Origin of the sequence: Microbacterium sp. LEMMJ01 (genome assembly GCF_002114135.1) — a bacterium.
In the GTDB taxonomy this organism is placed as follows: domain Bacteria; phylum Actinomycetota; class Actinomycetes; order Actinomycetales; family Microbacteriaceae; genus Microbacterium.
Genome location: NZ_NCTV01000017.1, coordinates 337,479 through 554,359 on the forward strand (window position 1 = coordinate 337,479; position 216,881 = coordinate 554,359).

The 216,881-nt window shown below is 71.4% G+C and carries 194 protein-coding genes (1 of these 194 only partly in view); 121 read left to right on the forward strand and 73 right to left on the reverse strand.

The features are described from left to right. Positions 1-876: the 3' portion of a flavin monoamine oxidase family protein gene (locus tag B7W94_RS04065; protein ID WP_085604602.1), read on the forward strand. The gene continues 477 nt to the left of window position 1, outside the view; only the last 876 of its 1,353 coding nucleotides appear in the window; its start codon lies beyond the left edge, outside the window; the stop codon is at positions 874-876. On the opposite strand, the gene B7W94_RS04070 is transcribed toward B7W94_RS04065, so the two are convergent. The 6 genes from B7W94_RS04070 to B7W94_RS04095 all read right to left on the reverse strand — a co-directional run bounded on the left by B7W94_RS04070 (position 867) and on the right by B7W94_RS04095 (position 4,660). Then, positions 867-1,565 carry a Pr6Pr family membrane protein gene (locus B7W94_RS04070; protein WP_253247381.1) on the reverse strand — a complete coding sequence of 233 codons (699 nt, stop codon included), beginning with the start codon at positions 1,563-1,565 and terminating at the stop codon, positions 867-869. The two genes, B7W94_RS04065 and B7W94_RS04070, sit on opposite strands and share 10 nt — an antisense overlap. 139 nt (positions 1,566-1,704) lie before the next feature. Continuing rightward, positions 1,705-2,091 (reverse strand): DoxX family protein, encoded by a 387-nt coding sequence (locus B7W94_RS04075; RefSeq protein WP_085604605.1) that lies wholly within the window; start codon positions 2,089-2,091, stop codon positions 1,705-1,707. A 28-nt stretch (positions 2,092-2,119) separates the two neighbouring features. Beyond that, on the reverse strand, positions 2,120-2,878 hold the full coding sequence (locus B7W94_RS04080; RefSeq protein WP_085604608.1) for a ribonuclease H family protein: 759 nt from the start codon (positions 2,876-2,878) through the stop codon (positions 2,120-2,122). Between the two features lie 100 nt (positions 2,879-2,978). Further along, positions 2,979-3,200, reverse strand: a complete 222-nt coding sequence (locus B7W94_RS04085) for a hypothetical protein (RefSeq protein ID WP_085604611.1) — start codon at positions 3,198-3,200, stop codon at positions 2,979-2,981. 103 nt (positions 3,201-3,303) lie between these two features. Beyond that, complete coding sequence (locus B7W94_RS04090; RefSeq protein ID WP_085604614.1) at positions 3,304-3,615, reverse strand: protealysin inhibitor emfourin; 312 nt, start codon at positions 3,613-3,615, stop codon at positions 3,304-3,306. Further along, the gene (locus tag B7W94_RS04095) at positions 3,590-4,660 is read right to left on the reverse strand and encodes a M4 family metallopeptidase (protein ID WP_085604617.1); all 1,071 of its coding nucleotides are present in this window, start codon (positions 4,658-4,660) and stop codon (positions 3,590-3,592) included. The genes B7W94_RS04090 and B7W94_RS04095 overlap by 26 nt, the downstream gene beginning before the upstream one ends. Positions 4,661-4,728: 68 nt before the next feature. On the opposite strand from B7W94_RS04095, the gene B7W94_RS04100 reads away from it, so the two are divergent. After that, complete coding sequence (locus B7W94_RS04100; RefSeq protein ID WP_025104046.1) at positions 4,729-6,246, forward strand: SDR family oxidoreductase; 1,518 nt, start codon at positions 4,729-4,731, stop codon at positions 6,244-6,246. Positions 6,247-6,316: 70 nt separating this feature from the next. Here B7W94_RS04100 and B7W94_RS04105 read toward each other — a convergent pair whose 3' ends face one another. Both B7W94_RS04105 and B7W94_RS04110 read right to left on the reverse strand, forming a co-directional pair. After that, positions 6,317-7,408: a sensor histidine kinase gene (locus B7W94_RS04105; RefSeq protein WP_172400061.1), complete on the reverse strand. Its 1,092-nt coding sequence runs from the start codon at positions 7,406-7,408 to the stop codon at positions 6,317-6,319. Beyond that, positions 7,401-8,072, reverse strand: a complete 672-nt coding sequence (locus B7W94_RS04110) for a response regulator transcription factor (protein WP_085604620.1) — start codon at positions 8,070-8,072, stop codon at positions 7,401-7,403. Before B7W94_RS04110 ends, B7W94_RS04105 begins: the two co-directional genes overlap by 8 nt. 87 nt (positions 8,073-8,159) lie before the next feature. Between B7W94_RS04110 and B7W94_RS04115 the strand changes: the two genes are divergently transcribed. The 4 genes from B7W94_RS04115 to B7W94_RS04130 are packed head-to-tail and all read left to right on the forward strand — an operon-like array spanning position 8,160 to position 11,328. Further along, positions 8,160-8,831, forward strand: coding sequence for a M15 family metallopeptidase (locus B7W94_RS04115; RefSeq protein WP_085604623.1), 672 nt, complete (start codon positions 8,160-8,162; stop codon positions 8,829-8,831). Further along, complete coding sequence (gene alr, locus B7W94_RS04120; RefSeq protein ID WP_085604626.1) at positions 8,828-9,949, forward strand: alanine racemase; 1,122 nt, start codon at positions 8,828-8,830, stop codon at positions 9,947-9,949. The genes B7W94_RS04115 and alr overlap by 4 nt, the downstream gene beginning before the upstream one ends. Then, positions 9,946-10,896: a D-alanine--D-alanine ligase family protein gene (locus tag B7W94_RS04125; RefSeq protein WP_085604629.1), complete on the forward strand. Its 951-nt coding sequence runs from the start codon at positions 9,946-9,948 to the stop codon at positions 10,894-10,896. The genes alr and B7W94_RS04125 overlap by 4 nt, the downstream gene beginning before the upstream one ends. Before the next feature lie 42 nt (positions 10,897-10,938). Beyond that, positions 10,939-11,328, forward strand: coding sequence for a VOC family protein (locus B7W94_RS04130; protein WP_025104040.1), 390 nt, complete (start codon positions 10,939-10,941; stop codon positions 11,326-11,328). Between the two features lie 15 nt (positions 11,329-11,343). On the opposite strand, the gene B7W94_RS04135 is transcribed toward B7W94_RS04130, so the two are convergent. From B7W94_RS04135 to B7W94_RS04165, 7 genes are all read right to left on the reverse strand, one after another. Continuing rightward, entirely contained in the window at positions 11,344-13,953 is a 2,610-nt protein-coding gene (locus tag B7W94_RS04135) for a DEAD/DEAH box helicase (protein ID WP_085604632.1), read from the reverse strand. A 24-nt stretch (positions 13,954-13,977) separates the two neighbouring features. Further along, positions 13,978-14,478 carry a hypothetical protein gene (locus B7W94_RS04140; protein WP_085604635.1) on the reverse strand — a complete coding sequence of 167 codons (501 nt, stop codon included), beginning with the start codon at positions 14,476-14,478 and terminating at the stop codon, positions 13,978-13,980. Then, positions 14,475-15,038, reverse strand: a complete 564-nt coding sequence (locus tag B7W94_RS04145; protein ID WP_085604638.1) for a GTP-binding protein — start codon at positions 15,036-15,038, stop codon at positions 14,475-14,477. Before B7W94_RS04145 ends, B7W94_RS04140 begins: the two co-directional genes overlap by 4 nt. 68 nt (positions 15,039-15,106) lie before the next feature. Then, the gene (locus B7W94_RS04150; RefSeq protein ID WP_025104036.1) at positions 15,107-15,478 is read right to left on the reverse strand and encodes a hypothetical protein; all 372 of its coding nucleotides are present in this window, start codon (positions 15,476-15,478) and stop codon (positions 15,107-15,109) included. Between the two features lie 110 nt (positions 15,479-15,588). Continuing rightward, complete coding sequence (gene deoD, locus B7W94_RS04155) at positions 15,589-16,302, reverse strand: purine-nucleoside phosphorylase (RefSeq protein ID WP_085604641.1); 714 nt, start codon at positions 16,300-16,302, stop codon at positions 15,589-15,591. A 13-nt stretch (positions 16,303-16,315) separates the two neighbouring features. Then, a complete protein-coding gene (locus B7W94_RS04160; RefSeq protein WP_085604644.1) occupies positions 16,316-16,975 on the reverse strand; it encodes a DNA alkylation repair protein in 660 nt (219 codons plus the stop codon). Between the two features lie 106 nt (positions 16,976-17,081). Next, a complete protein-coding gene (locus tag B7W94_RS04165; protein ID WP_025104033.1) occupies positions 17,082-18,119 on the reverse strand; it encodes an FUSC family protein in 1,038 nt (345 codons plus the stop codon). Positions 18,120-18,220: 101 nt separating this feature from the next. Here B7W94_RS04165 and B7W94_RS04170 point away from each other — a divergent pair, with 101 nt between their 5' ends. The 13 genes from B7W94_RS04170 (at position 18,221) to B7W94_RS04230 (ending at position 32,540) form a co-directional block, all read left to right on the forward strand. Next, complete coding sequence (locus B7W94_RS04170) at positions 18,221-18,676, forward strand: SRPBCC family protein (protein ID WP_025104032.1); 456 nt, start codon at positions 18,221-18,223, stop codon at positions 18,674-18,676. Between the two features lie 95 nt (positions 18,677-18,771). Further along, positions 18,772-19,860 carry a DUF998 domain-containing protein gene (locus B7W94_RS04175; RefSeq protein ID WP_253247382.1) on the forward strand — a complete coding sequence of 363 codons (1,089 nt, stop codon included), beginning with the start codon at positions 18,772-18,774 and terminating at the stop codon, positions 19,858-19,860. A 131-nt stretch (positions 19,861-19,991) separates the two neighbouring features. Further along, complete coding sequence (locus B7W94_RS04180) at positions 19,992-20,213, forward strand: hypothetical protein (RefSeq protein WP_085604646.1); 222 nt, start codon at positions 19,992-19,994, stop codon at positions 20,211-20,213. 65 nt (positions 20,214-20,278) lie between these two features. Further along, entirely contained in the window at positions 20,279-23,146 is a 2,868-nt protein-coding gene (locus B7W94_RS04185; protein ID WP_172400062.1) for a helix-turn-helix transcriptional regulator, read from the forward strand. Between the two features lie 73 nt (positions 23,147-23,219). Next, complete coding sequence (locus tag B7W94_RS04190) at positions 23,220-23,423, forward strand: cold-shock protein (protein WP_025104028.1); 204 nt, start codon at positions 23,220-23,222, stop codon at positions 23,421-23,423. 233 nt (positions 23,424-23,656) lie between these two features. Further along, positions 23,657-24,682 (forward strand): iron-siderophore ABC transporter substrate-binding protein, encoded by a 1,026-nt coding sequence (locus B7W94_RS04195; RefSeq protein WP_085604652.1) that lies wholly within the window; start codon positions 23,657-23,659, stop codon positions 24,680-24,682. A gap of 32 nt (positions 24,683-24,714) precedes the next feature. Beyond that, on the forward strand, positions 24,715-25,758 hold the full coding sequence (locus B7W94_RS04200) for a FecCD family ABC transporter permease (RefSeq protein WP_085604655.1): 1,044 nt from the start codon (positions 24,715-24,717) through the stop codon (positions 25,756-25,758). Then, the gene (locus tag B7W94_RS04205) at positions 25,755-26,828 is read left to right on the forward strand and encodes a FecCD family ABC transporter permease (RefSeq protein WP_085604658.1); all 1,074 of its coding nucleotides are present in this window, start codon (positions 25,755-25,757) and stop codon (positions 26,826-26,828) included. Before B7W94_RS04200 ends, B7W94_RS04205 begins: the two co-directional genes overlap by 4 nt. Further along, on the forward strand, positions 26,825-27,625 hold the full coding sequence (locus B7W94_RS04210; RefSeq protein WP_085604661.1) for an ABC transporter ATP-binding protein: 801 nt from the start codon (positions 26,825-26,827) through the stop codon (positions 27,623-27,625). The genes B7W94_RS04205 and B7W94_RS04210 overlap by 4 nt, the downstream gene beginning before the upstream one ends. Further along, a complete protein-coding gene (locus B7W94_RS04215; RefSeq protein ID WP_085604664.1) occupies positions 27,615-28,568 on the forward strand; it encodes a siderophore-interacting protein in 954 nt (317 codons plus the stop codon). The genes B7W94_RS04210 and B7W94_RS04215 overlap by 11 nt, the downstream gene beginning before the upstream one ends. A 1-nt stretch (position 28,569) precedes the next feature. Then, on the forward strand, positions 28,570-29,409 hold the full coding sequence (locus tag B7W94_RS04220) for an ABC transporter ATP-binding protein (RefSeq protein ID WP_085604667.1): 840 nt from the start codon (positions 28,570-28,572) through the stop codon (positions 29,407-29,409). Positions 29,410-29,433: 24 nt separating this feature from the next. Beyond that, positions 29,434-30,465 carry an ABC transporter substrate-binding protein gene (locus tag B7W94_RS04225; RefSeq protein ID WP_085604670.1) on the forward strand — a complete coding sequence of 344 codons (1,032 nt, stop codon included), beginning with the start codon at positions 29,434-29,436 and terminating at the stop codon, positions 30,463-30,465. Continuing rightward, entirely contained in the window at positions 30,462-32,540 is a 2,079-nt protein-coding gene (locus tag B7W94_RS04230; RefSeq protein ID WP_085604673.1) for an iron ABC transporter permease, read from the forward strand. The genes B7W94_RS04225 and B7W94_RS04230 overlap by 4 nt, the downstream gene beginning before the upstream one ends. Before the next feature lie 69 nt (positions 32,541-32,609). Here the strand turns inward: B7W94_RS04230 and B7W94_RS04235 are convergent, their stop codons facing one another. Then, entirely contained in the window at positions 32,610-33,452 is an 843-nt protein-coding gene (locus tag B7W94_RS04235) for an alpha/beta fold hydrolase (protein WP_025104019.1), read from the reverse strand. A 95-nt stretch (positions 33,453-33,547) separates the two neighbouring features. On the opposite strand from B7W94_RS04235, the gene B7W94_RS04240 reads away from it, so the two are divergent. Both B7W94_RS04240 and B7W94_RS04245 read left to right on the forward strand, forming a co-directional pair. Beyond that, positions 33,548-34,114, forward strand: coding sequence for a TetR/AcrR family transcriptional regulator (locus tag B7W94_RS04240; protein ID WP_025104018.1), 567 nt, complete (start codon positions 33,548-33,550; stop codon positions 34,112-34,114). 87 nt (positions 34,115-34,201) lie between these two features. Continuing rightward, the gene (locus B7W94_RS04245) at positions 34,202-35,008 is read left to right on the forward strand and encodes a TspO/MBR family protein (protein WP_085604676.1); all 807 of its coding nucleotides are present in this window, start codon (positions 34,202-34,204) and stop codon (positions 35,006-35,008) included. A gap of 4 nt (positions 35,009-35,012) precedes the next feature. Here the strand turns inward: B7W94_RS04245 and B7W94_RS04250 are convergent, their stop codons facing one another. The 6 genes from B7W94_RS04250 to B7W94_RS04275 are packed head-to-tail and all read right to left on the reverse strand — an operon-like array spanning position 35,013 to position 42,801. After that, positions 35,013-35,684: a response regulator gene (locus B7W94_RS04250; protein WP_085604679.1), complete on the reverse strand. Its 672-nt coding sequence runs from the start codon at positions 35,682-35,684 to the stop codon at positions 35,013-35,015. Then, on the reverse strand, positions 35,681-38,242 hold the full coding sequence (locus B7W94_RS04255; RefSeq protein ID WP_085604682.1) for an ATP-binding protein: 2,562 nt from the start codon (positions 38,240-38,242) through the stop codon (positions 35,681-35,683). The genes B7W94_RS04250 and B7W94_RS04255 overlap by 4 nt, the downstream gene beginning before the upstream one ends. Beyond that, a complete protein-coding gene (gene kdpC, locus B7W94_RS04260; protein WP_085604685.1) occupies positions 38,239-38,844 on the reverse strand; it encodes a potassium-transporting ATPase subunit KdpC in 606 nt (201 codons plus the stop codon). Before kdpC ends, B7W94_RS04255 begins: the two co-directional genes overlap by 4 nt. Before the next feature lie 20 nt (positions 38,845-38,864). Then, on the reverse strand, positions 38,865-41,033 hold the full coding sequence (kdpB, locus tag B7W94_RS04265) for a potassium-transporting ATPase subunit KdpB (RefSeq protein WP_085604687.1): 2,169 nt from the start codon (positions 41,031-41,033) through the stop codon (positions 38,865-38,867). Between the two features lie 2 nt (positions 41,034-41,035). After that, complete coding sequence (kdpA, locus tag B7W94_RS04270; protein ID WP_085604689.1) at positions 41,036-42,712, reverse strand: potassium-transporting ATPase subunit KdpA; 1,677 nt, start codon at positions 42,710-42,712, stop codon at positions 41,036-41,038. Next, positions 42,712-42,801: a potassium-transporting ATPase subunit F gene (locus B7W94_RS04275; RefSeq protein WP_036292752.1), complete on the reverse strand. Its 90-nt coding sequence runs from the start codon at positions 42,799-42,801 to the stop codon at positions 42,712-42,714. Before B7W94_RS04275 ends, kdpA begins: the two co-directional genes overlap by 1 nt. 280 nt (positions 42,802-43,081) lie before the next feature. On the opposite strand from B7W94_RS04275, the gene B7W94_RS04280 reads away from it, so the two are divergent. Continuing rightward, a complete protein-coding gene (locus tag B7W94_RS04280; protein WP_085604691.1) occupies positions 43,082-44,230 on the forward strand; it encodes an SLC13 family permease in 1,149 nt (382 codons plus the stop codon). Between the two features lie 71 nt (positions 44,231-44,301). Here B7W94_RS04280 and B7W94_RS04285 read toward each other — a convergent pair whose 3' ends face one another. Both B7W94_RS04285 and B7W94_RS04290 read right to left on the reverse strand, forming a co-directional pair. Then, on the reverse strand, positions 44,302-44,895 hold the full coding sequence (locus B7W94_RS04285) for an FMN-binding negative transcriptional regulator (protein ID WP_085604694.1): 594 nt from the start codon (positions 44,893-44,895) through the stop codon (positions 44,302-44,304). Further along, positions 44,868-45,842 carry a DMT family transporter gene (locus tag B7W94_RS04290; RefSeq protein ID WP_085604697.1) on the reverse strand — a complete coding sequence of 325 codons (975 nt, stop codon included), beginning with the start codon at positions 45,840-45,842 and terminating at the stop codon, positions 44,868-44,870. Before B7W94_RS04290 ends, B7W94_RS04285 begins: the two co-directional genes overlap by 28 nt. Here B7W94_RS04290 and B7W94_RS04295 point away from each other — a divergent pair. Further along, positions 45,841-47,247 carry an aminotransferase-like domain-containing protein gene (locus tag B7W94_RS04295; protein ID WP_085604700.1) on the forward strand — a complete coding sequence of 469 codons (1,407 nt, stop codon included), beginning with the start codon at positions 45,841-45,843 and terminating at the stop codon, positions 47,245-47,247. The two genes, B7W94_RS04290 and B7W94_RS04295, sit on opposite strands and share 2 nt — an antisense overlap. Before the next feature lie 9 nt (positions 47,248-47,256). Here the strand turns inward: B7W94_RS04295 and B7W94_RS04300 are convergent, their stop codons facing one another. Next, positions 47,257-49,206: an APC family permease gene (locus B7W94_RS04300; protein ID WP_425375274.1), complete on the reverse strand. Its 1,950-nt coding sequence runs from the start codon at positions 49,204-49,206 to the stop codon at positions 47,257-47,259. 224 nt (positions 49,207-49,430) lie between these two features. Here B7W94_RS04300 and B7W94_RS04305 point away from each other — a divergent pair, with 224 nt between their 5' ends. The 4 genes from B7W94_RS04305 to B7W94_RS04320 are packed head-to-tail and all read left to right on the forward strand — an operon-like array spanning position 49,431 to position 51,804. Continuing rightward, entirely contained in the window at positions 49,431-50,492 is a 1,062-nt protein-coding gene (locus tag B7W94_RS04305) for a VanZ family protein (protein WP_085604706.1), read from the forward strand. 33 nt (positions 50,493-50,525) lie between these two features. Further along, entirely contained in the window at positions 50,526-50,786 is a 261-nt protein-coding gene (locus B7W94_RS04310) for a type II toxin-antitoxin system prevent-host-death family antitoxin (RefSeq protein WP_085604709.1), read from the forward strand. Next, positions 50,783-51,046 carry a type II toxin-antitoxin system RelE family toxin gene (locus tag B7W94_RS04315; protein ID WP_085604712.1) on the forward strand — a complete coding sequence of 88 codons (264 nt, stop codon included), beginning with the start codon at positions 50,783-50,785 and terminating at the stop codon, positions 51,044-51,046. Before B7W94_RS04310 ends, B7W94_RS04315 begins: the two co-directional genes overlap by 4 nt. Before the next feature lie 53 nt (positions 51,047-51,099). Continuing rightward, a complete protein-coding gene (locus B7W94_RS04320; protein WP_025104005.1) occupies positions 51,100-51,804 on the forward strand; it encodes a GTP pyrophosphokinase in 705 nt (234 codons plus the stop codon). A 15-nt stretch (positions 51,805-51,819) separates the two neighbouring features. Here B7W94_RS04320 and B7W94_RS04325 read toward each other — a convergent pair whose 3' ends face one another. Together B7W94_RS04325 and B7W94_RS04330 are read right to left on the reverse strand one after the other, a co-directional pair. Then, on the reverse strand, positions 51,820-53,067 hold the full coding sequence (locus tag B7W94_RS04325; RefSeq protein ID WP_085604715.1) for an amidohydrolase: 1,248 nt from the start codon (positions 53,065-53,067) through the stop codon (positions 51,820-51,822). Between the two features lie 109 nt (positions 53,068-53,176). Further along, positions 53,177-53,818: a TetR/AcrR family transcriptional regulator gene (locus tag B7W94_RS04330; RefSeq protein WP_025104003.1), complete on the reverse strand. Its 642-nt coding sequence runs from the start codon at positions 53,816-53,818 to the stop codon at positions 53,177-53,179. Positions 53,819-53,971: 153 nt separating this feature from the next. Here B7W94_RS04330 and B7W94_RS04335 point away from each other — a divergent pair, with 153 nt between their 5' ends. The 10 genes from B7W94_RS04335 to B7W94_RS04380 all read left to right on the forward strand — a co-directional run bounded on the left by B7W94_RS04335 (position 53,972) and on the right by B7W94_RS04380 (position 64,863). After that, a complete protein-coding gene (locus B7W94_RS04335) occupies positions 53,972-55,633 on the forward strand; it encodes an ABC transporter substrate-binding protein (protein ID WP_085604718.1) in 1,662 nt (553 codons plus the stop codon). 105 nt (positions 55,634-55,738) lie between these two features. After that, positions 55,739-56,563, forward strand: coding sequence for an ABC transporter ATP-binding protein (locus tag B7W94_RS04340; protein WP_025104001.1), 825 nt, complete (start codon positions 55,739-55,741; stop codon positions 56,561-56,563). Further along, positions 56,560-57,366, forward strand: coding sequence for an ABC transporter ATP-binding protein (locus B7W94_RS04345; protein ID WP_085604721.1), 807 nt, complete (start codon positions 56,560-56,562; stop codon positions 57,364-57,366). The genes B7W94_RS04340 and B7W94_RS04345 overlap by 4 nt, the downstream gene beginning before the upstream one ends. Further along, positions 57,363-58,451 (forward strand): ABC transporter permease, encoded by a 1,089-nt coding sequence (locus B7W94_RS04350; protein ID WP_085604724.1) that lies wholly within the window; start codon positions 57,363-57,365, stop codon positions 58,449-58,451. The genes B7W94_RS04345 and B7W94_RS04350 overlap by 4 nt, the downstream gene beginning before the upstream one ends. Before the next feature lies 1 nt (position 58,452). Continuing rightward, positions 58,453-59,601 (forward strand): ABC transporter permease, encoded by a 1,149-nt coding sequence (locus tag B7W94_RS04355; RefSeq protein WP_085604727.1) that lies wholly within the window; start codon positions 58,453-58,455, stop codon positions 59,599-59,601. Next, complete coding sequence (locus B7W94_RS04360; RefSeq protein WP_085604730.1) at positions 59,601-61,853, forward strand: glycoside hydrolase family 3 N-terminal domain-containing protein; 2,253 nt, start codon at positions 59,601-59,603, stop codon at positions 61,851-61,853. The genes B7W94_RS04355 and B7W94_RS04360 overlap by 1 nt, the downstream gene beginning before the upstream one ends. A gap of 155 nt (positions 61,854-62,008) precedes the next feature. After that, positions 62,009-62,335 carry a ferredoxin gene (gene fdxA / locus B7W94_RS04365; protein ID WP_025103996.1) on the forward strand — a complete coding sequence of 109 codons (327 nt, stop codon included), beginning with the start codon at positions 62,009-62,011 and terminating at the stop codon, positions 62,333-62,335. After that, complete coding sequence (locus tag B7W94_RS04370; protein WP_062766119.1) at positions 62,332-63,681, forward strand: FAD-dependent oxidoreductase; 1,350 nt, start codon at positions 62,332-62,334, stop codon at positions 63,679-63,681. Before fdxA ends, B7W94_RS04370 begins: the two co-directional genes overlap by 4 nt. Beyond that, positions 63,678-64,214 (forward strand): flavin reductase family protein, encoded by a 537-nt coding sequence (locus tag B7W94_RS04375; RefSeq protein ID WP_025103994.1) that lies wholly within the window; start codon positions 63,678-63,680, stop codon positions 64,212-64,214. Before B7W94_RS04370 ends, B7W94_RS04375 begins: the two co-directional genes overlap by 4 nt. A 22-nt stretch (positions 64,215-64,236) precedes the next feature. Next, positions 64,237-64,863, forward strand: a complete 627-nt coding sequence (locus tag B7W94_RS04380; RefSeq protein ID WP_025103993.1) for a superoxide dismutase — start codon at positions 64,237-64,239, stop codon at positions 64,861-64,863. A gap of 92 nt (positions 64,864-64,955) precedes the next feature. On the opposite strand, the gene B7W94_RS04385 is transcribed toward B7W94_RS04380, so the two are convergent. Next, positions 64,956-65,222 (reverse strand): metal-sensitive transcriptional regulator, encoded by a 267-nt coding sequence (locus B7W94_RS04385; protein ID WP_025103992.1) that lies wholly within the window; start codon positions 65,220-65,222, stop codon positions 64,956-64,958. Between the two features lie 93 nt (positions 65,223-65,315). Between B7W94_RS04385 and B7W94_RS18065 the strand changes: the two genes are divergently transcribed. Next, a complete protein-coding gene (locus tag B7W94_RS18065) occupies positions 65,316-65,480 on the forward strand; it encodes a hypothetical protein (protein WP_167627850.1) in 165 nt (54 codons plus the stop codon). After that, positions 65,477-67,111, forward strand: a complete 1,635-nt coding sequence (locus B7W94_RS04390) for an FAD-dependent oxidoreductase (protein WP_085604733.1) — start codon at positions 65,477-65,479, stop codon at positions 67,109-67,111. The genes B7W94_RS18065 and B7W94_RS04390 overlap by 4 nt, the downstream gene beginning before the upstream one ends. Positions 67,112-67,215: 104 nt before the next feature. On the opposite strand, the gene B7W94_RS04395 is transcribed toward B7W94_RS04390, so the two are convergent. The 3 genes from B7W94_RS04395 to B7W94_RS04405 form a co-directional block, all read right to left on the reverse strand. Then, positions 67,216-68,223 carry a LacI family DNA-binding transcriptional regulator gene (locus tag B7W94_RS04395; RefSeq protein ID WP_025103990.1) on the reverse strand — a complete coding sequence of 336 codons (1,008 nt, stop codon included), beginning with the start codon at positions 68,221-68,223 and terminating at the stop codon, positions 67,216-67,218. Positions 68,224-68,291: 68 nt separating this feature from the next. Then, complete coding sequence (locus B7W94_RS04400) at positions 68,292-69,953, reverse strand: glycoside hydrolase family 13 protein (protein ID WP_085604737.1); 1,662 nt, start codon at positions 69,951-69,953, stop codon at positions 68,292-68,294. A gap of 181 nt (positions 69,954-70,134) precedes the next feature. Further along, entirely contained in the window at positions 70,135-71,031 is an 897-nt protein-coding gene (locus B7W94_RS04405) for an SDR family oxidoreductase (RefSeq protein WP_060923499.1), read from the reverse strand. 215 nt (positions 71,032-71,246) lie between these two features. On the opposite strand from B7W94_RS04405, the gene B7W94_RS04410 reads away from it, so the two are divergent. Further along, positions 71,247-72,503, forward strand: coding sequence for a hypothetical protein (locus B7W94_RS04410; RefSeq protein ID WP_025103987.1), 1,257 nt, complete (start codon positions 71,247-71,249; stop codon positions 72,501-72,503). Positions 72,504-72,600: 97 nt separating this feature from the next. Here B7W94_RS04410 and purQ read toward each other — a convergent pair whose 3' ends face one another. From purQ to B7W94_RS04425, 3 genes are all read right to left on the reverse strand, one after another. Beyond that, positions 72,601-73,308: a phosphoribosylformylglycinamidine synthase subunit PurQ gene (gene purQ, locus B7W94_RS04415; RefSeq protein ID WP_025103986.1), complete on the reverse strand. Its 708-nt coding sequence runs from the start codon at positions 73,306-73,308 to the stop codon at positions 72,601-72,603. After that, positions 73,305-73,553, reverse strand: coding sequence for a phosphoribosylformylglycinamidine synthase subunit PurS (gene purS, locus B7W94_RS04420; RefSeq protein ID WP_025103985.1), 249 nt, complete (start codon positions 73,551-73,553; stop codon positions 73,305-73,307). The genes purQ and purS overlap by 4 nt, the downstream gene beginning before the upstream one ends. Before the next feature lie 153 nt (positions 73,554-73,706). After that, positions 73,707-74,237: an adenine phosphoribosyltransferase gene (locus B7W94_RS04425; RefSeq protein ID WP_025103984.1), complete on the reverse strand. Its 531-nt coding sequence runs from the start codon at positions 74,235-74,237 to the stop codon at positions 73,707-73,709. 153 nt (positions 74,238-74,390) lie between these two features. On the opposite strand from B7W94_RS04425, the gene B7W94_RS04430 reads away from it, so the two are divergent. The 5 genes from B7W94_RS04430 to B7W94_RS04450 all read left to right on the forward strand — a co-directional run bounded on the left by B7W94_RS04430 (position 74,391) and on the right by B7W94_RS04450 (position 80,289). Then, entirely contained in the window at positions 74,391-75,707 is a 1,317-nt protein-coding gene (locus B7W94_RS04430; protein WP_025103983.1) for an ABC transporter substrate-binding protein, read from the forward strand. A 94-nt stretch (positions 75,708-75,801) separates the two neighbouring features. Further along, positions 75,802-76,842: a carbohydrate ABC transporter permease gene (locus B7W94_RS04435; protein ID WP_025103982.1), complete on the forward strand. Its 1,041-nt coding sequence runs from the start codon at positions 75,802-75,804 to the stop codon at positions 76,840-76,842. Next, a complete protein-coding gene (locus tag B7W94_RS04440; RefSeq protein ID WP_025103981.1) occupies positions 76,839-77,729 on the forward strand; it encodes a carbohydrate ABC transporter permease in 891 nt (296 codons plus the stop codon). Before B7W94_RS04435 ends, B7W94_RS04440 begins: the two co-directional genes overlap by 4 nt. 5 nt (positions 77,730-77,734) lie before the next feature. Continuing rightward, the gene (locus B7W94_RS04445) at positions 77,735-79,165 is read left to right on the forward strand and encodes a GH1 family beta-glucosidase (protein ID WP_172400063.1); all 1,431 of its coding nucleotides are present in this window, start codon (positions 77,735-77,737) and stop codon (positions 79,163-79,165) included. Between the two features lie 128 nt (positions 79,166-79,293). Next, a complete protein-coding gene (locus B7W94_RS04450; RefSeq protein ID WP_025103979.1) occupies positions 79,294-80,289 on the forward strand; it encodes a LacI family DNA-binding transcriptional regulator in 996 nt (331 codons plus the stop codon). 83 nt (positions 80,290-80,372) lie between these two features. Here the strand turns inward: B7W94_RS04450 and B7W94_RS04455 are convergent, their stop codons facing one another. Then, positions 80,373-81,182 carry a M57 family metalloprotease gene (locus tag B7W94_RS04455; RefSeq protein WP_085604743.1) on the reverse strand — a complete coding sequence of 270 codons (810 nt, stop codon included), beginning with the start codon at positions 81,180-81,182 and terminating at the stop codon, positions 80,373-80,375. 475 nt (positions 81,183-81,657) lie between these two features. On the opposite strand from B7W94_RS04455, the gene B7W94_RS04460 reads away from it, so the two are divergent. Continuing rightward, the gene (locus B7W94_RS04460; protein WP_085604746.1) at positions 81,658-82,326 is read left to right on the forward strand and encodes a TetR/AcrR family transcriptional regulator; all 669 of its coding nucleotides are present in this window, start codon (positions 81,658-81,660) and stop codon (positions 82,324-82,326) included. Positions 82,327-82,340: 14 nt separating this feature from the next. Here B7W94_RS04460 and B7W94_RS04465 read toward each other — a convergent pair whose 3' ends face one another. Then, positions 82,341-82,997 (reverse strand): GntR family transcriptional regulator, encoded by a 657-nt coding sequence (locus B7W94_RS04465; RefSeq protein ID WP_025103976.1) that lies wholly within the window; start codon positions 82,995-82,997, stop codon positions 82,341-82,343. Positions 82,998-83,157: 160 nt separating this feature from the next. Between B7W94_RS04465 and B7W94_RS04470 the strand changes: the two genes are divergently transcribed. From B7W94_RS04470 to B7W94_RS04490, 5 genes are read left to right on the forward strand one after another with little or no spacing between them, the layout of a single operon-like run. Further along, positions 83,158-84,435, forward strand: a complete 1,278-nt coding sequence (locus B7W94_RS04470) for an NRAMP family divalent metal transporter (protein ID WP_025103975.1) — start codon at positions 83,158-83,160, stop codon at positions 84,433-84,435. A gap of 1 nt (position 84,436) precedes the next feature. Further along, complete coding sequence (locus B7W94_RS04475; RefSeq protein WP_025103974.1) at positions 84,437-85,201, forward strand: LamB/YcsF family protein; 765 nt, start codon at positions 84,437-84,439, stop codon at positions 85,199-85,201. A gap of 1 nt (position 85,202) precedes the next feature. Further along, on the forward strand, positions 85,203-86,003 hold the full coding sequence (locus B7W94_RS04480) for a putative hydro-lyase (protein ID WP_085604749.1): 801 nt from the start codon (positions 85,203-85,205) through the stop codon (positions 86,001-86,003). Then, positions 86,003-87,553, forward strand: a complete 1,551-nt coding sequence (locus tag B7W94_RS04485; protein WP_025103972.1) for an urea amidolyase family protein — start codon at positions 86,003-86,005, stop codon at positions 87,551-87,553. The genes B7W94_RS04480 and B7W94_RS04485 overlap by 1 nt, the downstream gene beginning before the upstream one ends. Beyond that, positions 87,550-89,265 carry an acetyl/propionyl/methylcrotonyl-CoA carboxylase subunit alpha gene (locus tag B7W94_RS04490; protein WP_085604752.1) on the forward strand — a complete coding sequence of 572 codons (1,716 nt, stop codon included), beginning with the start codon at positions 87,550-87,552 and terminating at the stop codon, positions 89,263-89,265. Before B7W94_RS04485 ends, B7W94_RS04490 begins: the two co-directional genes overlap by 4 nt. 662 nt (positions 89,266-89,927) lie before the next feature. Here B7W94_RS04490 and B7W94_RS04495 read toward each other — a convergent pair. After that, on the reverse strand, positions 89,928-91,283 hold the full coding sequence (locus B7W94_RS04495; RefSeq protein ID WP_062766125.1) for a uracil-xanthine permease family protein: 1,356 nt from the start codon (positions 91,281-91,283) through the stop codon (positions 89,928-89,930). 100 nt (positions 91,284-91,383) lie between these two features. Then, a complete protein-coding gene (locus B7W94_RS04500; RefSeq protein WP_025105721.1) occupies positions 91,384-92,259 on the reverse strand; it encodes a phosphoribosylaminoimidazolesuccinocarboxamide synthase in 876 nt (291 codons plus the stop codon). 207 nt (positions 92,260-92,466) lie between these two features. On the opposite strand from B7W94_RS04500, the gene B7W94_RS04505 reads away from it, so the two are divergent. From B7W94_RS04505 to B7W94_RS04520, 4 genes are all read left to right on the forward strand, one after another. After that, on the forward strand, positions 92,467-93,081 hold the full coding sequence (locus B7W94_RS04505) for a PadR family transcriptional regulator (RefSeq protein ID WP_367379561.1): 615 nt from the start codon (positions 92,467-92,469) through the stop codon (positions 93,079-93,081). Continuing rightward, positions 93,078-94,610: a DHA2 family efflux MFS transporter permease subunit gene (locus B7W94_RS04510; protein ID WP_085604755.1), complete on the forward strand. Its 1,533-nt coding sequence runs from the start codon at positions 93,078-93,080 to the stop codon at positions 94,608-94,610. Before B7W94_RS04505 ends, B7W94_RS04510 begins: the two co-directional genes overlap by 4 nt. 147 nt (positions 94,611-94,757) lie before the next feature. Next, entirely contained in the window at positions 94,758-96,242 is a 1,485-nt protein-coding gene (locus B7W94_RS04515) for an amino acid ABC transporter substrate-binding protein/permease (RefSeq protein WP_139833245.1), read from the forward strand. Further along, positions 96,239-96,967 carry an amino acid ABC transporter ATP-binding protein gene (locus tag B7W94_RS04520; protein ID WP_085604758.1) on the forward strand — a complete coding sequence of 243 codons (729 nt, stop codon included), beginning with the start codon at positions 96,239-96,241 and terminating at the stop codon, positions 96,965-96,967. The genes B7W94_RS04515 and B7W94_RS04520 overlap by 4 nt, the downstream gene beginning before the upstream one ends. Before the next feature lie 88 nt (positions 96,968-97,055). Here B7W94_RS04520 and purD read toward each other — a convergent pair whose 3' ends face one another. Continuing rightward, entirely contained in the window at positions 97,056-98,333 is a 1,278-nt protein-coding gene (gene purD, locus B7W94_RS04525) for a phosphoribosylamine--glycine ligase (RefSeq protein WP_085604761.1), read from the reverse strand. A 47-nt stretch (positions 98,334-98,380) separates the two neighbouring features. Continuing rightward, positions 98,381-99,055, reverse strand: a complete 675-nt coding sequence (locus B7W94_RS04530; RefSeq protein WP_085604764.1) for an NUDIX hydrolase — start codon at positions 99,053-99,055, stop codon at positions 98,381-98,383. 49 nt (positions 99,056-99,104) lie between these two features. On the opposite strand from B7W94_RS04530, the gene B7W94_RS04535 reads away from it, so the two are divergent. After that, positions 99,105-99,473: a sterol carrier family protein gene (locus B7W94_RS04535; RefSeq protein ID WP_085604767.1), complete on the forward strand. Its 369-nt coding sequence runs from the start codon at positions 99,105-99,107 to the stop codon at positions 99,471-99,473. Here the strand turns inward: B7W94_RS04535 and B7W94_RS04540 are convergent. The 3 genes from B7W94_RS04540 to B7W94_RS04550 are packed head-to-tail and all read right to left on the reverse strand — an operon-like array spanning position 99,470 to position 102,419. After that, the gene (locus B7W94_RS04540; protein WP_374209016.1) at positions 99,470-100,243 is read right to left on the reverse strand and encodes a heme ABC transporter ATP-binding protein; all 774 of its coding nucleotides are present in this window, start codon (positions 100,241-100,243) and stop codon (positions 99,470-99,472) included. The genes B7W94_RS04535 and B7W94_RS04540 overlap by 4 nt on opposite strands. Next, on the reverse strand, positions 100,240-101,313 hold the full coding sequence (locus B7W94_RS04545) for a FecCD family ABC transporter permease (RefSeq protein WP_085604773.1): 1,074 nt from the start codon (positions 101,311-101,313) through the stop codon (positions 100,240-100,242). The genes B7W94_RS04540 and B7W94_RS04545 overlap by 4 nt, the downstream gene beginning before the upstream one ends. Next, complete coding sequence (locus tag B7W94_RS04550; RefSeq protein ID WP_085604776.1) at positions 101,310-102,419, reverse strand: heme/hemin ABC transporter substrate-binding protein; 1,110 nt, start codon at positions 102,417-102,419, stop codon at positions 101,310-101,312. The genes B7W94_RS04545 and B7W94_RS04550 overlap by 4 nt, the downstream gene beginning before the upstream one ends. 162 nt (positions 102,420-102,581) lie before the next feature. On the opposite strand from B7W94_RS04550, the gene B7W94_RS04555 reads away from it, so the two are divergent. After that, positions 102,582-106,013 (forward strand): HtaA domain-containing protein, encoded by a 3,432-nt coding sequence (locus tag B7W94_RS04555; RefSeq protein WP_085604779.1) that lies wholly within the window; start codon positions 102,582-102,584, stop codon positions 106,011-106,013. Between the two features lie 94 nt (positions 106,014-106,107). Beyond that, positions 106,108-106,443, forward strand: coding sequence for a hypothetical protein (locus B7W94_RS04560; protein ID WP_085604782.1), 336 nt, complete (start codon positions 106,108-106,110; stop codon positions 106,441-106,443). On the opposite strand, the gene B7W94_RS04565 is transcribed toward B7W94_RS04560, so the two are convergent. Further along, positions 106,440-107,045: a hypothetical protein gene (locus B7W94_RS04565; protein ID WP_029989711.1), complete on the reverse strand. Its 606-nt coding sequence runs from the start codon at positions 107,043-107,045 to the stop codon at positions 106,440-106,442. The genes B7W94_RS04560 and B7W94_RS04565 overlap by 4 nt on opposite strands. 152 nt (positions 107,046-107,197) lie before the next feature. Between B7W94_RS04565 and B7W94_RS04570 the strand changes: the two genes are divergently transcribed. The 3 genes from B7W94_RS04570 to B7W94_RS04580 are packed head-to-tail and all read left to right on the forward strand — an operon-like array spanning position 107,198 to position 109,055. After that, a complete protein-coding gene (locus B7W94_RS04570; RefSeq protein WP_025104719.1) occupies positions 107,198-108,073 on the forward strand; it encodes a hypothetical protein in 876 nt (291 codons plus the stop codon). Then, positions 108,070-108,492, forward strand: coding sequence for a phage holin family protein (locus tag B7W94_RS04575; RefSeq protein WP_060923665.1), 423 nt, complete (start codon positions 108,070-108,072; stop codon positions 108,490-108,492). The genes B7W94_RS04570 and B7W94_RS04575 overlap by 4 nt, the downstream gene beginning before the upstream one ends. Continuing rightward, entirely contained in the window at positions 108,489-109,055 is a 567-nt protein-coding gene (locus B7W94_RS04580; protein ID WP_085604786.1) for a DUF3618 domain-containing protein, read from the forward strand. The genes B7W94_RS04575 and B7W94_RS04580 overlap by 4 nt, the downstream gene beginning before the upstream one ends. 73 nt (positions 109,056-109,128) lie before the next feature. Here the strand turns inward: B7W94_RS04580 and B7W94_RS04585 are convergent, their stop codons facing one another. Further along, complete coding sequence (locus B7W94_RS04585; protein ID WP_085604789.1) at positions 109,129-110,634, reverse strand: DUF5979 domain-containing protein; 1,506 nt, start codon at positions 110,632-110,634, stop codon at positions 109,129-109,131. A 232-nt stretch (positions 110,635-110,866) separates the two neighbouring features. On the opposite strand from B7W94_RS04585, the gene purM reads away from it, so the two are divergent. From purM to B7W94_RS04600, 3 genes are read left to right on the forward strand one after another with little or no spacing between them, the layout of a single operon-like run. After that, a complete protein-coding gene (purM, locus tag B7W94_RS04590; RefSeq protein WP_085604792.1) occupies positions 110,867-111,979 on the forward strand; it encodes a phosphoribosylformylglycinamidine cyclo-ligase in 1,113 nt (370 codons plus the stop codon). A gap of 6 nt (positions 111,980-111,985) precedes the next feature. After that, positions 111,986-113,458, forward strand: a complete 1,473-nt coding sequence (gene purF, locus B7W94_RS04595) for an amidophosphoribosyltransferase (RefSeq protein WP_025104714.1) — start codon at positions 111,986-111,988, stop codon at positions 113,456-113,458. Then, a complete protein-coding gene (locus B7W94_RS04600) occupies positions 113,458-114,780 on the forward strand; it encodes an MFS transporter (protein ID WP_085604794.1) in 1,323 nt (440 codons plus the stop codon). The genes purF and B7W94_RS04600 overlap by 1 nt, the downstream gene beginning before the upstream one ends. Before the next feature lie 9 nt (positions 114,781-114,789). Here B7W94_RS04600 and B7W94_RS04605 read toward each other — a convergent pair whose 3' ends face one another. After that, positions 114,790-115,824, reverse strand: coding sequence for a LacI family DNA-binding transcriptional regulator (locus B7W94_RS04605; RefSeq protein ID WP_025104712.1), 1,035 nt, complete (start codon positions 115,822-115,824; stop codon positions 114,790-114,792). A 93-nt stretch (positions 115,825-115,917) separates the two neighbouring features. On the opposite strand from B7W94_RS04605, the gene B7W94_RS04610 reads away from it, so the two are divergent. The 4 genes from B7W94_RS04610 (at position 115,918) to B7W94_RS04620 (ending at position 123,899) form a co-directional block, all read left to right on the forward strand. Further along, a complete protein-coding gene (locus B7W94_RS04610) occupies positions 115,918-117,735 on the forward strand; it encodes a glycoside hydrolase family 35 protein (protein WP_085604797.1) in 1,818 nt (605 codons plus the stop codon). A 185-nt stretch (positions 117,736-117,920) separates the two neighbouring features. Then, positions 117,921-123,104 carry an endo-alpha-N-acetylgalactosaminidase family protein gene (locus tag B7W94_RS04615; protein WP_085605027.1) on the forward strand — a complete coding sequence of 1,728 codons (5,184 nt, stop codon included), beginning with the start codon at positions 117,921-117,923 and terminating at the stop codon, positions 123,102-123,104. A 167-nt stretch (positions 123,105-123,271) separates the two neighbouring features. Next, entirely contained in the window at positions 123,272-123,424 is a 153-nt protein-coding gene (locus B7W94_RS18580) for a FitA-like ribbon-helix-helix domain-containing protein (RefSeq protein ID WP_441338625.1), read from the forward strand. An 82-nt stretch (positions 123,425-123,506) separates the two neighbouring features. Next, the gene (locus tag B7W94_RS04620) at positions 123,507-123,899 is read left to right on the forward strand and encodes a type II toxin-antitoxin system VapC family toxin (protein WP_085604800.1); all 393 of its coding nucleotides are present in this window, start codon (positions 123,507-123,509) and stop codon (positions 123,897-123,899) included. Here B7W94_RS04620 and B7W94_RS04625 read toward each other — a convergent pair. The 4 genes from B7W94_RS04625 to B7W94_RS04640 form a co-directional block, all read right to left on the reverse strand. Next, the gene (locus B7W94_RS04625) at positions 123,889-124,809 is read right to left on the reverse strand and encodes a carbohydrate ABC transporter permease (protein ID WP_085604803.1); all 921 of its coding nucleotides are present in this window, start codon (positions 124,807-124,809) and stop codon (positions 123,889-123,891) included. The two genes, B7W94_RS04620 and B7W94_RS04625, sit on opposite strands and share 11 nt — an antisense overlap. Beyond that, entirely contained in the window at positions 124,806-125,780 is a 975-nt protein-coding gene (locus B7W94_RS04630; RefSeq protein ID WP_085604806.1) for a carbohydrate ABC transporter permease, read from the reverse strand. Before B7W94_RS04630 ends, B7W94_RS04625 begins: the two co-directional genes overlap by 4 nt. A gap of 89 nt (positions 125,781-125,869) precedes the next feature. Then, positions 125,870-127,183, reverse strand: a complete 1,314-nt coding sequence (locus B7W94_RS04635; RefSeq protein WP_085604809.1) for an ABC transporter substrate-binding protein — start codon at positions 127,181-127,183, stop codon at positions 125,870-125,872. A gap of 290 nt (positions 127,184-127,473) precedes the next feature. Then, positions 127,474-127,665: a DUF3073 domain-containing protein gene (locus B7W94_RS04640; RefSeq protein WP_025104705.1), complete on the reverse strand. Its 192-nt coding sequence runs from the start codon at positions 127,663-127,665 to the stop codon at positions 127,474-127,476. A 149-nt stretch (positions 127,666-127,814) separates the two neighbouring features. On the opposite strand from B7W94_RS04640, the gene B7W94_RS04645 reads away from it, so the two are divergent. Beyond that, positions 127,815-128,357 carry a universal stress protein gene (locus B7W94_RS04645; protein ID WP_025104704.1) on the forward strand — a complete coding sequence of 181 codons (543 nt, stop codon included), beginning with the start codon at positions 127,815-127,817 and terminating at the stop codon, positions 128,355-128,357. Positions 128,358-128,420: 63 nt separating this feature from the next. Here B7W94_RS04645 and B7W94_RS04650 read toward each other — a convergent pair whose 3' ends face one another. Together B7W94_RS04650 and B7W94_RS04655 are read right to left on the reverse strand one after the other, a co-directional pair. Further along, entirely contained in the window at positions 128,421-129,047 is a 627-nt protein-coding gene (locus tag B7W94_RS04650; protein WP_085604812.1) for a PadR family transcriptional regulator, read from the reverse strand. Next, positions 129,044-129,883, reverse strand: a complete 840-nt coding sequence (locus B7W94_RS04655; RefSeq protein ID WP_025104702.1) for a DUF4097 family beta strand repeat-containing protein — start codon at positions 129,881-129,883, stop codon at positions 129,044-129,046. Before B7W94_RS04655 ends, B7W94_RS04650 begins: the two co-directional genes overlap by 4 nt. Before the next feature lie 214 nt (positions 129,884-130,097). Between B7W94_RS04655 and B7W94_RS04660 the strand changes: the two genes are divergently transcribed. The 3 genes from B7W94_RS04660 (at position 130,098) to B7W94_RS04670 (ending at position 132,248) form a co-directional block, all read left to right on the forward strand. After that, on the forward strand, positions 130,098-130,940 hold the full coding sequence (locus B7W94_RS04660; RefSeq protein ID WP_085604814.1) for a MerR family transcriptional regulator: 843 nt from the start codon (positions 130,098-130,100) through the stop codon (positions 130,938-130,940). A 113-nt stretch (positions 130,941-131,053) separates the two neighbouring features. Further along, positions 131,054-131,437 (forward strand): hypothetical protein, encoded by a 384-nt coding sequence (locus tag B7W94_RS04665; RefSeq protein ID WP_085604817.1) that lies wholly within the window; start codon positions 131,054-131,056, stop codon positions 131,435-131,437. A gap of 4 nt (positions 131,438-131,441) precedes the next feature. After that, on the forward strand, positions 131,442-132,248 hold the full coding sequence (locus B7W94_RS04670; RefSeq protein WP_085604820.1) for a nitroreductase family protein: 807 nt from the start codon (positions 131,442-131,444) through the stop codon (positions 132,246-132,248). Between the two features lies 1 nt (position 132,249). On the opposite strand, the gene B7W94_RS04675 is transcribed toward B7W94_RS04670, so the two are convergent. Then, positions 132,250-133,779 carry an FAD-dependent oxidoreductase gene (locus B7W94_RS04675; RefSeq protein ID WP_085604823.1) on the reverse strand — a complete coding sequence of 510 codons (1,530 nt, stop codon included), beginning with the start codon at positions 133,777-133,779 and terminating at the stop codon, positions 132,250-132,252. Between the two features lie 87 nt (positions 133,780-133,866). Between B7W94_RS04675 and B7W94_RS04680 the strand changes: the two genes are divergently transcribed. The 9 genes from B7W94_RS04680 to B7W94_RS04720 all read left to right on the forward strand — a co-directional run bounded on the left by B7W94_RS04680 (position 133,867) and on the right by B7W94_RS04720 (position 144,025). Next, positions 133,867-134,241: a fluoride efflux transporter FluC gene (locus tag B7W94_RS04680; RefSeq protein ID WP_253247383.1), complete on the forward strand. Its 375-nt coding sequence runs from the start codon at positions 133,867-133,869 to the stop codon at positions 134,239-134,241. Continuing rightward, positions 134,238-134,597, forward strand: a complete 360-nt coding sequence (locus B7W94_RS04685) for a fluoride efflux transporter FluC (RefSeq protein WP_085604829.1) — start codon at positions 134,238-134,240, stop codon at positions 134,595-134,597. Before B7W94_RS04680 ends, B7W94_RS04685 begins: the two co-directional genes overlap by 4 nt. Before the next feature lie 112 nt (positions 134,598-134,709). Next, positions 134,710-135,972, forward strand: coding sequence for an ABC transporter substrate-binding protein (locus tag B7W94_RS04690; RefSeq protein ID WP_085604832.1), 1,263 nt, complete (start codon positions 134,710-134,712; stop codon positions 135,970-135,972). A gap of 4 nt (positions 135,973-135,976) precedes the next feature. After that, complete coding sequence (locus B7W94_RS04695; RefSeq protein WP_085604836.1) at positions 135,977-136,939, forward strand: carbohydrate ABC transporter permease; 963 nt, start codon at positions 135,977-135,979, stop codon at positions 136,937-136,939. Further along, complete coding sequence (locus B7W94_RS04700; protein WP_025104693.1) at positions 136,932-137,822, forward strand: carbohydrate ABC transporter permease; 891 nt, start codon at positions 136,932-136,934, stop codon at positions 137,820-137,822. Before B7W94_RS04695 ends, B7W94_RS04700 begins: the two co-directional genes overlap by 8 nt. A gap of 3 nt (positions 137,823-137,825) precedes the next feature. Beyond that, positions 137,826-138,881, forward strand: coding sequence for a LacI family DNA-binding transcriptional regulator (locus tag B7W94_RS04705; protein WP_085604838.1), 1,056 nt, complete (start codon positions 137,826-137,828; stop codon positions 138,879-138,881). A gap of 40 nt (positions 138,882-138,921) precedes the next feature. Next, entirely contained in the window at positions 138,922-140,118 is a 1,197-nt protein-coding gene (locus tag B7W94_RS04710) for a Gfo/Idh/MocA family protein (RefSeq protein ID WP_216353868.1), read from the forward strand. A gap of 162 nt (positions 140,119-140,280) precedes the next feature. Beyond that, a complete protein-coding gene (locus tag B7W94_RS04715; RefSeq protein WP_085604844.1) occupies positions 140,281-140,868 on the forward strand; it encodes a TetR/AcrR family transcriptional regulator in 588 nt (195 codons plus the stop codon). A gap of 16 nt (positions 140,869-140,884) precedes the next feature. After that, on the forward strand, positions 140,885-144,025 hold the full coding sequence (locus tag B7W94_RS04720) for an efflux RND transporter permease subunit (protein WP_139833246.1): 3,141 nt from the start codon (positions 140,885-140,887) through the stop codon (positions 144,023-144,025). Between the two features lie 96 nt (positions 144,026-144,121). On the opposite strand, the gene B7W94_RS04725 is transcribed toward B7W94_RS04720, so the two are convergent. Beyond that, positions 144,122-145,018 (reverse strand): aldose 1-epimerase family protein, encoded by an 897-nt coding sequence (locus tag B7W94_RS04725; protein WP_085604847.1) that lies wholly within the window; start codon positions 145,016-145,018, stop codon positions 144,122-144,124. Between the two features lie 273 nt (positions 145,019-145,291). Between B7W94_RS04725 and B7W94_RS04730 the strand changes: the two genes are divergently transcribed. Further along, positions 145,292-147,358 carry a DEAD/DEAH box helicase gene (locus B7W94_RS04730; protein WP_062766157.1) on the forward strand — a complete coding sequence of 689 codons (2,067 nt, stop codon included), beginning with the start codon at positions 145,292-145,294 and terminating at the stop codon, positions 147,356-147,358. A gap of 70 nt (positions 147,359-147,428) precedes the next feature. On the opposite strand, the gene B7W94_RS04735 is transcribed toward B7W94_RS04730, so the two are convergent. Together B7W94_RS04735 and B7W94_RS04740 are read right to left on the reverse strand one after the other, a co-directional pair. Next, positions 147,429-147,968, reverse strand: a complete 540-nt coding sequence (locus B7W94_RS04735; protein ID WP_085604850.1) for a YaeQ family protein — start codon at positions 147,966-147,968, stop codon at positions 147,429-147,431. A gap of 43 nt (positions 147,969-148,011) precedes the next feature. Next, on the reverse strand, positions 148,012-149,106 hold the full coding sequence (locus B7W94_RS04740; RefSeq protein WP_085604853.1) for an Rv2578c family radical SAM protein: 1,095 nt from the start codon (positions 149,104-149,106) through the stop codon (positions 148,012-148,014). Between the two features lie 74 nt (positions 149,107-149,180). On the opposite strand from B7W94_RS04740, the gene B7W94_RS04745 reads away from it, so the two are divergent. Together B7W94_RS04745 and B7W94_RS04750 are read left to right on the forward strand one after the other, a co-directional pair. Continuing rightward, a complete protein-coding gene (locus B7W94_RS04745) occupies positions 149,181-150,110 on the forward strand; it encodes a M15 family metallopeptidase (RefSeq protein WP_085604855.1) in 930 nt (309 codons plus the stop codon). A gap of 163 nt (positions 150,111-150,273) precedes the next feature. Further along, on the forward strand, positions 150,274-151,437 hold the full coding sequence (locus B7W94_RS04750; protein ID WP_025104683.1) for an acyl-CoA dehydrogenase family protein: 1,164 nt from the start codon (positions 150,274-150,276) through the stop codon (positions 151,435-151,437). 134 nt (positions 151,438-151,571) lie between these two features. Here the strand turns inward: B7W94_RS04750 and B7W94_RS04755 are convergent, their stop codons facing one another. The 4 genes from B7W94_RS04755 to B7W94_RS04770 form a co-directional block, all read right to left on the reverse strand. After that, positions 151,572-152,447, reverse strand: a complete 876-nt coding sequence (locus B7W94_RS04755) for a siderophore-interacting protein (RefSeq protein WP_085604858.1) — start codon at positions 152,445-152,447, stop codon at positions 151,572-151,574. 11 nt (positions 152,448-152,458) lie between these two features. After that, positions 152,459-153,277, reverse strand: a complete 819-nt coding sequence (locus B7W94_RS04760; RefSeq protein ID WP_085604861.1) for an energy-coupling factor transporter transmembrane component T — start codon at positions 153,275-153,277, stop codon at positions 152,459-152,461. Further along, positions 153,274-154,941 (reverse strand): ABC transporter ATP-binding protein, encoded by a 1,668-nt coding sequence (locus B7W94_RS04765; protein ID WP_085604864.1) that lies wholly within the window; start codon positions 154,939-154,941, stop codon positions 153,274-153,276. Before B7W94_RS04765 ends, B7W94_RS04760 begins: the two co-directional genes overlap by 4 nt. 80 nt (positions 154,942-155,021) lie before the next feature. Next, on the reverse strand, positions 155,022-155,567 hold the full coding sequence (locus B7W94_RS04770) for an ECF transporter S component (RefSeq protein ID WP_085605030.1): 546 nt from the start codon (positions 155,565-155,567) through the stop codon (positions 155,022-155,024). A gap of 175 nt (positions 155,568-155,742) precedes the next feature. Here B7W94_RS04770 and B7W94_RS04775 point away from each other — a divergent pair, with 175 nt between their 5' ends. The 7 genes from B7W94_RS04775 to B7W94_RS04805 all read left to right on the forward strand — a co-directional run bounded on the left by B7W94_RS04775 (position 155,743) and on the right by B7W94_RS04805 (position 165,532). Further along, a complete protein-coding gene (locus B7W94_RS04775) occupies positions 155,743-158,928 on the forward strand; it encodes a S8 family serine peptidase (RefSeq protein ID WP_172400064.1) in 3,186 nt (1,061 codons plus the stop codon). 226 nt (positions 158,929-159,154) lie between these two features. Then, positions 159,155-161,440 carry a carbon starvation CstA family protein gene (locus tag B7W94_RS04780; RefSeq protein ID WP_025104668.1) on the forward strand — a complete coding sequence of 762 codons (2,286 nt, stop codon included), beginning with the start codon at positions 159,155-159,157 and terminating at the stop codon, positions 161,438-161,440. 1 nt (position 161,441) lies between these two features. Then, positions 161,442-161,687: a YbdD/YjiX family protein gene (locus B7W94_RS04785; protein WP_081811614.1), complete on the forward strand. Its 246-nt coding sequence runs from the start codon at positions 161,442-161,444 to the stop codon at positions 161,685-161,687. A gap of 110 nt (positions 161,688-161,797) precedes the next feature. Then, positions 161,798-162,979 carry a sensor histidine kinase gene (locus B7W94_RS04790; protein ID WP_085604870.1) on the forward strand — a complete coding sequence of 394 codons (1,182 nt, stop codon included), beginning with the start codon at positions 161,798-161,800 and terminating at the stop codon, positions 162,977-162,979. An 8-nt stretch (positions 162,980-162,987) separates the two neighbouring features. Then, complete coding sequence (locus tag B7W94_RS04795) at positions 162,988-163,707, forward strand: LytR/AlgR family response regulator transcription factor (protein WP_085604872.1); 720 nt, start codon at positions 162,988-162,990, stop codon at positions 163,705-163,707. Next, entirely contained in the window at positions 163,704-164,078 is a 375-nt protein-coding gene (locus B7W94_RS04800; RefSeq protein ID WP_025104664.1) for a hypothetical protein, read from the forward strand. The genes B7W94_RS04795 and B7W94_RS04800 overlap by 4 nt, the downstream gene beginning before the upstream one ends. Continuing rightward, positions 164,075-165,532, forward strand: a complete 1,458-nt coding sequence (locus B7W94_RS04805; protein WP_085604875.1) for a sodium/solute symporter — start codon at positions 164,075-164,077, stop codon at positions 165,530-165,532. Before B7W94_RS04800 ends, B7W94_RS04805 begins: the two co-directional genes overlap by 4 nt. Positions 165,533-165,774: 242 nt before the next feature. Here the strand turns inward: B7W94_RS04805 and B7W94_RS04810 are convergent, their stop codons facing one another. Beyond that, positions 165,775-166,692, reverse strand: a complete 918-nt coding sequence (locus B7W94_RS04810) for a pirin family protein (protein ID WP_085604878.1) — start codon at positions 166,690-166,692, stop codon at positions 165,775-165,777. Beyond that, complete coding sequence (locus tag B7W94_RS04815; RefSeq protein ID WP_085604881.1) at positions 166,689-167,057, reverse strand: GNAT family N-acetyltransferase; 369 nt, start codon at positions 167,055-167,057, stop codon at positions 166,689-166,691. The genes B7W94_RS04810 and B7W94_RS04815 overlap by 4 nt, the downstream gene beginning before the upstream one ends. Before the next feature lie 105 nt (positions 167,058-167,162). Here B7W94_RS04815 and recQ point away from each other — a divergent pair, with 105 nt between their 5' ends. The 16 genes from recQ (at position 167,163) to B7W94_RS04895 (ending at position 191,239) form a co-directional block, all read left to right on the forward strand. Next, positions 167,163-169,190 (forward strand): DNA helicase RecQ, encoded by a 2,028-nt coding sequence (gene recQ, locus B7W94_RS04820; RefSeq protein WP_085604884.1) that lies wholly within the window; start codon positions 167,163-167,165, stop codon positions 169,188-169,190. Between the two features lie 236 nt (positions 169,191-169,426). Continuing rightward, a complete protein-coding gene (locus B7W94_RS04825) occupies positions 169,427-171,490 on the forward strand; it encodes an acyl-CoA dehydrogenase family protein (protein ID WP_062635354.1) in 2,064 nt (687 codons plus the stop codon). A gap of 98 nt (positions 171,491-171,588) precedes the next feature. Then, positions 171,589-172,635 carry an NAD(P)-dependent alcohol dehydrogenase gene (locus tag B7W94_RS04830; protein ID WP_085604888.1) on the forward strand — a complete coding sequence of 349 codons (1,047 nt, stop codon included), beginning with the start codon at positions 171,589-171,591 and terminating at the stop codon, positions 172,633-172,635. Between the two features lie 648 nt (positions 172,636-173,283). Continuing rightward, a complete protein-coding gene (locus B7W94_RS04835) occupies positions 173,284-173,853 on the forward strand; it encodes a DNA-3-methyladenine glycosylase I (protein ID WP_085604891.1) in 570 nt (189 codons plus the stop codon). A gap of 142 nt (positions 173,854-173,995) precedes the next feature. Next, positions 173,996-175,117, forward strand: coding sequence for a serine/threonine-protein kinase (locus tag B7W94_RS04840; protein ID WP_062766200.1), 1,122 nt, complete (start codon positions 173,996-173,998; stop codon positions 175,115-175,117). Next, positions 175,117-181,035: an Ig-like domain-containing protein gene (locus B7W94_RS04845; RefSeq protein ID WP_085604894.1), complete on the forward strand. Its 5,919-nt coding sequence runs from the start codon at positions 175,117-175,119 to the stop codon at positions 181,033-181,035. Before B7W94_RS04840 ends, B7W94_RS04845 begins: the two co-directional genes overlap by 1 nt. A gap of 34 nt (positions 181,036-181,069) precedes the next feature. After that, positions 181,070-182,059 (forward strand): AAA family ATPase, encoded by a 990-nt coding sequence (locus B7W94_RS04850; protein WP_060922371.1) that lies wholly within the window; start codon positions 181,070-181,072, stop codon positions 182,057-182,059. Beyond that, on the forward strand, positions 182,056-183,426 hold the full coding sequence (locus B7W94_RS04855) for a DUF58 domain-containing protein (RefSeq protein ID WP_025104653.1): 1,371 nt from the start codon (positions 182,056-182,058) through the stop codon (positions 183,424-183,426). The genes B7W94_RS04850 and B7W94_RS04855 overlap by 4 nt, the downstream gene beginning before the upstream one ends. Beyond that, on the forward strand, positions 183,423-185,966 hold the full coding sequence (locus B7W94_RS04860) for a transglutaminase domain-containing protein (RefSeq protein WP_085604897.1): 2,544 nt from the start codon (positions 183,423-183,425) through the stop codon (positions 185,964-185,966). Before B7W94_RS04855 ends, B7W94_RS04860 begins: the two co-directional genes overlap by 4 nt. After that, on the forward strand, positions 185,963-187,483 hold the full coding sequence (locus B7W94_RS18445) for a DUF5684 domain-containing protein (protein WP_085604900.1): 1,521 nt from the start codon (positions 185,963-185,965) through the stop codon (positions 187,481-187,483). Before B7W94_RS04860 ends, B7W94_RS18445 begins: the two co-directional genes overlap by 4 nt. Continuing rightward, positions 187,480-188,307: a PP2C family protein-serine/threonine phosphatase gene (locus B7W94_RS04870; RefSeq protein WP_085604903.1), complete on the forward strand. Its 828-nt coding sequence runs from the start codon at positions 187,480-187,482 to the stop codon at positions 188,305-188,307. Before B7W94_RS18445 ends, B7W94_RS04870 begins: the two co-directional genes overlap by 4 nt. Further along, complete coding sequence (locus B7W94_RS04875; RefSeq protein WP_085604906.1) at positions 188,304-188,975, forward strand: hypothetical protein; 672 nt, start codon at positions 188,304-188,306, stop codon at positions 188,973-188,975. The genes B7W94_RS04870 and B7W94_RS04875 overlap by 4 nt, the downstream gene beginning before the upstream one ends. A 66-nt stretch (positions 188,976-189,041) precedes the next feature. Beyond that, entirely contained in the window at positions 189,042-189,791 is a 750-nt protein-coding gene (locus B7W94_RS04880; protein ID WP_085604910.1) for a hypothetical protein, read from the forward strand. A gap of 1 nt (position 189,792) precedes the next feature. Next, a complete protein-coding gene (locus B7W94_RS04885) occupies positions 189,793-190,110 on the forward strand; it encodes a hypothetical protein (protein WP_085604913.1) in 318 nt (105 codons plus the stop codon). Between the two features lie 20 nt (positions 190,111-190,130). Beyond that, positions 190,131-190,826, forward strand: a complete 696-nt coding sequence (locus tag B7W94_RS04890; protein WP_139833250.1) for a hypothetical protein — start codon at positions 190,131-190,133, stop codon at positions 190,824-190,826. Further along, a complete protein-coding gene (locus tag B7W94_RS04895; RefSeq protein ID WP_139833251.1) occupies positions 190,826-191,239 on the forward strand; it encodes a hypothetical protein in 414 nt (137 codons plus the stop codon). The genes B7W94_RS04890 and B7W94_RS04895 overlap by 1 nt, the downstream gene beginning before the upstream one ends. A gap of 106 nt (positions 191,240-191,345) precedes the next feature. On the opposite strand, the gene B7W94_RS04900 is transcribed toward B7W94_RS04895, so the two are convergent. The 4 genes from B7W94_RS04900 to eccD are packed head-to-tail and all read right to left on the reverse strand — an operon-like array spanning position 191,346 to position 195,664. Beyond that, entirely contained in the window at positions 191,346-191,624 is a 279-nt protein-coding gene (locus B7W94_RS04900; protein WP_085604920.1) for a hypothetical protein, read from the reverse strand. Positions 191,625-191,660: 36 nt separating this feature from the next. Next, positions 191,661-192,971, reverse strand: a complete 1,311-nt coding sequence (locus B7W94_RS04905; protein WP_085604923.1) for a S8 family serine peptidase — start codon at positions 192,969-192,971, stop codon at positions 191,661-191,663. Then, the gene (gene eccB / locus B7W94_RS04910) at positions 192,971-194,326 is read right to left on the reverse strand and encodes a type VII secretion protein EccB (protein WP_085604925.1); all 1,356 of its coding nucleotides are present in this window, start codon (positions 194,324-194,326) and stop codon (positions 192,971-192,973) included. Before eccB ends, B7W94_RS04905 begins: the two co-directional genes overlap by 1 nt. Positions 194,327-194,329: 3 nt before the next feature. Continuing rightward, a complete protein-coding gene (gene eccD / locus B7W94_RS04915) occupies positions 194,330-195,664 on the reverse strand; it encodes a type VII secretion integral membrane protein EccD (RefSeq protein WP_060923226.1) in 1,335 nt (444 codons plus the stop codon). Between the two features lie 323 nt (positions 195,665-195,987). Here eccD and B7W94_RS04920 point away from each other — a divergent pair, with 323 nt between their 5' ends. The 12 genes from B7W94_RS04920 to B7W94_RS04970 all read left to right on the forward strand — a co-directional run bounded on the left by B7W94_RS04920 (position 195,988) and on the right by B7W94_RS04970 (position 209,104). Continuing rightward, positions 195,988-196,302, forward strand: coding sequence for a WXG100 family type VII secretion target (locus tag B7W94_RS04920; RefSeq protein ID WP_025104644.1), 315 nt, complete (start codon positions 195,988-195,990; stop codon positions 196,300-196,302). 41 nt (positions 196,303-196,343) lie between these two features. Beyond that, on the forward strand, positions 196,344-196,625 hold the full coding sequence (locus B7W94_RS04925) for a WXG100 family type VII secretion target (RefSeq protein ID WP_081811619.1): 282 nt from the start codon (positions 196,344-196,346) through the stop codon (positions 196,623-196,625). A gap of 124 nt (positions 196,626-196,749) precedes the next feature. Then, the gene (locus tag B7W94_RS04930; protein WP_025104642.1) at positions 196,750-197,097 is read left to right on the forward strand and encodes a hypothetical protein; all 348 of its coding nucleotides are present in this window, start codon (positions 196,750-196,752) and stop codon (positions 197,095-197,097) included. A gap of 11 nt (positions 197,098-197,108) precedes the next feature. After that, positions 197,109-198,446, forward strand: a complete 1,338-nt coding sequence (locus B7W94_RS04935; RefSeq protein WP_231729395.1) for a S8 family peptidase — start codon at positions 197,109-197,111, stop codon at positions 198,444-198,446. Between the two features lie 205 nt (positions 198,447-198,651). Then, positions 198,652-199,830 (forward strand): hypothetical protein, encoded by a 1,179-nt coding sequence (locus B7W94_RS04940; RefSeq protein ID WP_085604929.1) that lies wholly within the window; start codon positions 198,652-198,654, stop codon positions 199,828-199,830. A gap of 122 nt (positions 199,831-199,952) precedes the next feature. After that, complete coding sequence (locus B7W94_RS17875) at positions 199,953-201,317, forward strand: hypothetical protein (protein WP_139833252.1); 1,365 nt, start codon at positions 199,953-199,955, stop codon at positions 201,315-201,317. Further along, positions 201,314-202,549 (forward strand): FHA domain-containing protein, encoded by a 1,236-nt coding sequence (locus B7W94_RS04945; protein WP_139833253.1) that lies wholly within the window; start codon positions 201,314-201,316, stop codon positions 202,547-202,549. The genes B7W94_RS17875 and B7W94_RS04945 overlap by 4 nt, the downstream gene beginning before the upstream one ends. Beyond that, a complete protein-coding gene (gene eccCa / locus B7W94_RS04950) occupies positions 202,546-206,520 on the forward strand; it encodes a type VII secretion protein EccCa (RefSeq protein WP_085604934.1) in 3,975 nt (1,324 codons plus the stop codon). Before B7W94_RS04945 ends, eccCa begins: the two co-directional genes overlap by 4 nt. A gap of 19 nt (positions 206,521-206,539) precedes the next feature. Further along, entirely contained in the window at positions 206,540-206,842 is a 303-nt protein-coding gene (locus B7W94_RS04955; RefSeq protein ID WP_085604937.1) for an SAV_915 family protein, read from the forward strand. Next, complete coding sequence (locus B7W94_RS04960) at positions 206,839-207,135, forward strand: hypothetical protein (RefSeq protein WP_062635420.1); 297 nt, start codon at positions 206,839-206,841, stop codon at positions 207,133-207,135. The genes B7W94_RS04955 and B7W94_RS04960 overlap by 4 nt, the downstream gene beginning before the upstream one ends. Then, positions 207,135-208,346 carry a hypothetical protein gene (locus B7W94_RS04965; protein WP_025104634.1) on the forward strand — a complete coding sequence of 404 codons (1,212 nt, stop codon included), beginning with the start codon at positions 207,135-207,137 and terminating at the stop codon, positions 208,344-208,346. The genes B7W94_RS04960 and B7W94_RS04965 overlap by 1 nt, the downstream gene beginning before the upstream one ends. Beyond that, positions 208,343-209,104, forward strand: a complete 762-nt coding sequence (locus B7W94_RS04970; protein WP_085604940.1) for a hypothetical protein — start codon at positions 208,343-208,345, stop codon at positions 209,102-209,104. The genes B7W94_RS04965 and B7W94_RS04970 overlap by 4 nt, the downstream gene beginning before the upstream one ends. 9 nt (positions 209,105-209,113) lie before the next feature. On the opposite strand, the gene B7W94_RS04975 is transcribed toward B7W94_RS04970, so the two are convergent. Both B7W94_RS04975 and B7W94_RS04980 read right to left on the reverse strand, forming a co-directional pair. After that, positions 209,114-209,590, reverse strand: a complete 477-nt coding sequence (locus tag B7W94_RS04975) for a dehydrogenase (protein WP_025104632.1) — start codon at positions 209,588-209,590, stop codon at positions 209,114-209,116. 53 nt (positions 209,591-209,643) lie between these two features. Next, positions 209,644-210,633 (reverse strand): malate dehydrogenase, encoded by a 990-nt coding sequence (locus B7W94_RS04980; RefSeq protein ID WP_085604943.1) that lies wholly within the window; start codon positions 210,631-210,633, stop codon positions 209,644-209,646. Between the two features lie 51 nt (positions 210,634-210,684). On the opposite strand from B7W94_RS04980, the gene ypfJ reads away from it, so the two are divergent. Continuing rightward, positions 210,685-211,566, forward strand: coding sequence for a KPN_02809 family neutral zinc metallopeptidase (gene ypfJ, locus B7W94_RS04985; RefSeq protein WP_085604946.1), 882 nt, complete (start codon positions 210,685-210,687; stop codon positions 211,564-211,566). Positions 211,567-211,636: 70 nt separating this feature from the next. Next, positions 211,637-212,608 (forward strand): prolyl aminopeptidase, encoded by a 972-nt coding sequence (gene pip / locus B7W94_RS04990; RefSeq protein ID WP_085604949.1) that lies wholly within the window; start codon positions 211,637-211,639, stop codon positions 212,606-212,608. A 10-nt stretch (positions 212,609-212,618) separates the two neighbouring features. Here pip and B7W94_RS04995 read toward each other — a convergent pair whose 3' ends face one another. The 5 genes from B7W94_RS04995 to B7W94_RS18070 all read right to left on the reverse strand — a co-directional run. After that, positions 212,619-214,382: an aldehyde dehydrogenase family protein gene (locus B7W94_RS04995; protein ID WP_085604952.1), complete on the reverse strand. Its 1,764-nt coding sequence runs from the start codon at positions 214,380-214,382 to the stop codon at positions 212,619-212,621. A gap of 67 nt (positions 214,383-214,449) precedes the next feature. Then, positions 214,450-214,713, reverse strand: coding sequence for a glutaredoxin family protein (locus tag B7W94_RS05000; RefSeq protein ID WP_025104627.1), 264 nt, complete (start codon positions 214,711-214,713; stop codon positions 214,450-214,452). Between the two features lie 9 nt (positions 214,714-214,722). Next, positions 214,723-215,628 carry an alpha/beta fold hydrolase gene (locus tag B7W94_RS05005; protein ID WP_139833254.1) on the reverse strand — a complete coding sequence of 302 codons (906 nt, stop codon included), beginning with the start codon at positions 215,626-215,628 and terminating at the stop codon, positions 214,723-214,725. Next, entirely contained in the window at positions 215,625-216,602 is a 978-nt protein-coding gene (locus tag B7W94_RS05010) for a cation transporter (protein ID WP_085604955.1), read from the reverse strand. Before B7W94_RS05010 ends, B7W94_RS05005 begins: the two co-directional genes overlap by 4 nt. Next, positions 216,599-216,881, reverse strand: a 283-nt coding sequence (locus tag B7W94_RS18070; protein ID WP_172400066.1) for a hypothetical protein, incomplete at its 5' end; no start/stop codon positions are given. The genes B7W94_RS18070 and B7W94_RS05010, both read right to left, overlap by 4 nt.

Here is a 216,881-nt window from a genome sequence, read left to right on the forward strand (position 1 = left end):
CGCGTCGGCGGCCGGATCCTCTCCCGCGCGGACGAGGAGTGGCCGGTTCCGGTGCAGCTCGGCGCGTGGCTGTTCGGCGAGGCGGACGCGGAGCTTCTCGAGACGATCGACGAGGGGGACATGGACCTCGTCGACCTCGACGGGGCGCGGTGGCGCTCGGCCGAGGGCGATGTCGACCCCGTGGATCCGCAGCCGGTGGAGGCCGCGGTGACCACGGCGCAGTCCGCCCCGCAGGACTCCTCGGTGGCGGACGCCCTGGTGGCAGCCGGCATCGATCCGGATGACCCCGCGACCGCCGCGCTCCTCGCGCTCCTCGCAGCACGGACGGGCGCGGACGCCGCCGACCTGTCGAGCTGGTTCGCCCCGCCGCTCCCCGACGCAGCGCTGCAGGGAGTCGGCGACGATCTGACCCCGTTCATCGAGAGTGCCCTCGACGGCGTGAAGGTGGGGCTGAGCTCGCCGGTCACGCGCCTCGCGTGGGACGACACCGGGGTGAGTGTGCGCCTCGGCACCGGGGAGGCCCTCTCCTTCGACCGGGTGCTGCTGACGGTGCCGCTCGGGGTGCTACAGGAGCAGGGCATCGAGTTCGATCCGCCGCTGCCGTTCGACAACCGCGGCGCCGTCTCCGCGCTCGGCATGGGCGCCATCGAGACGGTGTGGCTGCGATGGGACGAGCCGTTCTGGGACGGCGACGAGGCGATCTGGCACGCGGTGGGCGACGACATCGCGATCCCCACGTGGATCAACCTCCGCCCCTCGACCGGCGAGAACGTGCTCGTCGGCATCGTGGGCGGGGCGGCGGCGCGGGACTTCGCGGAGCTCGGGGACGCGGAGGCCGTCGAGGCGGCGCTCGCGTCGCTGGCGCTCTACGCCTGAACCGTCTCGCGTGCGGCCTCGTCCGAAACGCGGTCCTCGGGCGGAGGCTCGGTGGGTGCGCGGTCCCACGGGTCCGGCAGGCGGCTGATGAGCACGAGCGCGGTCGCCACGGCGGCGAAGACGGCCAGCGCGATCGCGCAGGAGACGGTGAACTCGACGGGACCGCTCACCTGACGCGGGTCGAGGAAGTAGTACGGGTACCAGCCGATCAGCGGCCCGCGGATGAGCGTCGCGACGCCCCACAGCACCGGGTAGACCAGGGTCACCGGGATCACCCGCCACGGCACCGCCCGATGTCCGGGAGCCAGGGCCCAGGCGGCGACCGTCACCGCGGGCAGCCAGAAGTGCAGCACCTGATCCGACCACGGCACGTCGATGCGGATCCCCCGGACTCCGGCCTGCCAGACGAGGATCGCGAACACGAGTCCCGCCGTGATCGTCCAGGTGAGCACGAGGGCGAGGGCCACCGTGAGCCACCGCGGGTCGCGGGCTCTCCGCAGCGCGAGGACTCCGGCGATGGTGAGGAGGACGACGAAGGCGATGTTCGACTGGTTCGTCAGATACGCGAAGAAGTTCTGGCTCGCGATGGTGTTCGACGCGAGTCCCCACGCGAGGCGGTGGATCAGCGCGATGAGGCAGACGGCGGCGGCGGTGAGCCGGAGCAGGCCGAAGACGGTGCGCCTGCTCACCGTCGCCTCGTCCTTTCCGCCATCCGCCGAGTCTACGGAGCCGAGCCGGGGTGACGCCGCATCAGGCCGCCGCGCGGGTTCAGGCGCGGGTGGGGGTGGGGGCCTGTTCTCGCGGGAACGCCTGCTCTCGCGGGGGGGATCAATGGCGCGGGGCGCGCGTCGACCACAGGGCCAGCGCGATGAGCGCCGGCTGGAAGAACAGACGCACGAAGCGCTTCATGTCGGTGTCGAGGCCGAAGCCGTCGCGATGATGCATCCACTGCGCCACATTGCCCGGGAAGACCGCGGCGAAGAAGAGCGCGGCGACGGTGCCGACCGTGCGACGGCGGCGTCGGGCGAAGAGGAGAGCGGAGCCGAGCGCGACCTCGGCGACGCCGGACGCGAGCACCGTGGTGTCGGGATCGAGCGGCAGCGATTCCGGCACCTGAGCCTGGAACTCCTCGCGGGCGAACGTGAGGTGGGAGACGCCGGCGAACACGAGCGAGGCGCCGAGGAAGATCCGGCCGATGGTGCGGGGAGTCGACATGGTGCGAGTGTACGCCTCGCGGTCTCCGTCAGATCAGGCGGCGAAGTGCTTCTTCGAGGGTGATGCCCTGCGCTTCGGCGCGGTCCCGGAGGCGCGCGTGCTCGTCGGGGGACAGCGGGAGCTGGAGCACGATGGGGTCGTCCTGCGCGAGGTCGAGTCCGTCGAGGAGGTCGGAGGTCTCGGCCCACAGCGGCGCGGCGAACTCCGCCTCCGCGACGGGGGTCGAGGTGCGCGAGGAGGCTGTCGTCGAGGCGGATGCCGGGGCTTCGGCGGCGGCAGCGGCGACCGGCGCGGAGGCGGCGACGGCGGCTCCGGCATCGGTCGCGCGGGTGAACCCGGGGCCTCGACGCGGCTCCTGCTTCTGCTGATAGGCCTTGGCGGCGGCGTTCGCGCGCTCGTCGGCGGCTTCGTTCAGCGGGTGCCCGGCGTGGCCCTTGACCCAGGAGAACTCGACGTCGCGACCGCGCAGGGCCTCGTCGATCCCCTCGAGGAGGTCGCGGTTCAGCACGGGCCCGCCGTCGGACTTCCGCCACCCGCGGCGCTTCCAGCCCGGCATCCACTTCGTCACGGAGTCGATGACGTAACGGCTGTCGCACTCGATCAGGAGCTTCTCGTCGGTGCCGGCCGTCGCCCGGAGCAGTTCGAGGACGGCGCGGAGCTCGCCCTGGTTGTTCGTGCCGTGCGGGGAGCCGCCGGCCGCCCAGTTCGCGTCGTCGATGTACCAGGCCCAGCCGTTCGGGCCGGGGTTGCCCAGGGCGGAGCCGTCTGCGGCGGCGGTGATGGTCATCCGTCCACCGTATCGCTGGCCGCGGACGCACTTTCGCGCCGCGGTCGCACGGATTCGGGCGGAACCTGCGACGGGAGTGCGAAACAGCGACGGCGCGGTGTCAGTCCTCGGGGTCGGCGTTCTCGGTGCTCGCGGCCTCGGGGGCGGGTGGGGCGACGGGGAACACGATGGAGCTCACCGAGGACGGGGTGTCGAGGCCGAGGGCCAGCGGGTCGACCGTCGGCGCGGCGTCGAGCGTGTCTGCGGCCGAGGTCTCGAGAGGTTCAGAGGGGAGTCCCCACTGCTTCTCTTCTTCCTCCGGTCGCTGCTGGAAGAGTCCCATGTCTCCATTGTCGCCCCCGGGCGGCGCGGGGTCGCAGTTTCCCACCGAGGTCGCAGGGATCCGGCGGCATCCTGCGACGGGAGCGCGAATCTCCGACCGCGGCTCACTCCGCGCGCGCCGCCTCGCGCACCGCATCGATGAGCGTGCGCCACGGACCGTCCACGGCGGAGTCGGGCAGCTCCCGCTCCCGGCGCTCGGACGGGGTGCGGGCGCGGATGCTCCAGACGAACCGGTCGGCCCCGGACTCCGTGTCGACGTCGTCGTCCCAGGGGCAGCTGTCGATGAGGCCGATCCATTCCTCGGCGTCCGGCGGCTCGGCCTCCACACGCCACTGGCGACGGATGCCGGCGAGACCTCCCGAGCGCACGATGGCGATGACGACGGGGGCGTCAGGCGGCGTCGGGTCCTCGGTCACCCTCATAGACTCCCACGGTCGTCCACGCGCGTCGAGCGGCGGCGACCGTCTCCTGATCGACCGTGGCTGCGGCGGCGACCGTGGCATCGGCGAACTCGGTGAAGGTCGCGGTGCTCGACAGTCCGCCGGTGAGTGCCCGGTACCAGACCGTGCCGGCGCGCTCCCAGGCGTTGCCGCCGAGGTCGAGGGCGAAGAGGGCGAAGGCGCGGTTCGGGATGCCGGAGTTGATGTGCACGCCCCCGTTGTCCTCGGTGGTGCGCACGAATCCGCTCATGTGGTCCGGCTGCGGGTCTTTCCCGAGTTCATCGTCGTCGTAGGCCGTGCCCGGCGCGATCATGGAGCGCAGAGCTGAGCCCTCTACCGCATCCGTGAAGATCTCCGCCCCGATGAGCCAGCTCGCCTGGTCGGCGGACTGCCCCAGGGCGTACTGCTCGGTGAGGGCGCCGAACACGTCGGCCACGGACTCGTTCAGTGCGCCCGGCTGGCCCTGATACTCCAGGTTCGCCGTGTGCTGCACGACACCGTGGGCGAGCTCATGCCCGATCACGGTGAGCGAGCCGGTGAAGTGCTGAAACACCTCGCCGTCGCCGTCGCCGAACACCATGCGCTCGCCGTCCCAGAACGCGTTGTCGTAGTCGACGCCGTAGTGGACGGTCGCGTCGAGAGGAGCGCCGGCGTCGTCGAGCGAGTTGCGGCCGAACGCGGAGAGCAGCATCTCGAACGTCGCGCCCAGGCCGTCGAACGCCTCGTTGACGGCGGTGTCGGCGACGGGCTCATCGTCTTCCGTGCGGACCACGGCCCCCGGGAGCTGCTGGGTGTTGCCGGCGTCGCTGATCGTGCGGTTCGGCGCATCGGAGAGCCGCGCGACGAGGTCGCCGTTCTCGTCGATCGAGAGGTCGATGCGGGCGCGGAACGGCGGGCGCCCCGCGGTGAGCGTCTGTCGGGCCGCGGCGGCGGCCTTCGGGAACCGACCCGACTCCGCCAGACGGGCGAGCAGGTAGGAGGGGACGACGCCGGGATGCGGGGAGGATTCTGCGCTGCTCATGCGTCGACCCTACGCCGGGGCGCGGACACAGCAGGAGACCCCCAGGACGGTCGCGTAAAATCGGCCTAATGACCGACGCGCCCGACGCCACCCCCGACCTGGGCCCCGGCATCGACCCCGACGACCTCGCCACGACGCTGCGCGTCCTCGCCGAGCTGCACACCATCGACAACGAGCACCCCGACTTCGTGGCCGTGCGCCACGCGACGGCAGCCATGTTCAAGGCCGTCAAGCGCGTGCGGCGCAAGGAGATCCGGGATGCGATCGCCGAGGCGGACAAGGCCGTCGTCGCCCGCACCGCCACCGGCGCCCCCGACCGCATCGACGACGAGACGCGCGGGCACGACCTCGCGTCCCGTGTGATCGACGCCCCCATCGCCGGCGAGCTCCTCAAGCCGCGCAACTGCTACATCTGCAAGCAGCCGTACACGCTCGTCGACGCGTTCTACCACCAGCTCTGCCCGGACTGCGCCCGCTTCAGCCACGGCAAGCGCACCGCCCGCACCGACCTCACCGGAAAGCGCGCGCTGCTCACCGGCGGCCGCGCGAAGATCGGCATGCACATCGCGCTGCGCCTCCTCCGCGACGGTGCGCACACCACGATCACCACCCGGTTCCCGCGTGACGCCGTGCGGCGGTTCTCGGCCCTCCCGGACGCGGGCGACTGGCTGCACCGGCTGCGCGTGGTCGGCATCGACCTCCGCGACCCCGCTCAGGTGATCGGGCTCGCCGACTCGGTCGCCGCGCAGGGCCCGCTCGACATCCTCATCAACAACGCCGCGCAGACGGTCCGCCGCTCGCCGGGGGCGTACTCGCTGCTCGCCGACGCGGAGCTGCAGCCGCTGCCGGACGGTCCGCTGCCGGAGATGGAGACCTTCGGGCACACCGTCGACCCGCACCCGCAGGCGCTGCAGGCCTCGGTCGACGCGCATCCGCTGCTGTCGGTCGCGGCGCTCGGCGGCACGGTCGCGGAGCAGGGGGGACAGGCGCTCACGGCCGAAGACCTCGCGCGGCTCGCGATGGCCCCCGGCTCCTCCTCGCTCGAGAAGCACGCGGACGGCACGGCGATCGATGCGGGCGGCCTCGTGCCGGACGTGAACCGCGTCAACAGCTGGGTGCAGTCGGTGGATCAGGTCGATCCCCTGGAGATGCTCGAGGTGCAGCTCGCCAACACGACCGCGCCATTCCTGCTCATCAGCAGGCTGCGGGCGTCGATGGCCGCGTCGTCGTCGCGCCGGAAGTACGTCGTGAACGTCTCCGCGATGGAGGGGCAGTTCTCCCGGCGCTACAAGGGCCCGGGCCACCCGCACACCAACATGGCGAAGGCCGCGCTGAACATGCTGACCCGCACGAGCGCGGGGGAGATGTTGGAGAAGGACGGCATCCTCATGACCGCCGTCGACACCGGCTGGATCACCGACGAGCGCCCGCACTACACGAAGGTGCGCCTCGCGGAGGAGGGCTTCCATGCCCCGCTCGACCTGGTCGACGGCGCCGCCCGGGTGTACGACCCCATCGTGCGCGGCGAGGCCGGCGAGGACATCCACGGCGTCTTCCTCAAGGACTACGAGCCCAGCCCCTGGTGACGCCCGTTCGAATCGCCTGAATGGTTCCATCCGGAGCCGAAACAGGGCCAAACGGGCGATTCGAAAACCGTCAGCCGGGGTAGGGGTGGGGGAACCAGACCGTCACGATGAGGCCTCCGCCGGTGCGGGGTGTCAGCACGAGGGTGCCGCCGTGGGTCTGCGTGATGCGCTGCACGATCGCGAGGCCGAGGCCCACCCCGGCGTGCTCCGTCCCGCGCGTGCGCTCGGTGCCGCGCTGGAAGGGCTCGACGAGCGTCGCGACCTGCGAGGCGTGCAGCTCCGCACCGGTGTTCTCCACGACGAGGGCCACCGCATGCGGCAGGGAATGCGTGCGCACCGCGACGGAACCCCCGCCGTCGCTGCGGTTGTGGACGATCGCGTTGGCGACGAGGTTCATGACGAGCTGCGGCAGCAGGGCGGAGGAGCCGAGCACGGTCGCCGGCACGCCGGACACCTCCACCTCGACCCCGCGGCGGTCGGCGAGCGGCAGGAGGGCCTCGACGGATTCCTCTGCCAGGAGCGACAGGTCGACGAGCGTCCGCGGGAAGGTGCGCTGATCCGCTCTGCTCAGCAGCAGCAGCGCCTCGGTGAGGTCGATCGCGCGCGTGTTCACCTCGTGGAGCCGGTCGATCAGGGCGTCGACGTCGCGGTCGGGATCGGTGCGGGCCACGTCGAGGAGGGTCTGCGAGATGGCCAAGGGGGTCCGCAGCTCGTGCGAGGCGTTCGCGGCGAAGCGCTGCTGCTCGGCGACGTGCGCCTCGAGCTGCTCGAGCATCGTGTCGAAGACGTCGGCGAGGTCGCGGAACTCGTCGCTGGGACCCTCCATGCGGATCCGGTGCGAGAGGGAGCCCTGCGCCGCGAGCCGGGCGGCGTCGCCGATGCGGTCGAGAGGCGCCAGCATCCGTCCGGCGAGCAGCCAGCCGCCGCCGAGACCGATCGCGAGCAGGGCGACCATCACCATCGCGGCGACGGGTACGAACGCCCGGATCAGATCCGAGCGGTTGGGGACGAAGAACTCGACGACGGGGATCTGCACATCCGGCACGTAGCGCAGGAGATAGAGCGCCACGGCGCCGAGCAGCAGGAGCCCGGAGACGACGACGATGCCCGCGTAGCTCAGCGTCAGCTTGAGGCGGACGCTCAGCCCCCGCCGCCTACGCATCCGCGTCGGCCCCGATCCGGTAGCCGACGCCGGGCACCGTGAGGATCAGCCAGGGCTCGCCGAGGCGCTTGCGCAGCGAGGAGACCGTGATGCGGACGGCGTTCGTGAACGGGTCGGCGTTCTCGTCCCACGCCCGCTCCAGCAGCTCCTCGGCGCTGACCACCCCGCCCTCGGCATCGACGAGCACCTCCAGTACGGCGAACTGCTTCCGGGTGAGGGCGACGTACCGGCCGTCGCGGTAGACCTCGCGGCGGAAGGGGTCCAGGCGCAGCCCGGCGAGTTCCAGCACCGGTGGCCGCGCGCGCTGTCGGCGGCGGTCGAGGGCACGCAGCCGCAGCACCAGCTCCCGCAGCTCGAACGGCTTGGTGAGGTAGTCGTCGGCGCCGAGCTCGAACCCGGAGGCCTTGTCGTCGAGGCGGTCGGCGGCCGTGAGCATGAGGATGGGGATGCCGCTGCCCGAGGCGACGATCCACCGCGCGATGTCGTCTCCGGACGGGCGCGGCACGTCGCGGTCGAGGATCGCGATGTCGTACGCGTTGATGCTCAGGAGCTCGAGCGCGGTGTCGCCGTCGCCGGCGATGTCGGCCGCGATCGCCTCCAGTCGCAGCCCGTCGCGGACCGCCTCGGCGAGGTAGGGCTCGTCCTCGACGATCAGCACACGCATGGCAGCGATCCTACGCAGTGCGGCATATCGCCGGTGTATGGAAAAGGCCATACGCCGTGGCAACCGCGGGCTCTCTTCACTGGAATCATGAACGACCTCCGCACCCCCCGAGCCGTCCGTGCCCGGCGCCGTCGGCGGATCGCCACCACGGCCTCCGTGCTGGCGCTCGCCGTGGTCGCCGCCGTCGCCGTGCAGCAGTCGCTGTCGGCCGCGTTCGCCGAGACCGCCCCGATCGTCACGCCCGCCACCATCGGTTCCGATTCCGAGCCGCACACGCCGACCGGATCGGTGCTCGCCCCGAGCGAGGCCGACGGCGTGATCCGCGACGGCGACCAGCCCACGGTGTTCGATGTCGACAGGGTCGCCGTCGGCAACCTCGACCCCGCCCTGCTCGACGCCCTCCAGCGCGCCGCCTCCGATGCGGAGGCCGACGGGGTGACGTTCCTCGTGAACAGCGGATGGCGTTCGGCGGCCCTGCAGGAGCAGCTGCTCCGCGACGCCATCGACGACTACGGCTCGGAGGAGGAGGCGCGCCGCTGGGTGGCGACCGCGGAGACCTCGGCGCACGTCTCCGGCGACGCGGTCGACCTCGGTCCCCTGCCCACCCTCGACTGGCTCACGCAGCGCGGATGGCGGTACGGCCTCTGCCAGACCTACGGCAACGAGTCCTGGCACTACGAGCTGCGACCGGAGGCCGTCGAGGACGGGTGCCCCGCACAGTACGCCGACCCCACCGAAGACCCGAGGATGCAGCGATGACGGCCGTGCTCGCGGAGGGGATGACCCTGTCCCGCCTCCACGCACCGACACTCTCCACCCTTCCGGCCGCCGTGACCGAGAACCTCCGCCGCGTGCGGGAGGTCGCCGCGGTACCCGTCATGGCCGTGGTCAAGGCCGATGCCTACGGTCATGGCATGGTGGCCGTGGCGAACGCCGCCGTGGCCGCGGGGGCCGAGTGGCTCGGGGTCACCGACGTCGCCGAGGGGGTCGCGCTGCGCGAGGCCGGACTGCGCGTGCCGATCCTCGCCTGGCTGCACCCCGCGGGCATCGACGCGCCGCGCGCGGCCGCCGCCGGGGTCGACGTGGCCGTGGGCTCCGTCGACGAGCTGCGTCAGCTCGCGGCCGATGCCGTCGCTTCGGTGCGTGTGCATCTGCATCTCGACACCGGGATGGCGCGGGGAGGGTGCCCCGTGGAGGACTGGGATGCGCTGCTGCGCACGGCGCGCGCGGCCCGCGGCCGGATCGAGGTCGTCGGGGTGATGGGGCACCTCCCCCGCGCCGACGCCGCGGATCCGCGGGCGAACGCGGCCGCGGTGCTGCGGATGCGCCAGGGGAGGGACGCGGTCCTGCGCGCCGGCTTCGGACCGCTGCTCGTGCATCTCGCGGCGACCTCGGGCGCCCTGACCGATCCCGCGACGCACTTCGACATGGTGCGCGTGGGGGCCGCGCTCGTGGGGATCGACCCGTCCGAGACGGTCTCTCTGGTCGGGGCTTCGCGTTTCACCGCACCCGTCGTGCACAGCGCCGCGGTGCCGGCCGGCACCGTCGTGGGCTATGGCGGGACGCACACGACGGCGGTGGCCACGCACCTGAGCGTGGTCGGCGTCGGATACGCCGACGGGGTCCCGCGGGAGATCGCGCCGGGCGCGGGGGTGGAGATCGGAGGGGAACGGCACCCGATCGTCGGCCGGGTGTCGATGGATCAGATCGTCGTCGACACCGGGGGGAGGGCGTTCCCCCGAGGAGCGGTCGCGACGGTGTTCGGGCCGGACGGCGGCGCGGTGCCGTCGGTGCAGGAGTGGGCGCGGTGGGCGGGCACCATCCCGCACACCATCGTCACGGGCATCGGCCCGCGGGTGAAGAGGAGCGTGGCATGACGATGAAGGTCCTGGTCATCGGAGGGGGACAGAATCCCGAGCACGAGGTGTCGCTCGCCTCGGCGGCGGCGGTCGCCGCGGCGCTGCGGTTGGGGGGACACACCGTCACGACCGTGACGATCGACCGCGACGGCGTGTGGCGGGCCGACGGCATCCCGCCCGGCGTGAGCCCGGCGTCGTCGTTGCAGCAGGCCCTGCCGCTGCTCGCGGCGAGCGACGTCGTGTTCCCCGCGGTCCACGGTGCGCTCGGGGAGGACGGCGCCCTCGCGGCGCTGTGCGCGCTCGCCGGGGTGCCGGTCGTCGGCTCCGCGCTGGGGGCGGGCGCGATCGGCATGGACAAGTGGGCCACGAAGCTCGTGGCCCAGGCTGTCGGGCTGCGCACCGCCCGGGGGCGGCTCGTCGCCGCGGAGGACATCGGCGACGTGGAGTTCGAGGGCGCCGTCGTGGTCAAGCCGGTGACGGCCGGCTCGAGCCACGGCGTGAGCCTGGTGACGGAGGAGGGCGACCTGCTCACCGCGCTGCGGGGGGCGGCGCGCTTCGACCGGCGGATCCTGGTCGAAGAGGTCGTGCATGCACGGGAGATCGACGTCGCCGTGCTGCGGGAGAAGGGCGGGGTGCGGTGGGCCGCCCCGCCCCTGGAGATCCACGCGCCCGGGCTCTTCGACACCGCGACCAAGTACGACGGCACGGCCCGGTTCACGGTTCCCGCGCAGCTCGATGCGGCCGCCACGACGGCGCTCAAACGCGCCGCGATCGCGATGTTCGACGCCCTGGGGTGCGATGGGGTCGCCCGGATGGACTTCTTCCTCACGGACGAGGGGCCGGTGCTCAACGAGGTCAACACGATGCCGGGGCTGACCGCCGCCTCCCAGGTGCCGCGGATGTTCGCGGCGGCCGGGGTGGACTACGTCGACCTCGTGGGTCGGCTCGTGCGCGCGGCTGTGTGAGAGGGGGTCGACAGGGCGCCTGCGGAGGCGGATGCTGGGGACATGGCAGCCTTCACAGCGGAGAACGCGTTCAGCGGTTTCAGCGTCGACGACATCGACGCGGCGAGAGAGTTCTACGGCACGACCCTCGGGCTCGACGTCGAGGTCAACGCGATGGGGTTCCTCGACCTGCGTCTGCCCCGCGGCGGGTCGGTCCTCGTCTACGCGAAGCCGAACCACACCCCGGCGAGCTTCACGATCCTGAACTTCCCGGTGGCGGACGTCGATGCCGCCGTCGAGGAGCTCAACGAGCGCGGGGTGCAGACCAAGATCTACGGCGACGACGAGTTCCCGTCGGACTCCCGCGGCATCGTCAGGGGGAACGGGCAGGGACCGGACATCGCGTGGTTCCGCGACCCGGCCGGCAACGTGCTCGCGGTCATGCAGGCCTGACGGGGCACGCCTCGCTCACAGCCGGTCGACCGCCGTCACCGTGACGACCGCCTCGCCGGCCTCGTCCGACGCGGCGAGGTCGACGGTGGCGCTGATGCCCCAGTCGTGGTCGCCGGCCGGGTCGTCGATGATCTGCCGCGCCGTCCACGCGGTCGGACCCTCGGTGAGCAGCAGCATGCGGGAGCTCCGGGCGTCCGGTCCGGTGCCGATGTCGTCGTGCTCGGCGAAGTACGCGTCCAGCGCGTCGGACCAGGCGGCGGCGCCGAACGTCGGGTCGAGCTCGGCCAGGGCGTCCACGTCCTCCCGGGCGGCGAGCTGCACCCGCCGGAAGAGCTCGTTGCGGACGAGCGTGCGGAAGGCGCGGGTGTTGCTCGTGAGGCGCTTCGGTGCGGGCGGCACGATCGGCTCGTCGGTCTCGCCGCGGGCCGCGGTCCCGGCGGTCAGCTCGCTCCATTCGTCGAGCAGGCTGGAGTCGATCTGGCGCACGAGCTCGCCGAGCCAGGCGATCAGGTCGTGGAGGTCCTCGTCCTTCCGCTCCTCGGGGATCGTCTGGGAGGCGGCGCGATACGCGTCCGACAGGTACCGCAGCACGACGCCCTCGGAGCGGGCGATCTTGTAGAACGCGACGTACTCGCCGAACGACATGGCCCGCTCGTACATGTCGCGGACGACGGACTTCGGGTGCAGCGCGAAGTCCCGGATCCACGGCTGCGCCGCGCTGAAGGTCTCGAAGGCCGCGTCGAGGAGCTCCTCCAGGGGCTTCGGGTAGGTGATCGCCTCGAGGAGCTCCATGCGCTCGTCGTACTCGATGCCCTCGCGCTTCATCGCGGCGACCGCCTCGCCCCGCGCGAGGAACTCCTGCTGGCTGAGCACGGCGCGCGGATCGTCGAGCGTCGCCTCCACGATCGAGATCATGTCCAGCGCGTACGACCCCGTCCCGACCCCCTGGTCCCCCGAGCCCGCCTGGTCTCCCGAACGCGCCTGGGTCCCTGAGCTTGTCGAAGCCTGGGTCCCTGAGCCTGTCGAAGGGTCCAGCAGGTTGAACGCCGCGAGGGCGAACGGCGAGAGCGGCTGGTTGAGCGCGAAGTTGGGCTGCAGGTCGACCGTGAGCCGGACGCCCTTCGGCGCTCCGAGCACGCCCGTGTCGAAGGTCTCCACGACGCCCGATTCCCGGAGCGTGCGGAAGATCGCGAGGGCGCGGAGGGCGAGCGCGCGCTGCCGGGTGCGCGGCTCGTGGTTGTCGAAGACGAGCCGGCGGACGTTCCCGAACACATCCCCGCCCCGGGCGATGACGTTGAGCAGCATCGCGCTGGTGATCTGCATGTGCGAGGTCAGCGTCTCCGGCGTCGCGTCGATGAGCTTCCGGAACGACGGCTCGCCCCACGACACGAAGCCGTCCGGGGCCTTCTTGCGGATGATCTTCCGCTTCTTCTTCGGGTCGTCGCCGGCCTTGCGGATCGCGGCGAGGTTCTCGGTCTCGTGCTCCGGGGCCTGGGCGACGACGGTGCCCGCGGTGTCGTAGCCCGCGCGTCCGGCCCGGCCCGCGATCTGATGGAACTCCCGCGCGTTGAGCTGCCGCATCCGCGTGCCGTCGAACTTCGTCAGCGCGGTCAGCAGCACGGTCCGGATGGGGACGTTGATGCCCACGCCGAGCGTGTCGGTGCCGCAGATGACCCGGAGGAGACCGCGCTGGGCGAGTTGCTCCACGAGTCGGCGGTACTTCGGCAGCATGCCGGCGTGGTGCACGCCGATGCCGGCCCGGAGAAAGCGCGAGAGCGTCTTGCCGAACGCCGTCGTGAAGCGGAAGCCGCCGATGAGGGCGGCGATCTCGTCGCGCTGCTCACGCGTGGCGACCTTCGTGCTCGACAGGGCCTGGGCCCGCTCCATGGCGGCCGCCTGTGAGAAGTGCACGATGTAGATCGGTGCCTGCCCGGTGTTGAGCAGGTCGTCGATCGTCTCGTGGATGGGCGTCGTCTCGTAGAAGAAGTGCAGGGGGACCGGGCGCTCGACCCCCGTGACCGAGGCGGTCTCGCGTCCGGTGCGGCGCGTGAGGTCGGCGGCGAGGGTGGTGACGTCGCCGAGGGTGGCCGACATCAGCACGAACTGCGCCTGCGGGAGCTCAAGGAGCGGCACCTGCCAGGCCCACCCGCGGTCCGGGTCGCCGTAGAAGTGGAACTCGTCCATGACGACGAGGCCGACGTCGGCGGCATCGCCCTGGCGCAGGGCCAGGTTCGCGAGGATCTCCGCGGTGCAGCAGATGATGGGGGCACCGGCGTTCACGGCGGAGTCTCCCGTGACCATCCCCACGTTCTCGGCGCCGAACACGTCCGCCAGCGCGAAGAACTTCTCGCTCACGAGGGCCTTGATCGGTGCCGTGTAGTAGCTCCGGCGTCCGCCGACCAGTGCGGCGAAATGGGCGCCGACCGCGACGAGCGACTTCCCGGTGCCCGTCGGCGTGGACAGGATGACGTTCGCGCCGGAGACGATCTCGATGAGCGCCTCGTCCTGCGCGGGGTACAGGCGGATGCCGGTCGACTCCGCCCACTCCACGAACGCCAGGTAGACCGCATCGGGGTCCGCCGCGTCGGGAACGAGAGAGGGTTCGAGCCGCGGCGTGGGATTCATGGTGCTTCGATCATCCCATCTGCGTCATGTCGCCGATCCCGTGACCCCGAGCGCGGTGAGCAGCTCGTACGCCGTGGAGCGCGCGTGCACGATCACGGTGCCGAGCTGCGACGAGGAGGCCGACACCGAGAGCAGGAGCTGGCCGTACGGCGCGAGGATAAAGCTCAGCAGCGCCATCTGGTTCTCGCCGATGGACAGCGACACGATGGCCGACAGTGTCGGCTCCGTCCCTCCAGCGATGATCTCGGCCTCGGCCCGCGCGACCCCGAACAGCGAGCCGTTCATCGCCGCGAGCTGCTCGCCGCCGTCGGGGTCGACGCCGAGCGAGGCGATGTGGAGGCCGTCCGCGGTGCCGAGGACCGCGGTCGTCAGCTCCGGGAAGCGCTCCTCCAACTGCTGCAGACGGGCCTGGGCCGACGGGCCGACGATCCGCGACCACAGCGCCCAGTTGCCGGCGACGTCGGGGTGCATGCGGGACGGATCGGGTGTCGTGGCGGCGTCCTGCCGCCCGGCGGGTCCGGTCATGGCTTCTCCTCCGGAAGATCGAGAGCGGCACCGGCGACGCGCATCACGCTGTCGCGGTCGCGCGCGTCGGCCGCGAGGACGCGGGAGACGGGGATGCCGTGTCGAGCGAGCACGGGGGCGAGATCGCGGCGGATGTCGCCGATCGCGTGCCCTGCCGCGTGGCTGACGGCGATCACGATCCGATGCTCGTCTCCGGAGAACACGTCCAGCCACTCCTCGGCGTCGGCCGCGAGGGTGTCGTGGTCCGCGCGCAGCCAGAGCAGCACCCGAGTGCCCGGCATCGAGACCCGCTGCCGGGCGGACGCGAAGCGCTCCTGCCCCGGGATGCCGACGAGCGCGATGGAGACCTCGGGCGTGGGCCGCCACGTCCCGTAGTCGAGGCCGACGGTCGTCGTCGTCTTCCCGTCGCCGCTCGCGAGCGACATCGGCACGTCGGTGTCTACCGGCGGGACATCGCTCAGGGCGCGGACCGCGGTCGTCTTGCCCGCGCCCACCGGACCGGCGAAGATCACGCGGTACCGCTGAGGCAGGTCGGTCCGTCGCCGACGCGGGCGCCTCATCGTCCGCTCCACGGGACCGCTCTTCCGCTGTCGCCCTCTCCCGAGGCCGCTCCCCACGGCCTCATGGATCACGCGCCGAGGGCGGCGACCCGGCGGTTCACCGAGGAGCGCAGCAGGGCGAGGTTCGTGGCCTGGCGATCGGCGGCCAGGTAGATGAACAGGTCGTCGTCGAGCATCTTGAGCAGGTGCAGCTGCGTGTTCAGCGTCAGCAGCATGTCCTCGAGCTCGCCCTCGATGCCGAGGGCGTCGATCGTGCGCTTCTTGTTCTTCACGATCTCGCTGTTGAACGCGCTGGCGACCTCGAGGTCGAAGTCCGGGCGGACGGAGCTCGAGGCGAGCGGCAGTCCCGATTCGAGGTCGACGATCGACGCTCCGATGAATCCGTTGATGTCGCGTTCGATGTCCGCCAGCAGCGCGTTGAGCTGATCTTGCGTGGCCATGGTTCTCCCCAGTCGTCTTCGTCGCGCGCAGCAGCGACCGCCCTGTGCGGTCGTCCCCGGCGCCGCGCGACCTGTGAAGTGTATAACGTTACTCGACGAGGAGGCCAGTCTCAGACCGACGTCGCCGCGCGGAGGGCGATGCGCACCATGTCCCCGAACGTCTGCTCGCGCTCCTGGGCCGTGGTCTCCTCGCCGGTGACGATGTGGTCGCTGACCGTGCAGATCGCGAGCGCGCGGCGTCCGTGGAACGCGGCGAGCGTGTAGAGGCCCGCCGCCTCCATCTCGACGCCGAGGATGCCGTGCTGCACGAAGGGCGCGGTGAGCTCCGGCCGCGTGCTGTAGAACTGATCGCTCGAGAACAGCGGCCCCACGTGCACCGTGGACGACAGGGGCTCCGTCTCGCTCGCCTCCACCGCGGCGCGCAGCAGGGCGAAGTCGGCGAGGGGAGCGTAGTCGAGGCCGTGGAAGCGCACGCGGTTGATCCCGGAGTCGGTGCTCGCGCCGTTGGCGATGATGATGTCGCGCACCGCGAGCTTCTCCGTCAGCGCGCCGCACGACCCCACCCGGACGATCGTCTGCACGTCGTACTGGGTGAACAGCTCCGTCGCGTAGATCGCCATCGACGGCTGCCCCATACCCGAGCCCTGGACGGAGACCCGATGCCCCTCCCAGGTGCCGGTGAAGCCCAGCATCCCGCGCGTCTCGGAGTACAGCTCCGCGTCGTCGAGGAAGGTCTCGGCGATCCACCTCGCCCGCAGCGGGTCGCCGGGGAACAGCACGATGGGGGCGATCTGACCGGGTTCCGCGGCGATGTGCGTGCTCATCCGCTCAGCGTACTCAGCCCTCGCGACGGCGGACGATCTCCCCGATCCAGAGGGGTGCGAACGGCGAGGTGCAGCCCGGGGCCGTGGGGTAGTCGGCCAGGACCTGGAGCCGCTCGCCGATGTCCACCGCCCGTGCGCGCAGGTCCGGATGGAAGATGCCGATGTTCGCGAGGGTCTCGTTCATCGCCCACTGCAGGCGTGGCGGGGCCTGCTGCAGGTCGCGCTCGATGAGGTCGAGGAGGTGCGACAGGTCGAGGCCGTCGGCGTCCTTCGTCACCCGGCCCGTCGTGAGCGACCACGCGGCGGCGGCGACGGTGGGATCGGCGTCGTCGAACCAGCGCCGACGCAGCTCCTCGGCGAGGGGCGACTTCTTGAGGACGTAGTTGACGAACCAGTCGTTGACCTTGGGCGGACGGGTCTCACGCAGCATCGTGTCGAGCTCGTCGGCGGTGAAGTCGGCCGGGCGGCACACGAGCAGGGCCAGCAGCCGGGCGGACGTCTCGCCCGTCGCCCAGAGCTCCCGCGCGAGGGCCTGATCGGTCTTGATGCGCTTCGCGAGGGCGCGCATCCGGCTCAGGTTGATGCCGTGGTCGTCGCCGCGCTTCTCGTTCGCCGCGCGCTGCTTCGGGTCTTCCAGCGCCGCGAGCTCCGCCAGCGCCTCCTCCACTGTCATCCCGCCAGGGTAACCCCCGTCGACCCACCCCTTTCGGTGCGTCCCGGCCTCCTGCGGACGCACTTAGGGGGCCGGGAGGCGCGAAAGGGGGTGGGTCGACGGGAGGTCAGTCCTCGTCGAGGAGTTCGCCGCGGATGCGACGGAGGTCTTCCATGAGGGAGCCGATGAGGATCCAGTGCTGCGAGGACGGCGGACGGATCACGAGCGGAGCCGTCAGAGCGGGGATCGCGGAGGTCAGCGGCTCGGGCTCCGCGGAGGGCGCCGTGGTCTGCACGGCGAGGCGCACGTCGTGTCCGGCGCGGCGGAGCTGCTCGGCGATCGCGGTCACCGCGGGCTCCTCGCCGAGCCGGTCGTCGTAGTGGTCGAAGTAGGCGCGGGTCATGCCGATGGTCTGCGTGACGATGGGCGAGAGCCGGTCGAGCAGCGCCTTCAGCTCCTGCAGGTCGGCACGATGGGTCGAACGCCGCGGGTTCAGCGTGAGCGACTCCTCCCCGGCGGCGATCGCGGCGGCGGCGGCATCCTTCATGGGCCGCAGCAGCCGCACCTCGACCATGAGCTCCTGGAGCCGCGCCGGCGTCTGCGGGGCGGGCAGGGCGTCCGCCAGGCGGTCGAGGCTCGCGGCGAGCTCCCGCCCGAGCAGCCCCACGTTCCGCCGCGCCGGCTCGACGAGCACCGGGGGCACGATCAGCGCGTTCACGACGATGCCGATCACCACCCCGATCAGGGTCTCCACGATCCGGGCGACCGCGTACTCCGGACTCGACGACCCCAGCGCCAGCACGAGCATCGCCGAGATCGCGACCTGGTTGCCGGTGCCGGGGGACGCCCGGAAGATCCACGCCACGAGCATCGCGACGACGATCGCCAGCAGCACGATCCAGCTCGGCGAGCCGAGGAGCAGGCCGAGCCCGACCGCGATGACGACCCCGACGATCACGCCGATGCTGCGCTCGAGCGCCTTCGACAGCGACTGGTTGACGCTGGGCTGCACGACCAGGAGCGCGGCGATCGCGGCGAACACCGGCAGCTGCCCGGGGAAGACCCAGCCCGCGATCAGCCACGCGGCGATGGTCGCCGCGGCCGACTTCACCACCTGCAGCAGGGGGGAGCGCTGGGAGGCGCGGATCGCGGCGGGGATGCGCATGACCTCCACGGTAGTCGCGCCGATGTCAACCCCATCGCCCTTCTCGCGCCCAGCAGGCTGAATGGAGGCACACGAACGACGAACAAGTGAGGAGCATCCCCATGGTGCAGATCATCGAGACCATCGACGTCGACGTTCCCGTCCGCACGGCGTACAACCAGTGGACGCAGTTCGAGAGCTTCCCGAAGTTCCTCGACGAGGTCGTCTCCATCACGCAGATCGACGAGACCCACACGCACTGGAAGGTGAACGTGGGGGGCGCGGAGCGTGAGTTCGACGCCGAGATCACCGAGCAGCACCCGGATGAGCGCGTCGCGTGGAACAGCGTCGGCGGCGAGACCGAGCACGCGGGCGTCGTGACGTTCCACAAGCTCGACGACAACACCACGCGGGTGACCGTCCAGCTCGACTGGGCGCCGGAGGGGCTGCTGGAGAAGGTCGGTGCGCTGGTCGGCGCGGGATCCCATGCGGTGAAGAAGGATCTGAAGAACTTCAAGGAGTTCATCGAGGGCCGTGGCGTCGAGACCGGCGCCTGGCGCGGTGACGTGGACGCCTGACACCTCCGCGTCGAGGCCCGGGACCGCTGTCTGCGGCCCCGGGCCTCGTCGCGTGCGGGGCTGCGGACGTCGGACGGGCGTGCTTGCATGGGCGCATGGACACGAGGGAGCGTCTGCGCGGCGAGGGGCGGGCCGTACTCGCGACCGTGGTCTGCTTCGTCGGGGGAGCCCTCGCCGGGGCCCTGCTCCTCGCCGGTCCGCCGCGGCCGCTGACCGGTGAGGGAGGCCTCGCGGTGCCCGCCGCGGGAGTCGCCGGCGGCATCGCGGCTCTGGCCTTCGTCCTCAGCACGCTCCTGCACCGTCGGGGGGAGGCCGGGGGGATGCCGCGCTGGCAGCGGGCGGTGTCTCGGCTCTCCGCCGCCGCGCTCACCGTGGCTTTCGGGGCCGTGACGGCGATGGGCGTGCTGCTCACCGCGGAGGTGCTCGCGGCGGGCCTGCGGGGTCTCGCGCTCGGAGCGATCGGCGGCGGGCTGCTCACGGGGGTCGCGGCCGCGGTCGGCGGACGGCTCGCGTTCGGCGCCGGAATCGGTCTCCGGACGGCCGACCTCGCCGGACTCCTGTTCGGGTTCCTCGTGATCGGCACGCTGTTCGCGATGGTGACCGCCGTCGACCCGCGGTGGTGGGAGGAGAACTTCTCGCAGCTCGGGGTGGGCTGGGCGTTCAACGGCACCCTGGTCGTCGCCGGGCTGCTGGTCGCCACCGTCGGCGCGTACATCGGGCGCGACCTGCACCGGCTGCGCGGCGACGACGCGCTGTCCCGGATCGCGACCGTGGTCGTGCTGTGGGCCGCGGCCGGACTCGCGCTCGCCGCCGTCGGGCTCCTGCCGCTGTACCGGGCCCCCGTTCCGCACGACATCGCTGCCGTCGCGGCGCTGCTCCTCTTCCTCGGGGCTGCCGCTGCGACGACGCTGACCGTCCCCGGCCGACCCCTGGCCCTCGTGGTGACCTCCGTCGCGGTGGGGGTGCTCGTGGTCGCGGCCGTGTTGCTGTGGTGGCCGCTCGGCTTCTTCCCGGTGACCGCGGTGGAGGCGGTCGTCGTCGGCCTCGGGCTGCTGTGGATGACGACGCTCGTGCGGGTGCTCGCGATCCTCGTACCGGAGAGGACCCGTCCGTCCGCGCGGCCCTCGCTCTGGCAGGGCAGGCAGTCGCGCGAGCTCAGGCGGGTTCGCGCGCCAGGAGCCTGATGCGGCGTGAGGGCCTGCGTCAGCATAAGGAAGGGAGGCGGAGGGGGCGCGGAAGATAGGGCATCCGTCCGATGTGGAGGCGGCACCTCAGAGCGGAGTGTAGGGATACACCGAACCGTCGAGGAGACATCATGTTCGACCACCCGTACCTCAGCCATCAGGTCACCGTCTTCGAGCAGGAGCAGATCGAGCGCGCGGTCGCCCGGCGCCGGATGCTCCTGGAGCACGCGGATCAGATCGTGCCGCGTCCGGCGGGTCCGCTGCGTCGGCTCCTGCGCCGCCTCGCACGCCGGGGAACGCCGGTGCCGCGGGCGTCCCGCGCGGGGGCGTGCGATCCGGTCGTCGCCCGATGACGGACGGCGTCGTGCGGTCGTTCCCCGGCTCTCCGGATGTCCGGGGGGAGTGGCACGATGGGTCCATGGCCCCAGCCCCCTCCGCCGCGATGGTCGGGCGTGACGCCGAGATCGCCGGGATGCGCCGCCTGTTCGACGGTGTGCGCCAGGGCGTGCCCGCCGCGCTGCTCGTCGAGGGCGAGGCCGGGATCGGCAAGACCCGGCTGGTGCGGGAGTTCGGCACCGACATCGCGAGCGCGGCAGACGTGCACGTCGGCTGGTGCCTCGACCTCGGCGCCTCGCGTGCGCCGTTCGGGCCCCTCGCGGGCATCCTCCGCTCGCTCGTGGAGCGGCTGGGAGCCGAGCGCGTGCGTGAGGCGGTCGGCGTGGGCGTCGAGGCGCTCGGCATGCTGCTGCCCGAGCTCGTCGACGCCCCCGCCGCCCGCGACCGCACCAGTCCCGAACGCCTGCGCGACGCGATCGCCTCCCTCATCGAGGCCGCCACGGAGCTGGCGCCGCAGGTCATCGTCGTCGAAGACCTGCACTGGGCCGATGACTCGACCCTCGCGATCCTCTCCTTCCTCCTGCGCACGCTCGACCGCGGCCGCCTGCTGCTGCTCATCACCTGCCGCACCGACGACGTGCGCCGAGGCGACGCGGTGAGCCGGTTCATCGGCGAGGCCACGCGCGCACGACTGCTCGAACGGATGACGGTGTCGCGTCTCGACGACCATGCCGTCGGCGAGCTCGTCGCGCAGATCACGGGACGCGCGCCGACCGCGACGGCGCTGGAGCGGCTGCAGGTCCGGGCGGAGGGCGTCCCCTTCTTCGTGGAGGAGATCGCCGGGTGCGCCCAGGGGCCCCTGCCGGAGAGTCTGCGCGACCTCCTGCTCGCCCGGTTCGACCGTCTCGGAGACGATGCGCGCCGCGTGGTGCAGGTCCTGTCCGGCGCCGAGCGGCCGCTCACGGATCCGCTGCTGCTGCGTCTCGTTGAGCTTCCGGAGGATCGGGTCGACGACGCCGTCCGCGAGGCCGTGCGCAGCGGCATCATCGTCGTCGGCGAAGACGACTACCGATTCCGGCACGCCCTGCTGCGCGAAGCCGTGCACGACGATCTGCTGCCCGGAGAGCGCGCGCGTCTGCACCGCGCCTACGCCGAGGTGCTGGACGAGGACGGCGGCGGCGACGCGGCGGCCCTGGCCCACCATTGGCAGCTCGCGCAGGACGATCGTCGCGCCATCGCGTCCGCCGCCGACGCCATGCGGCAGGCCAAGGCCCAGTACGCCTTCGCCAGTGCGGCGCGGTTCGGGGAGCTCGTCCTCGAACTCTGGCCGCTCGTGCCGGACGCGGAGGAGGCGACAGAATTCGAACGTCTCGACCTCCTCCACGTGCTCGGGTCGGTCCTCCGCAACGCCGGTGACGGCGAGCGGGCGCTGGCGGTCGCCAATGTCGCGCTGAGCGAGGTCGACCCGGCGACGGTCGACCCGCGGCTGCACGCGCGCCTGCTCCGCAACAAGGCGCTGTATCTCGTCAATCTCGGGCGCCTCGGGGCCATCCCGCTCCTCCAGGAGGCGCTCGCGCTCGCGGAGCGCGTCGACGACGAGGCGTTCCGCGCGGAGCTGCTGAACCAGCTGGCGAGCCGTCGCATGATCGCGGGCGATCGGGAGGAGGCGATCCGGCTCGCCGACGAGGCGGAGCGTCGGGCCGCGGGCGCCGCGACGACGGATCAGCTCTCGATCGCCGCGAACGTCCGCGGCGGGTCGCTGGCCCATCTCGGCCGGGTCGCGGAAGGGGTGCGCGAGTACGAGCGTGCGCGCGACCTCGCCGCCGGATCGACGGCCGAGATGCGCTACCGCGTCAACTACTCCGACCTGCTGACGCTGCTGGGCCGCTATCGGGAGGCCGTCGCCGTCGCCGAGGAGGGTCTGCGCCGGGCTCGTGAGCTCCGTGTCGAGCGCACCTCGGGTTCGATCATGGCGCAGAACATGATCGTGCCGTTGCTCGAGCTCGGCGAGATCGACCAGGTCGAGGACATGCTGGCCCGGGACTTCCTGCAGGGCACGCTGCGGGTGTTCCGGATGTACGTGAGCATGACCAGGGTGCGGGTGCTCGCCTGGCGGGGCCGGGCCGCGGAGGCCGCGGAGACCCTGCAGGAGTGGCTGCCGGCGTTCGAGGAGACCGGAGTCTCGGAGCGGCAGATCTGGTACGACCGGATCACGATGCAGGTCGCCGTCGCCGAGAGTCAGGGCGACCTCCGCGGGGCGCTCGACGTGATCGGGGAGATGCTGGAGGACGTCCGGCCGGCGTTGCTGCATCAGCGGCGGCTGCTCCTGGAGGCGGGCGCCCTCGTGACGGCGCTTCGTGCGGGCGGGGCCGACGTCGATGCGGCGGTCGCGGCTGTGCGGACGGCCTGGGAGGCGCAGCCGCCGGAGCTGCAGGACGACGCGTGGTCGACGGTGCTGCACGCCCTGCTCGACCCGAGTCCGGCCGCGGTCGACGAGGCGCTGCGGTGCGCGGACGGCGACGACGTGCCGGTCACCTTCCGTGTGGTGCTGCGGCTCGAGCGGGCCCGGCTGCACGTCGCCGACGGAGAGCGCGCCGAGGCCGCTGCCGTGCTGACGGCGGCGACGGCGATCGCCGAGGGGCTCGGCCATGTGCCGCTGCAGAAGGCTCTGGCGGGGTTCGGCGAGGCGGCAGGGCTGCGTCCGACCGGGCCCCGCGAGGCCGCCGACGCGGAGCAGCTGACGGCCAGGGAGCGGCAGGTGCTCGCCCTCATCGCGGAGGGGCTGAGCAACCGCCAGATCGGGGAGCGCCTGTTCATCAGCGTGAAGACCGTCAGTGTCCACGTCTCGGCGGTGCTGCGGAAGCTCGGCGTGAGCACGCGCACCGAGGCGGCGCTCGCCCATCGCGCGGCCGAAGAGGGGGAGTCCCGTCAGTCCGCCGTGGTAGCGTGACCGAGCATGCATGTCGGATCATCGGCATGATGCAGGCCGCGTGAGCGGCCGGTCAACAGAAAGTAGAAAACACATGGCCACTGGCACTGTGAAATGGTTCAACGCAGAGAAGGGCTTCGGCTTCATCGCTCCCGATGACGGCACCGAAGACCTCTTCGCCCACTACTCGGCTATCGCCGGCTCCGGTTTCAAGGAGCTCCGCGAGAACCAGAAGGTCGAATTCGACGCTGAGCGTGGCCCCAAGGGCATGCAGGCGGCGAACATCCGCGCTCTCTGAGCGTGCGCTGACTTCCTGAAGCCGGCCGGATCCGTACGGGTCCGGCCGGCTTTTCGCTGCCCCGGCACTTTCGAATCGCCCACTTTGCGGCATCCGGGCGCCGGATGGGACAAGGTGAGCGATTCGAAACGGGAGTGAGGGCGCCCTAACCTCCGTGTTAGATTAGGCGAGGCTTACCAAAGGCCGGACGCTCTCGCGTCGACACCCCATCTCCCATCCCGAAGGGAACGCCTGTGCGCACCTCTCGACTCCTCGCCCTCGGCGCGGCCGCCGCGCTCGCCGTGACGCTGTCCGCCTGCTCGTCCTCCGCGCCGGAGTCGACCGCGCCCACCGGCGGCAACCCGGCCTCCGACGATGCGTTCCCCGTCACCATCGAGCACGTCTACGGCGAGACGACCATCGACGAGAAGCCCGAGCGCGTGGCCACCATCGCGTGGGCGAACCACGAGGTGCCCCTGGCGCTCGGCATCGTCCCGGTCGGCATGAGCAAGGCCACCTGGGGCGACGACGACGACAACGGCATCCTCCCCTGGGTCGAGGAGAAGCTCGACGAGCTCGGCGGCGAGACCCCGGTGCTCTTCGACGAGACCGACGGCATCGACTACGAGGCCGTGGCCGACACCGCTCCCGACGTGATCCTCGCCGCCTACTCCGGCCTCACGCAGGAGGAGTACGACACGCTCTCCAAGATCGCCCCGGTCGTCGCCTACCCTGACGTCGCGTGGGGCACCTCCGTCGACGACATGGTCGAGATGAACGCCAAGGCCCTGGGGCTCGAGGCCGAGGGGGAGGCCCTGATCGAGGACCTGCACGCCGATGCCGACGCCGCCCTCGCGGCCAACAGCGCGCTGGAGGGCAAGAAGGTGCTCTTCGCCTACTTCGACCCGAGCGACCTCAGCCAGATCGGCTACTACACCGCGGCCGACACGCGCCCCGGGTACCTGCACGACCTCGGCCTGCCGCTCCCCGCGATCGTGGAGGAGAACGAGGACAGCGACCAGTTCTACCTGCAGGTGAGCGCCGAGGAGGCGCAGAAGTTCGACGACGTGGACGTGCTGGTGACCTACGGCGACGACTCCACCCTGGCCACGCTGCAGGCCGACCCGCTGCTGTCGAAGATCCCCGCCATCGCGGAGGGCCGCGTCGCGATCCTCCCGGACGCCACCCCCATCGCCGCATCGGCGAACCCGTCGGCGCTGTCGATCCCGTGGGGTCTCGAGGACTACCTGGCCATCCTCGCCGCGCCGCTCGCGAAGTAAGCTCCGCGTCCGCCCCCCAGCGGAGAGTCGTCGTGATCTCAGCACCCGTCCTCGCGTCGGACGCCGCCACCCTGCGGCGTCCGACGGTGGTGCGCACCCTCTGGCTGCTCGCCGGGGTCGGAGTGATCCTCGTGCTCGTCGTGCTCTCGGTGTCGTTCGGGGTGCGGGCGGTCACGCTCGACGATATCCTCGCGGCGCTCTCCGGCCAGACCGACACGATCGCCCAGGCCGCGGTCGTCAAGCGCATCCCCCGCACCGTGCTCGCGCTCCTCGTGGGGGCGGCCCTCGCCCTCGCCGGGGCGACCATGCAGGCTGTCACGCGCAACCCCGTCGCCGACCCCGGCATCCTGGGGGTCTCGAACGGCGCCTCCTTCGCGGTCGTCCTCGGCATCGCGTTCTTCGGACTCAGCAACCCCTACGGGCAGATGGCCTTCGCGATCGTCGGCGCCGCGGCCGCCGCCGTCTTCGTGTACACCGTCGGCTCCCTCGGTCGCGGCGGAGCCACCCCGCTCAAGCTGGCCCTCGCGGGGGCGGCGACCTCCGCCGCGTTCGCCTCGCTCATCAGCGCGGTCATGCTGCCGCGGGTCGACCTGCTGCAGACGTTCCAGTCGTGGCAGATCGGCGGCGTCGGCGGGGCGGAGTGGCCGCGGATCGCGATCACCGCCCCGGTCCTCGCGGTCGGCGCCCTCATCTGCTTCCTGTGCGCCCGGGGCATGAACTCCCTCGCGCTCGGCGACGACATGGCCAGGGGCCTCGGCGAGCATGTGCTGCGCACCCGGATGCTGTCGGCCCTCGGCGCGGTCATCCTCGCCGGCGCGGCGACGGCCATCGCGGGGCCGATCGGGTTCGTCGGGCTCATCGTCCCGCACATGTGCCGGATGCTCGTGGGGACCGACCACCGCTGGCTGCTGCCCTTCTCGGCCCTCGCCGGCGCCGCGCTGCTCACCGCGAGCGACATCGTCGGCCGCGTGATCTCGCCGTCGTCCGAGGAGATCCAGGTCGGCATCATCACCGCGATCATCGGGGCGCCGTTCTTCATCTGGATCGTCCGCCGACAGAAGGTGCGGGAGCTGTGAGCACGACCGAGCACACCCTCGTCCGCGGCGACGAGTCCGCCGCCGCCCGCACCGCGCGCATCATCGCCGGCCGCCGGGCACGCCACCGCCGTCATGCCGTGGTCACGCTCGCCCTCGGGGTCGTCGTGGTCGTGCTGTTCGTCGTGGCGCTCATGGTCGGCAACACGTTCTACCCGCTCGACGAGGTCATCCGCGTGATCCTCGGCGAGACGGTGCCCGGCGCCTCGTTCACGGTCGGCGACCTGCGGCTCCCCCGTGCGGTCCTCGCGATCCTCACGGGGCTCGCGTTCGGCATGGCGGGCGTCACCTTCCAGACCATGCTGCACAACCCGCTCGCCTCGCCGGACATCATCGGCATCTCGAACGGGGCCGGCGCCGCCGCGGTGTTCGGCATCGTCGTGCTCTCGCTCAACGGCCCGGCCGTCTCGCTCCTCGCTCTCGTCGGCGCGCTCGTGACGGCGCTGGCGATCTACCTCCTCGCCATCAAGGGCGGCTTCGCGGGCACCCGCCTCATCCTCATCGGGATCGGCGTCGCGGCGATGCTGCAGAGCGTCATCTCCTACCTGCTGTCCCGGGCCGCGAACTGGGACATCCAGACCGCGATGCAGTGGCTCACCGGCAGCCTCAACAACGCGTCCTGGGAGCGGGTGCTGCCGATGGCGATCGCCGCCGCGATCCTCGTGCCGCTGCTGCTCTCGCAGGGGCGGGCGCTGGGCACGCTCCAGCTCGGCGACGACTCCGCCGCGGGGCTCGGCGTGCGGGTCACCGCCACGCGCCTCGTCTTCATCCTCGGCGCCGTGGCCCTCCTCGCCTTCGCGACCGCCGCCACCGGGCCGATCGCGTTCGTCGCGTTCATGGCCGGACCCATCGCCGCGCGGCTCACCGGTCCCGGCGCCACGCTGCTGCTGCCCAGCGGCCTCGTCGGGGCGGTGCTCGTGCTCGGCGGCGACCTCATCGCCCAGTTCGCGCTCGGCGCGCGCTACCCGGTCGGCGTGGTCACCGGCGTCGTCGGCGCGCCGTACCTCATCTATCTGCTCATCCGCACCAACCGCACCGGAGGCTCGCTGTGACCGCCGCCCACCGCCTGTCCGCCGAGGGGGTCACCCTCTCGTACGGCGACCGCACCGTCGTCGAGGGCCTCGACCTGCAGATCGCGCCGGGGAAGATCACCACGATCGTCGGCGCGAACGGCTGCGGCAAATCGACGCTGCTGCGCGCCCTCGCCCGGCTGCTGTCCCCGGGGGACGGGGAGGTCGTGCTCGACGGGAAGTCGATCCATGCCCGGCCCACGAAGGAGGTCGCGCGCATCCTCGGCCTCCTGCCCCAGTCGCCCGTGGCCCCCGAGGGCATCGCCGTCGCCGACCTCGTCGGTCGCGGGCGTCACCCCCACCAGCGGGCCCTGTCGCGGTGGAGTGCGCACGACTACGAGGTCGTCGCCGACGCCCTGGACGCGACCGGCATCAGCGACCTCGCCGACCGCAGCGTGGACGAGCTCTCCGGCGGTCAGCGGCAGCGGGTCTGGATCGCGATGGCCCTCGCGCAGGAGACCGACATCCTGCTGCTGGACGAGCCGACGACCTTCCTCGACGTCGCCCACCAGGTCGAGGTGCTCGACCTGCTCACCGACCTCAGCGTGGCCCGCGGCACCACGATCGTCATGGTGCTGCACGACCTCAACCTCGCCGCGCGCTACGCCGACGAGCTGGTCGCCATGAAGAACGGCCGCGTGCACGCGATCGGCGCCCCGCAAGACGTCGTCACCGCCGAGCTCGTGCAGGAGGTCTTCGGCCTCCCCAACCAGATCACCATCGACCCGGTCTCCGGCAAGCCGATGGTCACCCCCATCGGAAGGCATCATGTCCGCTGAATCCATCACGACCGAGCGCCCGACCTACATCCTCACCCGCGCCGAGGTGCGCGCCGTCTCCCGCGTCTCCCCGTCGTTCGTGCGGGTGACGCTCGGCGGCGAGGAGCTCAGCGAGCTGGGCACGCCAGGGGAGGTGTACGACAGCCGGGTCAAGCTCGTCTTCCCGCCCGCGTCCGGCGTTCTCGCGGAGATCGACCGGTCGACGTACGACTGGTGGGGCTCGTACCTGTCCGTCCCGGAGGAGGAGCGCGGCTCGATGCGCACCTACTCCGTGCGCGAGCTGCGGGTCGACGACGACGGCCGCACCGAGGTCGACATCGACTTCGTGCTGCACCTGGAGCCGGGGCTCACCGGTCCGGCCTCTCGGTGGGCGAGCACGGCCGCGGTGGGCCAGGAGCTGTGGCTGGTCGGCCCGCGTCGGGGCGTCGTCGCGCACGGCGGCGCGGAGTACGCCCCGGGGGCGGCGACCTCGGTGGTCCTCGTCGGGGATGAGACCGCGGCCCCCGCCATCGCCCGCATCCTGGAGGACGCCCCGCGCGACCTCCGCGGCACGGCGTTCATCGAGGTGCCGTCGCCCGCGGACGTCCTCGCGATCGACGTTCCGGCGGGGGTGGACGTGCACTGGCTGCCGCGCGACGCCGGCGAGCCGCACGGGTTCCGCCTCATCCCCGCGGTGCTCGAGCACCTGGGCGACGACGATGCCGGGGACGAGATCCGCGTCACCGACATCGAGGGGGAGGACCTCCTCTGGGAGACCCCGGAGTACTCGAGCCTGGGAGAGGAGATCGCGCCCGACGACGCGGCCGGCCGCTACTTCTGGATCGCGGGCGAGAGCGGTGTCGTGACGACGCTGCGTCGGCACCTCGTGAAGGACCTCGGGATCGACCGCGCGCAGGTCGCGTTCATGGGCTACTGGCGCCGCGGCGTCGCGATGCGGGGCTGAGATGACCGACGCCATCGATCGCCACAGCCTCGCGGGGGAATCCCTCGTCCTCGGCTACGGCCGCACCCGGGTCGTGCACGACGTCTCCCTGCGCCTCGCGCCGGGCCGGGTGACCGCGCTGATCGGACCGAACGGCAGCGGCAAGTCGACCGTCCTCCGCGCGCTCGCGCGGCTGCACCGCATCGAGGCGGGGACCGTGAGCGTCGGCGGCGCGGAGTCGCGCGACGCCGCCACCCTCTCCGCCAAGGAGTTCGCGAAGACCGTCGCGATGCTGTCGCAGTCCCGGCCGCACCCCTCCGGGATCGAGGTCGCCGACGTGGTCGCCTACGGCCGCCATCCCCACCGCGGGCGGTTCTCCGGCGTGAGCGACGCCGACCGTGCCGCCGTGGCGCGCGCCCTCGCCCTCACCGGCCTGTCCGCGATGGCCGCCCGTCCGGTCGACCAGCTCTCCGGCGGCGAGCTGCAGCGCGTCTGGCTGGCGACCGCACTCGCCCAGGACACCGGGGTGCTGCTGCTCGACGAGCCGACCAACCACCTCGACCTGCGCTACCAGGTGGAGACCCTCGATCTGGTGCGGGAGCTCGCCGACGACCACGGCACCGCGCTCGGCGTCGTGCTGCACGACCTCGACCACGCCGCCTCGGTCGCCGACGACGTCGTGCTGATGCACCGCGGCCGGGTCCACGCGGCGGGGGCTCCCGCCGAGGTTCTCACCGGCGAGAACCTGTCGCACGTGTACGGACTGCGCATCGACACCGCCCTCGACGAGGAGACCGGCCTGGTGCGGGTGCGTCCGCGCGGCCGCCACCACGGTCGCCTCCGCGCCCCCTCCGCCTCCTGATCCCGACCCCTGAAGGAACCACCGATGAAGAAGACCCCCCTCGCCGTGCTCGCCCTCGGCGGCGCCCTCACCCTCGCGCTCGCCGGCTGCGGCACCACGCAGACGCCGTCCGCCGAGGGGTCCGACGCCCCGACCTCGACGAGCGCGGGCTGCACGGACGACACCACGAGCACCTCGACCGGGGCGGTCTCCGTCACCGACGATCTCGGCCGCACGGTGGAGCTCGACAAGCCGGCCGAGCGGATCGCGGTGCTCGAGTGGCAGCAGATTGAGGACGCCCTGTCGCTGTGCGTGACGCCGGTCGCGGTGGCCGACGCCGAGGGGTACAGCACCTGGGTCACGGCGGAGGAGCTGCCGGAAGGCGTCGTGGACGTGGGCACCCGTCAGGAGCCGAACCTGGAGACGCTGTTCGGCACCGATCCCGACCTCGTGATCGTCGAGGTCAACGCCGCGGACGACCCCATCGTCGCGCAGCTCGAGGCTTACGACGTGCCCGTGCTCGCGACGATCGGCGCCGATGCGAAGGACCCGATCGCCAAGATGCTGAACACCTTCGACCTCATCGCGCAGGTCACCGGCCGCGAGGAGCGGGCCGACGTCGTCACCGAGGAGTTCCAGGACCACCTCGACACCGCGAAGGCCGAGCTCGCCGACCGCGACCTCGCCACGACCGACTTCGTGTTCTTCGACGGCTGGGTCGACGGCGGCAACGTGGCGCTGCGTCCGTTCGGCCAGGGCTCGCTCGTCGGCGAGGTGGGCGAGGAGCTCGGGCTGACGAACGCCTGGACCGGCGAGGTCGACCCCGTGTACGGCCTCGGACAGACCGATGTCGAGGGCATGACGACGGTCGGCGGCGCGAACCTGTTCTACACCGGCACCGCGGACCCGGACTCCGAGAGCTTCGTCGACGCCCTCGCGGACAACCCCGCCTGGACCTCGCTCCCCGCGGTGGCGGAGGACCGCCTGACCGCGTTCCCGGCCGGCATCTGGACCTTCGGCGGCCCGCGCTCGACCGCGCAGATCATCGACGGCTACCTCGAGGTGCTCTCGAAGTGACGGAGACCCTCCGCCTCGACGACACGACGGCGACCGCGGAGCCCGGCGCCCCGGCGTCCGCCGTCCCCGTCGGGGAGGAGGGTCGGAAGCCCGCGGTGTGGACGGGCGTCGGTGTGCTCGTCGCTCTCGCCGTCGTGCTGGTCGCGGTCGCCTGCTGGCACCTCACCCAGGGCACGAGCGGCGCGGTGTTCGCCGACACCGACGTCCTCTGGGGCTCGCGGGTGCCGCGGCTCGCCGCCGGTGTCGCGGTGGGCGTGGCCCTCGGGGTCGCCGGCATCCTGCTGCAGTCCCTCGCCCGCAATGCCCTTGCGTCGCCGGACACGCTGGGCGTGACCGCCGGGGCCTATCTCGCCGTCACGGCGCTCGCCGCATTCGGGATCGCCGTGCCGGTGTGGGCCTCCGGGGCGGTGGCGTTCGCGGGTGGCATCGTCGCCGCGGGCATCGTGCTCGGGCTCGCCGGCGGGGCGGGGTCGTCCACGACCCGCCTCATCCTCGCCGGCACCGCGCTGGCGCTCGCCTTCCAGGCCGCGACCTCGGCGCTGCTCATCCTGTTCGACGAGGAGACCAAGGGACTGCTCGCCTGGGGGAGCGGGAGCCTGTCGCAGCTCGGACTCACCGCATTCCTCCAGGCGGCGCCGGTCGTCGTGGTCGTCACGGTACTCGCGCTCCTGCTCGCGCGGCGCCTCGACATCCTCACCCTGGGGGACGACACCGCCTCGTCGCTCGGCGTGCCGATCCGGTCGACCAGGACCATCGGGATCCTGCTCGCGGTCACCCTCACGGCGGTCGCGGTGACGCTCGCCGGGCCGATGGGATTCGTGGGGCTGTGCGCGCCGGTGCTCGCGCGGCTGCTGACGCGGGTGGTGCCGAGCCTGAACCGCCACGTGCTGCTGATCCCCGCGGCGGGGCTCCTCGGCGCCCTCGTCGTCATCCTCTCCGACGCCCTCCTGCGCGCGCTCATCGGCGCGGAGGCTGCGATCCTCATCCCGACCGGCGTCGCGACGACGCTGCTCGGCGCGATCGTGCTCGTGCTCATGGCCCGGCGCCTCCGCGACGCTGGGCCCACGCGCGAGCCTCCGCGGGTGCGCTTCGGCGTCCGCAGCCGCCTGCGCTTCCGGATCACCCTCGCCCTCGTCGCCCTCGGCGTGGTCGGGGTGCTGCTGCTCGGACTGCTCGCCGGGCACACCTGGCTGCTCACCGGCGACATCGCGCTGTGGCTGCAGGGCCAGGCTCCCGCGCCCATCGCCTTCGCCCTCGACGAGCGCGCGCCGCGGATCGTGGCCGCCGTGGTCGCCGGCGCCGCGCTCGCCCTCTCCGGCGCCGTGATCCAGGGGGTGAGCCGCAACCCGCTCGCCGACCCGGGCATCCTCGGCGTCACCGGCGGCGGCGGGCTCGGCGCGGTGCTGGTGATCACGAGCATCACGTCGTCGACGGGCGGGATGATCGCGGGAGCCGTCACGGGCTCGCTGCTCGCCTTCGCCCTCGTCTACCTGCTGTCGTGGCGGGGCGGCCTGAACGCGGACCGGTTCCTGCTGATCGGCATCGGGGTCTCGTACTTCACGGTCTCCCTCACGACCTTCCTCCTGCTGCGGTCGAACCCGTGGGACACCCCCAAGATCTACACCTGGCTCTCCGGCACGACCTACGGGCGGGTGTGGGAGCAGGTCGTCCCGCTGGCGATCGTCCTCGTGATCGCGGTGCCGTTCGTGGTGATGAGTCGCCGAGAGCTCGACGTGCTGTCGCTCGATGAGGACACCCCGCGACTGGTCGGCATCCGGCTGGAGCCCGTCCGGTTGACGCTGCTGCTGGTGGCGGCCGTCCTGGCGGCGCTGAGCGTGACGGCGATCGGGGTCATCGGCTTCGTGGGGCTCGTGGCGCCGCACGCCGCGCGGGCGCTTGTGGGGGCACGGCACTCGCGGGTGATCCCGACGGCGGTGCTCCTCGGCGGGCTGCTCGTCGGCATCGCGGACACGATCGGCCGGACGGTGATCGCCCCCGCGCAGCTTCCGGCGGGTCTCGTGGTCGCGCTGATCGGCGCCCCGTACTTCGTCTGGCTGCTCTGGCGCTCCCGCTGACCCGCTTCGAATCGCGCAAATGGCCCCATTCCCGGAGGAAATGGGGCCATTCAGGCGATTCGAACGGGGTTACCGGGCCAGGAACTGCGTCAGCGCGGCGTTGACCTCGTCGGCGTGGGTCCAGAGGAGGCCGTGCGGGGCGCCCTCGACCTCGACGTACTCGGCCTCGGGCACGGCCTGGCGGAAGCGGCGGGCGGTCGCGTCGATCGGCAGGATGTTGTCCTTCGTGCCGTGCAGGATGAGGGTGGGCTTGCCGGCGGCGGCCACGGCCTTCACGTCGTCGCGGAAGTCCTCGATCCAGGTCGGGACCACGGCGTACGCGGCGACCGGGGCGCTGGTGACGGAGAGGTTCCAGTTCGCGTCGACGACCTGCTGGCTGATGCGCGTGCCGAGGTTCTCGTCGAGGTTGTAGAAGTCCGTGTAGAACTGGGTGAACCAGGCGTAGCGGTCGCCCTTGGCGGCGGCCTCGATCCCGTCGAAGACCTCCTGCGGCACGCCTTCCGGGTTGTCGTCGCGCTGCACGAGGAAGGGCTCGAGCGACGCGAGGAAGGCGAGCTTCGCGACGCGCTCGTGACCGTAGCGGCCGACGTAGCGGGCGAGCTCGCCGGTGCCCATGGAGAACCCGACGAGCACGACGTCGCGGAGGTCGAGGGTCTCGAGCACCGTGTTCAGGTCGGCGGCGAAGGTGTCGTAGTCGTAGCCGGAGCCGACCTTGGAGGACTGCCCGAAGCCGCGGCGGTCGTAGGTGATGACGCGGTACCCCTGGGCGAGGAGCTCGCGGGTCTGGCGCTCCCAGCTGTGGCCGTTGAGCGGATAGCCGTGGATCAGGACGACGGGCTGGCCGCTGCCCTGGTCTTCGTAGTAGAGCTCGATCGGGGTGGTGTTCTCGGTGCCGACGGTGATGTAACCCATGATGTGTTCCTTTCGGTGCCGGTGAGAACGATCGTTCTCGCCTGATGTGATCAATCTAGAGAACGTTCGTTCTCGTGTCAAGTAGACTTCTGGACATGACCGAAGACGAGGCCCGCGAACGCATCCTCTCCGCCGCGGAGGAGCTGTACTACCGCAAGGGCTACGCGGCGGTCGGCATGGACGAGCTGCGGGCTGCCGCCGGGGTGTCGCTGCGGCGCGTGTACTCGCTGTTCCCGGCGAAGACCGACATCGTCGCCGCGGTGCTCACCCGGAAGCACGCCGAGTGGGAGCAGGGGCTCACGGCGGCCGTAGCGCAGAGCGGCGACGACCCGCGCGCCCGCCTCCTCGCGGTCTACGGCTACCTGGAGGACTGGTTCTGCAGCGACGGGTTCCGGGGCTGCGCCTTCATCAACGCGTTCGGCGAGCTCGGGGGAACGAGCCCCGAGGTGGCCGCGATCGTCCGCGCGCACAAGGCCTCGTTCCAGCAGTACATGGCGGAGCTCGTCGCGGACACCGGTGCCCCGGCGGGTCTGGCCGCCCAGCTCTCTCTCCTCGCGGAGGGCGCGCAGAGTACCGCGGCGATCGGCGCGGACCCGGAGGCCGCCGTGCACGCGCGCCGCGCCGCCGAGGTCCTGATCGACGCCGCCCTCGCTCCGGCCTGACGCCCCCACTCGCTAACTTGGTTAGCGAAATGGGGAGGTCCTGTCAAGGCCACTGCTTTCCGCGCCCGCCCCGCGTAGGGTGCGGGCATGGAGACCTCGACGAAGGGCATCGCCCGCCAGAGCCTCGTGATCGCCGCCGCCGTGTTCATGCTGATCGCCGCGGCCATCGGCGCCGGAGCATTCGGCGGGGACTCCGTCGACGAGCTCCAGAACGGGGCGCTCTCGGCGCAGGGCTCGTACCTCGCCCCGGCCGGGCCGGCGTTCTCGATCTGGTCGCTCATCTACCTCGGACTCCTCGCCTACACCGTGTGGCAGGCCCTCCCCGCGCAGCGCCAGGACGAGCGTCAGCAGGCGGTCGGCGGCTGGATCGCCCTCTCCCTGGTCCTCAACGGCCTCTGGCTGGTGACCGCGCGGTACCTGACGCTGTGGCTCACCGTGCTCGTGATCGCGCTGCTACTCGCGACGCTCGCGCGCATCATCGTGCTCCTCGGCCGGTACCCCGCCCGCTCCCTCGCCGACCGCCTCCTCACCGACGGCGCGAACGGCCTGCACTTCGGCTGGGTCACGATCGCGACGGTCGCCAACACCGCCGCCTGGCTCACGCAGACCGTCCCGGAGATCGGGGCGGATGCCCCCGACGCCTGGGCCGTCGCCGTGCTCGTCGTCGTGCTGGTGATCGGCGCCGCATCGGCCTGGTTCACCGGCCGCCTCGCCCCGGCGCTGGCGACGGCCTGGGGGCTGAGCTGGCTCGCGATCGGGCGTCTCACGGGCGAGCCGGAGAGCACGCCCACCGCCGTCACCGCGATCATCGTCGCCGTCCTGCTCGTCGTCGTCGGCGTCGTGGCCGTCCTCCGCGGCGGCGCCGCGCCGGCACGCACGACCGCGCGCCGCTAGGCCGCTAGAGCACCAGTCGGTAGCCCATCCCCGACTCGGTGAGGAGGTGGATGGGCGCCGAGGGCTCCTGCTCCAGCTTCTTGCGGAGCTGCGACATGTACAGCCGGAGGTAGCCGGAGTCGGACACCTGCGCGCTGCCCCAGATCTCCTTGAGGAGGTCCTGCCGGGTCACCAGCGCGCCCGGGTGCCGTGCGAGGTGCTCGAGCATCCGCCACTCGGTCGGCGTGAGGTGCACACGGGTGCCGGCACGGGTCACGGTCTTCGTCGCGAGGTCTACGACGACATCCCCGAACGCGACCACGGACTCCCCGTTCGCGGCGACCGCGCGGCGGGAGAGCGCCCGGAGCCGGGCCAGCAGTTCATCCACCTGGAAGGGCTTCGTGACGAAGTCGTCCGCCCCCGCGTCCAGCGCCTCGACCTTGTCGGCCGAGCCGGTCCGCCCCGACACGACGATGATGGGCACGCTCGTCCAGCCGCGGAGGGCCTGGATCACCTCGATGCCGTCGAGCCGGGGCATGCCGAGGTCGAGCATGATGAGGTCGGGATGGGTCTGCGCCGCGGCGGCGATCGCGGCGGCGCCATCGGCGGCCACGACGACCTCGTACCCGTGGGCCGCGAGGGTGATCCGCAGCGCCCGCACCATCTGGGGGTCGTCGTCGGCGATGAGGAGCTTCACTCCGTGCCCTCCGTGTCGGCGGTCCCTGCGGCGAGCGGCAGGGAGATGACCATGGTGAGTCCGCCCCCGGGGGTGTCCTCCGGTGTCAGGCTACCGCCCATGCCCTCGGTGAATCCGCGGGAGAGGGCGAGCCCGAGCCCCAGCCCGGTCGTGTTGTCGGTGTCGCCGAAGCGCTGGAACGGCTGGAAGATCGCATCGCGCCGCTCGGGGGCGATCCCCTCGCCGCGGTCGACGATCCGGATCTCCGCCCGATCGCCCAGCCGGCTGCTCGACACGAGCACACGGCTGCCCGCCGGCGCGTGCCGGTGGGCGTTGGCGAGCACGTTCACGAGCACGCGCTGGAGCAGCACCGGGTCGGCGTGCAGCGGCGGGAGGTCGGGATCGAGCGCGAGCTCGACGTCGGCGGGGCCGAGGCCGAGCTCGTCCACCGCGGCGAGCACGGGGCCGGCTGCGTCGATCCGCTGCGCCGAGACCGCGAGCACCCCCGCCTCCACCCGGCTCACGTCGAGGAGGTCGGTGACGAGGGTGGAGAGCGTCGCGAGGCTCTCGTCCGCGGTTTCCAGCAGCTCCGCGCGGTCTTCGGCGGACAGGCCGTGCGCGCCGCGGAGGCCGCCGATCGCCGCGACGGCCGAGGCGAGCGGCCGCCGCAGATCGTGACTGACGGCGGAGAGGAGGGCGCTGCGCACCTGATCGGTCTCGGCGAGAGCCTCCGCCTCCCGTGCCGTGGCTCGCAGGTCGGTGTGCTCGATGGCGGCGGCGAGCTGGGCGACGATCGCGTCGAGCAGGCGGCGCTCCGGACCGGCGATCGGCTCGCCGTTGAGCTCCAGCACGGCGCGCGGGCCCCCACCGGACGCGACCCCGACCGGGATGGTCGTGGCGCGGCCGTCCGGCACGGGCTCGCCGTCGCTCGCCAGCACCTCTCCGGACGGGGTGAGCAGCCGCACGCCGCTCAGACCGAACGCCTCCCGGGTGCGGCTGACGAGGGCGAGCACGGCGTTGTCGCCGCGGAGCACGTTCCCGGCGACGGCCGCGAGGAGCTCCGCCTCGGCGGTCGCCCGCTGCGCGGTCCTGGCCCGGCGGGCGGCCTGGTCGACGATGAGGCTCACGAGGATCGCGATGATGACGTAGAGGGTGAGCGCGAGCACGTGCAACGGGTGCGCGATCGTGATCGTGAACAGCGGGGCGACGAAGAGGAAGTCGAGGGTGATGCCGGAGAGCACGGCCGCGAACACGGCGGGGCGGATCCCGCCGATGAGGGCGACGACCACGACGAGCAGCTGGTAGGCGAGCACCTCGGCCGTGATCGACTCCGGGCTGCGGACCGTGAACATCAGCCAGGAGAGCAGCGGACCGAACACCAGGGCCACGCCGAAGCCCAGCGCCTGACGCCGCCAGCCGAGCGCGCCGCCGGTGATGCGGGGGAGGGCGAGACGGCCGCCCGCCGCGGCGTGGGTCACGATGTGCACGTCGATGTCGCCCGAGCGGCGGATGACCTCGGCGCCGATCCCCGGTCCGGTGAGCGCGGCGGCGAGGCGGCCGCGGCGGCTCACGCCGATCACGAGCTGCGTCGCGTCGGCGCCCTGGGCGAACTCGACGAGCGTCGCGGGGATGTCGTCGCCGACCACCTGATGGTAGGTCCCGCCGAGCGACTCGACGAGGGAGCGCTGCGCGGCGAGGGCGCCGGGGGTCTCGTCGCGCAGCCCGTCCTGGGCGGTCACGTGCACGGCGAGCAGCTCCCCGCCGGCGGACCGGGCGGCGATGCGGGCCCCGCGGCGCAGCAGCGTCTCGCCCTCCGGGCCGCCGGTGAGGGCGACGACCACGCGTTCGCGTGCCTGCCACGCTCCGGCGATGCCCTGTTCGGCGCGGTAGCTGCGGAGCGCGCTGTCGACCTCGTCGGCGAGCCACAGCAGGGCCAGCTCCCGCAGGGCGGTGAGGTTGCCGAGCCGGAAGTAGTGCGAGAGCGCGGCGTCGATGCGCTCCGCGGGGTAGACGAGACCCGCGGCGAGGCGGTCGCGGAGTGTCTGCGGCGCCAGGTCGACGACCTCGATCTCGTCGGCGGCGCGGACCACCGCGTCCGGGATGGTCTCGCGCTGGGCGATGCCGGTGATCTTCTCCACGACCGCGTTCAGCGACTCGATGTGCTGCACGTTCACGGTGGTGACGACGTCGATCCCCGCGTCCAGCAGCTCCTCGACATCCTGCCACCGCTTGGGGTTCCGCGAGCCGGGGGCGTTCGTGTGCGCGAACTCGTCCACGAGCGCGATCTCCGGGCCGAGGGCGAGCACCGCGTCGAGGTCGAGCTCGGAGAGGACGACCCCGCGGTGGGCGTCCTCCCGTCGCGGCACTTCGGGCAGTCCGGAGGTCAGGGCGGCCGTGGCCGCACGGCCATGGGTCTCGACGATCGCGATGACCACGTCGCGGCCCTCGTCGCGGAGCCTCCGGCCCTCGGCGAGCATCTCGAAGGTCTTCCCGACCCCCGGCGCGGCGCCGAGGAGGACGCGCAGTCGTCCGCGGCGGTTCCGGTCCGTCGCGGGGCGCGGCGGCCGCTCTGCGCTCATGCACCCTCCCGGTCGTCGAGTGCGAGATTCAGCTCCGCGACGTTGATGCGCTCCTCGCCGAGGAACCCCAGGTCCCGCCCTTGAATCCTAGACTCCACCAGCGCCCGGACCTCGTCCTCCGGCAGGTCGCGGGCGGCCGCCACCCGCGGCACCTGCAGCAGGGCGTATGCGACGCTGATGTGCGGGTCGAGACCGGAGCCGGACGCGGTCACGGCATCCGCGGGCACCGCGGACGGATCGACCCCCTCTCTGGCGGCGATCTCGGCCTTCCGTTCGGCGATGGCGGCGACGAGGTCGGGATTCTCCGGCCCGAGGTTGCTGCCGCTCGACGCTGCTCCGTCGTATCCGTCGCCCGCCGCCGAGGGGCGGGACTGGAAGTACTTCGGCAGGGCCTCGCCGTCGGCATCCGTGAAGGACTGGCCGATGAGCGCGCTGCCCCGGTCGCCGGGAAGCAGCGAGCCGTTCGCCTGCGCGGGGAGGAGGAGCTGGCCGATGCCGGTGACGAGCAGCGTGTACCCGACGCCGAGGACGAGGGTGAGGACGAGCATCGCGCGGACGGCGACACCGGCGGTGCGCACCGTGGTGCGGGTGGTGGACGACATGGCGTTCCTTTCGAGCCCGGTCAGAAGCCGGGGAGGAGGCTGACGAGGAGGTCGATGAGCTTGATGCCCACGAACGGGGCGATGACGCCGCCGAGGCCGTAGACCAGCAGGTTCCGCTGCAGGATCTGCGAGGCGCTCGCCGGCCGGTAGGTCACGCCGCGCAGCGCGAGCGGGATGAGGAACACGATCACGATGGCGTTGAAGATGATCGCGCTCGTGACCGCCGAGGCCGGCGAGTGCAGCTGCATGATGTTCAGCGCCGCGAGTCCGGGGAACACGCCCATGAACATCGCCGGGATGATGGCGAAGTACTTCGCGATGTCGTTCGCGAGCGAGAACGTCGTCAGCGCGCCGCGGGTGATGAGCAGCTGCTTCCCGATGCGGACGATGTCGATGAGCTTGGTCGGGTCGGAGTCGAGGTCGACCATGTTGCCGGCCTCCTTGGCGGCGGAGGTGCCCGTGTTCATCGCGACGCCGACGTCGGCCTGGGCGAGCGCGGGGGCGTCGTTCGTGCCGTCCCCGGTCATCGCGACGAGGCGCCCGCCCTCCTGCTCGCGGCGGATGAGGTCGAGCTTGTCCTCCGGGGTGGCCTCGGCGAGGTAGTCGTCGACGCCGGCCTCGGCCGCGATGGCCTTCGCGGTGAGGGGGTTGTCTCCGGTGATCATGACCGTGCGGATGCCCATGCTGCGCAGCTCGTCGAACCGCTCTCGGAGGCCGTCCTTGACGATGTCCTTGAGATGCACGACCCCGAGGATCCGATGGGTCCCTGAGCTTGTCGAAGGGCCCTGCACCGCGACGACGAGGGGCGTGCCGCCGCCCGAGGCGACGTCGTCGGTGAGGGTCGTGAGCTCGTCATCGGGGGTCTGCCCCAGCCAGGCCGCCACGGCCGAGGCGGCGCCCTTGCGGATCTGCGTGCCGTCGGCGAGGTCGAGACCGCTCATGCGCGTCTGCGCCGTGAACGGGACGACGACGGCGTCCGCCGGGGCCTCGACCCGGATCCCGCGGGCGGCGGCGAGTTCGACGATCGATGCGCCCTCCGGCGTCGGATCGGCGAGGGAGGACAGGGCGGCGGTATGCAGCAGCTCCGCGGCGTCCACTCCGGTGAGCGGCAGCACGGCGTGGGCGCGGCGGTTGCCGTGGGTGATGGTGCCGGTCTTGTCGAGGAGCAGCGTGGTGACGTCGCCCGCGGCCTCCACCGCCCGCCCCGACATCGCCAGGACGTTGCGCTGCACGAGTCGGTCCATGCCCGCGATGCCGATGGCGGAGAGGAGGGCGCCGATCGTGGTCGGGATGAGGCAGACGAGCAGGGCGATGAGGACCGGGATGCTCACCGGCGACGCCGCGTACGAGGCGATCGGATTCAGTGCGAGGACGACGACGACGAACACGATCGACAGGCTCGCGAGGAGGATGTTCAGGGCGATCTCGTTCGGGGTGCGCTGCCGGCTCGCCCCCTCGACGAGCGCGATCATGCGGTCGACGAACGTCTCGCCGGGCTTTGACGTGATACGCACGACGATCTGATCCGACAGCACCCGGGTGCCGCCGGTGACTGCACTGCGGTCGCCGCCGGACTCGCGGACCACGGGGGCGCTCTCGCCGGTGATGGCCGACTCGTCCACGGTGGCGATGCCCGCGACGATGTCGCCGTCGCCCGGGATCAGCTCGCCCGCGGAGACGATCACGAGGTCGTCGCGCTGCAGCTCCGCCGACGACACCGTCTCCGCCGGCGCTTCGACAAGCTCAGCGACCCACTCCGCGCCCCCCTGGGTCCCTGAGCCCGTCGAAGGGCCCACCACCCGTCGCGCCATCGTCTGGGTGCGGGTGTTCCGCAGGCTCGCGGCCTGGGCCTTGCCCCGTCCCTCGGCGACCGACTCCGCGACGTTCGCGAAGAACACGGTCAGCCAGAGCCAGATCGCGATGCCCCACGTGAACGCCGCCGGGACGGGGGTGCCGCCGGAGGAGGCGGGTCCGCCGAGGAAGGGCTCCGCGATCGCGAGGACGGTCGTGAACGCGGCGCCGACCCAGACGAGGAGCATCACGGGGTTGCGCACGAGCGTCGCGGGGTTGAGCTTCCGGAGCGCGCCGGGGAGCGCCTGAGCGAGCTGGGCTCCGCCGAACGAGCGTGGGGGACGGGCGGGGGCCGCGGGGGCGTCCTGCTGTTCGGGAGGGGTGGTCAGGAGGGTCATGGTCAGAGTCCTTCGGCGAGCGGTCCCAGTGCGAGCACGGGGAAGTAGGTGAGGGCCGTCACGACGACGGTCACGGTGAGGAGCAGGCCGGCGAACTGCGGCCGGTGGGTGGGGAGCGTGCCGGTCGTGGCCGGCACCCGCTCCTGCGCGGCGAACGATCCCGCGAGGGCCAGCACGAGCACGATCGGGAGGAAGCGCCCGAGCAGCATCGCGACGCCCAGGGCGGTGTTGAACCACGGGGTGTTCGCCGTGAGCCCGGCGAACGCGGAGCCGTTGTTGTTCGCGGCGGAGGTGAACGCGTAGAGCACCTCGCTCATGCCGTGCACGCCCGGGTTGAGGATGCTCGTGGACTCCACGTCCTCGCGGATGCCGGGGATCGCGAAGCTCAGGGCCGTGCCGCCGAGGACGAGCACGGGGACCACGAGGATGTAGAGGCTCGCGAGGGTCATCTCCCGCGGGCCGACGCGCTTCCCGAGCCACTCCGGGGTGCGGCCGACGAGCAGCCCGCCGACGAAGACCGCGACGATCGCCAGCACGAGCATTCCGTACAGACCGGAGCCGACGCCGCCCGGAGCGACCTCGCCGAGCATCATGTTCAGCAGCGGCATCATGCCGCCGAGCGCGGTGTACGAGTCGTGCATCGAGTTCACGGCCCCGGTCGACGTGAGGGTGCTCGCGCTGCCGAAGAGGGTCGAGCCGAGGATGCCGAAGCGCTGCTCCTTGCCCTCCATCGCCGCCCCGGCGAGTTCGGGCGCAGCGCCGCGTCCCGCCAGCTCCAGGGCCGAGAGCGCGGCGAGCGAGGCGAGGAACAGGGTGCCCATGACCGCGACGATCGCGTACCCCTGCCGGTGGTCGCCGATCAGTCGGCCGAACGTGCGGGGGAGGGCGAACGGGATCACCAGGATCAGCAGCACCTCGAGGAGGTTCGTCCACCCGGTCGGGTTCTCGAAGGGGTGGGCGGAGTTGGCGTTGAAGAAGCCGCCGCCGTTGGTGCCGAGCAGCTTGATGGCCTCCTGCGACGCGACCGGACCGCCGGGGATCGTCTGCGTGCCTCCGGAGACCGTGGCGACGTCGGTGAAGCCGTTCACGTTCTGGATCACGCCGCCCGCGAGCAGGGCCACCGCGCCGATCAGGGCGAGCGGGAGCAGCAGTCGCCCCAGACCGCGGGTGAGGTCGACCCAGAAGTTGCCGATCGTCGCGGAGCCACGGCGCGCGAGACCGCGGATCAGGGCGATGGCGATGGTGAGGCCGACGGCGGCGGAGACGAAGTTCTGCACCGTGAGGCCCGCGAGCTGCACCGTGTAGCCCATGGTCTGCTCGGGCGAGTACGACTGCCAGTTGGTGTTCGCGACGAAGGACGCGGCGGTGTTGAACGCGAGTCCCTCCGGCACGGCGGGCAGGCCGAGCGACACGGGGAGGAAGGCCTGGAGCCGCTGCAGCCCGTAGACGAGCAGGAGTCCGACGAGGGAGAAGAGCAGGACGCTGCGGGCGTAGGCGCGCCAGGTCTGCTCGGAGCGGGGGTCGACGCCGATCACCCGGTAGAGCCCGCGCTCGATGCGCAGGTCGCGTCCGGAGGTGTAGACGTGCGCGATGTAGTCGCCGAGGGGGCGGTAGAGGAGCACGAGCACGACCACGACGGCCGTGATCTGGAGGACGCCGTACAGGACCGTCGCGTCCATCAGAAGCGCTCCGGGGCGACGAGCGCCACGACCAGGTAGACGACCGCGGCGACGGCGAGGACCGCGGCGAGGATCTCGAAGACGATCATGCGCGGTCCACCGCCTTGGCGATGAGGGACACGAGGGCGAACAGCGCCAGGGTCAGCGCGAGGTAGATGATGTCGAGCACGTCCTCGATCCAACTGCGCCGCCCGGCCGCATCCGCCGATCCTCACGTTTCCCCTACGCCCCGTTCCCCGGATGCATGCGGGTTGCTCACGGACGGCCTTCGAATCGCGCACCTGGTCCCCAACCCGCGGCGGATGCAGCCAGGTGCGCGATTCGAAAAGGGGGCGCCGGCCCTATGCTCACGAGGTGGGAATCAGAAGGATGCGGATCGGCGTCGGGACCGGGATCGTCGCCGGGCTCGTGGTGGTCGCGCTCGTGTGCGTGCTCACCGGATTCCTTCCGCCCACGGACGCCGGTGCGCTCGGGGAGCGGATCGCGCCCGTGCTGGGGTTCGTCGTCGCGATCACGATCGTCGCCGAGCTCGCCCGTGATGCGGCGGTGTTCGACGTCGTCTCGCAGCGCCTCGCGCGGTGGGGTCGTGGCCGCGTGGTCGTGCTGTGGGGGCTGGTGGTCGTGCTCGCCGTGGTGAGCACCGTGTTCCTCTCGCTCGACACGACCGCCGTGATCGTCACCCCGGTGGTCGTCGTGCTGGCGCAGAGCATCGGCGTCTCCCCGCTGCCGTTCGCCCTGGCCACCGTCTGGCTCGCCAACACCGCGTCCCTTGCCCTGCCGGTCTCGAACCTCACGAACCTGCTCGCCGCGCCCGCGATGGGGGAAGGGCCGGGGGCGTTCATCGCGCTGAGCTGGGCGCCCACGCTCGTGGGGATCCTGGTGCCGGTTGCGATCCTCACGGTCCTGCAGCGGCGCACGGTCTTCGGCACGTATGAGATGCCCGAGCCCCGACGCCCCGCCGATCCGACGCTGTTCTGGAGCGCCACCGGCATCCTCGTCGTGCTGATGCCGCTGCTCGCGCTGACCCACGACGTGTGGATCCCCGCCACGGTCGCGGCTCTCGCGTTGATCGCGCTGTTCGCCGTCCGTCGTCGCCACGCCCTGCGATTGTCCCTCGTCCCGTGGCAGGCGCTCGCGCTCGCCGCGTCGCTGTTCGTCCTGGTCGAGTCCGCGCACGCGCAGGCGCTGCTCGACTTCCTGACCTCACCGACCTCGAACGGCGACTCTCTCGGCGACCTGTTCCGGCTCGCGGCGCTCGGGGCTGTGAGTGCGAACGCGATCAACAACCTCCCGGCCTACCTCGTGCTCGAACCCGCGGCCGGGGACCCGGTCGCCCTGATGGCGCTGCTGATCGGCGTGAACCTCGGTCCGCTCATCACGCCGTGGGCCTCGCTCGCGACACTCCTCTGGCACCATCGCGTGACGGCGCTCGGGGTCGAGATCCGCTGGGGCCGCTTCGCGCTCTGGGGGGCCGTCGCCGCGGTGCCCACCGTCGCCCTCGCAACCCTCGTCCTCTGACCCCGTTTCGAATCGCGCGCTTTGCTGCACATCCGGCCGAGATGGAGCACAGTGCGCGATTCGAACGGGGGTCAGACGCGACGCATGTCGGCGGCCAGCGCGGGGTGGACCGCGTCGAACCGGGCGGCGATGCGCTCGCGCACCTCGGGGGCCTTGTTCTGGCTGAGCTTGGCGCGCGCGTCGAACCGGGTGACCCGGAGCCGCAGGCCCACCGTGCCCTTCGCGGCTCGTCGGGTGCCGGGCTCGTCCTCCGCGAGGCTCCGCCCGTGCGGCTGCCCACTCTCGAAGTGGTCGGTGAGCCGGGTGAGCATGGCGTAGTTCTCCTCCGCGGTGAGGATCTCGGGTGTGCCGGAGAGGTGCGCGGTGACATGGTTCCAGGTCGGCACGAGGTCCCCCGGCGCATAGAGGCTCGAGGACACGTAGTCGTGCGGCCCCTGGATGATCACCAGGATCTCGTGTCGACCGAGTTCGTGGAGCTCGTCGTCCGGACGCCCGAAGTGGCTCACCAGCACGATGTCGTCCTCGTCCTCCTCGAGCAGCACCGGGTAGTGCGAGGCGACGAGGCCGGCGGAGGCCGGTGAGACGAACGTCGCCCACGGGTGGGCGCGGATGAGGCGCTTCACCTCGTCGGGGTCGGTCATGAGGTAGCGGGGGGTGTGACGCATGGCGCCTCCTGTCGGGTGGGGGTGGGGGTGGGAGAAGAGCTGCGGGTGCGGACGGCGAGTCCGGCGCACACGACGACGGCGAGCCCGCCGAGCACCGTGGCCCCACCGACGTCCTCATGGAAGAGGAAGGCGGCCCAGGTGATGCCCATGACGGGCTGGACGAGCTGGATCTGACTCACCTGCGCCATCGGGCCGATGGCGAGGCCGCGGTACCAGGCGAAGAATCCGAGGAACATGCTGACCGCGGCCAGGTAGGCGAACGCGAGCCACGCGGTCGGGCTGGCGACGGGCGGGGCGGCGACCCCGGCGGCCACGGCCACCGCGAGCATGACGGGAGCTGCGAGCACCAGGGCCCAGGAGATCGTCTGCCAGGCGCCGAGCTCGCGCGCGAGCAGGCCGCCCTCCGCGTAGCCGACCGCCGCCGCGATCACGGCGCCGAACAGCTGGAGGTCGGCGGGGCGGAGGGCGCCGGGCGTGCCGTTCTGCACCGTCGCGAAGACGAGGGCCGCCGCGGACCCGAGAAGCGCGAACACCCAGAACGAGGCGGACGGGCGCTCGCGGGTGCGGATCACGACGGCCACGGCGGTCGCGGCGGGGAGGAGGCCGATCACGACCGCGCCGTGGCTCGCCGGTGTCGTGGTCATGGCGAACGAGGTCAGCAGCGGGAAGCCGGCGACCACACCGAGCGCGACGACCGCCAGGCGGGCCCACTGGATCGGGCTCGGCGGCTGCTGACGGGTGGCGAGGAGGACGACCGCGGCGAGCACGGCGGCGACGACCGCGCGCGCGGAGCCGATGAACAGCGGCGAGAGTCCGCCGCCGAGGGCGATCCGCGTGAACGGGAGCGTGAACGAGAAGGCGACGACGCCCAGCAGCCCCCAACTGGGACCGGCGGCGCGGGATAGCAGTGTTCCGTTCGGACGGATAACACTACTGTGTTCTTTCATGAGTCAGGATAGCACCGCGCGGATCGTGGCCGGCCTGCGGGCGTGGATCGGTATGGCCGCTCCCGGCGCCCGCCTCCCCTCCAACCGCGCGCTGACGGCGGAGTACGCCGCGAGCCCCGTGACCGTGCAGAAGGCCGTGCAGCAGCTCGTCCGCCTCGGGCTCGTCGACGCGCGACCCGGCGTCGGCACCTTCGTCCGCGCCGCGCGCACCGTCCTACCGGCGGACTACGGCTGGCAGTCCGGAGCGCTGGGGGCAGCCGCCGTACGCCTGGACGGCCTCTCCTCGGCGCAGCGCCCGACCTCGCCGGACGCGATCGGGCTGCACTCCGGGTATCCGGCTCCGGATCTCCTCCCCGAGCGGCTCGTGCGCCAGGCCCTCGTCCGCGCCTCCCGGACAGCGTCCGCCCTCACCCGCTCGCCCGCGGCCGGCGAGCCCGGGCTGCAGGAGTGGTTCGCGGCGGAGCTGGCCACGGCGGCCCCGGCGGGGATCACGGTTCCGACCGCCCGCGACGCCGTCGTCATCTCCGGGAGCCAGAGCGGACTGAGCTCGATCTTCCGGGCGGTCGTCGGCGTCGGCCGGCCGCTGCTCATCGAGTCGCCGACCTACTGGGGCGCCCTGCTCGCGGCGGAGCAGGCGGGGGTCGTGCTCGTTCCCGTCCCCTCCGGGCCGCAGGGTCCGGATCCGGACGCGGTCGACAGGGCGCTCGCCGAGACCGGAGCCCGCGCGTTCTATGCGCAGCCCACGTTCGCGAACCCCACCGGCGCACAGTGGCCGGCGGCGACGGGGGAGGCCGTGCTCGACGCGGTCCGTCGCCACGGCGCCTTCCTCATCGAGGACGACTGGGCGCACGACCTCGGCATCGACGCCGACCCGCGCCCCGTGGCCGCCTCCGACCACGACGGCCATGTGGTGTACCTGCGCTCGCTGACGAAGAGCGTGTCGCCGTCCCTGCGGGTGGCGGCGGTGATCGCGCGCGGTCCCGCCCGGGATCGCATCCTCGCCGATCGTGCGGCGGAGTCGATGTACGTCAGCGGCCTCCTGCAGGCCGCCGCTCTCGACGTGGTGACGCAGCCCGCCTGGCGCACACACCTCCGCGGCTTCCGGGAGCAGCTGCGCTCGCGGCGCGACCTCCTCCTGTCGTGCCTGGCCGCGCAGGCGCCGACCGCGCTGGTGGAGGCCGTGCCGGTCGGCGGGCTGAACCTCTGGCTGCGGCTGCCCGACGGCACCGACGCCGCAGCCGTCGTCCGGGAGTGCGCGGCCCGCGGCCTCGTCATCGCACCAGGAAGCGAGTGGTTCCCCGCGGAGCCCTCCGGTTCCTACGTGCGGCTCAACTACGCGAGCGCCGACCCGTCCCGCTTCCCCGAGGCCGCGACGATCCTCGGCGCGGTCCTCGCCGGAACCTGACCGCCGCCGTCAGGACTCGGACGGCGGCCCGGCGGGGCGGTGCGCCCGGCGCCCCGACACCACGACCGGCCGCCCCGCCCGCTCCTGACCGGGCAGCGGACGCGAGCGCCGGCCGTAGATGAGCTCGGACGAATCGAGCAGCCACGGCACCAGGGTGATCGACACCCCGTGCACGAGCATGAGCTGGTTCGCGAGGCGGCGGGCGCGCCGGTTGTGCAGGAAGTTCTCCCACCAGTGCCCCACGATGTACTGCGGCAGGTAGACCGTGACGACGGAGGAGCCGTGCTTCTCGCGGTACTGCCGGATGAACTGGGTCACGGGCTGTGCGAACGAGCGGTACGGCGACTCGACGATCACGAGCGGCACCGGCACGAGGTGGTCGGTCCACTCCTGCTGCAGGCGCGCGGCGTCGTCCTGCGACACGGCCACGTGCACGGCGAGGGTCTTGTCGTGCTTGGCGGCGATCGCGTAGTCGATGGCCTTCATCACCGGCTTCTGCAGATGGTTCACGAGGACGATCGCGACGTCGCCGGAGGCGCCGAAGCGGGTGGTGTCGTCGATGGCGATCTCGTGCTCGACGTCCCGGTAATACCGCTTGACGCCGATCATGAGGAACGCGAGCACCGGGATGGCGAAGAACACGAGGTAGGCGCCGTGCGTGAACTTCGTGATCGTCACGATGACCAGTACGAGCACGGTCAGCGTCGCCCCGGCGGAGTTGATGAGCAGCCCCACGCGTGCGGAACGCCGGTCCGCGGCGCCGTCTCCGTTCGGCGGGACGGGTGTCCGGAGCAGCCGTCGCCAGTGCCGCACCATGCCGATCTGGCCCAGGGAGAACGAGACGAAGACGCCGATGATGTAGAGCTGGATCAGCGTCGTCAACCGGGCCTGGAACACCACGAGCACGGCGATCGCGGCGATCCCGAGGAGGATCATGCCGTTGGAGAACACGAGCCGGTCGCCGCGGGTGTTCAGCGACTTCGGGGCGTAGCCGTCGCGGGCGAGCACGGCCCCGAGCAGGGGGAAGCCGTTGAAGGCGGTGTTCGCCGCGAGGAGCAGCACGCAGGCCGTGGCCGCCTGCACGATGAAGAACGGGATGCTGCCGCCGCCGAACGTCGCCGCGGCGATCTGCGCCATGAGGCTCGGCTGCGGGGTCGTGCAGTCGAACCCGATGAGGTCGCAGGGGTTCTCGGCGTAGTGCACGCCGGCGATGAGGGCGAGCGCGGTGAGTCCGGAGAACAGGCAGATCGCGATGGTCCCCATGAGCACGAGGGTCGACTGGGCGTTGCGCACCTTCGGGGCCCGGAACGCGGGCACGCCGTTCGACACGGCCTCGACCCCGGTCAGCGCGGAGCAGCCGCTGGAGAACGCCCGGAGGATGAGCAGCAGCACGGCCGCCTGGCTGAGGCTCTCGGCCTGCACGGCGAACTCCGCGCTGGACGCGATCGGGGCGTCGCCGAGTGCCGTCCGGACGAGCCCGGTGACGATCATGATGCCGACCGAGCCGATGAACACGTACGTGGGGATCGCGAACACGAGCGACGCCTCCCGCACCCCACGGAGGTTCACGATGATGATGAGCACGACGAAGCCGACCGCGAGCTCCACGCGGAGCGGGTCGAGCGCCGGCACCGCCGAGATGATGTTGTCCACCCCCGACGCGACCGACACGGCCACCGTGAGCACGTAGTCGACGAGGAGGGCCGCGGCCACGATCACTCCGGGGACCTCGCCGAGGTTCTTCGACGCGACCTCGTAGTCGCCGCCGCCGGAGGGGTACGCCTTGATGAGCTGCCGGTAGCTGAGCACCACCACGAGCAGCAGCACGACGACGGCCGCGGCGACGAGCGGGGTGAACGACAGGAACGTGAGGCCGCCGATGAGCAGGATCATCACGAGCTCCTGCGGGGCGTAGGCCACCGAGCTCAACGCGTCCGAGGCGAAGATCGGCAGCGCCATGCGCTTGGGGAGGAGCTGCTCGTCGACCTGGGCGCTCGTCAGCGGGTCGCCGAGCAGGATGCGCTTGGCGCGCGGCGGCGCGTCCGGGGTCGGCCTCGTTTGTTCTGACACGTCCGGCGACACTACGCCGACCGGGGACGCCCTCACGCGATCCTCACGGAATCCCTACGGCCCGGTGGCGCTCCCTCACGGAATCCTCACGGCCTGCCGGTATCCTTGCGTCAGTGGGGGATCAGGTCGTTCTGGGGGTCATCGCCGTGGCGATCGGCCTGGCCGCGGGCGTCGTCCTCTTCGTGCCCTTCGTCGCGATCAGCTACCGCCGCCGCGGACGCCTCTCGCTCGGCCGCACGCTGCTCTGGCTCGCGGCGCTCGTCTACTTCTGGGCCATCTGGACGTACACGCTGCTACCGCTGCCCGATCCGGACGCCATCCGCTGCGTGGGGGCGATCACCGACCCGATGTCCGTCGTGCGCGACGTGCAGAAGGCGTTCGCGGCGCCGGGCAACCCGCTGCGCCAGCCCGCCCTGCTCCAGCTCGTGTTCAACGTGCTGCTGTTCGTCCCGCTCGGGGCGTTCCTCCGCGTGCTGGGCGGCCGCGGCCTCCCGACCGCGCTCCTCGCCGGCTTCGGGCTCTCGCTGCTCGTGGAGACCACGCAGCTCACCGGCGTCTGGGGTCTGTACCCGTGCGCCTACCGCTTCTTCGACGTCGGCGACCTGATGACGAACACGACCGGAGCCGTGCTCGGCTCGGTGCTCGCTCTCGTGGTGCCCCGGTCGCTACGCGGCCTGCAGGCGCGGGCGGATGCCGACGAGCCGCGCCCGGTCACCCGGGGTCGCCGCGCGCTGGCGATGCTGTGCGACGGACTCGCGAACGGGTTCGTCGTGCTCGCCGGGGGCGTCGCGGTGCAGCTCTGGCTCGAGTACGTCGTGCAGGACCGTCAGGCCGTTCTCGACGGCACCCTCGCCGGCACGGTGAGCACGGCGGTCGCCTGTGCGCTGTGGCTCGTGGTCATCCTCGTCACCGGCCGCTCGGTGGGAGACCTCGCCGTGCAGCTGCGCTACACCGGGTCGCCCCTGCCGGCCGCGCTCGCCCGGCTGCTGCGCTGGGCGGGCGGCATCGGCGGACTCACGGCTCTCGGGATGCTCGGCGGGGTGTTCGACGCGCTCTCCTCGGTGCTGATCCTCGTCGCGATCGTGCTGCTGTTCACCACCCGTCAGGGGCGCGGCCTCCCCGGTCTGCTCTCCGGCCAGCACCTCGAGGACGCCCGCGTCACCGCGAAGAGTTGAGCACATTATGTACATAAAAGGTATTCTGTACGTATGAACACTCTCAGCCGCAGCGTGCCGTCGAAGGATCTGCGCGATCAGCTCGCCGACGTTCTCGGCGGTGTCGCGTACGGGGCGGAGCGGGTGGGGGTGACGCGTCACGGCAAGCTCACCGCGGTCGTGATCGGCGTCGACGACCTGGAGCTCCTGGAAGAGCTCGAGGCTGCGCGGGATGCGGCGGAGTTCGGAGCGGCGAAGGCGGCGGACGACGGGGGTCGAGTCTCGCTCGATGACCTCCGTGCGGAACTCCCGTGACGCGGTCCCGCGTCGAGTTCACGACCGCAGCGGCGAAGGAGGTCCGCAAGCTGGATCCTCAGCTCCGTCGGCGCATCCTCGCCGGGATCTCCGACCTCGAACGGGAGCCTCGTCCGCACGGCCTCCGCAAGCTCGCCGGGTTCGACAACGCCTGGCGCGTGCGGATCGGCGACTACCGTGTGCTCTACGAGGTCGTGGACGAGCGTGTGCTCGTCACCGTGGTCCGCGTCGCCCACCGGCGGGACGCCTACGACCTCTGACGGCATCCGGAATCCACAGGGGTTTCCGATCACGGATCGATAACGTCGTCCTCATGAGCGTGATCCCCGTCGACGAGCACCTGATCTCCGAGGCGAAGGAGCTCCGCGACCAGCTGCAGCGCTTCCTCCGCGAGTACGAGTTCGGGATGCGCGAGGTGGAGACGAAGATCTCGATCCTCCGCGACGAGTTCACCCACGATCACGCGTACAACCCCATCGAGCACGTGAAGAGCCGGCTGAAGTCGCCGGACAGCATCGTCGAGAAGATCGCCAGGAAGGGCATCGACGACCCCGACTTCGACCGCATCCGTGCCGAGATCACCGACATCGCCGGAGTGCGGGTGACGTGCAGCTTCGTCGCGGACGTCTACCGGCTGTTCGATCTGCTGACCGCGCAGGACGACGTGACCGTCCGCACGGTGAAGGACTACATCGCGAACCCGAAGCCGAACGGGTACAAGAGCCTGCACGCCATCATCGAGGTCCCCGTCTTCCTCTCGACGGGCGCGCTGTCCGTGCCGGTCGAGGTGCAGTTCCGCACCATCGCGATGGACTTCTGGGCGAGCCTGGAGCACAAGATCTACTACAAGTTCTCCAACCAGGTGCCCGCGCACCTCGTCGACAGTCTCAGCGACGCCGCCGACGCCGCCGCCGAACTCGACACCCGCATGGAGCGGCTGCACCGCGAGGCCCATGGCGTGCCGCAGCGGCAGCTCGCGCCGCCCCCTCCGCCCGCGCCGGGGATCGTCGAGGTCTGAGCAGCCCGACCCGCGTCAGGCGAGGAACTCGCGGGCGGCGGCGGACATCGCCGTGACCCCGACCTCGATCGTCGGATGGATCTCCGGCGCGAAGAACGGCGAGTGGTTCGTGGGGATGTCCTTCTCCACGGTGCCCGCGGCGACGGCCTCGGCGAACCGGGCGGGGTCGACGCCGCCCCAGAACCAGAACACGAGCGGCACCTCGGCGTCGCGGGCGAACCAGGAGACGTCCTCGCTGCCGGTGAACATGCCGGGGTCGACGACGGCCGACTCCCCGAGTGCCCGACGCAGCGCCGCCGAGACCCGCGCCGTGGCCTCCTCGTCGTTGATCGTGGCGGGCAGGGTGTGCTGCGTGTGGATCTCGGGTTCGCGCTCCGCGCCGGAGGCCATCGCCTCGGCGCGCACGATCCGCTCGACACTGGCCAGCACCTTCTCCCGCACGCCCTCGTTCGGGTAGCGGAGGCTGAGCTCGAGCTTCGCCTCGGCCGGGATGATGTTGTTCTTGAGTCCGGCGTGGATCGAGCCGACCGTCACCACGGCCACGCCCTGCGGGTCGATCTCGCGCGAGGCGATCGTCTGCAGGCGCATCACGGTCGCGGCCGCCATCACGACCGGATCGATCGTGGCGTGCGGGCGGGAGCCGTGGCCGCCGCGGCCGTGCAGGATGACGGTGAGACCGTCCGAGGCGGCCATCTGGGTGCCGCTGCGCACGCCGATGATCCCGGCGGGGAGCGGGGTGACGTGCTGACCGAGCACCACGTCGGGCTTCGGGTAGCGGTCGAGCAGGCCGTCGTCGAGCATCGCCCTGGCGCCGGCGCCGTACTCCTCGGCGGGCTGGATGAGCACGACGAGGGTGCCCGACCACTCCGCGCGCGTGGCCACGAGCTTCTCGACGGCGCCGATCATCGCGGTGACGTGCATGTCGTGGCCGCACGCGTGCATCACCGGCACGGTGGTGCCGGCCGGGTCGACACCCTTCGCGGTGCTCGCGTACGCCAGCCCCGTCTGCTCCTCGACCGGCAGCGCGTCCATATCGGCGCGCACCCACACCACCGGCCGCGGGAACTCCTCATCCTGGGTCCCTGAGCCTGTCGAAGGGTTGCGGAGCACCCCGACCACGCCGGTCACCCCGACGCCTTCTTCGACCTCGAGGCCCAGGTCGCGCAGGTGCTGGGCGGCGATGCCGGCGGTGCGCGTCTCCTGGAACGAGAGCTCGGGATGCTGATGCAGGTCGATGTAGAGCGCTTCGAGGTCGATCGTCATGGCCAGAGCCTAGCCGGGTGCGCGCCGAGACCCCGGCGTTCCGCCGTGACCCCGGCTTCCCCGCGCCGGGAGCGCGGGGTCTCGACGGGAACGCGGGGTCTCGGCAGGGTCAGTGCACGTAGGTCGGCAGTTCGGGTCCGGGACGCAGCACGGCGTTCACGATCGCCTGGATCGCGAACTCGCTCGTCTCGCCGAGTCCGATCACCTCGGGGTGCAGGAGCCACTGGAGCTGCAGGCCGTCCATCACGGCGAGGATGGCGGCCGACGCGGCGGCGATGGTCGCGGGTTCGGTCACACCCTCCTGCGCGCAGAGCTCGCCGAACGCCGCCGTCACCTCTCGGCGCAGGGTCGTGTAGCGCTCCTCGAAGTACTCGCGACCGGGGTGGTCGTCGGTCACCGACTCGGAGGACAGGACCGTGTAGGCCTGCACGATGCCCGGCCGCTTCTCGTTGGCGAACGCCGTGCGGACGAGGTGGAGGAACAGCTCCGGTCCGTCGGGGATGTGCTTCTCGGCGAGGTCGGCCACGTCGGCCTGGTCGCGGTAGGCGAGCACCTCGAGGAGGAGCTTCTGCTTCGAGCCGAAGTGATGCAGCACGCCCGCGTGCGTGATGCCGACCTGCTCGGCGACGTCGGCGAGCGTGCCGTTCGTGGAGCCCTTGTTGCCGAAGATCTCCACGGCCGCCTTGAGGATCTGCTCGCGCTTCTCCCGCGTGGCCGGGCGCACCCGGACAGCGTGCACGTCGTCCGTCATGAACCCACCTCCCTCGTCCCGCTCTGCTTGCCAACCAACTTACTCCTCGGTAACCTCTCCACAGCTTACTTTCTCGACAGTAAGCAAAAGCGGCGGTCGGAGGCGATCCGTCGGCCGCCACGCCGCACAAGGACCCGTGCCCAAGGAGAAGCAATGAAGCTCACGAAAACCCTGATCGCCGCCAGCGCGGTCGCCGTCCTGGGCGTCTCGGCGCTCGCCGGATGCTCGGCGGGCGGTGGTTCCGGCGATGACGCCGGTTCCGCCTCCCTCACCATCGCGAAGCCCGACGGTGCGATCACCACCGAGTCGAACAACCCGTTCGTCGGCGACTCCGCCGCGTCGAAGTACGGCTATGCCAAGGTCGTGTTCGAGACCCTCGCGCTGGTGAACCAGACCGGCGACCGCGGTGTCACGCCGTGGCTCGCCGAGAGCCTCGAGTGGAACGACGACTACACGCAGCTCACGGTCGTCCCTCGCGCGGACGTCACCTGGAGCGACGGCGAGCCGTTCACGGCCGAGGACATCGTCTTCTCCTTCGAGACCGCCTCGATCCCCGCCCTCGACACGGCCGGCCTCAAGTTCGAGGGCGCCGAGGTCGACGGCGACACGGTCGTGCTGAGCTTCGGCGACTCCAAGTACGTCAACCAGGCCCGCGTGCTGCACGTGCCCATCGTCCCCAAGCACATCTGGGAGAACTTCGACGACCCGGCCACCGACCCCGTCACGGGTGACGACCTCGTCGGCACCGGCCCCTACGCGATGGCGAACTGGTCGACCGAGTCGGTCACGCTCGACGCGCGCGACGACTACTGGGGCGGCGACCTCGCCGTGCCGGAGCTGCACTACGTCTCGTACGGCGACAACACCGCCCTCACCACGGCCCTCGCGAACGGCGACGCCGACTGGGCGCAGGCGTTCATCCCGCAGATCGAGGAGCAGTTCCTCTCGGCCGACCCCGAGCACAACAAGTTCCTCGCCTCCCCGACCACCGGCTCCGCCACGCTGTTCATGAACCTGCAGCAGAAGCCGTTCGACGACCCCGCCTTCCGTCAGGCGCTCGCCTGGGTGATCGACCGCGACGCCTACGTCGACATCGCACGCGAGGGTGCCAGCGAGGCCGTCTGGTCGGTCACGGGGCTGTCGTCGATCCTCGAGGACGAGATCCAGCCCGAGTTCCAGGGCGTGGACTACAAGGTCGACGCCGAGAAGGCGCGTGACCTGCTGGAGACCGCCGGGTACACCTGGAAGGACGACGCCCTGATCGACCCCGACGGCACGCCCGTCTCGTTCACGCTCTCCGTCCCCTCCGGCTGGAGCGACTGGAACACGGCGCAGGAGCTCATCGCCGAGGACGTGAAGGACAGCATCGGCGCCGAGGTCAAGATCGACATGCCCGACTGGGGCGGCTGGGCCGACCCCCGCGACAACGGCACGTTCTCCGCGATCATCCACTGGCTGGAGGACAGCGGCACGGCGTACGGCCTGTACACGTCGACCATGGACCCGCGCTGGATCTCGCCCGAGGGCAAGGCCGGCTTCAACTTCGGCCGCTTCGACGACCCGGAGGCGACCGCCGCACTGAACACCTACGCCAACGCCTCGTCCGACGAGGAGCGCACCGCCGCGATCGACACGCTGCAGACGATCTTCTCGGAGCAGGTGCCGGCCATCCCGCTGGGCGCCCACCCGCTGCTCGGCGAGTTCAACACGCGCAACTACGTCGGCTGGCCGTCGGAGACCGACACGTACGCGTCCGCCGACCCGACGCAGCCGAACATCGTGCAGATCCTCACGAAGCTGAAGCCCGCCGAGTAGGACTTCGACAGGCTCAGCCACCCACGGCGGGGCTTCGACAGGCTCAGCCACCCATCTGGGTCCCTGAGCCTGTCGAAGGGCCCGCCCCCCACGAAGGACACCCCCATGCCAGATCCCCTGCTCACCGTGCGCGACTTCTCCGTCGTGTACGACGTCGATCCACCCGTCGAGGCGGTGAAGAACGTGACCCTCGAACTGCAGCGCGGCGAGATCCTGGGCCTCGCCGGGGAGAGCGGATGCGGCAAGACCACGCTCGCCTACGGGGTGCAGCGCCTGCTGCGTGCTCCGGCCGTCATCACCGGCGGCAGCGTGACCTTCCACGACGCGACCGGCATCGACATCGACATCAACGCGCTGGACGTCGACGCGATGCAGCGATTCCGCTGGGACAAGGTGTCGATGGTGTTCCAGGGCGCGATGAACGCCCTCAACCCCGTGGCCACGATCGGCTCCCAGTTGGAGGACGTGTTCGAGATCCACCGCCCCGACATGAACCGCAGGCAGCGGCGTGCCGAGGCCGAGGAACTGCTCGAGATCGTCAAGGTCGGCCGTCAGCGCGTGCGCTCCTTCCCGCACGAGCTCTCCGGCGGCATGCGCCAGCGCGTCATGATCGCCATGGCCCTGGCGCTCCGTCCGCAGCTGATGGTCATGGACGAGCCGACGACCGCGCTCGACGTGCTGGTGCAGCGGGAGATCCTCAAGCAGATCTCCCAGCTGCGGCACGAGTTCGGCTTCTCGGTGATCTTCATCACCCACGACCTGCCGCTTCTGCTGGAGATCAGCGACCGGATCGCGATCATGCGCGAAGGAGAGATCATCGAGCTCGACACGGCGGAGCGCATCTGGACCCAGCCGGAGCACGAGTACACGAAGACGCTGCTGTCGTCGTTCCCCCGGCTCACCGGGGAGAGAGGGGTGCTGGTGCGATGACCACCCTCGAATTCCGCCATGTCACGAAGGCGTACAACGTCCGAGGCGCCGGGCAGATCAAAGCCCTCGACGACGTGAGCTTCACCCTGACGTCGGGCCAAACGATCGGCCTGGTCGGCCAGTCCGGCAGCGGCAAGTCCACGATCGCGAAGATCCTCACCCAGCTCGAGACCCCGACCAGCGGCGAGGTGCTGCTCGACGGCACGCCGATCCCGCGCCGCGGCAAGGGCCTGCGAAGGTATCGCCAGCAGCTGCGGATGGTGTTCCAGGACCCGTTCGCCTCGCTCAACCCGTACCACTCCATCCGCTACCACCTGGAGCGTCCGCTCCGCCTCGACGACGTGGTGCCGAGGAAGGAGACCGAGAACGAGGTGCGTCGGCTCCTCGACCGGGTGCGCCTCGATGCGGACGCGGTGATCGACCGCCGCCCCCACGAGCTGTCGGGCGGTCAGCGGCAGCGCGTGGCCATCGCGCGCGCCCTGGCCTCGCGTCCCTCGCTCCTCGTCGCCGACGAGCCGGTGTCGATGCTCGACGTCTCGATCCGGCTCGGCGTGCTGAACCTGCTCGCCGACTTGCAGCGCGAAGAGGGACTCGGTGTGCTCTACATCACGCACGACCTGGCGACCGCCCGGCACTTCAGCGACGAGATCATGGTCCTCAACCAGGGGCGCGTGGTCGAGTACGGCACCGCCGACGACGTGATCCTCAACCCGCAGGATCCGTACACCCGCGAGCTGCGCGCGGCCTCTCCTGATCCGGAGAAGCACTTCGCCGCGGCGGCATCGAACGGAGGCGCGCTGTGAGCTCCGCTCTCCCCCAGCTCGACGACAACGACCTCATCGCCCGCGATGCCCTGGAGGTCGGCACCACGGCGACCAGGGCAGAGCGCACCAGGCGGCCGGTGCCGTGGCGCTTCTTCGCCGGTCGCGCGGCGTTCTACCTGTTCACGCTGTGGGCGGCGATCACGATCAACTTCTTCCTGCCCCGCCTCATGAAGGGCGACGCGGTCAGCTCGTACCTCGCGCGCAACCGCACCGTGAGCCCCGAGGCGGCGGAGGCCCTGCGCGTGCTCCTCGGCATCGACACCGACAAGTCCATCTGGCAGCAGTACCTCGAGTACTGGGGGATGCTGCTGCGCGGCGACCTCGGCATCTCGACCCTGCACGGTCTGCGGCCGGTCGCCGAGGTGCTCGCCGCCGCCCTGCCCTGGACGCTCGGACTGGTCGGCATCGCGACCGTCATCTCGTTCGCGATCGGCACGCTGCTCGGAGCCGTCGTCGGGTGGAAGCGCGGCAGCAAGCTCGACGCGATCATCCCGGTGACGACGTTCTTCAACACGATCCCGTACTTCTGGCTGGGACTCATCGCCATCGCGATCTTCTCCTCGACCCTGAAGTGGTTCCCCTCATCGCACGCCTACGACAAGGGGCAGTCGCCGGAATGGAGCCTCGACTTCATCGGCCAGGTGATCATGCACGGCACGCTCCCGGCTCTGACCATCGTGGTCGCCTCGCTCGGCGGGTGGGTGCTCGGCATGCGCAACATGATGCTGACGGTGCTCGACGACGACTACATCACGGTCGCGCAGGCGAAGGGCATGCCCAACAAGCGCGTGCTCTGGGGCTACGCCGCCCGCAACGCGGTGCTGCCGCAGATCCAGAGCTTCGCGCTGTCGATCGGCTTCATCGTCGGCGGCACGATCGTCATGGAGATGGTGTTCAGCTATCCGGGTGTCGGCAAGCTGCTGCTCGACGCGACCAACGCCAAGGACTTCGCCCTCATGCAGGGCGTGTTCCTCGTGATCACGCTGTCGGTGCTCGTGGCCAACATCCTCGCTGATGTCGTCTACGCCTACCTCGACCCGCGCACGCGCCAGATGGAGTCCTGACATGACCGTCCCCACCACCGCAGCGAACACAGCGCCGGACGGATCGGCCGTCGTCTCCGGCATGCCCGAGACCGCCACGCTGCGCACCCCGCCGGCCGGGACGCCGCCCCGCAAGACCTTCTGGTCGCAGCTCGCGCAGGCGTTCGCGATGTTCCGCAACCCCAAGTCGATCGCCGGCCTCCTCATCCTCGGGGCGTTCGTGCTCATCGCGATCTTCGCCCCGTGGATCGCCCCGTACGGACCGACCCAGAAGGACCGCACGGCGCTGCGTCAGCCGCCATCCTGGGAGCACTGGCTGGGCACGACGCACATGGGTGAGGACGTGCTGAGCCAGATCATCTACGGCACCCGCGGGGTGATCGTCGTCGGCTTCCTCGCGGCGTTCATCGCCACGATCATCGCGATCACGATCGGTGTGATCGCCGGCTACGTGCGCGGCTGGAAGAGCGAATCGCTGTCGGCGCTGACCAACGTGTTCCTGGTGATCCCCGGCATCCCGCTGATCATCATCATCGCCTCGCAGTTCGAGAACCCGCCGCTGATCGTGATCGCCGCGGTGCTCGGGATCACCGGGTGGGCGTGGGGCGCCCGGGTGCTGCGCGCGCAGACCATGTCGTTGCGCAACCGCGACTTCATCCAGGCCGCCCGCGCGAACGGCGAGCCGCTGCGCCGCATCATCACGGTCGAGATGCTCCCGAACCTCATGGCGCTCATCGCCTCGAGCTTCGTCGGCACCGTGACGGCAGCCATCCTCGGTCTCACGACCCTGGCCTTCATCGGCGTGATCCCGGTCAGCAACCTCAACTGGGGGACCATCCTGTTCTGGGCGCAGCAGAACGGTGCCTTCCCGCGACTGTGGTGGTGGTACGTGCCGGCCGGGCTCTGCATCGCGATCATCGGCGTCGCGCTTTCGCTCATCAACTTCGGCATCGACGAGTACGTCAATCCGCGACTGCGGTCGGCCGGTGAGCGGGCCAGGGCGATGAAGAAGAAGGGGCTGAACGTGAACGACGCCGTCACGGCCGTCCGCAGCGTGCCCCTGCCGAAGAAGGCTCCCGATCCCGTATCGTCGGCGACCTCGCCGGGCGCTTCCGGCGCCACCGACTCCGCGAACACCGCGACACCGCACACGAACCAGAACACGAAGTGATGACCTCTCAGACTCTGACCACGCAACTCCCGTATCAGGACCCCGCTCTCTCGATCCCCGAACGCGTGGCCGACCTCCTCAGCCGGATGACGGTGGATGAGAAGGTCGGGCAGATGCTCCAGCTCGACGCCCGCGACGACATCGACGACCACGTGCTCCGGCGGCACGCGGGATCGATCCTGCACGCCTCGGATGAGCGTCTGCGGCGGGCTGCCGCCCTGGTCGCGCAGACCCGGCTCGGCATCCCGCTGCTCGTGGGCGAGGACTGCATCCACGGCCACTCGTTCTGGCCCGGAGGCACGATCTACCCCACGCAGCTCGGCATGGCAGCCTCCTGGGATCCGGCACTCGTCGAGCGCGTGGCGCGGGCGACGGCCGAGGAGGTCGCCGTGACCGGCATCCACTGGACGTTCTCGCCGGTGCTGTGCATCGCCCGCGACCTGCGCTGGGGGCGGGTGGGGGAGACGTTCGGGGAGGACCCGTTCCTCATCGGGGAGCTCGCTTCGGCCATGGTGCGCGGCTATCAGGGCGACGGGCTCGACGACCCCACGGCCATCCTCGCGACGGCCAAGCACTTCGCCGGCTACTCGGAGACGCAGGGCGGACGCGACGCGAGCGAGGCGGACATCTCCCCGCGCAAGCTGCGCTCCTGGTTCCTGCCGCCGTTCGAGCGGGTCGCCCGCGAGGGCTGCCGGACGTTCATGCTCGGCTACCAGACGACCGACGGGGTGCCGATCACGCTGAACGAGTGGCTGCTCAGCGACGTGCTCCGCGGCGAGTGGGGTTACACCGGCACCCTCATCACGGACTGGGACAACGTGGGCCGGATGGTGTGGGAGCAGCGGGTGCAGCCCGACCTCACCCATGCCGCGGCCGCCGCGGTGCGCGCCGGGAACGACATGGTGATGACCACGCCCGGGTTCTTCGAGGGGGCGCTGGACGCGGTCGCCCGGGGGCTGCTGCCGGAGGACGCCTTCGACGACGCGGTCTCCCGCATCCTCACGCTGAAGTTCGAACTCGGGCTCTTCGAGGACCCCCGGCTGCCCCGCGACGACGTGTCCGCCGTGGTCGGCAGCGCCGCGCACGCGGAACTCAACCTCGAGATCGCGCGCCGTTCGCTCGTGCTCCTGGAGAACGACGGCGTGCTGCCGCTGGATGCCGCGGCGCCGCTGCGGGTGGCGGTGACCGGGCCGCTCGCGGACGACGCGCAGACGCAGCTCGGCGACTGGGCCGGCGGCTCGGGTCAGGCGGGCTGGCTCGACGGACAGCCCCGCGAGATGATCACGACCGTGCTCGACGGCCTCCGTGCGGTGGACGCGTGGACGGTCACGCATGCACGCGGCGCCGACATCCTCACGCTCGCCGACGACCCCCGCGGCACGCACTTCCCGGACAACCAGCCGCGTCCTCCCGTGGTGCAGCCGTGCCCGCCGGATCCTGCGCTCATCGCGGAGGCGGTGGCCGCTGCCGAGGCCGCCGACGTCGTGGTCGCGGTGGTCGGCGATCGCATCGAGCTCGTGGGCGAGGGGCGGTCCACGGCCACGCTGGAGCTCATCGGCGGCCAGAATGCGCTGCTCGACGCGCTCATCGACACCGGGAAGCCCGTCGTCGTGGTGCTCCTCGCGTCCAAGCCGCTCGTGCTCCCGCCGTCGGTGCAGCGGGCGGCGGCGGTGGTCTGGGCCGCGAATCCGGGTATGCAGGGCGGATGGGCGCTCGCCGACATCGTCACGGGTGCCGTGGAACCCTCGGGGCGGCTGCCCATCTCGTTCGCGCGGCACGTCGGGCAGCAGCCGACCTACTACAACCAGATCCGTGGTCAGCACGGCGACCGCTACGCCGACCTGACCCAGGCGCCCGCGTGGGCCTTCGGCGAGGGCCGGTCGTACACGACCGTGACGTACGCGGAGCTGGAGCTGGAGCAGACGGGGCTGCGCCTCGGCGACACCGTGGTGGGGCACGTGACCGTGACGAACACGGGGGACCGGCCCGTCCGCGAGACCGTGCAGGCGTACGTGCGGGACGAGGTGACGAGCGTGAGCTGGACCGACCGCGAGCTCAAGGCCTTCCGGCAGGTCGACCTCGCGCCGGGGGAGAGTGCGCGCGTGCGGATCGAGGTCCCCGTCGCGGACTGCACGATCGTGACCGCCGCAGGCGTCCGGACCGTGGAGGCCGGCGCCTTCACGCTCCTCGTCGGCCCCAGCTCCCGCGAGGAGCACCTCCTCCCCGCCCCCTTCGAGATCTCCCGTTCCTGATTCCCCGAGACCCCGCTTTCCCGCCGAGACCCCATCGTGTCCGCGCGGCGGAGGCGGGGTCTCGGCGAGAGGTCGGGGTCTCGGCCTCGATTTGACCTCAAGTGCGCTTGAGGTTTTACGGTGGAGGGCGTGAGTGGGACAGAGAAGAAGCCGCGATGACGTATGTAATCGCACTGCCGTGCGTCGACCTCAAGGACAAGGCGTGCATCGACGAATGCCCGGTCGACTGCATCTATGAAGGGGAGCGGTCGCTCTACATCCACCCCGACGAGTGCGTGGACTGCGGAGCGTGCGAGCCGGTGTGCCCGGTCGAGGCGATCTACTACGAGGACGACCTGCCCGACGAGTGGCAGGACTACTACAAGGCCAACGTCGAGTTCTTCGACGAGATCGGCTCGCCCGGCGGCGCCGCCCGCACCGGACTCATCCGTCACGACCACCCGCTCATCGCCGCGCTCCCGCCCCAGGAAGTGCACGAGTGACTCCGCGCATCGCCATCGTCGGCGCGGGACCCGCAGGCATCTACGCCGCCGACCTCCTCCGGGCTCAGGTGCCGGAGGCGGCCATCGACCTGTACGAGAAGCTCCCCGCTCCGTACGGCCTCGTCCGCTATGGCGTCGCCCCCGACCATCCGCGCATCCGCAAGATCATCGATGCGCTGCACGACGTGCTCCTTCAGCCCGGCATCCGGCTGCTCGGCAACGTCGAGGTGGGCGTCGATGTGACGGTCGACGAGCTCCACCGGGCGTACGACGGCGTCGTCATCGCGACCGGAGCCGACCGTGACGTGACGTTCGACGTGCCGGGAGCCGACCTCCCCGGATCGTTCGGCGCCGCGGATTTCGTGGCCTGGTACGACGCGCACCCCGACGTCGCGCGGGGCTGGGGCCTGGAGGCGGAGGCCGTGGCCGTGCTCGGGGCGGGCAACGTCGCCCTCGACGTCACGCGCATCCTCGCGAAGCACGCCGCGGCGCTGGAGTCGACCGACACCCCCGACCACATCCTCGACGCGCTCGCCGCGAGCCGGGTCCGCGACGTGCACCTGTTCGCCCGTCGCGGTCCGGCCGATGTGCGTTTCTCCGCTCTGGAGCTGCGCGAGCTCGGGGAGCAGCACGACGTGGAGGTGGTCGTCGATCCCGCCGACCTCGCGCTCGACGACCACGCCGCCCGCATGCTGGAGCAGTTCTCGCAGCGCCGCATCATCGTGCGCACCCTCACGGAATGGGCGCAGCGTCCGTCCACCGAAGCCTCCCGGCGCATCCACCTGCACTTCCGGCATCGACCCGTCCGCGTCCTCGGCACCGACCGTGTGGAGGGCATCGAGTTCGAGCGCTCGGCCTCCGATCCGCTCGGCCGCATGATCGGCACCGGCGAGCTCGTGCGGTACGAGGTCGGCGCCGTCTACCGGGCGATCGGCTACCTCTCCTCGCCCGTGCCCGGCGTGCCGTTCGACGCGGCGCGGGGCATCGTTCCGAACGCGGAAGGACGGGTGCTCGATGCCGACGGCACGCCCGTCCCGGGTCTCTATGCGACCGGCTGGATCAAGCGCGGGCCGATCGGGCTCATCGGCTCGACCAAGTCCGACGCCGCGCAGACCGTGCAGCATCTCGTGGAGGACCTCGCCGCGACGCCGTCCGCCCGCATCGACCGCGACCCGCCCCTGGACCTCCCCGGCGTGGTGGACTGGGAGGGTTGGTTGCGCATCGACGAGGCCGAGCGCCGCGCCGGAGCCGTCCGCGGCCGGGAGCGCACGAAGCTCGTCGACCGCGCGGCCATGCGCGCCCACGCGACCCCCACCCCCATCCCTCTCGAGGAGAGCACCCGATGACCCCCGACCCGCACACCACCCCGCACCCCGCCGCTCCGGTGCCCACGCCGGTCGGGGAGGGGCTCAAGGCGGCGTTCCGCACCCACCCCGCCGGTGTCGCCATCATCACGGCGCAGGGTCCGGACGGCCCCGTCGGCCTCACGGCGTCGAGCGTGTCGTCGGTCGCGGTCGACCCGGCGGCGATCGTGTTCTCGGTGACCAGGGCGACCGGGAGCGCCGGGGCCATCCTCGGCGCCGACACCTTCGTCGTGCACCTCATCGACGACGAGCACTCCGCGCTCGCCCAGAGCTTCGCGGTGAGCGGCTCCGAGCGCTTCACGCCCGAGCAGGGCTGGACGACGCTGCCGACCGGCGAGCCGCACCTGGCGGAGGCCCGTGTCGCCCTGCGCTGCCGGGCGATCCAGACCGTGCCCGTCGGTTCGTCGACCGTGGTGATCGCCGAGGTGCTCGAGGTGCTCACCGGCCGCCCGGCCCGCCCGCTCGTCTACATCGACCGCCGATTCCACGCCCTGTCCCACGACACCGCCCTCTGACCCCGTCACGAAAGGAACCCCCATGTCCACTCCGTACACGCTCCCCGAGCTGCCCTACGACTACTCGGCACTGGAACCGCACATCTCCGGCAAGATCATGGAGCTGCACCACTCCAAGCACCACCAGGCCTACGTGACCGGCGCGAACACGGCGCTGGAGCAGCTCGCGGCGGCCCGCGACAGCGGCGACCTCGGAGCGGTCAACAAGCTCGAGAAGGACCTCGCGTTCAACCTCGGCGGCCACATCAACCACTCCGTGTTCTGGCAGAACCTCTCGCCCGAGGGCGGCGGGGCTCCGGAGGGCGAGCTCTCGGCGGCGCTCGCGGACTCATTCGGGTCGATCGACGGTTTCCGCGCGCACTTCACCGCGACGGCCCTCGGCGTGCAGGGCTCCGGTTGGGCCGTGCTCGCCTGGGACTCGGTGGGCGCTCGTCCCGTGATCTTCCAGCTCTTCGATCAGCAGGGCAACGCGCCGCTCGGCGTCATCCCGCTGCTGCAGCTCGACGTGTGGGAGCACGCCTACTACCTCGACTACCTCAACGTGCGGGCGGACTACGTCAAGGCGTTCTGGAACCTCGTGAACTGGCCCGACGTGCAGCGCCGCTTCGAGACGGCGCGCACCGCGACCGCGGGTCTCCTCGTCCCCTGATCCCCCTTCGCCGACCCGGCCCCTTGCGTGCGCCCCGGCCTGTTGCGATCGTCCGCAACGGGCCGGGGTGGCCGCAAGGGGCCGGGTCGCGTTCAGGCGAGGGTGAGGAAGAGCTTCTCCAGGTCGGGGAGGGGGACGGCGTCGTCCTGCGCGGGGTCCTCCAGGCAGGTCTTCATGGCGGAGGCGATGATCTGGAACCCGGCCTTGTCCAACGCGGAGGTCACGGCGGCCAGCTGCGTGACGACGGCCCGGCAGTCGCCGCCGCTCTCGACCGCGGCGATCACGGCGCCGAGCTGTCCCTGGGCGCGCTTGAGGCGGTTGGCGATCTTGCGCTGCGTGTCGGTGTCGACGGTGGTCATGGTCTCTCCCTGAAGGCCGGCTGTGCGCTCCACTATACCCCCGGGGGTATAGTGTCTGGATACCCACCGGGGTATCGAGTGAGGAGAGAACACATGTGTCGAGCAGTCCGTTGCCGTACCTGCGGGAAGACCACCTGGGCGGGGTGCGGCCAGCACGTCGACGCCGTCCGCCGCACCGTGCCGGCGTCGGACTGGTGCACGGGCCACCCGAAGGACGAGGCCAAGGGCGGTCTCCTGTCCCGGCTGTTCGGGCGATGAGCGCGCCGCTCCGCGTCGTCATCGTCGGTGGCATCGCCGGCGGCATGTCGGCGGCGACCCGGCTTCGGCGGCTCGAGGAGTCCGCGGACATCGTCGTCTTCGAGCGCGGGCCCGAGGTCTCCTACGCCAACTGCGGCCTGCCCTACTACGTGGGCGGCGTGATCGAGGAGCGCGACGCCCTCCTGCTGCAGACCCCGGAGTCGCTGCACCGCCGCTTCCGACTCGACGTCCGCGTCCGTCACGACGTCGTCGGCATCGACACCGCGCGCAAGACGGTCGAGGTCGTCGATCTCGACAGCGGCCACCGCAGCACCCACCCGTACGACCGCCTCGTGCTCGCCACCGGTGCCCGGCCTCGCGGCGACGAGCCGACCGGGGCCCTCCCCGCGCGGAGCCTGCGGACCGTGGCGGATGCCGATGCGATCGCCGCGGCCCTCCGCCCCGGCCTGCCGGTGGTCGTCGTGGGCGGCGGGTACACGGGACTCGAGGCCGTGGAGAACCTCGTCGCCCGGGGGGCCGCGGTCACCCTGGTGCAACGCGGTGCCCAGCTGCTCGCCCCGCTGGATCCGGAGATGGCCGCCCCTCTGGCGGCCGAGGTCCGGCGCCGCGGGGTTGACGTGCGACTCGGCGTCGAGGTCGTGGCCACGGCCGCGGATTCCGTGACCCTGAGCGACGGTGCCACCCTCCCCGCGGAGTTCCTCGTCGATGCCTCCGGGGTCGTGCCCGAGGTCGGACTCGCCCGCGCCGCCGGGATCCGTCTTGGCGAGACCGGCGGCATCGCGGTCGACGAGGCGTGCCGCACCAGTGCCCCGGACGTCTTCGCGGTCGGCGACGGCGTCGAGAAGACCGACCTCATCGGCGGCGGTGCGGCGCTGGTGACCATGGCCGGTCTCGCCAATCGCCACGGCCGCATGGTGGCCGACGTCATCGCGGGTCGGGAGGAGTCGGTGCGCCCCGCCCTCGGCACCGGCATCGTGCAGATGTTCGGCCTCGCCGCCGCGAAGACCGGATGGAGCGAGAAGCAGCTCCGTGCCGGGGGCCGCGGGTTCTTCGCCGTACACGTGCATCCGGCGTCGCATGCCGGCTACTACCCGGGCGCGGAGACCCTGTCGATGAAGCTCCTCGCCGACCCCGCCACCGACCGCATCCTCGGGGCGCAGATCGTGGGTCGTGACGGCGTGGACAAGCGGATCGACGTCATCGCGACGGCGCTGCAGGCGGGCGTCACCGCCTCCGGTCTCGCGCACCTGGAGCTCGCGTACGCTCCGCAGTTCGGCTCCGCGAAGGATGCCGTGAACATCCTCGGCTATGTGGCCGAGAACACCCGCAACGGCACCACGCCGACTGTCCAGTGGCACGAGCTCGACGACGCCCTGCAGGCGGGATCGACCCTCATCGACGTCCGCTCCGTGGCCGAGCATACGAACGGCGCCATCCCCGGCGCCAGGAACATCCCGCTGGACGAGCTGCGCGACCGTCTCGACGAACTGCCGGACGGGCCCCTCGTGGTGCACTGCCAGGTCGGCCTGCGGGGGCACATCGCCACCCGGCTGCTGCGGCAGCACGGGCGCGAGGTGCGCAATCTCGACGGCGGTTACCGGACCTGGCAGGACGCGACCGCAGAGTGCTGAGCTCGACGCGTTCACAACTCAGGAGAACCGGCGCACCTACGCCCGTCAGGGCCGGAACCGCGGTCTCCGCGCGCCGTACTCCTGAGTTGTGAACGCCGCCCGGCTCAGACGAGTCGCGCGGTCGTGCCTCGGACGTTGAGCTCGTACGGCAGGGCGGCGGGCGGCCGCACGGCATCGGGGTCGGTGAGCTTCGCGAGGACTGCGTCGGCCGCCCGCTCGCCCTGCCCGAGCGGGAACTGGTCGACCGTGGTGAGGCGGAAGAACTCGCCGAGCTCATGGCCGTCGATGCCCACGATGGACAGGTCGCCCGGCACCGCGAAGCCGAGGTCGCGGGCGGCGAGGAGCGCCCCGATCGCCATCTCGTCCGAGGCGGCGAACACCGCGGTGGGGCGAGGCCCCGGGCGCCCGAGGAGCTGCTTCGCGGCGCGGTAGCCGCCCTCGACCGTGAAGTCGGCCGGCTCCAGGAACGCGGGGTTCAGGGGGACGCCGGCCTTCGCCAGCGCCCTCTCGAAGCCGAGCCGGCGGTTCGTGGGGATGTGGAAGTCGATGTCGAACTCGGGGTTCGCGCCGATGTGGGCGATCTCCGTGTGCCCGAGCCCGAGCAGGTGCTCCGTCGCGAGCTGGGCCACGGCGACGTCGTCGACCGTGAGGGTGTCGAGCTTCGGGTTCGGGCCGCCGATCGCGATCACGGGGAGTCCGAGATCGAGGAGCTGCTGGGTCTCGTCGTCGTCCAGCTCGATGGACACGGCGATCACGGCGTCCACGCGCTGGCGGCGCAGGAACGTGTCGAAGACGTGCCGGCGCACGTCTTTGTCGGCGGTGATGTTGTAGAGCGTGATGTCGTAGCCGGCGCGCATGAGCGCGGCGGACACCCCCGACAGCACGGTGCTGAAGAACCAGCGGTCGAGGAACGGCACGACGACCCCGATGTTGCGCGTGCGCCCCGACGCGAGACTCGAGGCGCGGGAGGACACGACGTACCCGAGGGAGGCGGCAGCCGCCTGCACGCGCTCGCGCGCCGACTCGGACACGTGCCCGCGGCCGCTCAGCGCGCGGGAGACCGTCGCGGTGGAGACGCCGGCGAGCCGGGCGACCTCGTCGATGCTCGCCATCGTCTGTCCTTCGGATCGGAGACGCCCGTGACACGCCCCGGGTGGAGCGCGCCACGGGCGCAGCGGTGTCAGGCCTTGGTGTACCAGACGGCGGTGTCGACGGGGACCTCGGGGCCGTCGAACGGCTGGCTGCGGAGCAGGACGACCGCGCCCTCCGGGAGGTCGAGCGGAGCCGTGCCGAGGTTCGCCAGCACGTGCACCTCGCCGCGGCGGAAGGCGACGGCATCGGGACCGGCGTCCTCCCACACCAGCGACCCGGTGCCGAATCCGAACTCGCGGCGGCCGGCGAGCAGGCGCTTGTACAGGGCGAGGGTCGACGCCGGGTCGACCTCCTCGACGTCCCGGGCGTAGGCCGCCCAGTCCGCGGGCTGCGGGAGCCAGGAGAGGCCGGTGTCGTTGAAGCCGAAGGCGGGAGCCTCCGCCTCCCACGGCAGCGGCACGCGGCAGCCGTCGCGGCCGTAGCGCTCGCCGTTCGTGCGGAACCAGGTCGGATCCTGGCGGTACTCGTCCGGGATCTCCATGGCCTCGGGCAGGCCGAGCTCCTCGCCCTGGTACAGGTAGGCCGAGCCGGGCAGCGCGAGCATCAGCGTGGTGGCGGCGCGGGCGCGGGCGAGGCCGATGGCGGTGTCGGGCTTGTCCGGGGTGTTCGGGCCGATGCCCTCGCCCTGCGGGTTGTCGATCGTGAGGGCGAGGCGCGTGGCGTGCCGGACGACGTCGTGGTTGGACAGCACCCAGGTGCTCGGGGCGCCGACCGCGCCGAACGCGTCCAGCGACTCGCGGATCACGTCGCCGAGCGCCTTCGCGTCCCACGCCGTCATCAGGTACGGGAAGTTGAAGGTCTGGTGCATCTCGTCCGGACGCACCCAGAGGGCGGTCTCCTTCAGCGTCGGCATCCAGGCCTCGCCGCACAGGGCGCGGTCGCCGTCGTACTCGGCGAGCACCTTGTGCCAGTCGCGGTAGATCTCGTGCACGCCGTCCTGGCCCCAGTACGGCACGTTCGACTCGCCGCCGCCCATGGAGTCGGCGTCGGTCGGCGGCGTGTAATCCGGCAGGCCCTCGGTCTTGATCATGCCGTGGGCCACGTCGACACGGAAGCCGTCGACGCCGCGGTCGAGCCAGAAGCGCAGGATCGAGCGGAACTCCTCCTGCACCTCCTCGTTGTTCCAGTCGAAGTCCGGCTGCGTCGCGTCGAAGATGTGCAGATACCACTGGCCGGGCGTGCCGTCGGCCTCCGTCACGCGCTGCCACATGCCGCCGCCGAACACCGACTCCCAGTTGTTCGGAGGCAGCTCGCCGTTCTCGCCGCGGCCGTCGCGGAAGATGTAGCGCGCGCGCTCCGGGCTGCCCGGCGCCGCCTTGAGCGCCTCCTGGAACCAGGGGTGCTGGTCGGAGGAGTGGTTGGGCACGAGGTCGACGATCACCCGGATGCCGCGGGCGTGCGCGGATTCCAGCATCGCGTCGAAGTCGGCCAGCGTGCCGAACAGCGGGTCGACGTCGCGGTAGTCGGCCACGTCGTAGCCGGCGTCGCGCTGCGGGCTCGTCATGAACGGGCTGAGCCAGATCGCGTCGACGCCGAGCTCCTGCAGCGCGTCGAGGCGGCTCGTGATGCCCGGCAGGTCGCCGATGCCGTCGCCCGACGCGTCCGCGAAGGAGCGGGGGTAGATCTGGTAGATGACGGCGCTGCGCCACCACTCGGAACCGGGGGCTGCGATCTGTTCGAGCTGTGCCATGCGATCAGGCTACTGCAAACGCTTACAGTGCCGCCACCACAGGTATCGAAACGGTTCGGCGCCCTCTTTCCCCCTCTCCGCCGACCCACCCCTTTCCGTCCGACCCACCCCCTTGCGGACGGCCGGAAGGGGCCGGGAGGAACGGAAGGGGGTGGGTCGACGGGGGATGAGGGGATGAGGGTCAGGGCGTGGGCATGCCGCCGTTGACGTTCAGGGTCTCGCCGAGCACGTAGCTCGACTCCGGGGAGGCGAGGAAGACGTAGGCGGGAGCGAGCTCGGCGGGCTGACCCATCCGGCCGAGCGGAGTGTCCTGGCCGAACTGCGCGATCTTCTCCTGCGGCTGCCCGTCGCTCGGCTGCAGCGGGGTCCAGATCGGTCCCGGAGCCACGGCGTTCACGCGGATGCCCTTGGGCGCGAGCTGCTGGGCGAGGCCCTTCGTGAACGCGTTGATCGTCGACTTCGTCGAGGCGTAGTCGACGAGGATGTCCGACGGCGAGTAGGCCTGGATCGAGGTCGTGTTGATGATCGTCGACCCCGCGGGGAGGTGCGGCAGGGCGGCCTTGGTGATCCAGAACATCGCGTACACGTTGGTCTTGAACGTGTCGTCGAACTGCTCGTCCGTCACATCGGTGAGGGACTCCTGGAAGACCTGCTTGCCGCCGTTGTTGACGAGGATGTCGAGTCCGCCCAGCGCCGCGACGGCCTCGGCCACCAGGGTGCGGCAGTACTCCGGGTCGCGCAGGTCGCCGGGGATCGTGGCGACGGTGGCTCCCGCCTCGCGGAGGATGCCGGCGATGCGGCTCGCGTCCTCCTCCTCTTCCGGCAGGTAGGAGATCGCGACGTCGGCGCCCTCGCGGGCGAACGCGATCGCGGTGGCCGCGCCGATGCCCGAGTCGCCGCCGGTGATGAGTGCCTTGCGCCCGGTCAGCCGTCCGGTGCCGCGGTACGACTCCTCGCCGAGGTCGGCCTTCGGAGTGAGGTCGGCGTCGAGACCGGGTTCGCGCATGTGCTGCTTCTGCGGCTGGATGTCGGCGTAGAGCTCGACCGGGTTGGTGAAGGTGTACTGGTCGCGGGACATGGGGTGTCCTTTCCGGGAGGTCGGGGACGGGAGGACCATCGTGCGCGCCGTGCTCCGGGTGCGGCAAACGCCTTGCACGCATCCGGCCGCTTTGGTACACGCGCATGTGGCCGAAAGACACTTCCCCCGGTGCCTCCTGTCATGACAGGGTTGCGAGCATCCCCCCGTGTCGCTCGCGGCATGTCCCCCGGGGGTCCTGCCGTCGAGAGGTCGTGATGTCCGCTTCCGCCCGCCGATCCGCGCCCTGGGCGGTCGTCGCCGCGCTCGTCGTCGGTGCCGTGCTCGTCGGCGCCGCCCCCGCCGTGTCCGACGCGTTCGGTGCCCGCGCGCAGCCCCCGGCGGACCCGGTGAGCGACCCCGCGGCTTCGGTCGCGCTCGCGTACGAGTTCCTCGACGCGCGGGTCGACGAGTTCTGCGACGGCGAGGGCCGCTGCCTGCCCCGCAGCTACGAGGGTGGGTTCTTCACCACGCCGTCGTGGGACTTCACGCCCTCCTTCGTGTACGACGACGCCCTCGTCGTGATCGCCTACACCGCCCGCGGCCTGCCGGACGACCTGCGCCGCGCGCGGGCTGTCGCGGACACCCTCCTCTTCGTGCAGGAGAACGATCCCGTCGGCGACGGCCGCGTCCGCACCTCGTACGAGCCGCACGGCATCCGTCAGGGCCGGATGGAGATCACCGGGCCCGGCACCTTCACCGGCAACCAGGCCTGGGTGGGCATGGCGCTCGCCCGCCTCTTCCATGCCACCGGCGAGGCACGGTACCTCGACGGCGCGGTGCGCATCGCGGAGTGGATCCAGGACAACACCGCCGACATGACGCGGGCACCCTACGGCTACACCGGCGGGCAGACCGATGCCGGGGTGCCGCTGGAGTGGAAGTCCACCGAGCACAACAGCGACATCGCCGGCTTCTTCACGCAGCTCGGCCAGCTCACGGGCGACGGGGTCTGGGCGGAGCGGGCGGCGGTGGCTGCCGGATTCGTCGCGGCGATGCAGAGCGCCGACGGGCACGTGGACACCGGGACGCTGCTCGACGGCAGCACGATCAACACCCGTCCCATCCCGCTCGACGCGCAGACCTGGAGCCTGCTGGGCACCGGGGACGCCCGATACGGCTCGGCCGTGGACTGGACGCTCGCGCACCTCATCGCCCAGGACGGCCCGTACCGGGGCCCGTCGATCAGCGACGTGGACGTGTCGAAGGTCTGGTTCGAGGGCAGCGGGCACCTCGCGCTCGCGCTGCAGGAGCGCGGGGCCGCCGGCGACCAGGATCGCGCGGAGGAGCTGCTGGCCGACATCCGGCTGGTGCAGCGCGACGCGGCGAACGGCGACGGCAAGGGCATCGTGGCGACCTCGACCGACGGACTCGACTCCGGCTTCGGCGACCTCTACTACGCGAGCCTGCACACCGGCACGACGGCCTGGTACCTGCTCGCGGCCGTGGGCGACAACCCGTTCCGTCTGCCCTGACCTCGCCTGTCGACCCGGCCTCTTGCGGTCGACCCGGCCCCTTCCGCGCGCCCGCAACGGGGTGGGACGCGCGCAGAGGGGTGAGTCGAGGGAGGTATCAGGCGGCGACGCGGGCGACGGCGGCGATCGCGCTCGTGAAGAAGTCGAGGCCGTCCACGCCGCTGCGCATCGCGACCGCGGTGTCCGGACCGAAACCGGGCTCCGTGGCGTGCTCGGGGTGCGGCATCAGGCCCACGACATTGCCGGCCTCATTCGTCAGCCCCGCGATGTCGCGCAGCGAGCCGTTCGGGTTCACGCCGGCGTAGCGGAACGCCACGAGACCCTCGCCCTCGATGCGGTCGAGCGTCTGCTCGTCGGCGATGTAGCCGCCGTCCGCGTTCTTCAGCGGGATGACGATCTCCTGGCCGGTGCGGAAGGCGTTGGTCCAGGCGGTGTCGGCGTTCTCGACCGTGAGCTTCTGGTCGCGGCGCACGAAGTGCTGGTGGTTGTTGCGGATCAGGCCGCCGGGCAGCAGGTGCGCCTCGACGAGCATCTGGAAGCCGTTGCAGATGCCGAGGACGGGCATGCCCTTCGCGGCGGCGTCCTTGACCTCGCTCATGATGGGCGAGAGGGCGGCGATGGCTCCGGCGCGGAGATAGTCGCCGTAGCTGAACCCGCCGGGGAGGACGAGGGCGTCGACGCCCTCGAGGTCGTGCGAGCCGTGCCACAGGGCGACCGGCTCGGCTCCGGCGATGCGGACGGCGCGCTGCGCGTCGACGTCGTCCAGCGAGCCGGGGAAGGTGACGACGCCGATGCGGACGGTCACTCCGCCACCTCGACGCCCACGACGTCTTCGATCACGGCGTTCGAGAGCACCTCGTCGGCGATACGGCGGGCCTCGGCGAGGACCTCGTCGGTGACCTCGCCCTCGACGGTGAGCTCGAAGCGCTTGCCGATGCGGACGTCGGTGAAGCCCTCGACGCCCAGGCGGGCGAAGGCGCCGGAGACGGCCTTCCCCTGCGGGTCGAGCAGTTCGGGCTTGGGCATGACGTCGACGACGATGGTGGGCATGACGGCTCCAAGAGTCGCGGGCGGACGGGCGGGTTCAGTCTACCGCTCGCCGATGCTCCGCTGAGACCCCGGGCTCTCGCCCAGACCCCGTCCTGCGCGCGCCGCTACGCCGGGGCGTCGGCGGGAACCCGGGGTCTCGGGTCAGGAGTGGGGTCAGGAGTGGAAGACGGTGTGGAGGTCGCCGATCGTGTCGCGGCCGCCGAGGCCGTCGATCTCGAAGAGCACCGAGATGCCGGCGACGTGGCTGCCGAGACGCTCCACGAGCTGCCGACCGGCGGCCAGCGTCCCTCCGGTGGCGAGCACGTCGTCGATGAGGAGGACGCGGGATCCGGCGGGGAGGTCGTCGTGCATCTCGATGGTCGCCGTGCCGTATTCGAGGGCGTAGTCGACGGAGGCGGCGGGGCGGGGGAGCTTGCCGGCCTTGCGGATCGGGATCAGCCCGACCCCCGCGGCGATGGCGGCGGCCCCGGCGAGGATGAAGCCCCGCGCCTCGATGCCGGCCACCACGTCGAACTGCCCCGCGAAGGGCTCGATGATCGCCTCGGTCGTCACGCGGAGGGCCTCGGCGTCGGCGAGGAGCGGCGTGATGTCGCGGAAGATGATGCCGGGCTCCGGATAGTCCGGGATGCTGCGGATCAGGGACTCGGCGCGGGCGAGGGCAGGGGAGAGGGTGGCTTCGGGCACCGGACAAGGGTACGCCGGTTGCGCGGGAAGGACCTGCGGACGGCGCTCTTGACATCGTGGGAGCGCTCCCATAGAGTTCACGACAACCTTGTGGGAGCGCTCCCACAAGCCCCCACGCACCACCACCCGCACGAACCCACAAAGGAGTGAACCGTGAACTCACGTGCCCGCACCCGGATCCTGGCGACAGCCGCCGCGGCATCCGTCTCCGCTCTCGCCCTGGCCGGCTGCTCCGGCAGCACCGGCGGCGACGGCGACACCGGCGGCAGCGCCGACGAGAAGGTCACACTGACCGTCACCACCTTCGGCACCTTCGGCTACGACGACCTCTACAAGGAGTACGAGAAGGCGCACCCGAACGTGACGATCGAGGCGACCAACATCGACACCGGTGGCAACGCCCGTACCGACGCCTTCACCAAGATCGCCGCCGGCTCCGGCCTCAGCGACATCGTCGCGATCGAGGAGGGCTGGCTCGGCGCCATCATGGACGTCTCGGACACCTTCGTCGACCTGCGCGACTACGGCATCGAGGACCGCAAGGACGACTGGGTCGACTGGAAGTACGGCCAGGCGACCGACGCCGAGGGCCGCGTCATCGGCTACGGCACAGACATCGGCCCGAGCGGCATCTGCTACAACGGCGCCGCGTTCGAGGCCGCCGGCCTGCCCAGCGACCGCGAGTCGGTCGCCGAGCTGCTCAACGGCGACTGGGAGAACTACTTCCAGGTCGGCGCCGACTACACGGCCAAGACCGGCAAGGCCTGGTACGACCACTCCGGCTTCGTCTGGAACGCCATGGTGAACCAGCTCGACGAGGGCTACTACACCGCCGACGGCGAGCTCAACGTCGAGGGCAACGACGAGCTCCAGGAGCGCTTCGAGCTCCTCGGCGCCGCGACCGAGGGCGGCCAGTCCGCGGCACAGACCGCATGGGACTGGAACGGCGGCAAGTCGTTCGTCGACGGCACCTTCGCCACCTTCGTCTGCCCGGGCTGGATGCTCGGCGTCGTGCAGGGACAGGTGGAGGCCGGCGGCGGCGACGCGTCGACCGGCTGGGACTTCGCCGATGTGTTCCCCGGCGGCGCGGCCAACTGGGGCGGCGCGTTCCTCTCGATCCCGGAGTCGTCGGAGCACAAGGAGGCCGCGGCCGAGCTCGCCGACTGGCTGACGCAGCCCGAGCAGCAGGTGAAGCAGTCCGCCGCCGCGGGCAACTTCCCCTCGACCATCAAGGCGCAGGAGTCCCTCGCCGAGGAGGCCACGCCCAACAAGTTCTTCAACGACGCGCCGACCGGTGCCATCCTCGCCGAACGTGCCAAGGGCGTCGTCGCGCAGTTCAAGGGCGCCGATGACTCGGTGATCCAGGAGAACGTCTTCGGCCCGGCGCTCAGCGCGCTCGACCGCGGCGAGACCGACACGCAGGGCGCCTGGGACCAGGCGATCGGCCTCCTGAACGACCTCGTCGGCTGATCATCTCGCTTCGACAGGCTCAGCGACCCACGGTGGTTGCTCAGCGACCCGAGTGGGTGGCTGAGCCTGTCGAAGCCCGGCTAAGGACACGCCCATGACCCTCACCGCCCCGCCGGCGGAGCCGCAGGCCGCCGCCCCCGCCGCGGCGGACGCTCCGCCGCGACGCTCCTGGCGCACCCGCGTCTCCCGTTTCGACCATCGCGCCTCGCCGTACTTCTACATCTCCCCGTTCTTCCTCCTTTTCGGGCTCATCGGCCTCTTCCCGCTGCTGTACACGGTGTGGGTCGCGGTCCACGAGTGGGACCTGCTGAAGGGCGAGGGGCCGTTCGTCGGCTTCGGCAACTTCGCGGCGATCCTCGGCGACGGCATGTTCTGGAACTCCATCCGGAACACGCTGAGCATCTTCCTGCTCTCCGCCATCCCGCAACTCGCCGTCGCCCTGGTGATCGCGTACCTGCTGGACCGCGGACTGCGGACGCCGACGTTCTGGCGGATGAGCGTCCTCATCCCGTTCGTGGTCACCCCGGTCGCCGTGGCGATCATCTTCTCCAGCATCTTCAACGAGGCGGACGGTCTGGCCAACAACCTCCTCAACCTCGTCGGCATCGCCGATCAGCAGTGGAAGCACGACACGGTCCTGTCGCACATCGCGATCGCCGTGATGGTGAACTTCCGCTGGACCGGCTACAACGCCCTCATCCTCCTCGCCGCGATGCAGGCCGTGCCGCGCGACCTCTACGAATCGGCCGCACTCGACGGTGCCGGGGCGGTGCGGCGGTTCTTCGCCATCACGATCCCCACCATCCGTCCCACGCTGATCTTCGTCATCATCACGGCGACCATCGGCGGCCTGCAGATCTTCGCCGAGCCGCGGCTGTTCGACGTCTCCACCGCGGGCGGCATCGGCGGCAGCGACCGGCAGTTCCAGACCACCGTGCTGTTCCTCTGGGAGCTGGCGTTCTTCCGCCGCAACCTCGGTGAGGCCTCGGCCGTCGCGATCCTGCTCTTCCTGCTGATCGTCGCGATCGGCCTCATCAACTTCCTGATCTCCCGGCGCATCGCCACCGGAGACGCCCCGAAGAACCGCGCGGCCCGACGCCGCATCCGCCCGACCGGGAAGGAGGAGGCGCGATGACCGCCACCCAGGCCCTCAGCGTGCCGGAGCGGATCCGCCGCCGGCGCGGCACCGCGAGCGGGAGCGCCGGTCTCGGCAGCCGCCCCGGCTTCCTCACCTACGGGCTCCTCGCGGCCTTCGTCATCGGCGGCGCCTACCCGCTGTGGTGGTCGTTCGTCGTCGCGAGCGGGACGAACGCGACCCGCGGCGAGACCCTGCCCCTCATCCCCGGCGGCAACTTCCTCGCGAACGCGGCGAAGGTGTTCGACGCGATCCCGTTCTGGCTCGCCCTCGGCAACTCCTTCCTCATCTCGACGATCATCACGATCTCCGTCGTCACGTTCTCGACGCTCGCCGGCTACGCGTTCGCGAAGCTCCGCTTCCGCGGGCGGGACGGCCTCATGGTGTTCGTGATCGCGACCATGGCCATCCCCACGCAGCTCGGCATCATCCCGCTGTTCATGCTGATGCGCGAACTCGGCTGGACGGGGACGATCGGTGCGGTGATCGTGCCGACCCTCGTCACGGCGTTCGGGGTGTTCTTCATGCGGCAGTACCTCGTGGACGTGATCCCGGACGAGCTCATCGAGGCCGCCAGGGTCGACGGCGCGAACCAGTTCCGCACCTTCCTCACCGTCGGGGTGCCCGCGGCGCGGCCGGCCATGGCGATCCTCGGACTGTTCACGTTCATGACCGCCTGGACCGACTACCTCTGGCCCCTGATCGTGCTCTCCCCCCAGAACCCGACGCTGCAGACGGCGCTCAGCCAGCTGCAGTCCGGCTATTACATCGACTACTCGATCGTGCTCACCGGCGCGGTGCTCGCGACCCTTCCGCTCCTCGTGCTCTTCGTGATCGCGGGGCGGCAGCTGGTCAGTGGCATCATGGCGGGCGCGGTGAAAGGATGACCCCTATGACGCGTGCCTTCCCCTCGGACTTCCTCTTCGGCGCGGCGACCGCGGCCTACCAGATCGAGGGCGCCGCCTTCGAGGACGGACGGACGGCCTCCATCTGGGACGCCTTCTGCCGGGTGCCGGGGGCCGTGGTCGGCGGCGACGACGGGGATGTGGCGTGCGACCACTACCACCGGTATCCGCAGGACGTGGCGCTGATGAAGGAGCTCGGCCTCCAGACGTACCGCTTCTCCACCTCGTGGTCGCGCGTGCGCCCCGACGGCGGCGCGGTCAACCAGGCGGGGGTCGACTTCTACAGCCGCCTCGTCGACGAGCTCCTCGCGGCCGACATCCTGCCCTGGCTCACGCTGTACCACTGGGACATGCCCCAGGCCCTGCAGGAGGTCGGCGGCTGGACGAACCGCGACTCCGTCGAGCGCTTCCTGGAGTACGCGGGCACCATGCACGACGCCCTCGGCGACCGCGTGAACGTGTGGACGACCCTGAACGAGCCGTGGTGCTCGTCCTTCCTCTCCTACACCGGGGGCGAGCACGCGCCAGGGCACACGAGCGTCGCCGAGGGGCTGCTGGCCTCGCACCACCTGCTGCTCGCGCACGGTGCGACGGTGCGGGAGCTCCGCGGCCGCGACGCCTCCCTCAACCTCGGCATCACGCTGAACCACACGGTGGCCGACCCCGCCGACCCGCAGAACCCCGCGGATGTCGACGCGGCCCGGCGGCTGGACGGCCAGTTCAACCGGTGGTTCCTCGACCCCATCTACCGCGGTGCCTACCCCGCCGACACCGTGGAGGACATCCGCGCGGTGGACCCCGAGGCCGTGGCGCGGTTCGAGGCCGCGGTGCACGAGGGCGACCTCGACACGATCGCCCAGCGCATCGACACACAGGGCGTGAACTACTACCACGGCGACCTCGTGTCCGGCACGGGGCCCGACGACGCGGCGGTGTCCAGCGGCCCGGAGACGGCGCACGTGACGCGGAGCCCGTATCCCTCGCACGAGGGCATCCACGCGGTCGAGCGCGGACTGCCGCGGACCGCCCAGGGCTGGGAGGTCCAGCCGGAGGGACTCACGCGACTCCTGCAGCGGCTCTGGACTGAGTACGCCGAGCCCGCGGGTGTGGTCCTCTCGGTGACGGAGAACGGCGCGGCCTACGACGACACCGTCCTGGTGGAGGACGGGGAGACGCGGGTGCCCGACGCCGACCGCACCGCGTTCCTGCGCGCGCACCTCGACGCCGTGCTGGACGCCAGGGACAGCGGCGTGGACGTCCGCGGCTACTTCTACTGGTCCCTGTTCGACAACTTCGAGTGGGCCTGGGGCTACGACAAGCGCTTCGGGATCGTCCGCGTGGACTACGACACCCAGGAGCGGACGGTCAAGGACTCCGGCCGCGAGTACGCCCGGATCATCGCCGCCCGGTCCCTCTGACCCGTTCGAATCGCCCGATTGGTCCCATCTGCGGCCGAAATGGGACCAATCGGGCGACTCGAAGCGGGGATTTTCACGGCCTGGCTCCGGGTGGATGAGAATGGGGCGATGGAAGAGAGCAAGCGATGATGTCGCCCCGCGCGACCATCGAGGAGGTCGCAGCGGCCGCCGGCGTGTCCCGGTCGACCGTGTCGCGCGTCGTCAACGGGTCGACCGCGGTCAGCCCGGAAGCGCTCGCCGCCGTGCGCGCCGCGATCGACGAGCTCAACTACGTTCCGAACCGTGCCGCGCGCTCGCTCGCCTCCCGGCAGACGCACGCGATCGCCCTCATCGTCCCCGAGGACACGACCCGCTTCTTCGGCGACCCGTTCTTCGCGGCGATCGTGGCCGGCATCACCGGCGCGCTCCGCAGCTCCGACTACCTCCTGAACCTGCTGATCGCGAGCGACGACCCCGGCGACAAGATGACGAGCTTCGTGCGCAACGGCGGCGTCGACGGCGCGCTCATCGTGTCGCACCACACGAGCGACGCGTTCGTCGACCGGATCGCCGACGCGGTCCCCGTCGTCTACGGCGGCCGTCCGGTGCGCCGGGCCGAAGGCGACTACGTGGTCGACGTCGACAACGTCGCCGGGGCACGGGCGGCCACGCAGCGCCTCGTCGACATCGGACGCACCCGCATCGCCACGATCTCCGGTCCGCTCACGATGCCGTCGTCGACCGACCGCGTGCAGGGGTTCCGCGCCGCGCTCGCCGCCGCGGGGCTGACCCCCTTCGCGGAGGAGGAGGGCGACTACAGCGAGGCGAGCGGAGCCGATGCCGCCCGCCGTCTGCTCGCGGAAGGGCGGCCGGACGCGATCTTCGTCGCCAGCGACCTCATGGCCCGCGGGGCGCTCATGGCCCTCCGCGCCGCCGGGGTGCGGGTGCCGGAGGACATCGCGCTCGTCGGCTTCGACGACTCCTCGGTGGCCCTCAGCACCGACCCGCCCCTGACGACCATGCGCCAGCCCATGTACGCCCAGGGCGAGGCGATGACGCAGGTGCTGCTCTCCCGGCTTGCCGGCGAGGATCCGCCTCGGACGACCATCCTGCCGACCGAGCTCGTCGTCCGCGGCTCCGCCTGAGCCGCACCGACCGCGGACACGGGTGAGGCCCGGTCGCGGAACGACCGGGCCTCGGTGGTGCCGGAACGGGTCCGACGAGGGCGTCAGTTCCCGTAGAGCGAGACGACGCCGCTGCGGTCGACGCTGGTCATCGACAGATCGGCCGAGCTGCCGTTGCACTGCGGGTAGTGCATGATCGACGACGAGTCGTACGGCGTGAGCGGACGCCAGTTGTTGTCCTCGAAGCAGGTGCCCGCCTCCGGGCGGGTGTGCTCGTGGCGGAAGCCGAGGACGTGGCCGAGCTCATGGCCGAGCACGTTGGTCGGGGTCCACGCTCCGGCGCTCCAGATCGAGTCGTCGATGAGGACGTTCTGCTGCCGGGCCGGCGTGCTGGGGAAGAAGGCGCGGGCGATGTACTGCGTCGTGGCCACCGGCTCGACGGAGAAGACGACGGCGTTGTTCCGCGTGGTGCAGTTGGCGTCGGCGCTGCTCACGTAGCGGAAGTCGATCTTCGAGGACGCGGACTCCCAGAGTGCGGCGCCGCCCTCCATCGCTCGGACGACGTCGGCGTGACGGCTGCCGAACTTCGTGCTCACGCAGTAGGTGAGGTTGGCGACCTGGGAGGCGGACCACTTGTCGTCGATGTTGTTGACCGTGTTGACGATGAGGCCGTCGGTGCGGGTCTCCGGGCCGATCAGCCGGTCGTAGAACGCGCGCAGCTCCTTCTTGTTCGAGATCACCTCATCGCCGTTGACGACGTAGGCGCCGTCGATGTCCCGATAGGTCGACGCCGCGAACTCCTGGTACGAGGGCGCGGAGTCGTCGGGGGACGCGGCCGTGGCGGGGATGACCGCGCTGAGGCTGAGCGCGGCCGCCGCGGTGGCGGCGAGCGCGAGTTTTCTGGTGAATCGCATGGAAGATCCTCTTCGATCTGAGCGGTGCCGCGCGCCCGGTGAGCGAGCGGACTCCGGCCGGAACGGTGAGCATCGCTGCCACCGAGGGGCCGAAGCCCGCTCACGCTAACCGCGCGATTTCGACGGGGTCAAGGCGCGACACGGCCCGTCGCCCGCTTTCTGCACTCAGGTCAGGAATCGGCCGCATCCGTCGCCGTCGAAGGTGCCGCCGTGGCTCGGCCGGACGTCGGCACCGGCGGTCGACGCCCGGGCCTGGTCGTCGGTCCCTCGTCGTAGGCCGGAGGTCGAGGATGACCACGGACGCGTCTCCGCCACCCCCTCCATCGGCGGAAGACGCGTCCGTGGCCCGCTGCGGCGAACCCCCGCGCCGCGAGTGCTCGCACCCTCCATAGGTTGAACGAGCATTCAGTGATTAATCTATCCCGAGACGGCCCGTGAGGGAATTCCGCCGGACGACCCGGGAGGTGGACACCGCATGGCGCGATCGGATGCGCAGAACCGTGCGGCGCGGGAGCGCGCACGCGAGAACATCCTCCAGGCGGCGATCGAGGTCTTCAGCGAGCGCGGCGTCGCCGGGGCGGGCATCGCCGAGATCACGCGTCGCGCCGGCGTCGCCCAGGGGTTGGTGAACTACCACTTCGGCGGCAAGGACCAGCTCGTCGCCGCGGTGATCGACCGGTGGTTCGAGACGGTGCTGGGGTTCGCGCAGGTCGAGGGCACGCCCGACGAGATGCTCGCCGCGATCATCGACGGGGCGATCGGCGCGACGGCCTTCGCGATGCCTCTGCAGCGCGCGGTGCTCGCCATGCAGCAGCAGCCGCTGACGCATCGGCTGTTCGCGGAGTCGGAGCAGCGCTATGCGGACGGCGCGACGGCCGCCGAGGATGCCGTGCGCGCGGTGTTCCGTGCCCGAGGCGCCGAGGATCCGGCGCTGGAGGAGGTCATGCTCCGCAGCACCCTGGAGGGGGTGTTCGTGAAGTACTGCGTCTTCGGCGACACGTATCCGCTCGAGGACGCGCGGCGCTGGCTGCACCGCCGGTACGGTCTGCCCGAGCCGACCGCCGCGCTGCCTGGGCTGCCGACGCCGCACGAGGGCGAACCCCGGCCGCGGGCCACGGCGGCGCTGCGGACCGACGCGTCCTGAGCCGCGGACCCGGATCAGTCGAGGTGCATCCGCGCGAACGCGCCGAGCACGACCCGCTCCGACTGCACGAGGTACCGCTCCAACTCGGCGGCCCCGGCCTCGGCGCCCCGGGTCAGGAACGTGTCGAGGACGGCGCGGTTCTTCCGGACGAACGGCTCGTGCAGCGCGCGGGGGTCGTCGATCTTCAGGAACGCGAGGCGCAGCTCCGCCGCGACGTTCCGGTAGGTGCGGGCGAGACGCGGGCTGTCGGCGAGATCGACGAGCGCGACGTGGAACGCCATGTTCGCGCTGCCGACCGCGCGCCAGGCGGACGCGTCGTCGGCCGAGACGCCGGCGACGGCGGCCTCGGCCGCGGCGACCGCGTCGGTCATGCGCTGGACGGCCGGATGCTCGGGCTCGGACTGCCGCAGAGCCGTGCACTCGATGACGCGGCGGGCGCGGTAGATGTCGATGACGTCGGCGATCGTGGGAGAGGCCACGGAGACGCCGCGGTGCGGGATGTGCGCGACGAGCCCCTGTTCCGCGAGCACCCGGAACGCCTCGCGCAGGGTGTTGCGCGACACGTCGAAGCTCTCAGCGAGCGACGACTCCGACAGCCGGGAGCCCGGGGCGACGTCGCCGTCGATGATGCGCTGACGGAGCACGTCGGCGAGCGGGCCCTGCTGGTTCATGCCTTCATCGTAGGCGCGGTCGGTGCGGGAGATCGTGCCGATGATCACACGAAAGCAACCGCGCTGTAGCACGACGGAAACATGATTGTTGAACAATCAGGTTCTGTCCGTTCTACACTGGGGGTCACCCGACACCCACCAACGACGATGGGACCCCCCTATGTCCGAGCAGTCCGCCCCCGCTCTCACCCCCGAGGACGAAGCCCGTGCCGCCCACGCGAAGAAGCGCGCCGGCCGCAGTGCCGTCATCGGCGCCATCTTCCTCATGGCGACGAGCGCCATCGGCCCCGGCTTCATCACCCAGACCGCGACGTTCACCGCCCAGATGGGAGCCGCGTTCGCGTTCGCCATCCTCGTGTCGATCCTCGTCGACATCGCGGTGCAGCTGAACATCTGGCGCATGATCACCTCGTCCGGCAAGCGGGCCGGCGAGCTCGCCAACAGCGCCATCCCCTTCTCCGGCCACGTCATCGCCGTCCTCGTCGTCATCGGCGGGCTCGCGTTCAACATCGGCAACATCGCCGGCGGCGGCCTGGGCCTGAACGCCCTCCTCGGCATCGATCCGAAGCTCGGCGGCGCGCTCACGGCGGCCCTCGCGATCATCATCTTCCTCGTGAAGAAGGCCGGCAAGGTGATGGACGTCGTCCTCATCATCCTCGGCGTCGGCATGATCGTGATGACCCTCGTCGTCGCCCTCATCGCCCAGCCGCCCATCGGCGACGCCCTGCGCCAGACCTTCGTGCCCGACCAGCTCAACTTCGCCACCATCACGACGATCGTCGGCGGCACGGTCGGCGGCTACATCACCTACTCCGGCGCTCACCGCTACCTCGACTCCGGCCACGTGGGCCCGCAGTACGCGAAGCCCGTCATGCGCGCCGCCGCCAACGGCATCCTCGTGACCGGCATCATGCGCTACGTGCTCTTCCTCGCGATCCTCGGCGTGGTGGCCTCCGGCGTGGCGCTCGACCTCTCCTCGCAGGCCGCCAACCCGGCAGGGCAGGCATTCGGTGCGGTGCTCGGCGACGCCGGTCTGCGGATCTTCGGCGCGATCTTCTGGGCCGCCGCGATCAGCTCGGTCATCGGCGCCGCGTACACCTCGGCGACCTTCCTCTCGACCTTCACCGCCAAGCTCCGCGGGGGCTGGCCGCTGCAGCTCGCCACCGTCGCGTTCATCGTCGTGTCGCTGGCGGTCTACCTGGCGATCGGCACGGCCCCGGCCGCGATCCTCGTCTTCGTCGGCGGTTTCAACGGCCTGATCCTCCCCATCGGGCTGACGGTGTTCATGTACATCGGCTGGTTCCGCCGCGACCTGCTCGGCGACCGGAAGTACCCGATGTGGCTGCTCATCGCGGGCACCGTCGTGACCGCCCTCACCTGGTACATGGGCGCCGTCTCGATCGGCCCCATCTTCGCCTTCCTCGGAATCGGAGCGTGACATGGCGACCATCGACCTGAACTCGGACCTCGGCGAGAATGTCCCCGACCGGATCGTCAGCGACGACGCGAGCATGCTCGAGATCGTCACGAGCGCGAACGTGTCGTGCGGGTTCCACGCGGGCAGCCCGGAGGGGATCCGCGAGACCCTGGCCGCGGCCGTCGCCGGCGGCGTCGTGATCGGCGCCCACCCCGGGTACCGCGACTACGAGAACTTCGGGCGCACGAAGGTCGACATCGACTCGGCCACGCTGCAGGCGCACGTGGAGTACCAGCTCGGTGCGCTCCTCGGGCTCACCGCCGCGGTCGGTGGGCGGGTCTCCTACGTCAAGCCGCACGGGGCGCTCTACAACACCATCGCCCGCGACGAGCGGCAGTCGAAGGACGTCGTGGCGGCCATCAAGGCGATCGACCCCTCGCTCGTGCTACTCGGCCTCGCCGGCGGCGTCGTGCTCGACGTCGCCGAACGAGCAGGACTCGCGGTCGCCGCGGAGGCCTTCGCCGATCGCGCCTACCAGCCGGACGGTCAGCTCGTCTCCCGCACCGAGGAGGGGGCCGTGCTGCACGACCCCACCGCGGTGGCCGAGCGGATGGTGCGCCTGGCCGCGGACGGCGTGATCCGGGCGATCGACGGCACCGACGTGGCCGTGTCCGCGCAGTCGATCTGCGTGCACGGCGACAGCCCGGGCTCGGTCGCGATGGCGGCGGAGACGAAGCGCCTGCTGCAGGCGGAGGGCATCACGATCGCCCCGTTCGCCGGAGTCTGACATGGCCGTGCTCGCGACTCCCGCCCAGCTCGCCGACGCCCGGGCCGCCCGTGCGGCGCACCGCGTCGGCCACTCCGCGCCGACCAGCGGCGTCGCCCCGGGGCTGACCCAGGCGAACCTCATCGCGGTGCCCGCGGACTGGGCCTTCGAGACCCTCCTCTACGCGCAGCGCAACCCGAAGCCCTGCCCCGTCCTCGAGGTGATCGAGCAGGGGGAGGTGGAGTCGCGGCTCGCGCCGGGCAGCGACATCCGCACCGACATCGGGCGGTACCGCATCTGGCGGGACGGCGAGCTCGTGGAGGAGGTGTCCGACGCGACGGCGGCGTGGGACGAGCATCCCGACCTCGTCGCCTTCCTCATCGGCTGCAGCTTCACGTTCGAGACGGGGCTCGTCGAGGCCGGGATCCCGATCCGCCATCAGGAGCTCGGGCGCAACGTGCCGATGTACCGCACGGCGGTGGACTGCTCCCCGGCCGGACGGCTGCGCGGCGAGATGGTGGTCTCCATGCGTCCGATCCCCGCGGACCGCGTGGCCGATGCCGTGCAGATCTCCGGGCGCACCCCGGCGGTGCACGGTGCGCCCGTGCACATCGGCGACCCGGCGTCGCTCGGTATCGCCGATGTGATGGCGCCGGACTTCGGGGACGCCCCCGAGATCCGCCCCGGCGAGATCCCCGTGTTCTGGGCGTGCGGCGTGACCCCGCAGGCGGCGATCATGGCGTCGAAGCCGCCGTTCGCCGTCACCCACGCCCCGGGCTACATGTTCATCACCGATGTGCCGGATGCGGAGTACCGGGTCTGATGCGCATCCTCACGGCCTCCGACAGCGCGCTGCTCGTCGAGGCGGACGACCTCGAGCAGGCCATGCGGCTGAATCTCGCATGGAGCGACGTGCCCGGTGTCCTGGAGCGCATCCCCGGTGCCCGCACCGTGCTCGTGCGCTTCGACCCGCACCGCACCTCGGCCGCCGCGCTCGCCGAGGCGCTCGCCGCGACCGAGGTCGACGCTGCGGCGCTGCCCGACGCGGGCGAGGTCACCATCCCGGTCCGCTACGACGGGGAGGATCTGGACGAGGCGGCCGCGCTCCTCGACGTCTCGGCGGAGGAACTGGTGGCCCGTCACCTCGCCGCCGACTGGCGCGTGGCCTTCTCCGGCTTCGCTCCCGGCTTCGGCTATGCCGTGAGCGGCGACCCTCTCTTCGACGTGCCGCGGCGGTCGTCGCCCCGCACCCGGGTGCCCGCCGGTTCCGTCGCCCTCGCCGGGGCGTTCAGCGGCGTGTATCCGCGGGAGAGCCCCGGCGGCTGGCAGCTCATCGGCCGGACCGCCCTGGAGATGTGGGACATCGATCGCGACCCGCCGGCTCTGCTCGCGCCGGGCCGCCGCGTGCGCTTCGTGCGTGCGGAGCGGGAGTCGGTCGCGGCGTCGCCGGCATCGGCCGACGCGACGCGGGTCGCCCGTCGCGGGGACGGTCCGGCGGTCGAGGTCGTGCGACCGTCGCTGCAGCTCCTCGTGCAGGACGCGGGACGCCCCGGTTTCGCGGCGCTGGGCGTCTCGGCCTCCGGCGTCGCCGATCGTGTCGCGATGCACGCGGCGAACCGGGCCGTGGGCAATACGCCGGCGGCGGCTGTGCTGGAGAGCGTCGGCGGGGCCGTGCTGCGCTTCCACGGCGCAGGTGTGGCCGCCGTCACCGGGGCCACGGGTTCGCTCACGCTCACCGACGCCGACGGCATCGAGCGCACGCTCCTCCCCGGCGTGCCGTTCGCGACCGTCGACGGCGACGAGCTCACGCTGGGCCATCCCGAGCGCGGTCTCCGGTCCGTGATCGCCGTCCGCGGCGGCTTCGCTCCGGCTGCGGCGCTCGACAGCCGCGCGACCGACACGCTCGCCGGGCTGGGTCCCGCGCCGTTGGCCGCCGGCGATCTCCTTCCGATCGGGGCTGCCGCCGTGGCCGCCGTGGAGCCGGATCCGGTGCCGCGCGCCCTTCCCGCAGCCGGGGAGCTGGCCACGCTGGAGATCACGCTCGGGCCCCGCGACGACTGGTTCACCGCTGCCGGCCTCGACGCGCTCACCGGGCAGGAGTGGACGGTCACGCCGCGCTCCGACCGCGTGGGCATCCGCCTGCACGGCGACGTGCCCCTGGAACGCGCGGTCGGCGGCGAGCTGCCGAGCGAAGGCGCCGTGACCGGGGCCATCCAGGTGCCGCCGGACGGCCAGCCCGTGCTCTTCCTCCCCGATCATCCGCTCACCGGCGGCTATCCCATCATCGGTGCCCTCACCGACCGCAGCCTCGACCTCGCCGCTCAGCTCCCGCCGGGCGTACGGGTGCGCTTCACCGTCAAGGAGACCTCATGACCTCTGTGCTGATCGCCAACCGCGGCGAGATCGCGGTACGCCTGATCCGCGCGTGCGCCGAAGCCGGCTACACGTCGGTCGCCGTCTACGCCGATCAGGACGCGGATGCCCTTCACGTGCGGCTCGCGGACGAGGCGATCGGCCTCGACGGCGACACCGCGGCGACGACGTACCTGTCCATCGAGGCGCTGATCGACGCGGCTCGCCGCAGCGGCGCCGACGCCGTGCACCCCGGCTACGGCTTCCTGTCCGAGAGTGCTGCCTTCGCGCGGGCCGTCGAAGACGCCGGACTCGTGTGGATCGGGCCGTCGCCGGAGAGCATCGACGCGCTCGGCGACAAGATGACCGCGCGCCGGATCGCGCAGCGCGTCGGCGCCCCGCTCGCCGCGGGCACGGATCAGCCGCTGTCCGGGCCGCAGGAGGCGGTGGCGTTCGCCGAGGAGCACGGTCTGCCCATCGCCATCAAGGCCGCGTTCGGCGGCGGAGGCCGAGGGCTCAAGGTCGTCCGCGAGCTGTCGGAGGTCGCCGACGCGTTCGACGCGGCCACCCGCGAGGCGACCGCCGCGTTCGGCCGCGGGGAGTGCTTCGTGGAGCGCTTCCTGGAGAGTCCGCGGCACATCGAGGTGCAGGTGCTCGGCGACGGGCGCGGCGGCGTGGTCGTCGTGGGCGACCGCGACTGCTCGATGCAGCGCCGCAACCAGAAGCTCATCGAGGAGGCTCCTGCGCCCGGTCTGACGGCGGCGCAGCGGACGGCGTTCCACGACGCGGCACGGGCGATCTGTGCCGAGGTGCAGTACCGCGGCGCCGGCACGGTCGAGTTCCTCCTCGCCGCGGACGGCACGATCTCGTTCCTCGAGGTGAACACCCGGCTGCAGGTGGAGCACCCCGTGACCGAGGAGGTCACCGGGACCGACCTCGTCCGCGAGCAGTTCCGTATCGCGTTCGGCGAGGGGCCGTCGTTCACCGAGACCCCGGCGCCGACCGGGCATGCGTTCGAGTTCCGCATCAACGCCGAAGACCCCGGCCGCGGGTTCCTGCCCAGCCCCGGACGGGTGGACGGCCTGCGCATCCCCGGTGGACCCGGCGTGCGGTGGGACAGCGGCATCGAGGCCGGAGACACCGTGCAGCCCGCGTTCGACTCGATGATCGCGAAGCTCATCGTGCACGCGGACACCCGGGACGCGGCTCTCGTCCGTGCGCGTCGGGCCCTGCGGGAGCTCGCCGTCGAGGGTCCGGCGACCGTGATCCCGTTCGACCTCCGTGCCATCGACGACCCCGCGTTCGCGACCGCGACCTTCGCCGTGCACACCCAGTGGATCGAGACCGTGCTGCTCCCGGTGCTGGAGGCACAGCCGCGCCCCGCGGTCGCCCCGGTCTCCGGGCTGCAGCGGTTCCCGGTGGAGATCGACGGCCGCCGCGTGATGCTCGGTCTGCCCGCGGAGCTGCTGGCGGGCATCGGCCGTTCGGCGGGAGAAGTCACGGCACCCGTGCCCTCGGCGGACCCCTCCGAGCTGCGGGTCCCCGCGCCGGGCACGCTCGTCCGCTGGCTCGTCGACGACGGGGCCACGGTGGCCGAGGGGGACCCGGTGGCCGTGCTCGACGCGATGAAGATGGAGACCACGGTCACCGCGCACCGCGCCGGCACCCTCACCCCGCGCGCCGACGCCGGCGCGACCCTCTCTGCCGACGCCCTCCTCGCCACGATCGCCTGACCCCGCCCGCCCGCCCCGCCCGTGCGGAGTGCAAAAAACCCCTCCCGCACCCCTCCGACGCCCCTTTCCGATCCCGCATGCTCTGACCCCGGCAGCGCCCCCGCGTGAGAGTGCGAATACGGTCCTCCCGCCCGCCGGGCACGCCCGTTTCCGATCCCGCCCCTCCGACCCGGGAATGTCTCCCGTGTGCGAGTGCGATTAAGTCCCTCCCACCCGCCGGGCACGCCCGTTTCTGATCCCGCCCCCTCTGACTAGGAAACGTCTCCCGCGTGCGAGTGCGATGACGTTCCCCCCATGTACCGGGCACGCCCGTTTCTGATCCCGCCCCCTCTGGCCCGCGAAGGTCCTCGCGTGCGAGTGCGGTTACGCCCCTCCCACCCGCCGGGGGCGCCCCTTTTCGACCCCGCACCGTGGGGGCCGGACCCGCGCGCACCGCGCGGGCCGGATGTTCCTGTCTGGAGAGTGCAAAACCGGCCCTCCCGCAGCCCGGCAGGGCCCCATTTCGATCCCGCACGCGACGCGGCCGACCAAGGCCGATCCGGGCCGTGAATGCCTCGGGCTCGCGCACCCGTCCGGCACCCGGTGCGAGTGCGAAAACGGGCCTCCGCGGAGTGCGGGAGGGGCGAAAGCCGTCCCGCACGCTTCAGGGGCCGGGGCGGGACCTACGCGGGGTCGCCGCCGAGAGGGCCGACGGGCTCGAGGGGCTTCGGGTCGTCGGCACCGGTCTTCCGCGCCCGGGCGATGAGGTTGCCCAGGTGGTAAATCAGCAGCGCCGCGACCGTCCCCAGCACGATCCCGCCGAAGGCGAAGTCGCCGAGCTGCATCGTGAACCCGGCGATGCCGATCACGAGGGACACCGCCGCGGTGTACTGGTTGACCGGACGCGAGAAGTCGACCCGGCTGTCCACCCAGATCTTGATCCCGATGATCCCGATGAGGCCGTAGAGCGCCGTCGTCGCCCCGCCGAGCACGCCCGCGGGGATCGAGTTGAACACCTCGCCGACCTTGGGCGAGAACGCCAGGAGGATCGCGAACAGACCCGCCACCCAGTACACGGCGGTGGAGTACACGCGGGTCGCGGCCATGACGCCGATATTCTCGCCGTAGGTCGTGGTGCCCGAGCCGCCGAAGCCGCCGGCGATGGTCGTGGCGACACCGTCGGCGATGAGGGCGCGACCGGTGTGGCGGTTGATCGCGGGGTCTTCCGTCATGGTCGCGACGCCGCGCACGTGACCGACGTTCTCCGCGATGAGCACGAGCACGACGGGCAGGAACATCGCGATGGTCGACCAGGTCCCCGGCTCGACGAAGTCCGGGAACTGGAAGTGCGGGAGGCCGATCCAGGGGGCGTCCGCGATGAGCTCCGCCGGGGTCTTGTCGCCACGGAGCGGGTTGGGCACCTCGAACGAGCCGTTGAACGCGGCCCAGATGAAGCCGACGGCGACGCCGAGGAAGATCGAGATGCGGCCGAGGAAGCCCCGGAAGAGCACCGCGAAGAGGATGATCGCGACGAGGGTGATCGTGGCGGTCACGGGGTCGAGCGCGAAATTGCTCCAGGCGGTGGGGGCGAGGTTGAAGCCGATGAGCGCGACGATGGCGCCGGCGACGACCGGGGGCATCAGGGCATCGACCCAGCGGAGGCCGACGAACTGCACGACGAGTCCGACGACCGCGAGGAGAACGCCCACCGCGACCACGCCCGCGAGGGCCGAGCCGGTGCCGCCTGCCGCGACGGCCGCGGTGATGGGGGCGATGAAGGCGAACGAGGAGCCGAGGTAGCTCGGCAGCTGGTTCTTCGTGATGAGGAGGAAGAGCAGCGTGCCGATGCCGCTGAAGAGCAGCGTGGTCGACACGGGGAAGCCGGTGAGCGTCGGCACGAGGAACGTGGCGCCGAACATGGCGACGACGTGCTGGGCGCCGATGGCGATGGTCGCGGGCCAGGACAGACGTTCCTCGGGGGTGACGACGGCGCCGGGCTCGACGGTGCGGCCGTTTCCGTGCAGCTTCCACAAAGCCATGCGGGCTCCTCAGGGTTCGGGATCGGGGGCGGAGTGCTGGAGCAACACTACCGATTCCTGAGTTTTCCCTGTGCGCCCGGAGGCGGCGGGGAGCGCGGCGTCAGGCTCCGAGGCGGTCGATGAGCTCGCGGTAGCGGGCGGCCGTCCGGGCCACGACCTCCTCGGGTAGCACGGGGGGCTCGCCCTGCTTGTCCCAGTTCGCCGCGAGCCAGTCGCGCACGATCTGCTTGTCGAAGCTTGCCATCCGCTCCGCCGGGGTCGACCCCGTGCGCCAGGCCTCGGCGTCCCAGTACCGGGAGGAGTCGCTCGTGAGGACCTCGTCGGCGAGGCGGAGGGTGCCGTCGGCGTCGGTCCCGAACTCGAACTTCGTGTCGGCGAGGATGAGGCCCTTCTCCTCGGCGATGGCCGCGGCCCGGCGGTAGATCGCGAGCGAGGCGTCGCGGAGCTCGGCCGCCCGGTCCGCCCCGACGAGCTCGACGACCCGGTCGAACGTGATGTTCTCGTCGTGTTCGCCCATCGGCGCCTTGTAGGCCGGGGTGAACAGCGGCTCGGGCAGGCGGTCGCCGTTCTGCAGCCCTTCCGGCAGGGCGATGCCGCACACGGTGCCGTGCTCCTGGTACTCGGCCCAGCCGGAGCCGGTGATGTACCCGCGCACGACGCACTCGATCGGCAGCATCTCGAGCGACTGGGCGAGCATGGCGCGATCGGCCACCTCCTCCGGCAGGTCGCCGTCCGTGAGGTGGTTCGGCACGTCGAGCTGGGCGAACCACCAGCGGCTGAGGCGCGTCAGCAGGGCGCCCTTGTCGGTGATGCCGGGGGAGAGCACGACGTCGAAGGCGCTCACCCGGTCGGACGCGACGACGAGGATGCGGGTGTCGGCCGGGTCCTCCGAGGCATAGAGGTCGCGGACCTTTCCGGAGTAGAGGTGTCGCCACCCGGGGATGGCCTGCGCGTTTCCTGCGGACGGTGTGCTCACCCGCCCATTATCCCGGTGATGCGTGTTCTTCCGCGCCGAGACCCCGCGTTCGCGTCGAGACCCCGGGGTGTGCGCGCCGCGACCCCGGGGTCTCGGCGGGAAACCGGGGTCTCGGCGGAGGAAGGGCGGGTGTATAGTCCATGTGGACTATTCGACGGGGCGACAGAGCAGGGGACAGGGGGGAGAGGCGTGGGGAAGAGTAGGGATGTGGTGGCGGGACTCACGCCGCTCGGAGTGATGGTGCTCGCGCTGCTCCGCGAGAGCGACATGCACCCGTACGAGATGGTCCGCTTGCTCCGCGCGCGTCACGACGACCGGCTCATCACCGTCACCAACGGCACGCTGTACCACACGGTCGCCCGGCTCCAGCGGGCCGGTCTGCTCGACGAGGTCGGCACGGACCGCGAGGGCAACCGACCGGAGCGGACGACCTACACCCTCACCGACACCGGCCGGGAGGCGGTGGTCGCGTGGGTGCGTCGTGCCCTCCCGCGCATCGACCGCGAGACCGAGGCCCGCGTCGCGCTCGCCGAGTCGCACAACCTCGACCGCGACGACGCCGTCGCGCTGCTGCAGGAGCGACGGGAGGCCCTCGTCGCCTCGTACGCGCTGCACCACGACGGCCTCGCCGCCGCCCGCACCAAGGGCGTCCCGCCGCAGGTCCTCGTCGAGATCGAGCGGCAGGAGGCGCTGCTCGATGCCGAGCTCCGCTGGCTCGACACCCTCCTCACCCGCCTCGACGGCGACGAGCTCCGCTGGGGCCCCGACGCCTTCGACGACACCGACCGCTACCGCGCTCAGCGAAAGGCTGCACAGCAATGACCGATTCCCGCCAGACCTCGGGGCCCGAGACGGGGCCCTTCGCCGCCGGTCACGCGCCGAAGAGTCCGTGGCCGGCGCTCTGGGCGCTCGTCATCGGGTTCTTCATGATCCTCGTCGACACCACGATCGTGTCCGTCGCGAACCCGGCGATCAAGGCCGCGCTCGACCCCGACACGAACAACCTCGACAACGTCGTGTGGGTCACCAGCGCCTACCTCCTCGCCTACGCCGTGCCGCTGCTCATCACCGGACGACTCGGCGACCGCTTCGGCCCGAAGAACATCTACCTCATCGGACTCGCGGTCTTCACCCTCGCCTCGCTCTGGTGCGGACTGTCGACGACGCTCGAGGGCCTGATCGCGGCCCGCGCGGTGCAGGGGTTCGGCGCCGCGTTCATGACGCCGCAGACCATGGCCGTCATCACCCGCACCTTCCCGCCGAACCGCCGCGGCGCGGCGATGGGCCTGTGGGGTGCCACGGCCGGCGTCGCCACGCTCGTCGGCCCCCTCGCGGGCGGTCTGCTCGTCGACGGCTTCGGGTGGGAGTGGATCTTCTTCGTCAACCTCCCCGTCGGCGTCGTCGCATTCGTGCTCGCGTGGATCCTCGTGCCGAAGCTGAAGACCCACCCGCACCGGTTCGACCTCGTCGGCGTCGTGCTCAGCGCCGTCGCGCTGTTCCTCATCGTCTTCGGGCTGCAGGAGGGCGAGAAGTACGACTGGGGGACCATCGCGGGACCGATCTCGGTCTGGGGCCTCATCATCGCCGGCGTCGTGGTGCTCGCGCTCTTCATCGTGCAGCAGGCGCGCACCCGCAGCGAGCCCCTCGTGCCCCTCGCCCTCTTCCGCGACCGGAACTTCTCCGGCGCGAACGTGGCGATCGCCGCGGTCGGCTTCACGGTCACGAGCATGTCGCTGCCGATGATGTTCTTCCTGCAGACCGCGCGCGGGCTCACCCCGACCGAGGCCGCGATGCTGCTCATCCCGATGGCCGTGCTGTCGGGCGTGCTCGCCCCGGTCGCCGGGAAGATCCTGGACCGCGTCGACCCGCGCATCATCCTCGTCCCCGGTCTGCTCTGCGTCGCCGGCGCCCTGGTCTGGTACTCGGCCCTGACCACGATGGACACCCCGATCCTGATGTTCCTGCTGCCGTCCGCGCTGATGGGCATCGGCAACGCGGGCATGTGGGGGCCGCTGGCGACCACGGCCACGCGCAAGCTGCCGCCGCGGCAGGCCGGCGCCGGTGCGGGCATCTACAACACCACCCGCACCATCGGCTCGGTCATCGGCTCCGCCTCGATCGCCGCGTTCATGCAGTCGCGGCTGGAGGCGAACCTCCCCGGTCTGGCCGACGCTCCGGCCGGCACCGGGAGCGGCGCGCTGCCGCGGCAGGTCGCCGAGGGCTTCGCGGCAGGCATGTCCCAGACCCTGCTGCTGCCCGCCGGCGTCATCCTCATCGCGCTGGTCGCCTCGCTGTTCCTCCGCGGGCAGGATCGGAAGGACGGGGCCGCCGCCGCGACCCCTCCGGCGTGACCGCGATGACCCCGACACGCCGGTATCCACGCGGGTTCCGGCGCTGTTCGGGGTCGCGCCGAGATTCCGGTGCGCGGGAGGAGCGGGGTTAGGGTGGATGGTCGGCGGCCGCCGGGCCGCCCTACCGAACCCCGAGGAGCACTCGACGTGAGCCGCCATCCATCCTCTCCGCCGAGCCGTCTGCGGCGGTTCGGCCGCACCGCCGGCGCGACCGCTCTCGCCGCGCTCGTCGCCGCCGGAGCGCTGCTCGCCGGAGCCGCGCCCGCCACCGCGGCCGACGACGGCGAGACCTACGTCATCGGCACCGACACGACCTTCGCCCCGTTCGAGTTCACGAACGAGTCCGGCGACCTGGTCGGCATCGACATGGACCTCCTGCGCGCGATCGCGGAGGACCAGGGCTTCGAGGTCGAGATCCGCCAGCTCGGCTTCGACGCCGCGGTGCAGGCGCTGCAGTCGAACCAGGTCGACGCCGTCATGGCCGGGATGTCGATCACCGAGGAGCGTCAGCAGACCTTCGACTTCAGCGACCCGTACTTCACCAGCGGCGTGCAGCTCGGGGTGCTCGAGTCCAGCGACATCGAATCCCTCGACGACCTCGACGGCAAGACCGTCGCGGTGAAGACCGGCACCCAGGGGCAGACCTTCGCCGAGGAGAACGTCGACGAGTACGGCTTCCGGATCACGCCCTACCAGGACACGACCGACATGGTCGATGCGGTCAAGGCCGGACAGGCCGTCGGCTACTTCGAGGACTTCCCCGTGCTCGCCTACGGCATCCAGCAAGGGTCGGGCTTCCGTCTCGTCGGCGAGCCCGCGCTCGGCGGCGAGTACGGCTTCGCGGTGAACAAGGGCGAGAACGCCGAGCTCCTGGAGATGTTCAACGCCGGCCTCGCCAACCTGCAGGACTCCGGCGAGTACGACGAGATCGTGGACACCTACCTCGCGACGGGTGACGACGCGCAGGAGGCGCAGCCCACCGACATCATCTCGGTCGCGGTGAAGTACTGGCCGGCCCTCATGCAGGGTCTGTGGCTCACCATCCTCGCCACGATCGTCGCGGTGATCGCGGCGTTCATCCTCGGGATCATCTTCGGCTTCGGACGCCTGTCGAAGTTCGCGCCGTTCCGCTGGATCGCGACGGCCTACGTCTACGTCTTCCGCGGGACCCCGATCCTGATCCAGGCGTTCTTCGTGTTCTTCGCCATCCCGCAGCTGATCCCCGACCTGAAGTTCGACCCGTTCGTGGCCGGTGCGATCACCCTGTCGCTGAACACCGGTGCGTACATGACGGAGATCATCCGCGGCGGCATCCAGGCCGTCGACCCCGGTCAGGCGGAGGCATCGCGCTCGCTCGGCCTCAGCCACTGGAAGACGATGCGCAAGGTCGTGCTGCCGCAGGCATTCCGGATCATGATCCCGTCGTTCGTGAACCAGGGCATCATCACGCTGAAGGACACATCGCTCATCAGCGTCATCGGTCTCGCCGAGCTGACGTTCGTCTCGCGTCAGATCATCGCCTCGACGTATCTCTCGGCACAGGTGCTGACGATCGTCGCCATCATCTACTTCGTCGTGATCACGCTCCTGACGCTGCTCGCGAACCGCCTGGAGAGGAAGGCCAACGCATGAGCAAGATCGAGGTCAGGGACCTGCACAAGTCGTTCGGCGACAACGAGGTGCTCAAGGGCATCGATCTCACGGTCGAGGACGGAGAGGTCATCGCCGTGATCGGCCCCTCCGGCTCGGGCAAGTCGACGCTGCTGCGCTGCCTCAACAAGCTCGAGGAGCCGACGTCGGGGCACGTGATCATCGACGGGGTCGACCTCACCGACAAGAGCGTGAAGCTGGACGAGGTGCGCCAGCGCATCGGCATGGTGTTCCAGCACTTCAACCTGTTCCCGCACATGACCGTGCTGGAGAACATCACGCTCGCCCCGGTCGAGCTCGGCCGCATGACGAAGGTCGAGGCCCGCGACCGCGCCCGCTCGCTGCTCGTGCGCGTCGGCCTGTCGGAGAAGGCGGACGCGAAGCCCGCGTCGCTCTCCGGCGGTCAGAAGCAGCGCGTGGCCATCGCCCGTGCACTCGCGATGGACCCGGAGATCATGCTGTTCGACGAGGCCACCAGCGCTCTCGACCCGGAGATGGTCGGCGAGGTGCTGCAGGTCATCCGCGACCTCGCCGAGGGTGGCATGACCATGGTGCTCGTGACTCACGAGATGGGCTTCGCGCGCGAGGTGTCCGACCGCACGGTCTTCATGGACGGCGGCGTCGTGGTCGAGGAGGGCACTCCCACCGACCTGTTCGGCGCCCCCAAGAACGAGCGCCTCCAGGACTTCCTGTCCAAGGTCCTCTGACCCCGTTCGAGTCGCGCAAATGGCTGCATCCCCGGTCGGGATGCAGCCATTCGCGCTACTTCAACGGGGACGGTCGCCGAGCAGTGGGTCAGTCAGCGACGCGGGCAGCGATGTCGGTGCGGTGGTGGGACCCCTCGAGGCGGATGCGGCCGAGGGCGTCGTAGGCGCGGTCGCGGGCGGTGCGGAAGTCCGGGGCCACGGCGACCACGTTCAGCACACGGCCACCCGTCGCGATGAGCGAACCCCCCGGGGCGTCGGGGCTCGCGGTCGCGGCGTGCACCAGGCGGACGCCCTCCACGGCGGCGGCCTCGTCCAGACCCTCGATCGGGCGCCCGGTCTGCGGCGCCTCCGGGTACCCCTCGCTCGCCAGGACCACGGTGATCGCGACCTCATCGCGGAACACGGGCTCCGGCTGGTCCTCGAGCGTGCCGGAGGCGGCGGCGAAGAGGAGCTGGGACAGCGGGGTCTCCAGTCGCGGCAGCACCACCTGGGTCTCCGGGTCGCCGAAGCGCGCGTTGAACTCGATCACGCGCACGCCCTGCGGGGTGAGGATGAGCCCGGCGTAGAGGAGGCCGATGAACGGGGTCCCCTCCGCGTCGAGCTGCCGGACGACCGGGAGGGCGACGTCGCGGGTGACCTCTTCCACGAACGCCTGCTCGCTGCCGAACTGCTCCGCGAGCCAGGGCAGCGGCGAGTACGCCCCCATGCCGCCGGTGTTGGGGCCGGCGTCGCCGTCGAGGGCCCGCTTGAAGTCCTGTGCCGGGCTGAGCGCGCGCACGGTGTCGCCGTCGCTGAGGAAGAACAGCGAGACCTCGGGGCCGGACAGGAACTCCTCGACGAGGACGGGACCGGCCGGGAGGTACTGCTCCGCGTGGGCCAGGGCCTCGGCGCGGTCGGAGGTGACGATGACGCCCTTGCCCGCAGCGAGCCCATCGGCCTTGACGACGTAGGGGGCGCCGAGGTCGTCGAACGCGGCCTCGACCTCGGCGACAGTGGCGGCGCGGACCGCGCGGCCCGTCGGCACGCCGGCGGCGTCCATGACGCGCTTGGCGAAGGCTTTGGAGCCCTCGAGCTGCGCGGCGGCCTTGCCCGGCCCGAAGACGGGGATGCCGCGGCCGCGGAGCTCGTCCGCGACGCCCGCCACGAGAGGGGCCTCCGGGCCGATGACGACGAGGCCGACCGCGTGCTCGTTCGCGAAGGCCGTGACCGCGGCGCCGTCGAGCGGGTCGAGGGCGACGGGTGTCGCGTCCTGCGCGATGCCGGCGTTGCCGGGGGCGACGAGGATCTCGTGCGCGGGGGACTCGGCGCGCAGCGCCAGGATGATCGCGTGCTCACGGGCACCGGAACCGAGGACGAGGATCTTCACCCGTCCAGCCTATCGAGGCGCGTGCGCGGGGTTTCGGTGGGTCCCGGTCAGAGCTCGATGGGACGCTCGTCCGCCGTGTCCCAGGGCACGGTCCAGCCGGTGGCGTCGAACAGGGCGTCGAGCACCATGGCGGTGAAGCCCCACACGATCGTGCCGTCGACGTCGAACGCGGGCCCGCGGAACGTGCGCCCGGCACGGGACAGGGTCGAGGTGAAGCGGGTCGCAGGGTCGAGGAGCTGCGCGACGGGGACGCGGAACACCTCGACGGTCTCCGCGTGGTCGACGGCGACGACGCGCGACGGCGACTGCCACCAGGCGAGCACCGGGGTGACGAGGTGGTTGCTCGCGGCGAGGGGGATCACGGGGAGCGTGGCGAGCACCTCGACTCCCGCGGGATCGAGGCCGGTCTCCTCCTCGGCCTCGCGCAGCGCCGTGGCGACCGCGTCGGCATCGGCCGCTTCGGCGCGCCCGCCGGGGAAGGAGACCTGGCCCGGATGCGAGGAGAGGGTCGGGGCGCGACGCTGCAGCAGGACGTCGAGGTCGCGCGCGACGGCCGCATCGACGGTCGGTGCGGGGATGCGATCGAGGACGCCGAAGAGCATGAGCACCGAGGCGTCATGGGCGCGGCCCGGATCCGCGAGCGGAGGGATCGGCACGCTCCAGGAGTGGTCGGCCGCGGCGGCGAGCAGCTCGGCGCGGGCGCCCTGGGGATGCATGCTCATGCCATCGAGCTTATGACCGGGACCGCCGCGGCGGATCTAGGGTGGGGGGATGGCCAGGAAGATCGACATCGTCGAGGGACGCGCGGCGCTCGGTGCCGTGCGCGACGCCGAGGCCGCGGGGACGAAGGCGGCGCGGCCGGAGCTCGCCACCGCGGTGCGCTACCTGCTGCAGCTGCTCGACGAGAAGGCGCCGGGCAACAGCGTCGAGGTGCGCGTCCCGCCGTTCGGAGCCGTGCAGGTGATCCAAGGGCCGCGGCATACCCGTGGGACTCCGCCGAACGTGGTGGAGATGGACGCCGCCACCTGGATCGCGGTCGCCACCGGCACGGAGGCATGGGCGGACGCCGCGACGGCCGGGCGCATCCACGCCTCGGGCACGCGTGCGGATCTCACCGGAGTCCTCCCGCTGCGCCCCTAGCGCCGGGCCACGACGAGCGGTACCCCGGTGTGCGGGTGCGGGAACACATCGACGGGCTGCCCGTAGACCTCCTCGATCCGTGCGGCCGTGAGGACCTCGGCCGGCGTGCCGGTGGCGGAGACCCGACCGCCCGCGAGCAGAGTGACGCGGTCGGCGTGCGCGAGAGCGGCGTTGAGGTCGTGCAGCACGACCGCGACCGCGACCCCGGCCTCCGCCCGGCTCCGGATCACCCGCATGACGTCTTCGTGATGCTTCAGGTCCAGGGCCGCCGTCGGCTCGTCGAGCAGCAGGATCCCGGTGTCCTGGGCGAGCACGCGGGCCAGCGCCACCCGCGCGCGCTCACCGCCGGAGAGCGAGGAGACGGAGCGCTCCCGCAGCGCCCTGACCTCGGTCGTCGCCATCGCCGCCGCCACGGCGCTGCCGTCCTCCTCGGCGGCCGGGCTCCGCGCCCACGGCGTGCGTCCCATCCGCACGACCTGCTCGACCGTGAAGGGGAAGGTGACGGCGTTCTCCTGCAGCAGCACGGCGCGTTGCCGGGCGAGGTCGCGGGGACGGACACCCGCGACCGGACGGCCGTCGAGGAGGACGGTGCCGGACACCGGAGCGAGGTCCCCCGCGAGCACGCCGAACAGGGTGGACTTGCCCGCGCCGTTCGGCCCGACGAGGGCGTGCACCTCGCCGGCGTGGATGGAGATGGCCGCGTCGTCGAGGATGGTGCGTCCGTCCCCGACCCGCACCGTGAGCCCCTGGCCCCGCAGGCGCGGGCTCACGCCCATCCTCCCGACCGCCGCCGCGTCCGCACGAGGAGCCAGAGGAAGAACGGGCCGCCCACGAGGGACGTGATCATGCCGATGGGGAGGTCCGCGAGCGGCACCGCCGTGCGTGCCACGAGGTCGGCGGCCGCGATGAGGAGCGCGCCGCCGAGGGCGGAGGCGATCACGAGCGGGAGGTGTGCGGGGCCGATCAGCATGCGCATCAGGTGGGGCACGACGAGGCCCGCGAACCCGATGATCCCCGCGAAGGCGACCGCGGCGCAGACGAGCAGTGCCACCGTGACGATCACGACCATCCGCAGCAGCTCGACCGGCACGCCCAGATGCCGGGCGGTGCGCTCGCCGAGGGCGAAGAGATCCAGACCCGGCGCCACGATCAGGGCGACGACGATCCCGATCGCAACGAGCGGCGCGACGAGCTGGATGTTCGACCAGAGGGCGCCGTTCAGCGAGCCGAGCTGCCAGAACACGATCTGCTCGCGCGTCGAGGTCGTACCGAGGAACGTGAGGAAGGCCATGCCGGCGCCGGCGATGGCGTTGATCGCGATGCCGGTGAGCAGCAGCGTGACCACTTCGGTGCGACCGCCGGAGCGGCTCAGGAGGTAGACGGAGAAGACGGCCGCGAGACCCCCGAGGAAGGCGAAGGCGGGCGTGGTCCACATGCCGAAGGTGGCCAGGCCGAACGTGATGCTGGCTGCCGCTCCGAGCGCCGCGCCGGAGGAGACGCCGACGACGCCGGCGTCCGCGAGAGGGTTGCCGAAGATGGCCTGCATGAGCACGCCGGAGACCGCGAGCGCGGCGCCGACGAGCAGGCCGAGGACCAGTCGGGGGAGGCGGAGGTTGTAGATCACGCCGTCGTCGGTCGCCGCGGCCGGAGTCCCGGCGGTGTCGATGCCGAGGCCGCGTAGGAGGACGTCCAGGAGCGCGGTCGGCGACAGGTCGTACTGCCCGCTGGTGATCGACGCGACGCCCGTGACGAGAAGGCCGATGACGAGGGCGATGACGACCGTCGCGAAGCGCAGTCCCCGATGCCGGGTCGGCGTCGGGGTGACGACCTCGCCGGTCACGAGGCGGGTTCCGGCGCGTACAGGGCCCGCGCGAGGGCGCTGATCACGTCGGCCGACCGGGGGCCGAAGCTGAGGATCTCGGCGTCCGCCATGTCGATCACGCGGCGATGCGCTCCTGCGGGGGTCTCGGCGATGGCGGGGATGCGTTCGATGAGCCCGTCGACGCCGCCCACCGATTCCAACCCGTCCGTCATCATCACGAGCACGTCGGGCTGCGCGGCGACGAGTGCTTCCGCGGTCATCGGCTTCATGCCCTCCCAGCCGATCTCCTCCGCGACGTCGACACCGCCGACCGCATCGATGAGGGAGTCCGCCCCGGAGTCCTCGCCGAAGATGTAGTACACGTTGGCGCTCCCGCGTACGTACAGGAAGAGCATGCGTGCGCGGTCCGCCGCGGCGGACGGGGTGACGTCGGCGATCTCCACGATGGCGGCGTCGAGCTCGGCGTCGAGGCGGGCGCTGAGCGCCGCGCCGCGCGTCGGGACGCCGAGGGCCGTGGCGATCTCCGTCACGAGCGCGTCGGTGGTGTCGATCCGGCGGTCGCTGGAGATGACGACGACCGCGATGCCCGCATCCCGGAGCTGCTGGCGGACCTCCTTCGGGCCGATCGTGGTGTCGGTGAGCACGACGGTCGGGGCCAGTTCGAGGATGGCCTCCGGGTTGAGCGTGTGCCCGGTCTTGGTGACGACCGGGAGATCCTCGGTGCCGGGGAACTGCGTGGACGCGTCACGTCCGACGACCTGATCGCCGAGCCCGAGCGCGAACACCGTGGCGGCGATCGTGCCGGAGATGTCGATCGGGAGGATGCGATCGACGTCCGTGATCTCGACCTCGCGGCCTTCGCTGTCGGTCACGGTGACCGGGAGCGCCGGGGCGGTGTCGTCATCGACGGGCGCGACCGCGTGACTCGCGAGGCACGCGGTCGAGGGGCCCGTCGCTGCGCGCACGTCGGCGACCAGGTCCAGATCGGCGAGAGGAGTCGAGGCCTGCGGGCAGCCGTCGTCGACAGGGGGTGCTGCCGACCCGGGGCCGGAGTCCGACCCGGCGCACGCGGCCAGTCCGAGGGCCAGCGCGGCGGCGAGAAGCAGGGCAGGAGCGCGTTGCATTAGGCAAGGCTATCCTAAAACTTGACGCCCTCACTGGCACCCCTCTACGCTCGGGATCGGCGGCTTGCTTAGCCAAGCCTAACCAAAGTCCACCCTCGCCCGACTGCCGTGCGGTGCCGCAGGGGCGCGCGATCGATCGCGCCCCGCGCGCCGCGGAGAACCGTGAACGCCACAGCACATACGCCCTCAGCGAGCACACGCCTGCGTGTCCTGCTCGCCGCCCTCGTCTCCTTCGTCCTCGTCGCCGCCGGGGCGATGGTCAGCCCACCGGCCCATGCGGCTGCGGCGACCGTCACCGCGGCGGTGTCATCCGCCGACACCAGCGGCCTCACCGTGCAGGTGCGGGCCGAGGGCCTGCCCGACGTGACGGGCGTCTATGCCGCACTGATCGTGTCGGGCACCGAGAGCGGCATCTCCGCCGGTGGTGGCTACGCCGCGTTCGCGCTGCCCTTCCCGAGCGTGCAGCAGGGGGCCGCGTCCTTCACGCTGCAGGCGCCCGTGGCGTCCCTGGACCGGACGAAGACGTACGAGGTGCTCGTCTGGCAGCAGCACACCGCGCCGACAGCCGCCACGATCTACGGCCGCGGCGACGTCACGGTGACGTCTGCGCAGTGGGACACGGTCTTCGGAACGACGCCCGTCGAGCCGGGTGAGACGGAGCCGGGTGAGACGGAGCCGGGAGAGACGACTCCCGGCGAGACGGAGCCCGGGGAGACCGAGCCCGGGGAGACCGAGCCCGGGGAGACGGAGCCCGGGGAGACGGAGCCCGGGGAGACGGCCCCGGGCGAGACCGAGCCGGCGCCCGCCGAAGCCGCCATCGAGGTGTTCCTCGCCGACGGCACGACGCCCGCTGCGGGCGCTCGCCTCCAGGCCGGCGACGAGATCGTCGTCAAGGGCACCGGATACGACCCGACCGCGAACGTCGGCGGACGCGGCGTCCCGATCCCGTCGAACCTGCCCCAGGGCGCCTATGTGGTCTTCGGCAACTTCGCCGCGACGTGGCAGCCCTCGCAGGGGGCGCCGTCCTCGGCGCGTTCGGTCGGTGCTCAGGCCTGGGCGCTCGCCGAGGATGTGCTGACCCAGGTCCCGACGCAGTACCAGGGTGCGATCCGCGCACAGTGGGTGGACATCTCGCCCGACGGCTCGTTCCAGGTCACGCTCACGCTCAAGGACACCCCGGCGACGCCCGGCTCCTACGGCGTGTACACCTACCCGGCAGGCGGTGTCGTCAACGCCGACCAGGAGCGCAGCGTCGCTCTGGACTACCGCATCGCCTCGGGGCTGACGACCACCGTGACCGCGGCGACGGCCGAGGACGGCCTCACGGTCACGGCCGCGGCGACGAAGCTCGGTGCCGTCTCCGGTGCCTACGCCGCGCTGATCGAGAAGGGTACGGAAGCCGACGTCACCGCCGGAGGCGGCTTCCTCGCGATGCAGTACGTGCGCGGCATCACCGGCGGCGGCTTCAGCGTCGACCTGACCGCGGCGGCGAGTGCTCTGGACCGCTCGAAGACGTACGAGGTGATCGTGTGGCAGCAGCACACGATGCCGACCGCGGACACCATCTACGCGCGCTCCACCGTCACGGTCACCGACGCGCAGTGGAACGCCTTGCTGCCCTCCTCCGGACCGTCGGTCACGACCGTCGTCACCGGCGCCACCGCCGCGGACGGGCTCACGGTGAAGGTCACTGCCGCCGAGCTCGGCGCGGTCACCGGCGCCTACGTGGCGCTCATCGAGGCGGGGACGGAGTCCGAGGTGACCGCCGGCGGCGGCTTCCTCGCCATGCAGTACGTCCGGAACATCGGCTTCGGAGTCTTCGCCGTCGACCTGAACGCGGCGGCGAAGAACCTCGACCGGACGAAGACATACGAGGCGATCGTGTGGCAGCAGCACACGATGCCGACCGCCGACACCATCTACGCGCGCGCAGCGGTCACGATCACCGACGCGCAGTGGCGCGCACTGCTCGGCGAGAAGCCGACCGAGCCGAAGCCCCCGGTCACGCCGAAGCCCCCGGTGACGCCGGCGAAGCCGGCCGCGACCGTCCCCGGCGGGTCGCTGCGCTGGGCCATCTCGTCCTCGTTCACGAACTACATCACCGGCCCGATCGCCCAGGGCGCGATCGCCGTGTCCGGTGGCGCCACCCGGTCCGGCGGCCAGTTCCAGTTCGGGCAGACCGTGGGCGGCGACTTCGACGCGGCTTCCGGACGCGGCAGTGTCGTCTACCGCGGTGCCGTGCGCTTCACCGGCCACCACGGGGTGCTCGACGTCACGGTCGCCGATCCGATGATCCGGATCACCTCGGCGTCCTCCGCCACGCTGTTCGTGACGAGCGGGGGTGCGCAGGTGCCGTTCGCGACCCTCGACCTCTCCCGCGCCGTCCGCACGGCGGCCGGTGGCGCCGTTACCTACACGGCGGCACCCGCCGCCCTCACGGATGCCGGACGCGACCGCGTCCTCTCGGGGTACGGCACCACGCTCAACCCCGTCTCGTTCACGATCGGCTCCGTCGCCGCCGCTCCGTCGGGTACGACGGGAACGGTCGCGGCGGCCGCGGTCGTCCCGAAGGCCACGCTCCCGACGACCGCGCCGACGGCGGCCGGCATCGAGGTCGACGAGGAGAACCTCGCCGCGCTCGCCGCCGGGAAGACGGCCACGGTCTCCGCCTCCGGCTTCCGTGCGAACGAGGAGGGCATCAAGGTGGTCGTGTACTCGACCCCGGTGCTGCTCGGCACGGTGACGGCCGACGCGGCGGGCGTCGCGACGTGGTCGGGTGCCCTCCCGGCCACACTCGCGGACGGCGAGCACACGCTCACCTTCCAGGGCTCGGTCGATCGCGGTCTCGCGTTCACGCTCGCCAGAGCGACCACGGAGATCGGCGTGTGCACGGTCGAGGGGGCGACCCTGCACTGGGGCTACAAGGAGTCGTTCCGCACGTACATCGAGGGCATCGCGCGGGGCGGCTGGACGCTCACCGACGTGGCCTACGAGTACCCCGCCTTCGTGTGGTCGAACGGCACCGGTTCGCTGGACGACGCGGCGGGCTCGGGCCTGGTCACCTACGGCGGCAGCATCACCTTCACGGGCCACGATGGGGCGCTGAACACGACGCTGGCGAATGCGCGGGTCGAGCTCACGGGCGACACCGGCTACCTCGTGTTCGACGTGACCGGAACCACGCAGGCCGGAGAAGCCGTGGCGCAAGAGGGCGTGCGTCTCGCCGAGTTCGCCCTCGCGGACGCCGCCGTCGTCGACGGCGCGCTGACCCTCGATGCGGTTCCCACGACGCTGACCGCGGCCGGTGCCTCCGCGTTCGGCACGTATGAGGCGGGCGAGGAGCTCGACCCGGTGTCCGCCGTGATCCCGGTCGACGGCGCCTGCGGCACTCCCGCCGAGGAGGAGTCCGAGCCGGAGGCCGAGGCGGACGCGGCGGTGACCGCGATCAGCGCGCCGGTCGCCACCGAGGAAGCTCCGGTGTGGCCCTGGATCGTGGGCGGTCTGGTGGTCGTGGCGCTGGCCGCGACGGGCGGGGTGCTGATCGTGCGGCGCACCCGGAGGGGGGAGCCGGCCGAGACGACGACCGAGGTCTGAGTCCGGCGGCTACCGGAACCGCCCTCCCCGGTGATCGGGGAGGGCGGTTCCGTGTGCGGCTGCGTACGCCCGCAGAGGGTGGGACAATGGAGGCATGCCCTCCCACGACACCCACCAGACCGTCGAAGCGACCGTGCGCCGCGTACCGCGGTACGGCGTGCTCATGGGCATCGGGGTCGTGCTGGGCATCATCGCCGCCGGCATCCTGACCATGGTCGGCAGCTTCGAGCAGTCGCAGGCGCTCGACGTCGTCTACCCGCCTGGTCAGGTCTTCGGCTTCCTGCTGCTGTGGACCGTGCCGATCGGGCTGGCGCTGGGTGGCGTCGCCGGTCTCGTTCTCGAGCGGATCGCCCGTCGCCATGACCGCGTCGTGAGGGTCGACCGGGAGACCGTCATCGACGAGGACGACACGACGACCGACCGCGCCTAGGCGAGCTCGGCGATCACCGGACGGATGGCGGAGTCGAACGCCACGACGTCCCGGCGGAGCCCATCGGTCACCGCGACCGTGAGGTCGCCGATCCACCAGATCCCGCGCTGCGACAGCGGCAGCACCTGCACGTTCAGCTCGAACGAGTGCGCGCGGCGTCCGATATCGCGTTCGAACTCCGCGATCGCGCTCGCGTACGCCCGATAGGCGTCTCCGCCCGTGTGGCTCTTCATCGACCCGACGTATCGGTCGTGCGCGGCGTTGGCATACCGGAGCGCAGTGCCGGCATGCGGACGGATCGCGGTCGAGAGCGCTTCGGCGCCGGTCGCCGGGAGGGCCACCAGGGTGTCGAAACCGTCGATCAGCTCGAGCGGGACGCCGGAGTGGTGGGCCCGCGGCTCCACGGTCATGTCCCAGTAGCCCTGCCACTGCGTCTCGACCTCGGGGGAGGCGTCCGGAGCATCGGGCGCGCGCACGGACAGGTCGCGGAGGGACGGCAGATCGAGGGGCGCCCTGATGCCCAGCAGCTGGCGCAGGGCGAGCGCGACGAGCACGGGGACGCTCGCGTCTTCGCGGATGAGCCACTGCGGCTTGTCGGCCATGGCCCCCATCGTAGGCGGGTGCGGCAGCCGTGCGGAGTCCCGGCACGGTAATGCCCACTGCGAGCCGCGTCAACCCTCGCTGTGATCGCCGCACCCGGGGGTAAACCTGCTCACACGTCGGCGGCCGTCGGCGGGAGTCGAGAGGAAGAACGATGTCGCAGAGCAATGCAGAAGGTGCCGCGGGCAGCGGTACGACCGAGTCTCCGGGCGCCGTCCGGACCGCCGCGCATGAGGCCGCGGGTGTCGCCGACACGGCGAAGGGCCAGGCCGCGGACGTCGTCGAGACGGCAAAGGCCGAAGCGGGGGCGGTCGCCCACGAGGCCAAGGATCAGGTGCGCGACCTGTACCACCAGACCAAGACGGAGCTGTCGGAGCAGGCGGCGGTGCAGCAGCGCCGCGTCGCGGACGGACTCCGGTCCGTGGGCGGGGAGCTGGGCACGATGGCGGAGCGTTCCGACGGCGGTGTCGCCGCCGACCTCGTGCGCCAGGCATCGACGCGCATCCAGGGCATCGCGGGCTGGATCGGCGACCGCGACCCCGGGTCGCTGCTCACCGAGGTGAAGTCCTACGCGCGGGCGAAGCCCGGCACGTTCATCGCGGTGGCCGCACTCGCCGGTCTCGTCGCCGGCCGGCTGACCAGGGCGCTCTCCGAGGGCGCCGCGGAGTCCGCCTCGTCCGGCGCGGCATCGGGCTCCGGCTCCCCGTCGGTGGCGGGAGCGGCGGCACCCGCGGTCCCGCCGCGTCCCGTCGTCGCCCCGGCGACCACGCCCGGCGCCGTCCCCGGCAGCGCGGGCGCCGCGGGAGTGGTCGGAGGCGCGGGCACCGCAGAGAACACCACTCTCGGTGAGCCGCCGCTGCCCACCGACGGCACCGTGCCCGGAGCGCCGGACGGCATGAGCGGGATCGACGCCGGCACCGCCCCGTGGGGCGTCACGCCGCGCGGCGAGACGGTCGACGACGGGGACACCCCGCTCTACGACCGCACCGACGCCGCCACCCGCGGATCCGACGAAGAGGGGCGACCATGACCGACGCCACCCCCACGCCCTCGGAGCAGAAGGCCGAGACCACGTCACTCGGCGATCTGCTCAGCGAGGTCACCACCGATCTGTCGACCCTCATGCGGCAGGAGCTGGAGCTCGCCAAGGCCGAGCTCAAGCAGTCCGCCACGCGCGCGGGCCGGGGGGCGGGGATGCTCGGCGGAGCGGGATACGGCGCACTCATGGCCGTGTTCTTCCTGTCGGTCGCCCTCTGGTGGGCCCTCGGGGCCTATGTCACCGGCCTCGGCTGGTCGGCCGTGATCGTCGCCGTCATCTGGGCGGTGATCGCCCTCGTCCTGTTCGTGATGGGACGCAAGCAGTTGAAGAGCATCGAAGGGGCTCCGCGCACCGTGGACAGCCTCAAGCGCATCCCTGATGCGGTGAAGAGGAATGAGGAGAACAAATGAGCGATTCACCCGACGCGATCCGCGCCGACATCGAGCGGACCCGAGCGGAGTTCGGCAGGGATGTCGATGCCCTCGCCGACAAGGTCACCCCCTCGAAGGTCGTGCACCGGCAGACGCAGAAGATGAAGGGCGCCGTGCGCTCGGCGGTCGACCGTGTCATGGGCGCCGCCGACGACGCCGGGGACCGATTGGAGGATGCCTCCTCCTCGGTCGCCGACGCCGGACGGCACACCGTGGCCAAGGCGCAGGGCAACCCGCTGGCGGTGGGGCTCATGGCCTTCGCTGCGGGGCTCGTCGTGGCCGCCGTCATCCCCGCCTCCTCGAAGGAGAAGGAACTGGCCGAAGACATCAAGGAGAAGGCCCAGCCTCTCGTCGATGAGGCGACCGACGTCGCCAAGACCATCGGCCAGGATCTCAAGGAGCCGGCACAGGAGGCCTTCGCCGCCGTCAAGGACGAGGCCGCCGGTGCCGCCGCCCACGTCCGTGACGACGCGACCCACGCGGTCGACGAGGTCAAGAGCAGCGCGCAGGACGCCCGCGACAACGTCGCCGGCGGGAACTGATCCCCGCGCACCCGCCACAGGAAGGGCCCGGTCCGATCCGTCGGACCGGGCCCTTCGCGTGCCGCGGGCCGGGTCAGGTCTCGATGCCGGTGCGTCCCGGTGCGGAGTCTGCGCGGGTCCGGACGCGCCGGCTGAGCAGGACCCCCGCCGCGAGGGCCAGCACCGCCCCGGCGGCGAGTCCGATCAGGCCGCCGGCGTCGCCGCCGGTGGCCGCGAGGCCCCGGGAGGGGGGAGCGGGCGGCGTCGCGGGAGCCGAGGGGGAGGGCGGCTCGACCGTGGTCGGCGGCGTGGTCGGGGACGGCGGGGAGAGCGTGGTCGGGTTACGCAGCTCGACGGTCACGACGGAATCCGCGCTGATCGTGAGCTGTGCGCCTCCGTCGGTCGCGGTCACCCCGTCGCCGGTGAACTGCGGGCTTCCCCACCCGACACCGGGCACGGCCTCCGCGGTGTGCTCGGACAGCGTCACGACCGCGCCCACCGGGATCTGCGCGACGTCGCGCGCGGTGCCGTCCGCGGGCAGCATGAGCGTTCCGGTCACCGCACCGTCCGCGCTGGGGTAGGAGTAGTCGACGGCGAACGTCGCATCGGTCGGGACGAGGGATGCTCCCTCGCCGACGATCCGTTTCGCGACCGAGAACCCGCCGCGCCCGTCCCCTTCGCCGTCGCCGCCCGCCACGCTCGCGGTCACGGTCGCCGTGGTGGTGGTGACGCTCGATCCGGAGACGGTGTTCGCGAACACCTGGCCGTTGTGCGCATCCGCCGGCAGCTCGGTCTGATACGACAGCCGATACAGGCGGTCTGCCTGCGCCGGCGCCGTGAGCTCCACGGTGAACGACGAGCTCGCGGTGCCCGGAGTGAGGACGAAGTCCGACCCGGCCGCGAGCGGGTGGAAGTCCGCCGGGTCGAACAGGCCGCCTGCCCACGCGTCGGTCGCGACCGAGCCGATCGCCACGGTGTCGGGCAGCAGGTTCAGTCCCGGGGTCGCGGTGTCCGTGAGGGGCGGGCGTTCTCCACCGAGCAGTCGTCCGGGGATCCAGATGTACCACTCGATCGTCCCGTCGGTCGTCTGCACGCCCGACTTGGTCGCATCCGTCGGCACCGGCTCCGGGCGCTGGGGGCCCACGCCGCCGCCGGGGATCTCCACGGTGATCGGACCACCGTCCCCGGTGGTGAACGTCACGGTGTCCTCCTCGGTGGTCTCCTCCGCCTTCATCTGGAAGAACAGGGTGCCGTGGACGTTGTCATGCGTGAGGACGTAGTCGCTCAGCGTGCAGGCGATGGCGGTCGCCGCGACGGTGCAGGTGCCGACGGTCGCGCCGGCGGGGTCCCGCAGGGGGAACGTCGCAGCCACCCCGACGAAGCGGGGCGTCGTGGGAAAGGCGAGCGAGAAGGTGTCCCCCGGTTGCGCGCTGTCCGGAACGGCCCAGGTGGCCTCGAGTCGGAGGGTGTCGTACAGGTGGATGTCGCCTGTCGGTTCCACCACCGTCACCGCCGTGATGGCATCCAGCTCCGCCGCCTGCGCCGTCGGCGGCACCGCGAGTCCGACCAGGGCCAGGAGGGCGACGGCGCTGCTCGCCACGCCCCGGCTTCGCCTGCGTCGTCGCTCCGTTCTCTTCTTCTGTATGCGCACAGTCCACCTCTCCTGTTCTTTCCGGGACACCCGGTCGTCGAGCCCGCCCGATTCGCCGACAGACTCTCACATGCGCGGATGATTACGCTACAGATGAGGACGTTTCGATATCGCTCGATCCGCCCCGCGCTCGAAGCGGACCGCGAGCCGACGGGGCGCCCGCGGGCGGTAGGCTGTTCGAGTGGCTGCCTCCCCCACCAACCCCTATTCCGAAGCCGGCGTCGACACCGCGGCGGGTGACCTCGCCGTCGAACTGATGAAGTCGTCCGTGCGCGCGACGCACGGCCCCGAGGTGCTCGGCGGTGTCGGCGGTTTCGCCGGTCTGTTCGACGCCAGCGCCCTGCGCGACTTCCGGCGTCCGCTGCTCGCGACCAGCACCGACGGCGTCGGCACCAAGGTCGCCATCGCGCAGGCCATCGACAAGCACGACACGATCGGCCAGGACCTGGTCGGCATGGTCGTCGACGACATCGTCGTGGTGGGCGCGAAGCCCCTGTTCATGACCGACTACATCGCCTGCGGCAAGGTCGTCCCCCAGCGGATCGCCGACATCGTGCGCGGCATCGCCGAGGCGTGCGCCGCGACGGGCACCGCGCTCGTCGGCGGCGAGACGGCGGAGCACCCCGGTCTCCTCGGCCCGCGCGACTACGACGTCGCCGGCGCGGCGACGGGCGTGGTCGAGGCCGACGCCATCCTCGGCGCGGAGCGCGTGCAGGACGGCGATGCGGTCATCGCGGTCGCCTCCAGCGGCCTGCACTCCAACGGCTACTCGCTCGTGCGCCACATCATCACCCGAGCCGGGATCTCCTACGGCGACAACTCCGCAGACTTCGGGTCGACCTGGGGCGAGGCTCTGCTCGAGCCCACGCGCCTCTACACGCTGCCGCTGCTGCGCCTGATCGAGGCCTCCGGCGGGGTCCACGCGCTGAGCCACGTCACCGGCGGCGGCATCGCGGCGAACCTCGCGCGCGTGCTCCCCCAGGGAAGCTGGGTCGAGGTCGACCGCAGCACCTGGTCGCCGAGCCCGGTGTTCCGCGTGCTGAGCGACATCGCCGGTTCCACGCTGGAATCCGCCGAGGGTACCTGGAACCTCGGCGTCGGATTCCTCGCCGTGGTGGCGGCGGACAGGACGGACGCCGCGATCGCGGCGCTGAACGCCGAGGGCATGCCCTCCTGGCAGGTCGGCACGGTGGGCTTCGGCCCGCGTCCGGCCGGTGAATTCGAACAGGGCGCCAAGGGCGTCGATGGTGGAGCAGTGCGCCTCGTCGGCGCCTACGCGGACGGAGCGAAGTAAGAGCCCATGTGCGGCATCGTCGGAATGGTGGGCTCTGCCCCGGTCAATCAGGACATCTACGACGCCCTCCTGCTGCTGCAGCATCGCGGGCAGGACGCGACGGGTATCGCCACCGCCGAGGCGAACGGCGTCATGCACAACGCCAAGGCCCAGGGGATGGTGCGCGAGGCGTTCCGCACCCGCGACATGCGCGGACTGCTGGGCAACGTCGGTCTCGGCCACGTCCGCTACGCCACCAAGGGCACCGCGTCCAGTGAAGAGGAGATGCAGCCGTTCTACGTGAACGCGCCCTACGGCATCATCCTCATCCACAACGGCAATCTCACGAACACCCGCGAGCTCGCCGCCGACATGGCGCAGCGCGACCGTCGGCACCTGAACTCGTCCAGCGACACCGAGCTGCTGCTCAACGTGCTCGCCGGTGAACTGCAGGCCACGACCTCCACGGTCGACCTCGACCCGGACCGGATCTTCGAGGCCGTCGCCCGTACGCATGACCGCATCGAGGGCGCGTACGCGGTGATCGCCGTCATCGCCAACTACGGCCTGCTCGCTTTCCGCGATCCGTTCGGCATCCGTCCGCTGATCCTGGGCCGCCGCCCGTCCACGGTCCCCGGAGCCGAGGGCAAGGACGAGTGGGTCGTGGCGAGCGAGTCCCTCGTGCTGGAGAACGGCGACTACGAGGTCGTGCGCGAGGTCGAGCCCGGCGAGGCCGTGTTCATCACGAACGAGGGCGAGCTGTTCACGAAGCAGTGCGCCACCGAGACGCACCTCGCGCCCTGCGCCTTCGAGTACGTCTACCTCGCTCGTCCGGACTCCGTCATGAACGGCATCTCGGTGTACGAGTCCCGCCTGCGGATGGGCGACAAGCTCGCCGACACGATCGCGAAGCACGTCCCGATGGACAAGATCGACGTGGTCATGCCGATCCCCGACTCGTCCCGTCCCGCGGCCATGGAGGTCGCCCGCAAGCTCGGCATCGAGTACCGCGAGGGCTTCTACAAGAACCGCTACGTCGGCCGCACCTTCATCATGCCGGGGCAGGCGGTGCGCAAGAAGAGCGTCCGTCAGAAGCTCAACGCCATGTCGACGGAGTTCCAGGGCAAGAACGTGCTGCTGATCGACGACTCCATCGTGCGCGGCACCACCTCGAAGGAGATCATCCAGATGGCCCGGGATGCCGGAGCCGCCTCGGTGACCTTCGCCTCCGCCGCCCCGCCCGTCCGGCACCCGCACGTGTACGGCATCAACATGCCCTCGCGGCACGAGCTCATCGCCCACGGCCGCACGATCCCCGAGATCGCGGAGGAGCTGGGCTGCGACCACCTCGTGTACCAGGAGGTCGACGACCTGAAGGCCGCGATCACCGAGGGTTCCGTACTGGAAGACCTCGACATGAGCTGCTTCGACGGCCGCTACGTCACCGGCACCGTCACCGACGAGTACCTCGCCTGGGTGGAGGGGTCGCAGACCTCTTGATGTCCGGGTCCCTGAGCTCGCCGCAGGGCCGACCCCTCTGGCAGGGGCGCGCCCTCGCGTTGATCGGGATCGTGCTGGTCGCGTTCTCGCTGCGATCGGCCGTCGCCTCGCTCTCTCCTGTCCTCGACCACGTCGCCGAGGACTTCCCGGTGGCCCCGGTGATCGTGGGGCTGATCGGCGCGGCTCCGCCCGTCTGCTTCGCGCTGTTCGGACTGCTGACCCCGCTGTTCGAGCGCCGGTTCGGGCTGGAGCGGATGGCGGTCGTGGCGATCGTGCTGATGGCGGCGGGCATGCTGCTGCGCGGCCTCGCCCCCGACTCCTGGAGTCTGCTCGCGGCGACCGCCGTCGTGTTCGCCGGCGTGGGGTCGGGCAACGTCCTGCTGCCGCCGCTGGTCAAGAAGTACTTCGCCGACCGGCTCGGCGTCATGATGACCGCATACTCCACGACGCTCGCGGTCTCGACCTTCCTCCCGCCGCTGGTCGCCGTCCCCGTCGCCGACTCGCTCGGGTGGCGGATCTCGCTGGGTATGTGGGGCGTGGTGGCCGCCCTCGCGCTCGTGCCCTGGGTCACGCTGCTGGTGCGCTCCCGCGGCGACGACCGCGCGGTGCCGACGGAGCTCCTGGTTCCCGACCCCACCGACGGCGTGGACGATGTGCGCGACGCGGTCGCCGCCTCGACCGGGCCGATCACGACGCAGTCGGCGAGCCCCCGCGTCTTCGGCCGGCTCTGGCGGCTGCCGTTGACGTGGGCGCTCGCGCTCGTGTTCGGCACGTCGTCGACCATGGCCTACGTCGCCTTCGCCTGGCTGCCCACCATCCTCGTCGACCTCGGTGGCGTGACCCCGGCGACCGCCGGCTTCCTGCTCTCGCTGTTCGCTCTCGTCGGGCTGCCCTGCTCCATGCTCGTGCCGGTGCTCGTCGTGCGGTTCCAGGCCACCCGCCCGCTGTTCTTCGTGGCCGTGGTGGCCGGTCTCGTCGGGCTCGCCGGTCTCCTGCTCTTCCCGACCGTCGCGCTGCCGCTGTGGGTGGCGATCTTCGGGCTCACCGCGATCATGTTCCCGCTGAGCCTCGTGCTCCTGAGCATCCGGGCCCGTACGCCGGAGAGCGCGGTCGCCCTCAGCGGCTTCGTGCAGAGCATCGGCTACGCGATCGCGGCGGTGTTCCCGCTCCTCGTCGGCCTTCTCCACGACACCAGCGGAGGGTGGCAGGTGCCGCTTCTCGTGGTGGCAGGGGTGCTGGTCGTCTCGGTGCCCGCGGGCATCATCGCCGGTCGCCGCCGCACGATCGAGGACGAGTGGGAGCGGCGTCACGGCCGCTGGTGACGATGGCCGTCAGCGCGTGACGCGAGGCGGCGCGGTCGAGGAGCGCACGATGAGCTGCGGGTCGGTGGAGGGCATCTCGCCGACCGGGTCGTGGCCCTCGATCTGGGTGATGAGCCGCAGCGCGGCGGCGCGGCCCATGGCCTCGAACGGCTGACGGACGGTGGTCAGGGCGGGGGAGGCGTAGGCGGCGAGGGCGATGTCGTCGACGCTCACGACGGAGATGTCCTCCGGCACGCTGCGCCCCGCCTCATGCAGGGCGCGGATGAGGCCGAACGCCATCTCGTCGCTGCTGACGAAGACCGCGGTCGCCTCGGGGATCGCGGCGATCGTGCGGCCCGCCCGGTACCCGGACTCCGGGGTCCAGTCCGCCGGGATCACGGGCGGCGGGACGATGCCGCGCTCGCGGAGCGTCTGCTCCCAGGCCTCGCTGCGCTGCTGCGTCTCCGTCCAGTAGTCGTCGCCGGAGACATGCCACACGGTCTCGTGGCCGAGGTCGAGGAGATGCTCCACGGCGAGGCGGGCGATCGCGCGCTGGTCGACCGCGAGCGGGGCGTCCTCCTCGAGGGAGGTGCGCTCACTCCGGGTGGCGGGCGTCCGTTCGGTACGCGCCCGCATCGCCGGCGTGTCCAGGGCGATCGGAACACCGAGGATGATGCCCTCCGCGCCCTGCCGCTCCAGGCGATCGAAGGCCTCGAGGAACGCGTCGTCCGAGGCATGGTCGGCCACCGCCGCCGTGGTCACGGTGTAGCCGTTCGCCGCCGCGGCCTGCTGGATGCCGACGCCGAGCGCGGCGGAGGAGTAGCGATCGGTCGAGACCACGATCACGCCGAGCACACGGGTGCGGCCCGAGGCGAGCGACGCGGCGGCGGCGTGCACCCGGTAGCCGAGCTCCTCGACCGCGGCGAGAACCCGTCGTGCGGTCTCCGGGCGGACGTTGTCCTGTCCGGACATCACGCGCGAGACGGTCTGGGTGGAGACGCCGGCGAGGCGGGCGACGTCGACCTGGCTGGGGGCGCGGTCGTCTTTCGGACGGCGAGGGGACATGCCCCAATGGTAGCGATCCATCGGCGGAAAACCAGGGAGCGCGGACATCGGCGATGCGATAATGTGAACGCAAACAATTCAGCTGGGAGTGCAATGTCCGACCTTCTCGCCGCGGCTTCCGACGGCTTCTCCACCGCCGTCGCCGCGCCGACAGACGCCGCCGCCCCCGGCGCCCCCGCCCTGTCCTGGCGCGACGGGGAGATCCTCCGCGACGGTGCGCCGCACCGCATCCTGTCGGGCTCGATCCACTATTTCCGCGTGCACCCGGACCAGTGGGAGGACCGCCTGCGCCGACTCGCCGCGATGGGCGCGAACACGGTCGACACCTATGTCGCCTGGAACTTCCACGAACGGGTCGAAGGGGACATCCGCTTCGACGGCTGGCAGGACGTCGAGCGCTTCGTGCGGCTGGCCGGCGAGGTCGGCCTCGACGTGTTCCTCCGGCCGAGCCCCTATATCTGCGCGGAGTGGTCCAACGGCGGTCTCCCCTTCTGGCTCACCGGGCGGGTCGCGGCGCTGCGGACGAGCGATCCCGCGTTCCTCGCCGCCGTCGATGCCTGGTACGACGCGCTGCTTCCGCGGCTCGCGCCCCTGCAGGCCGCGTACGGCGGGCCGATCGTGGCGATCCAGATCGAGAACGAGTACGGATCGTTCGGCAGCGACGCCGCCTACCTCGCCCACCTGCGTGACGGGCTCCGGCGACGGGGCATGGTGGAGATGCTGACGACGGCCGACGGGATCACTCCGGACATGATCGCGCACGGGAGCGTGCCGGGCGCGATGACGACGTTCACGTTCGGCACCGGGGTGCCGGTGGCGGCCTCCCTGCGTCGGCACGGGGAGGCGCTCATGTGCAGCGAGCTCTGGGGCGGCTGGTTCGACCACTGGGGCGAGCGGCACCATGTGCGGTCGGCGGACAGCATGGGCGGGACGATCCGCGAGCTCCTCGACGAGGGCGGTTCGGTCAGCCTCTACATGGCGCACGGGGGCACCAACTTCGGCCTGTGGAACGGCGCGAACCACGACCTCGTGCTGCAGCCCACGGTGACCAGCTACGACTCCGACGCCCCGATCGGCGAGGACGGCACGCTCGGGAAGAAGTTCCACGCACTTCGCGCACTCTTCGCGCCCTTCCACGCGGACGCGCTGCCGCCGGTCCCCGACCAGCCGCGGCGGCAGTCCGCGGCGTCCGCGCCCCTGGAGCGGCAGGCGGGTCTACTCGACGTGGTCCGGGCGACCCCTGCGGCGGGCGCGCTCTCGCCCGGTCCACTGACCTTCGAGCAGCTCGGGGCGGAGGACGGCCTCGTCGCCTACGAGGCCGACGTGTCGTTCCCCGACGAGGCGACACTGACCATCGACGGCCTACACGATCGTGCGGTCGTCTTCCTCGACGACCGCCGCCTCGGTGTGCTCGAACGGGACGGCGAGACGTCTCTCGCTCTCCCCGTGGACGGCGGCTCCGGTCGGCTGACGCTCGTCGTCGAGAGCCTCGGACGCATCAACTACGGGCCGTACACCGGCGAGGGCAAGGGCATCATGCGCGGGGTGATGATCGGCCGCCGCCTTGTGAACGGCTGGACGCATCGCCTCCTGCCGCAGACGGCACCGGCGGCGGACGCCGTCGCGTCGGGCGGAACGGACGGCCTCGCCGTCGCCGGGTTCGATGTCGCTGAACCGCTGGACGCGTGGCTCGCCTTCCCCGGTGGCGGCAAGGGCATGGTGTGGCTGAACGGATTCCTGCTCGGACGCTACTGGAGCGTGGGTCCGCAGGAGACGCTCTATGCCCCCGCGCCGCTGTGGCGTGCCGGGCGCAACGAGATCGTGGTGCTCGACACCGACGGCATCGGGGCGACGGTGGAGATCCGGGAGGCGCCGTCCTTCGGGGAGACCGAGGAGTTCATCGGCTCCTGAGCCGCACGCGGGCCGCGGGTGGTGACCTTCGGCCAATGTTTGCGCATACTTCACGCTCGACTCTTGTCTTAAGCCGCAGAGTCCCTCTACCGTGATAGCGCAAACATCGGTTCCGATCGATGATCCACCTGCGGCGCATCGGGGCGTCCCTTCCTCCGGTCGTCGCACCGTTCGAGAGGCAAGACGTGTCGACACCTTCCCGACCGCCGCGCACCGCCGTCGCCATCAGCTCCCTGCTGGCGACGGCTCTCGCGCTCGGCGGAGCGCTCCTCCCCGCGACCGCTGCGCAGGCCGCCGATCTCCTCCCCGTCCCGCAGACGGAGTACCGGTTGCACGCGGTGTCCAGCGAATCGGACCCGTATCCGGCGCCGCCCTCGCTCGACGGCACGGCTCTCGGCGCCTTCGACGGCGACTATGCGACGCAGTGGACGTCGCGGTACTCGTCCAACGCGCCCTTCCCGCACTGGATCGCCCTCGACCTGCAGCGGTCCCTCTCGGTGAAGGCGCTGGACTACTCGGTCAAGCGCGGGCAGAGCGTCGCGGCCAAGACCGTCGAGGTCTACGTCACGGACGACGCGGACGCCGCGCGCACCTCGCCGGCCGATGGGGGATGGGGCGCCGCCGTCGCGGCCGCGACGTTGCACGCGCCCACCGCGAACGACGAGAAGCAGCGCATCACGCTGGAGACCGCGAAGGACGGCCGCTACGTCGCGCTCCTCGTCATCGACGCGCAGGGCACCACGGGCGGCGGCGCCGGTGAGATCCAGGTGCTCTCCGACGAGGAGCTCCCGCCGATCGTCACAGAGCCGGAGACGCCGGAGCAGCCGGAGACCGGGGACGCCGTCGAGATCGCCGCGGGCGGCACCACGGCCACCGTCTCCTCCGCGTTCCCGCAGATCCTCGGCTACCGCGTGGGCGATGACCGCATCGGTGGGCAGAAGAGCTCCCCGCGCACCTGGGCGGTCAACGGCACCGCCTATGCGTCGACCACCACCTCCACGGCGACGGCGAGCGGCGTCGACTACGTCTCGACCCTGACCGGCATCGACGTCACGGTGCGCAGCAGCATCCGCGTCGCGGCGAACGGCACGGTCGAGTTCGCCGTCACCGGAGTCGACGGCTCCGCCGCGGTGAACACCCTGGCGCTCCCCGACAACGCGTTCCTCTCCGCGACGGCCGCGGACGGCGCCGTCCTCGATCGCACCGTGATTAGCCCGAACAGCACCACGAACGCCGATGAGCACATCGCGGTGGGAGCGGCGACGGCCACCGGGACGAAGGGCGCGGCCTTCGCATTCCTCGGCGACGGGACCCTCGCCGGCAGCGTGATCACGAACGCGACGACGCAGGCCTCCGGCGGCACCGCCTCGTGGAACACCCGGCTCACGACGCGGGTGACCGCGGCCGACGGCCGGACCGCGGAGATCGGCTCGAACACCTGGCTCATCCACCCCACCACCGCCGTCGACAGCCGGGTGACGACCTACGCCCTGCCGAAGGTCACGGTGCTCCTCACCGCCGACCGCAACGGCGACGAGACCGTGGACTGGCAGGACGCCGCGATCCGCTACCGCGAGGTCGACGCCCCGCGCCTCGGTGCCGACCGGGTCGCCGACCGCGTGGTCAGCCGCATCCCGTTCAACTTCGCCTCGAGCGCCACGAACTACTTCGACCTCGTACTCGACAACACCAAGCGCATCGCGAACCAGACCGACGGCCTCGGGCAGTGGGTGCTCAACAAGGGCTTCGGCAGCGAGGGACACGACTCCGCGAACACCGACTACGGCGGGAACTACAACGAGCGTGCGGGCGGCCTCGCCGACCTCAACCGCCTCGTCGACGAGGGGGCGAAGCTCAACGCCGACATGAGCGTGCACGTCAACGCGACGGAGATCTACCCGCAGGCGGACGCGTTCGACGCGGCGATCCTCGATGGCACCCCGCCCTACAAGCCGGGCTGGAACTGGCTGGACCAGTCGTACTACATCAATCAGCAGACCGACCTCGGCACCGGACGCGTGCTCGACCGCTTCCAGCAGCTGCGGGACGAGGTGCCGGGGCTCAGCGGCGTCTACATCGACGTGTACTACTCCAACGGCTGGGTGGCCGAGGAGCTCGTGGACGAGCTGAACGCCATGGATCTCGAGGTCGCGACCGAGTGGGGCGACAAGTTCGTCGACAGCACGGTCTGGTCGCACTGGCCGAACGACCTCGCCTACGGCGGCAAGGACAACAAGGGCATCAACTCCACCATGGTGCGGTTCATCCAGAACGCGCAGGCGGACGTCTGGAACGACGACGTCCTGCTCGGCCAGCAGCGTCTCGTCGATGCCGAGGGCTGGGTGGGCAACCGCAACTGGGACGGCTTCATCGGCAACATCTGGTCGCAGAGCCTGCCGACGAAGTTCCTGCAGCACTTCGACCTGCAGACGTACGAGGCGGGGGTCGAGGCGACCTTCACCGACGACGTGGCCGCCCGGATCGACGGCGGCACGCGGGTCGTCACGATGGACGGCGCGACCGTCCTGCGGGGCGACTCCTACCTGCTGCCGTGGCAGTCGCTGGAATCGAGCGACGAGTCGGGTTCGCCCGTCGACGCGGACAAGATGTACTTCTTCACGGCCTCCGGCGGCGAGAAGACCTTCGGTCTCACGGACGCCTTCCGCGGGAACACGACCTTCGACGTGTTCGCGCTCGGCGACCAGGGCCGCGAGAAGGTGCGCACCGTCACCGCGGTCGACGGGAAGCTGACGCTGTCCGGTGAGAAGGGGACGGCCTACGTCGTCGTGCCTCAGGGCGGAGCGCAGCGGGCGCCGATCGAGTACCGCGACGCGGGCCTGACCGACCCCGGGTTCAACTCGGGCGCGCTCGACGGCTGGAACCCCCGGGGCGACGTGACCATCGAGCGCACGGACCTCGGTGCGGCGAAGAACGCCTCACGGGGCGACAACGTCGCGGTGTTCGGCTCGTCTCCCTCCGCGATCTCGCAGACCGTCACCGGCCTCACCCCCGGGAAGCGCTACGCGTTCTCCGCGCAGGTGCAGATCGATCCGACGGCCACGCGCGACGTGAGCGTCACGGTCGACACCGGGGGCGGCGTCGTGAGCCGCACCTGGAACCTGTCCCCGACGTACAACTACATGCGCGCCGACTCGAAGGCCGGACAGTACTACCAGCGCGGATCGGTGTCGTTCCTGGCGCCGGCCTCCGGCGAGGTGACCGTCTCGGTCTCGGCGGTCGCCGGCGACGCGGCGGTGCGCATCGACAACGCCAGGGTGATGGCGGATACGACGGCGCCGGCCGCGGCCGGCACGGTGTACTCGAACGACTTCGAGGGCAACCAGCCCGGGTGGGGCCCGTTCGTGAAGGGCGACGCCAACGGCATCGACGACCCGCGCACGAGCATCTCGCGGCGCCACGACCCGTACACGACGAGCGACTGGCGCAATACGGCCAAGCCGTTCGACAGCGGAGCCCTCGCGGGCCTGGCGGTGGACTCCACCCTCACCGGTGAGCACTCGCTGATGTCCCACTCCGAGAACTCCGGCGTCGTCTACCGGACCGACCCCACACTGGTGCCGCTGCAGGCCGGGCACACCTACCGCATCGGGTTCGACTACCAGGCCGGCGCGAGCGGGGCCTACCGCTGGCTGACCGGCACCGACGCCGTGCTCGACGGGGAGATCTCCTCGACGACCCTGCGTCGCACCCCCGTCGTGCAGGCCCTGGAGACCACGGCGTTCCAGGAGGACGTGATCGTGGGGTGCGGCGACTACACGTGGGTCGGTCTGGAGCGGGTCGGCGGCCCGGACGTCGACTTCGTCCTCGACGACTTCACCGTCACCGACCTCGGTCCGACGGAGGGCGGCACGCCGTGCGCCACCGTCTCCGGCGAGGCCGTGACCCTGAGCCCTGGGGCGCAGACGCCGTTCACCACGACCTTCACCAACAGCGAGGACATCCTGGCGGAGAACGTCGGCGTGCAGCTCGACCTCCCGGAGGGCTACACCGTCGAGGTCGCAGACGGGTCGTCGAACCTGTTCGCGAAGGTCGCCCCCGGCGATAGCGTGGCGACGGACTGGCTGCTGACGGCACCGGCGTCGGCCGCGGGTTCTCCGGTGAGCATCGGCATCGCAGCCACCTACCTCGTCGACTGCGACGTGCGGACCGTGCAGACCGCGCAGGAGGCAGCGGTGGCCTCCCGCGCCCGCATCCCGAACGCGCAGATCACCGCGACCGCGAGCTCCGAGGAGACCGCGGGTGAGGACGGCACAGCGGCGAACATGCTCGACGGCAACGCCGGGACGTTCTGGCACAGCCGCTGGAGCAGCGACGCCCCCGGGTATCCGCACGTGCTCACGTTCGACCTCGGTTCCGCGGAGACGGTCGACGGCATCTCCTATCTGCGGCGCGGCGCGAACCAGAACGGTCCCATCAAGGGCTTCCAGGTCGCGGTCTCGACCGACGGGCAGACCTTCACCGACGTGGCGGCGGGTGAGTGGAAGAACGTCGCGGAGTGGCAGGACGTCGACTTCGCCGCGACGACCGCGCGATACGTGCGGGTGACGGCGACCTCGTCGATCTCGGGCACGCCGTTCGCGGCCGTGGCGGAGATGGCGGTGTACGGCACCACCGCCCCGCAGGCCGGGCACGCACCCGAGACGCGACCCGAGGACGACCTCGGGGCCTGCGCTCCGGAGACCGATCCGGCGCTGACGCTCGGCGCGGATTCCGTGCGGGCAGGGGAGACGGTCGAGGCCGTGCTCTCGGGCTTCGCGCCCGACGCCGCCGTCTCGTTCTGGCTGGACGGCGTGCGGCTCGGGGACGCGACGGTCGATGCGCGCGGTGCGCTGATCACCCGCGTGCTCATCCCCGCGGATGCGACGGTCGGGAAGCACCGCTTCCTCGTCAAGGACGCCTCCGGCGCGGAGGCGGCCGGTGCGGACCTCAAGGTCAAGAAGGCGAAGCCGGCGAAGAAAGCCGTCCTCACCCCGTCGGTCGGCACCGCGGTGGCAGGAGACTCCCTCCGCGTGCAGCTCCGCGGCTTCGACCCCGAGGCGGTCGTGCAGCTCTGGCTCCACTCGGAGCCGGTCCGCGTGGGCGAGGTGACGATCGCCGCCGACGGCAGCGCGGTCGCGACCGTCCTCATCCCGGCGGCCACGCCCGCGGGTGCCCATGCGCTCGTCGCGACGGACACCGAGGGCGCCGAGCTCGCTCGTGCGGACCTCGCGGTCACCGCGGCCGCGACCGCCGCGGGTGGGGCGCTGGCCACGACCGGCGCCGAGGGGATGACCTGGCTGGCGGTGGCTGTCGGGGCTCTCGCGCTGAGCGCCCTCGGCGCGGGGCTCTGGCGGCGGCGACGCAGCTGAGTCCCTCTGCACACGAGAGGCCCGGGGCTCGCCCCGGGCCTCTTCTGCACGCGGCGGGGAGTTTGCCGGTTCTCCACGGGCCGCGGTTCCGGGGCCGGAGAGCGTGCCTTCGGTCCCCGATACTCGAGGGGTAGTCATGAAAGGAGCCGTACATGCATACTGTAAGCATGCCGAACGTCCTCATCCGCGACCTCGATCCGGGCGTGCATTCCGTGCTCGCCGCACGCGCGCGCGAGCGAGGACAGTCGCTTCAGCAGTATCTGTCGACGGAGCTCACTCGCCTCGCCTCGCCTCGCGCCCGACGCTTTCGGAGTTCCTGAGCCGACGAGCGCGGCAGCCGGAGATGACCGCGCTCACCCCGGAGAGCATCGTCGCCGCCGTGCACGAGGGGCGCGCCGGGCGGTGATCGTCGTCGACGCCTCGATCGTCGTCGACCTGGTCTGCACCGGAACGTCGACCGGTGTCCTGGGGTCGCGGCTGGAGGACGAGTTTCTGCTTGCCCCGGAGCTGTTGCCGGTGGAGGTGGCCAGCGCTCTGCGGGGGCTCGAACGCGGCGGTGTCCTCGACGCCGCGGCGCTCGAATCCGCGGCCGGCGACCTCGCCCGCCTCCCGGTCGACCTGCATCCGACGCTCCCGCTGGTGCCGCGGATCCTCGCGCTGCGGGCGAACCTCACCGCCTACGACGCCGCGTACGTCGCGCTCGCCGCGGTGTTCGACTGCCCGCTCCTGGCGCACGACCGGAGGCTCGCGCGGGCGGCCTCCGGTCTGTGCGCGGTCGAGGTGCCTAGCCCTTGACGGCGCCGGCGGCGAGACCCGAGCGCCAGTACTTCTGCAGCGTGAAGAACAGCGCGATGAGGGGGATCACGCCGAGCAGCGCCCCGAGCATGACGGCGCCCTTGTCGGGGGAGAAGTAGCTCATCATGCCGTAGAGGCCGAGGGTGACCGGCTTGAGGTCGGGGCTGGAGATCATCATGAGCGGGAGGAGGAAGTTGTTCCACGTGGCCACGAAGATGAACAGGAAGATCGTCACCATCGCGGGGCCCAGCAGCCGCAGCACGATGGTGAAGAAGATCCGGCCCTCACCGGCGCCGTCGATGCGGGCGGCTTCCAGCAGCTCCGTCGGCACCGACGACTGTGCGTAGACCATGCCGAGGAAGACGCCGAACGGCGAGACCGCCGAGGGGATGATGATCGCCCACACCGTGTTCGTGAGGCCGAACGCCTGGAACTCGATGTACAGCGGCACCGTGAGCAGGGCGACGGGCAGCAGGAGCCCCGCCATGATGATGCCGACTGCGAGCTTCTTCCCGGGGAACGCGAACTTGGCGATCGCATAGCCGGCCATCACGGCGAACAGCGTGCCGATGACCCCGGCGCTGAGCGAGTAGAACAGGGAGTTGCCGACCCAGCGCCAGAACAGCCCCTGCGTCCAGCCCATGAGGCTGTCGTAGTTGGCGGCGAGGTTCGGCTCGGCGAACCAGAAGCCGAACGTCGACGTGAGGTCGGTGTTGTTCTTCGTCGAGGCGACCACGAGCCAGAACACCGGCACGAGGAAGTACAGCGTGGCGACGACGAGGGCGATGATGCCGAACGTGCGCGCGGCGGGGCCGGGGGCGATCGACGGGGGAGGGGCGTCCGCCGCCTGCGGCTTCCGGGAGCGCCGCTTCGTCGGCGGAGCCACGGTGACGAGTCGTGTGGTGGTCATGCGTCGCCCTTCCGCCGCTGGAGCAGTGCGTACACGATCGCGAGCACACCCGCGATGCCGGCCATGAGCAGCGAGTACGCCGACGCCGGACCGCTGCCCGACGGCGACAGCTCGCCCATCATCGTGTTGTAGGTGAGCATCATCGGCGTGAAGTCCTTGCCCATCCAGGAGTTCGCAGCCTCCAGGATGACCGGCTCGTTGAACAGCTGGATCGTGCCGATGATCGACAGCAGCACGGCCAGCAGCGCGGCACCGCGCACGAGCGGCACCTTGATGCGGGTCGCGATCTGGAATCCGGACGCGCCGTCCAGGCGGGCGGCCTCGTAGAGGTCGCGGGGGATGGCCTGCAGGGCGCTCAGGAAGATGAGCATGTTGTAGCCCGTGTACGTCCACGTCGTCATGTTCGCCATCGAGAAGAGGATCGTCTGCGGCGACATGAGATCGGTCCCCTCGGGCAGATAGGGCAAGAAGGGCGACACCTCGGGCGTGTAGAGGTAGAGCCACATCATCGCCGCGATGATGCCGGGGACCGCGTAGGGGAGGAAGAAGGCGAGGCGGAACAGGGCGGGGCGGCGCACGATGAACGAGTCCAGCAGCAGCGCCAGGGCGAGGGCCGCGATGATCATCACCGGGATCTGGAACGCCGCGTAGAGCACGACCCGTCCCATGCCGGCCCAGAACGCGCCGTCGGTCGCCGCGGCCGCGAAGTTGTCGAGGCCGACGAACGTGTCGACGAGCTCGCCGCCACCGTACAGGCCGCCGCCGGCGGGTACCTGCGCGAAGAACGACGACCGGACCGACACGATGATCGGGATGAGGAAGACGACGGCGAACAGCAGCGCGAACGGCGCCATGAACAGCCACCCGGTCAGACCCTCCCGTCGGATCCGCGATCGCCTCGTCGACGGGGCGACGGGGCGGCGCGCGGGAGGGAGCGGCGCCGCTGCCCTCGTCTCGGTCACTGTGGCCATGATGTGCCTCTCGCTCTCACGACGACGGCGGAGTGCACGATCGCCCGTGCACTCCGCCGTCGTTCATCCGATGATGCCGTCCGGTCCGGTCATTCCGCGACCGGGAGGCCGAGGTCCTTGAGCGACGCGACGGCCGTGTCCTGCGCCGTCGTGAAGATGTCGGCGACCGAGGCCGTGCCGGCGGCGGCCGCGGCGGCCGTCTCGTTCATGTTCGCCAGGGTCGAGAAGCCGGGGGCGTAGGGGAAGTCGGGGTTGAGGTTCTCGGTGGCGGTGCCGAGCTCGGCGAGCACATCCTGGCCCCCGAACTGCCGCAGCATCTTCTCCGGGGTCTCCACCTCACCCTTCGCGGCGACGACGAGACCCTGCGACGCGAGGTCGTCGACCTGCGTGTTGAACCAGTCGTTGAACTCCATGGCGGCCTCGGGGTTCTCGCAGCCCTTCATGACCGAGACGCCGGAGCCGCCGTCGGGGCCGCTCATCGCCCCGGCGCCGAAGTCCGGGAGCTGGGCGACGCGCCACTGCCCCTCGGCCGGGGTGCCGTCCAGCGAGTCGAGGAGGAAGCCGGCCTCCCAGGCCGCGCCGACGTGGCCGATGAGGCTGCCGTCGTTCAGCGCCGCCGTGAAGCCCTCGCCCCAGCGCTCGGTCGCGAGAGTCTGCTTGCCGTCGAGTAGGCCCTGCCAGAAGGCGGCGACGCGCTCGGAGCCGGCGCCCTCGGCGTCCACCTTCCACTCCTCGCCCTCGGTGGAGAACCAGGTGTCGCCGGCGGCCGCGGCCTGTCCGGAGAGCCAGTTCTGCGCCTCGTCCGGAGTGAAGGCGGTGACGAACTTGCCGGCGGCGGCGGCCGTGGCGGAGGCGGCGGTCAGGTCGTCGAGCGTGGCCGGGGCGTCGAGGCCGAGCGCCTCGAACTCCGCGGTGTTGTAGAAGTAGACGAGGGGCCCGGTGTCCTGCGGGAGGCCCACGATGGCGTCGCCGACCCGCATGCCGCTGAACGCTCCGGCCGAGTAGTGGTCCTCGTACTTCTCGGCCTCCGCGGCGACGTCCTCCAGCAGACCCTTCACATAGAGCTGCGGCACCTCGGAGTATCCGGTCTGCGCGAGGCACGGGCCGTTCCCGGCCTTGATGTCGGTCTCGAGCTTGAGGATCATGTCGCTGGCCTTGCCGTCGAACTTCGTGGCCTTGACCTGGATGTCGGGGTGCTCCTCGTTCCAGCGGTCGACGATCTCCGCGACCGTGGTCATGCCCTCGCCGTCCGGGAGGCGGTGCATGTACTCGATGGTGACGGGCTCACCGCCGGCGTCGCCGCCCCCGGATGCGGCCGGCGCGCAGGCCGCGAGTCCGAACGCCGACACCGCGCCGAGGGCGACGACCGCGGCGACGCGGGGGGTGCGTGAGGTGGGTGCCATGCTGTTCTCCTCTTTGAGGTCATGTTCCTGCGGATCGCCCGAAGCGGGGACGCGGCGAGGGTGCGCCGTCGATCACATGCACATCAAATCAGAAAATGTTTGCGCTCACAAGACGCGGAATCGCGGGACGGGGACGAATTCGGATGCCTCAGAGGGAGCGCTGACATCGATCGGCGGCGTCGGGACGCGGTCGCGCGCTGCGGGACACGGCGGCCCTCCCGCTGAGGGGATCGCCGCCCGGGTACGACGAAACACCCGCACGAGCCGTGCGGGTGTTTCGAACCGAGGGGCTACGCCTTCTCTAGTTCGTCTTCGTCTTCGTCTGCGTACTCGTCGGCCCACTTGTCGACGTAGGCGTCTTCGTCGGAGTCGCTCGAGTGCGCGAGCTCGCGCTCCAGCGCCGAGTAGTTCACCGACGGACTGTACGCCTTGAGTTCGCGGGCGATCTTTGTGTGCTTCGCCTTCTGACGGCCACGGCCCATGCCTGAGACCCCCTCACGAGTTAAGCTGCGGGCAGACAGGCGCCCGAGTCATTCACGACACCGGCTCGAGGCCGGTAAGAGTAGCATTCAGGATAGCACGCGGGGAACAGACCCTGGCCGCGGCCAGGCCGGCGAAGGGAGCGATCTCCATGACCGACAGCACCTCCACTCCGTCCGATGAGGCCACGCAGAACGCCGCTCTGCAGAAGGCCGTGATCGTCGGGATGCAGCTCGACCAGGACCCGCACGTTCTCGATGAGGCCGTCCGCTTCGCCCGGCTGCTGAACGCCCCGCTCGTGGTGGCCCACGTCGACATCACGCGCTTCGTCACCTACGAGGATCCGGACGGCTACGTGCACTCCGCTCCCATCGACATCAACTTCGACGCGGGGGCTGCCGAGTTCGAGGCCGTCGAGGCGGCTGCGGCCACGATGCTCGACGGCAAGGGAGTCACCTGGACCGCTCGGCAGCTCGTCGGCGACCCGGCGCTGGCCATCAAGCAGCTCGCGAACAAGCTCGACGCGCAGCTCATCGTCGTCGGTACCCGCAAGCGCGGTATCGGTGAGTCCATCCGGGAGTTCTTCACCGGCTCGGTCGCCGCGCGCCTCGCCCATCGCCAGCACCGCTCCGTGCTCGTCGTCCCCCTGGGGGAGTCCGTGCCGGACGAGCAGAAGGAGATCTGGCCGGAGTGATCCGCACACGACGAGGCCCCGCCGACGGATGTCGACGGGGCCTCGTGTGGTCATGCCAGCTGCTCAGGAGTCCGGCTGACTCAGCGCCACCGTCACGCTGCGGGCGGCCTGATCCAGCGCGTTCTCGAGGTCGGTGACCACCGACGACGGGAGGACGCCGCCCTTGGCGACATGGGTGCGCAGGTCGGTACGGATGCGGGCGCGGAAGGCGTTCACGACGGCGTCCGCGCGGTACAGCTCCTCGCGGCTGGTCAGCCGTGCATCGTCGCCCGCGGTGCGCGGCCTGTTCTTCGCCGCCGCCCGGTCGTCCTTGGTGGCCGTCGCCAGGTCGGCGCGAAGACTCTTCATCGCCTCCTGCACGCTCTGGCGCACCTCGTTCGCGATGAGGCGGACGGTGTCGGTGATGCCCGCCTCGATGTCGGCGAGGTCGCTCTGGCGCGAGGCCAGCTCGGCGCGTCCGGCCTCGGTGATCGCGTAGATCGTCGTGCGTCCCTCGACGGTCTTGGTGACCAACCCCTCCTCCTCGAGCTTCGCCAGGCGCGGGTAGATGGTGCCGGCGCTCGGCGTGTACGTGCCGCCCGTCCGGTCCGTGAGGGACTGGATGATGCCGTAGCCGTGCTGCGGGGACTCCGCGAGCAGCGACAGCAGGTACAGGCGCAGATCGCCGTGGGAGAAGACCGCGGGGCTCATGCTTCCCACTCCGGATCGTTCTCGATGGTCTGCGGAGCGCGGCGGAGGACCGTGACCCCTCCGGAGACGGAGTTGGCGCGGAGGTCGACGAAGCGTCCCGCGAGCTCCCCGGTGGTGCCGTTGTAGGTGCTCGGTCCGGACGAGCTGCGCTCGACCCCGTCGATGAGCAGGCGGCCGCTGAGCGAGCGGATGACGTAGTTCGCCGCGAGGGACTCGTCGAGCCGCACCGTGGTGCCGCCGGAGACCGAGTTCACGGTGATCGTGTTGACGTCGCCCGCCGCGTCCACCAGTGTCGCGCCGGAGACGATGTCGACCGTGGCCTTGCGGATGGCGCCCGTGACGGCCACGTCGCCGGAGACGCTGTTGGCGCTGAGCGAGCCGGTGAGGTTGCGGATCTGCACGTCGCCGGAGACCGAGTTCACGCTGAGGTCGCCGATGAGGGTGTCGACGATGATGTCGCCGGACACGGTGTTGAGACGGGTGTCGTTGCGGATGCCCGACACGAGGGCGCCGGCGCTCACGACGCCGAGGGTCAGGGCGATGCTGCGCGGGACGGCCACGCTCACCTCGGCGCGCGGACCGCCGGAGCCGAAGTTACGGAACACCTCGAGGAAGTTGTCCCAGCCGAGCTGCGGGTGGTCGATCTCGACCTCGCCGTCGCGGGACTCGATCCGGAGGTCCTTGGTGGTGACGCCGTGCACCTCGATCCGGATTCCGGGTTCGTCGTGGGCGATGACGTCGACCTGTCCGCCGACGAGGCCCACCTTGAGCCGGGTCGCGGAGGCGATGTCGATGACGCGTTCCTCGCCGGGGGCGATGAGCCACTTCTCGGTCATGTCTGCTTCTCCTGTGTCGAGGGATTCACGATATATCGTGTTGCCGTCACGATAACACGATATATCTCGATCCCGTCACCCCTCTTTCCTTCGAATCGCCTGATTGGTCCCATATCGGCCGGAAATCGAGCCAATCAAGCGATTCGAACGGGGTTGACCTTGACGTAACGGCAACTTCTACGGTGGAGGGGAACGACACGGAAGGGTGGGCGGGATGAGCGAGAAGGACTGGTCGATCCAGGAGATCGCGCGACTGGCGGGGACGACGAGCCGGACGCTGCGGCATTACGACGACATCGGGTTGCTGCCTCGGTCGCGCATCGCGCCCAACGGGTACCGGCACTACGACGCAGCGGCGCTCGTGCGGTTGCAGCGGATCCTCCTGCTGCGGGAGCTCGGGCTCGGACTGCCGCAGATCGCGGAGGTGCTGGGCCCTTCGACAAGCTCAGGGACCCAGGGCGGGGGCTCAGGGGCCCAGGGCGGGGGCTCGGCGGCGGAGGTGTCGGCGCTCGAGACGCATCTCGCGCTGCTGCGCGAGGAGCAGACCAGGCTGGCGCGGCAGATCGCGTCGGTCGAATCCACCATCACGGCATTGAGAGGAGGTGAGAACCTCATGGCAGAGAACATGTTCGACGGCTTCGACCACACGCAGTACAAGCAGGAGGTCGAGGACCGCTGGGGGAAGAAGGCCTACGCCGACAGCGACCGCTGGTGGCGCGGGATGAGCGACGCCGAGCGCGCCGAGTGGCAGCAGCGCGTGTCCGACCTCGGACGCGACTGGATCGCCGCGGCGGAGAGCGGGGTCGATCCCGCGTCCGCCGAGGCGCAGGAGCTCGCGCGCCGTCACGTGGCCTGGCTCACGGGCATCCCGGGCACTCCCGCCGCCGCCCTCCGACAGGGACCGGACGCGGATGCCAAGGCCTACGTCATCGGTCTCGGCGAGATGTACGTCGCAGATCCGCGCTTCGGCGCGAACTACGCGACGTCCGCGGGTGGCACCCAGGGCGCGGAGTTCGTCCGCGACGCGCTCCGCATCTATGCGGAAGCCTCCCTCTGATCCGTCGAGCCACCCCCTTGCGTGCGACCCACCCCGTTGCGGTCGTACTCAAGGGGGTGGCTCGCACGCAAGGGGGTGGATCGGGGGAGGAGGGGAGGGCGTAGGGTCGTGCCATGACGGGGCGACGGAAGCGGGGGCACGACGACCGCCCCGCGTCCGGAGCCTTCGCGGCGGCGGCGACGGCATACGCGGCGAACTGCGCCCTCGGACTCGCTGTGGCGGCGAGGCTCATCGACACGCGCCGCTTCCGCTGGGTGCACCACGCCCTCTACATCCTGACCTGCGCGACGGCCGGACTCGCCGTCGTCGCGGGTCTCGCCACCCGCACGCCGCGCACCCGTCGCGCCGCCCTCGCTCTCCTCCCCGCCGCCGTCCCCCTGGCGGCGATCCCCTACGCCGGGACGCACACCCGGCGGCACCCGCTCGTCGCTCTCACGGCGGCGCCCTTCGTCCTCGCGGGCCTCGTGGTCTCGCGCCTCCCCTCCGACCGGAAGTGACCGCATGGAACTGCTCGACGCCATCCGCCGCCGCAAGACCACGAACGGGGCGTTCCTGCCCGACCCGGTCTCCGAGGAGCACCAGCGCATCCTCCTGGAAGCGGCCGGGCGCGCGCCCTCGCAGCTCAACAGCCAGCCCTGGCGCTTCGTGGTGATCGAGAACAGGGACACGATCGACGAGATCGCGCGCATCTCCGGCGAGAGCATGACGGAGGCCATGTCGAACGGGACGTTCTTCGAGCGGTACAAGCCGTACTTCCGCTTCAGTCAGGAGGAGATGGAGGAGAAGCGCAGCGGCATGCTGTTCGACAAGCTCCCCGCGCCGCTTCGGCCCTTCACATCCCAGGTGTTCACGAAGCGCGGACAGACGCTCATGAACACGTTCGGCGTGCCGAAGACGCTGGGCTCGGAGAACCGCAAGCTCGTCGCCGGATCGCCGCTGCTCCTGGGCGTCATGCTCGACCGGAGCGAGTACCGGCCCGGGCAGCTGTCGTCGTTCTACTCCGTGTTCAGCATGGGGGCGGCCATGGAGAACGTCTGGCTGACCACGGTCGAGCTGGGCATGGGCATCCAGTTCATCTCGTTCCCGATGGAGGTGCCGGGGCGCTGGGACGAGATGGTCCGGCTGCTGCGGGTGCCCGACGATCTCGAGCTCATGGCCGTGTACCGGCTCGGCTACCTGCCGCCCGAGCAGCGCCGCCCGGCGATCGACTGGTCCAGCAGCCAGCGCAAGCTCGTGTCGCAGTACGTGTTCCGCGAGGACTGCGACACCCCGCAGCAGGGGTGGGACGCGCCGCCGCCGCGGACCTGAGTCAGGAGCCCCCGACCGTCCGCGGCACCTCCGGGAGATCGTTCAGCGCCGGTCCTTCGATGCGCGTGCCGTCCGCGGCGAACCGCGACGCGTGCAGCGGGCAGTCCCACGTGCACTCGGCGTCGTTCCAGTCGAGGATGCCGCCGAGGTGCGGGCACACCGCGCTGACCGCTCGGGTCACGCCGTCGACCGTGGAGATGGCGACCGGGCGACCGCCGCGGTTCGCCACGACGCCTTCGCCCTCCGCGGGCTGCGGAACCGGGACAGGTGTGGTCTCGGCCTCGACCCAGCCTTTCGTGGCGGCGGCGGCCACCTTCGCGCCCTCGACGGCGCCGCGCGCGAGATCGGCGGGGACGGTGAGCCGGGTGCCGAGGCGCAGCATCCAGGACGGACGCTCGCGGCGCTTCGTCCCGATGATCTCCTCGGTGAGCCGCAGGGCCGCAGCCGGCGCGTTCGACAGCCCCCACTTCGCGTACCCGGTGGCGATGCGGATGCGCCCGAGGCCGCGCGGCAGGGCGCCGACGAAGGGGATGAGGTTGTGCGACTGGTAGTCCTGCGCGGACCAGCGGTCGGTCTCCTCCGCATCCGGGAAGTGCAGGCGGGTCCAGTCCACGAGGTCGTCGATCGCCGCGGTCTCGCCGTCCGAGCGGCCGACCGGATGCCCGTTGCCGCCGACGACGAGCTGCGCGGTGTCGGCGGGGCCGTCGGCGGCGGACACCGGCCGGATGGACCGCGTCGGGCCGTCGGCCGAGATGAACGTCCCCTCCGGCACCCCGCCGGAGACCCGGAACGAGACGCAGTACGACCGCATCCCGGCGACCTTGGAGAAGTACAGGCCCCGGTCGAGGATCGGGGTCCCCGTCGCGAGGACGATGTGCTCGGCGAACATCGGGCCCGCCGTCGTCTCCACCCGCGGCTCCGGGAGGGCGTGCGCGCCGGTCACGCGGACGCCGGTGTGCAGCGTGCCGCCGCCGGCGAGGAACTCCTTCGCGAGCGCGTCGGCGACGGCGACCGGGTCGATCGTGACCTGCGAATCGAGGGCGACCGCGCCCGCGACGGGGAACGGCGTCGACAGCTCGCCCGCGGTGAGCAGCCGGGTCGGGAGCCCCGCCTCCCGTGCGGCGGAGTGCTGGGCTCGGACCGCCTCGAGCCCGTCCGGACCCTGGGCGTAGGTGTGGTCGGTCCGCTCGGTGTAGCTCAGGCCCGCGCTGTCGGCGAAGCCGGTGAGCCACTCCATGCCGGCCCGGTTGGCGTCGACGTACGCCTGGACGAGGGCCGCCGGATGGTGCCTGCGGATGGTGGCGAGCTGCTGCCCCTGGAGGAGCGAGAGCTTGCCCGTGTTGCCGCCCGTCGACAGCTCCGCCACGTCCCCCGCGTCGACGACCACGACGTCGAGCCCGGCGCGGGTCAGGAGCACCGCGGTCGAGAGGCCGGTGAGCCCCGCCCCCACGATCAGCACGTCGTGCTGCGCGCCGGGATCGAAGGGAGTGCCGTGGGGTGCGTCCTGGTCGACCTTCCAGAGGGGCTTCATGCCGACAGTCAACGCCTGTCCCCGCCCCCACCCCAACGCCTTGACATCCGACGGTCGCGCTGTCATGCGGCGACTACAGTGGCGAGCGTGAGTCTCCGTCGTGTCCTGCTCGTCGCGCTCGGCGGCACGCTCGGGACGGCGGCGCGTCTGGGCCTCGGACTCCTCGTGGACGATCCCGGCGGCTTCCCCCTCGCGGTGCTGCTGGCCAACGTGCTGGGCGCCCTGCTCATCGGGGTCGTGGCGGCGCGGCTCCCGGCCTCGGCGGAGCTGCGGCTGCTGCTCGGCACCGGCGTCCTCGGCGGCTTCACGACCTATAGCGCCCTCATGACCGTGACGTTGGCCCTGTGGGGGTCGGCTCCGCTCCTCGCCGCCGCGTATGCCGTGGGCAGTCTCGTCCTCGGTCTTCTCGCGGCGGCGGCAGGGCTCCGGCTGGGACGCCCGCGCCGGGGAGGCGTGTCGTGAGTCCACTGCTGTTCCTCGCGGCCGCGCTCGCCGGGGGCGTCGGCGCCGTCCTGCGGTACCTCGTCGACCTCGGCGTCGCGCGGCTCGCCGGCCGACGGTTCCCGTGGGGGATCCTCGTCGTCAACCTCACCGGCTCCTTCGCGCTGGGCCTCGTGACGACGGCGCTGCCGGAGGCGGCGTTCGTGCTCGGCGCAGGCCTCCTCGGCGGCTACACGACCTTCAGCACCGCGATGCTCGATGCGGTCGCACTGTGGCGGGACGGCGAGCGCGGCGCCGCGGTGTTCGACGCGGTCGGCATGCTCGTGCTCGGTCTCCTCGCCGCGGGACTGGGGCTCGCGCTGGGGGCTGCGCTCTAGATCGACGCTTGCGAAGAGCCGACGTGCCGCGCTACTCTCGCTGCTAATCGTTTAACGCTAAACGGTTAACATCGCGCACCGCCTTCTCGTGCACCCGTCAAAGGAGACCTCGATGCCCCGCACCTCTCGCCGCGCCCTGGGCGCCCTCGCCGCCTCCGCGGCCGCCGTCCTGGCGCTCTCCGCCTGCTCCTCCTCCGCGACCGGGGAGTCGTCGGGCGGCGACATCACCCTCAGCTACGCGATCTGGGACGAGAACCAGAAGCCCGCGATGGAGGACATCGCCGCCGCGTACACCGAGGAGCACCCGAACGTCACGATCGAGATCCAGGTCACGCCGTACAAGGAGTACTTCACCAAGCTCCAGACCGCGGTGACGGGCGGCTCGGCCGCCGACGTGTTCTGGATGAACGGCCCGAACTTCCAGCTCTACGCCTCGAACGGACAGCTCGCCCCGCTCGACGACGTGGACGCGGCCGACTACCCCCAGGGGCTCGTCGACCTCTACACCTACGACGACGCGCTCTACGGCGCCCCCAAGGACTTCGACACCGTCGCGCTCTGGTACAACAAGGCGCTGTTCGACGCCGCGGGGGTGGAGTATCCGAGCGCGGGCTGGACCTGGGACGACTTCCGTTCCGCGGCCGCGAAGCTGACCGACCCGGCGAAGGGCCAGTTCGGCGTCGCCGCGAGCCAGTACGGCCAGGAGAACTTCTACAACTCCATCGCGCAGGCCGGCGGCGAGGTCATCTCCGCGGACGGCACCCAGAGCGGATACGGCTCCCCCGAGGCTCTCGAGGGCATCGAGCTGTGGACCGACCTCATCGCCGACGGCTCCTCGCCCACGGCGCAGCAGATGACGGACACGAACCCGGAGGACTTCTTCCTGTCCGGCAAGGTCGCCATGTTCCAGAACGGCTCCTGGGCCGCCATCGCCTACGCGGACAATGCGGACATCGGCGGCAGCGTCGACGTGGCCCCGCTGCCGGCGGGTCCGGAGGGCAACCAGAGCGTGATCCACGGCGTCGGGAACGTCGCGAACGCCAAGAGCGCGCACGTGGAGGAGGCCAAGGACTTCGCCGCCTTCGCCAGCGGCGAGCAGGCCGCGAAGATCCAGGCCGAGACCGGCACCGTGATCCCCGCGTACAACGGCACGCAGCAGGCCTGGGTCGACGCCCTCCCGCAGTACGACCTGCAGGTCTACATCGACGCGCTCGAGACGGCCGTCCCGTACCCCGTGTCGAAGAACACCTCCGCGTGGACGAGCATCGAGAGCGAGGTGCTGTCCCAGGTGTGGTCCGGAGCGGTCTCCCCGAAGGACGGCCTGCGAGACCTCGCCGCGCAGATGCAGACCGCGCTGGACGCCGAGCAGGAGTGACCGCATGACCGTCCTCGCGCCTCGCGCGGTCGCCCCTGCCGCCGGACGGACCCCGGAGGCCGCGCCCTCCGGGGGCCGTCGGCGGCGCCGCACGCCCGGTGCCTCGCCGTGGTGGGCTCTGGTGTTCCTCGGGCCCACCGCCCTGGGCCTCGCCGTGTTCTACCTGTGGCCGACCGTGCGCACGCTCATCATCTCCTTCACGAAGTCGGGGCCGTTCGGCGGCGCGGAGTGGATCGGGTTCGAGAACTACGTCCGGCTGTTCCAGGATCCGGAGCTCCTCGGCGCCCTCCGCAACACCGCGGTCTACACGGTGATCGCGCTCATCGGCATCCCCCTCGCGGTCGGGATCGCCGCGCTGCTGAACACCACCGGCCTCAAAGGCCGCAGCGCCTACCGCACGCTCTACTTCATCCCCGTCGTCACCATGCCCGCGGCGATCGCGCTCGTGTGGCGCATGATCTACAACGGCGACTACGGCGTGCTGAACGCGGCCCTCGGCGCGGTCGGCATCGAGGGGCGGAGCTGGCTGACCGATCCGAACACCGCGCTGGTCGCGATCGCCGTCGTCGGCATCTGGGCGGGCCTCGGGACCAACATCGTCATCTTCCTCGCCGGGCTCCAGGGCATCCCCGACACGATCATGGAGGCGGCCGACCTCGACGGGGCGGGCCCCGTACGCAAGTTCTTCTCGATCACGATCCCGCTGCTGTCGCCCTCGATCTTCTTCGTCAGCGTCATCAGCGTGATCGGGGCGCTGCAGGTGTTCGACCTCATCTACATGATGCTCGGCCGCAGCAACCCCGCGATGCCGAACACCCGCACCGTCGTCTACCTGTTCTACGAGGCGGGCTTCCTCGACAACGACCGCGGCTACGCCGCCGCCGTCGCCTTCCTCCTGCTGCTGATCATCCTCGTGCTGACGATCGTGCAGTTCCGGCTGCAGAAGAAGTGGGTGCACTATGAGTGACGTCTCCCTCGACACCCGCGCGGTCGTCGGTGCCGCCCCCGCACGATCGCGGAGGGCGGGCACCCCACGGAACCGCGGACTGTGGATCGTCCACGTCGTGCTCATCGTCGGCGCCGCGCTCATGGTGTTCCCGTTCGTCTGGCAGCTGCTGACCTCGTTCAAGACGCTGTCCGACTCGGTGCAGGTGCCGCCGTCGTTCCTCCCGCGCGAGTGGGTGTTCACCAACTTCGCCGAGGTCTTCGACTCGATGCCGTTCGGGCAGATGTTCCTGAACTCCGTGCTCCTCACGGTCGGCCGCACGGTCGGACAGGTCGCCCTGTGCACCATGGCGGGCTACGCGTTCGCGCGCATCGCCTTCCCGGGCCGGAACGCCCTGTTCGTCGTGTTCCTCTCGGTGCTCATGGTGCCCTCGCAGCTCTACCTGCTGCCGCAGTACGAGATCATCCAGGCGCTCGGCTGGCTGAACACGCTGCAGGCGCTCATCGTGCCCGGCATCTTCAGCGCCTTCGGGACCTTCCTGATGCGGCAGTTCTTCCTCTCGATGCCGGCCGAGCTGGAGGAGGCGGCGCGCATCGACGGGGCGAATCCGTGGCAGACCTTCTGGCGGATCATGGTTCCGCTCGCGAAGCCTGGCATCATCGCACTTGTGGTGTTCACTGTGCTGTGGTCCTGGAACGATCTGCTGTGGCCGCTGATCGTGACGACCGATCCGGCGAAGATGCCGCTGTCGGTCGGACTCTCGCAGCTCGTCGGCATCCACGGCACCGATTACCCGGTGCTCATGGCGGGTGCCCTCCTGGCGACCCTGCCCATGCTGGTGACGTTCATGATCCTGCAGCGGCAGTTCATCCAGGGCATCGCGTTCAGCGGGACGAAGGGCTGAGACATGGCACAGCGTGAGCACGCCCCGAGCCGCCGGCCGACCCTGCGGATGGTGGCCGAACGTGCCGGGGTGTCGACCGCGACCGTCTCGTACGTGTTCTCCGGGCGGGCAGGCGCGAGCGGCGCGGGCGTGGCCGAGGCCACCGCGGCGCGGGTGCTCGCGGCGGCGGACGAGCTGAACTACCGGCCGAACACGGCGGCCAGGGCGATCCGCACCGGCCGCAGCGGCATGGTGCAGCTCTCCCTGCACATGCTGAGCGATCCGTGGTCGCTGGCGGTGGCGGACGCCGTGAACGGCGAGGCGAACCGGCACGGGCTCACGACGCTGATCCTCGCCGACGGCGACTGGCACGCGGCGCTCGACCGCGTCGAGAGCGACGTGGCGTACCTCGACGGCGTCGGCCTGGACGAGGAGGACACCCGACGTCTGGGCGACCTCGTCAAGCGCGGCCAGCGACTCGTGGTGTTCTCCGAGCATCTGGAACCGGACGGGTTCGACGTCATCCGCTCGGACGCGATCCCGGGGTGCGAGCTCGCGATGGATCACCTGCTGGAGCGGCACACGGCCATCGGCTGCATCGCCGCGGAGGGAGCCGTCCGTCTCGCGGGAACCCAGGTCACGCGCTACACGCCGTACGTCGAGAAGCTCGCGGCGGCCGGGATCACGCCGGACCCGGCGTGGACCGTGACCTATGCGGAGACCCAGGCCAGCGCCTTCACCGCCGCGATCGAGCTGCTGTCGCAGGAGAACCGCCCGGACGCCGTGTACGCGACGACCGACTTCGCCGCGATCGCCGCGATCAACGCCGCGCACATGCTCGGGCTCCGCGTGCCGCACGACGTCGCGGTGATCGGCGTGGGCAACACGCCGGACGCACGGCTCATCGCGCCCACCCTCACCACCGTCGGCCCCATCGACTTCTACGAGCGTCAGGCGCGGATCATCGTCGAGAGGGCCCTCGAGAGCGACCCCTCGCCCGGGGCTCTGCACGAGTTCCCCTGGACCCTCGTCCCCGGCGGCTCGACCGATCTCGACGCCCCGGCCCCTCGCGGCCGCTGAGTCGCCCCCTTTCTCCCCCCTCTGTCACGAAGGACTTCTGTTGGACCTCCACATCGGCATCATCGGCTTCGGCGCGCGCTCCACCCTCCAGGAGGAGGTGCACCGGCCGGGGCACGGCTCCCGCATCACCGCCGTCTGCGACCTCGCCCCGCGCGCCCGCGAGGACGCCAGGGCGCTCGTCCCCGATGCGCTCATCACCGACTCCCTCGAAGAACTGCTCGCGTCGGGGGTGGACGCGGTCATGGTGCTGACCCCGGACGACACGCACGCCGCCCTGACCATCCGCGCGCTGGAGGCCGGGGTGCCCGTCTTCTGCGAGAAGCCCCTCGCGATCGATCTGGCCGACGCCGACCGCATGCTGGAGACCGCGCGACGCACCGGCACCCGGCTCTACATCGGTCACAACATGCGGCACATGCCCGTGATCACCCTCATGCGCGGGCTCATCCAGGACGGGCGCATCGGGCAGGTGAAGGCCGTGTGGGTGCGGCACTTCGTGGGGCACGGCGGCGACTTCTACTTCAAGGACTGGCACGCCGACCGGAGCCGTACCACCGGACTGCTCCTGCAGAAGGGAGCGCACGACCTCGACATCATCCACTGGCTGGCCGGCGCGTACACCGAGCAGGTGGCGGCGATGGGCGGCCTGAGCGTCTACGGCGACATCACCGACCGGCGGGACCGCACGGGGGAGCGGATGCCCGACTGGTTCAGCATGGACAACTGGCCGCCGACCGCGCTCACGGGACTGCACCCCGTCGTCGACGTCGAGGACATCTCGATGGTGAACCTGAGGCTGGAGGGCGGGATCTTCGCGTCATATCAGCAGTGCCACTTCACCCCGGACTACTGGCGGAACTACACCGTGATCGGCACCGAGGGGCGGATCGAGAACTTCGGCGACGTGGCCGGCAGCGAGGTGAGGTTGTGGAACCGTCGGCATGCCGGGGCGGCCGACGCGGACGAGGTGTTCGTCGTGCCCGAGGTGCCCGACGCCGGACACGACGGTGCCGACGCGCTGCTCGTGGCCGAGTTCCTCCGGTTCGTGCGGCACGGTGGTCTCACGGCGACCTCTCCCGTCGCGGCGCGGGAGGCCGTAGCCGCCGGGATCCTCGCGACCGCGTCCCTCCGGGGCGACGGCTCCGCGATCTCCGTCCCTCCGCTCGACCCCGAGCTCGTCGCCTACTTCGAGCGCGGCCAGACCCCCTCCTCCACCCCCTCCTCCTCCGCCGCCTGACCCACCGGCAGGGGAGTGCAATAGGGCACCCGAACCGCGTCTCCCAGGCACGTTTCTGATCCCGCAGCGCGGCGGGGAAGGAGAAGAGGGGCGGAGCTCTCAGGGAGTTCACACCGGAGCGAATGTACAAACGTACATGTACGGATGTCCAGGGGGTGAGTGATGGCGGAGAGCGCGCGTCGGCGGCGGGATCCCGAAGCGCGCCGCCGGGAGATCGTCACCGCGACCGCCGAGTTGATCGTCGAGGTCGGGGCCGACGCCATCACGCACCGTATGGTCGCCGCCCGCGCCGGAGTGCCGCTCGGGGCGACCACCCAGTACTTCGACACCCTCGACGACCTGCGCAGCGCCGCCTTCCGGGCCCTCGCGGACGAGATCGAATGCCGGCTCGACGGGGTGCGGCAGACCCTCGCCGAACGCGGAGCCGGGGCCGACGTCATCGCCGCGCTCGTCCACGACAGCATCCACGACGGACACGCGGTGCAGGCGGATCGAGCGGTGGTCACGGCGGCCGTCCACGATCCGCGTCTGCGCGAGCTCGCGCGCCACCTGTCCGACCGCCTCGTCGACCTCCTGGAGCCGACCTATGGCGCCGACCGGGCCCGAGCGGCGATGATCTTCATCGACGGCGTCATGTGGAGCACGCAGATCCGCGACGTCGATCTCGAACAGTCCTTCCTCGAATCCGCACTGGCGCGGATCCTCGGAGAACCTCTCTCCCTCCCATCCGCAGCGACCGCCATCCCCTGACACCGAGGACCCCGCCTTGTCGAAACTCGCCATCCTCAGCCTGAAGAACCGCGCCCTCATCGCGCTCGTGACGATCGTCGCCGCGGTGTTCGGCGGGCTCGCGCTGACCAACCTCAAGCAGGAGCTCATCCCGTCGCTCGAGCTGCCGGCGCTCGTGGTCATGACCACGTACCCCGGCGCCTCGCCCGAGGTGGTCGAGAACGACGTCTCGACGCCGATCGAGTCGGCCATCCAGGGGGTTCCCGACCTGGAGTCGACCACCGCGACGAGCACGACCAATGCGTCCATCGTGCAGGCGATGTTCTCGTACGGCACGAACCTCGCGACCGCGGAGCAGAAGATCCAGCAGGCGATCAACCGCATCTCCTCGCAGCTGCCGGAGGACGTCACGCCGCAGGTGCTCTCGGTCTCGATCGACGACTTCCCGGTGATCCAGGTGGCGGTCACCGGCTTCGACGACGCGGACAACGCCCAGGCGCAGCTCGAGAGCGTCGCGATCCCCGACCTCGAGGACGTCGACGGGGTGAACGCGGCCGAGATCGTCGGCGGCGTCGGACAGCGCATCACCATCACCCCCGACCTCGCGAAGCTCGCCGCCGCCGGACAGAGCAGCGAGGCGATCAGCACGGCACTCCAGCAGAACGGCACCCTGTTCCCCGGCGGCGAGATCACCGAGGACGACGAGACCCTCACGGTGCAGACCGGAGCGAAGATCACCTCGGTCGACGAGATCGCCGCCCTGCCGCTCGTCGGCACCGCGGTCACCATCGGCGACGTCGCGACGGTGGAGCAGGTGTCCGACCCGGTGACCTCGATCTCCCGCGTCGACGGCGAGGACGCCCTGTCGATCTCCATCACGAAGCTCCCCGCCGCCAACACGGTCGAGGTGTCGCAGGGGGTCATCGCGGCCCTCGACGAGATCGGGGAGGCGCTTCCGGACGCGGAGTTCACGGTCGTGTTCGACCAGGCGCCGTTCATCGTGCAGTCCATCGACACCCTCGCCACGGAGGGTCTGCTCGGTCTCGTGATGGCCGTGCTCGTGATCCTCGTGTTCCTGATGTCGGTGCGCTCGACCCTGGTCACCGCGATCTCGATCCCGACCTCGGTCCTCATCACCTTCATCGGGCTGCAGGCGTTCGGCTACTCCCTCAACGTGCTGACCCTCGGGGCGCTCACGATCGCGATCGGCCGCGTGGTCGACGACTCGATCGTGGTGATCGAGAACATCAAGCGCCACTACGTGGGCGACGCGGACAAGGGCGATGCGATCCGTCTCGCCGTGCGCGAGGTCGCCGCCGCCATCACCGCCTCGACCATCACGACGGTGGCGGTGTTCCTGCCGATCGTGTTCGTGGGCGACATGGTGGGCGAGCTGTTCCGTCCGTTCGCGATGACCGTCACGATCGCCATGGTCGCGTCGCTCTTCGTGGCTCTGACGATCGTCCCGGTGCTCGCGTACTGGTTCCTCAAGCCCGGCAAGCCGCTCCTCGACGACCAGGGGAACGCGATCGACCCGGAGGACCCGGCCGCCCCGCCGACGCGGCTGCAGCGCGGCTACCGGCCCATCCTCGGCTGGACGCTGAAGCACTCGGGCATCACGGTCGCGCTCGCGGTGGTGGTCCTCGCCGGGACCCTCGCCGCCGCCCCGCTGATGAAGGTGAACTTCCTCAGCGACTCCGGTCAGAACACCATGACCGTGACGCAGGACCTCGGGCCGACCGCGAGCCTGCAGGCGAAGTCCGACGCCGCCGTCCCCGTCGAGGAGGCGCTCCTCGACATCGACGGCATCGAGCACGTGCAGGCCTCCATCGGGTCGAGCGGCTCCGCGCTGCGCGACGCGTTCTCCGGCGGTGCGGGCATCACGTACTCCGTGCTCACCGACGGCGACGCCGACCAGGAGAAGCTGCGCGCCGAGGTGCAGGACGCGATCGAGGGCCTCGGCGACGAGGTCGGCGAGGTCGCCGTCGCGGCGTCCGCCGGCTTCGGCTCCAGCGACATCGAGATCACCGTGTCGGCCGCGAGCGGCGACGACCTCGCCACCGCGACCTCCGCCGTGGTGGACGAGCTCGACGGCCGCGAGGGCATCGGGCAGGTGACCGACAACCTCGCCGAGGCGCTGCCATACATCGCCGTGGTCGTGGATCGCGAGGCCGCCGCCCAGGTCGGGCTGTCCGAGGTCGCCGTCGGATCGATCGTGTCGAACACGATGCGTCCCCAGCAGATCGGCTCGGTCGAGATCGACGACACCGCGCTGACCGTGTACCTCGTCAACCCGGAGCCGCCGACGACCGTCGACGCCCTCCAGCAGCTCGCGATCCCCACCGCGGCGGGCATCGTGCCGCTGGAGGACATCGCGACCGTGGAGCAGCGCAACGGTCCGACCTCGATCACCACCGAGCAGGGACGGCGCACCGCGACCGTCACCGTGCCGCCCGCATCGGACAACCTCGCGGTCGCCACCCAGTCGGTCACCGAGGCGCTCGCCGCCGCGGACCTGCCGGACGGCGCCTCGGCCGAGGTCGGCGGCGTCGCCTCGCAGCAGGCCGACTCGTTCGCGCAGCTCGGCCTGGCGATGCTCGCCGCGATCCTCATCGTGTACGTGGTGATGGTGGCGACGTTCAAGTCGCTGCGTCAGCCGCTGCTGCTGCTGATCTCGGTGCCGTTCGCGGCGACCGGCGCCATCCTGCTGCAGATCATCACGGGCGTACCGCTCGGCGTGGCATCGCTGATCGGCGTGCTGATGCTCATCGGCATCGTGGTGACGAACGCGATCGTGCTCGTCGACCTCGTGAACCAGTACCGGGAGAAGGGACTGTCGACCGCGGAGGCGGTGATGGCGGGAGGGGAGAAGCGTCTGCGCCCGATCCTCATGACCGCGCTCGCCACCATCCTCGCCCTCACCCCGATGGCGCTCGGGATCACCGGGCACGGCGGCTTCATCTCGCAGCCGCTGGCGATCGTGGTGATCGGCGGGCTCGTCTCCTCGACCGTGCTGACGCTCATCGTGCTGCCGACCCTGTACAACCTCGTCGAGGGGGCGCGGGAGCGCCGTCGCGCGCGGAAGGGCGAGCCGCACGACGATGGCGCCCCGGTCCCCGTGCACACGGACGGCACGCCGGTCAGCCGGCGCGAGCTGCGCGAGAACCACGGCGAGTAGTCGCGCGTCCGCAACGCGGAGAAAGGGCCCCGGTCCCGTCGAGGAGACGAGGATCGGGGCCCTTCCGCGTGTGTTCTCCGGACCGGTGGACCGCGGTCAGGCGAAGGAGAGGCCCCACTCCACGGTCCAGGTCTCGCCCGGGGCCAGGCGCCGCAGGCCGCGGCCGCTGTTGAGCGCGTCCGCCGGGGCGGTCATCGGCTCGATCGCGACGGCGAGCGGCGTACCGGGATAGTTCGTGGCCGTGTACACCTGCACGAAGTCGAAGCCCTCGCCCTGCCAGAGCGTGACGGTCCGGCCGTCGGGGGCGGTGAGGGTGTGCCGCACCCGGCCGTCCGGGTCGCGCTCGAGGTCGGTGAACCCGGTGTCGAGCGAGACGTCGCCGACGCGGATGCCCTCGCGCAGCTCGGGATCGGCGGGACGGGTGCCGATCGGGAGCATGCGGTCATCCGTCTCGAAGGCGGTGCGGGCGGGCACCCGGAGGACGAGGTCGTGCGGGTCGACATCGCCGATCGTGGGGAACGGGTGTGTGCCGACCGCGACGGGCGCGGGGGAGTCGGACCAGTTGGTGAGCGTGTGCGTGACCTCGATGCCGTCCGCGGTGAGGACATACGCGACGGACGTCTCGATCAGGTACGGGTAGCCGGTCTGCGGGAAGACGGTCGCCCGCAGCGTCGCGGCGCCCTCCGTCTGCTCGATGGCGTACGCCGTGAAGCGCAGCAGGCCGTGACTGGCGTTGTCCGTCTTCGGCTCGGTGATCGCGAGCTGGCGCACGGTGCCCTCGTCGTCCCAGCGGCCGTCGCGCACCCGGTTGGGCCAGGGGGTCAGCACGACGCCCGAGCACGACGGCGTCGGGATGTCGAGCGGATACGGGGAGATGAGATCGACCTCGCCGATCCGGAGGGCACGGAGAGAGGCGCCGACCTGGGTGATCTGCGCGGTCACGTCGCCGAGACGGAGATGGACCTGGGTGCCGGTGGGAGAGACGGAGTTCACCTCGACATCGTAGTGCCGCAGGCCGCCGGAGTGCGGGGGTCTCCCAGGGATGCCGGGTAGACTGAGACGGTCGGCTTCGGACACCCGCGCAGGGCGCGGACGTTTTTCAGTGTGTGAAGTGTGAGTCCAGGGGCCGATGGAACGCGTCGATCGACGCGAATCAACCATCACAGGAATGGCCCCGGCCGCAGATCGTCCGGACTCCGCTGGATCGGAGTGCTCGCGCGTGCGCGCAGCGCTGTTCTCGTGCGAGAACGCAAGAAGGACACCCGAATGCCCAAGAACAAGAAGCCCCGCGGCGGTCGCGCCGCCGCGAACTTCGAGCCGCGCTACGGCGCCAAGAAGACCTCGTTCCACGACCGCCACCGTCCGGCCGGCGGTCGGGACACGGCTCGCGACGAGCGTCCCGCACGCGACGACCGCGAGGGTCGCGCGACCGGCGGGTACGACCGTCGCCCCGGGAGCCGCAGCCCCGGGCACCGCGGCTACCGCCCGGAGGAGGCCGAGTCCGGTGCTCCGAAGCGCCGCTGGAGCTCCCAGGAGCGCGCCGGTCGCGACGAGGCCCGCAGCATCCGCAACCGTGCGGAGTCCGGGCGTCGCGAGGCCCCGCACCGCCGCGACGACCGCGCCGGTGGCGGCCGGTTCGACGACCGCGCCGAGCGTCCGCGGTACAACGACCGGTCCGGCGCTGGACGGTTCGACGACCGTCCGCGGCGGGACGACCGCGGCGGCTCGCAGCGACAGGGGTTCCGCGACGGCGACCACCGCGACGGCGGACGCCCGCGCTTCGACGACCGCCGGAACGAGCGTCCGCGCTTCGACCGCGACGACCGTCCGCGGCGGGACGACCGCGGCGGCGATCGCACCCGCGGTGGCGACCAGGGGACCGAGCGTTCGTACGACGCCGCCCGTGCGCGCCGCGCGTTCGACCGCGACCGCACGCAGCGCTCCTTCGAGGGCGGGCGCGAGCGGCCGTCGACCGGAGGGGCCTACCGCACCGAGCGGCCGCGTCGGGACGAGCGCCCTCGTCGCGACGAGCGTCCGACCCGGAGCGACTGGAACGCGAAGCCGAAGGCGGCGTTCGAGCAGGCCGACGACGTCGTCCACGAGCGCCTCGAGGCACAGGCCGTGCAGGCCGTCGAGGTCGAGGGCGTCACGTTCGCCGACCTCGGCCTGGGCTCCAACATCACCGAGACCCTGAACAACATGGGCGCCGCGACGCCGTTCCCGATCCAGGCGGCGAGCATTCCCGCCGTCCTCGAGGGGCGCGACGTGCTCGCCCGCGGACGCACGGGCTCCGGCAAGACCATCGCCTTCGGGGCACCGCTCGTCGAGCGGGTGCTGCAGTCGCAGGCGGGCAAGCGTCGTGAGTTCGGACGGGCGCCGCGCGCGATCATCCTCGCCCCGACGCGCGAGCTCGCGCTGCAGATCGACCGGACCATCCAGCCGATCGCCCGCAGCGTCGGCCTCTTCACGACGCAGATCTACGGCGGCGTGCCGCAGGGCCGCCAGGTGGGCGCGCTGAAGAAGGGCGTCGACATCGTCATCGGCACCCCCGGCCGTATCGAGGACCTGATGAACCAGGGCAAGCTCGACCTGTCCGACTGCCGGATCGCGGTGCTCGACGAGGCCGACCACATGTGCGAGCTCGGATTCGTCGAGCCCGTGCAGCGCATCCTCCGCCGCACGGCCGAGGGCAGCCAGAAGCTCCTGTTCTCCGCGACGCTCGACCGCGAGGTCGCGGCGCTGGTGGACGAGTTCCTCGTCGACCCCGCCGTGTTCGAGGTCGCGGGCGAAGACCAGGGCTCCAGCACCATCGAGCACCGGGTGCTCGTCATCGAGCACCGCGACAAGGCGGACATCCTCACGTCGCTCGTCGACCGCGAGGGCAAGACGCTGGTCTTCGCCCGCACGCGCGCCTACGCCGAGATGCTGGCCGACCAGTTCGACGACGCGGGAATCCCGGCCGTCTCGCTGCACGGCGATCTCAACCAGGCCAAGCGCACGCGCAACCTGGAGAAGCTGACCTCGGGTCGGGTGAACGTGCTCGTCGCGACCGACGTCGCCGCGCGCGGCATCCACGTCGACGACATCGACCTCGTGGTCCAGGCCGACGCGCCGGACGAGTACAAGACGTACCTGCACCGCTCCGGTCGCACGGGTCGCGCGGGGCGCTCGGGCCGGGTCGTCACGCTCATCACGCGGCAGCGCCAGCGCCGGATGACCGAGCTGCTCGGTCGCGCCGAGATCGAGGCCCCGTTCGAGCAGGCCCGCCTGGACGACGACGTGATCGAGGAGATCGCGGGACGCGTGCCGTCCGCCGCCGAGCTCACCTCCTGACCCGTTCGGGATCAGAAAGGCCCCGGAGACTTCGGTCTCCGGGGCCTTTTCGCACTCCGCACCGGCCGGGTCAGGGGAGGGTGTGCTCGTGGAGGGACGTCGCGAGGGCGGTGCCGTTGAGGTCGAGGTAGAGGACGCCCTCGGTGACCGTGAGGGTCAGGGTGTTGCGGCGGGCGAGGTGGGGCGTGGCGGTGTCGACGAACCCGGGATCGAAGCTGTAGACCCGGATGTCCTCGGCCCGGTGGATGCGCTTGTCGGCCCACGGCGCCATGACCTTGGCGGGATCGCGGTGCGTGTAGACCACCGTCCGGTCCCCGAGGCGGGTGGCATGATGCAGCCGTGCGGCGTCGGGAGCGCCCACCTCGATCCAGACGGTGACCCGCCCCGTGAGGTCGCGCACGAGCACGGCGGGCTCGTCCGTGTCGGAGACGCTGCCGCCGAACGCGATGCCCTCCGCGAACTCGAGTCCATACGCGAGCACCCGGGTGAGCATGAACGCGTCGGTCTCGGAGGGATGCCGGGCGACGCGGAGCGAGACGTCCTCGTAGACCCCGCGATCGGTGTCGGCCAGCTGCATCTCGAACGTGTGGACTGTCGAACCGATCGCCATGATCCTCGAGCCTACGTGGCGCAGCACCCCTTCCGTGACCGACTCAGAACAGCATCGGCTGGGGAGGAGGGGTCGCGGCAGCGCGGCCGCTCGGGGTGAACATCACCGGCCCGGCCGCCGGGGTCTCCGTCTGCACGTGGCCTTGGCCCGGGCGGAACCCGCGCCGCGGATAGTCGTCTTCGTGCCGGCCGTCGAGTCCGTGCGTCCGGATGAGGGGACGGGCGCGCTTGGCGAGCCACTGCCGATACGGCTTCGGCGCCTCGACGGACGCTCCGGGATAGAGCCCCCGGTACGACGACACGAGGTCGGGACGGTTCTCGCCGAGCCACTGGAAGAACCACGGCTTGACGCCCGGACGCAGGTGCAGGGCTCCGTAGATCACGCTCCGCGCTCCGGCGGCCTTGATGCGACGGAGGGCGTCGTCGATCGCGGCGAGGGAGTCGGTGAGGTGCGGCATGATCGGCATGAGGAACACCGTCACCGGGAAGCCGGCGTCGGCAAGGGCGCGCACCGTGTCGAGGCGGGCCTGCGTGGTCGGAGCGCCGGGCTCGATCGCCTTCTGCAGCGCGTCGTCGTACATCGCGATCGACATCTGCACGTCGACCGGCACGCGCTGCGCCGCCTTCTTCAGCAGCGGGATGTCGCGGCGGATCAGCGTGCCCTTCGTGAGGATCGACATCGGGGTGCCCGACGCCGCGAGCGCCTCGATGATGCCGGGCATGAGGGCGTAGCGCCCCTCGGCCCGCTGGTACGGGTCGGTGTTCGTGCCGAGGGCGACCGTCTCGTGCTGCCAGCTCCCGCGGCGCAGCTCCCGTTCGAGAACCTCGACGACGTTGACCTTGACGACGATCTGGGTGTCGAAGTCGGCGCCGCCGTCGAGGTCGAGGTACTCGTGCGTGCCCCGTGCGAAGCAGTAGGTGCAGGCGTGGGAGCAGCCGCGGTAGGGGTTGATCGTCCAGGCGAAGGGCATGCGCGACGCCCCGGGGACGTGGTTGAGGGCGGACTTCGACAGCACCTCGTGGAACGTCATCCCGGCGAACTCCGGCGTCGTCACCGTGCGGAGGACGCTGGACCGGTTCTCGAGACCGGGCAGCGCCGCCTTGTCGCTGTCCGCGAGCTTCTGTCCCTGCCACCGCATCGTCCTAGTCGAACAAAGAATCGAATCGAAGTCAAGCGAGTATGGCATCAATGTTCGAATGGAAGAATGGGGCCATGCCCTCCTCGCCGTACGCTCAGCATGCGGCGCCGCGCTCCCCGATCTTCAGCCCCGCCCTCCCAGTCGGGCTGGCGGTGACCGCGGTGGGCGTGCTGCTGTCCCTCACCGGGGCGGCCGCGACCCCTGTCGCCTCGGAGGACATGCCGCGGCCGGTCGCGGTGATGCAGGTGCCGACCGTGGAGAACGCGGCGACGCCCGCGGCGGACCCCTGTGCCGACCCCGGGGTGCAGGAGGCGATCGCGGCGGGGGACGACGCCGCCACCATCGCGGGGTTCGGCGGCGGAGCGCGCTTCCGTGAGGCGGTGGTCGCGGGGAACGCGCCGTGCGTCTCGCTCAGCGATCCCGCCCGGATCTGGGTGGTGGTGAACAAGGGGCGTCCGCTCGACCCAGCCGCCTACGAGCCCGCGGGACTGGGCCAGGTGCCCCTGCAGATGACGACGCCGTCGGGCCGCGTGCGCGCGGAGGTCGCCGATGCGGTCGGGCGCATGGCGGAGGCCGCCGCGGCTGCGGGCGTCGGCCGCATCGGCGCGAACAACGGCTACCGGTCTTACGGGCTGCAGGTCGCGACCTACGGGGCCCACGTGCGGGACCAGGGGCAGGCCGACGCGGACGCCGGCTCGGCGCGGCCGGGTCATAGCGAGCATCAGACCGGTCTCGCCCTCGACGTGGTGGCCTGCGATGCCGAATGCGGCGGTCTCGACGGCTTCGGGGCGACGCGGCAGAGCGAGTGGGTGGCCGCGCACGCCTGGGAGTACGGGTTCATCGTGCGCTACGAGCAGGTCGGCACCGCCGTCACCGGGTACGCGCCGGAGCCCTGGCACCTGCGTTACGTCGGAACGGAGCTCGCGGCGGCGTATCACGAGGGCGGCTTCCACACCCTCGAGGAGTTCTTCGGCCTGCCCGCCGCCCCCGACTACGAGCACTGATGGGGGCGTCCGCGGTGGCGCTCGGTGTGCTCTGAGGCTTTCCACAAAGGCGGTACCCAGTCCCACTCGGGATGGGATGCATTCTCACAATCGCCTGTCCTGCCCCGTGTCCCCGCCGTAGACTCGCCGGAGCAACGACGCACGACACGTTCGGGAGGACGGCATGGAACGCGACATCTACGAAGAGGATCACGAGGCATTCCGCGACCTCGTCAAGGATTTCGTCAAGCGCCACGTCACGCACGAGGCGATCGAGAAGTGGGACGCCGCCGGCGAGGTGGACCGCGCCACGATGCGCGCCGCGGGTGAGGCCGGCATCATCGGGCTCTCCGTGCCCGAGGAGTTCGGCGGCGCCGGGATGCTGCAGGACTACCGCTTCCGCGCGATCGTGAACGAAGAGGTCATCGCAGCCGGAGCGGGTTCGCTCGCCGGCGCCTTCGGCATCCAGGACGACCTGGCCGTCCCGTACCTCGTGCACATGGGCACGCAGGAGCAGAAGGAGAAATGGCTGCCCCGCATGGCCACCGGCGAGGTCGTCGGCGCGCTCGCCATGACTGAGCCCGGGGCCGGCTCCGACCTCCGCGGCATCAAGACCACCGCCAAGAAGGTCGATGGCGGCTACCTCGTCAACGGCGCCAAGACGTTCATCTCGTCCGGTGCGACCGCCGACCTCGTCGTGACCTTCGTCAAGACGGGCGAGGGCAACCGGCCCGACGCGTTCAGCCTCGTCCTCATCGAGAAGGGCATGGAGGGGTTCGACAACGGCAAGAAGCTCTCGAAGATGGGCTTCCATGGCCACGACACCGCCGAGCTGTCGTTCAGCGACGTGTTCGTGCCGGAGGAGAACCTCATCGGCGGCGTCGAGGGCAAGGGCTTCATCCAGCTCATGATGAACCTCCCGCTCGAGCGCCTCTCGATCGGCGTGGCCGGAGCCGCCGCCGCACAGGCCGCGCTCGACTGGACCGTCGCCTACACGAAGGACCGCGAGGCCTTCGGGGAGCGCATCATCGACTTCCAGAACAGCCGCTTCACCATCGCCGACATGTCCGCCACGGTCGACGCGCTGTGGGCCTTCATCGACCGCGCGCTCCTGGCGTACAAGGACGGCAGGCTCTCGGCCGAAGAGGCCGCGAAGGTCAAGTTCTGGGCGACGGAGCGCGAGTGGGAGGTGCTCGACGCCGGGGTCCAGCTCCACGGCGGCTACGGCTACATCACGGAGTACCCGATCGCCCGCGCCTTCCTCGACGCCCGTGTGCACCGCATCTACGGCGGCACGAACGAGATCATGCGCGAGATCGTCGGGCGTCAGATCGCCGGCAAGCGCTGACGTCCCGGGCACAACTTCGGACATTCCCGACGACGCGCCGGGGCGGCCTCTTCCGCCCCGGCGTGTCGTGCCCTGGCTCCGAAGTTGTGCCCGCTCAGGGCCGAGCAGGGACCGGTCCGAAGTCGTGCCCGGCCTCAGGCGAGGGGCTCGGCGGCGGCCTCGCGGGCGGCCTTCGAGGCGGGGGAGGCGGCGCCGATCTTCCAGTAGCCGCAGAAGCTGACGGCGTTCTTGTCGACGCTGCGCTCGCCGACGAGCTGCTTGCGGACGCCGGAGGCCAGGGACTGCTCGCCGGCCGCGTACGCGTGGAACGGAGCATCGGGCAGAGCGGTGCGAGCGAGGGCGTCCAGGGCGAGAACCCCGGGCGGGATCTCGTGCGGCCGCACGATCCACACCACGTCGAGCCCCGACGGATGCGCGAACTCCAGGGCGTCCTCCGCGGACGGGACCTCGATGATCGCCGTGCCCGCGGCGTCGGCCGGCAGGGAGGCGCTGATCGACGCGATCGCAGGGAGGGCGGTCTCGTCGCCCACGAGCACCACCCGGTCGGTGCCCCGCTCGGGGTTGAACGTCAGGCCCTCGTCGATGATGAGGACGTGCTCGCCGGGGGCGCAGGTCTCCGCCCATCGGGAGGCCGGCCCGGCGGTGCCGTCGGCCGCCGAGCCGTGCAGCACGAAGTCGACGTCGAGCTCGGCGCCGGTCTCGGGCGTGGCCGGGCGGTACGCGCGCACGGTGTAGTTGCGCATCACGGGGCGCTCGCCGTCGGGGATGCGGAGGAACTTCAGATACCCGAACATCCGGTTCGCCTTGGCGGGCACCCGCTCGAGCCCGGCCTCCCCGCCGATCGGCAGGAACAGCCGGAACCACTGGTCGTAGCCCATCGGACGGAAGCGGTCGATCTCGCCGCCGCCCAGGGTCACCCGCACCCAGTGCGGCGCGAGCCGTTCGGTGCGGAGCACGGTGAGGTGCAGGAGCTCGGCCGTCTCCGGCTTGACCATCTTGCTGAATGCCATGCGGGCGCCTTTCAGGGGAGCTGCCAGGGGAAGAAGACGACGAAGATCGCGGCCGACACGGCGAGCATCGCCACGGTGAAGACGGTGTCCCTCGTGCGGAACGGCACGAGGTGCCGCTCGGTCCGCGTCGGATGCGCACCGAACGCCCGGGAGTCCATCGCGAGGGCGACGCGCTCCGCATGCCGGATGGCACCCGCGAGCAGCGGGACGATGTACCCCCAGCCGCGGGCGATCCGTGCGAAGGGGCCGCGGCCGCCGTGGTAACCGCGCACCCGGTGCGCGGCACGGATGACGGCGAGCTCGTGCCCGAACCGGGGCACGAAGCGAAAGGCGGCCAGGGCCGTGTACCCGATGCGGTACGGCACGCGCAGCTGCTGCACGCTCGCACGCACGAGATCGGAGCCGCTGGTGGTGAGGCCGCCGACGAGCGCGAGCGCGACGATCGATCCGAGCCGGAGCGCCGTAGCGAACCCGATGAGGAGGGCACCGCCGTAGAGGGTCCAGTCGCCGATCGTCACGACGGGGGCGGTGTCGGCGACCAGGGCCGCGTCGACCCACAGTGAGAAGCCGACGCCGATCGCGAGCATGCCCGCGGGAAGACCGAGCAGGAGCAGCGCGAGGAGGCGCCCCGTCACCCGCGCTCCGATGAGGATGAGGGCGTAGGCGAGCACGAGGAAGGCGGCGGGGGTGGCCAGGTCCCGCACGAAGACGAGGAGCAGCATGGCGGGGGCGAACCCGGCGACCTTCGCCAGCGGGTTGAGGCCGTAGAGGAACTGCCGCCGCGACGTGGCTGTGAGCGGCGCGTACGGATCGAGCGTGGTCATCGTCATGGCGACACCTCCCACCCGGCCGCGGTGAGCACACGCTGCAACGCGGGGACGCGCAGGCCGGCGGAGGGGAGGATCGCGGGATCGGCGAACAGTGCCGCCGTCGGACCGGCGGCCCGCACCCGCCCGTCGGCGAGGACGACCGTGTCGGTGGCGTGCTCGGCGACGAGCTGCAGGTCGTGCGTGACGATGACCACGGTCGTGCCGTCCGCCCGCAGGCTCTCCAGCAAATGCAGGAGCTCGGCGGCTCGGGCCCGGTCCTGCCCGAACGTGGGCTCGTCGAGGGCGAGGACGGGGGGACGGGTGATGAGGGCGGTGCCCACGGAGAGCCGTCGCTTCTCGCCGCCGGAGAGGAGGAACGGATGCACGTCGGCCTTGTGCGTCAGCCCGAACCGCTCCAGCATCTCCGCCACCCGCGTGCGGACCTCGTCGTCCGGCACCTGGCGCAGCCGGAGCCCGTGGGCGAGCTCGTCGAACACGGTGGCGGCGATGAACTGGTGCTCCGGGTTCTGGAACACGAAGCCGATGCGCGCCGCGAGCTCCCGAGGGGAGGCCGTCCCTGGGTCGATGCCGTCGACGGAGACCCGACCTCTCGGCGGCGGCACGACCCCGGCGAGAGCCTGGATCAGCGTCGTCTTGCCCGCCCCGTTCGCCCCGACGATCGCGGTGAGGCTCCCGGCGGCGATGTCGAGGTCGACCCCGTGCAGGATCTCGGTGCGGCGCCGTGTGACCGTGAGGCCGCGGGCCCGGATGATGGGCTCCCGGTCGGCGGGGCGAGGGTCGCCGACCGGCACCGAGGACGCGGCGCCGGGGCCGGGAGGCAGTGCGGCGGCCAGCGCCTCGGGCGTCAGCGGCAGCGGGTCGAGGACGATCCCTCGGTCGCGGAGGCGGAGCGCGGCGAGCGTCGCGGCGGGCAGCCAGACCCCCATCGCCACGAGCTCGTCGGCGTGCGCGCGGATGGTCTCGGCCGCCGGACCGTCGAAGACGACCCGGCCCTCGCGGTCGAGCACGATGGTGCGCGTGACGAAACGCATCGCGGCGTCGAGGTTGTGCTCGACGAGGAGGATGGCCCGGTCTCCGGCGGCCACGACCTCGGTCAGCGCCGCGTACACGTCGTCGATCCCCTGGGGGTCGAGGTTCGCGGTCGGCTCGTCCAGCACGATGAGAGGCGAGCCCATCGCGAGGGCGCAGGCGATGGCGAGACGCTGCCGCCCGCCGCCGGACAGGTGGTCGGGGTTGTCGTCGCGACGCTCCCACAGGCCGACGCGCCGCAACGCCTCCTCCACGCGGGCGCGCACGGTCTCCACCGGGAGCAGGAGGTTCTCCGGACCGAAGGCCACCTCGTCGTACACCGTCCCTGTGACGATCTGCGCGTCCGGATCCTGGAAGACCATGGCGACGTGCGTGCTGAGCGTCGCGGTGTGCGCGGTGGTGGTGCCGATGCCGCCGGCCTCGACGGTGCCGGTCATCGTCGCGGGGAGCGCGTGCGGGATGAGCCCGTTGAGGGCGAGCGTGAGCGTCGACTTCCCGGAACCGGACGGGCCGAGCAGCAGCACGACCTCGCCGGGATCGATGTCGAAGGTCACGTCACGGGGCGACGGGTGCGCGGCGTCCGCGTGGGTGAGGGTCAGCTCGCGCACGCGGAGGAGGGGTGCGGATGGGCGCACGGCACGTCCCTGGTTCGACGGAGGGTGTGCCTCTAACTTAGCTGAGCCTTACCTGTGCTGCCAGCGGGGCCCGTGCGCGATCAGCGGCGCGCGACCCCGGCGGTGCGCAGCGCCGAACCGATGGCGAGGCCGATCGCCGTCCAGGCCACCGGGCCGAGCACGGAGATCGCCAGGTACAGCAGCTGAGCCCACAGCGGCATGACCGCGAGGTTCGCCGCGAAGAACACCGCCACCGCCACGACGACGCCGATCACGACCGCCGAGACGAAGAACCGCCAGGCGCCCCAGGAGCGATAGCGGGTGAGGGCGGCGACACCCTCCTGGATGAGGCCGAAGAGCAGCGCGGTGCCGATGAACCGCAGCGACCACGCCGGGTTGAAGGCGCTCGCGATGAGGGCGGCGAACACGTGTGTGATGAGCGCCACGAACGGCAGCCGCAGCACCTCCTGCGCGATGATGCCCGGCAGCACGTGCGAGCCCAGCACGAGGCCGTAGAGGAACAGCAGCGGGCTGGCCAGGAGGAGGGGAGTGACCCATCCGGCGATGCCGCCGAGGATGCCCGTGGCGACACCGATCGCCGCGCAGATCAGCAGCACTCTGGTCGACAGGACGGAGTTTCGGGCCACGTCTCCAGCCTACTGGCGACATTCGGAGAGTCGGCCGCCGTCCATCCTGACCGATCGGCACGATCGGGTGCGACCATCGTTCAGTTCTCGATCCGGCGCCGAACGGCGGGGCTATCGTGAGCCGCGGTGCGGCGACGACGCGGCATCGGGATCATCGGATCATCAGGAGCGAGATATGGGTCGAACACCCCTTCGGATCGCAGCAGCCACCACCCTGGCGACGCTGTTCATCGCATCGACGGCAACCGCAGGCCACGCAGCGACCGGGGAGGTGACGCACCCCGTTCCGGTCGCGGGGACCCCCGGGCACTACATCGTGATCATGAAGGCCGATCCCCTCGCCAGCTACGAAGGCGACGTCAAGGGCCTCAAGGCGACGAAGCCCGACGAGGGCGAGCAGCTCGAGACGCAGTCGCAGGACGCGCAGCGCTACGTCAAGCACCTCGAGTCCGAGCAGAGCAGCCTCATCAACGACGTCGGCGTCACCCCGGACACGACCTACCAGGTGGTGCTCAACGGTTTCAGCGCCGACCTCTCGGGTGAGCAGGTGGACCAGCTCCGCGCCTCGAAGGACGTCCTCGGGGTGTATCCGGACGAGATCCGTCACCCCGACGCGCAGACCTCGACCGACTACCTCGGCCTCGGCGACGACCGCAAGGGCCGCGGTGGGGTGTGGCAGCAGACCGGAGGCGTGAAGAAGGCGGGCGAGGGCGTCGTGGTCGGCGTGATCGACACCGGCATCGCGCCCGAGCACCCCTCGTTCGAGGGCAAGAAGCTCAAGCAGCAGAAGAAGCAGAACAGTCGGCACAAGGGCACGGACCCGTACACCGACGGCACCTACGTCTACTTCGACAAGTCCGACGGCGGACAGTTCCGCGGCGCGATGGTCGATGGTCAGGACTGGGACGAGCGCGACTACTCGACGAAGCTCATCGGCGGGCAGTACTTCTTCGCGGGAGCCCAGGCGGCCGGGTTCGACTTCCAGTACGACTACCTCTCCCCGCGCGACGGCGACGGTCACGGCTCGCACACGGCGAGCACCGCCGCCGGCAACTTCGGAGTGGACGCCGAGGTCGAGGGTGTCGACTTCGGAACGGTCTCCGGTGTCGCGCCCGGGGCGAAGGTCGCGGCCTACAAGGCCTGCTACGTCGGCCCGGACACGACCGTGACGACGGATGACATCTGTGCTCTGAGCGACCTCGTGGCCGCGATCGATCAGGCCGTGGCGGACGGTGTCGACGTGATCAACTACTCGATCGGCGGCGGCGCCGCGAGCACCGTGATGGCTCCCGAAGACCTCGCGTTCCTCAACGCCGCAGCCGCCGGTGTCTTCGTCGCGACCAGCGCCGGCAACGACGGCCCCGATCCGGTCACCGCCGACCACGCCTCGCCGTGGTACACGACGGTCGCCGCCTCCACCATCCCGACGTGGGAGGGCACCGTGCAGTTCGACGGCTTCGAGCAGGCCGGGGCCTCGGTGACCGTCCCGTTCGGCGACAGCGTCTCGGGACCCTCCATCGCCGCCGTGGATGCCGCGGCGCCCGGTGCGGTGGATGCGCAGCTGTGCCTGCCGGGCACCCTCGACCCGGCGAAGGTCTCGGGACACATCGTGGTCTGCGACCGCGGCGGCAACGCCCGCGCGGAGAAGTCCCAGGTCGTGAAGGACGCCGGCGGCATCGGCATGGTCCTGGTGAACGTGCCCGGCGGTGCGGACTCCCTCGACAACGACTTCCATGCGGTGCCGACCGTGCACCTGAACGCCGTGCACCGCGCGGCCGTGCTCGCCTACGTGCAGGGCGGTGTCGATCGGCCGATCACCCTCGTCGGGGAGAACACCACCGGCGTGACCACGCCGACTCCGCAGATCGCGGGCTTCTCGAGCCGAGGACCGGTCCTCGCCGACGGCACCGACGTCCTCAAGCCGGACATCGCCGCTCCGGGAGTGGCGATCCTCGCCGCCACGCACAACGCCCCGGGTGAGGACCCGACCTTTGGCATCCTCTCCGGGACCTCGATGGCCTCCCCGCACATCGCGGGCCTCGGTGCGCTGTACCTCGGCGAGCACCCGCGGGCGACCCCGGGCGAGATCCGTTCGGCCCTGATGACGACCGCCTCCGACACCGTGCTGCCCGACGGCTCGAAGAACACGAACCCGTTCGAGCAGGGTGCCGGGCAGGTCGATGCGACGCGGTTCCTGAACCCCGGTCTGCTCTACCTCAACGGCTTCAAGGACTGGGCGGCGTTCCTCGACGGGAAGGGGCTGTCGGACTTCCCCGGCATCGACCCCATCGACGGCAGCGATCTGAACCAGGCATCGATCTCGATCGGGTCCCTGGCCAGCGCACAGACCGTCACCCGCTCGGTCACCTCGACCGAGAAGGGCGTGTTCACGGCGAAGGCCTCCGTCCCCGGCGTGAACGTCACCGTCACGCCGTCCCAGCTCTCCTTCGACAAGCCGGGGCAGACGAAGACCTTCACGGTCACGTTCGACAGCACCACCGCGCCGGTCGAGCAGTGGGCCACGGGTTCGCTCATCTGGACGAGCAAGAAGAACACGGTGCGCTCGCCGATCGCGGTCTTCCCGGTCACGGCGGATGCTCCGGCCGAGGTCACCGGCAGCGGCGTCGACGGCAGCACGACCGTCGACATCACCCCCGGCCTCGACGGCGATCTGGCGCTGGGCGTCTCGGGTCTCACGCCGTTCCAGCTCCTCAGCGACCCGGACAACCCCGTCGAGGGGCACTCGGGCAACGAGAACTCGGGCGACGCGAACAAGGACGTGTCCTGGATCGTCGACGTGCCGGAGGGCGCCACGCTCTCGCGCTTCGACCTCGACTCGTCCGACGACGAGGGCAGTGACCTCGACCTCACCGTCTACCGGGTCGTGGGCCCCGACGACCTGCGGTACTACGAGCGCTGGCAGTCGGCGACGGGCTCGGCCGACGAGCAGGTGACGATCCCCGCACCGACCGCGGGCACCTACCTCGTCGTCGCCAACGTGTACGCGACCACCGGGCCGATGACGTGGGACATGACCCACGCCTCGGTGCTGCCGGACGGGGAGGGCTCGTTCACCGCGACGCCGAACCCGATCGCCGCGGTCCGCGGGGAGAAGACGAGCTACGAGCTGAGCTGGACCGGTCTGACCGCCGGCACCCGCTACCTCGGACTCGTCCAGTACGGCGACTCGGCCGTGCGCACCGTGGTGACGGTCACGACGCCCGCGGATGCCGCGCCGACGCCGACTCCCGCGCCGAAGCCGTCGCCGACTCCCGAGCCGACGCCGACCCCGGATCCGACCCCGACGCCGGAGCCGACTCCGGAGCCGACCGCGCCTCCGGAGACCGACGCCCCCGGGTGATCCGGGAACGGTTGCACGACCCGGTCACGGCCGCACGAGGGAATCCCTCGTGCGGCCGTGCCGTCGTCTCCGGGTCGTGCAGACGTGCTGGGGCGCAGATCGTCCGGCCCTCCGTTCGTCGCATGACCCCCGCCGCTCGTCGCAGCGTCCTCGGATCCGGGCATGACGGCGGGGCGCACTCCCTAGCGTGGGGAGACGCAATGATGCGCCCCCAGAGGAGAACCCCATGACCGCACCTTCGTCGCGCCGCCGCGACGGCGCCGGGCTCGTCGACGACGACCCCGTCATCGAGACCGACCCGAACCTCCCACCCGTCGCCCTCTCCGCGGAGCACGAGGCGAAGAGCCGCCGCTGGACCCTGCCGAAGATCCTGCTGTGGACGGCCATCGCCCTCCTCGGCGGCGTCGCCTGGGTGATGCTCGCCATCGTGCGCGGCGAGACCGTGAACGCGATCTGGTTCGTGTTCGCCGCCGTGTGCACCTACCTGATCGGCTACCGCTTCTACTCCAAGGTCATCGAGAGGTACATCACCCGCCCCGACGACCGCCGGGCCACGCCCGCCGAGGTGAAGCAGGACGGCAAGGACTACGTCCCCACCGACCGCCGGGTGCTCTACGGTCACCACTTCGCCGCCATCGCCGGCGCCGGACCGCTCGTCGGCCCCGTGCTCGCGGCGCAGATGGGGTACCTCCCCGGCACCATCTGGATCATCGTGGGCGTCGTGCTCGCGGGAGCCGTGCAGGACTACACGGTCCTCTTCTTCTCGATGCGGCGCGGCGGCCGGACCATCGGCCAGATGGCGCGGCAGGAGCTCGGCAAGATCGGCGGCACGGCGGCGATCATCGCCTCGCTGCTCATCATGCTCATCATCGTCGCGATCCTCGCGCTCGTCGTCGTGAACGCCCTCGGCGAGAGCCCGTGGGGCGTCTTCTCCGTCGCGATGACCATCCCGATCGCCCTCTTCATGGGCGTGTACCTGCGCTATCTGCGCCCGGGCAAGGTGACCGAGGTCTCGATCATCGGCTTCGTGCTGCTCATGGCCGCCATCATCGGCGGCGGCTGGGTCGCCGGCACCGAGTGGGGCCAGGCGATCTTCCACCTCGACCGCACCACGATCGCGTGGGGCATCATCATCTACGGCTTCATCGCCGCGGTGCTGCCGGTCTGGCTGCTGCTCGCGCCCCGCGACTACCTCTCCACGTTCATGAAGATCGGCGTCATCGTGATGCTCGCCGGCGCGATCGTCCTCGTGCGTCCGGAGATCTCGGTCCCCGCGGTCAGCATCTTCGGCGAGAACGGCATGGGCCCGGTGTTCGCCGGTCCGCTCTTCCCCTTCCTCTTCGTGACGATCGCGTGCGGCGCGTTGTCCGGATTCCACGCGCTGATCGCGTCGGGCACGACCCCGAAGCTCGTCGAGAAGGAGCGGCAGACCCGGTTCATCGGCTACGGCGGCATGCTCATGGAGTCGTTCGTCGCGATCATGGCCCTCGTCGCCGCGATCTCGATCGACCAGGGCATCTACTTCGCCATGAACGCCCCGGCCGCCGCGACCGGGGGCACCGTGGAAGGAGCGGTCGCCTTCGTGAACTCGCTCGGGCTGACCGGGGTGAACCTCACGCCCGACATGCTCACCGGCACGGCGGCGGCGGTCGGCGAGGAGTCGATCGTCTCGCGCACGGGTGGCGCTCCCACGCTCGCGCTCGGCCTCGCGCACATCATGCAGCAGGCCCTCGGCGGACAGGCGCTCATGGCGTTCTGGTACCACTTCGCGATCATGTTCGAGGCCCTGTTCATCCTCACGGCGGTGGACGCCGGAACCCGGGTCGCCCGCTTCATGCTGCAGGACTCGATCGGCGCCTGGTTCCCGAAGTTCCGCGACGTCTCCTGGCGTCCCGGGGTGTGGATCTGCACCGCGATCATGGTGGCCGGCTGGGGAGCGATCCTCATCCTCGGCGTCACCGACCCGCTCGGCGGCATCAACACGTTCTTCCCGCTGTTCGGCATCGCGAACCAGCTCCTCGCGGCGATCGCGCTCGCCGTGGTGCTGGCCATCGTCGCCAAGCGCGGTCGCAGCTATTTCCGGTGGCTGTGGATCATCGCGCTGCCGCTCGCGTTCACCGCGGTCGTCACCATCACGGCCTCGCTCTACAAGATCTTCTCGCCGGTGCCGGCGATCGGATACTGGGCGAACCACTTCCGCTACCTGGAGGCGCTGAACTCCGGTGACACCACGCTCGGCGCGCCGGAGGTGCTGCAGGCCGTCATCCGCAACACCGCGGTGCAGGGCACACTGTCGATCATCTTCGTGGTGCTCGCGATCATCGTCATCGTCATGGCCGTCATCGCGACCGTGAAGGCGATCCGCAACGGCGGCGGCGAGAACACCGAGGACCCGCCCGTGCCGTCCCGCCGCTTCGCCCCGGCCGGGTTCCTCCCCGACGCGGAGGAGCGCGAGCTGGAGAAGCAGTGGGAGCCGATCCTCGCCGAAGAGCGCGCGGCGGCACGGCACTGAGATGACCTCCACGGTGGATCGGACGGATGCCGCGACCTCCCCGCTGCGGGCGCTGTGGAGCGCCCTCGGCCGGGTCGGCCGCGGCATCCGCTGGTACATGACGACGCTGATGGGCGACACCGCGTACGCCACGTACGTCGCCCATCACCGTCGGCATCATCCGGACGAGGAGCCGCTGACGGAGCGGCAGTTCTGGCGTCAGCGGATGGACGACCAGGACCGCAATCCCGGTGCCCGCTGCTGCTGACCCTTCGACAGGCTCGGGGCCCTTCGACAGGCTCAGGGACCCAAGGTGGGTCGCTGAGCCCGTCGAAGCGCGGGTCGCTGAGCCTGCCTGCGCGTCCCTAGGCTGAGCGCATGAACGACGTCGTCCTCGCCGCGATCCTCGGCGCGCTCGGCGGCATCGCCCTCACGGCGCTGCTGCTGCTCGCCCGGCGGTTCGCCCGCGGCTCGGCCGACCTCGGCAGCGAGGCGGAACAGGGGGCGCTGCGGGCACTGCACCAGGCGAGTCTCGCCGCCCCGCACCTCCGCGGCGGATTGACCGGGCCGGATGCCGTCAAGGCCGCCCGGCACCTGCGGGCCCTGCTGGGCAGCGCCGCGGTGGCCATCGTCGGCGAGGACGACACGGTTACCCTCGACGGCGCCGCCGACGGGCTCGAATCCGCCGCCCTGCGCATCGCCGCCCAGGTGCGCGCGTCCGGGCGGCGGCAGGTGTTCCCCGCGCCCTCGCGGACGGACGACCTGGAGGCGGTCGGCGCGCCCATCCTCGTCGACGGGGTGCCGGTCGGGGTGGTCGTCGCCTTCGCGTCCCCGGTGCGGGCCGCGCTCGTGCGGGCGGCGGAGGAGGTCGCCGACTGGTGCGCGGCGCAGGTCGAGCTCGGCGGACTCGAGGCCTCCCGCACCCAGCTCGCCGAGGCGGAGCTCCGGGCTCTGCGTGCCCAGATCTCCCCGCACTTCATCTACAACGCCCTCACCGCGATCGCCTCGTTCATCACGACCGACCCGGACCGGGCCCGGGACCTCGTGCTCGAGTTCGCCGACTTCACCCGCTACTCCTTCCGCCGGCACGGGGAGTTCACCACGCTCGCGGAGGAGCTGGGCAGCATCCACTCCTACCTCGAACTGGAGCGCGCGCGGTTCGGCGATCGCCTGCGGGTGACGCTGCAGATCGCGCCGGAGACGCTCGCGACGGTCATCCCCTTCCTCTCCGTGCAGCCGCTCGTGGAGAACGCCGTGCGGCATGGCCTGGAGCCGGGAGAGGGCGGGGGCGAGATCCGCATCACCTCCCGCGACGACGGCACGCACACCGAGATCCTCGTCGAGGACGACGGCGTGGGCATGGACCCGGACGGCCTGCGCGCGCTGCTCACGGCGCGCGAGGAGGGTGGTCACGTGGGCCTGCGGAACGTCGACAGCCGCCTCCGCCAGGTCTACGGCAGCGGGGGCGGTCTGGTCGTCGAGACCAACGCCGGCGCGGGTACCCTGGTGCGCATGCGAGTCCCGAAATCGCAGCCCCTCCACGACCTGGACGACGACTGAGGAGCGGCATGATCGACGTCCTCGTCGCCGACGACGAGCAGCCGGCCCTCGACGAGCTCGTGCACCTGCTGCGTGCCGACCCGCGCATCGGCGAGATCCTCACCGCGGCAAACGGCGCCGATGCGCTGCGTCAGCTCTCCGCGCGTGCGGTGCGGATCGCCTTCCTCGACATCCACATGCCGGGCCTGCTCGGCACCGAGCTCGCCCGCGCGCTCCTCGGTCTCGCGGAGCCGCCCGCGGTCGTTTTCGTCACCGCCGACGAGGCCCGAGCGGTCGAGGCGTTCGAGCTGCGCGCGGCGGACTACCTCCTCAAGCCCGTACGGCGGGAACGCCTGCGCAGCGCCGTGGACCGGGTGATCGAGCAGGATGTTGCACCGCGCGGCGAGGACGAGGTGCTGCCCGTGACCGTGGGCGCGTCCGTGCGGTTCGTGCGGCGCAGCGACGTGCGCTGGGTGCAGGCACAGGGCGACTACGCGCGGCTGCACACGGAGGACGACGGGCCCGGCCACCTCGTTCGCATCCCGCTCTCCGAGCTCGAATCCCGGTGGGCGCCGGCGGGATTCCTCCGCATCCACCGTTCCACGCTCGTCCGGATCGCCGCGGTGACCGAGGCGCGGCTGTCGGGTGGGGAACCCGTCGTCGTCGTCGGCACGGCCGTGCTGCCGGTGAGCAGAAGGCTCGTCGCGGCGGTGCGGGAGGCGCTCGTGCGGGGGGAGGGAACCGGATGACCGAGGCGCCGAAGCGGGTGCGGGTCACCGCGGACACCCCGCCGCGCCGCTCCGCCGCCGCCACGCGGGGGATCGCGCTGCCCGGCGCACCGGTCGCGGAGGCCGATGCCGTCTACGCCCGTGCCCTGATGCGCAGCCAGCTCCGGCTCGCGCTGGGCACCGTCGCCGGCTTCGTGGTGGTCGTCGTCGCCCTGGCGCTCGGGATCGCGCTCATCCCCGAGGTCGACGCCGTCGTCCTCGGCGGGCTGCCGCTGTCGTGGCTGCTCCAGGCCTTCGCGTTCTACCCGGTGATCCTCGTGTTCGCGGTGCTGTATGTGCGCACGGCGGTCCGCAACGAGCGGCGGTACCGCGCCCTGCGGGACCGCGAGTGAACGCCGTGCTCGACCTCGTCGGGGTCGCCCTGGTCGTGATCGCCACCCTCCTCATCGGCGTGTACGGGCTGCGCGTGTCGCGCACGACGAGCGACTTCTTCGTGGCGTCGCGGACGGTGCGCCCGGTCTGGAACGCCTCGGCCATCAGCGGCGAGTACCTCTCCGCGGGCACCTTCCTCGGCCTCTCCGGGCTCGTGCTGCTGGACGGCGCCCGCGGCTTCTGGTTCCCCATCGGGTACGCCGCGGGGTACCTGCTCGTGCTCGTGTTCGTGGCCGCGCCCCTGCGCCGGAGCGGGGCGTACACGATCCCCGACTTCGTCGAGGCCCGGCTCGACTCGACCGCCGCGCGCCGTGTCACCAGCCTCGCGGTCCTCATCATCGGCTGGCTCTACATCGTGCCGCAGCTGCACGGCGCGGGCATCACTCTCGTCGTGGTCGCCGGGCTGCCGGAGTGGGTCGGGGCCGTGACGATCGCGGTGCTCGTGGCGGCGGCGGTCGCCGCGGGCGGCATGCGCGCGATCACCTTCGTGCAGGCCTTCCAGTACTGGCTCAAGCTCACGGCGCTCCTCGTGCCGGTGGTGTGCATCGCGTTCGCCCTGAGCGGCGGGCCGCACGACTTCGATCCCGCGCTCGTCTTCCCCGCCGAGGCCGGGCCGTCCGGTTTCGACGCCTACGAGACCGCGTCGCTGCTGCTCGCCCTGCTCCTCGGCACGATGGGGCTGCCGCACGTCCTGGTGCGGTTCTACACGAGCCCGACCGGAGCCTCCGCGCGGCGGACCACCGTGATCGTCATCGCCATGGTGAGCGCGTTCTACGCCGTGTCGAGCGCGATGGGGCTCCTGGCGCGGATCGCCGCCCCCGACCTCGCGCAGCCGGGGATCGCCGACACCGTGGTGCTGCAGCTCCCGTCGCGGGTGTTCCCCGGACCGGCCGGCGAGCTGCTGACGGCCCTCATCGTCGCCGGGGCCTTCGCCGCGTTCCTGGCGACCTCGGCCGGACTCGTGGTCTCGCTCGCGGGGGTCATCAGCCAGGACGTCTTCTCCGGCTCCGTGCGCTCCTTCCGGCTGTCCGCGGTGCTGTGCGCGCTCGTGCCGCTGGGGGTCGCGCTGCTCACGGTTCCCGCGGGGCTCGTGTCGAGCGTGGGGGTGGTGTTCGTCGTGGCGGCGTCGACGCTCTCGCCCGTGGTGCTGCTGGGCGTGTGGTGGCGGGGCCTCACCGCGCGCGGGGCGGTCGCGGGCATGGTGTGCGGCGGCGTCGCGACCGGGCTCGCCCTGCTCGTGCACGCCGCGGTGGATGGGGTCGGCGTCGCGGCACCGTACCTCGCGCAGCCCGCCGCCTGGACGATCCCGCTGGCGACCGGGGTCACGGTCGCCGTGTCGCTGCTCGACCCTCGCGGACCCTCGCCCCGCACGGACCGCTTCCTCGCCCGCGTGCACACCCCCGACCGCGCCTGAGTCTGCTTCTGCCCCCGTCCTGCTTCCGGTCCTGCTTCCTGGAACAGGCGGTCGCGCCGGTTCAGGCAGGTGAAAGCCCATCGAGCCTGAGCCGGCGCGAGTGCCTGAAGAGCGGGAAGGGTGTGGTCGGGCCAGGGGGCTCCAGTGGGACGGCAGGCACTAGCGCGAGAACAGGCAGGGAGCACCAGGAGCGCCTGAATCGGCGGGAGTGCCTGTGCGGGAGGGGCTGTGCGGGAGTGGGGTCAGAGGGTGCGGCTGCGCGGCATCAGGCGCACCGGGGGGAGCGGCGGCGCGGGGATGCGCTGATCGTGCCCCTCGACGACGCCGAACCGGGGGGATGCGGCCTCCCAGTCCTCGCGGGCGGCGGCGATCTCGTCGTGGGAGCGCCCGGCGAAGTTCCACCACATGACGATCTCGTCCTCGAACGGCTCACCCCCGAGGAGGAACAGCAAGCCGCCCTCACTGCTGGTCACCTCGACGCCGTCGCGGGAATCGCCGAGGTAGAGCATGTCGTTGCGGGTCATCGCGTGTTCCGGGACGGCGGCGTCGCCCTCGACGAGGAGCAGCGCGTGCTCCCACTCCGGCCGCAGCGGCAGGCGCACCGTGGTTCCGGCCGGCACGACGATCTCCGCCCCGACGATCGGCGTGTGCACGGTCGCCGGCGAGCGCACGCCCGAGAACTCGCCGAGCACGACCGTGGCCGTGGCGTCCGATCCGGTCGAGGCCGGAAGGGTCGTCGTCGGCAGGTCGGTGTGCCGCTCGAAGCCGCCGTCCCCGTGGCGCGCGGACTCCGGGAGCACGACCCAGAACTGCAGCGCATCGAGCGGAACGGGCTCGTCGCCGATGGAGTACTCCGAGTGCGAGATGCCGTTGCCCGCCGTCATGAGGTTGAGCTGTCCGCGCCGGAGGTCGGCATCGCTGCCCAGCGAATCGCGGTGCCGGATCTCGCCGACCAGCGGCCAGGTCACCGTCTGCAGACCGATGTGCGGATGCGGCTCGACGCGCATCCGGGTCTCGGCCGGGCCGAACCTGTCGAGGAAGCACCACGCGCCGATGGTGGGGAGGTTGCGATGCGGCAGCACCCGCAGCACCTCCATGCCGCGCACACCGCCGAGCGGCACCGCCCGGGGTTCGAGGACGAGGCGGCGCTGCCCGATCATTCCGCCCTGCCCGTGGGGTCCTCGTCCGCGCCGGTCGACTCCTTCTGCACCGGGGCGTCCGCCGTCGAGCCCGGGCGCTGCGGCCAGCGGATCTCGGCGCCGGGCACCTCGTGCGTCTGGAGGTACTTCGCGATGTACGGGCAGAGCGGCACGATCGAGTCGCCCGTCGACGCCACGTCGGTCAGTGCCGCCGCGGCGAGCTTCCCGGCCAGGCCCTGGCCCTGGAAAGCCGGGTCGATCTCCGTGTGCAGGAAGCGGATCGCGCCGGGGCGGGTGTCGAACTCGGCGAACCCGGCCAGCACGTCATCGGAACGGATCTCGTAGCGGGAGGCCTCGTCGTTGCGGGTCACGGTGATGTCGGTCATCGGATGCTCCTTCCGGCGTCTGGAACCAACCTACGCCCGGGATCGAGGGTGCGGGCCTGTGGACGTCGCCGTGCCGCTGTCCGTCGGGGTGATTACGCTGGAGGGATGCCGCAGACTCCCCGCGATCCGTACGACGGATGGATCCCCGAGCCGGACGCGGCATCCGACCAGCCCTGGGACGACCGGTGGGAGCCGACCGAGCCGCCGGAGCCGATGGACTGGGAGCCGCAGGGCGCGGGCTTCGAGCCGCCCCTCGACTGGGGTCCGGGTCCGACGACCGCGGTGACCACCGCGCCGGCCGTCCGCCGCGCCACGCCCAGCCGGTATGCGACGGCCCGTGAGGCACTGCACACCGTCTTCGGCTACGACGACTTCCGCGGCGACCAGGCAGCCATCGTCGAGCAGGTCATCGGCGGTGGCGACGCCGTCGTCCTGATGCCCACCGGCGGCGGCAAGAGCATCACGTACCAGGTGCCCGCGCTCGTGCGCGAAGGCACCGGACTCGTCATCAGCCCGCTCATCGCGCTCATGCACGACCAGGTCGACGCGCTGCGCGCCAACGGTGTGAAGGCCGCGTACCTCAACTCCACCCAGTCGATCGAGGAGCGCCGCGAGGTCGAGCGCGCCTATGTCGCCGGAGAGCTCGACCTCATCTACGTCGCCCCGGAGCGGCTGTCGAGCGCGCAGACCACCTCCCTCCTGCAGCGCGGCACGCTCAGTGTCATCGCCATCGACGAGGCCCACTGCGTGTCGCAGTGGGGTCACGACTTCCGGCCCGACTACCTCGCGCTCGGCGACCTGGGCGAGCGGTTCCCCGGCGTCCCGCGCATGGCCCTGACCGCCACCGCGACGCGGGCCACGCACAAGGAGCTCACCGAGCGCCTGCACCTCGACGCGGCGAAGCACTTCGTGGCGAGCTTCGATCGGCCCAACATCCAGTACCGCATCGTCCCGAAGGTCGATCCCCGCAAGCAGCTCGTGCAGTTCATCCGGTCGCAGCCGGAGGGGGCGGCGGGCATCGTCTATGCGCTCAGCCGCAAGTCCGTCGAGCAGACGGCGACCTATCTCGCCGCGCAGGGTCTCGACGCGCTGCCGTACCACGCCGGTCTGCCCGCCGAGGTGCGGGCGGCGAACCAGTCGCGCTTCCTCCGTGAAGACGGCGTGGTGATGGTGGCGACCATCGCGTTCGGCATGGGCATCGACAAGCCCGACGTGCGCTTCGTCGCCCACATCGATCTGCCGAAGTCGGTCGAGGGGTACTACCAGGAGACGGGCCGCGCCGGCCGCGACGGCGAGCCGTCCGTGGCGTGGATGGCGTACGGGCTCGGCGATGTGGTGCAGCAGCGCCGTCTGATCGATCAGAGTCCTGGTGACCGCACGTTCAAGATGCGGATGGGGCAGCACCTCGATGCGATGCTCGCGCTGTGCGAGACGGTGGAGTGCCGCCGGCAGAACCTCCTCGGGTACTTCGGCCAGGACTCGCAGCCCTGCGGCAACTGCGACACGTGCCTCGACGACACGGCGACCTTCGACGGGCTCGTCCCCGCACAGAAGCTGCTGTCCACGATCGTGCGGCTCAAGCGGGAGCGGAATCAGGCCTTCGGTGCCGGCCACCTCATCGACATCCTCCGCGGAGCCTCGACCGAGCGCATCCGCCAGCAGCGGCACGACGCCCTCGCGACCTACGGCATCGGCGCCGACCTCTCCGACCAGGACTGGCGCAGCGTGGTGCGCCAGCTCCTCGCCCGGGGCATCCTCGTCGCGCAGGGCGACTACGGCACGCTCGCACCCGGAGAGGCCGCGGCCGGGGTGCTGCGCGGCGAGACCGCGGTACCGCTCCGGAAAGACACGATCGGACGCCCGTCGTCGCCGTCCCGCGCCCGGAAGGCGAGTGCCGCCGACGCCCTCGACGCCGGAAACCGGGAGCTGTTCGAGGCGCTGCGGGCCTGGCGCGCCGAGACCGCCAGGGAACAGGGCGTCCCGGCGTACATCGTCTTCGGCGACGCCACGCTCCGTGCGCTGGCGGAGCATCGGCCGACCTCGCACGCCGACCTCGACGGCATCACCGGCATCGGTGCGAAGAAGCGCGAGGCCTACGGCGACGGCGTTCTCGCCGTCATCGCCGCCTCCTGACTCCAACCCACCCCCTTCCGCGCGAGCCACCCCTTTGCGGACGCACGCAACGGGCCGGGATGCACGGAACGGGGTGGGTCGACGGAGCCCCGAACGGGGAACCTGTCGCGAGCCGACAAGGACGGGCGCGGACGGGGCGGCCAGTCGTTGGAGGATGCGGACAGGGGACTTCGTGCGGTTTTGTCGCACACCTACCATGAGAGGCATCCACTTTCGTCTCTCCGAGAGGAACGCTCATGGTCGACGCCGCCGTCCGCCCTTCGACGACACCTGACCCGCGCGAGAGCGCGACCGCCCCGCGGATCGATGTCGCCCGCCTGAACGACGCCCTCATGGGCACCTGGGGCGACGTGCGCCGCCAGGCCCGCGAGATGATCAAGGACTCCGCGTTCTGGCGGAAGGACGAGCTCGGCAAGGACGACCACCGGGAGCGCGTGCTGAGCCAGCTCCACCTCCTCGTCGACAACAAGGCCGTGCACCGGGCGTTCCCCAAGCGCTTCGGCGGCGAGGAGAACAACGGTGGCAACATCGCCGGATTCGAGGAGCTCGTGGCCGCCGACCCGAGCCTGCAAATCAAGTCGGGTGTGCAGTGGGGGCTCTTCGGCTCCGCGATCCTGCAGCTCGGCACGAAGGAGCACCACGACAGGTGGCTCCCCGGTGTCATGGACCTGTCGATCCCCGGCGCGTTCGCGATGACCGAGATCGGGCACGGCTCCGACGTCGCCGCGGTCGGCACCACCGCCACCTACGACCCGGAGACGGAGGAGTTCGTCATCCACACGCCGTTCCGGGGAGCTGTGAAGGAGTACCTCGGCAACGCGGCGCTGCACGGCATCGCGGCGACGGTCTTCGCCCAGCTCATCACGAACGGCGTCAACCACGGCGTGCACTGCTTCTACGTGCCCCTGCGCGGCGAGGACGGCGTGGATCTGCCGGGCATCGGTCGCGAGGACGACGGTCTCAAGGGCGGACTGAACGGCATCGACAACGGCCGCCTCTCCTTCGACCAGGTGCGCATCCCGCGCACGAACCTGCTGAACCGCTACGGCGACGTCGCCCCGGACGGCACCTACTCCAGCGCGATCGACAGCCCCGGCCGCCGCTTCTTCACGATGCTCGGCACCCTCGTGCAGGGACGCGTCTCGCTCGACGGCGCCGCTTCCTGGGCCTCCGCGCTCGGCCTGCACATCGCGATCACCTACGCCACCCAGCGCCGGCAGTTCGACGGGGCGGACGGGCAGGAGGTCGTGCTGATGGACTACGGCAAGCACCAGCGCCGTCTGCTCCCGCGCCTGGCCACCACGTACGCGCAGATCTTCGCGCACGACGAGTTCCTGCAGAAGTTCGACGGCGTCTTCTCCGGCCGCACCGACACCCCGGACGACCGGGAGGACCTGGAGACGCTCGCGGCCGCGCTCAAGCCGCTGTCGACCTGGCACGCGCTCGACACCCTGCAGGAGGCCCGCGAGGCGTGCGGCGGCGCCGGCTTCATGTTCGAGAATCGGCTCGTCGGACTCCGCGCCGACCTCGACATCTACGTCACGTTCGAGGGCGACAACAACGTCCTGCTCCAGCTCGTCGGCAAGCGGCTGCTGACCGACTACGCGAAGCAGTTCCAGGGCAAGGACGCCGCGGCGCTCGCGCGCTACGCCGTCGGCATGACGGCCGGCAAGCTGTTCCACGGCGCGGGCCTCCGTCAGCTCGGTCAGGCGGTGACCGACTTCGGCCAGGTCGCCCGGTCGGTGGAGCGCGGACTGCGCGAGGAGCAGCAGCACGACCTCCTCGCGGGGCGTGTGCAGCAGATGGTCGCCGACATCGCGACCCGGCTGCGTGCCGCCGGCAAGGACAAGGTGCTCGGGGCGCGGCTGTTCAACGAGAATCAGGCCGAGCTCATCGAGGCGGCCAGGGCGCACGGCGAGCTGCTGCAGTGGGAGGCCTTCACCGACGCCGTCCACGCGATGGACGACGCCGAGACGAAGAAGGTCATGACCTGGCTCCGCGACCTCTTCGGTCTGCAGCTCATCGAGAAGCACCTCGCCTGGCACCTCATCCACGGGCGGCTCTCCACCCAGCGGGCGGCGGCGGTGTCGAGCTACATCGATCGGCTGTGCGCGCGGCTGCGTCCGTACGCCCTCGACCTCGTGGACGCGTTCGGCTACGAGCCCGAGCACGTGCGGGCTCCCATCGCGAGCGGTGCGGAGAAGCAGCGGCAGGATGAGGCCCGCGCGTACTACGCCGACCTCGAGGCCACCGGTCAGGCTCCCGTCCTGGAGAAGACCCTCAAGCGGCAGAAGCGCTGAGCCGTCGGCCCGGGCTGTGTAGACGGCCCGGGCCCTCCGGACAGCGGATTCATCGACGCCGGCGGATAGTCTCGGCGAGTACCGACCCGAGGAGCATCATGTCGACCGTCACCGCCTACGCCGCCCCCGCCGAAGCCGCCCCGCTCGAGAAGACCGTCATCGAGCGCCGGGAGCTGGGCCCGCACGACATCCTCATCGACATCGCCTTCGCCGGCATCTGCCATTCCGACATCCACACCGTCCGCGGAGACTGGGGTCCGCAGCAGTACCCGCTCGCCCCGGGACACGAGATCACCGGAACGGTCTCCGCGGTGGGGTCCGAGGTCACGAAGCACGCCCTCGGCGACCGCGTCGGTGTCGGCTGCCTGGTGAACTCGTGCCGGGAGTGCGTGTACTGCCTCCGCGGCGACGAGCAGTTCTGCACGCAGGGCGCCGTCGGTACCTACGGAGCGGTCGACCGCGACGGCACGATCACCCAGGGCGGCTACTCCGAGCAGGTCGTCGTCACCGAGGACTTCGTGCTGCGGATCCCGGACGCCCTGCCTCTCGACGCGGCGGCTCCGCTGCTGTGCGCGGGCATCACCACGTACTCGCCGCTGCGGCATTGGAAGGTCGGCCCCGGCACGCGCGTCGCGGTGGTCGGACTCGGCGGCCTCGGTCACATGGGCGTGCAGATCGCGCATGCCCTCGGCGCGGAGGTGACCGTGCTGTCGCAGACGCTCGCGAAGCAGGACGACGGCCTCCGCCTCGGCGCCGACCGCTACTTCGAGACGGGCGACCGCGACACCTTCCGCGACCTGCGGGGCTCCTTCGACGTGATCCTCAACACCGTGAGCGCCGTCATCGACCTCCGCTCCTACCTCGGGCTGCTCGACGTGGACGGCACCATCGTGTGCGTCGGTGCTCCCGCGGAGGCCCTCGCCCTGAACGCCGGGTCGCTGATCGCCGGACGACGCTCCATCGCCGGCTCGAACATCGGCGGCATCCGGGAGACCCAGGAGATGCTCGACTTCTGCGCGGAGCACGGCATCACGGCGCAGATCGAGGTCATCCCTGCGTCGGCCATCAACGAGGCGTACGAGCGCGTCCTCGCGTCCGACGTCCGCTACCGCTTCGTCATCGACGCCGCCACCTTCGCCGACTGACCCCGCCCCGCCCCGGTCCGTCCCCGCCTCACCCGGTGCCGGATCAAAAGCGCGCCCCCTTCACCCTCGCGAGGCGCGATATCCATCCCGCGACCGTCGAGTCCCTGGGCTAGGACCGAAAAGGCTCCAGATGAGGGCCGCGCAGGTGCAGTTCTGATCCCGCGCTGCTCCCGGGAGCGCTCCGCGCGGAGGACGAGGTGTGAGAGCGGAACGGACGCGCCAGGTCACGGCAATCTGATGCGGGACGGGTATGGCGCCGGAGGAACCCGGGAGAGGCGCGTTTCTGATCGCGCGCCGGAGAACCTCGGTCCGCACTGGAGAAGGGACGGGAAGGTGCCGCGGACCCGCATCGAAGGGCCTATTTTGATCTCGCTTCGGAGGCCCGCGGGTGCGGGATGGGAAAGGTGCCGCTGGGCCGTTTCGGAAGGACCTTGTCGAGCCTGCGTCGGTGGTGCGGAGCGGGACGGAAAAGGTGCCGGAGGGTCGTTTCGGGGGAACCTTGTCGATCCCCCGTCGGAGGTGGGCGTCGGGGCGGGATGGAAAACGGGCCTGGGGAGGCTAGGCGAGGGGCGGAAGTGAACTCGGACGGGGGACGCGGGATGAGGGACGGGGGACGGGGGTGTCGGTGGGGGTGGATACGGTGAGGGGATGACCTCCCTCCTCCTGGGGCCCGACTCCCGCGCGCGCTGCGCCTGGGTCGGCGACGACGCAGAATATCGCCGGTACCACGACGAGGAGTGGGGGACGCCGCTGCACGGGGACCGCGCGCTGTTCGAGAAGATGGCGCTCGAGGGGTTCCAGGCGGGGCTGTCCTGGATCACGATCCTGCGCAAGCGCCCGCGGTTCCGCGAGGTGTTCGCGGGGTTCGTGCCGGAGGCCGTGGCGGCATTCGACGACGCGGACGTGGAACGCCTCATGGGCGACCCAGGCATCATCCGCAACCGCGCCAAGATCCTCGCGACGATCGGCAACGCCCGGATCGTGGAGTCGATGGCGGACGGAGAGCTCGATGCCCTGATGTGGTCCTTCGCCCCGCCGGCGACCGGAGCACGGCCTCGCGAGTTCGCCGACGTCCCCGCGGTCACGCCGGAGTCGAGCGCGCTGAGCAAGGAACTGCGACGCCGGGGTTTCCGCTTCGTCGGGCCGACGACGATGTACGCCCTCATGCAGTCCGCGGGCATGGTGGACGACCACATCGAGGGGTGCTGGAAGGCCTGACGCCTCGACGGAGAAGAGCGCGGGGCCACACGCCCTCGCCCGATATACTCGGCACATCGGGGGATCCCCCGGCGCACGACGCCGGGTGGCTGCAGGCGCGCGGTCTCCCATCAGACCGTGAGGAGCAGGAGTGGCAACGCGCATGGCAGCGACACCGCCGACGCTGGCGGGGTACAGCTACGTGCGTCCGCTCGGGTCCGGCGGTTTCGCCGACGTGTTCCTCTATGAACAGGACATGCCGCGCCGCGTCGTCGCCGTCAAGGTCCTGCTCGCGGATGCCGTGAACCCCGAGGTGCTGCAGACCTTCAACGTGGAAGCCGACATCTCCGCGCGGCTGAGCGCCCACCCCTCGATCGTCACCATCTACCAGGCGTCCATCTCGGCGGACGGGCGGCCGTACTTCGCGATGGAGTACTGCCCCGACACGATGAGCGCGCGCTACAAGAAGGCCCCCCTCCCGCTCGCGGAGGTGCTCGACATCGGCGTGCGCATGGCCGGCGCTCTGGAGACCGTGCACCGGGCCGGTCTGCTGCACCGCGACATCAAGCCGTCGAACGTGCTCATCAACTCGCTCGGCGCGCCCGTGCTGGCCGACTTCGGCATCGCCGCCGCCGTCATCGAGGAGGGCGAGGGCGAGACCATCGCGATGTCCGTGCCCTGGAGCTCCCCCGAGGTGCTGCAGGAGCGCGTGTCCGGATCCATCCCCAGCGAGGTCTGGAGCCTCGGCGCGACGCTCTACACGCTGCTCGCCGGCCGCAGTCCGTTCGAACGCGCCGACCGCGGTTCGAACTCGCGCGATCAGCTCACGGACCGGATCATCAAGGCGCGCTACACCGCGGTGCCCGTCCCCGGCATCCCGCCGATCATCGACGACATCTTCGCGAGCGCCATGCACCGTGACCCCGCGAAGCGGCCGGCGAGCATGGCGGAGTTCGCGGAGAAGCTGCGCTGGGCGCAGTATGAGCTCGGCATCTCGCCGACGGCCTTCGAGGCGGCGTCGTCGGAGTGGGCGGCGGCCGCGCCGGTGAGCTTCTCGGACACCTCCGTCCGCGGACCGGTCATCACGACGGTCGCACCGGACTCCCGTCGGGCCGCCCGCGCCGCTCAGGCCCAGGCCGCCCCGCGTGACCGCGACGACATCCCCGCGGGCCCCCGCGGCCGCAACCGTTCGCCGCTGGTCGTCGGCATCGTCGGAGCGGTGATCGGGGCCGCCGTGATCGCGGGCCTCGGGACCGCCGCACTGTTCCTCACCGGGGTCCTCTGATGGCAGCGGGGAACCGTGCCAGGGCGGAGGCCGCGCGCCCGTCTCGCGGGCGGCTGATCGCGCTGGTCTCCGGGATCCTCGCGCTCGTGGTCGTCGTGGCGCTCGCGGTGACGGCCCAGGGATATCAGTCCCAGGAGGTGCCGCGACTCGAGCCCTCGGTCTGGGTCATGCGCGACAGCGGGCAGTACGCCCGCGTCAACACCGAGCTCGCCGAGATCGACACGGTCCGCGACGTCGACGACCCCGAGGCGGTCTGGCAGAGCGGCTCCAGCACCGTGCTGTTCGCGCAGGGGAACCGGCAGCGGTGGGACGTCGATCCGGCGAGCCCGGCCGATCTGCTCTCCGACAGCTCGGAGGAGGGGACGCCGCTCGCTTCGCAGCCCACGCCCGCCGGGACCAGGGATGTCCTTTCCGCCGGGCCCTATGTGGCCTACCGCACCGACACCGGGCAGGTGTCGGTGTCGACCCTCGCGGCCGGAGCGGGCACGGCCCTCGTCGACCCCTTCGCCGAGGTCGAGGTCGAGGAGGGAGAGGACCCGCCCACTTACACCGCGGATGCGATCGGGCTGTCGCCGGATGGCCTGCTCGTCCTCTACTCGGCGGACGAGGGGGCCGTGCGCCGCTTCGACATCGACGAGCACCGGTTCCTCGGGGACGAGTCCCCCGTGGCCGATGCGCCGGAGGCGGGCGAGGGGCTGGCGATCGCGGTCGTCGGTGAGCGCTGGGCGATGCTGCAGCCGAACTCGGGCACGCTGTGGCTCTCCGGGCGCGATGCGGCGGTCACCCTCGACGTCACCGAGGACGCACGCCTGCAGCGCGGTGCCGCCGAGGGCGACGCGGTGCTCGTCGCCGACTCGGACGGCCTCGTCTCCGTGGACCTCGCGTCGGGGGAGGCCGACCGGGTGGCCGAGGCCTCCGGCGTCCCGGCCGCACCGGTCACGGTCCGCGGGGAGACGTACGCGGCGTGGCTCGACAGCGGCGGTGGAACCCTCTGGAGCGCGGGGGAGACCACCCCGCTGCAGGTTCCGGACGAGACGCTCGACGCGGCCGCCATCGACCCGGTCTTCCAGGGCAACGGCGATCGCGCGGTGCTGGTCGAGAAGGGCACCGGCCTCATCTGGACCGCGCCGGAGGGCGTGCTGATCCCGCTCGAGCAGTGGAAGATCGAAGACGACACGGAGCAGCAGGAGGGCACGATCGTCGTCGAGGACGTGGCGGAGCAGCTCCCGCCGGTCGCCGTCGACGACGCGTTCGGCGTGCGGGCCGGGGAGCAGGTCACCCTCCCCGTGCTCTTCAACGATCACGATCCGAACAAGAAGGACGTCCTCACGATCGACCCGGACTCGGTCGCCTCCGGGCTGAGCGACCCTGACTTCGGGGATCTGTCGCTCGTGGCGAACGGTCAGTCCCTGGTCGTGAACGTGAAGGCAGGCTCCGGGCAGACGAGCTTCACCTATGCCGTGACGGACGGCGCCGCCGTGTCGCCCCCGGCGACCGTGACGCTGACGGTGGTCGATCCCGGGGTCAACTCCGCCCCGGTGTGGTGCGGTGTCGACGCCTGCACTCAGGAATGGCCGACACCGCAGATCCTCGCCGGCGGGAGCACGATCGTCTCGGCGCTCTCCGGATGGGTCGACCCCGAGGGCGATGCGTTCGTCCTGAGCGACGCGTACGAGACGGACTCCTCGTCCCCGGTGATGGTGGCCCCGATGGCCGACGGCCGGGTCGCGATCCGGCACACCGACCCCAATGCCGCGGACGCCGTGATCTCGGTCACGGTCGTCGTGCAGGACGTGCACGGGGCGACGGCGGAGAAGACCATCGAGGTCCAGGTCAGCGGCAGTCCGGCGCTGCAGGCGTCGGCCGTCGCGGTGACCGCGCGCGTGGGCGAGCGGCAATCCCTGCGCATCTCCGACCACCTGTCCGGAGGGTCGGGCTCGTACCGCCTCGTCGACGCCGTGCAGACCGCCGCGACGGCGCAGGGCTTCGAGGTCACCCCGAACGCGGCCTCCGGCACCGTCGATCTGACCGCCGCCGAGCCGGGGCAGTACGTGGTCACCTACACCGCGCAGGACGTCACGACCCAGGCCGAGCAGTCCGCGGTCATCCGGATCACCGCTGTCGACGGCTCCGCGGCGCTCGCGATGGCGCCGCTGACGGCGTTCGTCCGCGAGGGCGAGGACACGACCGTCGATGTCCTCGGCGCGGTGCAGAACATCAGCGGACGGGTGCTGCTGCTGTCCGACGCCGTGAGCTCGACGCCGCAGCTCAACGTGCGCGTGGTCGGCAACGAGAGCCTGCGGGTCAACGGCACGACCGAGGACGGCGAGCCCGGCCTGATCGGCAAGGCCACCGTCACGGTGGCGGACGGCGCGGGCGGGGCCGTGCAGGGCACCGTCAGCGTGTTCCTCACTCCGCCGTCCACGGTCACCCGGCCGATCGTCTTCCCGGATGCGGTGACGGTGCGAGCCGGTTCGCTCACGCGCATCGAAGTGGCGGCCAACGATGTGGCACCGCGCGGGGAACCGCTCCTCGTGCTCCCGGAGGTGACCGGATCCGGCGAGCCGGACGAGCTCGTGTTCGCCGACCGCAACGCGCTGCGCTATCTGGCGCCGAAGACTCCCGGCACGTACCGCCTGACGTACTCCGTCTCCCTCGAACGGAATCCGTCGCTGTCGGACGACGGCGTCGTGACGGTCACGGTCGTGCCGCCGGGCACGAACCGGGCCCCCACGCCGACGCCGCTTACCGGCCGCGTCCTCAGCGGCCAGACGGTCTCCATCCCGGTGCCGACGACCGGGATGGACGGCGACGGCGACCGCGTGGTGCTGTCCGGCGTCGAGCAGCCGAAGAAGGGCGGCGGCACGGCCACCATCTCGGCGAACGGTGAGGCGATCGTGTACCGCGCGCCGGCCGGAGGCGTCGCCGGCGGCCAGGTCTCGTTCCGCTACAGCGTCCGGGATCCGCAGGGCGAGGAGGGGAGCGCGGCCGTGCGCATCGGCGTCCTCGATGCGGACGTGGACGACGCCGCCCCCGTGACCTTCAGCGACTACGTCCGCGTCGAGGCGGGATCCCGTACGCCGGTCGTGCTGGACCCGCGCTCGAACGATCTCGACCCGGCGCAGAGCGAGCTCGAGATCACCGAGCTCGTGCCGAACGCGCCGCCCGTCAAGGGGAACCCGCTGTACGACCGGCTCAACGCGCTGATCGACTCCGACACCTCGCTGGAGGACGGCCGGGTCGTGCTGCGTGCCGGCGAGACCGCCGGCACCAACTCGTACTTCTACACGGTGAAGTCGTCGCGCACGGGGAGCACGGCGCAGGGCCTCATCGTCGTGACCGTCACCGACGGCACGGTCGCCGATCAGCCGGTCATCGCGGACACCGTGCTCACCGCGCGCGACCGCGACGATCTCGCCGACCGCGGCATCGATGTCGTGACCGACCGGGTCCGCTGGCCCTCCGGCGACGTCGGCTCGCTGCGGCTGCGCCTGTGGGGAGAGCAGCCCGGCTATTCGGTGCAGGGGAACCGCATCGTGGGCACCGCGCCGAAGGAAGGCGCCCTGGTGCCCTTCCAGCTCACCGGAACGGCAGCGAACGGACGCGATGTCGTCGCCTACGGCTTCCTGCGCATCCCGGCGTTCGACGACATGCAGGTGCAGCTCGTCCCCGGTGCGACGCCGGTCGTCGTGGACGAGGACGCGGCCGTCTCCTTCGCCGTGCAGGACTACGCCGACCTCCCGTCGTCCGATGCGATCGAGATCGGCACCGGGTCGTTCACCGCCCAGCGGGCTGCCGCAGAATGCACCGCCGACGGCCCGCGGGAAGCGGAGTACCGGGCCGGCCGCGAGGCGCCGTGGTCGGACACCTGCCTGATCCCGGTGCGCCTGGAGGGGCAGAAGCGGTGGTCGTACCTCGACGTGCCCATCAGCGTCCGCCCGTCCGAGCCGCAGCTGCTGCTCTCCTCCATCTCGCACACGATCGCCCCCGGAGCGACGGAGAGCGTCGACCTCTACGCCAACATGGCCGCGTGGGAAGGGGGCCGGGAGGGCAACGCCTCCTCCCTCGAGTACCGCATCGTCTACTCCGGTTCGGCGTTCCTCGTCACGCAGAGCGGCGGGAAGCTGACGATCGAGGCGCGCGCCGATGCGCGACCGGGCAACACCGAGAACGTCAGCGTCACCGTGCCGCAGTACGGACAGCCGTCGGCGTCCGTGCGCCTCGTCGTCGGCGCGGCCCCGCCGGACGCCCCGCGGGGAGCGACCTTCACCAAGCAGTGCGTCGTCACGAGCGCCAACTGCTCGATCGACGTGGTCGACGTCGCCGGTGAGTACGATCCCTTCGCCGGGAAGCCGGGATCCGGGCTGCGCCTGATGTCGCTCGGGGCGGGTGCGCGCTGCGACGTCGCCTCGGTCTCGACGGCGGGCGCCAAGACCATCACGGCGAGCTGGCCCGGCGGCGGGCAGGCGCCCGGCGGACAGTGCGTGATCCCGTTCGTCGTGTCGGATGCGCAGGGGCGCACCGGCACCGGCACGCTGACTCTCGACCTCCAGGGGTTCCCGCAGGCCCCCGCGAGCGTCACGACGGTCGGCTTCACCCGCACGACCGTCGCGCTGGAGGTGCCGCTCGGCGAGGCGGGACGCGCGCATCCCGCGGTCTCCGGTGTGACGATACTCCAGGACGGCGCCCCGGCGAATGCGTCCTGCAGCCCGGCCGGCGCCGTCTACCGCTGCACGGTCAACGGGCTGACGAACGGCACCCCGCACACGTTCACCGCCGCGGCCGTCAACGCCGTCGGCACCTCGGCCCCGACGTCGCCGCACACGAGCTGGGCCTACGCCGCTCCTGTCGTCTCGAACGCGACGGCCACGCCGGAGTACCGACCGGGGGTCTCCGACCGGGGACGCGGGGCGGTCCGGGTGTCGATCGACGCCGCCGACGACGCCGTCTCGTTCCGGATCGAGGAGACGGGCGAGGTCATCAACCGCACGGGGGCGACCACCACGGCCGAGATCGCGCTGTCCCCGGGAGCGCAGACGCTGACGATCGTCCCGATCAGCCAGTTCCAGCCGCCGACCGGCGGCGGCAACGAGGGCGGCGGGTTCCGCACCTCGGTGACGGTCGCCGGCTCGGTGTACTTCGACCCCGCGGCGACCCAGGCGACGGTCGTCTCGAACACGGCCGTGAACGTCTCCGGCATCGCCGCGCAGGCCAACGGCAGCGCCAAGGGCGTCCAGGTCGTGTACGTGGCGTGGCGGTCGGGCAACGTCAGCTGCACCGCACGCGGCGACGGCACGCTCGCGGTGTCCGGCGGCGAGGTGCAGTCCGAGTCCCCGTCCCTCCAGGGGCTGCGGCCGTACCAGCTGTACTCCGTCAAGGCCTGCGCCTCGAACGGCTACGGGGTGGCGGAGTCGTCCACCGCGACGGTCTTCACGTTCACGTTCGTCGACGGCCCCGGCGGCGACACGACCTACACGGTCGCGAAGGACCCCCGGCGCGACGGGAACCGCTACGAGTACGGGCTGGCCTCGGCCCCGCGCATCGAGGTGGAGAACGGCTTCGTGCCCAAGTACTACATGTACGGATCGTGGCGCGATGACTTCGCGCTCACACCGGACTCGTCACCGGGCCAGGTGCTCGCCCGCGCCTGCCATGCCAGCCAGAGCAACTCCTGCTCCGGCGAGGTCACCATCACCGCGACGACCGCACCGACCGTGGTCAACGCCGTGTTCCAACCCTGCATGCCCGTCGTCGAGGGCGACGTCGTGACGGTGTCCGCCGCCGCACGCGGCTCGTACATCCTCGAGGCGACGCCCCTGGTCGACACTCCCGGCACCTTCGACGTGACCATCACGTGGACCGGAGCCTTCGCCACCCTGACCCCCATCACGCATCGCGTCACGGGCCTGTGCCCCTGACCGCCGAGCACACCGACACGAATACTCTTTCCCTATGCCAGCCACCGCAGCAGCCCCCGTCACCATCGCTCCCGAGCAGGCCTCCTGGTTCGCCGAGACGTTCTCGATCCTGACCGGCAACATCGAGCAGGCGATCCTCGGCAAGCGCCACGTGGTCGAACTCGTGCTCGCCACCGCCGTCAGCGGAGGCCACGTCCTCCTGGAGGACTATCCGGGAACCGGCAAGACAGCGCTCGCCCGCGCCGTCGCCCAGACGGTCAACGGGACCAGCAGCCGCATCCAGTTCACGCCCGACCTCCTTCCGGGAGATGTGACCGGCATCACGGTCTACGACCAGAAGGAGGGCACGTTCGAGTTCCACGCGGGGCCCGTCTTCGCGAACATCGTGCTCGCCGACGAGATCAACCGGGCGAGCCCGAAGACCCAGTCCGCGCTGCTCGAGGTCATGGAGGAGGGCACGGTCACGGTCGACGGCGTCACCCGGTCCGTCGGCTCCCCGTTCCTCGTGATGGCGACGCAGAACCCCATCGAGCAGGGCGGCACCTACCGGCTGCCGGAGGCCCAGCTCGACCGCTTCATGATCAAGACCTCGATCGGCTACCCCGACGAGGCGGCGACGATGCGCATCCTGCAGGGCGCCGGCCGGCCGAAGACGGTGCTCGACGGCATCGTCGACACCGACACGATCCTGACGATGGCGGAGATGTCGCGTGGGGTCTACGTGAACCCGCTGGTGTCGGACTACATCATGCGCATCGTCGACGCCACGCGGCGCGCGTCCGAGGTCCGTCTCGGGGCCAGTGTGCGCGGGGCCCTGGCGCTGTCGCGCCTGGTGATGACGTGGGCGGCCAAGAACGGGCGCACGTTCGTGACGCCCGACGACGTGCGCGAACTCGCCGTCGTCGCCCTCGCGCACCGTCTCGTGCTCGAACCGGAGGCCGAGTTCGACGGGGTGACGGCCGTGGCCGTCGTCGGACAGATCCTCCTCGACGTCGAGCCTCCGCGCGAGAACGGCACTGCGTGACCTTCAGCACCGAATCCCGCCTGACGCGGACGACCGCCGGCACGAGCACGTCGACGCGGACGTCCACCGTCACGCGTTACGACCGCACGCGCCGCGGTCCCGTGCGCGGTGCGGTCTTCGGCGCGCGTCGGGTGGTCCGCTCCGTGGGGCGCGCGACGAGGGCCACGGTCGGCTGGGTCCGTGAGACGGTCACCACGGCGGGGATGCTCGTCGCCGTGGCCGTGGTGCTCGGCGTGCTCGCCGGGCTGCTGTTCGGCTGGGTGGAGGCCTGGGCGGTCGCCACGATCGCGCTCGTGCTGCTGGTGGCCTGCGTGCCGTTCATCCTCGGCGCGCATGACTACCGGATCGATCTCGTGCTCGACCGCGACCGCGTCGTCGCCGGTGCCGAGATCGGTGCGACGCTCGACGTCCGCAACAACGGCGAGCGCCTCTCGCTCCCCGGCGTCGTGGACGTGCCGGTGGGGGAGGGCCTCGTCGAGGCGCACGTGCCGCTGCTCCGACCGGGCGCGCACCACCGTGAGGAGCTGACGATCGCCGCGCACCGCCGCGGCGTCATCGACGTCGGCCCCATGACCATCACCCGCGGCGACCCCATCGGGATCCTCCGCCGAGAACTCCGCTGGCCGGACGTGCAGCGCATCCATGTGCACCCGGTGACCGTGCGGCTCCCCAGCACCAGCGCGGGCCTGATCCGCGACCTCGAGGGCACGCCGAGCACCACCCTGGTGGACGCCGACCTCTCCTTCCACGCCGTGCGGGAGTACGTCGTCGGCGACTCGCCGCGCCACATCCACTGGAAGTCGACGGCGAAGACGGGCACCCTCATGGTGCGGCAGTACGAGGAGTCCCGGCACGCGCGCATCGCCGTCATCCTCGACCTCGACCCCGAGTCCTACGCGAGCGACGACGAGTTCGAGAACACGGTCAGCGCCGCCGCGTCCCTGGCGCTGCAGGGCGTGCGGGACGGCAGGGACGTGCTCTTCTCGGTGAGCAACGAGATCCCGGAACACGGTCGCGCGGAGGTGCTGTCGATCCGCACTCTGCCCACGGTCACCCCCAAGGCGCTCCTCGACGCGACCTCCACGATCGATCAGGCGGCACGGGTGATGCGGCTCGAAGCCGTCGCGGCCCTCACGGCGCAGTCGTACCCCGACCTCTCGATCGGGTTCCTGCTGACCGGCTCCCTCCTGCCGCTCGAGCGTCTGCGGCACGCGGCGGTGAAGCTCCCGGCGGCCGTGGAGGCCGTGGCGGTGCGCAGCGAGCTCGGTGCGCAGCCGACGATGCGGACGGCCAGGGAGCTCGCGGTGATGACCCTCGGGGCGCTCGGCGACCTCCCGCAGATGCTCGCCCGCGGAGCCCTGCGATGAACGCGGCCGGCCCGAAGCGCGGGCGGCCGCGTCGCGGAAGCCTCCCCTCGGCCCTGACCCTCTGGTCGCTGGGATACGTGCTCGTCGGCGTGCTCCTCGCCACAGCGGCCGCCTGGCCGGTCTACGAGTCGTCCCGGGCCCTCGCCGTGGGGATCGTCGGCGGCCTCCTCGGCATGGCCGTCGCCGTCGTCGCGCGCATCCTGCGCTGGGGAACGCCGCTCGCCGCGCTTGCCGCAGCCGGCGTGTACCTGCTGGTGTCGGTGCCACTGGCCATCCCCTCCGCGCTCACCTCTGTTCCCGCATTCCTCGGCGGCGTGCGGGACGCGGTGCTCGGGGTCGTGCTGGGCTGGAAGCAGATGCTCACCCTGAACCCGCCGCTGGGCGAGTACCAGGCAGTCCTCATCCCCTTCCTCGTCGTGATGCTGTTCGGCTCGTTCGTCGCCACGCTCCTCGTCTGGAGCGGGGGCAGGCGGGCGGTGGCCGCCGTCCCCGTGGTCGTGGCGATGAGCGTCTTCGGCATCGCCTTCGGCGTGAGCGGCACGTCCTCCCCGGTCTCGGTGGCCGGAGTCGAGCTCCCCGCGCCCCGGGAATGGCTGATCGGCGTCGCCGTCTTCGTGGTGTCCCTCGTCTGGCTCGTCGGACGCACGCGGCTGCAGCGCGCCGCCGCCCTGCGCAGCGTGGCGGCGGCGAACATCTCCCGCCGTGCGACCCCCGCCTGGCTCACCGTGCGCCGGCACCTCCTCTCCGCGGGGTTGGCCGTGATCGCCCTGGCCGCGGGCTTCGCGATCGCTCCCGCGGCGGCCGGCTGGTCGGACCGCTCCGTCCTCCGCGACGAGATCGAGCCCATGGTGGTGGTGCAGGAGCAGCCGAGCCCGCTCAGCTCGTATCGATCCTGGTTCGCCGGCGGCATGCTGGACACGCCGGTCGTGCAGCTGGAGGGCGATCCCGGTGCCGTGGATCGCCTCCGTCTGGTCACCCTCGACGCCTACGACGGCGAGGACTTCCACATCGACGCCGACGACCGCTTCAGCCGCCTGCCCCGTTCGGCCCTCCCCGGCCCCGGCCGGGTGACGATGGAGATCACGATCGGCGAGGGCTACCGGGGGATCTGGGTTCCGTCGCCGGCCGGCCTCGCCGAGGCTCCCGCCTTCTCCGGGGAGCGGGCGGACGCGCTCGCCGACGGCTTCCACGTGAACGCCGACGGCGACACCGCGATCACCGTCGCCGACGCGCCGGGCGGCGGGGAGGGGTTGGTGCCCGGGGATCGCTACGCCGTGCTCATCGATGCGCCGGGCAAGCCCGGTGACCTCACAGCGCTCCAGGGCGGACGCTCGACCCTCGACACCGATCGGTACCCGGCGCTCGTCGAATGGGCCGAGATGCAGGAGCAGCCGCGGACCGGCGCCGGCTACCTCGAGGTGATCGATCGCCTGCGGTCCCGCGGCTATCTCAGCCACGCGCTGCTGGAGGACGAAGCGGCCGCCGGTTGGATCGCCGCTCTGCAGCAGTCCGAGGGGTATGCCTTCGCGCCCAGCTATGCCGGGCACTCCGCCGCCCGCATCGAAGAGCTCTTCACGGCGCTGACCGAGCAGGAGCGGCGGGCGGGCGCCGACGCGAAGCCGGAGATGCTCGTGTCGGCGGTCGGCGACGACGAGCAGTTCTCCGTGGCCGCGGCTCTCCTCGCGCAGCACTGGGGGCTGGAGTCCCGGGTGGTGATGGGCGCGCGCCTCGCCGGCGCGGACGAGGTCCCGGGGATCCCCGCCTGCGGCGACGTGTGCACCGGCGCGAACATGAGCGCGTGGGTCGAGGTTCGCACCTCAGGGGGAGAGTGGATCCCCGTCGACACCACGCCCCAGTACGCCATGCTGCCGAGCACCCTCACCGAGGGCGAGCAGCTGCCGGAGCATCCCACGGTCCCCGAGCAGCCGCGGTCCGAGGCGTTGGACCCGCCGCAGGCGCAGAGCGACGCGAACAACGACGCGCCGCCGCTCGAGGAGCCGGCGTCGGAGGTCCTCGCCGTCCTGCTGCCGATCCTCCGGGGTGTCGGCCTCGGCCTCCTCGCCCTGCTGCTGCTCGCCCTGCCCTTCCTCGTGCTCCTCGTCGCGAAGAGCAGGCGCGCACACGCGCGCCGCACGGCCCCGGATCCCGAAGTCCGTCTGGCCGGCGCCTGGGAGGAGCTCGCCGACGTCTACGCCGATCACGACGTGCCCATGGCCGGGCAGGGCACCCGGACCCAGCGCGCGCAGTCGAGCGGTCGCGCGGCCGCGCAACGGCTCGCCGCCCTCGTGGACCGTGCCGTGTTCGCCGAGCACCCGCCGACTCCCGAGGACGCGACGGCCGCGTGGGCCCTCGTGGACGCGGAGCGGGCGGAGCTCGCCAAGACGGGGACACGGTGGCAGCGCCTGCGTGCCCGCATCCGGCCGACCTCGTTCGTGGCCAGGACGCGGTCGCTGCGCCTCCCCGGCTTCGGTGCACGACCCATGCTCGGTACGCTCGGATGGACCGGTTCACTGGATGACCGGAAGAAGGGGGACTCATGACCGCGCCCGCGGACTCCGGTCTGGCCACGATGCTCGTCATCATCGTCGGACTCGGCCTGCTCGTCGGCCTGGCCGTCTACGTCTGGTACGCCCTCGCGCTCTCGCGCCTGTTCCCCCGGATCGACGGGGAGGGGTGGAAGGGCTGGGTGCCCGTCCTGAACGAGGCCGAGATCCTCGCACGCGGGGGAGTGCCCGCCTGGTCGGTGGTGTTCTACTTCATCCCGATCGTCCAGCTCTACGGGATCTACCTCAAGGTCGTCGCGACCCACCGGATCAACCGGCGCTTCGGACGGGGCGCCGGCATGACGGTGCTCGCCATCCTGCTGCCGCCGGTCTGGGCGACCGTCCTCGCCTGGGGCCCCGCCCCCTATCCCGAGGGCGACCGTCTCGCGGCGCTCCAGCCCGGGCCGCGCCGCAGCGCTCCGCCCGCGACGGCCCCTGCGCGTGATGCCTCGGGGTACACGATCCCCTCCCTCGCCCCGGCCGGGACCGGATCTCCGGAGACGCCGTCCCTGATCTTCCCCGACTACGCCGCGCCGCCCGCCGTGGTTCCCGCCCCCAGCGCGCCGCCCGCCGAGCCGGCGGCCCCGCGGTCGTTCGCTCCGCCTGGCGCGTCCCCGGCATCCCCGCCGGCACCGTCCGTGGCATCCTCGCCGTCGGCTCCGCCGTCCCCGACCTTCGCACCCCCGGCACCGCCTGCTCCCTCTCCCGCGGCCGCGGTCCCCCCGGCGCCGCCGACCCCGCCCGCGGCGCCCGTCTCGCCCCCGGCACCCGTTCTCCCGCCCGCCGCCCCGGCGCCGCAGCCGGAGCCGCCCCTCGCAGCGCAGCCGCCGACGGGGATCATGGCCGCGATGGGCGACGTGCCTCCGCCGGCCCCGCAGCCTGCGCCGGCACCAGCCGCCCCGGCGGCGGAGGAGGCCCTGGCCCCCGCGCCGACGACGGGGGCGAATCGTGTCGTGCGCCCGGTGCCGCCGTCGTTCCGCGACGCTGGTCAGGCCGAGGCCCCGCCGATGCCGACGATCCGCCCCGTCCCGTCTCCGGCCGATGCCCCCGCGGCAGCGCAGAGCGCGCCCGTACCGGCCCCGGCTGCGCCAGAGGGCCTCATCCCCGATGTCGACAAGACCGTGGTGACGCCGCGTCCCACCGACGACGACCTCGACGCCACGGTGGTCGTCGCCCGCAAGCGCGGGGTGCGGCGCGTCCTCGTGCTGGACGACGGTCGTCGGTTCTCGCTGTCGGGCGCGAGCGTCGTGATCGGCCGGAACCCCACCGGGGAGCCGGGCGAGCAGCGGCTGGCCATCCCGGACACCACCCGCACGCTGTCGAAGACCCACGCCCGCCTGGTGGTGCAGGAGGACGAGTGGCGCCTGACCGACCTGCACGCCACCAACGGCGTCGTGGTCGTCGCCGACGACGGCTCGGAGACGCTCCTGGACGCCGGGGAGAGCGTGGTGGGCACCGGCCGGTTCATCCTGGGCGAAGTGGGCATGCACGTCGTCGCGGAGCGCGATTCGTGACCGTGGAATCCGTCGTCCTCCGGGTCGCCGCGCTGACCGACACCGGGCTCACGCGGACGGCCAACGAGGACGCGGTGCTCGACGCACGTCCGGTCTTCCTGGTCGCCGACGGCATGGGTGGGCACGACGCCGGTGATCGCGCCAGTGCGGCGGTCGTCGCCGCCTTCGAGACGCTGCGCGGGCGGACGGTCGACGTCGGCGACATCAGTGACGCGCTGAGTCGAGCCGCGGCCGTCGTCGAGGACATCGCCGCCGCGCACACCCGCGGCGCGGGCAGCACCGTGACGGGCGTGGCCCTCGTGGATCACGAGGGTGCGCCGCACTGGCTCGTCTTCAACGTGGGGGACTCCCGGGTCTACCGGCACCACGGTACCGAGCTGGCGCAGCTCACGATCGACCACTCCCTCGGACAGGAGCTCGTCGATGCCGGGGAGCTCCGCCCCGAAGACCTGGCCTCGTTCTCGCGCCGCAACGTCATCACGCGCGCGGTCGGGGCTCCGGACAGCACCGCGGACAGTTGGCTGCTCCCCGTCGTCGACGGCGAGCGGCTCCTGCTGTGTTCCGACGGACTCACCGGCGAGGTGAGCGATGAAGCCATCCGCGCGACGTTGACCATGAACGGCCGCCCGGAGACCGCGGCGGCGGCCCTCGTCCGCCGCGCGCTGCAGGGCGGAGGACGAGACAACATCTCGGTCCTGGTGATCGATGTCGTCTCCGGCGGCGCACGCACGCGTCCCGACGACGCCACGGGCGGACGGGCCGCCGTGTCCGCGGTCACCGATTCGATGCTCGAGGGCACGACGGTCCCGGTGCGAGCGCGATGAGCGACGACGAGGCCGAGGAGACCGTCATCCTGACACGGCGCGACCGCCGGCGGGCCGAAGCGGCGGACCCGGTGCCCCCGGCGGCCGATGACACATCGTCCGCCGTCGATGAGGCCACCATCGTGGTGGATCGCGCGAAGACGGCTTCGGCTCCCGACCGGATCGACGATGCCGCGGAGGATGCGCCCGAAGGCGCCGTCGCCGATGAGCCGGTCGATGCCGGGTCCGAGGACGCCGTGGGCGAGGCCATCGATGACGCGACCGTGGTCGTCGATCGCTCCGGGCCTCCGGCGGCCGACGCCCCCGAGGACGCCACCGTGGCGGTCGCGCGTGCTGCTCGACGCCTGCGGCGGAAGAAGGGTGCCTCCGCAGAGGGAGACGGCATCGCACCCCCGGCTGCCGCGCCGCGGTTCCGCGTCGATTCCTTCGCCGCCCCGGATGGCGCACCGGCTCCTGCGATCTACAAGCCCCGGCCGGCACCGCGCACTCCCGTCGCTCCGCCCGTCGTCGTCGGGGCGGCCGCTCCCACGCGCGTGGCGGAGCCCGGGCTGCCGTCCGTCGCCAAGCAGGCGCAGCGGTGGAGCATCATCACCCTTGCTGCGACCGTCGGGGCGAGCGTCGTGTCGGTCGTCGGGCTCGTCGCGCTCGGCTTCGTCGTCTTCGGCTGAGGATCTCCACGCCGGCCGGGAGGCTCTGTATGGTGGACGAGGAAACGCCTTGAGGGGGGATAGTCGATGAGCGACGATGCGGAACGGTTCTTCGAGTTGCGCGACGAGGTGGACAGTCAGGCGAAGATGTTCGCCGATGCGTCCGCGCGGGCTGTACCCGCCTCCTTCACCGATGAGGCAGGCCTGGTGACGGCGCAGATCGACGAAGACGGAGTGCTCTCCGTCGAGATCGCCGACCGCTGGCGTGACGGCATCGAACCGTCGGCTCTCGGCGACCGCATCGTCGCCGCCTTCCAAGGCTTGAGCGCCGCCAGGGTCGAGGCGTGGGCGGCCAACATCGGCGACGCGGCCGAACAGGATCATCGCCCCTCGCCGATCCCCTCGACGCACGACTCGGTGGCGGCGAAGCTGCAGGAGGCGCTCCTCGCGGAGCCGGAGACCACGCCCGCGGTGGAGAGGGCTCTCGAGAACATGCTCGCCTTCCTCGACGACGTCTCCGCCAACATCGACGCGACTTTCGCGGGCGCTCTCAGCCGGGGACGACAGACCGAGGAGGTCGCACCGCTCTCCCGGCACCTCACCGTGGAGCTGTCCGCGGGCGGGCACCTCGTCGCGGTCTCGCTCTCACCGAACTGGGCCGAGCGGTCTTCCGGCGCCCAGATCTCGCGCGAGCTGAACGACACACTCCGCGAGGCTTTCGAGAAGACCCGGGCGACCCGGGACGCGGGGGCGCTCGATGGCAGCCCGCTCGAGAAGTACGGCCGTTTCGTCGATGATCCGGACGCTTTCGTGGCGTTCGTCAGTGGGAAGGAATGAGATGGATCCGGAGATCGCGCTCAGTTTCGAAGCGCTGACGAAAGACGCCACGCTGTGGGACGAGGCGTCCGCAACCCTGCAGTCCAGCGCTGGGGAGATCGCGGGGATCGAGGTGAACCGCGGCGCTTTCTCGTTCGCGGCGATCGACCTGGCCGACCTCTATGCGGAGCTGCATTCCCGCGTGCAGCAACTGCTCACCGACGGTGCGACAAGGACGAGCGAGGGCGCGGATGCGCTGCGCGCCGTCCGCGATCAGTTCGAGCGCTACGAAGACATCACCCAGTCCGAGCTCTATCGGATCTGGCAACCGGCAGTCTGACCGAAGGCGAGACGACAACGATGAACCCCGTCATTGACCGAGTGCTCGAACTGCTGGAGAAGGTCAAGCAGAAGCTCGACGAGATCGTGCGCCTGATCAACGCGGCGCTCCGCACCATCCCCGCGTACCTGAGCTGGGTCGCCGACCGGGTCAAGGACGCGTGGGACACCACGCTGACCAAGATCCAGGAGATGTGGGATTGGCTGGCGGACAAGCTGAGCTATCTTGGCAACCCCTTCGTGCTCAACGGCGCGGCCGACGGCTGGAAGCGGGTAGGTGGTCAGGTGTCGCGGATCAATGACACGATCGTCGACGCGAACCTGTCGGTGGACGACCGGTGGACAGGGCGCGCCGCGGACCAGTACCAGCAGTCGCTCGAGCCGCAGCGCCGGGCCAACACATCGATCATGTCCGACTACGCGGAGAACATCGGCAACGCCATGAGCGGGCTGGCGGTGGCGATCGCCGCCTTCTGGGGTGCCATCGCCGTCGCCATCCTCACGCTCCTCGGCGCTCTTGCCGGCGCGGCCGTGGCGACGGGAACCATCATCGGCTTGCCGGCGGCTCCGGTGCTCGTCGGTCTCGGCATCGCGACCTTCCTCGTCGCTGCCGGTGCCGGCGTCACCATCCTGTACGTGTCGGCGGGGCAGGCGCGTTCGACCATGACGTCGACGTCGGCCGGCATCACCACCTGGCCGTCGATCGCGACCGCCTGATGAGCGGGGCAGTCCGGACGGCGCGCCCGCGTGTGCCCGCCATCGTCTCCGTTGTCGTCGGCGCGTTCGCGACAATCGCTGCGCTCCTGGCACTCGCCAACGCCTCGGCGGAAGGGGCTCTGCTCGGCGGTGGCCTGGTCGCAGCCGTGGTGGCCGTCCTCAGCTTCCTGCTCGCCGGATACGGCTTCCAGCTCGGACGATCGGCTGCCGCGAAGCTGCCCGCGGCGGGACCGTTGACCCTTCTCGCCCTCCTCACGGCCGTCGTCGGCGTGATCGGGAGCATGGGAGTCTTCGTGCTCAGCGCGGCGAGCGGAAGCCAGAACGGGATGGCTGTGGCGGTCATCGTCCTGGTGCTCTCGTTCATCGAGACGATCGTCGGCTTCCGACTGGTGCGGGTGTCTCGCCAGGAGTAGGTTGCCCCTGCTGCCGTTGGCGGGAGATGTCATGGTCACCGGTGCGGCCCTCGTGGGCGCCGTCGTCCGGGCGCGGCAGGCGGCAGCCTCCGGGCGATGATCCGGCTCAGCGCCGGCGTTCTCCGAGCGGGCGTTGCGAAACGAGGTCTCCCTCGAGGGGACGTGCCTTCCAATTGAGCAGGAGCAACGTCTCGAGTGCGGCCGAGAGCAGGACGGCGTAGAGGACGAGTCCGAGCCATCCCTCGGCACCCGCGGCGGTCAGCGCCGAGAACACCATGGCGAAGACGACGAGCAGACCGGCGAGAGCGAGGAGCCGATCGGTGGCTGCGCTCCGCTCCGTCTGCCCGCCGCGTCGAGCGAGACCGAACGATCGTACGGCGGCCACGGCGAAGCCATGGGGGTCATCTTCTGTCTCCGGTTCTCACGCCTCGGGCTCGGGGCGGTCGAGGAGGCCGCCCTGTCGTTCGACCTCGACCGCCGCGTCGGCGGGGGTCTCCCGGCGTCGCCGGAGGACGATGAGGATGCCGAGGACTCCGAGCAGGCTCGCGCCGGCGATCGCGGCGATGAACGCCACCTCGCGGGTGAGGACGAACGGCGGCACGCCGTGGTCGGGCTCGACGCTCACCGCCGGGGGCCGCACGGCGCTCTCGGCCGTGTCGAAGAAGGGGCTGACGGGTCCGCGGGTGGTGGGGTCGGGGAGGAGCTGAATAGCGGCGGAGGGCCGGATGAAGCCCCAGCCGTTCACGTCATCGCGGTTGTCGGCATCCGCACGGAGCGCCGTGGCCGTCAGCCGATACGCCCACCCCGCCGGGGGATCGTCCGGGTGCGCCTCGGCGACCAGAGCCGCCGCCGCGCTCACATAGCCCGTCGCGTAGCTCGATGCCGGGGCATCGGAGGCGAACAGGCAGTCCCCGCCGCCCGTCGCCGCGGTGAGCACGTTCGCGCCGGGGGCCGTGACTCCGACCTGCGGACCGTGGATCGAGCTGTCGGTCGCGAGCCCCGTCGCGTCGGCCGCGCTGACGCCGAGCGCCTGTTCGTAGGCGGCGGGATACCGGGCTCCGTCCTCCGCCTCCGGGTCGGAGGCCCTGTTGCCGGCACTGGCGACGACGAGCGCCCCGACGGCGGCCGCGTGCTCCACCGCCCCGCGCAGCGCAGGCGAGTCCGTCTCCTGCGACGACGAGACGTTGATGATGTCCGCGCCGTTGTCCGCCGCCCAGTTGATGCCGTCGGCGAGGCGCTGGGCGCTCGGTCCCCACCCCTTGTCGATGTCCTGCGGCGAGTCGCTGCGGAACGCGCGCACGGACAGCAGGCGCGCATCGGGGGCGAGCCCCACCACGCCGGAGCCGGAGACGGGCTGCGCCGCGATCTGCCCGGCGATGGCGGTGCCGTGCCCGGTCAGATCGCTCAGGCCATCAGCGCGTTCCCCGTCGCCGACGAGGTTCACGCCGCCGACGACGACGCCGGCGAGGTGCGGGTTGCCGGCGTCGATCCCGGAGTCGACGACCGCCACGACGACGCCCTTCCCGGTGGCGAGACGGTTCGCATCCTCCGCCCCGAGGGCCGCGAGTGGCGACGGCGCCTCGGGAGCGAACACCACGGTGCCGGGCTCGCAGGCGCCGGTCGCCATCGACACGATCGTCGTGGGAGCGGTCGGCGCGGCCACCGCGGCGGCCGGCGCCCCCCATACGGCAGCACCCACCACGAGGGTGGCGAGAGCGGCGCGGCGGCGCATCACTCGTCCTCGGAGCCGGGCGACTCTCTCGCGGCCTCTGTGGTCAGCGCCGGCCCGGCGGCGAAGAAGTCGATCCACGCGCTCGGCACCCGCCCGACGTCGCCGGGGGTATAACCGAGCTGGGCGAGCGGTCCGCTGGCGGCGTCCTCCGCCGACTCGTCCGGCACGGCGCCCGGGATGGCGTACGCGGTACCGGACTCGTCGACGAGCACGGCCATGCCCACCGCCTCGTCCGACGGGCCGCTCGTCTGCACGAGGGCCCCGCCGCCGACGGTGACGGCGACACGGTCGCGGTCCTCCGGCAGCTCGGTGCTCGTGGACCCGAGGACGGTGCGGGCGTCGCCGCCCAGGACCGCGCACGGGGTCTCGCCGGAGGCGAGCGGCGTCAGCGGAAGCATGGGCCAGTCGTCGCCACCGGCGTTCGGAACGGTGGGAACGTCGGCCACCTCCGCCGGGGACACCTCTTCCTCGTCCGCGCCGGCCTCCTGCGCGCTGCCGAGCAGGTAGAGCTGGTACGCGAGCGGGCTGAGGCGCGCGAGCTCTCCGGTCGCGAGGGCCACGTAGCGCTCGTCCGCGGGGCTGCCCTGCACGTGCACGATCGTGCCCGCCGTCAGATCGGTCCCCGGCACCCGGGCGCCGACGGCGTTCAGACGGATCGGCTCGAGGTCGGCGCCGCTCTCGAAGAGGTTGAGCCAGCGTCCGTCGACCTCGATGACGTCGCTGGTGCCGAGGCCGACCGCGCGCAGCACCGCGTTGGCGTCGTCGGCGGGGACGGCGTACCGGAGGCCGTCCGCGATCACGAAGAGCTCGTCGCCGCGTTGCACGACCGCGCCGGTGCCCGTCGACGGCTCCGCGATCGGCGCCCCTGACAGCGAGACGGCGGTCCCGGCAGAGTCGTCGATGCACGCGGTCCATGCCGTGTTGATGAGGGCGCTCGGGGTGGGCAGGTCGTCAGGGGCACCGAGGATGCCGATCGAACCGCCGACCGGGATGCCGTCGAGGGCGGCCTGATCCGTGCGCACGACCTTGAACTCGCCGGCGGGGATGAGCAGGCGGGCGCTGGCGGTGTTGATGACGGGGTACAGCGTCCCCTCGACCGAGACGTAGCGGGCGCCCGTGTCGGTGGCGACGATGAGGCGGTTGTTCTGCCAGTCGCCGGGGAGGCCCGGCTGCATGATGCCCCAGAACACGCCGACGAGGATCACGCCGACGGTGAGGGCGATGCCCGCGATGACGGCGCGCAGCGGCTTGGCCGGTTCGAGCTCCTTGCCGCCGGGGGCGCCGCCGGTGAAGGCGGAGAGGAGCCGTCGCCGGCTGAAGCCCTGGGCCTCGATCAGGTCCTTCTTGGTCGCCATCGGTCAGACGAGCCCCGCCGTGATGACCCCGAGCGGGAGCAGGAGGGCGAGCGCGACGACCTCGACCGTGTCGCCGAGCCGCGTGAGGCGGAGGCGGGCCTTCGGCGTGAGCAGCGTGAGTCCGATGAGCACCACGGTGGCGACCACGAGGATGAGCAGCATCCAGGTGCGCACGTCGGGGAGGGCGAGCGCGACGGTCACACCGGTCGCGGCGAGGCCGATCGCCCCGATCGCCATCAGCACGAGCACCCCGAGGCGGGCGTGCATCTGCCGCGACTGGAACATCATGCCGACGAAGGCGAGCACGCAGAGCACGGCGCCCGTGACGCCGCTGGCGGCGACGAGCGGGGTCGCGATGAGGGCGGCGAGGCCGAGCGCGGCACGGAGCGCGATGAGCGTGCGGGTGCCGGCGGCGGCGCGACGCTTCACCTCCTCGGCGTCGATGGGCTGCGGCGCGGAGAACATGTCGGCGTCGCTCTGCGGCGAGATCACCCGGATGCGGGTGGAGCTCAGAGCCAGCCAGGGGATGCCGTTCGCGAGCAGCGCCGTGGTCGCGAGCATCAGCGCGTACGAGGCGAGCGGGTCGCCGAAGACCGCGGCCGCCGTGGCCGTGATCCCGATCGAGGCACCGAGGGCGATGGGCACGAGGTGGATCTCGGGCTTGTCCTGGGTGACGGCCAGGCTGAGGCCCCCGACGACGACGAGTCCGAGCCCGAGAGCCGCGAGCGGCCAGCCCCAGATGCTCTGCGCGGGGACCGCGAGGTAGCCCGCGAGCCCGCCGTACGCTGCGGCGGTGAGTCCGAGCGCATGACCGGCCTCGGGCTGCCGCAGCCGCATCAGCACGGCGGCGGCCACGCTGAGCACGACCGCGCCCGATCCCGCGATGATCGCCGGGAGCAGAGACGTCGGCGGCGTCGCGACGAGGAGCACGGCGCAGAGGGCGAGGAAGGTGAGGCTGACGAAGAGGGCGGTGCGGGAGCTGTCCGCGGGGGTCCAGGAGTTGTGCTGCTCCGCGGTCGCGTCGATCACGGCTTCCACGACGTCGTCGTAGATGCGCGGCTCGCGCATGAGCCCGCCGCGCACCAGGGTCAGCAGCTCGCCGTCGTGCACGCCCTGGGCGGCGGCGCCGCGAGCGGGGTCGAGGGGCGTGCCGTCCGCCCGCTGCAGCGCGTACCCGCCGTGCGTGAGGGTCGGGTCCAGCACGCCGAGACTGCGGGCGAAGCCGGGGATGATCTCGACCAGGGGGACCTGCGATGGCACCCCCACGTCGAGCCTGCGGTCGTCGCTGACCACGGAGATCCGCAGCACGGTTCCTGCCACGGTGCCGCTCTGGCTCATATCGGTGGTGTCCCCCCACGTGTGTGATGCTCTCCCGCCGCAGGCATTGCGGGGGTCCGGCCCGGACTCACTCTAGTTGACAGGCCAGATACTATCTGTTGCGCACGCGCGGGCTGCGGCTGAGGCGGATCGGGCCTGCGTCAGGCCATTCATCGATCGAACGTAGAAATTTCGATACGGATCTGTCCAGGCCGTTGGAAATGGGCACCGACCTGCTTTAGCCTATGTGCGGAAACAGATTGTCGGGGGTTGTTCCGAAGTCGTCCCGTATCGGGAAGGCGCTCCCCCGCGTGTGTCCTCATGGGGACCGGAGGGAGTGAGTAATGGCTGATGTCATCTCCGCAGAAGAGGGGGCTCTGCGTCGCGGAGCCCAGGCCGTGCGGGAGACGAAGTCCGGGATCGATCAGCAGACCAAGAAGGTCCGCGGTGAGATCGAGCAGCTGCGCGGGTTCTGGACGGGTGCGGCCGCCGCATCGTTCACCACGCTGATGTCGCGGTGGGACGAGCAGGCTCGTCAGCTCAACGAGGTCCTCGTGACGCTCGAGGATGCCCTCGCCGGCACCGAGCGCGACCAGGCCGCGACCGAAGAATCCCACCAGCAGACCATCGCGGGCCTCGGCTCGATGATGGGCGCCTGAGCGCAGTCCGCAGAGATTTCAAGGAGAACATGATGCAGTCGATGTCCGTTCGCCCGGAGCAGGTCAACGCTCTCGCGGCGCAGATCCGCAGCGGGTCGCAGGGTATTCGTTCCGAGCTGGACCGCCTCGAGTCCGAGGTCAGCAAGCTGCGTGCGGCGTGGGATGGTGCCGCGCAGCAGGCCTACGACCAGGCGCAGGCCAAGTGGAACCGCTCGCTGAGCGAGATGCAGCAGCTGCTCACGCAGATCGCCGGGAAGACCGAGGAGATCTCGGGTCAGTACGTGCAGACCGACAAGTCGGCTGCGGGGCGCTTCGGCGCGTGAACCCGGGGCGCGGGTCTGGCGCGGAGATGCGTCGGGCCCGCGCCGTCTGCTGTGCTTTCCGGTGAGCCACCGGACGGCACAGCAGGCGTGACGGGATCGCCGGAGGAAAGAAGAGGGGGCGTCGATGACCATCGGAATCGACTTCGATCAGATCATGGCCGAGCTCAAGCGGCTGGCCCGTGAAGCAGCGGCTTTTCCTGCCGCGAACGAAGTCGCCGTGTCCGAGGGTGGCACGTCGAAGGCGACGGATGAGCTGCGGAACGCGGTGGCCTACGCGGCCGGTCGTCTGAGCGTGGCCACGCAGAATGCTGTGGACTCCTTGAACGAGACGCAGGAGACGATCCGTCAGGCCGTCATGATGATCGCGGAGCAGGACGCAGCCATCGCTGATGACTCGAAGCTGATCCTGTCGCTCCTCGACTCTGCCGTCGCGCAGAGCGACTCGGACACGAGCGCGGAGGCCGACTACTGATGCGACGCGGTGTGCTATCCGGCGCATCCACTGCGGTCGCGTCGATCGTCGCGCTGGCGCTTCTCCTCCCTGCGTCCGCTCACGCAGCGACGCTGGAGTCGGGTCTGTGGTGGTTCGATCGCGGAAAGGTGCAGGCAGCGCACGATGCGGGCTTCGACGGGACGGGTGTCACCGTCGCGGTCATCGACGGTCAGATCAATCCCGACATCGTCGGTCTCCGCGGCGCGGATCTCGAGGTGAAGGACTCCTACTGTCGCGACGCCAAGGGAGACCCGGTGCCGGCGACGTCGACCGATTATGTGGCGGCGTCGCATGCGACGCACGTCGTCTCGATGATCGCAGGGACCGGAGATGCGCCGGCAGGCGGCCTTCCCGTCACCGGGGCCGCGCCTGGTGCGAAGGTCCTCTACTACCCGGCGATCGTCACCGACGGGGTGTTCGATACCGCGATGGGGGAGAAGTTCGACGAGCAGTGTCTGCTCGAAGACGGCAGCACGGTCATGGCTGATGGGACGACCGGGGTGTCGCGTGCGATCGAGGATGCGGTCGAGGATGGCGCCGACATCATCTCCATCTCCCTCGAGGGCTTCGATCTGACCGACGCCCTCGCCAAGGCGGAGGCCGCCGGCGTGATCGTGGTGGCGGCTCTTCCGAACAACTCCGGGGTGGCCTCGCAGCCTGCGTCGGGCAACGGCGTCGTTGCAGTGCAGTCGTTCGGTGCCGATGGGAAGATCCAGAGCTCCACCACCATCGAGGGCGTGGGCGAGCCTTCGCCGAATCAGAGCGACGACGTGATCGTCGCTGCGCCGGGGATGGGTCTGCTCGGGCAGGGCAGCGAGAACTCCTGGGACGAGCAGGTCCTCCTCACCGGCACGTCGTATGCGACGCCGATCGCGGCGGGCTTCCTCGCCGTGGTGAAACAGAAGTACCCGGATGCCACCTCGGGTCAGCTGCTGCAGAGCCTCATCCGCAACACGGGCACCAAGGGCGAGCACGAGCCGGAGTGGAACGACAGCGTCGGCTATGGAGCGGTCTCGCTGACGGGGATGCTCGCTGTCGATCCGACGGCGTACCCGGATGTCAACCCGATCTTCGATGCAGAAGACCCGAACGCCCAGCCGTCGGCGGCCGACGTCCGCGCTGCAGCTGCTGCTGCGACGCCGGCGCCGACCGCCGACAGCGACGAGCCTGGCGAGACTTCGTCCACGCAGGACGCATTGGTGCCGCTGCTGGTCGGGGGCGGCATCCTGGTCGCTGTCCTTCTCGTGGGCGGCATCATTCTCGCGGTCGTGCTCACACGATCTTCACGACGACGGAACAACGAGCAAGGGGGAGCCCATGGCCGGTAAGCAGGCTGGTGGCGGTTACGAAGCGGAACTCAATCGCATCCGAGCTGTTGAGGACTGGCGCATCCCGAAGGCTCCTGCGCTTCAGAACGCGCTGCGCTCGTTGGACAGTGCGCTTGCTGCTGTGCTCGCATCGTCTGCCTGGGAGGGGAGCGCTGCTGAGAGCGCCAGGACGTCGCTGAACACCCTGCGTGCACGGTTCCGCAACGTGGAAGCGCACGTCTCACACATCACGCGGGTCATCGACACGGCGAACTCGATCCGCCGGGAGACCGCAGCGGCAGAACTCCCGAGCGCGCAGGTCGATTCCTTCTGGGCGAACGCCGCGCGCGTCGGCTCGGTGGTCGTCCACCCTGTGTTGGGGCCGCTGGCCGCCGACACCGCACTCGATGCCATCGGGAACTTCCTCGGCAACAAGCGGGAAGAAGAGGCCCGCAAGATCGTCGAGCGGGTCGAGGCGTCGCTCCAGGAGCCGGCCAAGGAACTCCGCGAGTCCTCCGCGCGGGTGGCGTCGCTCGACATGGACGTCACCGTGCCCGGCGGCACGGATGACCAGCCCGGCGGATCCGATCCCGGTGTGACGGCTCCACGGATCTCGTATCCGAGCGGCATCGGCGGCCCGTCCGGCTCCGCACCGGGCGTCGGAGGTGTGCCTCCTTCCGGCGCCGGTGTCGGCGAGTATCATCCCCCGGTCCCGACGAACCCTTCGGTGCCCTCGGTCCCCACCGGGCCGGGCGGCGGAGGATGGGTTCCAGAAGGTCCCGGCGATCGCCCGGGCGATGTGGGTATCGATGATCCCTCAATCGACTCTCCCGGCGGTGGCCTGCTTCCGGGCGGGCCCGGTGGCGGTCTTCCCGGCGGTTCCGGTGGTCCCGGCGGCTCCGGCTCGCTTCCCGGCGGTGCCCTTCCGGGCGGGGTCTTCCCCGGCGGTGGCGGGGGCCTCGGAGGGATCGTGGGCGGTGGCGCCGGTGCGGCGGCGATCGCGGCGAGCTCGAAGATCGCCGGCTTCGGCAGCATGGGCGGACTCGGCGGTGCGGGCCTGGGCCCGGGTGCCGGTGCCGGACTCAAGGCCGGTGGCGGTCTGCTCGGTAACTCCGCCGTCGGTGGTGTTGGCGGCGTCGGTGGTGCAGGCGGCCCTGGCGGTATGGCCGGTACTGGCGGCGTCGGCGGGGCGGGTGCCGCGGGCACCGGGTCTTCCGGCGCGGCAGGAGCCGGTGGCCGACCGGGCATGGGCATGATGGGCGGCGCCGGTGGCGCCGACGAGGAGGAGAAGGCGAAGCGTTCGGGCCTCGGTGGTCCTATCGCGCCGAAGCTGGAGGACGACGAGGAAGCTGGTCCCCGCGCCAAGGGAGCGCGCGCCGGATCCCGCGACGAACCCACCGACTGAATGACGCCGCTCCGGTTCGAGAAGGCGCGGTACGAGGGTCGACGCGGGGGCATCGTGAACCCCGGGAACGCCGGAGGCGGTGCCCCGCGGCGAGAGTCGCGCGCAGTGGATAAGGTGCAGGTGTGTCAGTCGAGATCGTAGAGCGGCGTCGGATCGTCCTCCAGAGCGAAGACCGCCGCATCGACCTCTCCCTGCCGCTCGACGAGACGCTGGAGGACGCTCTCACCCTGAGCGGGATCCCCGACGCGGACCGGTTCGTCACGATCGGCCCCGGAGGATACGAGATCCCCGGCGACACCGAGTGCGAAGACCTCGTCGACGGCGGCCTCTACGCGCTCATCGACCGTACGGCTCTGGCTCCGCCGGTGCGCCCGGCAGAGAAGGCGACGGGCCCGACGCGCGCCGACCACGGCGCACGGTGGTGGCTGCTGGCCGTGAGCGGGATGCTGCTCGTCGCGGTCTTCGCCCAGGGCGCCGTCGATCCCCTGATCCGGCTGCTCGTCGCCCTCCTCGTCGCCGCCGGTGCGGTCGGTGGCGCCGTCGCGTGGGCGCGACGGGACTCCGCGGCGGGAGTGCGCGGCATCCTCGGGGTGCTCGCGCCGGTGTTGCTGTCGTTCGCGGCCGGCGCTCTCCTCATCCCGGCCGGGCTGGAGGACGCGTCGCACCTGTCGACCGCCACCGGGTTCCTCGCGGCCGGCATCACCACCGCGATCATCGCCGTCACGGCCCGGGCTCGGCCGATGCGCGCCGCCGCCGGCACGGCGACGGTGCTGCTCGTGGGCCTGGCCGCCGTCTGGGGCCTCGCCCTGCTGCTGCGGTGGGGGGAGGCGGAGGCCGCCGCCCTCTCGCTCGGCCTCGTGCCGCTGGGCCTGCGTGCCCTCCCGAGCAGCCTCGTCAACCTGCCCGAGGGCTACTTCATCGACTACAAGCACTTCATGACCAGCCGGTGGACCGTGCGCGGAGCCATCCCCGACTCGGTCGGGCTGCTGCGTCCGGAGCGCATCACCGCGGTCGTCGACGATTCCTCCGCGCGACTCATCGCGGGCACCGCCGTGCTGAGCATCGTGGCCGCGGTGATGGCTCCGGTCGCGTTCCTCCGGCCCTGGCCCGACGACGCGTTCGTGGTCTCCGGCGGGATCGCCCTGCTCTGCTGCCTCGCGCTCGCCCTGCTGCTCACGCCGCGGCACACCACCTCCCGCCTCCTCCGATGGTTCCCCCGCGCCGCGGCCGCCGTGGTCTGCCTCGTCGCCGGCATCCAGGTCGCGGCGGCCCTCGGGAGCGGCTTCCACCTGCTCGGAGCGGCCCTGCTGTTCCTCGTCGGGTTGGCGGCGGTCGCCGTCGTCATCCCGGTGTCCAAGGGCGCGAAGTCGCTGGTCTGGTCGCGGGTCGGAGACGCGTTCGAATGGCTCGCCGTCGCGCTCGCTCTGCCGTCGGCCCTGCTGTACGCGAATGCGCTCTCCCTGGTTCGTGGAATGATGGCCGGATGAGCGGGAACGGCCCATCACAGTCCTGGCCGAGCGGGGGTCCGATCCCGCCGATGGCGCCCGGCGGAGACCGTCCGGGGGAGATCCCTGCGCTGCCGCCCGCCCTGATCGCGGCGCCCCCCGGTGTCGACGGCACGCCGCTGCGCCAGACGCCCGCGCCGCCCACGCCGATCGCCTCGTCGCGGCGCACCGTCCCTCGGCCGGCCGAGGGACTCGGCCCCGCCTTCCGCGGAGCCCCCGCCGGCACCGTTCAGCGGATCGCGGCCTTCACCCTCGACGCGGCTGCCGTGTTCCTCGCCTCCGCCGTCGTCCTCGTGCTGACGCAGAGCGTGCTGCTCGCCGCCCTCACGGTCTTCGAGCTCGCCCTGTTCCTCTGGGTGCTGGAAGCGCGGACCGGCCTCACCCTCGGCAACGCCGTGCTGCGCCTGCGCAGCGCGCGAGCCGACCGGCCGTGGTCGCCGGGGATCGGGCGCCAGTTCGTCCGCGGCATCATCACCGGTGCCGGCTTCCTCGTGGCTGTCGGCAGCTGGGTGGTGGTCGCCTCCAGCGCCTGGGATCGCGGCGGCAGACGGCAGTCCTGGGCCGACCGCGTCGCCGGCACCGTCGTGGTCGCCGTTCCCGCCAAGGCGGCCGTCGAGGCTCCGCCGGCTCCCGCCGCGGTGGAGGCCGCTCCGCTCGCTCCGCCGCAGGTCGTGCCGCTGGTGGCGTCGCCGTCCGTCGTCGACGAGGACTCCCAGCCCACCGACGCCCGCGCCGCCTCCCGCCGCACCGAGACCCCGGAACCGGCGGCCCCCGGATCGGATCGGCCGCTCTTCACCGTCGCCCCCGCCCCGGCGCCGCAGACGGGCGCCGAGGCTCCCGCGCCGGAGACCGGGGCGCTCCTGCTCATCTTCGACACGGGCCAGCGGGTGCAGCTCGCCCTCCCCGTGGCCGCGAACCTCGGGCGCGGCCCCGTCGCCAGCGCGCACGACGACCGCCTCATCGTCGTCACCGACCCCGACGCGTCCGTCTCGAAGACCCATCTGCGCATCGAGCACTCCCGCGGCCGCACCTGGGTGACCGACTTCGGTTCCACGAACGGCTCCGACGTCCGCAGCGACGACGGCCAGACGACCGAGCTCGTCGCTGGCGAGCGCGTGCTCCTCGACGATGCCGACCGTGTCCGCATGGGCAACCGCAGCTTCACCATCAGCCTCCTGCTAGGTACAGACAGCAGCGCCGGAGAGAGAGCATGACAGGACCCCGTCTCGCCCCGCCCCGTGTCCCCTCCGGGAGGCTCCCGGTCCAGGCCCCGCCGGAGCTGCAGCCGAACGACGGCGGCATCGGGATCCTCGGGTCGCTGCTGCCCATGCTCGGCAGCGTCGGCGCGATCGTCATGGTCACCATGTCGAACCAGTCCGTCACGGGTCTGCTCACCGGCGGCATGTTCCTGCTGTCCTCGCTCGGCTTCGTCGCCGTCAACGGCTGGCGGCAGCGCTCCCAGCGGCAGGCGGCCACGCTCGGTGCCCGCCGCGAGTACCTGGCGTACCTGACCGAGCTGCGGCAGACCGTCCGGGTCGCCGCCCGCCAGCAGCGCCGTTCCGCGAACTGGCACCTGCCGGCGCCGTCGACCCTGCCGTACCTCGCGGAGGAGCGCACCCGCGTCTGGGAGCGCGGCGTGAACGACCCCGACTTCCTGTCGGTCCGCGTGGGCGTCACCGATCAGCCGCTGTGCGTCACGCTCGAAGCCCCGGAGCTCCCGCCGCTGGCGCAGCTCGACCCCGTCGCCGCCTCGGCCGCGCACCGCTTCATGCTGACGCACGAGGTCCAGAAGAACCTCCCGCTCGGCGTCACCCTCCGCGACTACGCCCGCATCGAGATCACCGGCGACGAGGACGAGACCCGGGCGCTGGCCAGGGCCATGCTGCTGCACGCGGCCACCATGCACGACCCCGACGTGCTGCAGATCGTCATCGCCGCGGACACCGGCGTGCTCCCGCAGTGGGAGTGGGCGAAGTGGCTGCCGCACACGCACTCGCGCACCGTGCGGGACGGCCTCGGCGCCGCCCGGATGATCGGCTCGCAGCTGTCCGAGCTCGAGGACATGCTGCCGCCCGAGGTGCGCGAGCGCTCGCGCTTCGCCCGCGACGGCTCCGGACCGAAGACGCCGCACATCGTCATCGTCACGGACGGCGCCACGACGTCGTTCAACGACGCCCTCGTCACCGGCGACGGCGTCCAGGGTGTGACCGTGATCGACCTGCCCGCCCGGTGGGGCGACCTCGACGACCCGAACGCCCTGCGCATCGCGTTCGAGACCGGCGGTGCGAGCACACGCGCCGAGCTCGTCAGCCTGCAGGTGCCCGCACGCCCGTTCGAGGCCGACGCGATCACCATCGTCGAGGCCGAGGCGACCGCTCGTCGGCTCATCGCCCTGTACTCGGGCGGCACGGCGATCGCGAGCAAGAAGAGCGCGACCGGCCAGGCCGAGCTCGTCGAGCTCCTCGGTCTTCCCGATGTGCGCGACCTCGACCTCGACGCCGCCTGGGCACCGCGCCTGGAGCGCGACCGGCTCCGCGTGCCGATCGGCCAGACCGAGGACGGCAGCCCGCTCATCCTCGACATCAAGGAATCGGCGCAGCAGGGTATGGGCCCGCACGGCCTCATCATCGGTGCCACCGGCTCGGGGAAGTCGGAGGTGCTCCGCACGCTCGTGCTCGCGCTCGCGATGACCCACTCGCCGGAGCAGCTCAACTTCGTGCTCGTCGACTTCAAGGGTGGCGCGACGTTCGCCGGCATGGCCGACATGCCGCACGTCTCGGCCATCATCACGAACCTCGGTGAGGAGATCTCCCTCGTCGACCGCATGCAGGACGCGCTCCAGGGCGAGATGGTGCGCCGACAGGAGCTGCTGCGGGCCACCGGTCCGTTCGCCAACGTGGCCGACTACGAGAAGGCGCGTCGCGGCGGCCGCACCGACCTGGCGCCGCTGCCGGCCCTGCTCATCGTCGCCGACGAGTTCTCCGAGCTCCTGTCGGCCAAGCCGGAGTTCGTCGACACCTTCGTCAACATCGGCCGGCTCGGCCGCTCGCTGCAGGTGCACCTGCTGCTGTCCTCCCAGCGGCTGGAGGAGGGCAAGCTGCGCGGCCTCGACACGCACCTCTCCTACCGCATCGGTCTTCGGACGTTCTCGGCGGCCGAGTCCCGTACGGTCCTCGGCGTGCCGGACGCCTATCACCTGCCCACGCAGCCGGGCGCCGGCATCCTGAAGTCCGACACCGAGACGATGACGCAGTTCCGCGCCGCGTACGTGTCCGGACCACCGCCGCGTCGTCGTCGTCGGGCCTCGTCCGGCTCCGGCCAGAGCACGGGTTCGACCGCGGTCGAGCTGTTCACCGCCGCGCCGGTGTGGCGGGCGGAGGCGCCGGTGGACGAGCCGGAGGTCGTGGTCGACGCCGAGCCGGAGGAGAAGCGCAACACCTTCGAGATCGCGGTCGAGTCCATGAAGGGACGCGGCCCCGCGGCGCATCAGGTGTGGCTGCCGCCGCTGGTGACACCGGCCACCCTCGACCAGCTCTTCGGCGACCTCGTCGAGGACCCGTCGCTCGGTCTCGTCTCCCCGCGCTGGCGGAAGGCGGGAGCGCTCACGGTCCCGCTCGGCATCGTCGACGTGCCGCTGGAGCAGCGCCGCGAGAACCTCGCGGTCTCCCTCGGCGGTGCAGCCGGCCACATGGCCATCGTCGGCGCGCCCCTGAGCGGTAAGAGCACGCTCGCGCGGACGACGGTCGCCGCCCTGGCGCTCACGCACACGCCGCAGGAGGTGCAGTTCTTCGTCATCGACTTCGGCGGCGGCAGCTTCACCAGCATGCAGGACTTCACGCACATCAGCGGCGTTGCGACCCGGTCCGAGCCGGACGTCGTCCGCCGCACGGTGGCTGAGGTCACCAGCCTGCTGAACGCCCGCGAGGTGTACTTCCGGCAGCACGGCATCGACTCGATCGACGCCTACCGGCAGCGCCGCGGGCAGGGACTGGCCGACGACGGCTACGGCGATATCTTCCTCATCGTCGACGGATGGGGCACGCTCCGCGCCGAGTTCGAGATGCTCGAGCCGCAGATCCAGGCGATCGCCGCCCGCGGTCTCACCTACGGCGTCCACGTCGTGATCACGGCGGCGCGCTGGATGGAGATCCGGGCCAACATCAAGGACCTCATCGGCACACGCATCGAGCTGCGTCTGGGCGACCCGACGGACTCCGAGGTCAACCGCAAGGCGGCGGAGAACGTCACGGCCATCCCCGGCCGCGGCCTCAACGACCGCGGTCTGCAGATGCTCACGGCGCTGCCGCGTGTCGACGGCGTGGACGACGCATCGAGCCTGCCCGACGGGATCGACGACCTCGTGGCGCGCGTCGCGGCGGCGTGGCACGGACCGGCCGGACCCAAGCTGCGCCTGCTGCCCTCGCGCATCAGCCATGCCGATCTGCGCGCCGTCGCGGCCGCGCAGTCGCCGGACGGCGGGGAGCCCCGCGAACTCCTGCTGGGTATCGACGAGGCGAACCTCGCCCCGTTCTCGATCGACCCCGTCGCCGAGCCGCTGCTGTATCTGTACGGCGACGCGGACTCCGGCAAGTCGTCGATGCTCCGCGGCGTTGTGCACGAGATCACGCGTCTGTACGGCCCGACCGAGGCGAAGATCTTCGTCGTCGACTACCGTCGTGCCCTGCTCGGCGAGATCCCGCAGGAATACCTCGGCGCCTACCTCACGTCGCATGAGATGACCGAGGGCGGGATGAACGAGCTCGCGCAGTTCTTCCGGAGCCGCATCCCCGGACCCGACGTCACGCCCGACCAGCTCCGCAGCCGGTCGTGGTGGAAGGGGGCGGAGGGTTTCGTCCTCATCGACGACTACGACCTCGTGGCGACCTCGCAGGGCAATCCGGTCGCGGTCCTCGCGCCGCTGCTCGCGCAGGCGGCCGACCTCGGCCTCCACGTGATCCTCACCCGCCGCACCGGCGGGGCGAGCCGCGCCGCGTACGATCCGATCATCCAGCGCATGACCGACCTGGGTGCGACCGGCATCCTGCTCTCGGGCAGCCCCGAGGAGGGCCAGCTCATCGGCAAGGTGAAGGCCGTTCCCGCGATTCCGGGCCGTGCGCAGATCGTCAGCCGCGATCGGGGCCTCGTCTCCGCGCAGCTGCTGTGGGTGCCGCCGAGCTACGAGTGACAACCGAGGAGAGACCGAGATGACCTTCGAACCGATGCCGGCCGCAACGCCGATGGTCCCACCCGTGCTGTACCTGCCCCTGAGCGTGACGTCGACGCCCGAGGAGCAGCTCGTCGAGATCCGGGAGCTGAAGGACGGGCGGCGTGCACTGCTCGCCTACACCGCCCTCGACCGGCTGCTGGAGCTCGCCGGCGAGCGGCAGCCTTGGGTGCTGGTGCGCACCGAGGACCTCGGTCAGATCAAGGAGGCGCAGCCCTACGACGTCGTGATCTTCGACCTCGACGTGCCCGCGTCCTACCGCCGGAACGGAGCCATCGCATGAGCCGCATCGCGATGGACCCGGAGGTGATGGCCGTCCATGCGGACATGCACGAGGAGGCGGTCGAGCTCATCGAGACGAAGCTCTCCGGCATTCCGACGGCCGTCGACGGCGGGCTCGCCTCCGATACGGTCGCCGCGATCATGCAGCGGGTGGGGGAGGGCGTCGACGCCCTGTACCGGATCAACGGCACCCTCGGAGAGATCGTCCGCGCCATCGCCGACGACGCGGAGACGAACGAGCAGGACGTGATCGACCAGCTCGACCCGGTCGCGGCCATCGTCGAGGACCTCTGATGACGATCGACACGACCACGTACGGCGACGCCGACCAGGTGCAGGCGGCCGCGGACTGGCTCGACCCCGACCTGAAGGACGCCGCAGACGTCTCCTCCAACGTCACGACCTTCATCCCGACCGGCGTGCGCGGGCACTGGTACGGCGAGTCGGCGGACGACTACGTCACGATCCTCTCGCGCACGACCGACGCCGCGAAGGAGATCAAGGACCTCGCCCGTGACGCCGCCGAGAAGCTCCGGTCGTACGCCGGGCAGCTGCGGCGCATGAAGGAGGACTTCGCGACGCACCGCGACAATGCGCGGGCGGCGGGGCTCCCGGTCAACGGGATGATCATCGGCCGGCCGGTGTCCCTGATCCCGGTATGCCCCACCTCGCGCGACGACCCCTACTGGGACGAGTGGCAGGAGCACCTCGACCGCATCGAGCTGTACAACGAGATCGCCGCCGACGTCGGCTCCTGGTGGGGCGAGCTCGAGGTCTGGATCAGCGAGAACCTCGACGGCTTCCTCGGGACCATGCCGAGCCAGTCCACGGCGGACAAGATCCTGTCCGGTCTGCGGGAGGCGAGCGGCGAGGTCCCGAAGATCTACCTCGAGGGCCAGGGCCTGGCGTGGGCGGAGACGGCGGCCGAGCTCACCTCCCACGCGGAGGATCTGCGTCTCGGAGCATCGGACTTCGTTCGCGAGCTGCGCTCCGGCAACCCTGCCGTCAAGGCCGCTGCCGAGGCCGCCAACCCCACCGGCATGCGGTGGGCGGCTGACGAGGCCGAGGATCTGGCCCGCGGACTCTCTCGCGCGAGTCGGGCGGTGCCGTTCATCGGCTGGGGCGTCGACGCCTGGAACCTCGGCTCGGCGATGTCGTCGGGCGATGACCCGTCGTCCACCGCGGTGGAGATCATCGGCGGTGCGGCGGGTGGCGCGGCTGCGGCTGCCGGGGTCGCCGCGCTCGCGGCGGCCGGTGTCGTCACGCTCCCGGTCTGGGGCACGGCGGTGGTCGTCGGCGGGGCCGCGGTGGCGGTCGGTGCCGGTGCGGTGTGGGCGTACGAGAACTGGGTGCCGCAGGACGTCCGGGAGTCGATCGACGCCGGCATGGCGGATGCATGGGACGCCACGACGGACTTCGCGGAGGACGCCTGGGAGAACACGACCGACTTCGTGGGCGACGCGGGGCACAACATCGGCAAGGCGTGGAAGGGACTGTTCGGGTGACAGGGCAGCAGCAGTCGACGTCTCCGGAGACGATCTGGGTACCCGGTCATCCGGGGTGGCAGGGGCAGCAGCGGGCGACCACGGCACTCACCGTGTTCGGCGTCGTGTTCGCCATCGTGGTCCTGCTGTTCAGCCTGATCCTGTTCGCCGATCCGGCTCCGGCGATGAAGGCTTTGGGCATCGGTGTGCTCGCGGCCGTCGCCGTGGGCGTCTGGCTGATGGTGGCGCACGCCCGCGTCTCCCGGGTCCGAGTCGTCCGGCCGGTCGTCGACGGTCCGGCGATCGCGTTCGGCGGGGCCGCGGGGATCGTCTGGCCGCTGCGCGCCCTCGCGCCCGTGGGGGCCCTGCTCCTCGCGGCGTGGGCATGGAGCATCTTCACGGTGCCCGCAGACCGACTGCCGCTCCTCACCCTGCTCCTCCTCCCGGTGGTCGCGCTGATCATGACGATCGCCGGCATCCGGTCGTGGTTCCGGGCTCCCTCCGCCCATCGCCTGACGCTGCGCCCCGACGGGCTGCAGCTCCGAATCCCGCGCAACAACGTGGCCGTGGCATGGGAGGAGGTCGTCGGCGCCGGCCTGGAAGGCAACCGTGTGGTGCTGCGGACGGCGACCGCGCAGCCGTCCTCGTGGGCGGCGGCCGACCTCGCGAGCGACCCTGTGCTCCTGGCCGAGCTCGTCACCTTCTACGCGAACCGTCCCGACGTCCGTGCCGAGATCGGTGCGGGCACGCTCGCCCGCCTGCGGTCCGGGGAGTTCTAGCGGCGCCTCTCAGCGGGCGCCGGCGGCGTCGGCGAGATGACGCGCCTCGTGGCCGAGGACCTTCACGATGATCCCGTGGCGCCGGAGTTCAGCGACGGTGCGCGCGCCCTCTTCGGCGTCGAGCCCCAGGGCCCGGATGTTCGCCACCACGACCACGTCTCCGGTCCGGAGCGTCGAGATGAGTCGCGCGAGGCGGTCGTTCCAGCTCTCCAGGATGTCCGGCGCCGGGTGACGGAAGCCCTCGATGGGCACGCCGAAGCGGGTGAGGTCGGCGCGCTGCTCGACGACCGACGGCATGCCCTCGCGGGCGACGACGAGGCCGACCAGGCGGGAGCCCGCGGGACGCGCGGTCCAGAAGTTGCGGTTCTGCTGCAGCTCCGTGAAGCACTTCGGGCACTTCGCTGCGTCGTGCGGGAGGTGGAGCGGGCTCGTCAGCGCATCGTCGAGAGACGGCGTCGTTCCCGCCGGGTCAATCGTGTCGCTCATCCCGCACCTCCGCCCTCTATTCTGCCCTGCCCAGGTGTCCCGCGGCGACCGGATCAGAGCAGTCCGAGGGCTCGGACCGCGTCCCGCTCCTCCACGAGCTCCGCGACCGAGGCGTCGATGCGCGCGCGGGCCCGGTCGTCGATCTCCAGACCCTCCACGATGCGCCACTCGCCGTCGACGGACTGCACGGGGAACGAGGAGACGAGGCCCTCTGGGACACCGTACTCCCCGCGCGAGACGACGGCGGCGGAGGTCCAGTCCTCGGTCCCGCGGACCCAGTCGCGCACATGGTCGATCGTCGCGCTCGCGGCGGAGGCGACGGAGGACGACCCGCGGACCTCGATGATCTCCGCGCCGCGCTTGGCGACCCGGGGGATGAACGTCTGGTCCAGCCACGCCGGGACGTCGCCGACGATCCGCTCCAGGGCATCCTGCACGGGCTTCCCACCGACGGTCGCATGCGACACGTCGGGGAACTGCGTGGCCGAGTGATTGCCCCAGATGGGCACCCGCCGCACCGTGTGCACGGGGGCGCCGAGCGTCTGGGCGAGCTGGGCCCGTGCGCGGTTCTCGTCCAGCCGTGTGAGGGCGGTGAAGCGGTCGGCGGGCACGCCGTCGGCCGCCGCGGAGGCGATCAGGGCGTTCGTGTTGGCGGGGTTGCCCACCACGGTCACGCGGACGCCGGGGGCGGCGTTCGCGGCGATGGCGGCGCCCTGCGGCCCGAAGATGCCGCCGTTCGCGGCCAGCAGGTCGCCGCGCTCCATCCCGGGACCGCGGGGGCGGGCGCCCACGAGCAGGGCGAGGTCGCAGCCGTCGAAGCCGACCGCGGCGTCGTCGGTCACCTCCACGTGCTCGAGCAGGTCGAATGCGCCGTCCTGAAGCTCCAGCGCCGCGCCCTCTGCCGCGCCGAGTCCCTGCGGGATCTCCAGCAGCCGCAGCCGCACCTTCTCATCCGGACCGAGCATGTCCCCGGCGGCGATGCGGAAGAGGAGCGCGTAGCCGATCTGTCCGCCCGCGCCGGTGATGGTGATCGTGGTGGCCATGTCACGAGCCTACGTCCGTCGCGGTGTCGGCGCGCGGAGTACCCTCGACGCATGACGTTCAATCCCGACGCCGACCTCTCCCGCAACACCACGCGTCGCCGCGGACGCACGGCGGCGATCGCGGGCGGCTCCGGCGTCGGCGTGCTCGCCCTCCTCGCCCTCATCGCCGGCCCCCTGCTGGGCATCGACCTGAGCGGACTCGTCGGGGGCGCGCCCGGGGGCGGGAGCGAGCCCGCCGGTGGTTCGGCCATCGAGAACTGCGACAGCGGCGCCGACGCGAACGCGAACGTCGACTGCCGCATGGCGGGGGCGCAGGTCGCGCTCGACGCCTTCTGGGACGACAACGTGGAGGGGTATCAGGCTCCGCAGCTCATCGTCGTCGACGGAGCGACCTCCACGCAGTGCGGCACCGCTTCCAACGCGGTCGGCCCGTTCTACTGCCCGCCGGAGGAGACCGTCTACATCGACCCCACGTTCTTCCAGCTCATGCAGCAGCAGTTCGGGGCCTCGGCCGGGAACCTCGCGCAGCTCTACATCGTCGGGCACGAGTGGGGTCACCACATCCAGAACCTCCTCGGGGCGATGGAGCGGTACCCGAACAACGGGACGGGTCCCGGCAGCAACGGCGTGCGCATGGAGCTGCAGGCCGACTGTTATGCCGGCGGCTGGCTCGGCCGCGCGACCGAGCAGACCGACGCCGACGGCGATCCGTACCTCGAGAAGCCGACGGAGGAGCAGATCCGCGACGCCCTGAACGCGGCGTCGACCGTCGGCGACGATCACATCCAGGAGCAGTCCGGGCAGGTGAACCCGGAGACCTGGACCCACGGCTCCAGCGAGCAGCGTCAGCGCTGGTTCGCGGAGGGATACCAGAACGGGCTCGATGCGTGCGGGCAGGTGTTCACCCTCCCCGCCGATCAGCTCGACCCGTAGGCCCGGTGGTCCCGCCGTTGTCAGATAACGTGGACTCGGCAGGACCGCACGACCGGTTGGGGGACCGAACATGACGAACACCGAGGGGCTCTATCCGCCCATCGAGCCGCACGAGACCGGAGTGCTGCTCGTCGGCGACGGGCATCGCGTGGCCTGGGAGATCAGCGGCAACCCCGAGGGTAAACCCGTCGTGTTCCTCCATGGCGGCCCCGGCAGCGGCACCTCGCCGTGGCAGCGCCAGTTCTTCGACCCCGACGTCTACCGGATCGTCCTTCTCGATCAGCGCGGATGCGGTCGGAGCACGCCGTCCGCCGCGGAGCCGGAGGCCGATCTCCGGCACATCACCACCGCGCACCTCATCGCCGACCTCGAACTGCTGCGCAAGAACCTCGGCATCGAGACGTGGCAGGTGTTCGGCGGGTCCTGGGGCAGCGCCCTCGCGCTCGCCTACGCCCAGGCCCACCCCGACGTGGTCTCCGAGCTGATTCTGCGCGGGATCTTCACGCTCCGTCGCGCCGAGCTCGAGTGGTTCTACGAGGGCGGGGCGGCGGCGCTGTTCCCCGACCTGTGGGAGGACTTCATCGCGCCGATCCCGGTCCTGGAGCGCTCCCGGATGATCGAGGCGTACCACCGCCGGCTGTTCGACCCGGACCCGGCGGTCCATGAACCGGCGGCCCTCGCATGGGCGGCGTGGGAGGCGGCGACCGTCACGCTGCGCCCCGACCCGGAGCAGATCGCGGCGATGGCCGATCCCCGCCGGGCCGTCGCTTTCGCACGCATCGAGAACCACTTCTTCGTGCACCGCGGCTGGTGGGCCGAGGGGCAGCTGCTCGCGGGGATCGACGCCATCCGGCACATCCCGACCGTGATCGTGCAGGGCCGCCACGACGTGGTCACGCCGATGATGACGGCGTGGGACCTGCACCGTGCCTGGCCGGAAGCCGACTTCCAGGTGATCGATGACGCGGGGCACTCCGCCGCCGAACCCGGCATCCGCGCGGCTCTCCGCGCCGCGACCGATCGGTTCCGCCCCGAGGGCTGACGCGTTCCGCTCAGGCGCGGAGCGCGCGCAGCAGTGTCTTCACGAGGCCGAGGGCGCCGCCGTCCGCACGATGGCGGGTGAGGCCCTCGCTCACGGCGGCACCGGTGCGGGAGGAGGCGAACCACGGCGGCTTGGGGAGGATGGTCATCCGCCCTCCGCCGTTCGCGACGGGGAGCGAGCGCGGGAACGGCCGGAAGGGGCCGCGCAGCACGGAGCGCTCCACCCGATCCAGGAGCAGGGCGTTGTGGACGACGCCGATGCCGCTGCCGACGTCATCGATCGTGCCGCCGGGGAATGCGCCCCAGGTGAGCGTCGGCGTGATGAACCCGAAGGCGGTCCAGCCGTTGATCGCGATCGAGCCGTAGTGCAAGGCGGTGAGAGCGCGCTCGAACCCGCTGCCGAGCGCCTTCTCGGTCGCCGGGTCGATGAGCAGGTTCGCGCCGAGCGTGCCCTGCAGCTTCTCGTTCGCGTGGGCGACCGCGGCGTCGAGGAACTCCTGGCCCGTGCCGGGCAGGCTCACCACGCCCAGGACCGGCGCGAAGTACTCCGTGTTCTCCAGGGCTGAGGGGTCGTCGTCGGCATCGATCTCGACGAGGAGCCGGTCGCCGAGCACGAGGGCGTCCGGATAGTCGTCCGCGGCGGACTGCATGCGGGAGGGGGCGCCGGGGTACCAGATGGGGCGCTCCGGAGCGGTGGCGTAGGCGCGGCGCAGTTCGGCGCGGAAGTCGTCTGCCTGGTCCCAGTCCGCGGAGAGGATGACGACCTGCCCCGCGATGCAGTTGTGGCCGCTGTTCTGCAGGCGCATGGTCGCGATGTGCTCGGCCTGGTACGCGAGGTCGGCGGCCGTCCACTTCCCCGGCACGACGATGATGGGGGAGACCCCGCCGAGTTCCGCGGTGATGGGCTTCTTCAGCAGCGGCCGGTTCTCGCGACGGCGGCGCTTGGTCGCGGCCGCCCCCTCGCCGGTCGACGGTCCCCAGACGATGGTGTCGAAGGTCGCCGCCGAGCCGGTGATGTGCACGTGGGCGATACCGGGATGCTGGGTGAGATAGGCGCCGGCGGCCGGGCCCCCGCGCACGATCCGCAGCAGTCCCGGCTCGATGAGCGGGGCGAGCGCGCGCTTGTAGACGGGGACCAGCGCATCCTGCGTGGGGTTCACCTTCAGCAGGGCGGTGCGGTTGTGGGCGAGCAGCTCGTACAGCACGTCCAGCACGGGGATGGAGGTCACGTTCCCGGCGCCGAGCACGAGTCCGACGCCCCCGGACACCGTCGGCGTGCGCTGTGCCAGACCGGCGGTCGCGCGGGCGGTGTTCGGCGTGGTCCCCGGTTCGAGCCAGACCTCGCCGGTGAAGCCGGACAGCAGGAACCGGTCGATGCCGGTGAGGGGGAAGGCATGTACGCGCGCACGGCCGCCGGGTGCGCGGTCGACCCGGATGCCGTCGAGCGGATTCGCGCCGTTCGCGATCCGGGTGAGCGTGGCGATCGAGGCGTCGAGTGCTCCGAGCACGCTGTACGGGCCGCTCAGCCACTCCTCGCCGCGGAGCGGATGCCGCGCGTCCAGGCCCTTGGAGGCGGCGGCGATCGTCGCCCAGTCCTCCGCGGTCGCGGCGACGCTCGTGCGGACCTGCCGGAGCAGCGTCGCGCGCTGCGCCACGGTGAGCGCGGTCCACACCGACGTCCCGGTCTGCAGGTCGGCGACGGCGGCGTCGAGCCGTTCCTTCTCGCCCTCGCCGAGGGCGGGGGTGGCGGGCGCGGTCGTGGGCGCAGAAGTCATCGGCGTCTCCTTCGAACGGGCTTTCAGCTTAGGCGTCCGCGCGGAGATCCGCCGAGTGCGAGGACGATCAGATGATCGAGAGCTCGCGCAGCTTCGACTCCACGTCGGCGTTCGACGGCTCGACGTGGTGCGAGGCGTCGGGGTAGACCACGACGGGGATGTTCGTGCGGCCCGAGATGTCCTTCGCGATGTCCGCGGCGGCGGGGTCGGCGACCAGGTCGACATACGTGTACGCGACGCCGAGCTCGTCGAGCTGCTTCTTCGTGCGGATGCAGTCGCGGCACCAGTCGGCGCCGAACATCGTGATGGTGTCGGAGGCGGGGTTGGTCATGCCTCCAGCCTACGTCCGCGAGGGACGGGTGGCTCCGAAGAAGCTCGTGAGGGCGGCGGCGAGGGCCGCCGGCGCCTCCTCCGCCATGTGATGCCCGCTGTCGATGCCGTGGCCGCGCACATCGTCGGCCCAGTCCCGCCAGATGCGGAGGGGGTCGCCGTAGAGCTCTTCGAGATCGTCGCGTCGGGACCACAGCACGAGCGTCGGCATCCGGAGCCGTCGCCCGGCGGCGCGATCCGCCTCCTCGTGCGCGCGGTCGATCGTGAGGCCGGCGCGGTAGTCCTCGAGCATCGCCCGGACGACCGACGGCTGGCGCACCGCGCGCAGGAACTCGGCATGGTTGGCCGCGCCCATCGTCGCCGGGTCGGCCTTGGGGGCGTACCAGGCCTCGGGGTCCGCGCCGATGACGCGCTCCGGGATGTCCGGCTGGGCGAAGAAGAACCAGTGCCACCAGTGCGCGGCGAAGGTCGCGTCGCAGCGACGGAGGTGCTCCGAGATCGGCAGGCAGTCCAGCAGGGCGACCTGTTCGACGGCCTCCGGGTGATCGAGGGCGAGTCGGAGCGCGACGTAGCTGCCGCGGTCATGCCCGACCAGGCGGAAGCGCTCATGGCCGAGTCGCTCGGCGACGGTGCGGATGTCTCGGGCGACGGCGCGTTTGGAATGGGCGGAATGATCGGCGGTGGGCGCCGGGCCGCGGGAGCGTCCGTAGCCCCGCAGATCGGGGCAGATCACCGTGAAGCCGCGGTCGACGAGAAGCGGGGCCACCCGATGCCAGGTCGCCGAGGTGCGGGGGTGGCCGTGCAGCAGCACCATGGGCGGCCCCGAGCCGCCGTGGCGCACGAGGATGTCCGCCTCGGCGGTCGGGATCCGCGTGGTCGTGAAGCCGGGGAACAGTGCCTCGTCGGAGCTGCTCATCGACCGGGGTCCGCTTCGTCCGGCAGCTTCTCGACCGGGACGATCACCACGTCCTGCACCTTCCAGTCCAGGTCGGCGATCCCCTCGGACGCGGCGGTCAGGTCGGCCGTACGGACGCCACGATGATGCGGCACCACGAACGCCTCGATGTGGAACACCTGGCCCTGATCCCGCATGCGCACGGCAGCCTGATCCACCCAGGGGCGGCTGCGCAGGTACGAGACGACATCGCGGGCCAGCGGGTGCGGCTCCGCGCTGTCGAAGGTGCGGGCCCGCTGGTCCATGAGGTCGACGATCGCGGTCTTCGTGTTGCGGAAGCCGTCCCAGATGATGCCGAGCGAGATGAAGAGCGCCGCGGCACCGTCGAGCCACCAGACGCCGGCGCCCACGCCCAGCACGCCGACGATGGAGGCGACCGTCGTCTGCCAGTCCGCCTTCGCCATGTCGGCGTCGGCGTAGAGCAGCTTGTTGTGCAGGACGGGGGCGAGCTTGGCCTTGGCCGGACCGTAGAAGAACACCGGCCCGACGATCACGACGGCCATGACGGCGACCATCAGCCAGCCGAGCCAGATCGTCTGTCCGAACACCTGCACGGTGCCGATGGTCGGATGCTCCCCGCGGATGAGGCCCGCGACGGCCTCGACGGCGAGGTTCACACCGACCGCGAGGAGCGCGACACCGGCGACGAGGTGGCCGACGCCCATCGCCCGGTGGAGGCCATAGGGGTGCTTCCGGGTGGGGCGTCGCCGCACGAACAGGAGCGCGAGGAGGAAGGCGAACTGCGGGATGAGCGACAGCATGTCCTCGATCCACGCCGTGCGCATCGCCTGCGACTCGCCCACGACGAGGGCGATCACGGTGATCGTGATCGAGGTGTAGACGATCGTGAAGATCTCCCAGCGCACGGCCTTGCGCGTGGCCTGCTGCTGTTCGTCGGGGAGCTCGGTGCGCCCGAACTGCTTCGTCCCGGTCATCGATCGACCTCCTCGTCGAGAGAGGTCTCGAGGGCCGAGAGGAAGGCGTTCTCGCCGAGGGGCACCAGCATGACGAGCTCCCGATCGCCCGCGCCCTCGATACCCGGATAGCCGCGGGTCACGCCCGCCTTGTCGATCCACGGGGTGCCCGGCGTCAGTCCGCCGGCCACGAGGTCGAGGTCGCCCGTCTCTAACATGCCCACCAGGCTCTCCTCGGTAGCGACAGTCAACGTGACGTACGCGTCGATGCTCGCGGCGAATGCGTCGMCGAGATCCAAG

What these genes read in the sequence shown, in the direction of transcription:
- B7W94_RS04390 (WP_085604733.1), top strand. Translation starts at nt 65,477, where the DNA reads ATGAGCGCGCCGCTCCGCGTCGTCATCGTCGGTGGCATCGCCGGCGGC.
- kdpC (WP_085604685.1), bottom strand. Translation starts at nt 38,844, where the DNA reads ATGTCGTCCACCACCCGCACCACGGTGCGCACCGCCGGTGTCGCCGTC.
- B7W94_RS04280 (WP_085604691.1), top strand. Translation starts at nt 43,082, where the DNA reads ATGCGGATCGGCGTCGGGACCGGGATCGTCGCCGGGCTCGTGGTGGTC.
- B7W94_RS04660 (WP_085604814.1), top strand. Translation starts at nt 130,098, where the DNA reads ATGAGCGAGAAGGACTGGTCGATCCAGGAGATCGCGCGACTGGCGGGG.
- B7W94_RS04330 (WP_025104003.1), bottom strand. Translation starts at nt 53,818, where the DNA reads ATGACGGACGACGTGCACGCTGTCCGGGTGCGCCCGGCCACGCGGGAG.
- B7W94_RS04825 (WP_062635354.1), top strand. Translation starts at nt 169,427, where the DNA reads ATGGTCGACGCCGCCGTCCGCCCTTCGACGACACCTGACCCGCGCGAG.
- B7W94_RS04845 (WP_085604894.1), top strand. Translation starts at nt 175,117, where the DNA reads ATGGCAGCGGGGAACCGTGCCAGGGCGGAGGCCGCGCGCCCGTCTCGC.
- B7W94_RS04135 (WP_085604632.1), bottom strand. Translation starts at nt 13,953, where the DNA reads ATGAATCCCACGCCGCGGCTCGAACCCTCTCTCGTTCCCGACGCGGCG.
- B7W94_RS04965 (WP_025104634.1), top strand. Translation starts at nt 207,135, where the DNA reads ATGACGATCGACACGACCACGTACGGCGACGCCGACCAGGTGCAGGCG.
- B7W94_RS04905 (WP_085604923.1), bottom strand. Translation starts at nt 192,971, where the DNA reads ATGCGCCGCCGCGCCGCTCTCGCCACCCTCGTGGTGGGTGCTGCCGTA.
- B7W94_RS04730 (WP_062766157.1), top strand. Translation starts at nt 145,292, where the DNA reads ATGCCCAAGAACAAGAAGCCCCGCGGCGGTCGCGCCGCCGCGAACTTC.
- B7W94_RS04675 (WP_085604823.1), bottom strand. Translation starts at nt 133,779, where the DNA reads ATGAAGCCCCTCTGGAAGGTCGACCAGGACGCACCCCACGGCACTCCC.
- B7W94_RS04760 (WP_085604861.1), bottom strand. Translation starts at nt 153,277, where the DNA reads ATGACGATGACCACGCTCGATCCGTACGCGCCGCTCACAGCCACGTCG.
- B7W94_RS04320 (WP_025104005.1), top strand. Translation starts at nt 51,100, where the DNA reads ATGAGCGTGATCCCCGTCGACGAGCACCTGATCTCCGAGGCGAAGGAG.
- B7W94_RS04235 (WP_025104019.1), bottom strand. Translation starts at nt 33,452, where the DNA reads ATGGGTTACATCACCGTCGGCACCGAGAACACCACCCCGATCGAGCTC.
- B7W94_RS04690 (WP_085604832.1), top strand. Translation starts at nt 134,710, where the DNA reads ATGCCCCGCACCTCTCGCCGCGCCCTGGGCGCCCTCGCCGCCTCCGCG.
- B7W94_RS04245 (WP_085604676.1), top strand. Translation starts at nt 34,202, where the DNA reads ATGGAGACCTCGACGAAGGGCATCGCCCGCCAGAGCCTCGTGATCGCC.
- B7W94_RS04460 (WP_085604746.1), top strand. Translation starts at nt 81,658, where the DNA reads ATGGCGCGATCGGATGCGCAGAACCGTGCGGCGCGGGAGCGCGCACGC.
- B7W94_RS04535 (WP_085604767.1), top strand. Translation starts at nt 99,105, where the DNA reads ATGGCCAGGAAGATCGACATCGTCGAGGGACGCGCGGCGCTCGGTGCC.
- B7W94_RS04895 (WP_139833251.1), top strand. Translation starts at nt 190,826, where the DNA reads ATGAGCGGGGCAGTCCGGACGGCGCGCCCGCGTGTGCCCGCCATCGTC.
- B7W94_RS04310 (WP_085604709.1), top strand. Translation starts at nt 50,526, where the DNA reads ATGAACACTCTCAGCCGCAGCGTGCCGTCGAAGGATCTGCGCGATCAG.
- B7W94_RS04220 (WP_085604667.1), top strand. Translation starts at nt 28,570, where the DNA reads ATGACCGACGCCATCGATCGCCACAGCCTCGCGGGGGAATCCCTCGTC.
- B7W94_RS04105 (WP_172400061.1), bottom strand. Translation starts at nt 7,408, where the DNA reads ATGCGTAGGCGGCGGGGGCTGAGCGTCCGCCTCAAGCTGACGCTGAGC.
- B7W94_RS04840 (WP_062766200.1), top strand. Translation starts at nt 173,996, where the DNA reads ATGGCAGCGACACCGCCGACGCTGGCGGGGTACAGCTACGTGCGTCCG.
- recQ (WP_085604884.1), top strand. Translation starts at nt 167,163, where the DNA reads ATGCCGCAGACTCCCCGCGATCCGTACGACGGATGGATCCCCGAGCCG.
- B7W94_RS04780 (WP_025104668.1), top strand. Translation starts at nt 159,155, where the DNA reads ATGACCGCACCTTCGTCGCGCCGCCGCGACGGCGCCGGGCTCGTCGAC.
- B7W94_RS04740 (WP_085604853.1), bottom strand. Translation starts at nt 149,106, where the DNA reads ATGCGGTGGCAGGGACAGAAGCTCGCGGACAGCGACAAGGCGGCGCTG.
- B7W94_RS04925 (WP_081811619.1), top strand. Translation starts at nt 196,344, where the DNA reads ATGTCCGTTCGCCCGGAGCAGGTCAACGCTCTCGCGGCGCAGATCCGC.
- B7W94_RS04785 (WP_081811614.1), top strand. Translation starts at nt 161,442, where the DNA reads ATGACCTCCACGGTGGATCGGACGGATGCCGCGACCTCCCCGCTGCGG.
- B7W94_RS04475 (WP_025103974.1), top strand. Translation starts at nt 84,437, where the DNA reads ATGGCGACCATCGACCTGAACTCGGACCTCGGCGAGAATGTCCCCGAC.
- B7W94_RS04435 (WP_025103982.1), top strand. Translation starts at nt 75,802, where the DNA reads ATGACCCTCACCGCCCCGCCGGCGGAGCCGCAGGCCGCCGCCCCCGCC.
- B7W94_RS04580 (WP_085604786.1), top strand. Translation starts at nt 108,489, where the DNA reads ATGAGCGATTCACCCGACGCGATCCGCGCCGACATCGAGCGGACCCGA.
- B7W94_RS04530 (WP_085604764.1), bottom strand. Translation starts at nt 99,055, where the DNA reads ATGAGCATGCATCCCCAGGGCGCCCGCGCCGAGCTGCTCGCCGCCGCG.
- B7W94_RS04150 (WP_025104036.1), bottom strand. Translation starts at nt 15,478, where the DNA reads ATGGCCACGCAAGATCAGCTCAACGCGCTGCTGGCGGACATCGAACGC.
- B7W94_RS04640 (WP_025104705.1), bottom strand. Translation starts at nt 127,665, where the DNA reads ATGGGCCGTGGCCGTCAGAAGGCGAAGCACACAAAGATCGCCCGCGAA.
- B7W94_RS04975 (WP_025104632.1), bottom strand. Translation starts at nt 209,590, where the DNA reads ATGAGCGACACGATTGACCCGGCGGGAACGACGCCGTCTCTCGACGAT.
- B7W94_RS04240 (WP_025104018.1), top strand. Translation starts at nt 33,548, where the DNA reads ATGACCGAAGACGAGGCCCGCGAACGCATCCTCTCCGCCGCGGAGGAG.
- B7W94_RS04405 (WP_060923499.1), bottom strand. Translation starts at nt 71,031, where the DNA reads ATGTCCCGCGACCAGTACACCTTCACCAACCCGGTCGAGCTCTACGCC.
- B7W94_RS18065 (WP_167627850.1), top strand. Translation starts at nt 65,316, where the DNA reads ATGTGTCGAGCAGTCCGTTGCCGTACCTGCGGGAAGACCACCTGGGCG.
- B7W94_RS04465 (WP_025103976.1), bottom strand. Translation starts at nt 82,997, where the DNA reads ATGAACCAGCAGGGCCCGCTCGCCGACGTGCTCCGTCAGCGCATCATC.
- B7W94_RS05010 (WP_085604955.1), bottom strand. Translation starts at nt 216,602, where the DNA reads ATGACCGGGACGAAGCAGTTCGGGCGCACCGAGCTCCCCGACGAACAG.
- B7W94_RS04380 (WP_025103993.1), top strand. Translation starts at nt 64,237, where the DNA reads ATGTCCACTCCGTACACGCTCCCCGAGCTGCCCTACGACTACTCGGCA.
- B7W94_RS04290 (WP_085604697.1), bottom strand. Translation starts at nt 45,842, where the DNA reads ATGAAAGAACACAGTAGTGTTATCCGTCCGAACGGAACACTGCTATCC.
- B7W94_RS04190 (WP_025104028.1), top strand. Translation starts at nt 23,220, where the DNA reads ATGGCCACTGGCACTGTGAAATGGTTCAACGCAGAGAAGGGCTTCGGC.
- B7W94_RS04140 (WP_085604635.1), bottom strand. Translation starts at nt 14,478, where the DNA reads ATGACCGGACCCGCCGGGCGGCAGGACGCCGCCACGACACCCGATCCG.
- B7W94_RS04360 (WP_085604730.1), top strand. Translation starts at nt 59,601, where the DNA reads ATGACCTCTCAGACTCTGACCACGCAACTCCCGTATCAGGACCCCGCT.
- B7W94_RS04480 (WP_085604749.1), top strand. Translation starts at nt 85,203, where the DNA reads ATGGCCGTGCTCGCGACTCCCGCCCAGCTCGCCGACGCCCGGGCCGCC.
- purS (WP_025103985.1), bottom strand. Translation starts at nt 73,553, where the DNA reads ATGCCCACCATCGTCGTCGACGTCATGCCCAAGCCCGAACTGCTCGAC.
- B7W94_RS04860 (WP_085604897.1), top strand. Translation starts at nt 183,423, where the DNA reads ATGAACGCGGCCGGCCCGAAGCGCGGGCGGCCGCGTCGCGGAAGCCTC.
- B7W94_RS04180 (WP_085604646.1), top strand. Translation starts at nt 19,992, where the DNA reads ATGTTCGACCACCCGTACCTCAGCCATCAGGTCACCGTCTTCGAGCAG.
- B7W94_RS04815 (WP_085604881.1), bottom strand. Translation starts at nt 167,057, where the DNA reads ATGACCGACATCACCGTGACCCGCAACGACGAGGCCTCCCGCTACGAG.
- B7W94_RS04295 (WP_085604700.1), top strand. Translation starts at nt 45,841, where the DNA reads ATGAGTCAGGATAGCACCGCGCGGATCGTGGCCGGCCTGCGGGCGTGG.
- B7W94_RS04255 (WP_085604682.1), bottom strand. Translation starts at nt 38,242, where the DNA reads ATGAGCGCAGAGCGGCCGCCGCGCCCCGCGACGGACCGGAACCGCCGC.
- B7W94_RS04850 (WP_060922371.1), top strand. Translation starts at nt 181,070, where the DNA reads ATGCCAGCCACCGCAGCAGCCCCCGTCACCATCGCTCCCGAGCAGGCC.
- B7W94_RS04550 (WP_085604776.1), bottom strand. Translation starts at nt 102,419, where the DNA reads ATGCAACGCGCTCCTGCCCTGCTTCTCGCCGCCGCGCTGGCCCTCGGA.
- B7W94_RS04095 (WP_085604617.1), bottom strand. Translation starts at nt 4,660, where the DNA reads ATGAGCAGCGCAGAATCCTCCCCGCATCCCGGCGTCGTCCCCTCCTAC.
- B7W94_RS04600 (WP_085604794.1), top strand. Translation starts at nt 113,458, where the DNA reads ATGTCCGGGTCCCTGAGCTCGCCGCAGGGCCGACCCCTCTGGCAGGGG.
- B7W94_RS04160 (WP_085604644.1), bottom strand. Translation starts at nt 16,975, where the DNA reads ATGACAGTGGAGGAGGCGCTGGCGGAGCTCGCGGCGCTGGAAGACCCG.
- B7W94_RS04300 (WP_425375274.1), bottom strand. Translation starts at nt 49,206, where the DNA reads ATGGCGCTGCCGATCTTCGCCTCGGACGCGTTGAGCTCGGTGGCCTAC.
- B7W94_RS04885 (WP_085604913.1), top strand. Translation starts at nt 189,793, where the DNA reads ATGGATCCGGAGATCGCGCTCAGTTTCGAAGCGCTGACGAAAGACGCC.
- B7W94_RS04670 (WP_085604820.1), top strand. Translation starts at nt 131,442, where the DNA reads ATGGAACTGCTCGACGCCATCCGCCGCCGCAAGACCACGAACGGGGCG.
- B7W94_RS04285 (WP_085604694.1), bottom strand. Translation starts at nt 44,895, where the DNA reads ATGCGTCACACCCCCCGCTACCTCATGACCGACCCCGACGAGGTGAAG.
- B7W94_RS04495 (WP_062766125.1), bottom strand. Translation starts at nt 91,283, where the DNA reads ATGGCTTTGTGGAAGCTGCACGGAAACGGCCGCACCGTCGAGCCCGGC.
- B7W94_RS04075 (WP_085604605.1), bottom strand. Translation starts at nt 2,091, where the DNA reads ATGTCGACTCCCCGCACCATCGGCCGGATCTTCCTCGGCGCCTCGCTC.
- B7W94_RS04610 (WP_085604797.1), top strand. Translation starts at nt 115,918, where the DNA reads ATGTCCGACCTTCTCGCCGCGGCTTCCGACGGCTTCTCCACCGCCGTC.
- deoD (WP_085604641.1), bottom strand. Translation starts at nt 16,302, where the DNA reads ATGAGCACGCACATCGCCGCGGAACCCGGTCAGATCGCCCCCATCGTG.
- B7W94_RS04920 (WP_025104644.1), top strand. Translation starts at nt 195,988, where the DNA reads ATGGCTGATGTCATCTCCGCAGAAGAGGGGGCTCTGCGTCGCGGAGCC.
- B7W94_RS04650 (WP_085604812.1), bottom strand. Translation starts at nt 129,047, where the DNA reads ATGAGCCCCGCGGTCTTCTCCCACGGCGATCTGCGCCTGTACCTGCTG.
- B7W94_RS04945 (WP_139833253.1), top strand. Translation starts at nt 201,314, where the DNA reads ATGAGCGGGAACGGCCCATCACAGTCCTGGCCGAGCGGGGGTCCGATC.
- kdpB (WP_085604687.1), bottom strand. Translation starts at nt 41,033, where the DNA reads ATGACCCTCCTGACCACCCCTCCCGAACAGCAGGACGCCCCCGCGGCC.
- B7W94_RS04125 (WP_085604629.1), top strand. Translation starts at nt 9,946, where the DNA reads ATGACGATGAAGGTCCTGGTCATCGGAGGGGGACAGAATCCCGAGCAC.
- B7W94_RS04930 (WP_025104642.1), top strand. Translation starts at nt 196,750, where the DNA reads ATGACCATCGGAATCGACTTCGATCAGATCATGGCCGAGCTCAAGCGG.
- B7W94_RS04275 (WP_036292752.1), bottom strand. Translation starts at nt 42,801, where the DNA reads ATGATCGTCTTCGAGATCCTCGCCGCGGTCCTCGCCGTCGCCGCGGTC.
- B7W94_RS18445 (WP_085604900.1), top strand. Translation starts at nt 185,963, where the DNA reads ATGACCGCGCCCGCGGACTCCGGTCTGGCCACGATGCTCGTCATCATC.
- B7W94_RS04745 (WP_085604855.1), top strand. Translation starts at nt 149,181, where the DNA reads ATGCCCTCCTCGCCGTACGCTCAGCATGCGGCGCCGCGCTCCCCGATC.
- B7W94_RS04115 (WP_085604623.1), top strand. Translation starts at nt 8,160, where the DNA reads ATGAACGACCTCCGCACCCCCCGAGCCGTCCGTGCCCGGCGCCGTCGG.
- B7W94_RS04890 (WP_139833250.1), top strand. Translation starts at nt 190,131, where the DNA reads ATGAACCCCGTCATTGACCGAGTGCTCGAACTGCTGGAGAAGGTCAAG.
- B7W94_RS04395 (WP_025103990.1), bottom strand. Translation starts at nt 68,223, where the DNA reads ATGGCGAGCATCGACGAGGTCGCCCGGCTCGCCGGCGTCTCCACCGCG.
- B7W94_RS04830 (WP_085604888.1), top strand. Translation starts at nt 171,589, where the DNA reads ATGTCGACCGTCACCGCCTACGCCGCCCCCGCCGAAGCCGCCCCGCTC.
- B7W94_RS04455 (WP_085604743.1), bottom strand. Translation starts at nt 81,182, where the DNA reads ATGCGATTCACCAGAAAACTCGCGCTCGCCGCCACCGCGGCGGCCGCG.
- B7W94_RS04340 (WP_025104001.1), top strand. Translation starts at nt 55,739, where the DNA reads ATGCCAGATCCCCTGCTCACCGTGCGCGACTTCTCCGTCGTGTACGAC.
- B7W94_RS04080 (WP_085604608.1), bottom strand. Translation starts at nt 2,878, where the DNA reads ATGACCATCACCGCCGCCGCAGACGGCTCCGCCCTGGGCAACCCCGGC.
- B7W94_RS05000 (WP_025104627.1), bottom strand. Translation starts at nt 214,713, where the DNA reads ATGACCAACCCCGCCTCCGACACCATCACGATGTTCGGCGCCGACTGG.
- B7W94_RS04215 (WP_085604664.1), top strand. Translation starts at nt 27,615, where the DNA reads ATGTCCGCTGAATCCATCACGACCGAGCGCCCGACCTACATCCTCACC.
- B7W94_RS04635 (WP_085604809.1), bottom strand. Translation starts at nt 127,183, where the DNA reads ATGGCACCCACCTCACGCACCCCCCGCGTCGCCGCGGTCGTCGCCCTC.
- B7W94_RS04510 (WP_085604755.1), top strand. Translation starts at nt 93,078, where the DNA reads ATGACCGATTCCCGCCAGACCTCGGGGCCCGAGACGGGGCCCTTCGCC.
- alr (WP_085604626.1), top strand. Translation starts at nt 8,828, where the DNA reads ATGACGGCCGTGCTCGCGGAGGGGATGACCCTGTCCCGCCTCCACGCA.
- B7W94_RS04655 (WP_025104702.1), bottom strand. Translation starts at nt 129,883, where the DNA reads ATGACCGAGAAGTGGCTCATCGCCCCCGGCGAGGAACGCGTCATCGAC.
- B7W94_RS04450 (WP_025103979.1), top strand. Translation starts at nt 79,294, where the DNA reads ATGTCGCCCCGCGCGACCATCGAGGAGGTCGCAGCGGCCGCCGGCGTG.
- B7W94_RS04335 (WP_085604718.1), top strand. Translation starts at nt 53,972, where the DNA reads ATGAAGCTCACGAAAACCCTGATCGCCGCCAGCGCGGTCGCCGTCCTG.
- B7W94_RS04645 (WP_025104704.1), top strand. Translation starts at nt 127,815, where the DNA reads ATGACCGACAGCACCTCCACTCCGTCCGATGAGGCCACGCAGAACGCC.
- B7W94_RS04175 (WP_253247382.1), top strand. Translation starts at nt 18,772, where the DNA reads ATGGACACGAGGGAGCGTCTGCGCGGCGAGGGGCGGGCCGTACTCGCG.
- B7W94_RS05005 (WP_139833254.1), bottom strand. Translation starts at nt 215,628, where the DNA reads ATGAGCAGCTCCGACGAGGCACTGTTCCCCGGCTTCACGACCACGCGG.
- ypfJ (WP_085604946.1), top strand. Translation starts at nt 210,685, where the DNA reads ATGACGTTCAATCCCGACGCCGACCTCTCCCGCAACACCACGCGTCGC.
- B7W94_RS04410 (WP_025103987.1), top strand. Translation starts at nt 71,247, where the DNA reads ATGTCCGCTTCCGCCCGCCGATCCGCGCCCTGGGCGGTCGTCGCCGCG.
- B7W94_RS04665 (WP_085604817.1), top strand. Translation starts at nt 131,054, where the DNA reads ATGACGGGGCGACGGAAGCGGGGGCACGACGACCGCCCCGCGTCCGGA.
- B7W94_RS04085 (WP_085604611.1), bottom strand. Translation starts at nt 3,200, where the DNA reads ATGGGACTCTTCCAGCAGCGACCGGAGGAAGAAGAGAAGCAGTGGGGA.
- B7W94_RS04490 (WP_085604752.1), top strand. Translation starts at nt 87,550, where the DNA reads ATGACCTCTGTGCTGATCGCCAACCGCGGCGAGATCGCGGTACGCCTG.
- B7W94_RS04185 (WP_172400062.1), top strand. Translation starts at nt 20,279, where the DNA reads ATGGCCCCAGCCCCCTCCGCCGCGATGGTCGGGCGTGACGCCGAGATC.
- B7W94_RS04445 (WP_172400063.1), top strand. Translation starts at nt 77,735, where the DNA reads ATGACGCGTGCCTTCCCCTCGGACTTCCTCTTCGGCGCGGCGACCGCG.
- B7W94_RS04715 (WP_085604844.1), top strand. Translation starts at nt 140,281, where the DNA reads ATGGCGGAGAGCGCGCGTCGGCGGCGGGATCCCGAAGCGCGCCGCCGG.
- B7W94_RS04800 (WP_025104664.1), top strand. Translation starts at nt 163,704, where the DNA reads ATGACCGAGGCGCCGAAGCGGGTGCGGGTCACCGCGGACACCCCGCCG.
- B7W94_RS04775 (WP_172400064.1), top strand. Translation starts at nt 155,743, where the DNA reads ATGGGTCGAACACCCCTTCGGATCGCAGCAGCCACCACCCTGGCGACG.
- B7W94_RS04440 (WP_025103981.1), top strand. Translation starts at nt 76,839, where the DNA reads ATGACCGCCACCCAGGCCCTCAGCGTGCCGGAGCGGATCCGCCGCCGG.
- purF (WP_025104714.1), top strand. Translation starts at nt 111,986, where the DNA reads ATGTGCGGCATCGTCGGAATGGTGGGCTCTGCCCCGGTCAATCAGGAC.
- B7W94_RS04470 (WP_025103975.1), top strand. Translation starts at nt 83,158, where the DNA reads ATGTCCGAGCAGTCCGCCCCCGCTCTCACCCCCGAGGACGAAGCCCGT.
- B7W94_RS04130 (WP_025104040.1), top strand. Translation starts at nt 10,939, where the DNA reads ATGGCAGCCTTCACAGCGGAGAACGCGTTCAGCGGTTTCAGCGTCGAC.
- B7W94_RS04835 (WP_085604891.1), top strand. Translation starts at nt 173,284, where the DNA reads ATGACCTCCCTCCTCCTGGGGCCCGACTCCCGCGCGCGCTGCGCCTGG.
- B7W94_RS04110 (WP_085604620.1), bottom strand. Translation starts at nt 8,072, where the DNA reads ATGCGTGTGCTGATCGTCGAGGACGAGCCCTACCTCGCCGAGGCGGTC.
- B7W94_RS04700 (WP_025104693.1), top strand. Translation starts at nt 136,932, where the DNA reads ATGAGTGACGTCTCCCTCGACACCCGCGCGGTCGTCGGTGCCGCCCCC.
- B7W94_RS04750 (WP_025104683.1), top strand. Translation starts at nt 150,274, where the DNA reads ATGGAACGCGACATCTACGAAGAGGATCACGAGGCATTCCGCGACCTC.
- B7W94_RS04980 (WP_085604943.1), bottom strand. Translation starts at nt 210,633, where the DNA reads ATGGCCACCACGATCACCATCACCGGCGCGGGCGGACAGATCGGCTAC.
- B7W94_RS04520 (WP_085604758.1), top strand. Translation starts at nt 96,239, where the DNA reads ATGAGCAAGATCGAGGTCAGGGACCTGCACAAGTCGTTCGGCGACAAC.
- B7W94_RS04705 (WP_085604838.1), top strand. Translation starts at nt 137,826, where the DNA reads ATGGCACAGCGTGAGCACGCCCCGAGCCGCCGGCCGACCCTGCGGATG.
- B7W94_RS04385 (WP_025103992.1), bottom strand. Translation starts at nt 65,222, where the DNA reads ATGACCACCGTCGACACCGACACGCAGCGCAAGATCGCCAACCGCCTC.
- eccB (WP_085604925.1), bottom strand. Translation starts at nt 194,326, where the DNA reads ATGGCGACCAAGAAGGACCTGATCGAGGCCCAGGGCTTCAGCCGGCGA.
- B7W94_RS04165 (WP_025104033.1), bottom strand. Translation starts at nt 18,119, where the DNA reads ATGCGCATCCCCGCCGCGATCCGCGCCTCCCAGCGCTCCCCCCTGCTG.
- B7W94_RS04400 (WP_085604737.1), bottom strand. Translation starts at nt 69,953, where the DNA reads ATGGCACAGCTCGAACAGATCGCAGCCCCCGGTTCCGAGTGGTGGCGC.
- B7W94_RS04790 (WP_085604870.1), top strand. Translation starts at nt 161,798, where the DNA reads ATGAACGACGTCGTCCTCGCCGCGATCCTCGGCGCGCTCGGCGGCATC.
- B7W94_RS04145 (WP_085604638.1), bottom strand. Translation starts at nt 15,038, where the DNA reads ATGAGGCGCCCGCGTCGGCGACGGACCGACCTGCCTCAGCGGTACCGC.
- B7W94_RS04575 (WP_060923665.1), top strand. Translation starts at nt 108,070, where the DNA reads ATGACCGACGCCACCCCCACGCCCTCGGAGCAGAAGGCCGAGACCACG.
- B7W94_RS04325 (WP_085604715.1), bottom strand. Translation starts at nt 53,067, where the DNA reads ATGACGATCGACCTCGAAGCGCTCTACATCGACCTGCATCAGCATCCC.
- B7W94_RS04735 (WP_085604850.1), bottom strand. Translation starts at nt 147,968, where the DNA reads ATGGCGATCGGTTCGACAGTCCACACGTTCGAGATGCAGCTGGCCGAC.
- kdpA (WP_085604689.1), bottom strand. Translation starts at nt 42,712, where the DNA reads ATGGACGCGACGGTCCTGTACGGCGTCCTCCAGATCACGGCCGTCGTG.
- eccD (WP_060923226.1), bottom strand. Translation starts at nt 195,664, where the DNA reads ATGAGCCAGAGCGGCACCGTGGCAGGAACCGTGCTGCGGATCTCCGTG.
- B7W94_RS04225 (WP_085604670.1), top strand. Translation starts at nt 29,434, where the DNA reads ATGAAGAAGACCCCCCTCGCCGTGCTCGCCCTCGGCGGCGCCCTCACC.
- B7W94_RS04100 (WP_025104046.1), top strand. Translation starts at nt 4,729, where the DNA reads ATGACCGACGCGCCCGACGCCACCCCCGACCTGGGCCCCGGCATCGAC.
- B7W94_RS04880 (WP_085604910.1), top strand. Translation starts at nt 189,042, where the DNA reads ATGAGCGACGATGCGGAACGGTTCTTCGAGTTGCGCGACGAGGTGGAC.
- B7W94_RS04570 (WP_025104719.1), top strand. Translation starts at nt 107,198, where the DNA reads ATGTCGCAGAGCAATGCAGAAGGTGCCGCGGGCAGCGGTACGACCGAG.
- B7W94_RS04170 (WP_025104032.1), top strand. Translation starts at nt 18,221, where the DNA reads ATGGTGCAGATCATCGAGACCATCGACGTCGACGTTCCCGTCCGCACG.
- B7W94_RS04755 (WP_085604858.1), bottom strand. Translation starts at nt 152,447, where the DNA reads ATGGCATTCAGCAAGATGGTCAAGCCGGAGACGGCCGAGCTCCTGCAC.
- B7W94_RS04355 (WP_085604727.1), top strand. Translation starts at nt 58,453, where the DNA reads ATGACCGTCCCCACCACCGCAGCGAACACAGCGCCGGACGGATCGGCC.
- B7W94_RS04485 (WP_025103972.1), top strand. Translation starts at nt 86,003, where the DNA reads ATGCGCATCCTCACGGCCTCCGACAGCGCGCTGCTCGTCGAGGCGGAC.
- B7W94_RS04695 (WP_085604836.1), top strand. Translation starts at nt 135,977, where the DNA reads ATGACCGTCCTCGCGCCTCGCGCGGTCGCCCCTGCCGCCGGACGGACC.
- B7W94_RS04605 (WP_025104712.1), bottom strand. Translation starts at nt 115,824, where the DNA reads ATGTCCCCTCGCCGTCCGAAAGACGACCGCGCCCCCAGCCAGGTCGAC.
- B7W94_RS04810 (WP_085604878.1), bottom strand. Translation starts at nt 166,692, where the DNA reads ATGATCGGGCAGCGCCGCCTCGTCCTCGAACCCCGGGCGGTGCCGCTC.
- B7W94_RS04375 (WP_025103994.1), top strand. Translation starts at nt 63,678, where the DNA reads ATGACCCCCGACCCGCACACCACCCCGCACCCCGCCGCTCCGGTGCCC.
- B7W94_RS04960 (WP_062635420.1), top strand. Translation starts at nt 206,839, where the DNA reads ATGAGCCGCATCGCGATGGACCCGGAGGTGATGGCCGTCCATGCGGAC.
- B7W94_RS18580 (WP_441338625.1), top strand. Translation starts at nt 123,272, where the DNA reads ATGCCGAACGTCCTCATCCGCGACCTCGATCCGGGCGTGCATTCCGTG.
- B7W94_RS04795 (WP_085604872.1), top strand. Translation starts at nt 162,988, where the DNA reads ATGATCGACGTCCTCGTCGCCGACGACGAGCAGCCGGCCCTCGACGAG.
- B7W94_RS04625 (WP_085604803.1), bottom strand. Translation starts at nt 124,809, where the DNA reads ATGACCACCACACGACTCGTCACCGTGGCTCCGCCGACGAAGCGGCGC.
- B7W94_RS04630 (WP_085604806.1), bottom strand. Translation starts at nt 125,780, where the DNA reads ATGGCCACAGTGACCGAGACGAGGGCAGCGGCGCCGCTCCCTCCCGCG.
- B7W94_RS04955 (WP_085604937.1), top strand. Translation starts at nt 206,540, where the DNA reads ATGACCTTCGAACCGATGCCGGCCGCAACGCCGATGGTCCCACCCGTG.
- B7W94_RS04565 (WP_029989711.1), bottom strand. Translation starts at nt 107,045, where the DNA reads ATGGCCGACAAGCCGCAGTGGCTCATCCGCGAAGACGCGAGCGTCCCC.
- fdxA (WP_025103996.1), top strand. Translation starts at nt 62,009, where the DNA reads ATGACGTATGTAATCGCACTGCCGTGCGTCGACCTCAAGGACAAGGCG.
- pip (WP_085604949.1), top strand. Translation starts at nt 211,637, where the DNA reads ATGACGAACACCGAGGGGCTCTATCCGCCCATCGAGCCGCACGAGACC.
- B7W94_RS04345 (WP_085604721.1), top strand. Translation starts at nt 56,560, where the DNA reads ATGACCACCCTCGAATTCCGCCATGTCACGAAGGCGTACAACGTCCGA.
- eccCa (WP_085604934.1), top strand. Translation starts at nt 202,546, where the DNA reads ATGACAGGACCCCGTCTCGCCCCGCCCCGTGTCCCCTCCGGGAGGCTC.
- B7W94_RS04560 (WP_085604782.1), top strand. Translation starts at nt 106,108, where the DNA reads ATGCCCTCCCACGACACCCACCAGACCGTCGAAGCGACCGTGCGCCGC.
- B7W94_RS04875 (WP_085604906.1), top strand. Translation starts at nt 188,304, where the DNA reads ATGAGCGACGACGAGGCCGAGGAGACCGTCATCCTGACACGGCGCGAC.
- B7W94_RS04995 (WP_085604952.1), bottom strand. Translation starts at nt 214,382, where the DNA reads ATGACTTCTGCGCCCACGACCGCGCCCGCCACCCCCGCCCTCGGCGAG.